General features: G+C 72.4%; 191 protein-coding genes, 3 tRNA genes, 4 pseudogenes and 2 CRISPR repeat arrays (2 of these 200 cut by a window edge). Of the genes and pseudogenes, 109 read left to right on the top strand and 89 right to left on the bottom strand.

All coding sequences use genetic code 11. The features are described 5' to 3' along the window. Positions 1–376: the start of a replicative DNA helicase gene (gene dnaB, locus HFV08_RS07810; protein ID WP_312885463.1), read on the bottom strand. Its footprint begins 2,006 nt before the window's first position; 376 of the gene's 2,382 nt are visible here — the first part of the coding sequence; its start codon is at positions 374–376; its stop codon lies off the left edge, out of view. 459 nt (positions 377–835) lie between these two features. On the opposite strand from dnaB, the gene HFV08_RS07805 reads away from it, so the two are divergent. Next, positions 836–2,173: an MATE family efflux transporter gene (locus tag HFV08_RS07805; protein ID WP_168537129.1), complete on the top strand. Its 1,338-nt coding sequence runs from the start codon at positions 836–838 to the stop codon at positions 2,171–2,173. Positions 2,174–2,380: 207 nt separating this feature from the next. On the opposite strand, the gene rplI is transcribed toward HFV08_RS07805, so the two are convergent. From rplI to rpsF, 4 genes are all read right to left on the bottom strand, one after another. Further along, entirely contained in the window at positions 2,381–2,827 is a 447-nt protein-coding gene (gene rplI, locus HFV08_RS07800; RefSeq protein WP_168537127.1) for a 50S ribosomal protein L9, read from the bottom strand. Positions 2,828–2,845: 18 nt separating this feature from the next. Further along, a complete protein-coding gene (rpsR, locus tag HFV08_RS07795) occupies positions 2,846–3,082 on the bottom strand; it encodes a 30S ribosomal protein S18 (RefSeq protein WP_003949403.1) in 237 nt (78 codons plus the stop codon). 44 nt (positions 3,083–3,126) lie between these two features. Beyond that, entirely contained in the window at positions 3,127–3,720 is a 594-nt protein-coding gene (locus tag HFV08_RS07790) for a single-stranded DNA-binding protein (RefSeq protein WP_168537125.1), read from the bottom strand. 77 nt (positions 3,721–3,797) lie between these two features. Then, positions 3,798–4,088, bottom strand: coding sequence for a 30S ribosomal protein S6 (gene rpsF / locus HFV08_RS07785; RefSeq protein WP_040251303.1), 291 nt, complete (start codon positions 4,086–4,088; stop codon positions 3,798–3,800). A 295-nt stretch (positions 4,089–4,383) separates the two neighbouring features. Between rpsF and HFV08_RS07780 the strand changes: the two genes are divergently transcribed. From HFV08_RS07780 to HFV08_RS07770, 3 genes are all read left to right on the top strand, one after another. Next, complete coding sequence (locus HFV08_RS07780; RefSeq protein WP_246341571.1) at positions 4,384–4,716, top strand: hypothetical protein; 333 nt, start codon at positions 4,384–4,386, stop codon at positions 4,714–4,716. A 165-nt stretch (positions 4,717–4,881) separates the two neighbouring features. Continuing rightward, positions 4,882–6,003 carry a lipid II:glycine glycyltransferase FemX gene (locus HFV08_RS07775; protein ID WP_168537123.1) on the top strand — a complete coding sequence of 374 codons (1,122 nt, stop codon included), beginning with the start codon at positions 4,882–4,884 and terminating at the stop codon, positions 6,001–6,003. A 110-nt stretch (positions 6,004–6,113) separates the two neighbouring features. Beyond that, positions 6,114–7,145: an alanine racemase gene (locus tag HFV08_RS07770; protein WP_040251294.1), complete on the top strand. Its 1,032-nt coding sequence runs from the start codon at positions 6,114–6,116 to the stop codon at positions 7,143–7,145. Between the two features lie 159 nt (positions 7,146–7,304). Here the strand turns inward: HFV08_RS07770 and HFV08_RS07765 are convergent, their stop codons facing one another. Both HFV08_RS07765 and HFV08_RS07760 read right to left on the bottom strand, forming a co-directional pair. Beyond that, the gene (locus tag HFV08_RS07765) at positions 7,305–8,891 is read right to left on the bottom strand and encodes a glycosyltransferase family 87 protein (protein WP_168537121.1); all 1,587 of its coding nucleotides are present in this window, start codon (positions 8,889–8,891) and stop codon (positions 7,305–7,307) included. 108 nt (positions 8,892–8,999) lie between these two features. Beyond that, on the bottom strand, positions 9,000–11,633 hold the full coding sequence (locus tag HFV08_RS07760) for a transglycosylase domain-containing protein (protein WP_168537119.1): 2,634 nt from the start codon (positions 11,631–11,633) through the stop codon (positions 9,000–9,002). Positions 11,634–12,041: 408 nt separating this feature from the next. On the opposite strand from HFV08_RS07760, the gene HFV08_RS07755 reads away from it, so the two are divergent. The 4 genes from HFV08_RS07755 (at position 12,042) to HFV08_RS07740 (ending at position 15,946) form a co-directional block, all read left to right on the top strand. Continuing rightward, a complete protein-coding gene (locus HFV08_RS07755; protein ID WP_168537117.1) occupies positions 12,042–12,725 on the top strand; it encodes a PadR family transcriptional regulator in 684 nt (227 codons plus the stop codon). Between the two features lie 57 nt (positions 12,726–12,782). Then, positions 12,783–13,865: an inositol-3-phosphate synthase gene (locus tag HFV08_RS07750; protein WP_168537115.1), complete on the top strand. Its 1,083-nt coding sequence runs from the start codon at positions 12,783–12,785 to the stop codon at positions 13,863–13,865. A 138-nt stretch (positions 13,866–14,003) separates the two neighbouring features. Continuing rightward, a complete protein-coding gene (locus tag HFV08_RS07745; protein ID WP_168537113.1) occupies positions 14,004–15,293 on the top strand; it encodes an MFS transporter in 1,290 nt (429 codons plus the stop codon). A gap of 113 nt (positions 15,294–15,406) precedes the next feature. Next, positions 15,407–15,946 carry an LppU/SCO3897 family protein gene (locus HFV08_RS07740; RefSeq protein ID WP_168537111.1) on the top strand — a complete coding sequence of 180 codons (540 nt, stop codon included), beginning with the start codon at positions 15,407–15,409 and terminating at the stop codon, positions 15,944–15,946. 117 nt (positions 15,947–16,063) lie between these two features. Here the strand turns inward: HFV08_RS07740 and HFV08_RS07735 are convergent, their stop codons facing one another. Next, a complete protein-coding gene (locus HFV08_RS07735; protein ID WP_168537109.1) occupies positions 16,064–17,539 on the bottom strand; it encodes a CCA tRNA nucleotidyltransferase in 1,476 nt (491 codons plus the stop codon). 404 nt (positions 17,540–17,943) lie between these two features. Between HFV08_RS07735 and HFV08_RS07730 the strand changes: the two genes are divergently transcribed. From HFV08_RS07730 to trxA, 7 genes are all read left to right on the top strand, one after another. Further along, positions 17,944–20,319: a DUF6049 family protein gene (locus HFV08_RS07730; RefSeq protein ID WP_168537107.1), complete on the top strand. Its 2,376-nt coding sequence runs from the start codon at positions 17,944–17,946 to the stop codon at positions 20,317–20,319. A 45-nt stretch (positions 20,320–20,364) separates the two neighbouring features. Further along, a complete protein-coding gene (gene murJ / locus HFV08_RS07725; protein WP_168537105.1) occupies positions 20,365–22,821 on the top strand; it encodes a murein biosynthesis integral membrane protein MurJ in 2,457 nt (818 codons plus the stop codon). A gap of 119 nt (positions 22,822–22,940) precedes the next feature. Further along, positions 22,941–24,653: a protein kinase family protein gene (locus tag HFV08_RS07720; RefSeq protein ID WP_168537103.1), complete on the top strand. Its 1,713-nt coding sequence runs from the start codon at positions 22,941–22,943 to the stop codon at positions 24,651–24,653. A gap of 28 nt (positions 24,654–24,681) precedes the next feature. Continuing rightward, the gene (sigM, locus tag HFV08_RS07715) at positions 24,682–25,395 is read left to right on the top strand and encodes an RNA polymerase sigma factor SigM (RefSeq protein WP_168537101.1); all 714 of its coding nucleotides are present in this window, start codon (positions 24,682–24,684) and stop codon (positions 25,393–25,395) included. Further along, the gene (locus HFV08_RS07710) at positions 25,392–26,417 is read left to right on the top strand and encodes an anti-sigma factor family protein (RefSeq protein ID WP_168537099.1); all 1,026 of its coding nucleotides are present in this window, start codon (positions 25,392–25,394) and stop codon (positions 26,415–26,417) included. The genes sigM and HFV08_RS07710 overlap by 4 nt, the downstream gene beginning before the upstream one ends. A 188-nt stretch (positions 26,418–26,605) precedes the next feature. Then, positions 26,606–27,571 carry a thioredoxin-disulfide reductase gene (trxB, locus tag HFV08_RS07705; protein WP_040251265.1) on the top strand — a complete coding sequence of 322 codons (966 nt, stop codon included), beginning with the start codon at positions 26,606–26,608 and terminating at the stop codon, positions 27,569–27,571. 44 nt (positions 27,572–27,615) lie between these two features. Beyond that, a complete protein-coding gene (gene trxA / locus HFV08_RS07700; protein WP_040251263.1) occupies positions 27,616–27,948 on the top strand; it encodes a thioredoxin in 333 nt (110 codons plus the stop codon). Positions 27,949–28,063: 115 nt separating this feature from the next. Here the strand turns inward: trxA and HFV08_RS07695 are convergent, their stop codons facing one another. From HFV08_RS07695 to rpmH, 9 genes are all read right to left on the bottom strand, one after another. Next, positions 28,064–28,681, bottom strand: coding sequence for a GNAT family N-acetyltransferase (locus HFV08_RS07695; protein WP_168537097.1), 618 nt, complete (start codon positions 28,679–28,681; stop codon positions 28,064–28,066). Between the two features lie 323 nt (positions 28,682–29,004). Next, a complete protein-coding gene (locus HFV08_RS07690; protein ID WP_168537095.1) occupies positions 29,005–30,129 on the bottom strand; it encodes a ParB/RepB/Spo0J family partition protein in 1,125 nt (374 codons plus the stop codon). Beyond that, positions 30,126–31,202, bottom strand: coding sequence for a ParA family protein (locus tag HFV08_RS07685; RefSeq protein ID WP_168537093.1), 1,077 nt, complete (start codon positions 31,200–31,202; stop codon positions 30,126–30,128). Before HFV08_RS07685 ends, HFV08_RS07690 begins: the two co-directional genes overlap by 4 nt. A gap of 347 nt (positions 31,203–31,549) precedes the next feature. Further along, positions 31,550–32,266, bottom strand: coding sequence for a 16S rRNA (guanine(527)-N(7))-methyltransferase RsmG (rsmG, locus tag HFV08_RS07680; protein ID WP_168537091.1), 717 nt, complete (start codon positions 32,264–32,266; stop codon positions 31,550–31,552). A gap of 112 nt (positions 32,267–32,378) precedes the next feature. Beyond that, positions 32,379–32,888 carry a Jag family protein gene (locus HFV08_RS07675; protein ID WP_168537089.1) on the bottom strand — a complete coding sequence of 170 codons (510 nt, stop codon included), beginning with the start codon at positions 32,886–32,888 and terminating at the stop codon, positions 32,379–32,381. 14 nt (positions 32,889–32,902) lie between these two features. Beyond that, on the bottom strand, positions 32,903–34,192 hold the full coding sequence (yidC, locus tag HFV08_RS07670) for a membrane protein insertase YidC (protein ID WP_168537087.1): 1,290 nt from the start codon (positions 34,190–34,192) through the stop codon (positions 32,903–32,905). A gap of 3 nt (positions 34,193–34,195) precedes the next feature. Continuing rightward, positions 34,196–34,552, bottom strand: a complete 357-nt coding sequence (gene yidD / locus HFV08_RS07665) for a membrane protein insertion efficiency factor YidD (protein WP_040251248.1) — start codon at positions 34,550–34,552, stop codon at positions 34,196–34,198. Further along, positions 34,549–34,929: a ribonuclease P protein component gene (rnpA, locus tag HFV08_RS07660; RefSeq protein ID WP_078845004.1), complete on the bottom strand. Its 381-nt coding sequence runs from the start codon at positions 34,927–34,929 to the stop codon at positions 34,549–34,551. Before rnpA ends, yidD begins: the two co-directional genes overlap by 4 nt. A 21-nt stretch (positions 34,930–34,950) precedes the next feature. Continuing rightward, complete coding sequence (gene rpmH / locus HFV08_RS07655) at positions 34,951–35,088, bottom strand: 50S ribosomal protein L34 (protein WP_003956500.1); 138 nt, start codon at positions 35,086–35,088, stop codon at positions 34,951–34,953. 1,380 nt (positions 35,089–36,468) lie between these two features. Here rpmH and dnaA point away from each other — a divergent pair. The 9 genes and pseudogenes from dnaA to HFV08_RS07610 all read left to right on the top strand — a co-directional run. Beyond that, positions 36,469–37,851 (top strand): annotated as a pseudogene (dnaA, locus tag HFV08_RS32700) (chromosomal replication initiator protein DnaA); the annotation flags it as partial. 1,065 nt (positions 37,852–38,916) lie between these two features. Further along, positions 38,917–40,047 (top strand): DNA polymerase III subunit beta, encoded by a 1,131-nt coding sequence (gene dnaN, locus HFV08_RS07645; protein WP_040251221.1) that lies wholly within the window; start codon positions 38,917–38,919, stop codon positions 40,045–40,047. Positions 40,048–40,178: 131 nt separating this feature from the next. Beyond that, positions 40,179–41,060: a phosphogluconate dehydrogenase (NAD(+)-dependent, decarboxylating) gene (gene gnd, locus HFV08_RS07640; RefSeq protein ID WP_168537083.1), complete on the top strand. Its 882-nt coding sequence runs from the start codon at positions 40,179–40,181 to the stop codon at positions 41,058–41,060. Positions 41,061–41,111: 51 nt separating this feature from the next. Next, on the top strand, positions 41,112–42,275 hold the full coding sequence (gene recF, locus HFV08_RS07635) for a DNA replication/repair protein RecF (protein WP_168537081.1): 1,164 nt from the start codon (positions 41,112–41,114) through the stop codon (positions 42,273–42,275). Then, positions 42,272–42,997, top strand: a complete 726-nt coding sequence (locus HFV08_RS07630; RefSeq protein WP_246341569.1) for a DciA family protein — start codon at positions 42,272–42,274, stop codon at positions 42,995–42,997. Before recF ends, HFV08_RS07630 begins: the two co-directional genes overlap by 4 nt. Positions 42,998–43,524: 527 nt before the next feature. Further along, the gene (gene gyrB / locus HFV08_RS07625; protein ID WP_168537079.1) at positions 43,525–45,636 is read left to right on the top strand and encodes a DNA topoisomerase (ATP-hydrolyzing) subunit B; all 2,112 of its coding nucleotides are present in this window, start codon (positions 43,525–43,527) and stop codon (positions 45,634–45,636) included. 78 nt (positions 45,637–45,714) lie between these two features. Then, the gene (gyrA, locus tag HFV08_RS07620; protein ID WP_168537077.1) at positions 45,715–48,315 is read left to right on the top strand and encodes a DNA gyrase subunit A; all 2,601 of its coding nucleotides are present in this window, start codon (positions 45,715–45,717) and stop codon (positions 48,313–48,315) included. Positions 48,316–48,436: 121 nt separating this feature from the next. Then, a complete protein-coding gene (locus HFV08_RS07615; protein WP_246341595.1) occupies positions 48,437–49,051 on the top strand; it encodes a DUF3566 domain-containing protein in 615 nt (204 codons plus the stop codon). A gap of 116 nt (positions 49,052–49,167) precedes the next feature. Beyond that, positions 49,168–49,241: transfer RNA gene (locus tag HFV08_RS07610), tRNA-Ile, on the top strand. Positions 49,242–49,720: 479 nt separating this feature from the next. Here HFV08_RS07610 and HFV08_RS07605 read toward each other — a convergent pair. Continuing rightward, positions 49,721–50,368 (bottom strand): hemerythrin domain-containing protein, encoded by a 648-nt coding sequence (locus HFV08_RS07605; protein ID WP_312885459.1) that lies wholly within the window; start codon positions 50,366–50,368, stop codon positions 49,721–49,723. A 328-nt stretch (positions 50,369–50,696) separates the two neighbouring features. Beyond that, a CRISPR array of direct repeats spans positions 50,697–51,334; the repeat unit is 29 nt; unit sequence CGGCTCACCTCCGCTCGCGCGGAGCGCAC. A gap of 170 nt (positions 51,335–51,504) precedes the next feature. On the opposite strand from HFV08_RS07605, the gene HFV08_RS07600 reads away from it, so the two are divergent. From HFV08_RS07600 to HFV08_RS31460, 9 genes are all read left to right on the top strand, one after another. Further along, a complete protein-coding gene (locus tag HFV08_RS07600) occupies positions 51,505–54,354 on the top strand; it encodes a CRISPR-associated endonuclease Cas3'' (protein WP_168537075.1) in 2,850 nt (949 codons plus the stop codon). A 193-nt stretch (positions 54,355–54,547) separates the two neighbouring features. Continuing rightward, positions 54,548–56,164 carry a type I-E CRISPR-associated protein Cse1/CasA gene (casA, locus tag HFV08_RS07595; protein ID WP_168537073.1) on the top strand — a complete coding sequence of 539 codons (1,617 nt, stop codon included), beginning with the start codon at positions 54,548–54,550 and terminating at the stop codon, positions 56,162–56,164. Further along, positions 56,161–56,994, top strand: coding sequence for a type I-E CRISPR-associated protein Cse2/CasB (gene casB, locus HFV08_RS07590; RefSeq protein ID WP_312885458.1), 834 nt, complete (start codon positions 56,161–56,163; stop codon positions 56,992–56,994). The genes casA and casB overlap by 4 nt, the downstream gene beginning before the upstream one ends. A 116-nt stretch (positions 56,995–57,110) precedes the next feature. Continuing rightward, entirely contained in the window at positions 57,111–58,295 is a 1,185-nt protein-coding gene (cas7e, locus tag HFV08_RS07585; RefSeq protein WP_168537071.1) for a type I-E CRISPR-associated protein Cas7/Cse4/CasC, read from the top strand. After that, positions 58,292–59,161, top strand: a complete 870-nt coding sequence (gene cas5e / locus HFV08_RS07580) for a type I-E CRISPR-associated protein Cas5/CasD (protein ID WP_168537069.1) — start codon at positions 58,292–58,294, stop codon at positions 59,159–59,161. The genes cas7e and cas5e overlap by 4 nt, the downstream gene beginning before the upstream one ends. After that, complete coding sequence (gene cas6e, locus HFV08_RS07575; RefSeq protein ID WP_168537067.1) at positions 59,158–59,826, top strand: type I-E CRISPR-associated protein Cas6/Cse3/CasE; 669 nt, start codon at positions 59,158–59,160, stop codon at positions 59,824–59,826. Before cas5e ends, cas6e begins: the two co-directional genes overlap by 4 nt. Next, complete coding sequence (gene cas1e, locus HFV08_RS07570) at positions 59,823–60,791, top strand: type I-E CRISPR-associated endonuclease Cas1e (RefSeq protein ID WP_246341568.1); 969 nt, start codon at positions 59,823–59,825, stop codon at positions 60,789–60,791. The genes cas6e and cas1e overlap by 4 nt, the downstream gene beginning before the upstream one ends. 27 nt (positions 60,792–60,818) lie before the next feature. Then, positions 60,819–61,130, top strand: coding sequence for a type I-E CRISPR-associated endoribonuclease Cas2e (cas2e, locus tag HFV08_RS07565; protein ID WP_168537065.1), 312 nt, complete (start codon positions 60,819–60,821; stop codon positions 61,128–61,130). A gap of 18 nt (positions 61,131–61,148) precedes the next feature. Then, positions 61,149–61,666: a CRISPR direct-repeat array (repeat unit 29 nt; unit sequence GTGCGCTCCGCGCGAGCGGAGGTGAGCCG). 162 nt (positions 61,667–61,828) lie between these two features. Next, complete coding sequence (locus HFV08_RS31460; protein WP_246341567.1) at positions 61,829–62,971, top strand: aminoglycoside phosphotransferase family protein; 1,143 nt, start codon at positions 61,829–61,831, stop codon at positions 62,969–62,971. A 377-nt stretch (positions 62,972–63,348) separates the two neighbouring features. Here the strand turns inward: HFV08_RS31460 and HFV08_RS07555 are convergent, their stop codons facing one another. Then, positions 63,349–64,920 (bottom strand): hypothetical protein, encoded by a 1,572-nt coding sequence (locus HFV08_RS07555; RefSeq protein WP_168537063.1) that lies wholly within the window; start codon positions 64,918–64,920, stop codon positions 63,349–63,351. A 225-nt stretch (positions 64,921–65,145) separates the two neighbouring features. Beyond that, positions 65,146–65,274 carry a DLW-39 family protein gene (locus HFV08_RS31100; protein ID WP_003999697.1) on the bottom strand — a complete coding sequence of 43 codons (129 nt, stop codon included), beginning with the start codon at positions 65,272–65,274 and terminating at the stop codon, positions 65,146–65,148. Between the two features lie 336 nt (positions 65,275–65,610). Between HFV08_RS31100 and HFV08_RS07545 the strand changes: the two genes are divergently transcribed. Then, complete coding sequence (locus HFV08_RS07545) at positions 65,611–66,453, top strand: DUF6344 domain-containing protein (RefSeq protein ID WP_168537061.1); 843 nt, start codon at positions 65,611–65,613, stop codon at positions 66,451–66,453. A gap of 1,008 nt (positions 66,454–67,461) precedes the next feature. Here HFV08_RS07545 and HFV08_RS07540 read toward each other — a convergent pair. Together HFV08_RS07540 and HFV08_RS07535 are read right to left on the bottom strand one after the other, a co-directional pair. After that, positions 67,462–68,994, bottom strand: a complete 1,533-nt coding sequence (locus tag HFV08_RS07540; protein ID WP_168537059.1) for a serine/threonine-protein kinase — start codon at positions 68,992–68,994, stop codon at positions 67,462–67,464. A 49-nt stretch (positions 68,995–69,043) separates the two neighbouring features. After that, on the bottom strand, positions 69,044–69,592 hold the full coding sequence (locus HFV08_RS07535) for a helix-turn-helix domain-containing protein (protein ID WP_168537057.1): 549 nt from the start codon (positions 69,590–69,592) through the stop codon (positions 69,044–69,046). A gap of 180 nt (positions 69,593–69,772) precedes the next feature. Here HFV08_RS07535 and HFV08_RS07530 point away from each other — a divergent pair. After that, a tRNA-Ala gene (locus HFV08_RS07530) sits at positions 69,773–69,845 on the top strand. A gap of 309 nt (positions 69,846–70,154) precedes the next feature. On the opposite strand, the gene HFV08_RS07525 is transcribed toward HFV08_RS07530, so the two are convergent. Then, complete coding sequence (locus HFV08_RS07525) at positions 70,155–70,874, bottom strand: DUF5324 family protein (RefSeq protein ID WP_040251137.1); 720 nt, start codon at positions 70,872–70,874, stop codon at positions 70,155–70,157. Between the two features lie 329 nt (positions 70,875–71,203). Between HFV08_RS07525 and HFV08_RS07520 the strand changes: the two genes are divergently transcribed. Together HFV08_RS07520 and HFV08_RS07515 are read left to right on the top strand one after the other, a co-directional pair. Next, positions 71,204–71,731 carry a peptidylprolyl isomerase gene (locus HFV08_RS07520; protein ID WP_168537055.1) on the top strand — a complete coding sequence of 176 codons (528 nt, stop codon included), beginning with the start codon at positions 71,204–71,206 and terminating at the stop codon, positions 71,729–71,731. Between the two features lie 141 nt (positions 71,732–71,872). Continuing rightward, complete coding sequence (locus tag HFV08_RS07515) at positions 71,873–72,772, top strand: rhomboid family intramembrane serine protease (RefSeq protein WP_168537053.1); 900 nt, start codon at positions 71,873–71,875, stop codon at positions 72,770–72,772. A gap of 487 nt (positions 72,773–73,259) precedes the next feature. Here HFV08_RS07515 and crgA read toward each other — a convergent pair whose 3' ends face one another. Then, the gene (gene crgA, locus HFV08_RS07510) at positions 73,260–73,514 is read right to left on the bottom strand and encodes a cell division protein CrgA (RefSeq protein ID WP_040251128.1); all 255 of its coding nucleotides are present in this window, start codon (positions 73,512–73,514) and stop codon (positions 73,260–73,262) included. A gap of 156 nt (positions 73,515–73,670) precedes the next feature. Between crgA and HFV08_RS07505 the strand changes: the two genes are divergently transcribed. From HFV08_RS07505 to HFV08_RS07485, 5 genes are all read left to right on the top strand, one after another. After that, on the top strand, positions 73,671–74,522 hold the full coding sequence (locus HFV08_RS07505) for a DUF881 domain-containing protein (protein WP_168537051.1): 852 nt from the start codon (positions 73,671–73,673) through the stop codon (positions 74,520–74,522). A gap of 179 nt (positions 74,523–74,701) precedes the next feature. Then, positions 74,702–74,875 (top strand): hypothetical protein, encoded by a 174-nt coding sequence (locus tag HFV08_RS07500; RefSeq protein WP_168537049.1) that lies wholly within the window; start codon positions 74,702–74,704, stop codon positions 74,873–74,875. 53 nt (positions 74,876–74,928) lie between these two features. Then, the gene (locus HFV08_RS07495; protein WP_168537047.1) at positions 74,929–75,594 is read left to right on the top strand and encodes an aminodeoxychorismate/anthranilate synthase component II; all 666 of its coding nucleotides are present in this window, start codon (positions 74,929–74,931) and stop codon (positions 75,592–75,594) included. Continuing rightward, positions 75,591–77,186 carry a class E sortase gene (locus HFV08_RS07490; protein WP_168537045.1) on the top strand — a complete coding sequence of 532 codons (1,596 nt, stop codon included), beginning with the start codon at positions 75,591–75,593 and terminating at the stop codon, positions 77,184–77,186. Before HFV08_RS07495 ends, HFV08_RS07490 begins: the two co-directional genes overlap by 4 nt. A 289-nt stretch (positions 77,187–77,475) precedes the next feature. Then, on the top strand, positions 77,476–78,174 hold the full coding sequence (locus tag HFV08_RS07485; protein WP_312885469.1) for a class E sortase: 699 nt from the start codon (positions 77,476–77,478) through the stop codon (positions 78,172–78,174). A gap of 214 nt (positions 78,175–78,388) precedes the next feature. Here HFV08_RS07485 and pknB read toward each other — a convergent pair whose 3' ends face one another. From pknB to HFV08_RS07455, 6 genes are all read right to left on the bottom strand, one after another. Then, positions 78,389–80,404, bottom strand: a complete 2,016-nt coding sequence (pknB, locus tag HFV08_RS07480) for a Stk1 family PASTA domain-containing Ser/Thr kinase (protein ID WP_168537043.1) — start codon at positions 80,402–80,404, stop codon at positions 78,389–78,391. Between the two features lie 171 nt (positions 80,405–80,575). Beyond that, on the bottom strand, positions 80,576–82,045 hold the full coding sequence (locus HFV08_RS07475; RefSeq protein WP_168537041.1) for a peptidoglycan D,D-transpeptidase FtsI family protein: 1,470 nt from the start codon (positions 82,043–82,045) through the stop codon (positions 80,576–80,578). After that, entirely contained in the window at positions 82,042–83,472 is a 1,431-nt protein-coding gene (locus HFV08_RS07470; RefSeq protein WP_168537039.1) for an FtsW/RodA/SpoVE family cell cycle protein, read from the bottom strand. Before HFV08_RS07470 ends, HFV08_RS07475 begins: the two co-directional genes overlap by 4 nt. A gap of 24 nt (positions 83,473–83,496) precedes the next feature. Then, a complete protein-coding gene (locus HFV08_RS07465) occupies positions 83,497–84,996 on the bottom strand; it encodes a Stp1/IreP family PP2C-type Ser/Thr phosphatase (protein WP_168537037.1) in 1,500 nt (499 codons plus the stop codon). Positions 84,997–85,137: 141 nt separating this feature from the next. Then, on the bottom strand, positions 85,138–85,653 hold the full coding sequence (locus HFV08_RS07460; protein ID WP_040251112.1) for an FHA domain-containing protein FhaB/FipA: 516 nt from the start codon (positions 85,651–85,653) through the stop codon (positions 85,138–85,140). Positions 85,654–85,663: 10 nt separating this feature from the next. Beyond that, complete coding sequence (locus HFV08_RS07455) at positions 85,664–86,518, bottom strand: FHA domain-containing protein (protein WP_040251109.1); 855 nt, start codon at positions 86,516–86,518, stop codon at positions 85,664–85,666. A 778-nt stretch (positions 86,519–87,296) separates the two neighbouring features. Here HFV08_RS07455 and HFV08_RS07450 point away from each other — a divergent pair. Then, positions 87,297–87,380, top strand: a tRNA-Leu gene (locus tag HFV08_RS07450). A gap of 285 nt (positions 87,381–87,665) precedes the next feature. On the opposite strand, the gene HFV08_RS07445 is transcribed toward HFV08_RS07450, so the two are convergent. Next, positions 87,666–88,313, bottom strand: a complete 648-nt coding sequence (locus tag HFV08_RS07445; RefSeq protein WP_168537035.1) for an FMN-dependent NADH-azoreductase — start codon at positions 88,311–88,313, stop codon at positions 87,666–87,668. Between the two features lie 153 nt (positions 88,314–88,466). Here HFV08_RS07445 and HFV08_RS07440 point away from each other — a divergent pair, with 153 nt between their 5' ends. The 4 genes from HFV08_RS07440 (at position 88,467) to HFV08_RS07425 (ending at position 92,082) form a co-directional block, all read left to right on the top strand. Continuing rightward, on the top strand, positions 88,467–88,850 hold the full coding sequence (locus HFV08_RS07440) for a winged helix-turn-helix transcriptional regulator (protein ID WP_168537033.1): 384 nt from the start codon (positions 88,467–88,469) through the stop codon (positions 88,848–88,850). A gap of 239 nt (positions 88,851–89,089) precedes the next feature. After that, entirely contained in the window at positions 89,090–90,586 is a 1,497-nt protein-coding gene (locus HFV08_RS07435) for a DUF2252 domain-containing protein (protein WP_168537031.1), read from the top strand. 72 nt (positions 90,587–90,658) lie between these two features. Continuing rightward, on the top strand, positions 90,659–91,528 hold the full coding sequence (locus tag HFV08_RS07430) for a J domain-containing protein (protein WP_168537029.1): 870 nt from the start codon (positions 90,659–90,661) through the stop codon (positions 91,526–91,528). A gap of 224 nt (positions 91,529–91,752) precedes the next feature. Continuing rightward, on the top strand, positions 91,753–92,082 hold the full coding sequence (locus HFV08_RS07425) for a rhodanese-like domain-containing protein (protein ID WP_168537215.1): 330 nt from the start codon (positions 91,753–91,755) through the stop codon (positions 92,080–92,082). Positions 92,083–92,225: 143 nt separating this feature from the next. Here HFV08_RS07425 and paaE read toward each other — a convergent pair whose 3' ends face one another. From paaE to paaA, 5 genes are read right to left on the bottom strand one after another with little or no spacing between them, the layout of a single operon-like run. Beyond that, positions 92,226–93,284, bottom strand: a complete 1,059-nt coding sequence (gene paaE, locus HFV08_RS07420) for a 1,2-phenylacetyl-CoA epoxidase subunit PaaE (protein ID WP_168537027.1) — start codon at positions 93,282–93,284, stop codon at positions 92,226–92,228. Then, positions 93,284–93,943, bottom strand: coding sequence for a 1,2-phenylacetyl-CoA epoxidase subunit PaaD (gene paaD / locus HFV08_RS07415; protein WP_168537025.1), 660 nt, complete (start codon positions 93,941–93,943; stop codon positions 93,284–93,286). Before paaD ends, paaE begins: the two co-directional genes overlap by 1 nt. After that, complete coding sequence (gene paaC, locus HFV08_RS07410) at positions 93,937–94,653, bottom strand: 1,2-phenylacetyl-CoA epoxidase subunit PaaC (protein ID WP_168537023.1); 717 nt, start codon at positions 94,651–94,653, stop codon at positions 93,937–93,939. The genes paaD and paaC overlap by 7 nt, the downstream gene beginning before the upstream one ends. Then, positions 94,650–94,940, bottom strand: a complete 291-nt coding sequence (gene paaB / locus HFV08_RS07405) for a 1,2-phenylacetyl-CoA epoxidase subunit PaaB (RefSeq protein ID WP_168537021.1) — start codon at positions 94,938–94,940, stop codon at positions 94,650–94,652. Before paaB ends, paaC begins: the two co-directional genes overlap by 4 nt. After that, positions 94,937–96,004, bottom strand: a complete 1,068-nt coding sequence (gene paaA / locus HFV08_RS07400; RefSeq protein WP_246341566.1) for a 1,2-phenylacetyl-CoA epoxidase subunit PaaA — start codon at positions 96,002–96,004, stop codon at positions 94,937–94,939. Before paaA ends, paaB begins: the two co-directional genes overlap by 4 nt. Before the next feature lie 231 nt (positions 96,005–96,235). On the opposite strand from paaA, the gene HFV08_RS31095 reads away from it, so the two are divergent. The 4 genes from HFV08_RS31095 (at position 96,236) to HFV08_RS07380 (ending at position 101,149) form a co-directional block, all read left to right on the top strand. Beyond that, positions 96,236–97,222 carry a DUF5819 family protein gene (locus HFV08_RS31095; protein ID WP_210429948.1) on the top strand — a complete coding sequence of 329 codons (987 nt, stop codon included), beginning with the start codon at positions 96,236–96,238 and terminating at the stop codon, positions 97,220–97,222. Further along, complete coding sequence (locus tag HFV08_RS07390; protein WP_312885456.1) at positions 97,219–98,607, top strand: HTTM domain-containing protein; 1,389 nt, start codon at positions 97,219–97,221, stop codon at positions 98,605–98,607. The genes HFV08_RS31095 and HFV08_RS07390 overlap by 4 nt, the downstream gene beginning before the upstream one ends. After that, positions 98,604–99,452, top strand: coding sequence for a TrmH family RNA methyltransferase (locus HFV08_RS07385; RefSeq protein WP_168537019.1), 849 nt, complete (start codon positions 98,604–98,606; stop codon positions 99,450–99,452). Before HFV08_RS07390 ends, HFV08_RS07385 begins: the two co-directional genes overlap by 4 nt. A 275-nt stretch (positions 99,453–99,727) precedes the next feature. Continuing rightward, positions 99,728–101,149, top strand: a complete 1,422-nt coding sequence (locus tag HFV08_RS07380) for a BRO-N domain-containing protein (RefSeq protein WP_168537017.1) — start codon at positions 99,728–99,730, stop codon at positions 101,147–101,149. Positions 101,150–101,440: 291 nt separating this feature from the next. On the opposite strand, the gene paaN is transcribed toward HFV08_RS07380, so the two are convergent. Continuing rightward, positions 101,441–103,132 carry a phenylacetic acid degradation protein PaaN gene (gene paaN, locus HFV08_RS07375; RefSeq protein WP_168537015.1) on the bottom strand — a complete coding sequence of 564 codons (1,692 nt, stop codon included), beginning with the start codon at positions 103,130–103,132 and terminating at the stop codon, positions 101,441–101,443. A 149-nt stretch (positions 103,133–103,281) separates the two neighbouring features. On the opposite strand from paaN, the gene HFV08_RS07370 reads away from it, so the two are divergent. Continuing rightward, positions 103,282–104,829, top strand: coding sequence for a 3-hydroxyacyl-CoA dehydrogenase (locus HFV08_RS07370; protein ID WP_168537013.1), 1,548 nt, complete (start codon positions 103,282–103,284; stop codon positions 104,827–104,829). Next, positions 104,826–105,410 carry a TetR/AcrR family transcriptional regulator gene (locus tag HFV08_RS07365; protein ID WP_168537011.1) on the top strand — a complete coding sequence of 195 codons (585 nt, stop codon included), beginning with the start codon at positions 104,826–104,828 and terminating at the stop codon, positions 105,408–105,410. The genes HFV08_RS07370 and HFV08_RS07365 overlap by 4 nt, the downstream gene beginning before the upstream one ends. 285 nt (positions 105,411–105,695) lie before the next feature. Here the strand turns inward: HFV08_RS07365 and HFV08_RS07360 are convergent, their stop codons facing one another. Beyond that, on the bottom strand, positions 105,696–106,211 hold the full coding sequence (locus HFV08_RS07360) for an Lrp/AsnC family transcriptional regulator (RefSeq protein ID WP_376770578.1): 516 nt from the start codon (positions 106,209–106,211) through the stop codon (positions 105,696–105,698). Positions 106,212–106,417: 206 nt separating this feature from the next. On the opposite strand from HFV08_RS07360, the gene pdhA (HFV08_RS07355) reads away from it, so the two are divergent. The 9 genes from pdhA (HFV08_RS07355) (at position 106,418) to HFV08_RS07320 (ending at position 118,048) form a co-directional block, all read left to right on the top strand. Further along, on the top strand, positions 106,418–107,593 hold the full coding sequence (gene pdhA, locus HFV08_RS07355; protein ID WP_312885455.1) for a pyruvate dehydrogenase (acetyl-transferring) E1 component subunit alpha: 1,176 nt from the start codon (positions 106,418–106,420) through the stop codon (positions 107,591–107,593). Further along, a complete protein-coding gene (locus HFV08_RS07350; protein WP_168537007.1) occupies positions 107,590–108,594 on the top strand; it encodes an alpha-ketoacid dehydrogenase subunit beta in 1,005 nt (334 codons plus the stop codon). The genes pdhA (HFV08_RS07355) and HFV08_RS07350 overlap by 4 nt, the downstream gene beginning before the upstream one ends. Continuing rightward, positions 108,594–110,258 (top strand): dihydrolipoamide acetyltransferase family protein, encoded by a 1,665-nt coding sequence (locus HFV08_RS07345; RefSeq protein ID WP_246341563.1) that lies wholly within the window; start codon positions 108,594–108,596, stop codon positions 110,256–110,258. Before HFV08_RS07350 ends, HFV08_RS07345 begins: the two co-directional genes overlap by 1 nt. 67 nt (positions 110,259–110,325) lie before the next feature. Further along, on the top strand, positions 110,326–111,510 hold the full coding sequence (locus HFV08_RS07340) for a DUF6457 domain-containing protein (protein ID WP_168537003.1): 1,185 nt from the start codon (positions 110,326–110,328) through the stop codon (positions 111,508–111,510). Between the two features lie 89 nt (positions 111,511–111,599). Beyond that, positions 111,600–113,249, top strand: coding sequence for a molybdopterin molybdotransferase MoeA (locus HFV08_RS07335; protein WP_446696844.1), 1,650 nt, complete (start codon positions 111,600–111,602; stop codon positions 113,247–113,249). Continuing rightward, positions 113,246–114,343 (top strand): potassium channel family protein, encoded by a 1,098-nt coding sequence (locus HFV08_RS07330; RefSeq protein WP_040251063.1) that lies wholly within the window; start codon positions 113,246–113,248, stop codon positions 114,341–114,343. The genes HFV08_RS07335 and HFV08_RS07330 overlap by 4 nt, the downstream gene beginning before the upstream one ends. Positions 114,344–114,733: 390 nt before the next feature. Continuing rightward, on the top strand, positions 114,734–115,711 hold the full coding sequence (locus tag HFV08_RS07325) for an NAD(P)H-quinone oxidoreductase (protein WP_168536999.1): 978 nt from the start codon (positions 114,734–114,736) through the stop codon (positions 115,709–115,711). Between the two features lie 1,584 nt (positions 115,712–117,295). Beyond that, positions 117,296–117,418, top strand: coding sequence for a hypothetical protein (locus tag HFV08_RS32075; protein WP_281373437.1), 123 nt, complete (start codon positions 117,296–117,298; stop codon positions 117,416–117,418). 87 nt (positions 117,419–117,505) lie between these two features. Beyond that, the gene (locus HFV08_RS07320) at positions 117,506–118,048 is read left to right on the top strand and encodes a bacterial proteasome activator family protein (RefSeq protein ID WP_168536997.1); all 543 of its coding nucleotides are present in this window, start codon (positions 117,506–117,508) and stop codon (positions 118,046–118,048) included. A gap of 194 nt (positions 118,049–118,242) precedes the next feature. Here the strand turns inward: HFV08_RS07320 and HFV08_RS07315 are convergent, their stop codons facing one another. Then, on the bottom strand, positions 118,243–119,847 hold the full coding sequence (locus tag HFV08_RS07315; RefSeq protein ID WP_168536995.1) for a protein kinase domain-containing protein: 1,605 nt from the start codon (positions 119,845–119,847) through the stop codon (positions 118,243–118,245). A gap of 330 nt (positions 119,848–120,177) precedes the next feature. Between HFV08_RS07315 and HFV08_RS07310 the strand changes: the two genes are divergently transcribed. Continuing rightward, on the top strand, positions 120,178–121,752 hold the full coding sequence (locus tag HFV08_RS07310; protein ID WP_168536993.1) for a protein kinase domain-containing protein: 1,575 nt from the start codon (positions 120,178–120,180) through the stop codon (positions 121,750–121,752). 83 nt (positions 121,753–121,835) lie between these two features. On the opposite strand, the gene HFV08_RS07305 is transcribed toward HFV08_RS07310, so the two are convergent. Continuing rightward, entirely contained in the window at positions 121,836–122,324 is a 489-nt protein-coding gene (locus tag HFV08_RS07305) for a pyridoxamine 5'-phosphate oxidase family protein (RefSeq protein WP_063778657.1), read from the bottom strand. A 169-nt stretch (positions 122,325–122,493) separates the two neighbouring features. Next, positions 122,494–123,207 carry a response regulator gene (locus HFV08_RS07300; protein ID WP_168536991.1) on the bottom strand — a complete coding sequence of 238 codons (714 nt, stop codon included), beginning with the start codon at positions 123,205–123,207 and terminating at the stop codon, positions 122,494–122,496. 484 nt (positions 123,208–123,691) lie between these two features. Between HFV08_RS07300 and pdhA (HFV08_RS07295) the strand changes: the two genes are divergently transcribed. The 3 genes from pdhA (HFV08_RS07295) to HFV08_RS07285 are packed head-to-tail and all read left to right on the top strand — an operon-like array spanning position 123,692 to position 127,415. Beyond that, positions 123,692–124,948 (top strand): pyruvate dehydrogenase (acetyl-transferring) E1 component subunit alpha, encoded by a 1,257-nt coding sequence (pdhA, locus tag HFV08_RS07295; protein WP_168536989.1) that lies wholly within the window; start codon positions 123,692–123,694, stop codon positions 124,946–124,948. A 2-nt stretch (positions 124,949–124,950) separates the two neighbouring features. Continuing rightward, entirely contained in the window at positions 124,951–125,931 is a 981-nt protein-coding gene (locus tag HFV08_RS07290; RefSeq protein WP_168537211.1) for an alpha-ketoacid dehydrogenase subunit beta, read from the top strand. Between the two features lie 8 nt (positions 125,932–125,939). Further along, positions 125,940–127,415 carry a dihydrolipoamide acetyltransferase family protein gene (locus HFV08_RS07285; protein WP_168536987.1) on the top strand — a complete coding sequence of 492 codons (1,476 nt, stop codon included), beginning with the start codon at positions 125,940–125,942 and terminating at the stop codon, positions 127,413–127,415. 229 nt (positions 127,416–127,644) lie between these two features. Here HFV08_RS07285 and HFV08_RS07280 read toward each other — a convergent pair whose 3' ends face one another. Continuing rightward, a complete protein-coding gene (locus HFV08_RS07280; protein WP_168536985.1) occupies positions 127,645–127,914 on the bottom strand; it encodes a hypothetical protein in 270 nt (89 codons plus the stop codon). Between the two features lie 266 nt (positions 127,915–128,180). Between HFV08_RS07280 and HFV08_RS07275 the strand changes: the two genes are divergently transcribed. Further along, the gene (locus HFV08_RS07275) at positions 128,181–128,744 is read left to right on the top strand and encodes a dihydrofolate reductase family protein (RefSeq protein WP_168536983.1); all 564 of its coding nucleotides are present in this window, start codon (positions 128,181–128,183) and stop codon (positions 128,742–128,744) included. A 260-nt stretch (positions 128,745–129,004) separates the two neighbouring features. Here HFV08_RS07275 and aspS read toward each other — a convergent pair whose 3' ends face one another. Beyond that, positions 129,005–130,768 (bottom strand): aspartate--tRNA ligase, encoded by a 1,764-nt coding sequence (gene aspS, locus HFV08_RS07270; RefSeq protein WP_168536981.1) that lies wholly within the window; start codon positions 130,766–130,768, stop codon positions 129,005–129,007. 276 nt (positions 130,769–131,044) lie between these two features. Between aspS and HFV08_RS07265 the strand changes: the two genes are divergently transcribed. After that, complete coding sequence (locus tag HFV08_RS07265; protein WP_168536979.1) at positions 131,045–133,303, top strand: ATP-binding SpoIIE family protein phosphatase; 2,259 nt, start codon at positions 131,045–131,047, stop codon at positions 133,301–133,303. Here HFV08_RS07265 and HFV08_RS07260 read toward each other — a convergent pair. Continuing rightward, positions 133,213–134,367 carry an AI-2E family transporter gene (locus HFV08_RS07260; RefSeq protein ID WP_168536977.1) on the bottom strand — a complete coding sequence of 385 codons (1,155 nt, stop codon included), beginning with the start codon at positions 134,365–134,367 and terminating at the stop codon, positions 133,213–133,215. The two genes, HFV08_RS07265 and HFV08_RS07260, sit on opposite strands and share 91 nt — an antisense overlap. 231 nt (positions 134,368–134,598) lie before the next feature. Here HFV08_RS07260 and HFV08_RS07255 point away from each other — a divergent pair, with 231 nt between their 5' ends. Further along, a complete protein-coding gene (locus HFV08_RS07255) occupies positions 134,599–134,877 on the top strand; it encodes a type II toxin-antitoxin system prevent-host-death family antitoxin (RefSeq protein ID WP_168536975.1) in 279 nt (92 codons plus the stop codon). Beyond that, positions 134,867–135,373 (top strand): type II toxin-antitoxin system VapC family toxin, encoded by a 507-nt coding sequence (locus HFV08_RS07250; RefSeq protein ID WP_168536973.1) that lies wholly within the window; start codon positions 134,867–134,869, stop codon positions 135,371–135,373. Before HFV08_RS07255 ends, HFV08_RS07250 begins: the two co-directional genes overlap by 11 nt. A 58-nt stretch (positions 135,374–135,431) precedes the next feature. Here HFV08_RS07250 and HFV08_RS07245 read toward each other — a convergent pair whose 3' ends face one another. The 3 genes from HFV08_RS07245 to HFV08_RS07235 form a co-directional block, all read right to left on the bottom strand. Further along, the gene (locus HFV08_RS07245; protein ID WP_040251018.1) at positions 135,432–136,388 is read right to left on the bottom strand and encodes a pirin family protein; all 957 of its coding nucleotides are present in this window, start codon (positions 136,386–136,388) and stop codon (positions 135,432–135,434) included. Positions 136,389–136,625: 237 nt separating this feature from the next. Further along, complete coding sequence (locus HFV08_RS07240; protein ID WP_168536971.1) at positions 136,626–137,156, bottom strand: hypothetical protein; 531 nt, start codon at positions 137,154–137,156, stop codon at positions 136,626–136,628. Positions 137,157–137,518: 362 nt separating this feature from the next. Next, positions 137,519–138,004, bottom strand: coding sequence for an SseB family protein (locus HFV08_RS07235; protein ID WP_040251012.1), 486 nt, complete (start codon positions 138,002–138,004; stop codon positions 137,519–137,521). Positions 138,005–138,323: 319 nt separating this feature from the next. On the opposite strand from HFV08_RS07235, the gene HFV08_RS07230 reads away from it, so the two are divergent. The 6 genes from HFV08_RS07230 to HFV08_RS07205 all read left to right on the top strand — a co-directional run bounded on the left by HFV08_RS07230 (position 138,324) and on the right by HFV08_RS07205 (position 145,093). Continuing rightward, a complete protein-coding gene (locus HFV08_RS07230; RefSeq protein ID WP_168536969.1) occupies positions 138,324–140,150 on the top strand; it encodes an acyl-CoA dehydrogenase in 1,827 nt (608 codons plus the stop codon). Positions 140,151–140,282: 132 nt separating this feature from the next. Next, the gene (locus HFV08_RS07225) at positions 140,283–141,575 is read left to right on the top strand and encodes a M18 family aminopeptidase (RefSeq protein WP_168536967.1); all 1,293 of its coding nucleotides are present in this window, start codon (positions 140,283–140,285) and stop codon (positions 141,573–141,575) included. Between the two features lie 140 nt (positions 141,576–141,715). Further along, positions 141,716–141,934: a DUF6458 family protein gene (locus tag HFV08_RS07220; RefSeq protein ID WP_168536965.1), complete on the top strand. Its 219-nt coding sequence runs from the start codon at positions 141,716–141,718 to the stop codon at positions 141,932–141,934. A gap of 270 nt (positions 141,935–142,204) precedes the next feature. Continuing rightward, on the top strand, positions 142,205–143,143 hold the full coding sequence (locus tag HFV08_RS07215) for an NlpC/P60 family protein (RefSeq protein ID WP_168536963.1): 939 nt from the start codon (positions 142,205–142,207) through the stop codon (positions 143,141–143,143). 219 nt (positions 143,144–143,362) lie between these two features. Then, positions 143,363–144,247 carry a helix-turn-helix domain-containing protein gene (locus HFV08_RS07210; RefSeq protein ID WP_168536961.1) on the top strand — a complete coding sequence of 295 codons (885 nt, stop codon included), beginning with the start codon at positions 143,363–143,365 and terminating at the stop codon, positions 144,245–144,247. A gap of 66 nt (positions 144,248–144,313) precedes the next feature. Beyond that, the gene (locus HFV08_RS07205; RefSeq protein ID WP_168536959.1) at positions 144,314–145,093 is read left to right on the top strand and encodes an SDR family NAD(P)-dependent oxidoreductase; all 780 of its coding nucleotides are present in this window, start codon (positions 144,314–144,316) and stop codon (positions 145,091–145,093) included. A 22-nt stretch (positions 145,094–145,115) separates the two neighbouring features. On the opposite strand, the gene HFV08_RS07200 is transcribed toward HFV08_RS07205, so the two are convergent. Both HFV08_RS07200 and HFV08_RS07195 read right to left on the bottom strand, forming a co-directional pair. Continuing rightward, the gene (locus tag HFV08_RS07200; RefSeq protein WP_168536957.1) at positions 145,116–146,963 is read right to left on the bottom strand and encodes an NHL domain-containing thioredoxin family protein; all 1,848 of its coding nucleotides are present in this window, start codon (positions 146,961–146,963) and stop codon (positions 145,116–145,118) included. After that, positions 146,960–147,367 (bottom strand): cupin domain-containing protein, encoded by a 408-nt coding sequence (locus HFV08_RS07195; RefSeq protein ID WP_168536955.1) that lies wholly within the window; start codon positions 147,365–147,367, stop codon positions 146,960–146,962. The genes HFV08_RS07200 and HFV08_RS07195 overlap by 4 nt, the downstream gene beginning before the upstream one ends. 100 nt (positions 147,368–147,467) lie before the next feature. Between HFV08_RS07195 and HFV08_RS07190 the strand changes: the two genes are divergently transcribed. Further along, positions 147,468–147,998 (top strand): LURP-one-related/scramblase family protein, encoded by a 531-nt coding sequence (locus tag HFV08_RS07190; RefSeq protein ID WP_168536953.1) that lies wholly within the window; start codon positions 147,468–147,470, stop codon positions 147,996–147,998. A gap of 78 nt (positions 147,999–148,076) precedes the next feature. On the opposite strand, the gene HFV08_RS07185 is transcribed toward HFV08_RS07190, so the two are convergent. Further along, a complete protein-coding gene (locus HFV08_RS07185; protein ID WP_168536951.1) occupies positions 148,077–148,856 on the bottom strand; it encodes a carbon-nitrogen family hydrolase in 780 nt (259 codons plus the stop codon). A gap of 238 nt (positions 148,857–149,094) precedes the next feature. On the opposite strand from HFV08_RS07185, the gene HFV08_RS07180 reads away from it, so the two are divergent. Then, on the top strand, positions 149,095–149,919 hold the full coding sequence (locus HFV08_RS07180; RefSeq protein WP_168536949.1) for a maleylpyruvate isomerase family mycothiol-dependent enzyme: 825 nt from the start codon (positions 149,095–149,097) through the stop codon (positions 149,917–149,919). Positions 149,920–149,959: 40 nt separating this feature from the next. Here HFV08_RS07180 and HFV08_RS07175 read toward each other — a convergent pair whose 3' ends face one another. Both HFV08_RS07175 and HFV08_RS07170 read right to left on the bottom strand, forming a co-directional pair. Then, on the bottom strand, positions 149,960–151,270 hold the full coding sequence (locus tag HFV08_RS07175) for an MFS transporter (protein ID WP_168536947.1): 1,311 nt from the start codon (positions 151,268–151,270) through the stop codon (positions 149,960–149,962). Then, entirely contained in the window at positions 151,267–152,028 is a 762-nt protein-coding gene (locus HFV08_RS07170) for a GntR family transcriptional regulator (RefSeq protein ID WP_168536945.1), read from the bottom strand. Before HFV08_RS07170 ends, HFV08_RS07175 begins: the two co-directional genes overlap by 4 nt. A gap of 445 nt (positions 152,029–152,473) precedes the next feature. Here HFV08_RS07170 and HFV08_RS07165 point away from each other — a divergent pair, with 445 nt between their 5' ends. Beyond that, complete coding sequence (locus HFV08_RS07165; protein ID WP_312885448.1) at positions 152,474–153,457, top strand: D-alanyl-D-alanine carboxypeptidase family protein; 984 nt, start codon at positions 152,474–152,476, stop codon at positions 153,455–153,457. A gap of 151 nt (positions 153,458–153,608) precedes the next feature. Here the strand turns inward: HFV08_RS07165 and HFV08_RS07160 are convergent, their stop codons facing one another. From HFV08_RS07160 to HFV08_RS31455, 3 genes and pseudogenes are all read right to left on the bottom strand, one after another. Further along, entirely contained in the window at positions 153,609–154,865 is a 1,257-nt protein-coding gene (locus tag HFV08_RS07160) for a DUF1266 domain-containing protein (RefSeq protein WP_168536941.1), read from the bottom strand. A gap of 196 nt (positions 154,866–155,061) precedes the next feature. Beyond that, positions 155,062–156,153 (bottom strand): sensor histidine kinase, encoded by a 1,092-nt coding sequence (locus HFV08_RS07155; RefSeq protein ID WP_168537209.1) that lies wholly within the window; start codon positions 156,151–156,153, stop codon positions 155,062–155,064. A 397-nt stretch (positions 156,154–156,550) separates the two neighbouring features. Beyond that, positions 156,551–157,228 (bottom strand): annotated as a pseudogene (locus tag HFV08_RS31455) (response regulator); the annotation flags it as partial. Between the two features lie 540 nt (positions 157,229–157,768). On the opposite strand from HFV08_RS31455, the pseudogene HFV08_RS07145 reads away from it, so the two are divergent. The 3 genes and pseudogenes from HFV08_RS07145 to HFV08_RS07140 all read left to right on the top strand — a co-directional run. Continuing rightward, a pseudogene (locus tag HFV08_RS07145) lies at positions 157,769–158,452 on the top strand (glycosyltransferase family 2 protein); the annotation flags it as partial. A 302-nt stretch (positions 158,453–158,754) separates the two neighbouring features. Continuing rightward, on the top strand, positions 158,755–159,390 hold the full coding sequence (locus tag HFV08_RS32300; RefSeq protein ID WP_312885446.1) for a TIGR04282 family arsenosugar biosynthesis glycosyltransferase: 636 nt from the start codon (positions 158,755–158,757) through the stop codon (positions 159,388–159,390). After that, complete coding sequence (locus HFV08_RS07140; RefSeq protein ID WP_312885444.1) at positions 159,387–160,103, top strand: class I SAM-dependent methyltransferase; 717 nt, start codon at positions 159,387–159,389, stop codon at positions 160,101–160,103. Before HFV08_RS32300 ends, HFV08_RS07140 begins: the two co-directional genes overlap by 4 nt. 205 nt (positions 160,104–160,308) lie before the next feature. On the opposite strand, the gene HFV08_RS07135 is transcribed toward HFV08_RS07140, so the two are convergent. Together HFV08_RS07135 and HFV08_RS31445 are read right to left on the bottom strand one after the other, a co-directional pair. Then, the gene (locus HFV08_RS07135; protein ID WP_376770574.1) at positions 160,309–161,001 is read right to left on the bottom strand and encodes a hypothetical protein; all 693 of its coding nucleotides are present in this window, start codon (positions 160,999–161,001) and stop codon (positions 160,309–160,311) included. After that, complete coding sequence (locus HFV08_RS31445) at positions 160,998–162,437, bottom strand: molybdopterin-dependent oxidoreductase (RefSeq protein ID WP_246341562.1); 1,440 nt, start codon at positions 162,435–162,437, stop codon at positions 160,998–161,000. The genes HFV08_RS07135 and HFV08_RS31445 overlap by 4 nt, the downstream gene beginning before the upstream one ends. Before the next feature lie 527 nt (positions 162,438–162,964). On the opposite strand from HFV08_RS31445, the gene HFV08_RS07125 reads away from it, so the two are divergent. Further along, positions 162,965–164,293 carry a hypothetical protein gene (locus HFV08_RS07125; protein ID WP_168537203.1) on the top strand — a complete coding sequence of 443 codons (1,329 nt, stop codon included), beginning with the start codon at positions 162,965–162,967 and terminating at the stop codon, positions 164,291–164,293. 34 nt (positions 164,294–164,327) lie between these two features. Here HFV08_RS07125 and crcB (HFV08_RS07120) read toward each other — a convergent pair whose 3' ends face one another. The 4 genes and pseudogenes from crcB (HFV08_RS07120) to HFV08_RS07105 all read right to left on the bottom strand — a co-directional run bounded on the left by crcB (HFV08_RS07120) (position 164,328) and on the right by HFV08_RS07105 (position 167,538). Beyond that, positions 164,328–164,702 (bottom strand): fluoride efflux transporter CrcB, encoded by a 375-nt coding sequence (crcB, locus tag HFV08_RS07120; protein WP_168536935.1) that lies wholly within the window; start codon positions 164,700–164,702, stop codon positions 164,328–164,330. 293 nt (positions 164,703–164,995) lie between these two features. Then, positions 164,996–165,346, bottom strand: a pseudogene (locus HFV08_RS31440) (DUF190 domain-containing protein); the annotation flags it as partial. A gap of 233 nt (positions 165,347–165,579) precedes the next feature. Continuing rightward, complete coding sequence (gene crcB, locus HFV08_RS31435) at positions 165,580–166,032, bottom strand: fluoride efflux transporter CrcB (protein WP_312885443.1); 453 nt, start codon at positions 166,030–166,032, stop codon at positions 165,580–165,582. A 330-nt stretch (positions 166,033–166,362) separates the two neighbouring features. After that, positions 166,363–167,538 carry a baeRF2 domain-containing protein gene (locus tag HFV08_RS07105; protein ID WP_168536929.1) on the bottom strand — a complete coding sequence of 392 codons (1,176 nt, stop codon included), beginning with the start codon at positions 167,536–167,538 and terminating at the stop codon, positions 166,363–166,365. Positions 167,539–168,013: 475 nt separating this feature from the next. On the opposite strand from HFV08_RS07105, the gene HFV08_RS07100 reads away from it, so the two are divergent. Then, complete coding sequence (locus HFV08_RS07100; RefSeq protein WP_210429946.1) at positions 168,014–168,415, top strand: hypothetical protein; 402 nt, start codon at positions 168,014–168,016, stop codon at positions 168,413–168,415. A 70-nt stretch (positions 168,416–168,485) separates the two neighbouring features. On the opposite strand, the gene HFV08_RS07095 is transcribed toward HFV08_RS07100, so the two are convergent. Then, the gene (locus HFV08_RS07095; RefSeq protein WP_376770577.1) at positions 168,486–170,735 is read right to left on the bottom strand and encodes an alpha-N-acetylglucosaminidase; all 2,250 of its coding nucleotides are present in this window, start codon (positions 170,733–170,735) and stop codon (positions 168,486–168,488) included. Positions 170,736–171,148: 413 nt separating this feature from the next. Between HFV08_RS07095 and HFV08_RS07090 the strand changes: the two genes are divergently transcribed. Then, entirely contained in the window at positions 171,149–172,033 is an 885-nt protein-coding gene (locus tag HFV08_RS07090; RefSeq protein WP_168536925.1) for a hypothetical protein, read from the top strand. 65 nt (positions 172,034–172,098) lie between these two features. Here HFV08_RS07090 and HFV08_RS07085 read toward each other — a convergent pair whose 3' ends face one another. Beyond that, complete coding sequence (locus HFV08_RS07085) at positions 172,099–173,457, bottom strand: aminotransferase-like domain-containing protein (protein WP_168536923.1); 1,359 nt, start codon at positions 173,455–173,457, stop codon at positions 172,099–172,101. Positions 173,458–173,575: 118 nt separating this feature from the next. Here HFV08_RS07085 and HFV08_RS07080 point away from each other — a divergent pair, with 118 nt between their 5' ends. Continuing rightward, positions 173,576–174,370 (top strand): alpha/beta fold hydrolase, encoded by a 795-nt coding sequence (locus HFV08_RS07080; RefSeq protein WP_168536921.1) that lies wholly within the window; start codon positions 173,576–173,578, stop codon positions 174,368–174,370. Positions 174,371–174,522: 152 nt separating this feature from the next. On the opposite strand, the gene snpA is transcribed toward HFV08_RS07080, so the two are convergent. Beyond that, the gene (gene snpA / locus HFV08_RS07075) at positions 174,523–175,182 is read right to left on the bottom strand and encodes a snapalysin (RefSeq protein WP_168536919.1); all 660 of its coding nucleotides are present in this window, start codon (positions 175,180–175,182) and stop codon (positions 174,523–174,525) included. A gap of 187 nt (positions 175,183–175,369) precedes the next feature. Here snpA and HFV08_RS07070 point away from each other — a divergent pair, with 187 nt between their 5' ends. Beyond that, positions 175,370–176,413 carry a LysR family transcriptional regulator gene (locus tag HFV08_RS07070; protein WP_168536917.1) on the top strand — a complete coding sequence of 348 codons (1,044 nt, stop codon included), beginning with the start codon at positions 175,370–175,372 and terminating at the stop codon, positions 176,411–176,413. Between the two features lie 297 nt (positions 176,414–176,710). Here the strand turns inward: HFV08_RS07070 and HFV08_RS07065 are convergent, their stop codons facing one another. Further along, positions 176,711–178,816 carry a PhoX family protein gene (locus HFV08_RS07065; protein ID WP_168536915.1) on the bottom strand — a complete coding sequence of 702 codons (2,106 nt, stop codon included), beginning with the start codon at positions 178,814–178,816 and terminating at the stop codon, positions 176,711–176,713. A gap of 358 nt (positions 178,817–179,174) precedes the next feature. On the opposite strand from HFV08_RS07065, the gene HFV08_RS07060 reads away from it, so the two are divergent. The 5 genes from HFV08_RS07060 (at position 179,175) to HFV08_RS07040 (ending at position 183,926) form a co-directional block, all read left to right on the top strand. Continuing rightward, positions 179,175–180,893, top strand: coding sequence for a VWA domain-containing protein (locus HFV08_RS07060; RefSeq protein ID WP_168536913.1), 1,719 nt, complete (start codon positions 179,175–179,177; stop codon positions 180,891–180,893). Positions 180,894–181,054: 161 nt separating this feature from the next. Beyond that, positions 181,055–182,782, top strand: coding sequence for a methionine--tRNA ligase (metG, locus tag HFV08_RS07055; protein WP_168536911.1), 1,728 nt, complete (start codon positions 181,055–181,057; stop codon positions 182,780–182,782). Between the two features lie 94 nt (positions 182,783–182,876). Then, positions 182,877–183,224: a DUF6247 family protein gene (locus HFV08_RS07050; protein ID WP_168536909.1), complete on the top strand. Its 348-nt coding sequence runs from the start codon at positions 182,877–182,879 to the stop codon at positions 183,222–183,224. Next, positions 183,221–183,547 (top strand): hypothetical protein, encoded by a 327-nt coding sequence (locus tag HFV08_RS07045; protein WP_312885442.1) that lies wholly within the window; start codon positions 183,221–183,223, stop codon positions 183,545–183,547. Before HFV08_RS07050 ends, HFV08_RS07045 begins: the two co-directional genes overlap by 4 nt. A 25-nt stretch (positions 183,548–183,572) precedes the next feature. Then, entirely contained in the window at positions 183,573–183,926 is a 354-nt protein-coding gene (locus HFV08_RS07040; RefSeq protein WP_210429943.1) for a hypothetical protein, read from the top strand. Positions 183,927–183,951: 25 nt separating this feature from the next. Here HFV08_RS07040 and HFV08_RS07035 read toward each other — a convergent pair whose 3' ends face one another. Together HFV08_RS07035 and HFV08_RS07030 are read right to left on the bottom strand one after the other, a co-directional pair. Then, a complete protein-coding gene (locus HFV08_RS07035) occupies positions 183,952–185,022 on the bottom strand; it encodes an NAD-dependent epimerase/dehydratase family protein (RefSeq protein WP_168536907.1) in 1,071 nt (356 codons plus the stop codon). 88 nt (positions 185,023–185,110) lie between these two features. Beyond that, positions 185,111–185,638 (bottom strand): ATP-binding protein, encoded by a 528-nt coding sequence (locus HFV08_RS07030; RefSeq protein WP_168536905.1) that lies wholly within the window; start codon positions 185,636–185,638, stop codon positions 185,111–185,113. A gap of 1,096 nt (positions 185,639–186,734) precedes the next feature. Here HFV08_RS07030 and HFV08_RS07025 point away from each other — a divergent pair. Next, complete coding sequence (locus tag HFV08_RS07025) at positions 186,735–189,422, top strand: LuxR C-terminal-related transcriptional regulator (RefSeq protein ID WP_312885441.1); 2,688 nt, start codon at positions 186,735–186,737, stop codon at positions 189,420–189,422. Positions 189,423–189,870: 448 nt separating this feature from the next. Here HFV08_RS07025 and HFV08_RS07020 read toward each other — a convergent pair whose 3' ends face one another. The 3 genes from HFV08_RS07020 to HFV08_RS07010 all read right to left on the bottom strand — a co-directional run bounded on the left by HFV08_RS07020 (position 189,871) and on the right by HFV08_RS07010 (position 191,281). Then, on the bottom strand, positions 189,871–190,455 hold the full coding sequence (locus HFV08_RS07020) for an Rv1733c family protein (protein WP_168536901.1): 585 nt from the start codon (positions 190,453–190,455) through the stop codon (positions 189,871–189,873). Positions 190,456–190,661: 206 nt separating this feature from the next. Then, positions 190,662–190,841, bottom strand: coding sequence for a hypothetical protein (locus tag HFV08_RS07015; RefSeq protein WP_312885440.1), 180 nt, complete (start codon positions 190,839–190,841; stop codon positions 190,662–190,664). 20 nt (positions 190,842–190,861) lie between these two features. Beyond that, positions 190,862–191,281 (bottom strand): ATP-binding protein, encoded by a 420-nt coding sequence (locus tag HFV08_RS07010; RefSeq protein WP_168536897.1) that lies wholly within the window; start codon positions 191,279–191,281, stop codon positions 190,862–190,864. Positions 191,282–191,473: 192 nt separating this feature from the next. Between HFV08_RS07010 and HFV08_RS07005 the strand changes: the two genes are divergently transcribed. Then, on the top strand, positions 191,474–192,769 hold the full coding sequence (locus tag HFV08_RS07005; protein WP_168536895.1) for a helix-turn-helix transcriptional regulator: 1,296 nt from the start codon (positions 191,474–191,476) through the stop codon (positions 192,767–192,769). Between the two features lie 10 nt (positions 192,770–192,779). Here the strand turns inward: HFV08_RS07005 and HFV08_RS07000 are convergent, their stop codons facing one another. Beyond that, positions 192,780–193,574, bottom strand: coding sequence for an SDR family NAD(P)-dependent oxidoreductase (locus tag HFV08_RS07000; RefSeq protein WP_168536893.1), 795 nt, complete (start codon positions 193,572–193,574; stop codon positions 192,780–192,782). A 301-nt stretch (positions 193,575–193,875) separates the two neighbouring features. Between HFV08_RS07000 and HFV08_RS06995 the strand changes: the two genes are divergently transcribed. Beyond that, positions 193,876–195,588 carry an AMP-binding protein gene (locus HFV08_RS06995; protein WP_168536891.1) on the top strand — a complete coding sequence of 571 codons (1,713 nt, stop codon included), beginning with the start codon at positions 193,876–193,878 and terminating at the stop codon, positions 195,586–195,588. A gap of 38 nt (positions 195,589–195,626) precedes the next feature. Here the strand turns inward: HFV08_RS06995 and HFV08_RS06990 are convergent, their stop codons facing one another. Next, positions 195,627–196,505, bottom strand: coding sequence for an SGNH/GDSL hydrolase family protein (locus HFV08_RS06990; RefSeq protein WP_168536889.1), 879 nt, complete (start codon positions 196,503–196,505; stop codon positions 195,627–195,629). Positions 196,506–197,079: 574 nt separating this feature from the next. Between HFV08_RS06990 and HFV08_RS06985 the strand changes: the two genes are divergently transcribed. Next, on the top strand, positions 197,080–198,357 hold the full coding sequence (locus tag HFV08_RS06985) for a class I SAM-dependent methyltransferase (protein ID WP_168537197.1): 1,278 nt from the start codon (positions 197,080–197,082) through the stop codon (positions 198,355–198,357). 143 nt (positions 198,358–198,500) lie between these two features. Here HFV08_RS06985 and HFV08_RS06980 read toward each other — a convergent pair whose 3' ends face one another. Beyond that, positions 198,501–199,712, bottom strand: coding sequence for a S1 family peptidase (locus tag HFV08_RS06980; protein WP_168536887.1), 1,212 nt, complete (start codon positions 199,710–199,712; stop codon positions 198,501–198,503). Positions 199,713–199,985: 273 nt separating this feature from the next. Here HFV08_RS06980 and HFV08_RS31430 point away from each other — a divergent pair, with 273 nt between their 5' ends. Then, entirely contained in the window at positions 199,986–200,885 is a 900-nt protein-coding gene (locus tag HFV08_RS31430; protein ID WP_246341561.1) for an XRE family transcriptional regulator, read from the top strand. A 64-nt stretch (positions 200,886–200,949) separates the two neighbouring features. Continuing rightward, positions 200,950–201,792, top strand: coding sequence for an MOSC domain-containing protein (locus HFV08_RS06975; protein ID WP_312885439.1), 843 nt, complete (start codon positions 200,950–200,952; stop codon positions 201,790–201,792). 145 nt (positions 201,793–201,937) lie between these two features. On the opposite strand, the gene HFV08_RS06970 is transcribed toward HFV08_RS06975, so the two are convergent. The 3 genes from HFV08_RS06970 to HFV08_RS06960 all read right to left on the bottom strand — a co-directional run bounded on the left by HFV08_RS06970 (position 201,938) and on the right by HFV08_RS06960 (position 206,078). Next, complete coding sequence (locus HFV08_RS06970) at positions 201,938–203,557, bottom strand: ABC transporter substrate-binding protein (RefSeq protein WP_168536883.1); 1,620 nt, start codon at positions 203,555–203,557, stop codon at positions 201,938–201,940. A 286-nt stretch (positions 203,558–203,843) separates the two neighbouring features. After that, on the bottom strand, positions 203,844–205,409 hold the full coding sequence (locus HFV08_RS06965; RefSeq protein ID WP_168536881.1) for an SDR family oxidoreductase: 1,566 nt from the start codon (positions 205,407–205,409) through the stop codon (positions 203,844–203,846). 291 nt (positions 205,410–205,700) lie between these two features. Then, the gene (locus tag HFV08_RS06960; RefSeq protein WP_168536879.1) at positions 205,701–206,078 is read right to left on the bottom strand and encodes a VOC family protein; all 378 of its coding nucleotides are present in this window, start codon (positions 206,076–206,078) and stop codon (positions 205,701–205,703) included. A gap of 205 nt (positions 206,079–206,283) precedes the next feature. Here HFV08_RS06960 and HFV08_RS06955 point away from each other — a divergent pair, with 205 nt between their 5' ends. After that, positions 206,284–206,691 carry a winged helix-turn-helix transcriptional regulator gene (locus tag HFV08_RS06955; RefSeq protein WP_168536877.1) on the top strand — a complete coding sequence of 136 codons (408 nt, stop codon included), beginning with the start codon at positions 206,284–206,286 and terminating at the stop codon, positions 206,689–206,691. A 60-nt stretch (positions 206,692–206,751) separates the two neighbouring features. On the opposite strand, the gene HFV08_RS06950 is transcribed toward HFV08_RS06955, so the two are convergent. Beyond that, the gene (locus HFV08_RS06950) at positions 206,752–207,693 is read right to left on the bottom strand and encodes an SDR family NAD(P)-dependent oxidoreductase (protein WP_168536875.1); all 942 of its coding nucleotides are present in this window, start codon (positions 207,691–207,693) and stop codon (positions 206,752–206,754) included. A gap of 49 nt (positions 207,694–207,742) precedes the next feature. Next, entirely contained in the window at positions 207,743–209,344 is a 1,602-nt protein-coding gene (locus HFV08_RS06945) for a flavin-containing monooxygenase (RefSeq protein ID WP_168536873.1), read from the bottom strand. A 69-nt stretch (positions 209,345–209,413) separates the two neighbouring features. Here HFV08_RS06945 and HFV08_RS06940 point away from each other — a divergent pair, with 69 nt between their 5' ends. The 3 genes from HFV08_RS06940 to HFV08_RS06930 all read left to right on the top strand — a co-directional run bounded on the left by HFV08_RS06940 (position 209,414) and on the right by HFV08_RS06930 (position 213,442). Then, the gene (locus tag HFV08_RS06940; protein WP_168536871.1) at positions 209,414–210,430 is read left to right on the top strand and encodes an AraC family transcriptional regulator; all 1,017 of its coding nucleotides are present in this window, start codon (positions 209,414–209,416) and stop codon (positions 210,428–210,430) included. An 82-nt stretch (positions 210,431–210,512) separates the two neighbouring features. Then, positions 210,513–212,126, top strand: coding sequence for an MFS transporter (locus HFV08_RS06935; protein WP_168536869.1), 1,614 nt, complete (start codon positions 210,513–210,515; stop codon positions 212,124–212,126). A gap of 389 nt (positions 212,127–212,515) precedes the next feature. Continuing rightward, entirely contained in the window at positions 212,516–213,442 is a 927-nt protein-coding gene (locus tag HFV08_RS06930) for a S1 family peptidase (protein WP_168536867.1), read from the top strand. A 205-nt stretch (positions 213,443–213,647) separates the two neighbouring features. Here the strand turns inward: HFV08_RS06930 and HFV08_RS06925 are convergent, their stop codons facing one another. The 3 genes from HFV08_RS06925 to HFV08_RS06915 all read right to left on the bottom strand — a co-directional run bounded on the left by HFV08_RS06925 (position 213,648) and on the right by HFV08_RS06915 (position 216,678). After that, complete coding sequence (locus tag HFV08_RS06925) at positions 213,648–214,643, bottom strand: YjiK family protein (protein ID WP_168536865.1); 996 nt, start codon at positions 214,641–214,643, stop codon at positions 213,648–213,650. A 386-nt stretch (positions 214,644–215,029) separates the two neighbouring features. Further along, positions 215,030–215,962 carry a glycosyl hydrolase family 18 protein gene (locus HFV08_RS06920; RefSeq protein ID WP_168536863.1) on the bottom strand — a complete coding sequence of 311 codons (933 nt, stop codon included), beginning with the start codon at positions 215,960–215,962 and terminating at the stop codon, positions 215,030–215,032. A gap of 149 nt (positions 215,963–216,111) precedes the next feature. Next, positions 216,112–216,678, bottom strand: coding sequence for a dihydrofolate reductase family protein (locus tag HFV08_RS06915; RefSeq protein WP_168536861.1), 567 nt, complete (start codon positions 216,676–216,678; stop codon positions 216,112–216,114). Positions 216,679–216,936: 258 nt separating this feature from the next. Between HFV08_RS06915 and HFV08_RS06910 the strand changes: the two genes are divergently transcribed. The 5 genes from HFV08_RS06910 (at position 216,937) to cpt (ending at position 222,366) form a co-directional block, all read left to right on the top strand. Continuing rightward, positions 216,937–217,686: a hypothetical protein gene (locus HFV08_RS06910; RefSeq protein WP_312885437.1), complete on the top strand. Its 750-nt coding sequence runs from the start codon at positions 216,937–216,939 to the stop codon at positions 217,684–217,686. A 352-nt stretch (positions 217,687–218,038) separates the two neighbouring features. After that, complete coding sequence (locus tag HFV08_RS06905) at positions 218,039–218,803, top strand: M15 family metallopeptidase (RefSeq protein ID WP_168536859.1); 765 nt, start codon at positions 218,039–218,041, stop codon at positions 218,801–218,803. A gap of 244 nt (positions 218,804–219,047) precedes the next feature. Further along, the gene (locus tag HFV08_RS06900; protein ID WP_168536857.1) at positions 219,048–220,019 is read left to right on the top strand and encodes an AAA family ATPase; all 972 of its coding nucleotides are present in this window, start codon (positions 219,048–219,050) and stop codon (positions 220,017–220,019) included. A gap of 14 nt (positions 220,020–220,033) precedes the next feature. After that, a complete protein-coding gene (locus tag HFV08_RS06895; RefSeq protein WP_376770573.1) occupies positions 220,034–221,632 on the top strand; it encodes a VWA domain-containing protein in 1,599 nt (532 codons plus the stop codon). A gap of 200 nt (positions 221,633–221,832) precedes the next feature. Next, a complete protein-coding gene (gene cpt / locus HFV08_RS06890; RefSeq protein WP_312885435.1) occupies positions 221,833–222,366 on the top strand; it encodes a chloramphenicol phosphotransferase CPT in 534 nt (177 codons plus the stop codon). Between the two features lie 67 nt (positions 222,367–222,433). Here cpt and HFV08_RS06885 read toward each other — a convergent pair whose 3' ends face one another. Beyond that, positions 222,434–222,820, bottom strand: a complete 387-nt coding sequence (locus HFV08_RS06885; RefSeq protein ID WP_168536855.1) for a VOC family protein — start codon at positions 222,818–222,820, stop codon at positions 222,434–222,436. After that, positions 222,817–223,110, bottom strand: coding sequence for an ArsR/SmtB family transcription factor (locus HFV08_RS06880; protein WP_168536853.1), 294 nt, complete (start codon positions 223,108–223,110; stop codon positions 222,817–222,819). Before HFV08_RS06880 ends, HFV08_RS06885 begins: the two co-directional genes overlap by 4 nt. 313 nt (positions 223,111–223,423) lie before the next feature. Between HFV08_RS06880 and HFV08_RS06875 the strand changes: the two genes are divergently transcribed. After that, on the top strand, positions 223,424–224,083 hold the full coding sequence (locus tag HFV08_RS06875; RefSeq protein ID WP_168536851.1) for a peptidoglycan-binding protein: 660 nt from the start codon (positions 223,424–223,426) through the stop codon (positions 224,081–224,083). Positions 224,084–224,238: 155 nt separating this feature from the next. On the opposite strand, the gene HFV08_RS06870 is transcribed toward HFV08_RS06875, so the two are convergent. The 3 genes from HFV08_RS06870 to HFV08_RS06860 all read right to left on the bottom strand — a co-directional run bounded on the left by HFV08_RS06870 (position 224,239) and on the right by HFV08_RS06860 (position 228,122). Next, positions 224,239–225,450 carry a S8 family peptidase gene (locus HFV08_RS06870; protein WP_168536850.1) on the bottom strand — a complete coding sequence of 404 codons (1,212 nt, stop codon included), beginning with the start codon at positions 225,448–225,450 and terminating at the stop codon, positions 224,239–224,241. 297 nt (positions 225,451–225,747) lie between these two features. Next, the gene (locus HFV08_RS06865; RefSeq protein ID WP_168536849.1) at positions 225,748–226,296 is read right to left on the bottom strand and encodes a MarR family winged helix-turn-helix transcriptional regulator; all 549 of its coding nucleotides are present in this window, start codon (positions 226,294–226,296) and stop codon (positions 225,748–225,750) included. After that, positions 226,293–228,122 (bottom strand): FUSC family protein, encoded by a 1,830-nt coding sequence (locus HFV08_RS06860; RefSeq protein WP_168536848.1) that lies wholly within the window; start codon positions 228,120–228,122, stop codon positions 226,293–226,295. Before HFV08_RS06860 ends, HFV08_RS06865 begins: the two co-directional genes overlap by 4 nt. A 142-nt stretch (positions 228,123–228,264) precedes the next feature. On the opposite strand from HFV08_RS06860, the gene HFV08_RS06855 reads away from it, so the two are divergent. Beyond that, positions 228,265–228,510: a DUF5988 family protein gene (locus HFV08_RS06855; protein WP_168536846.1), complete on the top strand. Its 246-nt coding sequence runs from the start codon at positions 228,265–228,267 to the stop codon at positions 228,508–228,510. Between the two features lie 59 nt (positions 228,511–228,569). Here the strand turns inward: HFV08_RS06855 and HFV08_RS06850 are convergent, their stop codons facing one another. The 3 genes from HFV08_RS06850 to HFV08_RS06840 form a co-directional block, all read right to left on the bottom strand. Next, a complete protein-coding gene (locus HFV08_RS06850; protein ID WP_168536844.1) occupies positions 228,570–228,935 on the bottom strand; it encodes a PH domain-containing protein in 366 nt (121 codons plus the stop codon). Positions 228,936–228,970: 35 nt separating this feature from the next. Next, a complete protein-coding gene (rarD, locus tag HFV08_RS06845; protein ID WP_168536842.1) occupies positions 228,971–229,999 on the bottom strand; it encodes an EamA family transporter RarD in 1,029 nt (342 codons plus the stop codon). A gap of 204 nt (positions 230,000–230,203) precedes the next feature. Beyond that, positions 230,204–230,686, bottom strand: the 3' end of a protein-coding gene (locus tag HFV08_RS06840) for a tetratricopeptide repeat protein (protein WP_312885433.1). Its footprint extends 2,037 nt past the window's final position; 483 of the gene's 2,520 nt are visible here — the last part of the coding sequence; its start codon lies beyond the right edge, outside the window; its stop codon occupies positions 230,204–230,206.

Raw genomic sequence — 230,686 nt, 5'->3', positions numbered from 1 at the left:
CGCGTTTGGTCAGTTCCGCGGCGACGGTGATGGGGTCGGCGGGCTCACCCTTGGCGTAGAGGTCGAGGACGGCCTGGAAGATCGTCTCGTGCGCGGGCCGGTAGAAGTCGTGGCCCTTGATGACCTCGACGACGTCGGCGATGGCGTCCTTGGAGAGCAGCATGCCGCCGAGCACCGACTGCTCGGCGTCGAGGTCCTGCGGGGGCACCCGCTCGAAGGAGGCGGGGCCGCTGTCGTCCCAGCGGCCGTCCTCGGTGCCCCGGTCGTGCTGGTCGTCGCGGCCGCCGGAGCTGTTCCTGCGGCGGGAGGCGGGCAGCCGGTCGCCGGGTCCGGAGTCGGCCCAGGGGCCCTGCACAGGTTGCTCGGAAACGCTCACCGCGCGCCCCCTCCTCTCAGCCTTCGGCCGGACCCGCCGTGCCCTCTTTCTTACGGCACGGCACTGACAAACACCGCACCCGACGCCGCTGGAGACGCGTCGGTTTTGTGCGCCTTTTTCAGCGCCTCCACGGGACGGGTGCCGGTCCACGGTAGGCCCCCGGAGGGCGTCAGCCAATCTGGTTATCCACAGGCGGTGTGGATGAACTGCCTGTTGCTGTGGAGAACCCCTCGAAACCTGTGCACGACCCGGTGGACAGCGCTGTGAACAATGCTCAGCCCTTGCCGCCACACCGCCTCTGAGCTGGTATTTCTTCATCCACCGGCTGTGCAGAGAAGAAAGTTTCGCGGGTGGATCAAGATCACCCCGAAGCCCGTCACAGGCAGTGGACAGCGAGGGACAACGTAATAGTCACATACGCATTGCATCGCTTACCTGTGGAAGATTAGATTGGTGCTCATGACACAGGCTCCCGAGACGGCCAAGGCCGGTCCGAGAAAGCACGACCGAGAGATCATCGCGCTGGCCGTTCCCGCCTTCGGAGCGCTCGTCGCCGAACCGCTCTTCGTGATGGCCGACAGTGCGATCGTCGGGCATCTGGGCACCGCCCAACTCGCCGGACTCGGCATCGCCTCCAGCGTGCTGACCACCGGGGTGAGCATCTTCGTCTTCCTCGCCTACGCCACGACCGCCGCCGTCGCCCGCCGGGTCGGCGCCGGCGATCTGCGCGCCGCCATCCGCCAGGGCATGGACGGCATCTGGCTCGCCCTGCTGCTCGGGGCCGCCGTCACCGCGCTGCTGATGCCCACGGCCTCCGCCTTCATGGACGTCTTCGGCGCCTCGGACACCGCGGCGCCCTATGCGGCCACCTATCTGCGCGTCTCCGCCCTCGGCATCCCCGCGATGCTCGTCGTGCTGGCCGCCACCGGCGTGCTGCGCGGTCTCCAGAACACCAGGACCCCGCTCTACGTGGCCGTGGGAGGCTTCCTCGCCAACGCCGTCCTCAATGTCGTCCTCGTCTACGGCCTGGATCTCGGTATCGCCGGTTCGGCCTGGGGCACCGTCACCGCCCAGTGGGGCATGGCCGCGGTCTATCTGTTCGTCGTCGTACGCGGTGCCCGGGCGCACGGTGCCTCGCTGCGGCCCGATGCCGCCGGGATACGCGCCAGCGCCCAGGCCGGGGCGCCGCTGCTGATCCGTACCCTCTCCCTGCGCGGCATCCTGGTGATCGCCACCGCCGTGGCCGCCCGACTCGGGGACGCGGACATCGCCGCCCACCAGATCGTGCTCGGCCTCTGGAGCCTGCTCGCCTTCGCCCTGGATGCCATCGCCATCGCGGGGCAGGCCATCATCGGCCGTTACCTCGGGGCGAACGACGCCGAGGGTGCCCGGGAGGCCTGCCGTCGGATGGTCCAGTGGGGGATCGCCTCCGGGATCGTCCTCGGCCTGCTCGTCGTCCTCACGCGTCCCCTGTTCATCCCCCTCTTCAGCAGCGACTCCGCGGTCCAGGACGCCGCCCTTCCCGCGCTGCTGATCGTCGCGCTCTCCCAGCCCATCTCCGGAGTGGTCTTCGTCCTCGACGGTGTCCTGATGGGAGCGGGCGACGGCCGCTATCTCGCCTGGGCCATGGTGCCGACCCTGGCCGCCTTCACCCCGCTCGCCCTCCTGCTCCCGGTGTGGGGCGGTGGCCTGACGGCGCTCTGGGGCCTGATGGTCTTCACCATGGTGCTACGGATGACGGCACTCTGGCTGCGCAGCCGCTCCGGACGGTGGATCGTCACCGGCGCCACCCGCTGAGGCTGGGCGTTCGCCCGCGCGTCACCCCGCCTCCGCGTGATGTTTCACGTGAAACGGGAGGGGACCGCAGGGCCGAGAGGAGCCTCTGTTTCACGTGAAACAGAGGCCGCTGAACCGGACCGTATGACGCAGAAGGCCGCACCCCCCTGCGGGGATGCGGCCTCTGATGCCTTCAGCTGTGCCGAGCGCACGGCCCGGTCACGGGATTCAGGCGGAGATGACCTCGACGTTGACCTTGGCGGCCACCTCGGGGTGCAGACGCACGGACGTGGTGTGCGCGCCCAGCGTCTTGATCGGCGAGCCCAGCTCGATGCGGCGCTTGTCGACCTCGGGGCCACCGGAGGCCTTGATCGCCGAGGCGACGTCGGCCGGGGTGACGGAACCGAAGAGACGACCGGCGTCACCGGAGCGGACGGCCAGGCGGACCTTGACGCCCTCGAGCTGCGCCTTGATCTCGTTGGCCTGCTCGATCGTCGCGATCTCGTGGATCTTGCGCGCGCGGCGGATCTGCTCGACGTCCTTCTCGCCACCCTTGGTCCAGCGGATCGCGAAGTTCCGCGGGATCAGGTAGTTGCGGGCGTAGCCGTCCTTGACGTCGACGACTTCGCCCGCGGCGCCGAGGCCGGAGACCTCGTGGGTGAGGATGATCTTCATGAGTCGGTCACCCTTCCCTTATCGCGCGGTGGAGGTGTAGGGCAGCAGCGCCATCTCACGGCTGTTCTTGACGGCCGTGGCGACGTCACGCTGGTGCTGCGTGCAGTTGCCGGTCACGCGGCGGGCACGGATCTTGCCGCGGTCGGAAATGAACTTCCGCAGCATGTTCGTGTCCTTGTAGTCCACGTACGTGACCTTGTCCTTGCAGAAAGCGCAGACCTTCTTCTTAGGCTTGCGCACAGGCGGCTTCGCCATGGTGTTTCTCCTGTGTGATCAAGAAGTGTGGGTACGTGCCCGCCCTAGAAGGGGGGCTCGTCCGAGTAACCGCCGCCGCCGGAGCCACCGCCCCAGCCACCGCCGCCCTGCTGCTGGCCGCCGCCACCGGCCGGCGCGCTGGTCGCCCAGGGGTCGTCGGCGGGAGCACCGCCGCCGCCACCCTGCTGCTGACCACCACCGGGGCCACCGCCCCAGCCGCCGCCCTGCTGGCCGCCGCCACCGCCGCCGCCGTATCCGCCCTGGCCACCGCGGCCCGTGGTCTTGGTGACCTTGGCCGTGGCGTTGCGCAGGCTCGCGCCGACCTCGTCGACGTCGAGCTCGTAGACCGTGCGCTTGACGCCCTCACGGTCCTCGTAGGACCGCTGCTTCAGCCGGCCCTGCACGATGACGCGCATGCCTCGCTGGAGCGACTCCGCGACGTTCTCCGCCGCCTGACGCCACACCGAGCAGGTCAGGAACAGGCTCTCGCCGTCCTTCCACTCATTGGTCTGGCGGTCGAAGGTGCGGGGGGTGGACGCGACACGGAACTTCGCGACCGCCGCACCGGAGGGGGTGAAGCGCAGCTCGGGGTCGTCGACAAGATTGCCGACGACCGTGATGACGGTCTCGCCTGCCATGGGGGAACCTCTCGGCGGGGTTGCTGCTGGCTGCTTGTGCTGCTACTCGGTTCCCGAGTCCGCTGGGCCCTGAGGGCTCAGTGGGTCTCGGGGCGGAGGACCTTGGTCCGGAGGACCGACTCGTTCAGGTTCATCTGACGGTCGAGCTCCTTGACGATCGCAGGCTCGGCCTGCAGGTCGATGACCGTGTAGATGCCCTCGGGCTTCTTCTTGATCTCGTACGAGAGACGACGACGGCCCCAGGTGTCGACCTTCTCGACCTTTCCGTTGCCCTCACGGACGACGGAGAGGAAGTTCTCGATCAGCGGGGAGACAGCGCGCTCCTCGAGATCGGGGTCGAGGATGACCATCACCTCGTAGTGACGCATGTGGAACCCACCTCCTTTGGACTCAGCGGCCACGGTCGTTCCGTGGCAGGAGGGTCGTGATGCGTGTGCCACGGTATCGGCCGCCACTGACAACGCCCCCGAAAGGGCGGGTGAGCAGTGCGAAGAGGGTGTTCCGCGGCAGGTTCCCCACGCGCGGCCCCCGGCAGACACCGGTGCAGACGGTAAAGACTACCCGCCCACCCGGTTCCGGTTGAAATCCGGCCGCCTTCGGACGCAATCTGGACGCATCGGGTGTGTACGGCGCTACGATGCGCCGCTTCCGCAGGAGGTGCCCATGGCACACACAGTGCGACGCGACCCCCCGCTGAGCGAGGCCTCCCGGCCCGGCCTGCTCCGCACCGACGGCAGGGCCCATCCCCTCCAGGACGCGCTGCTCGCGGCGACCCTGGTCCTCGGAGGGATCGCGATCATCTCCTCCCTCTTCGACGGACTCCACCTGCTCAGCTCCTGGACCGGACTGCTCGGCATCCTGACCGGCGCCTACGGGCAGTTCGTCTCCGTCACCACCCGCGAACGCTTCGGCCTGATCCTCGGTCTCGGCGCCTCCGCTGTCGGCTTCTACATCGGCATGGCACACGGCGGCCTCTTCGGCGGCGTACTCGGCTGAGCGCACGCCCCTCCCGGGCTCCCGTGCACCCGGGAACCGGCCCCGGTCCGAGAGGGCCGGGGCCAATCGTGTGCGGCCGGACGGGAGCGGGGGAGGGCGCAGTAGGCTTCGCGCGAGAGCCGGAGCCCCTGCCGTGGGGACACACCAGCCCGAGGAGCGCCGCGAATGAGCCTGACCCTGAGGACCATCAGCCGAGAGCAGCATCTGGCGTACGTGCAGAGCCTGCCGTCGGCGAGTCACTGCCAGGTCCCCGCATGGGCAGACGTCAAGAGCGAATGGCGCGCGGAGAACCTGGGCTGGTTCGACGAGCGCACCGGCCAGATGGTCGGCGCCGGTCTGGTGCTCTACCGGCAGCTGCCCAAGGTCAAGCGCTACCTCGCCTATCTGCCCGAGGGCCCGGTCATCAACTGGTACGCGCCCAACCTGGACGAGTGGCTGCAGCCCATGCTGGCCCACCTGAAGAAGCAGGGCGCCTTCTCGGTGAAGATGGGCCCGCCCGTGGTCATCCGGCGCTGGGGGGCCCCGACCATCAAGAAGGGCATCCAGGACCCCGATGTGAAGCGCCTGCGCGACATCGAGGCCGACTTCATCGAGCCCCGCGCCTTCGAGGTGGCGGACCGGCTGCGCCGCATGGGCTGGCAGCAGGGCGAGGACGGCGGTGCGGGCTTCGGCGACGTGCAGCCCCGCTATGTCTTCCAGGTGCCGCTGGCCAACCGCTCCCTGGAGGACGTCCAGAAGGGCTTCAACCAGCTGTGGCGCCGCAACATCAAGAAGGCCGAGAAGGCCGGCGTCGAGGTCGTCCAGGGCGGCTACCAGGATCTGGAGGAGTGGCAGCGCCTCTACGAGATCACCGCGGTCCGCGACAAGTTCCGGCCGCGTCCGCTCGGCTACTTCCAGCAGATGTGGCGGGCCCTCAACAGCGAGGACCCCAACCGCATGCGCCTGTACTTCGCGCGGCACGAGGGCGTGAACCTCTCCGCGGCGACGATGCTCGTGGTCGGCGGGCACGTCTGGTACTCCTACGGCGCCTCCGACAACATCGGCCGCGAGGTGCGCCCCTCCAACGCGATGCAGTGGCGCATGCTCCGCGACGCCTACGCGCTCGGCGCCTCGGTCTACGACCTGCGCGGCATCTCCGACTCCCTGGACGAGCAGGACCATCTCTTCGGTCTGATCCAGTTCAAGGTGGGTACGGGCGGAGAGGCGGCCGAGTATCTCGGTGAGTGGGACTTCCCGCTCAACAAGCTGCTCCACAAGGCACTCGACATCTACATGTCCCGTCGCTGAGCGGAGGCCGGTCCTCTGGCGCCCAGGCGGCGGCGCGGCACAATGTCTCCTGCACACCCCCTAGATTCACGCTGATTCACCGAGCTACGAGAAAGGTTCCGGGACCGGCCATGGCGCTCACGCTGTACGTCGACACCGCGCGCTGGCGGGCACATCACAAGCATGTGCTGGAGCAGTTCCCCGGGATCGTCCCGGTCTGCAAGGGCAACGGCTACGGCTTCGGCCACGAGCGCCTCGCCGAGGAGGCGACCCGCTTCGGCTCGGACGTCCTCGCCGTCGGCACCACCTACGAAGCGGCCCGGATCAAGGACTTCTTCGGCGGCGACCTGCTGGTCCTGACGCCGTTCCGGCGAGGTGAGGAGCCGGTGCCGCTGCCGGACCGCGTCATCCGCTCGGTCTCCTCCGTCGACGGGGTGCACGGACTCGTCGGGGCCCGCGTCGTCATCGAGGTGATGTCCTCGATGAAGCGGCACGGCGTCACCGAGCAGGAGCTCCCGCACCTGCACGCGGCCATCGAGGACGTACGCCTCGAAGGCTTCGCCATCCACCTGCCCCTGGACCGCCTGGACGGTTCGGACGCGGTGGAGGAGGTCATCGGCTGGATGGACCGGCTGCGCGCGGCCCGGCTGCCGCTGCACACCATGTTCGTGAGCCACCTCAAGGCGCCCGAACTCGCCCGTCTCCAGCAGCAGTTCCCGCAGACCCGGTTCCGGGCGCGCATCGGCACCCATCTGTGGCTCGGCGACCACGAGGCCACCGAGTACCGCGGCGCCGTCCTGGACGTGACCCGGGTGGTCAAGGGCGACCGCTTCGGCTACCGCCAGCAGAAGGTGCCCTCGGACGGCTGGCTCGCCGTGGTCGCCGGCGGCACCTCGCACGGCGTGGGCCTGGAGGCTCCGAAGGCGCTGGGCGGTGTCATGCCGCGCGCCAAGGGTGTGGCCCGCGCCGGTCTCGCGACCGTCAACCGGAACCTCTCGCCCTTCGTCTGGGGCGGCAAGCAGCGCTGGTTCGCGGAGCCCCCGCACATGCAGGTGTCGATCCTCTTCGTGCCCTCCGACGCCCCGGAACCGCACGTCGGCGACGAACTGGTGGCCCACCTGCGCCACACCACCACCCAGACCGACCGGCTCGTCGACCGCTGAGCCCGGGGCCCGTCCCGGGCCGGGCACCCTTCCGTACGCCGTTGGGCCCGCCGCACAGCTTCGTGCGGCGGGCCCAACGGCGTACGGGCTTCTGGGCTTTCCCGGTCGTACGGCCCTTTCCCAGGGCGCTCTGCCCTACGACCGGGGCTGAGGCGGGCGCTAGGGACCCGAGGGCCCGTGATCCCATGGGGCGCGCGGTGCGGGCCCGGTGCCGGTGTCCTCGGGCGGAGGCGGCGCGTAGGGATCCGCCTGGCGGTCCTCGGAGGCGCCCCAGCGCACGGGAGGATCGTGCGGGGCGGGCGCCGCGTGCCGCGCGGGGCGGGCGGCGGGGCCGAGCACGAAGACGTCCGGGGCGCCGTCCAGGACGCCTCCGGAGGGATCGTCGTCCCCGGCCTGCCGTACCGGATCGCGCTCGGGCCACAGGATGTCGCGCAGGATCACCGCGCAGAGATAGAGGGTGCCCAGCAGGTGCACCAGGATGACGAAGTGGTAGCCGTCCGTCGGCAGCCCCCGGTGCTTGTCCTCGCTGGTGGTGTAGGCGAGGTACATCCAGATGCCCAGGAAGTACGCGACCTCGCAGGCCTGCCAGATGAGGAAGTCCCGCCACCGCGGCCGGGCCAGGGCCGCCAGCGGGATCAGCCAGAGGACGTACTGCGGTGAGTAGACCTTGTTGGTCAGGATGAACGCGGCGACGACCAGGAAGGCGAGCTGGGCGAAGCGCGGCCGGCGCGGGGCGGTCAGGGCGAGCGCGGCGATGCCCAGACAGGCGAGCAGGGTGAGCCCGGTGGCCAGCTTGTTGACCGTGTCCGTGCTGAAGGGCTCGTCCATCTCCCGGGAGAGGACCAACCAGATCGAGCCGAAGTCGACCCCGCGGTCCTGGCTGAAGACGTAGAACTTCTTCCATCCGTCCCAGGCCAGCAGCATCACCGGCAGATTGACCACCAGCCAGGAGCCGACCGCTCCGCCGAGGCCGACGGCGTAGGGACGCAGTCTGCCCGCGCGCCAGCACAGGATCAGCAGGGGGCCGAGGAGGAAGACGGGATAGAGCTTCGCGGCCGTGGCCAGGCCGAGGAGCACACCGAAGGCGAGCGGGCGGCCGCGCGACCACATGAGCATCGCCGCGGCGGTCAGGGCGACGGCGAGCAGGTCCCAGTTGATGGTGGCGGTGAGCGCCAGCGCGGGCGCCAGGGCGACGAGCAGGGCGTCCCAGGGGCGGCGGCGATGGGTGCGGGCCACGCTGACCACGATGACCACGGCGCAGACGAGCAACATCCCGGCGTTGACCATCCAGTACCAGCGTTCCTGGTGCTGGATGCTGCCGTCGCCGGGAGTCAGCCAGGCCGCCACCTCCATGAACACACCGGTGAGGACCGGGTATTCGAGGTACTCCATGTCCCCGCTGAGCCTGTCGAAGTACGGCACGAGCCCGTCCGCGAAACCGCGCCCCTGGTACAGGTGCGGGATGTCGGAGTAGCAGGCCTTGGTGTACTGGGTGCCGGTGCCGAAGAACCAGCCGCCTTCGTAGCAGGGCGCCTTCTGCACCATGCCGAGCGCGAACATCCCGATCATCACCAGGGCGATCACCCGCACCGGCTTCCACCAGGACCTGCCGGTCAGCGCCCGGACCCCCAGCGGGCCGCCGAGCACCTCGCTCCCGGCGACGGCGACCGCGTCCTCGCGGGTCGGCGGCACCAGTTCCCGCGGCGGCTCGGGGGCGGGCGGCTCCCTCATCTCTGCATGGGACATGCCGCCATCCTGCCGTACGCGTCCGAGGACACGGCGAGGGCCGCCGTACCGAAAGGTACGACGGCCCTCGTTTCACGTGAAACATCGCCGGAGCGGCAAAGGGGGCGTCTAGCCTCTACTGCCCCCGAAGAGGCCGCCGTCATCGCCTCCCGGATCCTCGGTCTCCGGCGGCGAGGGGCTGTTTCCGCCGTCGCTGCCCCCGTTGTCGTTGCCGCCGTTGTTCTGGCAGCGCGGGTCCCAGGGACTGCAGGTCTCCGTGGGGCTCGGGGAGGTGGGCGTCTCGGACGGAGTCGGGCTCTCGGTGGGGGAGGCCGTCTCGGAGGGTTCCTCGGTGGGCGAGGGCGGTGCGGTGGGCGTGGGGGTGTTGCCTACGACTTCGCCGATGTCCGTGGCCTGGGGGAAGGGTTCGGGATCGACGCCGTTCATCGCACCGACCATGTACTCCTTCCAGATCTGCGCCGGGATGTCACCACCGTGAATGGAGGGGACACCGCCGGTGCCGTTCATGGAGAGGAGCTTTCCGGCCTTGGGGTCCGTACGGAAGAGCGTGACGGCGGTCGACAGTTCCCGGGTGTAGCCCACGAACCACGCGGACTTGTTCTTGTCGGTCGTACCGGTCTTGCCCGCGACCGGGAACCCGATGTCCGCGACCTTCTTGCCGGTGCCGTTCTTCACCACGTTCTGGAGGACGTCCGTGACATTGGCCGCGATGTCCTCGTCCATCGCCGTCTGGGACTTCGGCTTCGTGAAGTGCGGATCCGGCGTGCTGTCCTTGATCACCTTGATGACCGAGTACGGCTCGTAGTGGTCGCCGCCGGACGCGAAGCTCGCGTAGGAGTCAGCCATCCGGATCGCGCTCGGGGTGGATGTACCCAGGGAGAACGAGGCGTTGTTCATATTGCCCTTGTCGAAGCTCTCCTCGAGGATGCCGGTGCGCTTCGCCATGTCCCGCGTCTTGTCCAGGCCGACGTCGATGCCGAGCTGCACAAAGGGCGTGTTGACGGACTCCTGCATGGCCTTCTTGAGCGTGATGTTGCCCCAGGCGGTGGTGCCCTCGTTCTTCTGCCGGAAGGGCTGGCCCTTGGCATCCCGGATCGGGTTGCCGTTGCGGTCCTTGATCACGATGAGGTCGTTGCCGTTGTAGCGGCTCTGCGGGGAGATCCCCTGGCCGTCGCTCTTCCCGGTGCCGTACTCCATCGCCGCGGCGAGCACCAGGGGCTTCCAGGTGGAGCCGACCGGCACACCTCTGGTGTTGGCGTTGTTGGTGAAGTGCCCCTTGTCCATGCCCTTGCCGCCGTAGAGCGCGACCACGGCACCGCTCTTGGGGTCGACCGAGGCGCCGCCGAACTGGACGAACTTGTCCTTGTCCCGCTTCTTCGTGTCGAGGAAGTCCTTCTCCGTGCGCTGGACCGCCTTCTCCATCTGCTGCACCTTCTTCTTGTTGAAGGTGGTGTAGATGCGGTAGCCGCCGCGGTCCAGGTCATCGGGCGAGATATTGGCCTGCTTGGCCACGTAGTCCTTGGCGGTGGCCACCAGGTAACCGGTCTGCCCGGAGAGCGAGGAGGCCTGCTTCTTCGGCGTGGGGAAGCCCCCGACCTTGGCCCGCTTCTGGGGCGTCATCCGGTCGACCTCGACCATCCGCTTGAGGATCCAGTTCCAGCGCTCCTTGGCCCGCGCGGTGTTGGCCTCGGGAGTCGCCGCGGAGCCGACGCCGCCGTCCGGGTTGTAGAAGTTGGGGCCCTTGAGCATCGAGGCCAGGAAGACGCACTGCTCGGTGCTGAGCTTGTCGGAGTCGACCTTGAAGTAGGCCTGGGCCGCCGCCTGGATTCCGTAGGCGTTCCGGCCGTAGTAGGCGCTGTTCAGGTAGCCCTTGAGGATCTCGTCCTTACTGAGCTGGTCACCGACCTTGATCGAGATGAACAGCTCCTTGGCCTTGCGCTGCAAGGTCTGGCTCTGGTCGAGGTAGGTGTTCTTGACGTACTGCTGGGTGATCGTCGAACCGCCCTGGGTCTCCCCGCCCTTGGCCATGTTGACCACGGCCCGGGCGATGCCCATCGGGTCGACGCCCTTGTCCTTGTAGAACGAGGCGTTCTCCGCGGCGATCACCGCGTCCTGCATTTCCTGGGGGATCTCTTCGAGGCCGACTTCCTGCCGGTTCTTGTCTCCCCCGGTCGCGGCCATCTGCGTGCCGTCGTCCCAGTAGTAGACGTTGTTCTGCGCCTCTGCGGCGGCCGGCACATTGGGCACCTTCACCATCGAGTACGCCAGCCCCGCCGCCACCATCAGCCCGCCGATGAAGCCCAGGAAGGTACCGGTGACCAGCTTCCAGGAGGGCACCCAGCGGCGCACGCCCTGCTTGCCGGCGCGCGGGTAGTCGATGAACCGCTTCTTCGGCGGCGGTCCGCCGCGGCTCCTGCCGCGACCGGGGCCCGAGGACCCGCCATTGCCGCCCTGGCCGCCGCGGCCCGCGCCACCACCGGCCGCGCCGGCACCTCCCGCGCGGCGGCGGCCGCGGCCACCCGCCTTCGCGGCACGCCGGGCCGCGGCCCGGCCCTCGTAGGGCTGCTCCGGACTGCCGGACGCGGAACCCCCGTACGTACTGCCTGTCTCCCCCGTGGCGCCCGAGGACTCGGGGCCGCGCGGTGCGGCACGGTGTCCCGACGGCGCGCCGGAAGTGCCGCGCCTGGCCGCGGCGCGTCCGCCACCTTGCGGCGGTGGCGGTTTGCGACGGTGCTCGCTCATCGAACGACTACTCCTAGGGCAGGCGCGTACGCGCCTGGTACGGCTGCGGATATCCGGCTTCCCCCGAAGTGCGGGCGCTGCTTCGTAGGCGGCTGCCCGCACAGCACCCGGGACGAGGACGTTTCCCTGACGTCGCACGGTTCCCGGTGGTCTGCATAGCGCCCAGAGTACGGGCCGTCAAAACCCGCCTAGAGCCGAACTTCATACCAAAACAGGCAAGTTGCTTGCTGAGAATCAGGATGTGACGCCGTTCACGAAGGTCCCCCTTGTCGCATGTCTCCGTCCGTTCTATCGTCGAGATGTATCGAGTCGATACATCAGCCCGAGCTATCCGAGCGATACAAGCGGAGCGGTCCGGGCGACCGCGCCATGCGGAACACAGCTGAACAAGCCAGAGGGGAGGTCTCGATGAGCAGACGGTCCGGCATTCTCGAGTTCGCCGTACTCGGCCTGCTGCGCGAGTCCCCCATGCACGGCTATGAGCTGCGCAAGCGGCTCAACACCTCGCTCGGAGTCTTCCGCGCCTTCAGCTACGGCTCGCTGTACCCCTGTCTCAAGACCCTCGTGGCCAACGGGTGGTTGACAGAAGAGCCGGGGAACACGGCCGAGGACGCGCTGAGCGCCCCGCTCGCCGGGCGGCGCGCCAAGATCGTCTACCGGCTCACGGCGGACGGCAAGGAGCACTTCGAGGAGCTGCTCGCGCAGACCGGGCCGGACGCGTACGAGGACGAGACCTTCGCCGCCCGGTTCGCCTTCTTCGGGCAGACCTCGCGGGATGTGCGGATGCGCGTCCTGGAGGGGCGGCGCAGCCGTCTCGAGGAGCGGCTGGAGAAGATGCGGGCCTCGCTGGCCCGCACGCGCGAACGCCTGGACGACTACACCCTCGAACTCCAGCGCCACGGCATGGAGTCCGTGGAACGCGAGGTCCGCTGGCTCAACGAGCTGATCGAGAGCGAGCGGGTGGGACGCGACCAGCGGCGCCCGGGGCCACCGGCCCCGGAACGTCAGGACGCCACAGAGACCAGCGGCGGCCGGACCGCACACCGGGGCGAGAGCTCCCGGCCGGACCCGTCCGAGGACACCGCCACCTGAGGTCCCCGCACCGCGGCACCTCACTCAGGAACACCTAGAACACAGGGAGCAACCGGAATGGGATCGGTTCGTGTAGCCATCGTCGGCGTGGGCAACTGCGCTGCCTCGCTGGTGCAGGGCGTCGAGTACTACAAGGACGCCGACCCGGACAGCAAGGTCCCGGGCCTCATGCACGTCCAGTTCGGCGACTACCACGTGGGGGACGTCGAGTTCGTCGCCGCCTTCGACGTGGACGCCAAGAAGGTCGGCCTCGACCTGGCGGACGCCATCGGCGCCAGCGAGAACAACACCATCAAGATCTGCGACGTGCCGAACACCGGTGTGACCGTGCAGCGCGGCCACACCCTCGACGGTCTGGGCAAGTACTACCAGCAGACCATCGAGGAATCCGCCGAGGAGCCCGTCAACGTCGTCCAGGTCCTCAAGGACAAGCAGGTCGACGTCCTGGTCTGCTACCTGCCCGTGGGTTCCGAGGACGCGGCGAAGTTCTACGCCCAGGCCGCCATCGACGCCAAGGTCGCCTTCGTCAACGCCCTCCCGGTCTTCATCGCCGGCACCAAGGAGTGGGCGGACAAGTTCACCGAGGCCGGTGTCCCGATCGTCGGTGACGACATCAAGTCGCAGGTCGGCGCCACCATCACGCACCGCGTCATGGCGAAGCTCTTCGAGGACCGCGGTGTCCGCCTGGAGCGCACCATGCAGCTGAACGTCGGCGGCAACATGGACTTCAAGAACATGCTGGAGCGCGAGCGCCTGGAGTCCAAGAAGATCTCCAAGACGCAGGCCGTCACCTCGCAGATCCGCGACCGCGAACTCGGCGAGAAGAACGTCCACATCGGTCCCTCGGACTACGTGGCCTGGCTCGACGACCGCAAGTGGGCGTACGTCCGCCTGGAGGGCCGCGCCTTCGGTGACGTCCCGCTGAACCTGGAGTACAAGCTGGAGGTCTGGGACTCCCCGAACTCCGCGGGTGTGATCATCGACGCCCTGCGCGCCGCGAAGATCGCCAAGGACCGCGGCATCGGCGGCCCGATCCTCTCCGCCTCCTCGTACTTCATGAAGTCCCCGCCGGTGCAGTACTTCGACGACGAGGCCTACGAGAACGTCGAGAAGTTCATCAAGGGCGAGGTCGAGCGCTGAACCAGGCGCACACCCAGGCGGACACGGAAGCGCTGAGCCTCCGTTTCACCTGATCCGACGAGGTCCCCGGGCGGGCTGCCCGGGGGCCTCGCTCGTGTACCGGGCCCCGGGCCGATGAGCTGTGTGAGGGTGAGCACCATGGCCGCTGTGGGATCCGTCGTGGGTGATCTGCGCACCCTGCTCCGCCTGCGGAACTTCCGGCGGCTGCTGACCGTCCGGCTGCTCTCCCAGGGCGCCGACGGCGCGTTCCAGGTCGCCCTCGCCACCTACGTCGTCTTCTCCCCCGAGGAACAGACCTCGCCGGGCGCGATCGCCTCCACGATGGCGGTGCTCCTGCTGCCCTACTCCTTCGTCGGCCCCTTCGCCGGAGTCCTCCTCGACCGCTGGCCGCGGCGGCAGGTCTTCCTCTACGGCAACGCCCTGCGCGGGGTCCTCGCCTGCGCCACGGCCGCGCTGATGCTGCACGCCTCGCCGGACTGGCTCTTCTACGCCGCCGCGCTGGCCGTCACCGCCGTCAACCGCTTCGTGCTCGCGGGGCTCTCCGCCGTGCTGCCCCGGGTCGTGGACCGCGAACGCCTCGTCCTCGCCAACTCCCTCTCGCCCACCGCGGGCACGCTCGCCGCCACTGTCGGCGGCGCCCTGGCCTTCCTGGTGCGGCTGACGGTCTCCGACTCCGACGCGGTGCTCGTCCTCCTCGGCGCCGTCCTCTACGTCCTCGCCGCGCTCGCCTCGCTGCGCATGTCACGGGAGTTGCTCGGCCCCGAACCCGAGCTGCTCGCCGCGACCGGGCTGCGCACCGCCCTGGCAGGTACGGCCCGCGGGCTCCTCGCCGGGGTCCGGCATCTGCGGGCCCGGCCCACCGCCGCCCGCGCGCTGGCCGCCATGACGGCGATGCGGTTCTGCTATGGCGCGCTGACGGTCATGGTGCTCATGCTGTGCCGGTACGCCTGGCCGGACACCCCGGGCGGGAACGGCGGGGGCGACCGCGGCCTGGCGATGCTGGGCCTGGCCGTCGCGGTCTCCGCCGCGGGCTTCTTCGCGGCGGCGCTCCTCACTCCGAGCCTGGTGGCCCGGCTGGGGCGCACGGGCTGGATCATCGTCTGCGCGGGGGCCGCGGCCGTGCTGGAACCCGCCCTCGGGCTGACCTTCGCGCCGGTCCCCGTGCTCGTCGCCGCCTTCGTCCTCGGCCTCGTCACCCAGGGCGCGAAGATCGCCACCGACACCGTGGTGCAGTCCGCCGTGGACGACGGCTACCGCGGCCGAATCTTCTCCGTTTACGACGTCCTCTTCAATGTCTCCTTCGTCGCCGCGGCCGGAGTCGCCGCCCTGATGCTGCCGCCGGACGGCCGCTCGACCGTCCTCGTCGTCACCGTGGCCCTGCTCTACGCGGCAATTGCCGCCACTATGGCCCGCTTTGAGCACAGGTAACTGTCACATCAGTGCCACAGACCGGCTCTCGGTTACAGCCTTCGCACAGGAGACCGATAGCTTTACGCGAGTCTTATCCGCGCCATTGCGCCATCGCATGAGGGGGACCCCCAGTGACTACTCCGCCCCAGGGCCAGAACCCGTTCGCCCAGACCCCGCCCCAGGGCCAGCCGCAGGGGGGCAACCCGTACGGGCAGCAGGGCCCCGCCGGTGGAGCCCAGGCTCCGTACCCGCAGGGGGGCCAGGCCCCGTACCCGCAGCAGGGCGGGTTCCCGGGGGCGCCGGTGCCGCCGCCGGCCGACAACCGGAAGAAGAAGATCAAGTTCATCGCCATCGGTGCCGCGGTACTGATCGCCGGTGGAGCGATCATCGCCGGCATCGTCTCGGGTCAGGACGACGCCAACACCGCGGCGGTCGGCGACTGCATGCACCGCGGCAGCATGAGCGACACCAACCCCGACCTGGAGGTCGTGGACTGCGACGGCAAGGAAGCCCAGTACAAGGTGACGGCGAAGGTCAAGGGCAGCTACACCACGGCCATGACCGCCAGCCAGGCCTGCTCCAAGGAGACCAAGGACTTCGACAACTACTACACCGAGCGCGGCGGCAGCGGCGACGACTTCCTGCTCTGCCTCTCGGACCTCAAGAAGTAGTCCTGTCGGAGCCGCGCGTTGTTTCACGTGAAACAACGCCTCTCCGTACAGCAATGGCGCCCATGTTTCACGTGAAACATGGGCGCCATTCGCGTCTGCATCCGGACTCCGGGGCGTTCAGCCCTCCGCCTGCTCCGCCGTCCACCACTCCTTGAGCGCCTTCGCGGCTTCTCCCTCGGGCATCGGGCCGTTCTCCAGGCGGAGTTCCAGCAGGAACTTGTACGCCTTGCCGATGACGGGACCGGGGCCGACGCCCAGGGCCTCCATGATCTGGTTGCCGTCCAGGTCCGGGCGGATGGAGTCCAGCTCCTCCTGCTCCTGGAGGCGGGCGATGCGCTCCTCCAGGCCGTCGTAAGCACGGGAGAGGGCATTGGCCTTGCGCTTATTGCGGGTGGTGCAGTCGGAGCGGGTCAGCTTGTGCAGGCGGTCGAGGAGGGGGCCGGCATCCCGTACGTAGCGGCGCACGGCGGAGTCGGTCCACTCGCCCTCGCCATAGCCGTGGAAGCGCAGATGGAGTTCGACGAGCCGGGAGATGTCCTTCACCAGCTCGTTGGAGTACTTCAGCGCGGTCAGGCGCTTCTTCGTCATCTTGGCGCCGACCACCTCGTGGTGGTGGAAGGAGACCCGCCCGTCCTTCTCGAAGCGACGAGTGCGGGGCTTGCCGATGTCGTGCAGGAGCGCGGCCAGGCGCAGGGTCAGGTCAGGGCCATCGGTCTCCAGGTCGATCGCCTGCTCCAGCACGATCAGGCTGTGCTCGTAGACGTCCTTGTGGCGATGGTGCTCGTCCCGCTCCAGGCTGAGCGCGGGCAGTTCGGGCAGGACGCGCTGCGCGAGACCCGTCTCGACGAACAGGCCGAGGCCCTTGCGGGGGTGCGCGGCGAGGATCAGCTTGTTGAGCTCGTCCCGTACGCGCTCGGCCGAGACGATGTCGATCCGGTCGGCCATCGCCGACATCGCCGCCACCACCTCGGGGGCGACGTCGAAGTCGAGCTGCGCGGCGAACCGGGCCGCCCGCATCATCCGCAGCGGATCGTCCGAGAAGGAGTCCTCCGGGGCGCCCGGCGTCTTCAGCACCCGCTCCGCCAGATCCTCAAGCCCGCCGTGCGGGTCGATGAACTCCTTCTCCGGCAGCGCGACCGCCATGGCGTTGACGGTGAAGTCGCGGCGTACCAGGTCCTCCTCGATGGAGTCGCCGTAGGAGACCTCGGGCTTGCGGGAGGTGCGGTCGTAGGACTCGGAGCGGTAGGTGGTGATCTCGATGTCGAAGACCTGCTCCGTGCCACCGACCTGTCCCGCCTTCTGCGCGCCTACGGTGCCGAAGGCGATCCCGACCTCCCAGACGGCATCCGCCCAGGGGCGCAGGATCTTCAGTACGTCCTCGGGGCGGGCGTCGGTCGTGAAGTCGAGATCGTTGCCGAGCCGCCCGAGCAGCGCGTCCCGGACCGACCCGCCGACCAGCGCGAGCGTGAACCCGGACTCCCTGAACCTGCGGGCAAGATCGTCTGCGACAGGGGAGACCCGCAGCAGTTCGCTGACCGCGCGGCGCTGCACCTGGTTCAGGACACGGGGATTGTCTTCGTAGGCGTTCGGCACAACAGGAAAGGGTACGGGGCGGTGCGGTCCCCGGTCGCCCCGGTCAGAAGCCGCGGAGACGGAGCGGAAGCAGCGGCAACGGCAGGCGGACGGCGTCCGGTGAGCCGGGTCCGCCACCCAGGGGCGTCGGTCCACCCGCAGGCTGGGGTGTGACTGGCTGGACATGTCGGATGTGCCACGGAAAGGCGGGGCACCGCGCAGAGCAGGAGACGGCCCGGTCAGCGGGCGGCCCCGCACGATGTACCCCTCATACCGGGGCACGTCCCCCTGCCGGACGGAGGGGAGAGGCACCGCGGTGAGCCTGGGACCATGATCCCGGGCACGAGGGCACAGCGCGTCTCGTTACCATGCGTGGACGCACATTCCGACGACCACTGACGACACGACGAGGGACGGGCGAGCGCGTGGCCGAGGCGGCAGACTTCCAGGGGACACCTCCCTCAGCTGCCCGTCGGTGGCTTCGGCGCTCCGGGGCCCTGCTGGCCGCCGTTCCGGTGCTCGCGGGGCTGCTCCAGGCACCGGCCGCGGGGCAGGCCCGGGCGGACGTCCCGGCCGCCGCGTCCGAGACCGCCACGGCGGCCCGCGCTCCCGGCACCGGTTCCCGCAGCGTGGACGTCTCCGTGGACGCCCTCACCCCGTCCGCCCCGCAGAAGGGCGACACGATCACGGTGACCGGCAGCGTCACCAACCGCAGCAGCCGCACGGTCACCGAAGGCAGCGTGGGGCTGCGGCTGGGCGCCGCCCTCGGCGGACGCTCGGCCATCGACAATGTGGCCCAGCGCAAGGGCTATGTGCCGGGCCTGGAGGGCACCCCGGTGGACGACAAGTTCACCGAGAAGATCTCCTCGCTGGCGCCCGGCAACCGGCAGAGCTTCCGCATCTCCGTACCGGCGGACGACCTGGACCTCGGTCAGGACGGCGTCTACCAGCTGGGCGTGGCCCTCACCGGGCAGACGGCGGCGCAGCCCTACCCGCAGGTCCTCGGGATCCAGCACACCTTCCTGCCCTGGCAGCCCGGCAAGGCGGCCTCCAGGACGAAGACCACCTTCATGTGGCCGCTGATCTCCGCCACCCATCTGACCGCGGAGACGGACTCCAGCGAGCGGCAGACCCCGGTCTTCGAGGACGACGAGCTGGCCAAGGAGATCGCACCCGGCGGGCGCCTGCAGCAGATGGTCTCGCTCGGCAGCCGGCTGGACGTGACCTGGGTGATCGACCCGGATCTCCTCGCCTCGGTCGACGCGATGACCGAGAACTACCTGGTGCGCGGCGAGAACGGCGAGACCTCGCCCGGTGAGCAGCAGGGACCGGCCAAGCAGTGGCTGAACGAGCTGGAGAAGGCGGTCCAGGGCAAGAACGTCGTCGCGCTGCCGTTCGCCGACCCCGATCTGGCCTCGCTGGCCCACACCGGCAAGCGGGTCTCCGGTTCGCTGAGCCACCTCAAGGACGCCACCGAGGTCGCCGCGGACACCGTGGAGACCGTCCTCCATGTGAAGGCCAGCACCGATTTCGCCTGGCCGGTCGAGGGCGCCATCGATCCCGCCGTCGTCGACGTCGCCACCTCGGCGGGCGCCCGGAACGTGATCGCCCGGGCCGACAGCCTCCAGGACACCAGCGGACTGCCCTACACCCCGAGCGCGCCGCGTCCCATCGGCGGCGGCACCACGGCCGTGGTGGCCGACGCGCGCCTGTCGACCGGTTTCCGCGGCGACATGACCCGGGCGAACAACTCGACGCTGGCCGTGCAGCAGTTCCTCGCCCAGAGCCTGATGATCACGCTCCAGGCGCCGGAGAGGCAGCGCAGCGTCGTGGTGGCGCCGCAGCGCACGCCCACGGCCGGGCAGGCGCAGTCCATGGCCCAGGCGATCCGGCTGCTCCAGGACGGCCGCTGGACCGAGCCCCAGGACCTCACGGCGGCGGCGAAGTCCTCACCCGATCCCGGGGCGGTCACCTCGGTGCCCTCCGGTCGGGCCTATCCGGCCTCGCTGCGCCGCCAGGAGCTGCCGCTGTCGGCCTTCGAGTCGATCAGGAACACCCAGGGGCGGCTCGACGGCTTCCAGGCGATCCTCTCCAACGCCTCCCGCGTCCAGGCACCCTTCGGGCGGGCCATAGACCGCGAGATGTCCACCTCCTGGCGGGGGCGGCCACAGGAGGCCGAGCGCTTCCGGGGCGGGGTCTCGGGGTACCTGAACACCCTCACGCAGAGCGTCTCGCTGATCGACAAGTCCGAGGCGAAGCTCTCCGGGCGCAGCGCGACGATCCCCGTCACGGTGCAGAACAACCTTCTGCAGGACGTCGACCACCTGGTCCTCAGGCTGACCTCCACCAAGGCGACCCGGCTCAAGGTCGGCGGCAGCCAGTACGACGAGCAGCCGGTGCGGGTCTCCGGCGGTCACGCGCAGTCGGTGAAGTTCACCACCACCGCCGAGGCCAACGGCCCCGTCGAGGTGATCGCCCAGCTCTACACCCAGGACGGGCAGCCCTACGGCTCCGAGGTGCGCTTCAACGTCAATGTCACCGAGGTGACGCCGACCGTGATGCTGGTGATCGCGGGCGGTGTGCTGCTGCTCGTCCTCGCCGGGTTCCGGATGTACACCCAGCGCAAGCGCGCCGCCCGTCGCGCCGGGGACGTCCCGCCGGAGGGTCCCGGGGACGGCTCGGACGCCGCCCAGGGCCCCGGCCCGGGTACGGACACCCCCGGGCAGCCGAGTGACCCGGAGCCGGACACCGCAGCGGAAGACGAGGACGCGTCCACCCCGGGTGAGAGAGTGGACCGTTGAGCGATGTCGTGGCCGGTGGGCCGGGGACGATGAGGTGGGGTAACCATGAACGCGCCGTACGACGGTGACCGCGGGCAGGACCCGCGCCCGCCCGCGCACCCCACGGGCCCCCATGAGCCCGGCCAGGTGCCGCCCCAGCAGGGCGCCGACCCCTACCGCGAGGACGGCTACGCCCCGGATCCGTACGGCAGGCACCCTTACGGCCAGGACGGCTATCCCCAGGAAGGGCCCTACGCTCCGGGCGGCGGGGCGGCCCCGTCCGCGTACCCGCAGGATCCCTACGGCCAGGAGGCCTACGGCCAAGGTCACGCCGGGGGGCAGCCGGTTCAGCAGGGCGGGCAGCCGCCGCACGGCCAGGGCATCCACCCTCAGGCGTCCTACGGCAGCGCCCCGCAGCCCCAGGACGCGTACGCGGCCCAGGACGGCTACGGGGGCGATCCGTACGCGCCCGCGCCGTACGCCCAGGGCTCCTACGAGGGATACGACCAGGTCCAGGGCCCCTACGCGCAGCACCCGCCCGCCTACGAGCAGGCCCCGCACCCCGGTACTCAGGGCATCCACCCGCAGCAGCAGCCGCAGTACGAGGAGCCCTACGCCCCGGACCCCCGCGTCTGGGCGCAGTCCGCCACCCCCGAGGGGCAGCCGCTGCCGTACGGGGACGACGGCCGCGCGGCGCAGTACGTCGGCGTCGACGATCTGGTGAGCCGGGCCGGCAGTGCCCAGCAGCAGCCGGAGCACGACGCCTTCGCCCATCTCTTCCGCGACCAGCAGCACGACGGTCCCGTGCGGCCCCCGGCCGAGCCCGGCGTGGTCCCACCGTCCACGCCGGAGCCGCCGCCCCCGCCGCCCGCCGCGAGCACCTCGGGCGGCGGGCGCGCGTCGAGCATCCTCAAGTCCAGCGCCCTGATGGCCGCGGGCACCATGGTGTCCCGGCTCACCGGCTTCGTCCGCACCATGGTGATCACCGCGGCGCTCGGTGCCGCCGTCCTCGGTGACGCGTTCACCGTCGCCTACACCCTGCCGACGATGATCTACATCCTCACCGTCGGCGGCGGCCTCAACTCCGTCTTCGTCCCGCAGCTGGTGCGGTCCATGAAGGAGGACGAGGACGGCGGCGAGGCGTACGCGAACCGGCTGCTGACGCTGGTGATGGTGATCCTCGGCCTCATCACCGTCCTCGTGGTCCTCGGCGCGCCCCTGCTGATCCGGCTCCAGTCGCAGTCCATCGCCGAGAACGGTGCGGCGAACAACGTGGCCGTCACCTTCGCCCGCTACTGCCTGCCCACGATCTTCTTCATGGGCGTGCACGTGGTGATGGGTCAGATCCTCAACGCCCGCGGGAAGTTCGGCGCGATGATGTGGACCCCGGTCCTCAACAACATCGTGATGATCTTCACCTTCGGCCTGTTCATCTATGTGTACGGGACCGCGGAGAGCAGCGGCGTACGGGTGGAGACGATTCCGCCGGAGGGCGTGCGGCTGCTGGGCATCGGCACCCTCCTCGGCCTGGTGGTCCAGGCGCTGGCGATGATCCCGTATCTGCGCGAGGCGGGCTTCCGCTTCCGGCCGCGCTTCGACTGGCGCGGGCACGGACTCGGCAAGACCATAAAGCTCGCGAAGTGGACGGTGCTCTTCGTCCTGGCGAACCAGGCCGGCCTCCTCGTGGTCACCCAGCTCACCACGGCGGCCGGCGACAACGCCGGGAACCAGGGGGGCGTGGGCTTCCTCGGCTACACCAACGCCCAGCTGATCTGGGCGATGCCGCAGGCGATCATCACCGTCTCGGTGATGGCCGCGATCCTGCCGCGCATCTCCCGGGCCGCCAGCGACGACGACCCGGGCGCGGTCCGCGACGACATCTCGCAGGGCCTGCGCACCTCGGCCGTCGCGATCGTGCCGGTCTCCTTCGCCTTCATCGCGCTCGGCATCCCGATCTGCACACTGCTGTACTCCTCCAGCGGCCTCGGCGCGGCGCAGTCGATGGGCTACATCTTGATGGCCTTCGGCATCGGCCTCATCCCGTACTCCGTGCAGTACGTCGTCCTGCGCGGCTTCTACGCCTACGAGGACACCCGCACCCCCTTCTACAACACCGTCATCGTCGCCGCGGTCAACGCCGCCGCCGCCGTCGTCTGCTACCTCGTGCTCCCGGCACGCTGGGCGGTCGTCGGCATGGCGGCCTCGTACGGCCTCGCCTACGCGGTCGGGGTCGGCGTGGCCTGGAAGCGGCTGAAGAAGCTCCTCGGCGGCGATCTGGACGGCCCGCAGGTGCTGCGGACGTACGCCAGGCTCTCGCTGGCCTCGGTGCCCGCGGCACTGGTCTCCGGCTTCCTCGGCTACTTCGTGATGGAGACCGTGGGCAAGGGAGTGCTCGGCGCGATCGCCGCCCTCCTCGTCGGCGGGGTCGCTCTCCTGGCGGTGTTCTACCTGGCCGCACGCAAAATGCGCATCCAGGAGATGAACGCCATGGTCGCCATGGTGCGCGGACGCTTGGGCCGTTGAGACACGGGTAGCCGCACAACCATCGCCGGCCTCCGCGTGTCGTGCATGACGGGAGAGTGTGGGCACAATTGGCTTTGGTGTCGACCAGAGTGCAACGGATGGGGAGGCAGGGAACGACGGTGGCGGAACGGAGCACAGCTGCCGTCGACGTGGCAGACAACAGCGGTGACGAACCGCTGCCCGCGAAGGCGGAGGAAACCACGGCCGACGGGGTGGCCAGGACGCGGCACGACAAGAAGTCCGCGGAGAACGGCAAGCCGCAGGACGAGGAGAAGGAAACCGCGTCGAAGCCGGTGCCCCCGGAACTGCACAGCGGCCACAAGCTCGCCAGGCGCTACCGTCTCGAGGAGTGCGTCACCCGTCTGGACGGCTTCAGCAGTTGGCGTGCCGTCGACGAGAAACTGCGCCGCGCCGTGGGCGTCCACCTCCTGCCCGCCGACCACACCCGGGCCCGTGCGGTGCTCGCCGCGGCCCGTTCCTCGGCGCTGCTCGGCGATCCGCGGTTCGTGCAGGTGCTGGACGCCGTCGAGGAGAACGACCTCGTCTACGTGGTCCACGAATGGCTGCCCGACGCCACCGATCTGCGGACCCTCCTGGCCGCCGGCCCGCTCGAATCGCATGACGCCTACCAGATGGTCAGCCAGATCTCCTGGGCGATGGCGGCGGCGCACCGCGAGGGCCTCGCGCACCTGCGGCTCACGCCCAATTCGGTGCTGCGGACCTCCTCCGGGCAGTGGCGCATCCGCGGTCTGGCGGTGAACGCCGCTCTGCGCGGCATCAGTTCCGAGACCCCCCAGCGCACCGACACCGAGGCGATCGGCGCCCTGCTCTACGCCTCGCTCACCCAGCGCTGGCCCTACGAGAGCGATGCCTTCGGTCTCTCCGGGCTGCCCAAGGGCGTCGGGCTCATCGCGCCGGACCAGGTACGGGCGGGCGTGCACCGCGGCCTGTCCGAGCTGTCGATGCGCGCGCTGGTCAACGACGGTGCCACCGCCTCCCGTCAGGAGCAGCCCTGCACCACCCCCGACGACCTGGTGAAGGCCGTCGGTGAACTGCCCCGGATCCGGCCGCCGGAGCCCGCCTTCACGCCCCCGCCGGAGTACCAGCGCACCACCTACCAGCAGGGCTCCTACGGCCACCCCGGAAGCCGTACGGGGGCGAGCCGACCGCTGCCGCCTCCTCCGGGTCCGCTGGAGGGCCGCACCGGGCGCGCGCTGAAGTGGGCGGTCTCCGCGCTGCTCATCGCCGCCCTCGGGCTCGGCAGCTGGCAGCTCGCGGACGCCCTCATGGACCGCCAGGGCGACGACTCCGGGAATTCGGACAGCGACGACGGGGGCAAGAAGAGCGGTGCCAAGCGGCCCACGCTGCCGCTGACCGTCCAGGACGCCGCCGAGTTCTACCCCGACGGCAAGCCCCAGCACCCGGATGACGTCCGCCTGACCCACGACGAGAACCCCAGCACGTACTGGCGCACGTACTCGTACACCGGCGGACCGACCCTCGCCCCCTATAAGAAGGGCCTCGGGATCGTCTACGATCTCGGCGGCGAGCGGGATGTGTCGGGCGCCTCGGTCGGACTGCACTACAGCGGTGCGGACACCGCCGGTTCCCTGTACGCGACCGATTCGCTCTCGCCCTCGGCTTCGCTGGACTCCCTGCGGAAGATCGCGGACGGGAAGACGGACGGCTCCACGCTCCGCTTCTCGGCCGACAAGCCCGTCAAGGCGCGGTACGTCCTCGTCTGGCTGACCGCGATTCCGTATTCCGGCGGAGATGAGTACAGCAAGGCGGGGTACAAGCAGGGAATCACCGAAGTGAAGTTCACTGGCTGAGGGCAGCGCCGAAGGGGGGAGGGGGAGGGTGGAAGAGGCCGTGGACCACGGCGTCAGCGACCAGGAGCTCCTGTCCCGCCATGTAGCGGGCGACGGAGAGGCCTTCGGCGAGCTGGTGCGGCGGCATCGCGACCGGCTCTGGGCCGTGGCCCTGCGCACCCTGGGAGACCGCGAAGAGGCCGCCGACGCCGTCCAGGACGCTCTCGTCTCCGCCTACCGCGCGGCGCACACCTTCCGGGGCCAGTCCGCGGTCACGACCTGGCTGCACCGCATCGTCGTGAACGCCTGCCTGGACCGGGTCCGCAAGGCGTCCTCCCGGAAGACCTCCCCCATCGACGACGACGAGCGGCTGGAGCAGCTGCTCGAACCCCATGAATCGGCGGCCGCCCCCGCGGAGCGCAATGATCTGCACCGCCAGCTCATCGAGGCGCTCGGCACCCTGCCGCTCGACCAGCGCGCCGCCCTCGTCCTCGTGGACATGCAGGGCTATCCGGTGGCCGAGGCGGCAGAGGCCCTCGGGGTGCCGGTCGGCACGGTGAAGAGCCGGTGCGCCCGCGGTCGGGCGAGGCTGGTCCCGCTCCTCTCCCATCTACGGGGTGACGCGGATCGCTCGGCCGGAAAGAAAACCTCCTCCCGAGAACGGAACCGAGCGGCAGGGAGCTCCGTCCCATCCGCAGACAGTTCTCAGGACAGTGGGCCCGGGGGGCCCGCGGCAATGAAGGGTGGAGGTGGACGCGCGTGACCGGGGCAGCTGAGCATCCGGACGTCACCGAGATCTCCGATCTCACCGAGGGCCTGCTGACGCCTGCCCGCAGCGAGGAGATTCATCGGCACCTGGAGTCCTGCGCGGACTGCCGGGATGTGCACGCGTCTCTGGAGGAGATCCGCGGGCTCCTCGGCACCCTTCCCCCGTCCACGCCCATGCCGGTGGATGTCGCCGAGCGGATCGACGCGGCCCTGGCCGCCGAAGCCCTGCTCGCCGCCACCGCGCCGGAAGACCAGACGGTCGGTTCCTCGGCGGAGCCGGTCACCCCTCCGGAGATCGAGGGACTCGCCGAGACCGGCGCCCTCGCCTCGGCATCCGGCGCGAGCGCGCACGACAAGGACGCCGAGCTGGATGTCCAGAACCCGGCACGCCCGGGTCGCAAGGGCAGCCATGTTTCACGTGAAACATCGAAGGCTTCCTCCGGGTACCGGCCCGCGGGACGCGCCAAGGGCACCACCGGACCCGGCCGTGGTGGGCGTCGCGCCGGTCGCCGCCGGGTGGTCGCTCTCGGAGCCGTCTTCACCGTGGCCGCGCTGGGCCTCGGGGGTCTGCTGTTCCAGGTGGTCGGTGGTCAGGACGATGACGGTTCGCAGACCACGGCGGAGAACCAGCACAAGGGGACCACCTTCTCCGACTCCACCATGGAGTCGCGGGTCGGTAAGCTCCTGGACGGCGAGAAGGCCGTTCCCTCGCCCAAGCAGTCGACTCCCTCCTTCGACGTGAAGTCGAGCCCGGACGCTCCGTCCGACGCGCCTCTGCGCCAGGAGCTGCCCGCGGTGAAGATTCCCTCCTGCGTCGAAAAGGGCATCGGCCGCAAGAACGCGCCGCTCGCCGCCGAGCAGGGCACCTATCAGGGCAAGCCCGCGTACCTCGTCGTGCTGCCCCACCCCTCCGACGCCAAGCAGGTCTCGGCCTATGTGGTGGATGCTTCCTGCGTCGACCAGGGCAAGACGGCGAGCGGTGAGATCCTCTCCACGGATTCCTACGCACGGCGCTGAGGCCGCGGCCCTCCGCATCCCCCTCTGTCGTCGCGGTGGTCTCCGACACACTTTCCGGCGCACTTGCCCGGACCCGTGAACGGGCGGTCCCCTCGGGAATGCACGCCCCGTAGGATCCGTTGGGTCGGGTGGGAGGACTCAAGGATCCCGCCGGGAGTACGCAGTCGCCAGAGACAAGGAATCAAGCCGTGACCGACGTTCGTAACGTGATCATCATCGGCTCCGGGCCTGCCGGCTACACGGCAGCGCTGTACACCGCGCGCGCCTCGCTCAAGCCGCTGGTATTCGAGGGCGCCGTCACCGCTGGTGGTGCGCTCATGAACACCACCGAGGTGGAGAACTTCCCCGGCTTCCAGGACGGCATCATGGGCCCCGACCTCATGGACGGGATGCGTGCCCAGGCCGAGCGCTTCGGCGCCGAGCTGGTGGCCGACGACATCGTCTCGGTCGACCTCTCCGGCGAGATCAAGACCGTCACCGACACCGTGGGCACGGTCCACCAGGCGAAGGCCGTCATCGTGGCGACCGGCAGCCAGCACCGCAAGCTCGGCCTGCCGAAGGAGGACGCGCTCTCCGGACGCGGCGTCTCCTGGTGCGCTACCTGTGACGGCTTCTTCTTCCGCGACCAGGACATCGCCGTCATCGGCGGCGGTGACACCGCGATGGAGGAGGCGACCTTCCTCTCCCGCTTCGCGAAGTCGGTGACGATCGTCCACCGCCGTGACTCGCTCCGCGCGTCCAAGGCGATGCAGGAGCGAGCCTTCGCCGATCCGAAGATCTCCTTCATCTGGGACAGCGAGGTGGCCGAGGTCCAGGGCGACCAGAAGCTCTCCGGCCTGACACTCCGCAACGTCAAGACGGGCGAGACCTCCGCGCTCCCGGTGACCGGCCTGTTCATCGCGATCGGCCACGACCCGCGCACCGAACTCTTCAAGGGTCAGCTCGACCTCGACGACGAGGGCTACCTCGTGGTCCAGTCCCCGTCCACCCGTACGAACCTCACCGGCGTCTTCGGCGCCGGAGACGTCGTGGACCACACCTACCGCCAGGCGATCACCGCGGCCGGTACCGGCTGCTCGGCCGCTCTGGACGCGGAGCGCTACCTCGCCGCGCTCACCGACGGCGAGGCGGCCGTGGCCGCAGCCGCCGTCTGATCCACCTCGTACACCCCCGCCGCACAACATCTAAGGAGCCCGCCGTGGCCGGCAACCTCAAGGTCGTCACCGACGAGACCTTCGAGCAGGACGTACTCAAGAACGAGAAGCCCGTGCTGGTGGACTTCTGGGCCGCCTGGTGCGGACCCTGCCGCCAGATCGCCCCCTCCCTCGAGGCCATCGCCGCCGAGCACGGGGACAAGATCGAGATCGTCAAGCTCAACATCGACGAGAACCCCAACACGGCCGCGCGCTACGGGGTCATGTCCATCCCGACCCTCAGCGTCTACCAGGGTGGTGAGGTCGCCAAGACCATCGTCGGCGCCAAGCCCAAGGCCGCGCTCATCCGCGACCTCGAGGACTTCATCGCCGAGTGAGGTCGAGCAGTACGCGGCACTGTTTCACGTGAAACATGCGACGGGCCGGTCCTTCGGGACCGGCCCGTTCTGCATTCCGAGGCGCGGGCCGGTCCTGGCCTGACAGCGGACGACCTCACAGCGGACGGAGCGCGGGCTCCTTCTGGACGGCGCCGAGGAGGCGGTCGATCGCCATCTCCACGTCCTCCTTCCAGGAGAGCGTGGAACGCAGCTCCAGGCGAAGACGCGGGTACGAGGGGTGCGGCCGTACCGTCTTGAAGCCGACGGAGAGGAGATGGTCGGCGGGCAGCAGACAGGCGGGGCCCTCCCAACGGGCGTCCCCGAAGGCCTCGATGGCCTTGAAGCCTCGGCGCAGCAGATCCTTGGCCACCGTCTGCACGATCACCCGGCCCAGTCCCTGCCCCTGGAAGCCCGGAGCGATCCAGGAGGTCATCAGCTGCACGGCGTCCGGGGAGACCGGGCTGGTGGGAAAGGCCATGGCGCGGGGGACATAGGCGGGGGGAGCGTAGAGCACAAAGCCCACCGGTTGCTCATCGACGTAGACCACGCGACCGCAGGATCCCCAGTCGAGGAGGACCGCGGAGATCCAGGCCTCCTTTTCGAGGTGCGGGGTACCCGCCTTTACCGCGTCCTGCCCGCTGACGGGATCGAGCTCCCAGTAAACGCACGCACGGCAGCGGCTGGGGAGATCCGAGAGATTGTCCAGCGTGAGCGGCACGAGTCGACGCCCCATGGAGGCACTTCCTCACTTTCCTCGCCGACACACTCCCGGGCGGCGCTCAGCGCGCTCTGCTCCCTGAGCAGACTCCCGAGAAATCCGCCGACCGCGCCCAGGCCGAGGGCCGCTGCGACCAGTCCCGTGCGGCTCGCCATGGGCATGGAGCCGCCTCCCTCTGCGGTACCGACAGTCGGATGCGCCGTACTTCTCCGCATCGTAGCGAGGAAGCGATTGCCTCGAAACTGCCGTAAAGCAAAGAGCGGGCCGTTTTCCGGCACACACCGGACACGGCCCGCTCTGCGCACCCCTGTTGCGGGGTGCTCGTCCGCGAGGCGGACTCAGCTCTCGTCCTCGCCCTCCGCGCCCTCCGGGTCGTCCTCCTCGGCGGGCGAGGCTTGCATCACCGGGCCCTCGCCGGGGGCGAGGGTGCCGAGGATGCGCTCCAGATCGTCTATCGAGGCGAACTCGACGACGATCTTGCCCTTCTTCTGCCCGAGGTCCACCTTCACCCGGGTCTCGAAGCGGTCCGAGAGCCGGGAGGCCAGATGCGTCAGCGCCGGGGAGACCCGGGCGCCGGCCCGCGGGCCCTTGGCCCGGGGTGCGCTCTGCGGGCGGGAGCCCATCAGCGTCACGATCTCCTCGACCGCACGGACCGAGAGCCCCTCGGCGACAATGCGGTGCGCCAGCCTGTCCTGCTCCTCCGAATCCTCCACGGAGAGCAGGGCACGAGCATGCCCCGCGGAGAGGACACCCGCGGCCACCCGCCGCTGCACCGCCGGTGACAGCTTCAGCAGACGGAGAGTGTTGGAGACCTGCGGACGGGAGCGGCCGATGCGGTCGGCGAGCTGGTCATGGGTGCAGTTGAAGTCCTTGAGCAACTGGTCGTAGGCGGCCGCCTCTTCCAGCGGGTTCAGCTGGGCCCGGTGGAGGTTCTCCAGCAGGGCGTCCAGGAGCAGCTTCTCGTCGTCCGTGGCGCGGACGATGGCCGGGATGTTCTCCAGCCCGGCCTCGCGGCAGGCACGCCAGCGACGCTCACCCATGATGAGCTCGTAGCGACCGGTGCCCAACTGCCGTACGACGACCGGCTGGAGGAGACCGACCTCCTTGATGGAGGTGACGAGCTCGGCGAGGGCGTCCTCGTCGAAGACCTCACGGGGCTGCCGCGGGTTCGGGGTGATGGCGTCGATCGGGATCTCGGCGAAGTGCGCGCCCGCGGGGCTCTTCCACTCCTCTGCGTCCGCTGGGACCGCCGGTTCCTCGTTCTCGGGTGAGACCGTTCCCTGGGGGAGTGAGGCCACCTTCGCCGCGGCGACTCCTCGCTCCGCGGTCAGTACCGGAACCGTGGTGGGAGCGGGCGTGCTGCCGTCCTCCCCCGCCGCCGAGGCGGGCTTCTCCGGTGGTGTCGGGGCCGCGGGGATCAGTGCGCCCAGACCCCGCCCCAGTCCCCTCCTACGCTCGCTCACTGGATCCCCTCCGCCGTGCTCTGCTGGTCGTTCTGCGGGCTCACATAGCCCTGGTGCTCGTCGTACCGGATGCCCACCCCGCGCAGGGCCAGTTCACGCGCCGCCTCAAGATAGGAGAGCGCACCGCTGGAGCCGGGGTCGTACGTCAGCACGGTCTGCCCGTAGCTCGGCGCCTCGGAGATGCGGACCGAACGCGGGATGCTGGTCCGCAGCACCTCCTCGCCGAAGTGATTGCGTACCTCGTCGGCGACCTGCGAGGCGAGTCGGGTCCGCCCGTCGTACATGGTGAGCAGAATCGTCGAGACATGCAGGCTCGGGTTGAGGTGACCCCGTACCAACTCGACATTGCGGAGCAGCTGGCCCAGCCCCTCCAGCGCGTAGTACTCGCACTGGATGGGGATGAGGACCTCCGCACCGGCCACCAGCGCGTTGACGGTCAGCAGACCGAGGGAGGGCGGGCAGTCGATGAGGACGTAGTCCAGCGGCTGCTCATAGGCGTCGATCGCCTTCTGGAGCCTGCTCTCCCGCGCCACCAGGGACACCAACTCGATCTCCGCACCGGCGAGATCGATGGTGGCCGGGGCACAGAAGAGCCCTTCGACATCCGGGACCGGCTGTACGACCTCGGAGAGCGGCTTGCTCTCCACCAGGACGTCGTAGATGGAGGGCACCTCGGCGTGGTGGTCGATCCCCAGCGCCGTAGAGGCGTTCCCCTGCGGGTCGAGGTCGATCACCAGTACCCGGCCGCCGTGGAGAGCAAGGGAGGCCGCCAGATTGACGGTGGTGGTCGTCTTCCCCACCCCGCCCTTCTGGTTGGCGACCACCATGACCCGAGTCTCCTCCGGCCGTGGCAGCCCCTCGCCCGCACGACCCAGCGCCTCGACAGCGAGTTGGGCAGCACGACCGATCGGGGTGTTATCCATCGGGGCCGGTGTTTCACGTGAAACATCCTCCCCCGCCGTCTCGGTGCGGGGACCGGGGACCGGATCGGTCATCGGTCCCGCGATGTTGGCGTCGGACCGCAAGGATTCACTCTCCTCGACTACAGGCTCGCAATGAACAGAGCCTCCCATGCCTTCGGGGTCAGGAACCAGCGAGCCCGGGTCTTCTGTGGAGAAATCCGGCTCTGTGGAAAACTCCGCCCCCCTTCTGGGGGACCCGAGGGCACTCTGGGACCGACGGTCACGGGGTGCTGCCGCTGTGCGGCCGCGATTGATGATGCCATGCAAGAGCGAACGACGTTTCACGTGAAACACGATGTCGCTCGCACCCGGCGCGGACATTACCGACACTCCGGTCAAGGGGCTCCGGTGTACCCGGCGGGGACGGTCAACTCGGCGAGACGGCCGAGTTGTCGGCCCATGCGTATGTCTCATGTACGGGCGGCCTCGGCTCAGTTCAGCCGCGACCCCCTGTCCCCTCAGCGGCGCCGACGGGTACGTTCCGTTCGGGCGGCCTTGGCGCGCTTCGCCGCGAAGCGCACGCCACCGGGGCTCTCGCCGACCTGGACACGTACGACCGTGGACAGCGGATCGACCAGACCCTCGCCGACCTGGACGATCGAGACGTCTTGGGCCCCCAGCTTGCTGAGCGCCGCCCCGGCAGCCTTGACCTCCTCATGCGCCGCGTCCCCCTTGAGGGCGAGCATCTCCCCGTAGGGGCGCAGCAAGGGCACTCCCCAGGCCGCGAGGCGGTCCAGCGGGGCGACCGCGCGGGCGGTGACCACATGGACGGGGGTGAGCTGGCCGAGTACCTCCTCGGCGCGCCCGCGCACCACGGTCACATGATCGAGGCCCAGGAGTTCGACCACCTCGGAGAGGAAGTTGGTCCGGCGGAGCAAGGGCTCAAGGAGGGTGATCTTGAGGTCGGGCCGGACAAGGGCGAGCGGGATCCCGGGCAGCCCGGCGCCGGAGCCCACATCACAGACGGTCACGCCCTCGGGGACGACCTCGGAGAGCACGGCGCAGTTCATCAGGTGCCGCTCCCAGAGTCTGGGCACCTCACGCGGACCGATCAGCCCGCGCTGCACGCCGGTCTCGGCGAGCAGCTCGGCGTACCGGACCGCGTCCTGGTAGCGCTCACCGAAGATCTTCCGGGCCTGCTCCGGCGCCGGGGGGAGCTCCGCTTCCTCCGTCACGGGACCGTCCTTCCATACCGAGCCACCCACGCTGGGCGTACTGGCTCTCAGGCTGACAAAGAGCGGCCCCGTCTGCACACACAGACGGGGCCGGAAAAACGTGAGGTGCCGCTCAGGCAGGCAGAACGACGACGAAGCGCTGGGGCTCCTCGCCCTCGGACTCGCTGCGCAGGCCCGCCGCCTTGACCGCGTCGTGCACGACCTTGCGCTCGAAGGGGGTCATCGGCTGCAGCTTCACCGGCTCGCCCGAGCTCTTCACATCGGCGGCGGCCTTGGCACCGAGGTCGGAGAGCTCGGTGCGCTTCTTGGCGCGGAACCCGGCGATGTCGAGCATGAGGCGGCTGCGGTCACCGGTCTCCCGGTGCACGGCGAGACGGGTCAGCTCCTGGAGGGCTTCGAGGACCTCCCCGTCCCGTCCGACGAGCTTCTGCAGATCCCGGCCACTCGCGTCGCTGATGATCGACACGGCGGCCCGGTCGGCCTCCACGTCCATGTCGATGTCACCGTCGAGGTCGGCGATGTCCAGCAGACCCTCCAGGTAGTCCGCCGCGATCTCACCTTCCTGCTCGAGGCGGGTCAGGGTGTCGCCCTCGGCTTCGGGGGAGATGGTGCCTTCCGTCACGGATGGACTCCTTCTTACTTCTTGGACGGGTGCTTGGGACGCTGCGGGCCCTTGCGCTGTCCGGACTTGGCTTGGCGGGCGTTACCGGAGGCGGACTTGCCGCCCCCGGACGGGGACTGTGCCGAGGATCCCTTGGCCGGTGGGGTGTCCTCCGGCTCGTCGGCCTCGTCCTTGGACAGGGAGGTCTTCTCCGCGGCGCTCTTGGGCGCCCCGGTGGTGGACTGCCGCTGGGCCTTGGACTGGCGCTTGGGCTGCTGGCGCTTGGGCGCTCCGGCCTGGACGCCGTCCTCGGTCTCGGTGGCGACGGCACCCGACTCGCTCTTGTCGACCGAGCCGTCGGTCTGGGCGGCGAGGCCGGCCTTGCTGAGCCCGTTGATGAACTTGCGCTCGAACTCGTTGCGGTCGCGGCCCTTGGCGACGATGGCCTTGATGGCGTTGCGGTCGCGGCGGCTGCGGACCTTCTCGGCGTGCGTGACGTGCTTGAGCAGGCGCTCCAGGTAGGAGGCCTGGGCCTTGCTGCCGGGGGTGGGGTTCTGGCGGATCACGTACATCTGCTGGCCCATGGTCCACACGTTGGTGGTCAGCCAGTAGACGAGGACGCCGACGGGGAAGTTGATGCCGAAGACGGCGAAGATGACGGGGAAGACGTACATCAGCATCTTCTGCTGCTGCATGAACGGCGTCTTCACGGTGGTGTCGACGTTCTTCGTCATCAGCTGGCGCTGCGTGTAGAACTGCGACAGCGACATCATCACGATCATGATCGCGGTGACGAGGCGGACATCGGTCAGGGAGGCGTCGAGCGCGGCGACCTTGTCCCCGCTGTCCATGAACTTCGCGGCGAGCGGGGCGCCGAAGATGTGCGCGTTCCGAGCGCTGTCGAGCAGCGGCCGGTCGATGACGCCGATGGTGTCACCCGAGGCGATGGCGCTGAGCACGTGGTACAGGGCGAAGAAGAACGGCGACTGCGCCAGGATGGGAAGGCACGAGGAGAGCGGGTTGGTGCCCGTCTCCTTGTACAGCTTCATCATCTCTTCGGACTGACGCTGCTTGTCGTTCTTGTAGCGCTCCTGGATCTTCTTCATCTCGGGCTGCAGCGTCTGCATCGCCCGCGTCGCCTTGATCTGCTTCACGAAGAGCGGGATCAGGCAGATACGGATCAGGACCACCAGGGACACGATGGACAGGCCCCAGGCCCAGCCCGTGTCTTCACCGAAGATCGCACCGAACACCTTGTGGAACTGGACGATGACCCAGGACACCGGTGTGGTGATGAAGCTGAAGAGACTGGCAATCGTGTCCACTAATCAGGCTCCTTGAGCATGGGACGGGGTCTCGGCGGCGTGACCCGGGGGCTCGTGGTGGCACCCGGACGGCGCACCGGCGGCGGGAGGCCCGCCCTTGCGTTCGCGCCAGGCAGTGCGCAGCATCTCGTGCCAGCGCGGTCGCTTGCGCGGCGGTACATGATCGACACCACCGGCGGACCACGGATTGCACCGCAGGATGCGCCAGGCGGTCAGTGCCGTTCCCTTGACCGCGCCATGCCGGTCGATGGCCTGGAAGCCGTAGTGGGAACACGAGGGGTAGTACTTGCAGACCGGCCCGAGCAGCGGGCTGATGGTCCACTGGTAGATCTTGATCAGCGCCAGCAGTGGGTACTTCATCGCGCGCCCCCTCCCAGCAGCCTCGTGATCGCGGCGTCCAGGTCTCGGGCCAGCTGGCCGTATGCGGCGTCCCCCGCACCGGGCAGCGCTCTGACGACTACCAGGCTACCGGGGGGCAGCAGACCGAGGCGGTCGCGCATCAGATGGCGAAGCCTGCGCTTCACCTTGGTGCGGACCACGGCACCGCCCACCGCCTTGCTGACGACGAAACCCGCACGCGTGGGAGAGGCATCCTCCCCCGGTGCGTGCGGGTCCGTGGCACCACTGCGTTCACGGGCGACATGGACGACGAGAAGTGTCCGGCCGGCCCTGCGTCCTCGGCGTACCGCGGTCGCGAAGTCCTCGCGCCGCCTCAGCCGATGCTCGGTAGGCAGCACGACGTCATGACCTGTGGATGATCAGGCGGACAGACGGGCGCGACCCTTGCTACGGCGGGACGCGAGAATCGCGCGGCCGGCACGGGTGCGCATCCGCAGCCGGAAGCCGTGGGTCTTCGCGCGACGACGGTTGTTCGGCTGGAAGGTGCGCTTGCTCACTCGGGGGCTCCAGTAATGATTCGAAGGATGGCGGGAGATCGACTGGCTGTCACCGTGCGCCCACGAGTAGCTCGCTTACGCCCGAGTGCACCGCTTCCCGGCCGAGAATCCCCGGCGTGACCTGGGATCCTTGACCTTTTGCCCATCGGAGGCAGGCGGCAGCAGCCATCGACAACTCGACCTGGTTACGGTACGCGGGGCCGCGCCGCCGGGTCAAACCAGCTCCTGGACGACCGGGAAAGACCGGCGAAAGTCCGGGAAAGACGGGCGCCCGGGGGACACTGTGCACAGGCTGTGGACAACAACTTGAACCGTACCCGTTGCCCTGACTACCGTGGCCGGACTCCGATTCGTTCCCTTCGCCCGCCACCGCGCGGGCGCCCCGTGTCTCAGGGGGGTCCGTCCGGCGATCATTCACCGACCGTCCCCGAACCACACCTTCGTGGGACCAGCGAGAGAGCGTGCCCTGTGGCTGACGTAACTGCCGATCTTGCCGCAGTGTGGCCACGGGTGCTCGACCAGCTCCTCGGGATCGGCGACGGGGGCGGCCACGGGATCGAGGCGAAGGACGAGCGGTGGATCAGGCGCTGCCAGCCGCTCGGCCTGGTCGCCGACACCGCGCTGCTCGCCGTGCCGAACGAATTCGCCAAGGGCGTGCTCGAAGGCCGCCTCGCGCCCGTCGTCGCCTCCTCCCTCAGCAGGGAGTACGGCCGCCGCATCCGCATCGCCATCACCGTCGACGAGAACGCCGGCGAGGCGCCCGCCCCCCAACTGCCCGGCCAGCAGCAGCGGTACGAGGAGCCGGAGCTGCCCTCCGCCGCCCCCGGCCGTGAGACGTACGAGGGGTACGCCCGCAGGCCGGGCGAGGAGCACCCCGGGCACGGCCGCGGCGACTCGGTGCCCGCCGCCCGCGGCGAGGCCCGCCCGGACTCGCTGCCGACCGCCCGCCCCGCGTACCCCTCCGAGTACCAGCGCCCCGAGCCGGGCGCCTGGCCGCGCACCGGCCAGGACGACTACGGCTGGCAGCAGCAGCGCCTCGGCTTCCCCGAGCGCGAGTCCTACACCGGCCCCGCCGCCCAGCAGCCGGGCCACGACTACCGCGGCTACGACGCCGAGCGCCCGTCCTACGAGCAGGACCGCGGCGGCTACGAAGCGGACCGTTCCTCCTACGAGCAGGAGCGCCCGTACGAGAAGGACCGCCCCTATGACAAGGAGCGCCCCTCCTACGAGGGCGAGCGCTCCTACGACGGCGAGCGGCCCGGGTACGAGAGCGAGCGCGCCGGATACGAGCAGGAGCGTCCCGCGGCCGACCGCCGGGGGGCCGAGCGCGGCGGCTACGAGAGCGAGCGGCCGCCCTACGAGCGGGAGCGCGAGCGCGGCGAGCGCCCGGGGTACGAGGCCGAGCGGCTGCCGTACGAGCAGCGGATGGACTTCGAGCGCGGGGACCGCGGCGAGCGGGCCCCTGCCGAGCGCGGGGACCGCGGCGAACTCGGCGCCTACGAGAAGTCCCGCGGGGAGTACGAGCGCCCGGGTCCGGACCGGCGTCCCCCTTCCGCCCCGGACCCGGGCGGGCAGCCGCCGGCCGGCGGGCCCGGTCCGCGCGGGGGGCCGCCCTCCTCGCGGGGGCATGTGCACGCGGGCGGGCCGGTGGGCTCCTCGCTGCCCGCCTCCAGTGGTGCGCCCGGGCCGCTGGCGGCGAAGCCCGCCCCGGCGACCGGCCCCGGGGAGCCGACCGCGCGGCTGAACCCCAAGTACCTCTTCGACACCTTCGTCATCGGGGCCTCGAACCGCTTCGCCCACGCGGCCGCGGTCGCGGTCGCCGAGGCACCGGCGAAGGCGTACAACCCGCTGTTCATCTACGGGGAGTCGGGGCTCGGCAAGACCCACCTGCTGCACGCGATCGGGCACTACGCGCGCAGTCTCTATCCGGGGACGCGGGTGCGGTACGTCAGCTCGGAGGAGTTCACCAACGAGTTCATCAACTCGATCCGGGACGGCAAGGGCGACAGCTTCCGCAAGCGGTACCGGGAGATGGACATCCTGCTCGTCGACGACATCCAGTTCCTCGCGGACAAGGAGTCGACGCAGGAGGAGTTCTTCCACACCTTCAACACGCTGCACAACGCGAACAAGCAGATCGTGCTCTCCTCGGACCGGCCGCCCAAGCAACTGGTCACCCTGGAGGACCGGTTGCGCAACCGCTTCGAGTGGGGGCTGATCACCGATGTGCAGCCGCCCGAGCTGGAGACGCGGATCGCGATCCTGCGCAAGAAGGCGGTGCAGGAGCAGCTCAACGCCCCGCCGGAGGTCCTGGAGTTCATCGCCTCCCGGATCTCGCGCAATATCCGCGAGCTGGAGGGCGCCCTGATCCGGGTGACCGCCTTCGCCTCGCTCAACCGGCAGCCGGTGGACCTCGGCCTGACCGAGATCGTCCTCAAGGACCTGATCCCCGGCGGTGAGGACGCCGCCCCCGAGATCACGGCCACCGCGATCATGGCGGCGACCGCCGACTACTTCGGCCTGACCGTGGACGACCTGTGCGGCTCCTCGCGCAGCCGGGTCCTGGTGACCGCCCGGCAGATCGCGATGTATCTGTGCCGGGAGCTGACCGACCTCTCGCTGCCGAAGATCGGCGCGCAGTTCGGCGGGCGCGACCACACCACCGTGATGCACGCGGACCGCAAGATCCGGGCGCTGATGGCGGAGCGCCGCTCCATCTACAACCAGGTCACCGAGCTGACCAACCGCATCAAGAACGGCTGACGGGGCCGGGCCGGCAGGCCCGCTCCCGCCGCTCCGCCCCGAGAACCCCCGGCTCCGCGCCGGGGGTTCTCGCTTGCCCCGGCGGCGTTCTCCGGGGACGCGCACCGCGCCCGCCGGACGCCCTGGGAGCGGTCCGCGGCCCCGTTCTGCGGCTTCTCAAACCTTCCTCGTACGGGATCGCGCGGCCTCTCGCGCGCCGGTTCGGGAGGCGGCTGTTCGATTCCCTCCACCGCGGCGCTGCTTCTCCACAGATTCGGGGACTTTTTCCCGTCCACATCCTGGGGAGGGGGAAGTTGTCCCAAGGGCGTCCACAGGAGGCCCGGCCGATGATCCATCAGACCAGCTCAGCTGCCTGTGGATCGGTGGACGAAGCTTCTCCACATCTTGTGGACGGGCGACTTGTACACAGCCTGTGGGTACGGTTGTCCACCGCCCGCCCACAGGCCAGGAGCCGTTGTCCCCAGCTTGCCGTACCTTCTCCACATCGCCGTCCACTGTTCGGCAACGAGGCACGCCCTCTCACCGCTCCGAGTGAAAGGCGTCACACGAAGCTGACCGATTGGGCTGTGGGGAACCTGGGTAAAGCTGGGGACGCCGCTGGGGAGAACCACCCCTTGCCTGTGCATCGGGTGTGCAGAACTTTCCCCCGTCCACAGCGACGGCCGGTTGTCCACCGGCTCCGCCCACAGGCACAGTGGACAAAATTTCCGTGCTGACCTGCGAAAACGCGGTTATCCACGGTTTCCACAGCCCCTACTACTACCCCCACCTAGTTAGACCGGGGAATTGGTTTCGAAGAGGGGGCTGTGCACAACTCGCGGTCCGGCGCCGATCTGCCGCCCGGTACGACTTGACCCCGAGAGGCGCCGAGTGTCAGCGCGGTACGTCAGACTGGTCCCCGGTCACCTTCCCCTCGGTGGGACGGAGGACACCGCGTCGCACCGACTCCCGGAAGCCGAGAGGCCCCGGAGCCCGGGACGCGGAGCAGACCGGCCAGACAGATCAGTCAGTTCAGTCAGACCAGCAGGGCGAGAGCAGCCAGGCGACAGCAGGAGGCGGCTTACGGTGAAGATCCGGGTGGAACGCGATGTACTCGCGGAGGCAGTTGCCTGGGCGGCGCGCAGCCTCCCGGCCCGGCCTCCGGCGCCGGTACTGGCGGGCCTGCTGCTGAAGGCCGAGGACGGCGCCCTGAGCCTGTCGAGCTTCGACTACGAGGTCTCGGCCCGCGTCTCCGTCGACGCCGAGGTCGAGGAGGACGGCACGGTCCTCGTCTCCGGCCGCCTGCTCGCCGACATCTGCCGGGCCCTGCCCAACCGCCCGGTGGAGATCTCCACAGACGGTGTACGGGCGACCGTGGTCTGCGGCTCCTCCCGCTTCACCCTCCACACCCTGCCGGTGGAGGAGTACCCGGCCCTGCCGCAGATGCCCACCGCCACCGGCACCGTCCCCGGTGAGGTCTTCGCCGCCGCCGCCAACCAGGTCGCCATCGCCGCGGGCCGGGACGACACCCTCCCGGTGCTCACCGGTGTGCGTATCGAGATCGAGGGCGACACCGTGACCCTCGCCTCCACCGACCGCTACCGCTTCGCGGTCCGCGAGTTCCTGTGGAAGCCGGAGTCCGCGGAGATCTCCGCGGTCGCCCTGGTGCCCGCCAAGACCCTCCAGGACACCGCCAAGGCACTGACCAGCGGCGACAGCGTGACCATCGCCCTGTCCGGCTCCGGCGCGGGCGAGGGCCTGATCGGCTTCGAGGGCGCGGGCCGCCGTACCACCACCCGGCTGCTCGAAGGCGACCTGCCGAAGTACCGCACGCTCTTCCCGACCGAGTTCAACTCGGTGGCCGTGATCGAGACCGCCCCCTTCGTGGAGGCCGTCAAGCGCGTGGCCCTGGTCGCCGAGCGCAACACCCCGGTGCGGCTCAGCTTCGAGCAGGGCGTGCTGATCCTGGAGGCCGGCTCCAGCGACGACGCACAGGCTGTGGAAAGGGTCGACGCGCAGCTGGAGGGCGACGACATCTCGATCGCCTTCAACCCGACCTTCCTGCTCGACGGCCTCAGCGCCATCGACTCCCCGGTGGCCCAGCTCTCCTTCACCACCTCCACCAAGCCCGCGCTGCTGAGCGGCAAGCCCGCCCTGGACGCGGAGGCGGACGAGGCGTACAAGTACCTGATCATGCCGGTGCGGCTGTCCGGCTGAGCGGACAACACCGCAGGTGAGTGGGGTGACGCCTGAGCGGCTGAGCCCACAGGTGTGCACGGCGGCGCGGGTTTAGGCTCGGTCTGGGCACGGCCCGTGCCCGCCCACCGGACGCTACTTAAGGATCATTGATGGAGCTCGGTCTCGTCGGCCTCGGCAAGATGGGCGGCAATATGCGCGAGCGCATCCGCCGCGCAGGCCACACCGTCATCGGATACGACCGCAACCCCGATCTCGCGGACGTCGGCACCCTCCAGGAGCTGGTCGGGCGGCTCAGCGGCCCGCGGGTGGTCTGGGTGATGGTCCCGGCCGGTGACGCGACCCAGTCCACCATCGACACCCTCGGCGAACTCCTCGAACCGGGCGATGTCGTCGTCGACGGCGGCAACTCCCGCTGGAGCGACGACGAGAAGCACGCCGAGGAGCTGGCGGCCAAGGGCATCGGCTTCGTGGACTGCGGCGTCTCCGGCGGCGTCTGGGGCCTGGAGAACGGCTACGCGCTGATGTACGGCGGCGACAAGGAGAACGTCGCCAAGGTGCAGCCGGTCTTCGACGCCCTCAAGCCGGAGGGCGACTTCGGCTCCGTGCACGCGGGCAAGGTCGGCGCCGGCCACTTCGCGAAGATGGTCCACAACGGCATCGAGTACGCCATGATGCAGGCCTACGCCGAGGGCTGGGAGCTGCTGGAGGCGGTGGACTCGGTCACCGACGTACGCGAGGTCTTCCGCTCCTGGCAGCAGGGCACGGTCATCCGCTCCTGGCTGCTCGACCTCGCCGTCAACGCCCTCGACGACGACGAGCACCTGGAGCAGCTGCGCGGTTTCGCACAGGACTCCGGCGAGGGCCGCTGGACCGTGGAGGCCGCCATCGACAACGCCGTGCCGCTGCCCGCGATCACCGCCTCGCTGTTCGCCCGCTTCGCCTCCCGCCAGGAGGACTCGCCGCAGATGAAGATGATCGCGGCGCTGCGCAACCAGTTCGGCGGGCACGCCGTCGAGAAGAGCCAGAAGTAATCCACAAGAGCCAGAAGTAGTCCACACCCTGGGGGAGGTCGGTGCACGGCCGTGCATGTCACTCATCTGTCGCTGGCCGACTTCCGCTCGTACGCCCGGGCCGAGGTAGCACTCGACCCGGGCGTCACCGCGTTCGTGGGGCCCAACGGCCAGGGCAAGACCAATCTGGTGGAGGCGGTCGGCTATCTCGCCACCCTCTCCAGCCACCGGGTCTCCTCGGACGCCCCCCTGGTGCGCATGGGCGCCGAGCGGGCGGTGATCCGCGGCGCGGTGCGCCAGGGCGAGCGGCAGCAGCTGGTCGAGCTGGAGCTGAACCCGGGCAAGGCCAACCGGGCGCGGATCAACCGCTCCTCGGCGGTCAGGCCCCGTGACGTGCTCGGCATCCTGCGCACCGTGCTCTTCGCGCCGGAGGACCTGGCGCTGGTCAAGGGCGACCCCACCGAGCGCCGCCGCTTCCTCGACGAACTGGTCACCGCCCGCTCCCCGCGGATGGCCGGGGTGCGCGCCGACTACGACCGGGTGCTCAAGCAGCGCAACACCCTGCTGAAGTCCGCCGCGCTCGCCCGCCGCCACGCGGGCCGCAAGATGGACCTGTCCACCCTGGACGTCTGGGACCAGCACCTGGCCCGGGCCGGCGCCGAGCTGCTCGCCCAGCGGTTCTCCCTGATCGACGCCCTCCAGCCGCTCGCCGACAAGGCCTACGAGCAACTCGCCCCCGGCGGCGGCCCGTTGGCCCTGGAGTACAAGCCCTCCGCCCCCGGCGAGGCGCACCGCCGCGAGGAGCTGTACGAGCAGCTCCTCGCCGCCCTGGCCGAGGTGCGCACCCAGGAGGTGGAGCGCGGCGTCACCCTGGTCGGCCCGCACCGCGACGACCTGGTGCTCAAGCTCGGCCGGATGCCCGCCAAGGGGTACGCGAGCCACGGCGAGTCCTGGTCGTACGCGCTGGCGCTGCGGCTGGCCTCGTACGACCTGCTGCGCGCCGAGAGCCCGTACGCCGAGGAGACACCGGCCGAGGGCGGGCGCCGGGCGGGGGAGCCCGTGCTCATCCTGGACGACGTCTTCGCGGAGCTGGACTCCCGGCGCCGGGACCGCCTCGCCGAGCTGGTCGCCCCCGGCGAGCAGGTCCTGGTGACCGCGGCGGTGGACGAGGACGTGCCCGAGGTGCTGCGCGGGGCCCGGTTCCGGGTCGGCGAGGGCGAGGTGACGGCCGGATGAGCGGCGGCGGGCGGCGCCCCGGGCCGAGCGGGCAGCAGCGCCTCGGCGGCGGCCCCGGCGAGGACGGCACAGCGGACGCCTCCGCGGGCGCCCCCGGCGACCGCGCGCCCCGCCGCGACGGCACCCCGGCCGCCCCGGCCGCACCGGGCAACCGGGCCGCACCGGCCGACACCCCCGCCGCGGAAGCCGCGCCCGCGGGCATCGGCGAACCCAGCGGCGTCGACCTCGCCCGGGTGGCGCTGCGCGCGGCCAAGGAGCAGGCGCGGGCCCGCGGGGACGCCGCCCGGCAGAAGAAGCAGGCCCGCCGCGGCGGACTGCGCTCGGGCGCCCGCGCGGACGGCCGCGACCCGCTGCCGCTCGGCGCCGCGATCAACCGGCTGATCACCGAGCGCGGCTGGGAGACCCCGGCGGCGGTCGGCGGGGTGATGGGCCGCTGGCCGCAGATCGTCGGCCCCGACCTCGCCCGGCACTGCGTCCCGGTGAGCTACCAGGACGACGCCGGCGACCCGGCCGCCGACCGCGTGCTGACCGTGCGCTGCGACTCCACCGCCTGGGCCACCCAGCTGCGCCTGCTCGCCCCCCAGCTGGTCGCCCGCCTGAACGAGGACCTCGGCCACGGCACCGTACGGCTGATCAAGGTCCAGGGCCCGGGCACCGGCCCGCGGCGGTACGGATCGCTGCGCGCCCCCGGCAGCAAGGGCCCCGGCGACACCTACGGCTGAGCCCGGCGAGAGCCGCGTGCGGGCCCCGGCGACGGCCGCCGGTCCGGCCCCGTGTCCGCCGACTGTCCGGCCCGTGTCGGCTGCCGATCCCGGCCCGGGTCCGGTGCCGATCCCGGCTCCGGCTCGGCTGCCGGCCGGCTCGCCGACGGCCGCCGGCAAGCCCCGGTGCCGGCCGCCGGACGGCCCCCGCGGCACCCGCGGACGCGGTGGTCAGAAGGCCGCGGCGGCTCCGTAGCTGGGGGTTGACACCCCGAAGCGCTGAGTGCCGCTGTGAGCCTCTTGGGCCCCCGCTCCGCATATGGGGAGTCGGAAGAGGCCGGTTCAGGGCGGCACATGCCATCTCAGGTACCGGCAAAGCCCCATCAGTGTCAGCGGTACCGGTAGACTGAGGGCTAATCCGCGCTCCCGCGAGCGCGAGGCACCACCGAGTACCCGCTGTCCCGTCTCCTCCGTCTTCGTCAGCTTCGCACCAGGCTCACCACCGCACCACGCCGCAGTCGCTCCGGCCGACGCCGGTTGCACGGTTTGTGCTGTGCCAGAAAGGGCGCTTCGTGGCCGATTCCGGCAACCCCAACGAGAACACGTCTCCGACTCCCGACCCCTCCGCGGATGTCCCCGCGCACGTCGCCGAGGACCTCGCGGAGGCGGCGGCGGAGTCGGCGTACGACGCGAGTGCCATCACGGTCCTCGAAGGACTGGACGCGGTCCGCAAGCGCCCCGGCATGTACATCGGCTCGACCGGCGAGCGCGGTCTCCACCACCTCGTCTACGAGGTCGTGGACAACGCGGTCGACGAGGCGCTGGCCGGGCACGCGGACACCATCGACGTCACGATCCTCGCCGACGGCGGGGTGCGCGTGATCGACAACGGCCGCGGCATCCCGGTCGGCATCGTCCCCTCGGAGAACAAGCCGGCCCTGGAGGTCGTGCTGACCGTGCTGCACGCGGGCGGCAAGTTCGGCGGCGGCGGCTACGCGGTCTCCGGCGGTCTGCACGGCGTCGGTGTCTCGGTCGTCAACGCCCTGTCCACCCGGGTCGCCGTGGAGGTCAGGACCGACGGGCACCGCTGGACGCAGGACTACAAGCTGGGCGTCCCGACCGCGCCGCTCGCGCAGCACGAGGCGGTCGAGGAGACCGGCACTTCGGTCACCTTCTGGGCCGACGGCGACATCTTCGAGACCACCGAGTACTCCTTCGAGACGCTCTCCCGGCGCTTCCAGGAGATGGCCTTCCTCAACAAGGGCCTGACCATCAAGCTCACCGACGAGCGGGAGTCCGCGAAGGCCACCGCCGACGCCGACACGGCGGGCGCCGACGCCCCCGAGGACGTCGCGGAGAAGGTCCGCACGGTCACGTACCACTACGAGGGCGGCATCGTCGACTTCGTGAAGTACCTCAACTCCCGCAAGGGCGAGGTGGTGCACCCGAGCGTCATCGACATCGAGGCCGAGGACAAGGAGCGGCTGCTCTCCCTCGAGGTCGCGATGCAGTGGAACGGCGGCTACAGCGAGGGCGTGTACTCCTTCGCCAACACCATCCACACCCACGAGGGCGGCACCCACGAGGAGGGCTTCCGGGCCGCGCTGACCGGGCTCATCAACCGGTACGCGCGCGACAAGAAGCTGCTGCGCGAGAAGGACGACAACCTCACCGGCGACGACATCCGCGAGGGCCTGACCGCGATCATCTCGGTCAAGCTGGGCGAGCCGCAGTTCGAGGGCCAGACCAAGACCAAGCTCGGCAACACCGAGGCGAAGACCTTCGTGCAGAAGGTGGTGCACGAGCACCTCACCGACTGGCTCGACCGCAATCCGAACGAGGCCGCGGACATCATCCGCAAGTCGATCCAGGCCGCCACGGCCCGGGTCGCGGCCCGCAAGGCGCGCGATCTGACCCGCCGCAAGGGCCTGCTGGAGACCGCTTCGCTGCCCGGCAAGCTGAGCGACTGCCAGTCCAACGACCCCACCAAGTGCGAGATCTTCATCGTCGAGGGCGACTCGGCCGGCGGCTCCGCCAAGTCCGGCCGGAACCCGGAGTACCAGGCCATCCTGCCGATCCGCGGCAAGATCCTGAACGTCGAGAAGGCCCGGATCGACAAGATCCTGCAGAACCAGGAGATCCAGGCGCTGATCTCCGCCTTCGGCACCGGGGTCCACGAGGACTTCGACATCGAGAAGCTCCGCTATCACAAGATCATCCTGATGGCGGACGCCGACGTCGACGGCCAGCACATCAACACCCTGCTGCTGACCTTCCTCTTCCGCTTCATGCGACCGCTGGTCGAGGCGGGCCACGTCTTCCTGTCCCGGCCGCCGCTGTACAAGATCAAGTGGACCCGGGACGACTTCCAGTACGCGTACTCGGACCGCGAGCGCGACGCGCTGATCGAGCTGGGGCGCCAGCAGGGCAAGCGGATCAAGGAGGACTCGGTCCAGCGCTTCAAGGGTCTCGGCGAGATGAACGCCGAGGAGCTGCGCATCACGACCATGGACCAGGACCACCGCGTCCTCGGCCAGGTCACCCTCGACGACGCCGCCCAGGCCGACGACCTCTTCTCGGTCCTGATGGGCGAGGACGTCGAGGCCCGCCGCCAGTTCATCCAGCGCAACGCCAAGGACGTCCGCTTCCTCGACATCTGAGGCGGCTCTGCGGCGCGGCCCCCGGCGGCCGCCCGAGGACCTCCGCTTCCGCACAGTCCGAAAGGATCCAGTACGGCCATGGCCGACGAGAACACCCCCGCTCCCAGTGAAGAGCCCGGCGAGACCGGCGAGGAAACGGTCGCGGTCGAGGCGATGCGTGTCGAGCCCGTCGGGCTCGAGACGGAGATGCAGCGCTCGTACCTCGACTACGCGATGTCCGTCATCGTCTCCCGCGCGCTGCCGGACGTCCGCGACGGCCTCAAGCCGGTGCACCGCCGCGTCCTCTACGCGATGTACGACGGCGGCTACCGGCCCGAGAAGGGCTTCTACAAGTGCGCCCGCGTCGTCGGCGACGTCATGGGCAACTACCACCCGCACGGCGACTCCTCGATCTACGACGCGCTGGTCCGCCTCGCGCAGCCCTGGTCGATGCGGATGCCGCTGGTCGACTCCAACGGCAACTTCGGCTCCCCGGGCAACGACCCGGCCGCGGCCATGCGGTACACCGAGTGCAAGATGGCGCCGCTGTCGATGGAGATGGTCCGCGACATCGACGAGGAGACCGTCGACTTCACGGACAACTACGACGGCCGCTCCCAGGAGCCGACCGTCCTGCCCGCCCGCTTCCCGAACCTGCTGATCAACGGCTCGGCGGGCATCGCGGTCGGCATGGCCACCAACATCCCGCCGCACAACCTGCGCGAGGTCGCGGCCGGCGCCCAGTGGTACCTGGAGAACCCGGAGGCCTCGCACGAGGAGCTGCTCGACGCCCTCATCGAGCGCATCAAGGGCCCCGACTTCCCGACCGGCGCCCTGGTCGTCGGCCGCAAGGGCATCGAGGAGGCCTACCGCACCGGGCGCGGCTCCATCACCATGCGCGCCGTGGTCGAGGTCGAGGAGATCCAGAACCGCCAGTGCCTGGTGGTCACCGAACTCCCGTACCAGGTCAACCCGGACAACCTCGCGCAGAAGATCGCCGACCTCGTCAAGGACGGCCGGATCGGCGGCATCGCCGACGTCCGCGACGAGACCTCCTCGCGCACCGGCCAGCGCCTGGTCATCGTGCTCAAGCGGGACGCGGTCGCCAAGGTCGTCCTCAACAACCTCTACAAGCACACCGACCTGCAGACGAACTTCGGCGCCAACATGCTGGCCCTGGTCGACGGCGTGCCGCGCACCCTCTCCCTGGACGCCTTCATCCGGCACTGGGTGACGCACCAGATCGAGGTCATCGTCCGGCGTACGAAGTTCCGGCTGCGCAAGGCCGAGGAGCGCGCCCACATCCTGCGCGGCCTGCTCAAGGCCCTGGACGCCATCGACGAGGTCATCGCCCTGATCCGGGCCAGCGACACCGTCGAGACCGCCCGCACCGGACTGATGGAACTCCTGCAGATCGACGAGATCCAGGCCAACGCCATCCTGGAGATGCAGCTGCGCAGGCTGGCCGCCCTGGAGCGCCAGAAGATCATCCAGGAGCACGACGAACTCCAGGCGAAGATCACCGAGTACCAGGAGATCCTGGCCTCGCCGGTGCGCCAGCGCGGCATCATCAGCGAGGAACTGACCGCGATCGTCGAGAAGTTCGCGGACGACCGGCGCACCAAGCTGGTGCCCTTCGACGGTGACATGTCCATCGAGGACCTGATCGCCGAGGAGGACATCGTCGTCACGATCACCCGCGGCGGCTACGTCAAGCGCACCAAGACCGACGACTACCGCTCGCAGAAGCGCGGCGGCAAGGGCGTGCGCGGCACGAAGCTCAAGGAAGACGACATCGTCGACCACTTCTTCGTGTCCACCACCCACCACTGGCTGCTCTTCTTCACCAACAAGGGCCGCGTCTACCGCGCCAAGGCCTACGAGCTGCCCGACGCCGGACGCGAGGCCCGCGGCCAGCACGTGGCGAACCTCCTGGCCTTCCAGCCGGACGAGTCCATCGCGGAGATCCTCGCCATCCGCACCTACGAGGTCGCCCCCTACCTGGTCCTCGCCACCAAGGCGGGCCTGGTCAAGAAGACCTCCCTGAAGGACTACGACTCCCCGCGCTCCGGCGGCGTCATCGCGATCAACCTCCGCGAGATGGAGGACGGCCGCGACGACGAGCTGATCGGCGCCGAACTGGTCTCCGCCGAGGACGACCTGCTGCTCATCTCCCGCAAGGCCCAGTCGATCCGCTTCACCGCGACCGACGAGGCACTGCGCCCGATGGGCCGCGCCACCTCCGGCGTCAAGGGCATGAGCTTCCGCGAGGGCGACGAACTGCTCTCGATGAATGTCGTCAGGCCCGGTACGTTCGTCTTCACCGCCACCGACGGCGGTTACGCGAAGCGCACGCCCGTGGACGAGTACCGGGTCCAGGGCCGCGGCGGCCTCGGCATCAAGGCCGCCAAGATCGTGGAGGACAGGGGCTCGCTGGTCGGCGCGCTGGTCGTGGAGAGCAGCGACGAGATCCTGGCCATCACGCTCGGGGGCGGAGTGATCCGCACGCGCGTCGATGAGGTGCGCGAGACCGGCCGTGACACCATGGGTGTCCAGCTGATCAACCTGGGCAAGCGCGACGCCGTCGTCGGGATCGCGCGCAATGCCGAGGCGGGCCGGGAGGCCGAGGAGGTCGACGGCGACGTCGACGCCGAGGCGGCCCCGGCGGCGGACGAGGACACCGAGTCCCCGTCCGAGTAGGCCGGGCGGGCCGAGAGGCCGCCGAGTACGAGGAGCGGGTCGTGAGCAGGGCCACGGTCGCCGGAACCCTTCCGGCCGGAACGGACGGCGTCCGTGGCCCCGCGGTGACCGGCCCCGCTCCCTGCTCGCCCCTTCCCGCCCCTGCCTTCTCTCCCTTGCACGACGACGACTCCCAGCAGCCCCAGGGGGCAACGTGACCGAAACCCGAGGCGCCGAGGGCCAGCAGTACACGGGCGGAGCCCTGCCCGGCGAACGGCCGCCGGAGGCCCCCTCCGGCCCGTACCACCCGCCGCAGGCCTACCAGTCCGCCCCGGACGGCACCGTACGCAGACCCCGTACGCCCGCGGGGGCGCGCACCACCCCGCGGACCCGCAAGGCGCGGCTGCGGGTCGCCAAGGCGGACCCCTGGTCGGTGATGAAGGTGAGCTTCCTGCTCTCCATCGCACTGGGCATCTGCACCGTGGTGGCCTCCGCGGTGCTGTGGATGGTCATGGACGCGATGGGCGTCTTCTCCACCGTCGGCGGCACCATCTCCGAGGCGACCGGCTCCAACGAATCCAACGGATTCGACCTCCAGTCCTTCCTCTCGCTGCCCCGGGTGCTCATCTTCACCTCGGTCATCGCCGTCATCGACGTCGTCCTCGCCACCGCCCTGGCCACCCTCGGCGCCTTCATCTACAACCTCTCCGCGGGCTTCGTCGGCGGCGTGGAGCTGACCCTGGCGGAGGACGAGTAGCCGCTCGGGAGCCGCTCACGGGGGTCCGGTCCGGGCCTGTTCCGGGCCCCGGTTACCGATTTTGGGACTGACCACGTCGTGCGCTAATCTTCTCAGGTCAGCGCACAGAGCGCGGCGGGGCTATAGCTCAGTTGGTTAGAGCGCATCCCTGATAAGGATGAGGCCACAGGTTCAAATCCTGTTAGCCCCACAGATGCAGTGCAGAAAGATAGGGCGTTTCCCCTGGTGGGGAGGCGCCCTTTTTCTTGTCGGCCGGGGAGGGGGGTGTCGGTCTCGGTCGGTCTGGGCGGGGGTGAGGGGGTGGGGGTGGGCAAGATCTTCTCCCGGATTTCTCCCGGCTTCTCCCGGGACTCCGCGGTCCGGAACCCATGGCTTGGAGACCGGGTCCCGGGGCCGTACGGATTGGAACGCTGAGGGCTCTTCCGCGTCCTCCGTCGGCCCCCGGACTGCGGGTACCTACATCGAGGTGACTTCCCGCCTCACCGAGCCCGTCCTGCTGGGCCTGGCCGTCCTCGCCCTCCGCAACCGCGTCAAACGCTGACGCTCCGGCGCCTGGGGCGCCCGTAGTGCCAAGCCTCCTCGCCGGGAGGCCCGCACCCCGGAGAAGGAGAGAGGCGCCGATGGGGGGCGAGGTCCGCGGAGTGGCAGGCCGATCCGCCGACTGGATCGCTAGACCGCGTGGTGCTCACCGAAGGCGGCGAGCTGGGACCTCTCCAGCCAGCCGCTGAACAGCCGTCCGACCGGGGCGGCGGGCACACCCCGGCGCTCCTCAGGGCCCGAGACGGACAGCAGCCAAGCCGGCATGAACCGCAGCGTCCACAGCGGCGCCGTCTTGCGCATGTGCTTCTCGAAGCCTTTCCAGATCCGGCCGTCCAGCGCGGGCGCGAGCCGTCCCGACAGCTCTCGCTCCTCGTCGGCGGCGTGCGCGGCGAGCTGCTCGCGCAGGTCGTCCGTACGGGCCGCCAGCTCGGCCGGGGCCGCTTCGTCGGTGCCGAGCCGTTGGCTGACCGCGTGCCAGGCGTGCAGCACCTTTGTGAGTTCCTCGTGCTCGCCGGTCATCAGCGTCAGGGCATCCACGTCGGCACCCCGCTCGCGCAGCTTCGGCCAGAGGAACTCGTCCTCGCCGTGGTGGTGGTGCTCGATCAACTGGAAGATCGTGTGCGTATACGCGCGCAACGCGCTGGTGCGATCCGCGTCGGCCGCCGGCAGCGTGCGGCTGGCGAGGCCGATGCGCTCCAGGTCGCGCACCATGGCACGGTGCGCCAGCAGCATGGTCTGATGGCCTCGGGCGAGGACGGCGGCGGGCGGTTCGGTCACGGCTGGCTCCTTGGAACGCGATGGTGAGGATCGTGCGGGTGAGGCGACCGTGCGCGGCAGCCGACACGCGCGTGGCTGGTCCGCGGCTCGCCGACACCGGCGGGGCTCGGCATCTCCGCGGTCACCATGCCTCCTCCGGCACGGACGCCAAGACGCCGTCCTGCCGCACGGCGCAGGCGCGTTGAGCGGCGAGCAACGGAAGCACCTCCCCAGCGAAGAACCTGGCCGTCGCTATCTTGCCCAGGCGAAAGGTACGTTGGGCAGAGTCGCGGCCATGTCTGTCTGCGGTGTACGGCATGGTCGTCAAGGCGCCCCCTATCCGCAGACCCGGCTCACCTCCGCTCGCGCGGAGCGCACAGGGCCCCGGTGAACGCGAGCAGTAAGGCGACCGGCTCACCTCCGCTCGCGCGGAGCGCACATCGTCGTCCTCCGCACCCGCCACCGCATGACCGGCTCACCTCCGCTCGCGCGGAGCGCACGGCCCGTCACGGTGGCCTGCCCGAGGGGTGCGCGGCTCACCTCCGCTCGCGCGGAGCGCACTCCTCGTCGGAGGTGATCGGGTCCGAGTGCTGCGGCTCACCTCCGCTCGCGCGGAGCGCACACTTCCAAGGCCCGAACCAGACCGGAGAGGACGGCTCACCTCCGCTCGCGCGGAGCGCACGGCGGCGCCTCGCCCCTGCCGGACGCGCTGGACGGCTCACCTCCGCTCGCGCGGAGCGCACATCCGTAGCGGCGAACTCGCGGGCGGCGACCTCGGCTCACCTCCGCTCGCGCGGAGCGCACGATGTGGCGCCATCACCCCGACTACCGGGCGGCGGCTCACCTCCGCTCGCGCGGAGCGCACATCACGCACGGCGTCCCGGTACAGGGTGCGGACGGCTCACCTCCGCTCGCGCGGAGCGCACGAGAAGCGGTTCGTGCGCCGCCCGGACGTGTACGGCTCACCTCCGCTCGCGCGGAGCGCACACTTCCTGACCTGCGGCGTCAGAAGGGCTTTGCCATTTCATTGCCAGGTGAAGTGCAGGGCCGGGAGTGAGCAGTACGCATGGTGCGCACTGTAGGCGGCGTGGCCCTGTGGGGAGTGGGAATGGCCTGATCAGCCTGCGTTGTCGGTGCGGGCTGGTAGGACATGCGTCATGACTGACAGTCAAGATGCGTGGCAGGCAGTGGTGTTGCCGGACGGGCGTCTGTGGGGCAAGGAGCACGGGCTGGCCGGGCCGTACCCCGTGATGTGTCATCTGCTGGATGTGGCGGCGACGTTCGGTGTGCTGTGGGACGAGTTGCTGGAGCAGCGGGTCCGGGAGCGGTTCGCCGGGCAGTTGGGGCTGTCGGAGTCGGAGTGCCGGGCGGTGCTCTCGTTCTGGGCGGGGTTGCATGATCTGGGGAAGATCTCGCCTGCCTTTCAGGCGCAGGTGCCCGCCTTGTTCGAGGTGGTGGGCGGGCAGCCCGAGTACGCGCATGTGGCGGGTGCTCGGATGCGGCACGAGATGGCTACCCATTGGTCGTTGGGTTCGCTGCTCGAAGAGGCCGGGTATCCGAACCGGCACGGCGCCGCGCAGCGGGGTGGCAGCGGAGCCCAACTGGCGCACTGGGTGGGGCAGTTGCTCGGCGGTCATCACGGGCTGTTCGGGCGGAAGTTGACGACGTCGGAGATGCGGACGCCCGCTTCGTACGAGCCTGGTCTTGGTGCGGCAGGGTGGCATGTCCAGCGGCGTTGTCATCTGGAGGAGTTGCGGCGGGTCACCGGTGCGGCCTCGGTGCCCGCGGGGGCCTTGTCGGCGGACCTCGCCGTGGTGTTGTCAGGGCTGGTGGTCTGCGCGGACTGGCTGGCCAGTGACACCGCCGCGATCGAGTCCGTACGGGGCACGACGGGGTGGCAGGGCACTGCGGCGGAGGTGGACGCGCACTTCGCGCGTGCGGTGGCGGCGGCTCCCGCGCTGGTCGGTGCGGCGCGGCTGGGGCGGGCCGAGTTCGCCGAGAGCAGCTTCGGCGGGATGTTCCCGTTCGCGCCGAACCCGCTCCAGGCCGACCTCGTCGCGCAGTTGCCCGGTCTGGTGCAGGCCCACGGCCCGGGGGTGCTGCTGGTGACGGCGCCGACGGGGGACGGGAAGACGGAGGCGGCGCTGTTCGCCTCGTCGGTGCTGGGCAGGGCGGCGGGGGCGCGCGGGATGTTCGTGGCGCTGCCGACGATGGCGACGGCCGACGCCATGTACGGGAGGGTGCGCGCGTTCGCGGAGTCGGCGTTGACCGGTCAGCGCGCTCTGACGCTGCTGCACTCGATGGCCTGGCTGAACTCGGCCTACACGCCGCCGTCCTCCGACGACCGGACCGCTCAGCTCTCCTCGGACACGGCCACCTCGGTGGCGGCCGGGGACTGGGTGCGCGGGAACCGCCGCGGCTTTCTGGCGCCGCTGTCGGTGGGCACCGTCGACCAGGTCCTGGCCGGCGTGCTGCCACTGCGCTACAACACGCTGCGCCTGTTCGGGCTGCACGAGAAGGTCTTCGTGGTCGACGAGGCCCATGCCTACGGCCCGTGGATGCACAAGCTCCTGCTGGTCCTGCTGGAGTGGCTGGGCGCGATGCGCGCGCCGGTGGTGCTCCTGTCGGCGACGCTGACGGGCCAGGCGGCGGCCTCTCTGGTGAACGCCTACCGGCGCGGTGCGGGGTTCACCGAGGCGGCACCGGTCGAGCCCGCGTACCCGGGATGGGTGTACGCGGGAGCCGTGACCGGCGAGGTCTCGGCGCCGCGGAGCACGGCGACGGGAAGGCCCCGCACCCTCGACGTCGTCGTGCGGCCGGTGGCCTGGGATGTACGGGAAGGTGAGGCGGGCGGGCCCGCTCCGGCGGGCGGGCGTCGTGCCGCGGTGCGCGAGGAACTCCGGCAGGTCGTCGAGGGCGGGGGTACCGCGCTGGTGTGCTGCACGACCGTCGCCGAGGCGCAGGCCACCTTCCGTGACATCCGCGCCGCCTTCCCTGAGCTAGCGGGGCGTCCGGGCGGGGTGCGGCTGCTGCACTCCCGCTTCCCCGCCCGCGTACGGCAGGAGATCGCGGCCGAGTGCGAGCGCGCCTACGGCAAGCCGGAGGCGGGGGCGGAACCATCGGTGCGGGAGCCCTCCGTGCTGGTGGCCACGCAGGTGGTGGAGCAGTCCCTCGACCTCGACTTCGAGGTGGTGATCAGCGATCTGGCTCCGCTGGCCCAACTGTTGCAGCGGGCCGGGCGTTGCAGGCGCCACCAGCGGGGCGGCACGGGCAGACCGGCGTGGGCCGCGGCGGAGGACGCTCCGCGCGTGGTGGTGCTGGATCCGTTCCTCGCTCCTGAGGGCCGGATGTGCCCGAGGTCGTGGGGATTGGTCTACGACGCCAGCCTGCTGCTGCGGACGTCCTTGCTGCTGAGGGAGCGCGCGGGCGAGGGCATCGCGGTCCCCGGTGGAGTGCAGGAGCTGGTGGACGCCGTCTACGCGCCGGACTTCGTCGATGATCTGGATGCCGGCGTCGGGCGGGAGTTGCGGGATCTGGACCTGGAGCGTCTCGCCTCCCAGGCGGCCGAGACGAGCCTGGCGGACATGGTGGCGATCGGCGGCCCGGGAGATGTCCAGGGGTACCTGCACCTCCTGAGCCGACGGGTCGAGGGGGTGGACGAGGACCTCCTCACCACGCGCCTCGGCGCGGACACCGGCCGGGTGGTGTGCGTGTACGCGCAGCCGGACGGCGCCTGGATGCTGGACGAGTCCGGCGAGGCGGGCCTGCCGGAAGGGCCTCGACCCTCTCGTCGGGAGCTGGCCGAGGTGATGGCCCGGGTGGTGCCGGTACCCGGCCGGTGGCTGCGGGACGGAGGAGTCGAGCATCCGCCCGGCTGGCGCCAGCAGCCGCTGCTGCGCGAAGTGGGCGTGCTGGTGCTGACCCCCGGTGAGGAAGGGGAGGGGTGGCGATGCGGGCTCGGTGAGCGCACGATCGCCCTCTCCGAGGTGGGAGTCGAGGAACTTTGACTCTTTCTCCAGGAAACCCTCACAAGAGTTCGTCCTCTTCGCTACTTTTCAACTCTGCTTCCCGAAAGGGGAGTTACCGCACCTGCCGACCTGCGCCGGCTCATCGGGCGCGGTACGTACCCGGTCGCGCGCTGCCCGTTCGCTCCCGGCTCCGCTCGTACGAAACCGTCTCCGTTTCTGCTCCGGGAGAGCCATGCCTCTGACGAACGTGCTCGACGACCCGCTCTTCCCGGTGCGGTGGAGGCCGGGGAGTGCGCCGCCCGTGGGGAGCGGTCCGGAGGGCGAGGTGGGCCTGCGACCGCTGCTGCGGCATGCGCACGAGATCGAGAACCTCGCCGTGGCGATCCCGCCCGCGCACTCCGCGCTCCTGCGGATCCTCTACGCTCTCACCGCCCGGGTGACCGGCCTGGACCAGGCACTCGACGGCCGTGAGGCCTGGATCCTGCGCCGTGACGAGATCCTGGCCGCCGGGCAGCTTCCGTCGGACGGCATCGACGCCTACTGCGCGCGGCACCACAGCAGGTTCTTCCTGTTCGACGACGCGGGTGGCCGCCCGTGGATGCAGGACCCCCGGCTGGTCGAGGAGTGCGACGCCGCGGGCACCGCCGGGGTCAACAAGCTGATCGTGACCCGCCCGGCCGGCAACAACCACGCCTGGTTCACGCACACGAGCGACACCCGCCCCGTCCCGCCGAGCGCCTCCGAAGCCGTACTCAGCCTGCTGACCTGGCTCTTCTACGGGCCGTCCGGCAAGTGCAGCGCGCGCACCGTCAACGGCACCAAGACGTCCAACGCCACGGGGGGACCGCTGCGCGGGACCCTCTCCTACCACCCCGAGGGCGGCACCCTCTTCCAGACGCTCCTCGCCGGGCTGGTCCCGCCGAAGCAGCAGGTACGCCCTGCCGAGGACCTCTGCCCGTGGGAAAGGGAGACCCTGCCGGACCCGGAAGGGCCGCCGCCCGCCGCCACCGGGCCCTGTTCGCAGCTCACCGGCCAGGGCGTGCACGCGCTGCTGCTCGTCCCCGACCCCGAGGACGCCTCCCGCGTCGTGGACGCCTACATCACCTGGGGCTACCGCACCGGCCGTGCCGCCCGCCCCGACGACGACTTTCTGATCTGGCAGAAGAGCCAGGCCGGCAACCGCTACCCGCGGCACGCGAACTCCTCCCGTGCCCTGTGGCGCGACCTCGACGCACTGCTGCTCGCCGAACCGCCCGGCCAGGCCCGGCCGCGCCGTCCCGCCGTCTTCGACTGGGCTCAGGAGATCTCCGAGGACTTCGTCGAGGACCTGCGGGTCCGGGCCCTCGGTTTCGAGCAGGACAGCCAGGCCAAGGACCTCCAGTTCGTCGACGCCGCCACCCCGCCCGTCCTCGGGTACCTGGAACGGCGCGCGGCCACCAGCCGCCCCGCGGTCGGTCAGCTCCGCGTCCTCGGCGAACGCTTCGGCCAGCGGCTCGACCGCGCCCTGCGCCGCGCCTGGCGCACCTATGTCAACGACCCGAAGGACGACGCGGACGCCTGGGCGGTAAACGGGGCAGCACGCTACTGGCCCGGTGCCGAGCGGGAGTTCTGGCGCCGTTTCGCCGGACTGGACCGTACCGGCACCACCCTCGACGGCGGCCTGGACGGCCCGGCCGCCCGTGCCGCCTTCCTCCGCCTCGCGCTGGCCGCGTTCGACGAGGTCACCGATCAGGTCGCGGGCACCCAGCGCGGTGCGAAAGCGGTCCAGGAAGCCCGAACCGACCTCTTCGGCGACCGACGTGCCGCGTCCGCCCCGGGTGCGGCCAAGGAGAAGGAGCCCACCCCGTGACCGTCGCCAACACCGTTCCGCAGGCGGCAGTTCCCGCCCAGCGGAGTCCCCGTACGAACCGGCTCACCACGTACGACCGCTTCGTCGCCTCGGTGAGCCGCCGTTGTGAGAGCGATCCAGGGGCCCGCAGCGCCCTGCGCTCGGGAGTCGGCAAGGACCTGGACGCCGTACCCCGCATGCACCAGGTGATCGCCCACCTGGTGCCGCCCGCCGCCGACGACCGCGCCCAGCGCGCGTATTACGCGGTCGCGGCCATGATCGCCGAGCAGACGCGCAGAAAGCAGAGGTCGTCGTCGGAGGAGGAGACGGAGGATGCGGAGGGGACCGAAGAAGCCGAAGACGCCGAGGGCGCCGAGGACGGCGCGAGCGGTGGAGCGCCGGCGGGCACCGCGCCCGGGTCCGAGGACCGTGCCGCCACTCTCCGCCCCGACTACGGATCCAGCCTCGGCGCGGCTTTCGCGGCCGCGGTCGATGTGGCCTCGGGCCGGGAACGCCAGATGCGCCGGGGCACGGCGGAGAGCCGGTTGAACGTGCTGTGCAAGCAGCAGATCACCGGCCTGCACCGGCACCTCCCCGCCTCGGTGCGCTATCTGCGGTCCCTGGGCGTGCCCGTCGACTTCGCCCGGCTGCTCCAGGACCTCCTCGACTGGCCCCGGGACTCCGGCCGCATCACCCGGTACTGGCTTCAGGACTTCTACCGGGAGTTGCAGAAGGCGGACCGCCGCCGGGCCGACAGCGAGGACGCCGAGGCCGTGGTCGAGGACGCCACGGCCACCGTCGGGGACGTCACGGCCACGGCCGAAAGCCCGGAACCCTCTCCGGGCGGCTGACAGGACCGGCCCTCACCGGACACGGTGCCCTGCCGCGGGCCCGTCACGACCGCAGAAGAACATCCGCCCCCGTGCGGTGACGCTCTTCTTCCTCCAGCCACCCTCTTGGAGCCCTCATGACCACCACCCTCACCCTCCCCGCCCGCTTCCTCTGCGTCAGCGTGCTGCAGACCGTGCCGTTCGCGAACCTCAACCGCGACGACACGAACTCGGTGAAGACCGTCCAGTTCGGGGGCGTGCTGCGTACCCGGGTCTCCAGCCAGTGCTGGAAGCGCGCCGTGCGCAAGAAGTTCGAGGAACGTACCGGGCAGAGTGCGCTGCGTACCCGTCGTATCGCCGAGCGGGTGGCCCGCCTGCTGAGCGAGGAGCGGGGCTGGGATGCCGGGCTCGCGGCCAGGGCGGGGGCGCAGGTGGCGGCCGCCTCCGGGATCAAGTTCGAGCTGGAGGAGAAGGAGAAGAAGGTCCTGCCCAACGTGGTCCTCCAGAACGCCCTGGTCTACGTACCCGAGGCAGCCATCTCCGAACTCGCCGATCTGGCCGAGGAGTTCCGCGCGGAGATCGAGAAGGCCAAGGACATCACCAAGCCCTCGGACAAGAGCGTCCTCAAGGACCAGACCGGCCGGGTGAAGGGCGTGCTGCGCTCCCGCAACGGCGTCATCAACACCTTCGGCCGCATGCTCGCCGAGGTGGACGACGCCGGGGTCGACGGCGCCGTCCAGGTCGCGCACGCCATGACCACGCACCCCACCGACATCGAGATCGACTACTTCTCCGCCGTCGACGACGTCACCGACCAGTGGCAGGACGCCACCGGCAGCGGCCACATGGGCCACGCCGAGTTCAGCGCGGGCACCTTCTACCGCTACGCCACCCTCGACCTCGCCGAACTCGCCGCCAACCTCGGCGGTGACACGGCAGCCGTCCGGGAACTCGCCGAGGCCTTCCTCCAGTCGTTCGTACGTTCCCTGCCCGAGGCGAAGAAGAACTCCACCGCTCCGAACACGCCGCCGGACCTGGTCCACGTCACCGTCCGCGCCGACCGCCCGCTCTCCCTGGCCGCCGCCTTCGAGAAGCCCGTACGGATGGCTCCCGAGGGCGGATTCGCCGCCCCCTCCCGCGACGCTCTCGCCGAGTACGCCGAGGAGGTCGACGCGTTCATGGGCACCGAGGGCATCCTCCTGGCGGGCTGGACGGGCCGCGACGCCAAGGACCTCACCGGACTCGGCACGCGGCACTCGTCCGTCGACAAGCTGGTCACCGCCGCGGCGGACCGCGCCTTCGAGCAGGAGCCCGCGGCGTGACCCACTCCGACCTCGCCGCGGACGCCGCCTCCGCGGCATCCGTGCCGGGCCTGCTCCTCCACCTCGCGGGCCCCCTGCAGTCCTGGGGCGGGCACAGCCACTTCAACCAGCGCGACACCGCCCCGCACCCCACGCGCTCCGGCGTCATCGGTCTGCTGGCCGCCGCCCTCGGCCGGGCACGGCAGGAGCCGGTCGGCGACCTCGCCACCCTGCGCCTGACCGTCCGTACGGACCGGGGCGGCGTACTCCTGCGTGACCTGCACACCGTGGGCGGCGGACTCCCGGCCGCGCAGACGGTCACCACCGCCCAGGGCAAGAAGCGCTCCGGCGACACCGGCACCCTCCTCTCCCACCGCTACTACCTCGCGGACGCCGCCTTCACCGCCGCCCTCACCCCCGGGCCCGACACCCCGCCCGGCCTCCTCACCGCCTGCGCCGACGCCCTCGCGGCCCCGCGCTGGCCGCTCTACCTGGGCCGCCGGTCCTGCCCGCCCACCGGACCCCTCCTGATCGGCGTCTTCGAGGACCCCCTGCACCACCTGATCCACCTGCCGCTCGCCGCGCCCCCGCCGCGCGAACGGGCACCCGCCCCCGAGGTGGAACTCCTCGGCGACCGCCCGCTCGACCACCTGCCCCTCCCGCCCGAGCTGCGCCCGTCCGACCCCGCGGAGGCCGCCCAACCCGCCGGACAACTCCACGACGAGCCCGCCTCCTTCCACCCCCGCAGCCGAAGCCACCACGCGCGACCCGTCTTCCGCCGCCGGTACACGCCGCCACGCGAGCAATGGGCGGGGCACGGCATCGACCACCTCAAGCGCCTCGCGGCCTACCGCGCCCAGACCACCCCCGAGGGAGCACGCCGATGACATCCCTGTGGCTGACCCGCATCGCCCCCGATCCGAGGTCCCGGGAAGCCCGCCGCGACCTCGGTGACGCGGTCGGACTGCACCGCCGCCTGATGAGCCTCTTCCCCGACGACCTCGGCCCCGATCCCCGCCGTCGACTCGGTCTGCTGCACCGGGTCGACGACGCCCGCGGCGGGCCCGCGATCCTCCTGCAGTCCGCCCACCAACCCGACCTGACCAAGCTCCCCGACGGCTACGGCCGGAGCGCCATCCGCTCCCTCGACCCGCTCCTGGGCCTTCTGTGCGGCGGCCTCCAGATCCACTACCGCTGCACGGCCAGCGCGGTACGCAAGCCCGGCGCCACCACCCGCTCCCGCTACCAGCTGCCCGAGGTGGTCGCCCTGCACGGACCGGACGCCGAGGAGTGGTGGCAACGCCAGGCGGACGCGGCCGGGTTGAAGCTGCTCTCCCTGCTCTCCCAGCCGCTCGACGCCGCGACCGGCACCAGGAGCGGGCAGAAGGACCGGCAGCGCATCCGCCACTCCCGTACCCGCTTCGACGGCGTCGCCGTCATCGTCGACCCCGACCAGCTGCGCACCAAGCTGACCGCCGGCATCGGCCGCGGCAAGGCCTACGGCTGCGGCCTGCTCACCCTCGCCCCCCAGCGCACTCCGGCGGACGTATGACCACACCCTCGCAGGCGCGCCGCAAGCTCGCCGCACCCACCGTCGCCATGCTGCCGCGCATCGCCGACTCCCTGTCCTTCCTCTACCTGGACATCGTCCGCGTGCTCCAGGACGACACCGGCGTCCTGGCCGAGGTCAGCAGCGAACTCCACGGCCGCCAGACCGTCTACCTGCCCACCGCCGCCCTCTCCTGCGTGCTCCTCGGCCCGGGCACCTCCATCACCGCGCCCGCCATGGCCACCCTCGCCCGCCACGGCACCACGGTGCTGATCACCGGCTCCGGGGGAGTGCGCTGCTACGCGGCCACCCAGCCCGCGTCCCTGAGTACGACCTGGCTCGAACGCCAGGCGCGGTCCTGGGCGGACGACACACACCGCCTGCGCATCGCCACCGCCATGTACGAGAAGCGCTTCGGCGCCGGCACCGTCCCGCCCGGCACCACGCTCCAGCAACTGCGCGGCATGGAGGGCCAGCGCGTCAAAGCGCAGTACAAGATCCTCGCCCAGCAGCACAGGATCGGCCGCTTCCGCCGCGCCTACGACCCCGCGCAGTGGGACCTCCAGGACCCCGTCAACCTGGCCCTGTCCTCCGCCAACACCTGCCTCTACGGCATCGTCCACGCCGCCGTCCACTCCCTGGGCATGTCCCCCGCCCTCGGCTTCGTCCACCAGGGAAACCAGCAGGCCCTCGTCTACGACGTCGCCGACCTCTACAAGGCCGAACTCACCATCCCCCTCGCCTTCTCCCTCCACAGCTCGCCCAACCCCGAAGCGCAGGCCCGCCGTTCCTTCCGCGACGACCTGCGCCTGTTCCGGCTCCTCCCGCGGATCGTCCACGACATCCAGGACCTCCTGGACCCCGGCAGCGACCGCGAGGCCCCCGACCCGGAAGAAGAACTCGTCGACCTCTGGGACCCCGTCACCGGAGCCGTCCCCGGCGGCATCAACCACGCCGCCGACGGCTGAAGCCCTCTCCCGGGAAGGACCTGCCCCATGGCCTCCATGATCGTCATCTCGGCGACCGCCGTCCCCGACCACCTCAGAGGCGCCCTCACCCGCTGGCTCCTCGAAGTCACCCCCGAGCTCTACGTCGGCACCGTCTCCGCCCGGGTACGCGACGAACTCTGGCAGTCGGTCACCGCCTGCGCGGACCAGGGCAACGCGGTCCTCGCCTACCCCACCGACAACGAACAGGGCTTCGAACTCCGCACGGCGGGGCCGCAACGCCGTACCCCCGTCGACTTCGACGGCCTGACCTTGATCGCCTTCGACCGACCGAGTCAAGAAATGGCAATGCCCCTCTAAGGGTGCAGGTCAGGAAGTGTGCGCTCCGCGCGAGCGGAGGTGAGCCGGGCGCCCGCATCCTGGTCCACGACCGCTTCGAGTGCGCTCCGCGCGAGCGGAGGTGAGCCGACCACCCCGGCCCGGCGCCCCGAACCTGCGGCGTGCGCTCCGCGCGAGCGGAGGTGAGCCGGGCATGTTGTTCGGCGAGTACGCCGACTTCCTGTGCGCTCCGCGCGAGCGGAGGTGAGCCGAACAGCTCCGCCTCCCGTTCCATCCACCGCGAGTGCGCTCCGCGCGAGCGGAGGTGAGCCGCACGTAGCCCTTGCCCCCTTCCTCCTCCCCCAGTGCGCTCCGCGCGAGCGGAGGTGAGCCGCTTGGGCCGGACGCCGGACTGGAACAAGTGGCGTGCGCTCCGCGCGAGCGGAGGTGGGCCGGTCTCCGACATCTCATCAGTCGGGGCGAACACGTGCGCTCCGCGTGAGCGGAGGTGAGCCGGGCCGTCGCGCGAGGCCGCCTGAGCGCAGGACAGTGTTCTCCGCGTCAGCGGAGGTGAGTCGGGTGAGTCAGTGCCGTCTCGGTCAGGTCATCCGTTCTCTCTGCGGAAGCGGAGGTCATGGCCTGAGCGGTAAGCGGGGCTTCGGATGGGCTGGCTTTCCGGTACGGCGGCGCGCCAGGAAAACCGCTGGAGGCGTGGCCGCCCCGGTGCTGGGATTGCCCCCATGGCAGCTGAGGCGGCGGTGGTCGTGGATCGCGGGGCGTATCCGGAGGCGCGGACGCCCTGGGAGGAGGAGGGCTGGCGGCGGGAGGTGTTCGCCTGGGCCGGGCGGAAGTTGGCGGCGCGTGGTCTGCGGGTCACCGGACCGCTGAGGGTGCGGTTGCGGCCCTGGTCGGTGCTGGTGCGGATGCCTGTCGCGGGCCAGGGGGCCGTGTGGTTCAAGGCGAATCCGCCGGCCAGTGCCTTCGAGGCGCCGCTCGCTGCCGCACTGGCCCGGTGGGTGCCGGAGCACGTACTCGCGCCGTTGGCCGTCGATGCCGAGCGGGGCTGGTCGCTGTTGCCCGACGGGGGCGCCCTCTTCCGTGACGTGCTCGGCGAGGGCGGTGCCGGCCCGCGGGAGTGGGAGGGGGCGCTGCGGCAGTACGCGGGGATGCAGTACGCGCTGGCTCCGCGTGCCGGAGAGCTTGTGGAGCTGGGGGTGCCCCGGGCCCGTACCGCCGAGTTGCCCGGGGTCTTCGAGCGGCTGGTCGGCGGGAACGGCGCGCTCGGGGCGGAGGAGCGCGCGCGGTTGCGGGCGTTGCGGCCCCAAGTGGCTCAGTGGTGTGCGGAGTTGGCCGGGGCGGGGATCGCGGACTCGCTCGACCACTCCGATCTGCATGAGGGGCAGTTCTTCCACCAGCTGGACGCGGGGCAGTTGTTCCCTCCGCAGGCGGATCGGGCGGAGGCGGATCGGGAGGAGACGGGTCAGTCGGAGGCGGGTCGAGCGGTGGCGCATCGGCCGGAGGCCGGTCGGGGGGAGGCAGGGCGGTCCGGGGTGGGGCGGTTCACCTTCTTCGACTGGGGGGACGCGGCCGTCTCGCATCCGTTCTGCAGTTTTCTCGTCCCCGCCCGGCGGGCGCGCGAACTGTACGGGGCCGAGGCGCTGCCCCGGCTGCGGGACGCCTACCTGGAGCCCTGGACGGGGCACGGCCGTACCCCGGCGGAGCTGCGGCGGGCGCTGAGTCTGGCGGGGCGGCTCGGGGTACTGGGCCGCGCGGTCTCGTGGGGGCGCCTCTTCCCGGGAGCCTCCGAGCCCGCGCACGCCGCGGGCCAGGCGGCCGGTGCCGGGTGGCTCCGGGAACTGCTCAACGCGGAGCCGCCGGTGTAGCTGAGCGTGGAGGCGCCTTCAGCCCACCGCGAGCCGCCTTTTCAGCCCGGCGCGGAGCTGGGTTCCAGTAGCCCGGACTCCGCCGCCCCCCACCTGCGACCGCCCCACCTTCAATCACCCCCACCCTCAACTCCCGCCCACTTCCTCGATCCGCTGCTCGTCCAGATGGTCTTGCCGCGAGGCAGAGCATTTCGGAGCGGGGCGAGGTACGGGGTCGGGGTACGAGGCGCGGTGGGCGGAGTGCCCGGTACCCGGCGGTGGGTCCCGCAGTGGTGGAGTGGGGGACTGGGCGACGGACCTGCGGATGAGATGGGGAAGGCGGAGGGAGAGGTGGAGGTGGAGGCAGAGGTGTCGCGGGTCCGTTCGCGGTGCGGTGGTCAGCGTCCTGGATACGACGGTGGCTCGGGTGGCGCCTGGCCGGACCGCGTGGACGCGTCCCGCTGGCGCCGCTCCGCGCGTGCCGCGCCCCGGCGGGCGAGGAGCGTCCACAGGCCGAGGACGGCGAGAGCCAGGGCGCCGGTGCCGAAGCCGCCCGCGGCCACCGCCCTCGCCGCGGTGGGACCGAGCAGCGGATCGTCGTCGGCGTCCCCGGCCGGATCGGCGGGGCCGCCCCTCGCGCCCGGGCCGTCCTCGGTGCCGAACAGTCCCGAGGGCTGCGGCGACCCCGCGTAGCCCGGCCCGTCCTGGGCCTCGCCCTCGACCGCGATGTTCAGCGTCAGGGCGAGGGGGCGGTCACCGAAGGTGCCGGCCACCTTGTCGTTCAGATGCACGGCCAGGTAGTACCAGCCCGCGAAGCGCGCCGAGGTCATCTCCTCACGCGCCGCCGCGAAGCGGTTCCCGTAGGCGACCGGCGCCATCGGGCGGAGCGTGGTCTTCTTCGGCTGCCCGTCGTACGAGGTGTCGGTGCGGGCCACCGTCGCGCGCACCGGGTTGTACAGCGCCAGTTCGAGCGCGCTGGAGACGTAGTCGCCGCCGGCGCGGCCGGTGCCGGCCGCCGGGTCCGTGTCCGCGTCGGAGCCGGAGCCGGAGCCAGGGCCGTCCCCGGGGCCGTCGCCGGAGCCCGTATCGGACCCTTCGCCGGGATCCGCACCCCCGGAGTCCTGGCCGGTGGGGCTCCCGCTGCCGGAGCCCTCGCTGCGGGAGCCCTCGCCCGGCTCGGAGCCCTCGCCGCCGGAGCCCGGGGCGATCCCGGCGCCGATTCGCAGGCGCTGGCCCCAGTCGACCGGCACCCGGTAGAAGAGCGTGGTCCCCGAGGTGATGCGGTCGCGCCAGGCGCCGTTCTCCAGGGCGGGGGCGTCGTTGAAGCTGGTGCCGCCCTCGCGTGTGCGCGCGGGTCCGGCGGGCGGCTCGGCGGAGGCGGAGGGGGCGGCGTCGGAGGGCGGTGCGCTCGGGGCCTTGCCGCGCAGCGCCGGTTCGGTGGCGAACTGCAGCTCCAGGTCCCAGTTCTCCGGATGGGAGCCCTTGCGTTCGACCACCGCGTAGTAGGTCCCCGCCTCCTGGCAGGTGCCCTCGGCCGGGCCGATCAGCCGGGCCGCGGTGGCGACGAGCGGACGCGGGCTGACCAGGGAGCCGAAGCTCGTGGCGTCGTACGAGCAGGTGAAGCCCTCGGCGGTCTGGAGCGAGACCTTGACGCCGTCGCCGTAGGCGCCGTCGGTGCCGGGCGGGGGCAGCGCGGTCGCCGAGACATAGGCGCTGGAGGCGGAGTCCAGGCTGATCCGGTAGTACCCCTTCGCGCCGGGGCCGAGGGCGCTGCGGTAGCGGCCGCCCGCCTTCAGCTGCCGGGCACCGGAGGCCTCCCCGGCGGCCGCCACGGTGGGGGCGTCCTCGGCGAAGGCGTACGGATCGGGGCGGGCGGCGGCCCAGGCCTGTCCGGGGAGGGCGGCGAGCAGGCACAACGCCGCCGTCGCGGCGGACACCGCCCGTACGCACCGCGCAGCTTCGAGCCGCACGCCCACGCCTCATCCCTCCCCCGTGAGTCCGGTCAGGTACCGCGGGTGGTCACGTTTCCCGCGGGTAACCCGCCCGGGACTCTCTACCCCGGCCCCGTGCGGTGCGCAACCCCTGGCCTGGAACTGTGGATTCCGCCCGGCTTGCCTCCGTTCGGGCGGGGCCGGTCAGCGCAAGGCCCCGGCCGCAGTGAGCGGCCGGGGCCAGGGCATGTCTGCTGTGGCAGCTCAGGAACCCGTGGGCACGGAGTCGGTCGCCTCCGTCCACAGATCCTGCTCGGCGCGATCCGCCTGGATCTGGCGGTACACGAGGAGCCCGCCGATGGCGGCCAGTGCGACCAGGAGAAGCTTCTTCACCGCGCGACCTCGTCTTTCCTTGACGTAGGGGACCTTCGGCGCCCGACTATACACACCGGCCGATACCAATCGGTGACCTGTCTCCGCACCCCCGGAACCCGCCAACTCCCGCCTCCACCAGGGCAGTCGAAGCGGATCTCGCTCCTCCGGGTGCCCTTGTGGAAATGTGACGTTCAGCGCTCTTGGCCGTATTCGGGGAGCTTCCTGATCGCGTGCGGCCAGAAGGGTGGTGTTCATCGGAAGATCGCTGTGCGCCGGTGTCGGTCCCCCACTCGATTCCTCACATACACATCATTGGGAAAGTACGCAAATCGCCCAACCTGAAAGTGAGGAGCCATGGCCGCCACCAAGGTCATGAAGCTGTGGGCCGCGCTCATCGCCGCGGTCTTCACCGTCTTCGCCGCACTCGGATTCTCCAGCACGGCCACCGCCGCCGTCCCGGCGCAGAAGACCAAGGAGCACTGCAACGACCTGGAGACCGCGCTGGACGTCATGGACGTGACGCCCGCGCACTTCGTCGCCAAGGACATCAGGTCGCTGCCGCCGACGATGAAGCAGCGCATCGCGGCCGAGGCGCACGGCTCCTCGCCGAGCTGCCGCCGGATGGGCAGCACCGCCGACCGGCACACACCCCGGCACGAACAGGCAGTGCCCGCCGAGGACGGCCGGCCACCGCTGAACACGGCAGAGGCTCCCGTCGGCACCGGCGAGCGGACCCCGCTCCAGGACGGCTCGGCCTTCGCCCTCGAAACCCCCGACTTCACCCTCGGCGACCCGCAAGCCCCCGCCCCGCGGGGTGAATCGGCACCGGCCCCGGAGAGCGAGTCGGCACCCGCGCCGCAGAGCGAGGAAGCATCCGCCCAGCAGAACGAGGAAGCTCCCGCGCCGCAGGGCGAGGAAGCCCCGCTCATGGGTGAGGAAGCGCCCGCCATGGAGGACGCCGAGGGCCCCGCTCCGGACACCGCCGAGGCACCCGCCCCCGAGTCCGCCGAGGAAGCCGCACCCGAGCCCGCGTTCCCCTCGCAGCGCCAGGGCACCGGCGAAGCCCGCCCGTCCGGCAGCACCGGCAGCGTCGCGGGCGCCCTCTCGCCGACGATCGTCCACCAGACGCGCCCCAACGTCTACGAGGACTCCACGGCCGCACTCCTCGCCGGTCCCTCCGGCCAGATCCTGTCCTGAACGCGCCGTTTTCCGCTCTCCGCAGAGGCAGCACGGGAGCAGGACAGGAGCAGCGCAGGAATCGGGCAGCAACCGGCGCCTGGACCAACTGCCGTACGCCGTCGCAGAGTCGGCGGCAGGACAGCAGGACGGCCCGCCGGGCAGCTTGCCGGCAGGGCAGGTCGAGGCCGGGTTCCCCGAGCGAGCAGGACCGGATGAGGATCGAGGATCAGCGCCGCAACCGTTCGGACACCGGAGTCGGGAAGACGTCTCGGAAGGCTGACTCCGCACTACCGGAAGCCACCGCAGGAAGCCGGGCACACGCGTCCGTACGTACGCGAGATGCGTGGGCACGCACCTCGGGCACGGAACTCCTGAGGGCCATCCCGGCCCAGAGGAATTCCCGGCAGCCCGCCAGGCCGCCGCGAGAACAGGACGTACACAGGACGTACAGACAGCCCCCATCCTGCCCGGCCACCGCACGCAGCCACCGCGCCCAGCTCCGGTCGGATGGATCCGAGTCCCCTACGGATACGGATATGGATACGGACAGAGATCGGCCTGTACGGGCAGGACCGCCCCACACGGGTAGCCGACCTGCGAGGGCAGAGGACAACCGATCTATGCGTACAACCGACCTACGCGGACAACCGACCCGCGAGGACGACCGGTTCACGCAGGCAGTCGACCCACCCCGCGAACAGGCGCACCCACAGCAGCAGTTGCCGCCCCTGGACGCCACCGACCTGACAGCCCGCGCCAGTTGACCTGACCAGGCCGGCTCAAGCGACCCCGCCACCCATCCACCCGTAAACCCGTATACCCGCACCGGGAGAACCGCGCCCTCAAGCCCGCGCGACCCGGCAGCCATCCCTCTCCTCGGCACACACGGGCTCACGAGTTCGCGTGCCCCGAGCCTCCGTGCCCACCTCCACGAGACCCCTGAAGCGGACCGCGCCCAGCGGAGCCGCCCCTCGGCATGTCCGGCCCCGGGCGCGGCGGACCGGAGGCGGCGCGGCCCGGACGTGCTCAGAAGAGTTGCAGCAGGCCCCAGGTCCCCACCGCGAAGCTCAGGGTCGCGGCGCCGAGCAGGAGGATGACGGCCTTCACCGGGGGGCCCGGCTTGCGCTTGCGGCGGGAGGGAGCGGCGGGCCGGGCCGCGGTCTGCGTCTGGGAGGAGGCGGCACCGTGCACGGTGTGCTGGGCGGTGTAGCGGCTGGTCGGCGGGTACGCGTACGAGGGCTGCGCGGTGGACGGCGTCTGGTCCCCGTGGTTCTGGTTGCCGTGGGGCTGCGGGGGAGGCGCCGGGGCCGGGTCCGCGTACGGCCGGTAGGCGGCGGGGGGTTCGGGCGGAGCGGTCGGAGGATGCGGGGGCGGGCTCGGCACCACGTCCCGGGGGGCCGTGGCGGGCGGCGGCGGGGCCAGGTGGAAGCTGCCCGTGTCCGAGAGGGACGGTGAGGACGCCGCGGCGGAGGCCGGGGCCGCGGCGGACGGTGGAGTCGGCGAGCCCGCGGTGGGTGGCGGTGGAGTCGGCGGACCCGCGGCGGCCGGTGGAGTCGCTGGCGGTGGCGTCGCCGGGGGCGTCGTCGGTGGCCGTGGTGGGACGGACGGCGGCGTCGCGGGAGGTGTCAGAGGCGGGGCGGGCGGAGCCGGGGGGCGGGGGTGCCGGGGGCGGCCGCGGAGCGGGCCCTCGGGGCCGAAACCTTCCGGCAGCGGGCCGAGTTGGTCGAAGACCTCCACCAACTCGTCCTCGTCGAGGGAGGGTTCGGGCAGCAGCTCGGCGGCCGCGGCGAGTGCCTTGCGGGCGCCGGTCGCGGTGCGGAAGCGGGCCTCGGGATCGGGCTGGAGCAGGGTGGCCGCGACCTGCCAGAGCGGTTCGGGGATGCCCTTGGGCGCGCGCGGGGTGCCGTGCTCGGCGAAGTACTCGATCAGCGCCCTGGCGTCCGGCTTGGCGCCCTCCAGGAGGTAGAGCGCGACCAGGCCGACCGCGAACAGGTCGGCGGGGAAGTCCGGTTCGGAGCCGAGCATCTGCTCGGGCGCGAAGTAGCCGGGGGTGCCGACCACGTAGTCCGTCTCGGTCAGGCGGGGCTCGCCCTTGCGCATCGCGATGCCGAAGTCGGACAGGCGCAGGTGCGGGCGGCCCGAACCGGTCGCCTCCAGAAGGACGTTGGCGGGCTTGATGTCGCGGTGCACCACGCCTTCCGCGTGCACCGCGGCCAGACCGGCGAGCAGCTGGTCGAGCAGAGTGCACACGAAACGCGGCGGCAGCGGGCCGTAGTCCCCGATCAGATGCGCGAGCGAGCCGCCGCCGACGAGGTCCATGGTGAACAGGACCTTGTCGTCGTCGGCGGCCCAGCTGGCGGGCGCGAGCACATGCGGATGGTCGATCCGCAGCGCCTGCTCCCGTACGAAGCGCAGCAGGGTGTGGGCGTCGCTCTGCTGGAGCACCTTGGCGGCGACATAGCGGCGCCGCCGGTGGTCCCAGGCGCGCCACACCGCACCGACTCCCCCGCGCCCGATCGGGTCGGCCAGTTCGTACCGGCCGGCGAACACCTCACCCATGGCCTGGTGCGCTCCCCTTCGGTGTGCCCGGGCGAGCCGGTGCCCGGGGTCAGTTCTGGTGTGCCTGGTAGTGGGTCACCGCGTCGGCGGTCCGCCCGGCGCCGTACACCCGCAGGAACTCTGCCAGTTCGGGGTGGGCCAGGGCGAGGGAGTCCGCCGCATCGATGATGTCACCGGCCGCGGCGACCGAGCGCAGCAGTGACTGGATCTCGCGCACCACGCGTTTGACGGTCGGCGCTCCCGAACTGGACGTGTTCTGCCCGGCGTTGCTCAGCACCGAACCGCCCTGGGACTTCTTTATCTCGTCCATCCGCTCGGTGGCCTCGGCCGCGCTCACGCTGCCGTCGGCGACCTGTCCGGCCAGCGACTGCAGCAGCTGCACCCGCTGCACCACCGCCGGATTGCCGATCTTGGCCCGCTGGCCGCTCATCAGCTGGGACAGCATCGGCGCCGAGAGGCCGAGGACCCCGGCCAGCCGCGCCTGGTTGAGTCCCAGGTCGTCTATCAGCTTGCGGAAGAGCGTCCCCAGCGGCTCTCCGTACCAGTTCCGCTGAAGCTCACGAGCTCTTGCGGTGGCTTCCTGTTGTGCGGCATCCATTGCGTCTCCCCATCGCTTCCCCAAGTACCGCGGTTCGCTGAAGTGAACCCCGTGGGGCATCTTACGGAGCGTGGTCGCGCACGGGGACCCCAATCCTTTTGTGAGATCCGGGGGATGACCCGCTACTCTGGTCCCGGTGCACGGCACAGGCGCGTTTCCGCGGGCTCGGCACCATGGCGAGGGGCCTTAGCTCAGTTGGTAGAGCGCTGTCTTTGCATGGCAGATGTCAGGGGTTCGACTCCCCTAGGCTCCACATCCTCAGAGGCCGCCTGACCGTTTTCCACAGGTCAGGCGGCCTCTGCGTATGTACGGGCCGGGCCCGCCCGAGGGTGCCGCGCGGCTTCCCGCCGGTCTTGGTCTGTCAGCAGTCCGGCTGTCCGGTATTCAAGAGGGCACACAGAGTAAGCCGGGTAAGCAAACGCTCTCTGCGGCTCGCGGCCGGTGCGGAAAAGGGCAGGAAATTGCCGGTGCCGATGCGCTGCGCGCCATGTTCCACGTGAAACATCGTTGGGCGGGAGGCCGTCACTGCCTCCCGCCCAACGAGTCCTCGGTGAAGCGAGGTTCAGCTCTCCTTCGGCTTACCGCGCGAGGAGGAGCCGCTGCCGTCCGCTTCGTCCTGCTTCGCCTGGACCTCCGGGTCGAGCCCGGCTGCCGGGCTGCCGTCGACCGCGGTGATCGGCGCGGAGGGGTCCCGCACCTCGGTCGCCGCGGGGGGCTCGACCAGCCAGTCCGGGTTGGCCTGCTTGTCCCACCACTTCCAGACGGCGAAGGCGCCGCCCGCGACCAGGCCCAGGAGCGCGACGCCCTTGAGGGCGCTGCCCGCCCGGCCGCGGCGCTGCTTCCTGCGGACGAGCTTGTCGATCTCCTTGGCCGAGACCTGTCCGCGCAGCGCGGCGACGGCGGCCGCACTGCGGGCGGACGCCTCCTCGCGTACGGGCTGGGTGGCGGCCACCGCCTGCTCGATACGGGGACGGGAGTACTCCGCCGCCTGCTGAGCTGCCTTGCGGGTGCGGTGCGCCGCTTCCTGGGCGGCCTGGTCGACCTTCGGCGGCACATGCTGCAGAGCCGCCTCCAGTCGTGGGGCGACATGGGCGCCGTACTGCACACGGGCCTGGTCCGCAGCGAGGGACACCCGGGGGGCGAGCCGTACGCGTGCTTCCTGGGCGTACAGGGCTGCCCGGTCCTTGGCCGTGTCGGCGTAGGGCGCCACCACTTCCGCAGCGTGCAGAACGCTGTCCTTCGCAGAGCCGGTAGCGGCGCGCACGCTGTCCATGCGGTTCACGAGAACCTCCTTCTCGGTGGCATACCGTTTCGCCTTTCCACCCCCATGAGGATCATGCCTGTCCGGTGCCGCGGCGGCTTGCGAAAGCAGGCATCCGGGTCACAGGTGCAGAGTGGGGCGAGAGACGATCAATCCGGTGCAAAAGTTCTGGATCGGTCCGGGTCCGACGATGCCACGGATCGGGCCGCCGAGCGCCTCCTTGGCACCCGGCAGCCGGGGGTTTTCCCGGTGAGGACGCCGGATCGGCGGGTACGGGGCGGTGGCCGGGTATGGTGCGGGCCGGTCCGTGCGAGGATCGGGGAGTCACAGAGGACAACGGAAGGCAGATCGTGGCCGAGCAGCTGTACGCCACCCTGAAGACCAACCACGGCGACATCGAGGTGCGGCTGCTGCCGAACCACGCGCCCAAGACGGTCAAGAACTTCGTCGAACTCGCCCAGGGCGAGCGGGAGTGGACCAACCCGGAGACCGGTGCGAAGACCACCGCCAGGCTCTACGACGGCACCGTCTTCCACCGCGTGATCAGCGGCTTCATGATCCAGGGCGGTGACCCCCTGGGCAACGGCACCGGCGGCCCGGGCTACGAGTTCGAGGACGAGTTCCACCCGGACCTCTCCTTCGACCGCCCGTACCTGCTCGCCATGGCCAACGCCGGTCCGGGCACCAACGGCTCGCAGTTCTTCATCACCGTGTCGCCGACCGCCTGGCTGACCCGCAAGCACACCATCTTCGGCGAGGTCGTCGACGAGGGCGGCAAGAAGGTCGTGGACGCCATCGCGGCCGCCAAGACCAACCCGCGCACCGACCGCCCGGTGAGCGACGTGGTCATCGAGTCGGTCGTCATCGAGACCCGCTGAGTCCCGGGATCGGCTGAGGGTCGAGAGCCGCCGGGCCGCCGCGGCCGGGAACCTTGTGCCCCGCCCATCCGTCAGGAAGGGCGGGGCGGTGCCGTCTGCGGGGCGGCCGCCGCGGGCAGTCGTACGGGATCGAGGCACGCCATGGACCAGCCGTCAGGCGGGAGGCAGGCGCAGGGCGAGCTGCCCGGCTGCTACCGCCACCCCGACCGGGAGACCGGCGTGCGCTGTGTGCGCTGCGACCGGCCCATCTGCCCGGAGTGCATGGTCAGTGCCTCCGTCGGATTCCAGTGCCCGGACTGCGTGCGGGCCGCGAACACCGGGCCCGGGGCGAGCGCGGCCCGGCCGCGCACCCTGGCGGGCGGCTCCGTCGCCGCCGATCCCCGGCTGGTGACCAAGGTCCTGCTCGCGCTCAACCTCTTCATGTTCGTCGCCGTGCACGTGGGCGACACGGTCCTGGCCCACACCGCGCTGCTCGGCGGCTGGCCCCCGCCCCAGTACTTCCCCTCCGGCGGGTACGCGCCCACCGAGGGAGTGGCCTCCGGCGAGTGGTACCGCCTGCTGACCTCGATGTTCGTACACGAGCAGCCCTGGCACCTCGCCTTCAACCTGCTGGGCCTGTGGTGGCTCGGCGCCCCGCTGGAGGCGGCGCTCGGCCGGGCCCGCTATCTCGCGCTCTATCTGCTCTCGGGCCTCGCGGGCAGCGCGCTCACCTATGTCCTGGTCGCCCCGCAGGACGTCTCGTACGGGGCCTCCGGCGCGGTCTTCGGCCTGCTCGGGGCCACCGCGGTGCTGATGCGGCGGCTGCGCTACGACATGCGCCCGGTGATCCTGCTGCTCGGCCTCAACCTGGTCTTCACCTTCACCATGTCGAACATCGCCTGGCAGGCACACATCGGCGGTCTGGTCGCCGGTGCCGCCCTGGCGTACGCGATGGTGCACGCCCCGGCCGAGCGGCGCTCGCTGGTGCAGTGGGGCTCCAGCGCGCTCCTGCTCGCGGTGCTGGTCGCCACCGTTCTGGTGCGTACCGCCGTCCTTCTCTGACCCGCGCCACCGCCTCCGGAACGGGGCCGGCGGACCCTCCGGGCTGTGAATAAAACAGGTGTTCGAAACACAGCTTCGCCTGCATCTTCGCAAGTTGTCCACAGCGTGTGCCCGGTCTTGCGCGGGGGGTGCGGAAGCCCGCGGGTCTGCCTCGCTGACCTGGGTTTTCCCAGGAAGGGCAAGGGGGGAACAGGTATCCGGATACCGGTACGGCAGTCACACCGGCGTCAACCGCGCAGAGGTTATCCACAGATCTTCAGATCTTTTCCCCATGTGGACAGCCCTGTGGATAACTCGGCGGTGATCCCCGGGGGCCCCGGCAGCCCCCGGTGGTCCGAGGGCGCACACAGCGAACCCCGCGGCCGGAGAGCACGGCTGCCTCCCCGGAGACACCGGAGCCGGGAGGGCTCAGGAACTCAGGCGAGGCGGCCGACCGGCCGCGGGGCGCTGGTGCTGCTGGTACGGATGCCGACGAACCGCGGAAACGCTACTTCCACTGCGTGGAGACACCGAATCCGGCGGCGATGAAGGCGAAACCGACGACGATGTTGAAGTTGTCGATCGACTCGATCGGCAGTTTGCCGTCGGTCACGTAGAAGACGACGATCCAGGCGAGGCCGATCAGGAAGAGGGCGAGCATCACCGGTGCCACCCAGCTGCGGCTGGTCAGCTTGATGTTCGTCGCCTGCTTCGCCGGCGGGGGCGTGTAATCGTCCTTCTTGCGAATACGTGACTTCGGCACGAGGGTCTCTCCTGTCGATGCGCTGCCTGCCCGCGCACGGGACTGTGGACTGGGCTGAAGAGGCAGCGTACAAGCGGACACTGAGGGGACACTGAGTGCTCCCCCGAGCGTCCGTTAGCGTAGTGCTTCCCCGGCGCCGTTAGGAGTAAGGGTCCGTTGAGCCATTCTGCCGACTCCACCGGCCCCGGCACCAGCCCTCCCGGGGGCGGGAACGGGAACGACGAGGACACGAGAGACGACAAAGGCCGCACGGCCGAGGCGCCGCGCGGCCGCGGACGGCTGCGCGGGCACCCGGTGCGCCTGCTGACGGCCGCCGTCTTCGCCCTCGCCGGGCTGCTCTTCTTCACCAGCTTCAACACGGCCAAGGGCACCAACATCCGTACCGACGCCTCGCTCCTGAAGCTGTCCGACCTGATCCAGGAGCGCAGCCGCAAGAACGGTCAGCTGGAGGAGTCCAACGCGGGCCTGCGCGGCGACGTCGACTCGCTCGCCGAGCGGGACAACGGCAGCACCGAGGCCGAGGAGAAGAAGCTCGCCGCCCTGGAATCGGCCGCTGGCACCCGCAAGCTGCGCGGCGAGGCCCTCACGGTCACCCTCGACGACGCCCCGCCGGACGCCACCGCCAAGCTGCCCGGCTACCCCGAGCCGCAGCCCAACGACCTGGTCATCCACCAGCAGGACCTGCAGGCCGTGGTGAACGCCCTGTGGCGCGGCGGCGCCCGCGGCATCAAGGTCATGGACCAGCGCCTGATCTCCACCAGCGCCGTCCGCTGCGTCGGCAACACCCTGATCCTCCAGGGCCGCGTCTACTCGCCCCCGTACAAGGTGACCGCCGTAGGCGCACCGCAGAAGCTGAAGAAGGCGCTCTCCGACTCCCCGCAGATCCAGAACTACATGCTGTACGTCAACGCCTACGGACTCGGCTGGGACGTCCACGACGACGGCACCCGGACCCTGCCCGGCTACTCCGGCACCGTCGACCTGCACCAGGCCGAGCCCGTCGACTGAGCGCCCCCGCACGGACCCGGGGCACGTCTGTGCGCCCCCCGAGCGGGCCTTCGTACCCGGCGGGGTGTGACGAGGCACATGGGGTGAGGCTTTGTCCAGGCGGCCCCGAGCCGCCGCCGGGTCCGCTTAGTCTTGATGCGGCACACCGGGAACGCGGCGGACGGGACGAGTGGGACGGCATGTACGGCTGGATCTGGCGGCATCTGCCGGGCAACGTGTGGGTGAGGGCACTCCTCTCGCTGCTCCTGGTGCTCCTCGTCGTCTTCCTGCTGTTCCAGTACGTCTTCCCGTGGGCGGAGCCGCTGCTCCCCTTCAACGACGTCACGGTCGACGAGGGAAGGGCGGGCCGGTGAGCGGCGCCGCGGCGGTGGCCCGCGCCGGGGAGGCCACGACGGAGAATGCGGTCATGAACGACATCGCCCCCGGGTCCGGACGGCCGGCCCGCATCCTCGTCGTCGACAACTACGACAGCTTCGTCTTCAACCTCGTGCAGTACCTGTACCAGCTGGGCGCCGTCTGCGAAGTGGTGCGCAACGACGAGGTGTCCACCGGGCACGCCCAGGACGGCTTCGACGGCGTGCTGCTCTCGCCGGGCCCCGGCACCCCCGAAGAGGCGGGCGTCTGCGTCGAGATGGTCCGGCACTGCGCCGCGACCCGGGTGCCCGTCTTCGGCGTCTGCCTGGGCATGCAGTCGATGGCGGTCGCCTACGGCGGCGTCGTCGACCGGGCGCCGGAGCTGCTGCACGGCAAGACCTCCCTCGTACGGCACGAGGGGCGCGGCGTCTTCGCGGGGCTGCCCACGCCCTTCACCGCGACCCGCTACCACTCGCTGGCGGCCGAGCCGCGGACCGTACCCGCCGAGCTGGAGGTCACCGCGCGGACCGAGGACGGCATCGTCATGGGGCTGCGGCACCGCGAACACGCCGTGGAGGGCGTGCAGTTCCACCCCGAGTCGGTGCTCACCGAGCACGGCCACCGGATGCTGGCCAACTGGCTGGCCGAGTGCGGCGACGAGGGCGCCGTGGGGCGTTCCGCGGGCCTGGCCCCGATCGTGGGCAGGGCCTCGGCGTGACCGAGCCGGTCCCCGAGCGCGACCGGGCGGGCTCCGGGAGCGGCGCCCCGCCGGGCGAACGGGCCGCCTGGGAAGGCTCCTTGGCGGACACCGGCGCCTTCGAGGCCGCCGTCGAACAGCTCGACGACCCGCTGAACGACCCCCTCCCCGCCCGCCACCCCTCGCCGTGGTTCCGCACGCCGGGGCCCGGGGAGCAGCCGGGCCCGCCCGCGCCCGAGGCCCAGGCGGGCCGGGGCAGGCGCAGAAAGCCGCCTCAGCCGCCGGAAACCGGCCAGACGCCCCGGCGGCCCGCCCCGGAGCGGGAACGCCCCACAGGCCGCCGCAGAGCGCCGCAGCGCGCGGTGCCGCAGCCTTCGCCCCCTGCCGGGCAGACGCCGCCGTCCCCGGCGCGGCAGACGCCGCCGTCCGCCGCTCGGCAGGCGCCACCCTCCGCCGCTCGGCAGACGCCGTCCTCCGCGGGGCAGGCGCCCCCCTCCGCGGGGCAGGTGCCTCCGTCCGCTGCGGGGCGGGCACCGGCTCGTGGAGCCCGGCGGAACCCGCCGCCCGCCGCGGGGCGGACGCCCGCTCCTGACGCCCGGCAGGCCGCCCAGCCCCGTCGTCGCGACGACGAGACGGTGGGGCTGCGGGTGCCGCCGCCGGAGGAGTCCGGGCGGGCACGGCCCCTCGGCGACGAGACCGTAGCGCTGGGTACGGCGCGGGAGGCCGGGAGCGCCGCGGCGGCCCCGGAGGCGGCGGGCGGGCGGGCGGCCCGGCGCAAGGCGGCCAAACGGCAGGGCCGCGGCGGCAGTTCGGGCACGGGCGCCGAGGCAGCCGGGGCGTCCGGAGCCTCGGGGGCAGCCGGGGCGTCCGGCGACGGAGAGGAGTCCGCGGCCCCGCTGAGCCGGGTGGAGGCGCGGCGGGCGGCCAGGGCGCGCAAGCCCAGCGCGGGGGTCATCGCGAGCCGGGCGGTCGGAGAATTCTTCATCACCCTCGGCGTGGTCCTGCTGCTCTTCGTGACGTACCAGCTGTGGTGGACCAACGTCCGGGCGCACCAGCAGGCCGACGGCGCCCGCGACAGCCTGGAAGAGGACTGGGCCAAGGGCAAGCGCCAGCCCGGGGTCTTCGAGCCGGGGCAGGGCTTCGCCATCATGCACATCCCGAAGCTGGACGTGGTGGTGCCGATCGCCGAGGGCATCAGCAAGCACAAGGTCCTCGACCGCGGCATGGTCGGGCACTACGGCGGCGAGGGCACCGTCAAGACGGCGATGCCGGAGGACAAGTCGGGCAACTTCGCGGTCGCCGGGCACCGCAACACCCATGGCGAACCGTTCCGCTACATCAACCGCCTCAAGCCCGGCGACCCGATCGTCGTGGAGACCCAGCACACGTACTACGTCTACAAGATGGCGAACATCCTGCCGCAGACGCCGCCCAGCAACACCTCGGTGATCGCACCCGTCCCGAATGGTTCGGGTTTCTCCAAGCCGGGCCGGTACCTCACACTGACGACGTGCACTCCGGAATTCACCAGTACGTATCGAATGATCGTCTGGGGCAAGATGGTCGAGGAGCGGCCGCGCGGCAAGGGCAAGCCGGACGCGCTCCTCGGCTGAGGGACCCGGGCCGGGCGCGCCCAACGGCCCGCCGGGCGGGCGGGGTCGAGCCGTGCGTGGCACGGGCGGTCGGGCGAGTACCTGAGACGGACGGGCAGGGGCAGTGACAGCAGGCAGCGACGCGGACCGCGACCGGGAGGAGCAGCCCGCGGCACAGGAGTCCACGACAGAGGAGGCCTCGAAGGAGCGGCCCGTGGCCGAACCGCCCGTGGCCGAACCGCCCGTGGCGGAGCAGCCCGCGACGGAACAGCCCGCTGGGGAGGAGTCCGCGGCGGCGGAAGCGGCGCCCGTGCGGCGGCGGCGCGCGCCGGGACGGATCGTCACCGCGGTCGGCGTCTTCGGTGAACTCCTCATCACCGCGGGCCTGGTGCTCGGCCTCTTCGTCGTCTACTCGCTGTGGTGGACGAACGTCATCGCCGACCGCGAGTCCGACCGGCAGAGCGAGCGGGTCCGCGACAACTGGGCGCACGGGGACGGCAAGGACCAGGGTCCCGGCGGACTGGACACCGAGGGCGGCCTCGGCTTCCTGCACGTACCGGCGATGAGCAAGGACGAGGTGCTCGTCAAGAAGGGCACCTCCGCGAAGGTCCTCAACGACGGCGTCGCCGGGTACTACACCCAGCCCGTCAAGTCCGCGCTGCCGAAGGACGAGAAGGGCAACTTCTCGCTCGCCGCCCACCGCGACGGCCACGGCGCCAGGTTCCACCGCATCGACAAGATCAAGAAGGGCGATCCGGTCGTCTTCGAGACCAAGGACGTCTGGTACGTCTACCGGGTCTACGCGACGCTCCCGGAGACCTCGAAGTACAACGTCGGTGTCCTGAACGCGATCCCCGGCGACTCCGGACGCGAGAAGCCCGGCCGGTACCTCACCCTGACGACCTGCACCCCGGTCTTCACCTCCCGGTACCGCTATGTGGTCTGGGGCGAACTGGTCCGCACCGAGAAGGTCGACGCGGAGCGCACGCCCCCGAAGGAGATCCGCTGAGGCAGGCGCTCCGCCGCTCGCCCTCCCCGGCTTCCCTCCCGCTCGCCCTCCCCGGCTTCCCTCCCGCTCGTCCACCCGCAGAGCGCGGTGCGCCGGAAGTCCCCCTCCACGCCGAAGTCCCCGGCCCCACCTCGCGGGTGGTGCCGGGGACTTCGCCGTGCTGCCTGCCGTACGGGCCGTGCTTCAGCGGCCGGGGCTCAGGTTCCGCGGGGCCCTAGTCGCGGCGGCCGGGGAATCCGTCGGGGCCGCCGAAGACGACTCCGCCGTTGTCGCCGCCGCCCTGGTCGCCGCCCGGGCCGCCGCCACCGCCGATGGTGATCAGCGTGACCTTGTCGCCCTTCTTGACCTGGGTGCCGCCGCCGGGCTGGGTGCCGATGACGGTGGCGTTCGGGTCGTTGGGGGAGCCGGGGTTGACCTCCGGGGTCAGGCCGAGCCCGGTGAGCTGGGCCTGGACGTCCTTCAGCTTCTTGCCGGTGAGGTCGCCGGGCACCGTGATCTGCGCGGGGGCCTTGGCCACCTGGAGGTTGACCTTGGAGCCCGGGTCGGCCTGGCTGTTCGCCGCGAGGCTCTGGCTGAAGACCTTGCCGGCCTCCGCCTCGGCGTTCTCGACCTCGGTGCACTCGCCGACCAGGTCGTTGTCCTTCAGCTGGGCCTTGGCCTCGTCACAGGACTTGCCGGTGACGTCGGGGACCGTGGACTGCTTCTTCTCCTTGGCCACGGTCAGGGTGATCTTGCTGCCCTTCTGGACCTCGCTGCCGGAGGAGGGGTCCTGGTCGAGGACCATGCCGGGGTCCTCGGTCGACTCCCGGTACTTCGTCTTGACCTCGAACTGGTACTTGTCGCCCTCGAGCTTCTCCTTGGCGTCGTCGACGTCCTCGTCGATGACGTTCGGCACCGCCACCTTCGGCGCGCCGGTGGAGACCGTGACCGTGATGGTGTCGCCCTTGTTGACCTCGGTCTTGGGCCCCGGGCTCTGCTCGCAGACCCGGTTCTTGGGCTGGTCGTCGCAGGGCTTGCGGGTGACGTCGAGCTTGAGCCCGACGTTGTCCGCCATCCCCTCGGCGTCCTGGTAGGTCTCCCCCACCAGGGCGGGCGTGTACACCGGGTCGTCGGCGCTGTTGTTGTCGCTGAAGACCCACTTGCCGATGAGGATCGCGCCGACCAGCACCAGCACACCGGCCACGACGAGCAGGATGGTGGAGGTGTTGTTCTTCTTCTGGCGGCGCCGGTCGACGCGGTCGTCGTAGCCGTAGCCGCCCTCGTCCGGGTTGACCGGGGGCATCATCGAGGTCTGCTGGCCGCCGTTCTGCGGGCGCAGCATCGCCGTCTGCTGGTCGTCGGGGTGGCCGCCGTAGCCGACCGAGCCGAGGCCCGCGGTGGCCGCGACGGGCTGGCCGTCGAGGCAGGCCTCGATGTCGGCGCGCATCTCGTCGGCGGACTGGTAGCGGTAGTCGGGGTCCTTGACCAGGGCCTTCAGGACGATGGCGTCCATCTCGGGCGTGATCTCGGGGTCGTAGACACTCGGCGGCTGCGCCTCTTCGCGTACGTGCTGGTAGGCGACCGCCACCGGGGAGTCCCCGACGAAGGGCGGGCGCACGGTCAGCAGTTCGTAGAGCAGGCAGCCGGTGGAGTAGAGGTCGCTGCGCGCGTCCACGGTCTCGCCCTTGGCCTGCTCCGGGGAGAGGTACTGGGCGGTGCCGATCACGGCCGCGGTCTGCGTCATGGTCATCCCGGAGTCGCCCATGGCGCGGGCGATGCCGAAGTCCATGACCTTGACCTGGCCGGTGCGGGTCAGCATGACGTTGGCGGGCTTGATGTCGCGGTGGACGATGCCGGCGCGGTGCGAGTACTCCAGGGCCTGGAGGATCCCGACGGTCATCTCCATGGCGCGCTCGGGCAGCAGCTTGCGGCCGGAGTGAAGAAGCTCACGCAGCGTCGAGCCGTCCACGTACTCCATCACGATGTACGGGATGGAGACCTGGTCGATGTAGTCCTCGCCCGTGTCGTAGACCGCCACGATCGCGGGGTGGTTGAGCGAGGCGGCCGACTGGGCCTCCCGGCGGAAGCGGGCCTGGAACGACGGGTCGCGGGCGAGGTCCGCGCGCAGCGTCTTCACCGCCACGGTGCGGCCGAGCCGGGTGTCGTGGGCGAGGTGGACCTCGGCCATGCCACCACGGCCGAGCACCTGGCCCAGCTCGTACCGGCCGCCGAGGCGACGCGGCTCTTCCATAGCTAATCCAGCCCTCTCCGTCGTTCCCGGCCGCACGCTCTGCGCGGCCCGGCGGTGTGCTGCCCGGGCATACCGTACCCGGCCTGTGCTGCCCGGCCCGACCCGTCACCGTGACCCGATACCGGACCGGTACCCCCTCGGGACACCGGTGTGAAGGCGTCGTGACCGGGGTCACTGCTTGCTGTCGACGACCGCCTTCATCACGTCCCGGGCGATGGGGGCGGCGAGGCCGCCACCGGAGATGTCGTCGCGGCTGGCGTCGGAGTCCTCCACGACCACGGCCACCGCCACCGGGGAGCCCGAGTCGGTCTTCGCGTAGGAGATGAACCACGCGTACGGGTTCTTGCTGTTGGCGACGCCGTGCTGCGCGGTACCCGTCTTGCCGCCGACCGTGACGCCGTCGATCTTGGCGTTCTGGCCGGTGCCCTTGTCGACGACGGTCTCCATCATGTCCTGGAGCTTCTGCGCGTTCTCCTCGGACAGCGGCTCGCTCATCTTCTTCGGCGAGGTCTTCTCGACCACGTCGAGGTTGGGCGCCTGGAGCTGGCTGATCATGTACGGCTCCATCAGCGTGCCGTCGTTGGCGACCGCGGAGGCGACCATCGCCATCTGCAGCGGGGTCGCCGCGGTGTTGAACTGGCCGATGGAGGAGAGCGCGGTCTGCGACTTGTTCATGTCGTCGGAGAAGTTGGAGGCATTGGTGCGCACCGGCGTGAACTGCTCCTTGTTGAAGCCGAACTCCTCCGCCGTCTCCAGCATCTTGTCGTTCTCGAGGTCCGAACCGATCTTGCCGAACACGGTGTTGCAGGAGACCCGCAGGGCCTCGCGCAGGGTCGCGTTCTCGCAGGGGATGTCGCCCTCGTTCTTCAGCTCGGTGTTGGTGCCGGGCATGGTCCAGGGCAGCGGCGACTTGGTCTTGTCGTCCGGGTTCTCGTAGAGGCCGTGCTCCAGGGCCGCCGCGGCGGTCACCACCTTGAAGGTGGAGCCGGGCGGGTAGGTCTGCCGCAGCGCCCGGTTGAGCATCGGCTCGTCCGGGTTCTGCTTCTTCTGGAGCTTCTCCCAGGCCTTGGAGTCCGTGGTCGTGGAGTTCCCCGCGAAGGTGGAGGGGTCGTAGGAGGGCGTGGAGGCCAGCGCGAGGATGGCGCCGGTGCGCGGGTCCAGGGCGGCCACCGCGCCCTTCTTGCCGCCGAGTCCCTCGAAGGCCGCCTTCTGGGCGTCCGCGTTGAGGGTGGTGACGACGTTGCCGCCCTCCTTCTTCTTGCCGGTGAGCATGTCCAGGGTGCGGCGGAAGAAGAGGCGGTCGTCGTTGCCGGTGAGGATGCCGTCCTCCAGGCTCTCCAGCTGGGTGGCGCCGAAGGCCTGGGAGGCGTAACCGGTGACGGGGGCCCACATCGGGCCGTTGCTGTAGGTGCGCTTATAGGCGAAGTCGCTGCCCGAGGTCTTGGTGGACCCGGTGATCGGCTTGCCGTCCACGATGATGTTGCCGCGCGGCGAGGCGTACCGCTCGATGGCGACGCGGCGGTTCTTCTCGTGGGTGCGCAGCTCGTCGGCGGCGACGTACTGGATCCAGTTGTCGCGGGCGAGCAGCGCGAGAACCAGCAGCCCGCAGAAGATCGCGATCCGGCGCAGGGGCTTGTTCACGGGCGCACCACCTGGGTCATCTCGGCGTCGGGGTTCGGGGCGGGGGCGGGGGCCGGGCGTCTGGCGGTGTCGCTGATCCGGATCAGGATGCCGATCAGGGCGTAGTTGGCGATCACCGAGGAGCCGCCGTAGGCGACGAAGGGCATGGTCATGCCGCTCAGCGGGATCAGGCCCATCACGCCGCCCGCGACGACGAAGACCTGGATGGCGAAGGCGCTGGACAGGCCCACGGCGAGCAGCTTGCCGAACGGGTCGCGGGCGGCCAGGGCGGTACGGATGCCGCGCTCCACGATCAACGCGTACAGCAGCAGGATGGCCATCACCCCGGCGAGCCCCAGCTCCTCGCCGAAGGTGGCGAAGATGAAGTCGGAGTTGGCGGCGAAGCCGATCAGGTCCGAGTCGCCCTGGCCGAGGCCGGTGCCGAGCACACCGCCGGAGCCGAAGGCCATCAGGGACTGGGCCATCTGCTCGCTGTTGCCCTGCATCACCTGGTCGGAGAAGGGGTTGAGCCAGGCGTCGACGCGCTCCTGCACATGCGGCTCGAAGCTGGCCACGCCCACCGCGCCGATGCCGGACATCAGCAGACCGAAGACGATCCAGCTGGTGCGCTCGGTGGCGACGTACAGCACCACGATGAACATGCCGAAGAACAGCAGCGAGGTGCCGAGGTCGGTCTCGAAGACCAGGATGAGCAGGCTCATCGCCCACACCGTGATGATCGGGCCGAGGTCGCGGCCGCGCGGCAGGTACAGGCCCATGAACCGGCGGCTGGCCAGCGCCAGCGCGTCTCTCTTCACCATCAGGTAGCCGGAGAAGAAGATCGCGATGATGATCTTCGCGAACTCACCGGGCTGGATGGTGAAGGCGCCGATCGAGATCCAGATCTTCGCGCCGTTGACCGCGGGGAAGAACACCGGCGCCACGAGCAGCACCAGCGCCACGACCATCGAGATGTACGTATAGCGCTGGAGGATGCGGTGGTCCTTGAGGAACACCAGGATCGCCGCGAAGAAGGCGACGCCGAGCGCCGAGTACATCAGCTGTTTCGGCGCGTCCGGCGAGAAGGCGCCGAAGAGGTTCTCGGCGCGCTGCTGGAGCCGCGGCGACTGGTCGAGCCGCCAGATGGCGACCAGACCCAGGCCGTTCAGCAGGGTGGCCAGCGGCAGCAGCAGCGGATCGGCGTACGGGGCGAACTTCCGCACGACCAGGTGCGCGACGCCCGCGAGACCGCCGAGTCCGAGGCCGTAGCCGATCATCCCGGTGGGGACCTCGTCGTTCACGGCGAGGCCGACATTGACGTACGCGAAGACCGGGATGACGACGGCGAAGACAAGGAGCGCCAGCTCGGTGTTGCGGCGGCTCGGCGTGCCGATGGATCCGATCGTCGAGGTGTTCGCGGTGTTCGTGGTGGAGGTGGAACTGCTCATGGTGTGCCCGGGCCCCTCAGCTGCTCACTTCTTGCCGCACTGCCCGACCAGGGTCTTCTCTTCCTCGGAGAGAGTGGGGCCCGGTGTGGGAGTGGGTGATTTGGTGGGCTTGGCCTCGGTCTTGCCGCCCTTGTCCGTCGACTTCGGCGGGCCCGAGGGGTTGGCCTCGTCACCGGAGGGGGGCTGCTCCTTCTCGGCCGCCCGGCGCTCCTCCTCCTTGCGGCAGGCGGTGGCCTGCCGGGCCAGCTCGTCGATCTTGTCGTTGGCCTGGTCGATGCCGTCCTCCACGATCGTCGCCTCGACCTGCCGCTGCTGGTACGGCGGCAGGTACTTGAGTTCGATCTCGGGGTGGTCCTTCTGCACCTTCGAGAGGTTCACCCAGGCGAGGTCCTGGCTGATACCGCGGTACAGCGCGACATGGCCGTCGTTGGAGCCGACGTAGTACTGGGTCTGCGTCCAGCGGTAGCCCCCGTAGAGGCCGCCCGCGATCACCGCCAGGGCCAGCACCCCGTAGAGGGTCGGCTTGACCCACCTGCGGCGGCCGCCGCCCTTGTCGAGGTCGTCGTCCCCGTACGCGCCGAAGCCCCCCTCCGGTGCGTACCCCGCCGCCCCCTCGCCGCCGCTGCCGGGCGGACCGAACTCGCCTCCGGCGGGCGGGGGTTCGGGGGTGCGGCCGAGGCCGGAGGCGCGGCCCGCGGGGGTCTCCATGGCGCCGTCGTCGTGGGTCTGGTGCTGGTTCTCGGCGACCGCGCCGACCACCACGGGGGTGTCGCTGAGCCGGCCCGCGAGGGTGTCGCCGCTGTCGATGTCGAGGACGTCGGCGACGATCACGGTGATGTTGTCGGGGCCGCCGCCGCGCAGCGCGAGCTGGATCAGCTCCTGCACGGTCTCCTGCGGGCCCTGGTAGCTGGCGAGGGTGTCCTCCATCGTCTGATGGCTGACGACGCCGGAGAGTCCGTCGGAGCAGATCAGGTAGCGGTCACCGGCGCGCACCTCGCGGATGGAGAGGTCGGGCTCGACGTGGTCGCCGCTGCCCAGGGCCCGCATCAGCAGCGAGCGCTGCGGATGCGTGGTGGCCTCCTCCTCGGTGATGCGGCCCTCGTCCACGAGCCGCTGCACCCAGGTGTGGTCCTGCGTGATCTGGGTCAGGGCGCCGTCGCGCAGCAGATAGGCCCGCGAGTCGCCGACGTGCACCAGGCCGAGCCGGCGGCCCGTCCACAGCAGCGCGGTGAGCGTGGTGCCCATGCCCTCCAGCTGCGGGTCCTCCTCGACCATCACCCGCAGCTGGTCGTTGGCCCGCTGCACGGCGGTCCCCAGCGAGGTCAGGATGTCCGAGCCGGGTACGTCGTCGTCGAGGGTGACCAGCGTCGAGATCACCTCGGAGGAGGCCACCTCGCCCGCGGCCTGGCCCCCCATGCCGTCGGCGATGGCGAGCAGCCGGGGACCGGCGTAACCCGAGTCCTCGTTGCCCTCGCGGATCATGCCCTTGTGCGATCCGGCGGCGAAGCGCAGTGACAGGCTCATGCCCACCTCGCCCGTCGGCTCGGACTGCAGCCGGTCTCCTCGAGCCACACTGCCCACCCTCCGGTCGAAAGCACGCCGTGGCCCCGCCGCTCTCCGGCCGGCCCCGCGCCCCTTCGCTCGCTCCGCTCGTTCATTGGCGTACTACTTCCGCAGCTCGATGACGGTCTTGCCGATACGGATCGGCGCTCCCGGCGGAATCGGCGTCGGGGTAGTGAGCCGGGTCCGGTCGAGATAGGTGCCGTTCGTCGAACCGAGGTCCTCGACGATCCACTGGCCGTCGCGGTCCGGGTAGATCCTGGCATGCCTGCTCGACGCGTAGTCGTCGTCCAGCACGATCGTCGAATCATGGGCCCGGCCCAAGGTGATCGTCTGCCCCTGGAGGGCGACCGTGGTGCCCGTGAGGGTGCCTTCGGAGACCACCAGCTTCGTGGGGGCGCCGCGGCGCTGGCGCCCGCCGCCGCTCTGGCGCTGCTGCTGCGGCGGCGGGGCGGACTGGCGCGCGGCCTGCTGCGGCCGGGCGTCCCGCCGAGCGGCCCCGCGCTGGGTGACACGCGTACCGAACAGGTCGCTGCGGATGACCTGTACGGCCACGATCACGAACAGCCACAGAACGGCCAGGAAACCCAGCCGCATGACCGTCAGGGTCAGCTCTGACATTGCCCCCGCTTCACCCTTCGGCTTGCCGGTAAATGATGGTGGTGCTCCCCACGACGATCCGGGAGCCGTCGCGGAGCGTAGCGCGGGTGGTGTGCTGCCCGTCCACCACGATGCCGTTCGTGGAACCGAGATCCTGGATCGTGGGGGGCGTTCCGGTCCGGATCTCGCAGTGCCGGCGCGAGACGCCGGGGTCGTCGATCCGCACGTCGGCCTCGGTGCTGCGGCCGAGGACGAGCGTGGCGCGGGCGATCTGGTGGCGGTTGCCGTTGATCTCGATCCAGCAGCGCGTCGCCTGGCCGCGGCCTCCCGCACCGGGTCGCGCCGGGGCGCCGGGCGGGGAGGCGGGACGGCCGGGCGGCGGAGCCGAGGGCATCGGCGGGGCGCCGGCGGGGGCCTGCGGGTATCCGTACCCGCCGCCGGGGCGGCCCTGCGGCGGATGCGCGGGGGCGCCGCCGGGACCTGGCCCGCCGGGGCCGGGCGCCTGGGAGGTGCTGGAGGCCAGGGTGCGGCTGCGCACCCGGTACAGACCGGTGTCCAGGTCCTCGGCCTTCTCCAGGTGCACCTTGATCGGGCCCATGAAGGTGTACCGCTGCTGCTTCGCGTAGTCGCGCACCATGCCGGCCAGTTCGTCCCCGAGCTGGCCCGCGTAGGGGCTGAGGCGCTCGAAGTCCGGCGCGCTCAGCTCGACGATGAAGTCATTGGGCACGACGGTCCGGTCGCGGTTCCAGATGGTCGCGTTGTTGTCGCACTCCCGCTGCAGCGCACCGGCGATCTCCACCGGCTGCACCTCGGACTTGAACACCTTGGCGAAGGTGCCGTTGACCAGCCCCTCCAGGCGCTGTTCGAACTTCTTCAGGACTCCCACGGGGCACCTCCTCCTTCGCCGCGTCCTGCGTACGCGCTCTGCTGTCTTCCTGCTCCGGCCCGCCCGTCGTGCGTGCCGCCGTCCTTGCGCACCGCCCGCCGGTACCGCTGCCCGGCCGCCTGCCCGGCTTCCGGTACCGCCACCCTCCCCGGCGCACTGATCCTGCTTACCGATCGTATCCACGCACCGGGAAAACACCCGGTTCCCCCGGAACCGCCCGGCGAGGAGTGTCGACCCTCACAGCTCGTGCCCCACCTGGTCATGCCCACGGCCGGGACCGCCGATCCGTCCGCCGGCCGCCCGGACCGGAACCGGACCACCGGTACCGTCCGCACCGCCCGTCTCCCGTCACCGCGCGTCCCTCTTCCGTCCCCCGCCGTGCTTGCGTTCCGTACTCGTGCGTCCGCAGCCCGGGCGTCCTCGGTCGGATCGTAGAACGGGCCGCAAGCCAGTGTCCCGCACCTGTGGACAGGACCGGGACAAGTCAGGGGGTACGGGCCCGACTGGTGCGAGGTTGTTGCGTGGCGGAGAGAAGCGGCGGAGGGAAGCGGCAAAGGGAAACGGAAGGGGGCGGGCGCGGGGCGGAACGGTCGCCGGGGGCGGCCGGCCGGTCCCGGGGCAGGGGTGCGAGGAGCGGCTTCACCGTCCCGGTACGGGCCGGGAGGGGCCCGGGCTGCCCGGTAATACGGATGTGAATCCACCCTCGGCACCGTGCTAATCTTCTGGATGTCGGAAGGCGCTCCCACCGCCAGTGAGAGACAGCAGCGACAACACCCATGCGCGGGTGGCGGAATAGGCAGACGCGCTGGATTCAGGTTCCAGTGCCCGAAAGGGCGTGGGGGTTCAACTCCCCCCTCGCGCACTCATCTTGGTGACACCGACGGTGTCCACGAAGTCAGAAATGACCTCGGTCGGAGCGAAGGCTCCGGGCGGGGTCTTTTTTGTGTGTCCGGTCACCTGGCCGTGCCCGGGTGCCCGTACGCCTGTGAGGGAGCACACAGGGCGGGCGGGCTCGGCGGAACGCCGGCCGGAAGGGCCGGGAGCGCGAAGGCCCCGGTCCCGTGGGGTGGACGGGGGCCGGGGCCTTCGACGGTCCGCGGGGCGGCGGCAGTTCGCGGCCGGGCGGTGCCGGGCGGTCGTCGGGTGATCAGGCGGCGAGGCGCTGGGCGAGGAGCACGGCCTTCTGCTCGGCCTCGTCGAGGGCCTTGGCGCGGGAGGCCTCGGCTGCGGGGACCAGGTCGGCCATCGCGGGCGTGCTCGCGGCGAGGGTCAGCTCCGGGACGATGAAGTCCACCTCGAAGCCCATCATGTCGCCGAGGACCGCCTGCAGATAGTTCTGCACGTACTCGTAGCGCTCGCGCGGGGTGCCCGGCGCCGTCGAGCCGCCGCGGCTGGCCACGATCGTGAGCGGCTTGCCCTTGCCGGACGGGTCCTCGCCGCCGGTGCGGCCGACCAGGATCACGTGGTCCAGCCAGGCCTTGAGGGTGGACGGGATCGTGAAGTTGTACATCGGGGCGCCGATCAGCACGGCGTCCGCCTGCTCCAGCTCCTCGATCAGCGTCAGCCGCCGGGCGAAGGCGTCCGCCTGCTCCGGGGTGTGCTGCGCGGGGTCGGCGAAGCCCGCGGAGGCGCCGAGCCCGTCGAGGTGCGGCAGCGGTTCGGCCGCCAGATCCCGGTAGACGACGGTGCCCTCCGGGTGCTGCTTCTCCCAGTTCTCGCGGAAGACGGAGGTCACCGCGCGGGAGACGGACTGCTCGCCGGAGAAGGAGGAGTCGAGATGCAGAAGCGTGGCCATGGAATCTCCTGAAGGTGACGTGCGGCGGGGAGGCGGGGCTGTCTCCCGGGTGGGTTCCGCAACTCAAGTAACTGCTTTTGAGTACGTAGCTATTCCTAGCATAGTTGCTTACTTTTTTTCATCTGCATACGACGGTGCAGTACCCTGGAGGACATGGCGGCAAGGGACGGGCGCGAGGAGCACAACGAAGAGGCGTGCAAGACGGTCGACGCGGGCATGGCCCGGGTCTTCGCGCTGCTCGGAAAGCGCTGGACCGGCATGATCGTCAGCGTCCTCATGGAGCGCCCGGTGCACTTCGCCGAGCTGCGGCGGGCCGTCCCCGGCATCAGCGAGCGCATGCTCTCCGACCGCCTCACCGAGCTGGCCGTGGCCGGGCTCGTCCTCCGCGAGGTCGACGAAGGCCCCCCGCTGCGCGTCTCGTACCGGCTCACCGGCACGGGCGCCGCCCTGGAGCCCGCCCTCAAGGAGCTCGGCCGCTGGGCGGAGCAGTACCTCCCCGAGCGGGCGGTGGAGTGCCCGAAGGCCTTCCGGGACTGAGGGCCGGGGCCCGAAGGTTTTCGGGAGGGTTCTCCTAGCGGCGCCTTCTGTGGAAAGCCCTGCTCAGGCGGTGTGCGGGCTGAGCTGTGCAGCTGCCCCGAGGTTGTCCACAGGCCCTGACGCACCTGCCGGTACGCGGGTACCGTCTTGCCCGTTCCACCACGGAGCGGTACGGGACACCGGCAGATCGGTGCGAGACAGCGGCAGTTCGGTGCGAGACAGCGGGGGAGGCGTTCGGCATGACCGGACTTCAGGCGACGGAGGCGGAGCTTCCGGGCCGGCAGGGGAGCACGTCCGAGGCGGCGGGAGCGGCGGCGGGTACGACGGTGCGCCTGCCCACCGTTCGTGGCTTCGCGCCGCGGCGGCGGGCGGGCTCCGCCGGGGCCGAGGGGCGGGGAGCGACACCGAAGGCCGAGGGCAAGGCGCTGCGCGGGCAGGTCCCGCGGTCGGCGCACGCGGAGTTCACCGCCGACGGCGCACGGCCGGACGCGGTGCGGGCGGTGACGGAGTCCAACGCCGGACGGCTCCCCGCGCTCACCCCGATACGGGTGGGCAGGATGGCCGCCTCCCCCTTCGCCTTCCTCCGGGGCGCGGCGGGCCTGATGGCCTACGACCTGGCCCGCACTCCCCTGACCGGCATCGGCACCCAGATCTGCGGCGACGCCCACGCGGCCAACTTCGGCCTCTACGCGGACGCCCGCGGCGGACTCGTCATCGACCTGAACGACTTCGACGAAACGGTGCACGGCCCCTGGGAGTGGGACCTCAAGCGCCTGGTCGCCTCCATCGTCCTCGCGGGCCGGGAGACCGGAGCCGACGAGGACACCTGCCGCGAGGCCGCCCGGGACACCGCGGGCTCCTACCGCCGCACCATGCGGCTGCTCTCCCGGATGCCGGTGCTGGACGCCTGGAACGCGATCGCGGACGAGGAACTCGTCTCGCACACCGACGCCCACGACCTCCTCGGCACCCTGGAACGCGTCTCCGAGAAGGCCCGCAACAACACGAGCGGCAGGTTCGCGGCCAAGTCCACCGAGCCCACCGAGGACGGCGGTCTGCGCTTCGTGGACGCCCCTCCGGTGCTGCGCCGGGTCCCGGACGCCGAGGCGGCGGCCGTGGCCTCCGCTCTCGGCGAGTACGTCGACACCGTGTCCGAGGACCGGGTCCCGCTGCTCTCGCGGTACGCCCTCCAGGACGTCGCCTTCCGGGTGGTGGGCACCGGCAGCGTCGGCACCCGCTCCTATGTCGTCCTGCTCCTGGACCACCGCGGCGAACCCCTGGTCCTCCAGGTGAAGGAGGCGCGCACCTCGGCGCTGGCCCCGCATCTCCCCGCGGCGGGCTTCGCCCAGGAACCGGTGGAGCACGAAGGGCGGCGCGTGGTGCGGGGCCAGAAGCGCATGCAGGTCGTCAGCGACATCCTGCTCGGCTGGACCTCGGTCGGCGAACGGCCCTACCAGGTACGGCAGTTCCGCAACCGCAAGGGCAGCGTGGACCCGGCGGCCCTCGCCTCCGACCAGCTCGACGACTACGGGCGGATGACCGGCGCCCTCCTCGCCCGCGCCCACGCACACGGCGCCGACCCGCGTCGGCTCACCGGCTACTGCGGCAAGAACGAGGAACTCGACGAGGCCATGGCCGCCTTCGCCGTCGCCTACGCCGACCGGACGGAGGCCGACCACGCCGACCTGGTCACGGCGGCACGGGCCGGTCGGATCGCGGTGGAGTGGGGGGTGTGAGGGAGCACGCCGCGGGGCCGGGCGCCCCCGACCGTCCCCGCCCCCACCTGCCCCGTGCCCTAGGCTGGACGGGTGACGACCCCGGAAGCCGAGCCGACGCAAGCCGAGCGCCCAGACGCCGCCGTCCCCAGCCAGGATCCCGCGGGGGCCGCGGGGGCGGAACGCGGGGAACGCCCCGAGGAGAGGCTTGAGCGGGCGGTCCGGGCGGCCGAGCAGGCGCTGATCGAGTACGAGATCGCGGTGGAGACCTTCCGGGTCGAGGTGGAGAACTTCTCCCGCCTGCACCACCAGCGTCTCGGTCCCGTGTACGCGCGCCTCGACGAACTGGACGCGCAGATCGCTGAGGCGAAGGCCGCCAGGACCGGTGATCCGGAGGATCAGCGCAAGGCCGAGGAGGCGCGCGCACGGGTGCTGCCGATGCCGTCCGTGGACGAGCTGTTCCACGGCTGGATGGACGGGGACGGCCTGTACCCGGAGGCGGGCGCGATGCTCACCGGGCAGTCGGTGCGGCCCCCGGAGCGGGTCCGGCCCAGCGAGGAGGCCCGGCGCCTCTACCGCGAGCTGGCACGCAAGGCCCACCCCGATCTCGCGCAGGAGGAGGCGGAGCGGAAGCGGCGGGACGAGTTCATCACCCGCGTCAACGCGGCCTACGCACGCGGTGACGAGGCGCTCCTGCGGGAACTCTCCGCGGAGTGGGCGGCCGGCCCGGCGCCCGAGGAGCAGCGGCTGAGCGAGAGCGAGGAGCTGTACGCCCGCCTCGAGTGGCTCTCCCGGCGCAAGGAACTGATCTCCCTCGTCGCCAAGGAGCTGGAGGAGGGCGCCATCGGGTCGATGCTCCGGATGGCACCGGACGACCCCGACCGTCTCCTCGAAGAGGTCGCCGAGCAACTCCTGGCTCAAGTGACCGAGCGCGAAGCCGAGTTGGCCCAGCTCCTCGCCTGAGCGCAGGAGGGACTGCCACCGGTCCGTCCGTCCGCCCGTTCGTGCCTGCCCGGCCGTCGCGCCGGTCCGGCACCGGGGGAGTTCCTCTCGGCAGGCGCTCCGCGCTCTCGCGCCCAACGGCCTCCCGGCCTCTGCTCGACCTGCGCTGATCACGTACTCCGGGACTGCCGCGGCAGCGTCCCGGTGCCGTCCGGTAGCGTCGCCGTATGGAATTCGGATCTGGTGTGCCCACGGTCGCGGTCTCGGATGTGGCCGAAGGCGACTTCCTGCTGGATGTGCGCGAGGACGACGAGTGGCAGACGGGGCATGCCGCCGGGGCCCTGCACATTCCGATCAGCGAGTTCGTGGCGCGCTTCGGTGAACTGACCGAGGCCGCGCCGCAGGACGGCCGGGTCCATGTGATCTGCCGCTCCGGGGGACGGTCGGCCCAGGTGACCATGTATCTGGTCCAGCAGGGCGTCGACGCGGTGAACGTCGACGGCGGTATGCAGATGTGGGAAGCCCTCGGCCGCCCCGTCGTGGACGACAAGGGGCAGCCGGGCTCGGTGCTCTGAGCCCCGCCGCCCCTCGCTTCAGCCTTTCGGGGCGGGTGCCCGAGTCCCGGCACCCGCCACCTCACCCCGCTCCGGTCCACCTCACATCGGCACACCCCGCTCCGGCCGCCCTCACACCGGTCCGTCCCGCTCCGGCTGCCGGCTCAGCGGTCGAAGTCCACCTCGACCTTCTCCGAGGCCGGGTGGGACTGGCAGGCCAGGATGTAGCCCGCCTCGGTCTCCTCCGGTTCCAGGGCGAAGTTGCGGTCCATGCGGATCTCGCCGGACACCAGGAAGGTCCGGCAGGTGCCGCAGACCCCGCCCTTGCAGGCATAGGGCGCGTCCGAGCGGTTGCGCAGCACCGTTTCCAGGACGGATTCCCCGTCCTGGACCGCCCAGCTGCCCGACCGGCCGTCCAGCTGCGCGGTCACCGTGCTGTGCGCCGGGCCGCCGATGCCGACCGCCCGCGGGGGCGCGGCGTCGACATGGAAGATCTCCTGGTGGACGCGGGTACGGTCCACGCCGAGTGCCCGCAGGGCGGTCTCCGCGGACTGCACCAGCCCCAGGGGGCCGCAGAGGAACCAGCCGTCGATCCGCTCGACCGGCAGCAGCGCGGGGAGCACCTGGCGCAGCCGTTCCTCGTCGAGGCGGCCGGAGGGCAGTCCGGCCTGCTGCTCCTCCTGGGAGAGGACGGTGGCCAGCTGGAAGCGGTCCGGGTAGCGGTCCTTCAGGTCGGCGACCTCGTCCAGGAACATGGTCGAGGCCGCGGTCCGGTCGCTGCGCAGCAGGCAGAAGGAGGCCCCGGGTTCCCGGGCGAGCAGGGTGGCGGCGATCGACAGGACCGGGGTGATGCCGCTGCCGCCGACCACCGCCGCGTAGTGGCCGGGAGCCGGGTCGAGGGTGAACCGGCCGGCCGGGGTCATGACCTCGACCTCGTGGCCGGGCTGGAGTTCTTTGAGGGCGTACGTGGAGAAGCTGCCGCCCTCGATGAAGCGCACGCCGACCCGCAGCGTGCCCGGGCCCTCGGGGCCGGGGGCGGGGGAGCAGATGGAGTAGGTGCGCCGCACCTCGGCGCCGTCGGCGAAGCGGCGCAGGGCGAGGTGCTGCCCGGCGGCGTGCCGGTACTCCGCGCGCAGCTCGGGCGGTACCTCGAAGGTGAGCGCGACGGAGTCGTCGGTGAGACGGTCGACCGCCGCTACCCGGAGGGGGTGGAAGCGGGCCATCACAGCTCCTTGAAGTGGTCGAAGGGTTCACGGCAGTCGAGGCAGCGGCGCAGCGCCTTGCAGGCCGTGGAGGAGAAGCGGCTGAGGAGTTCGCTGCGCGGGGAGTCGCAGTGCGGGCAGCGCAGGGACTCGTCGGCGGGGAAGGGGGACCCGTTGGCGGGGAAGGACGACCCGTCCGCGGAGCGAGGCAGGCCGGTACCGACGTCCGTACGGGCAGGGTCCGTACCGGCGCTGTTCGCACCGGCACCGGCACCGGCATGGGCGGCACCGGCGGCGCCGGTGCGGGTCGGGCCCAAGGGCACCGCGACCGGTCCCGCCGCCCGGGTGGTGCGGGGCGGGGCGATGCCGAACTCCCGGAGTTTGCGGCGCCCTTCGGCCGAGATGTCGTCGGTGGACCAGGGCGGGGAGAGCACGGAGCGGACGGTGACCTCGCGTATTCCGTGGGCGTGCAGGAGGCGTTCGATGTCCGCGGACATGGTCTCGACGGCGGGGCACCCGGTGTAGGTCGGGGTCAGCTCGACCTCGACGCTGCCGGGGCCGGTCAGGTGCACCTCGCGCAGGACGCCGAGGTCCGCGAGGGTGAGCACGGGCAGCTCCGGGTCGGGCACGGAGCCCGCGAGCGCGCGGAGTTCGGCTTCGAGGCGGGTGTCGGTCACCATCTCGCCCCCGGGTGGCTGCGGTGCAGATGCTGCATCTCGGCGAGCATCCGGCCGAAGGACTCGGTGTGCAGGCCCTGCCGTCCGGCGCCGGCCTTCCACGCTCCGGTGCGCGGTCCCTCGGGCACCTCCAGGGTGGCGGAGGTGAGGACCTCGGTGACGGACTGCTGCCAGGACCGCTCCAGCTGCTGCCAGTCGGCGGGCACGCCCTCGACGGGCTGGAACATCTCGCCGGTGAACTGCCACAGGGCGGTGGCCGCCCGCTGCATCCGGCGGTGGCTCTCCTCGGTGCCGTCGCCGAGGCGGCGGGTCCACTGCTCGGCGTGGTCCCGGTGGTAGGCGGTCTCGTGCACCGCCTTCCCGGCGAGCGGGGCGAAGACGCTGTCCCCGGTGGCGAGTTGGCCGTACAGCAGGTGCTGGTAGGTGGAGAAGTAGAGCTGGCGGGCGAGGGTGTGGGCGAAGTCGCCGTTGGGCTGTTCCACGAGCTGGAGGTTGCGGAAGGCGCGCTCCTCGCGGAGGTAGGCGAGCTCGTCCTCGTCGCCCGCCATGGAGAGCAGGACGCGGGCCTGGCCGAGGAGGTCGAGGGCGATGTTGGCGAGGGCCACCTCCTCCTCCAGGACGGGGGCGTGGCCCGCCCACTCCCCCAGGCGGTGCGAGAGCACCAGGGCGTCGTCGCCGAGGGCGAGGGCTGCGGTGTGCGCGGCGGCGGTCACAGGTGTTTCACCCCGTCCGGGATCTCGTAGAAGGTGGGGTGCCGGTAGGGCTTGTCGGCGGTGGGCTCGAAGAAGGGGTCGCGCTCGTCGGGCGAGGAGGCGGTGATCGCGGTGGACGGGACGACCCAGAGCGAGACGCCTTCGCCGCGGCGGGTGTAGAGGTCGCGGGCGTTGCGCAGGGCCAGCTCGGCGTCGGGCGCGTGCACGCTGCCGGCGTGGGTGTGGGAGAGGCCGCGGCGTGAGCGGACGAAGACCTCCCACAGGGGCCAGGTGACCGGGGTGCTCATGCCGTCGCCTTTCGTGTGCCGTTGCGGTCGCCGGTGCCGGTCGGGGGAGCGGGGTGCTCCGGGGTCTGACCGGTGCCCGTGTGCGGGGTGCCGGGGCTGTGCTTGCGGGCGTAGGCCTCGGCGGCTTCGCGGACCCAGGCGCCGTTCTCGTGGGCGCGGCGGCGCTGGGTGATCCGCTGGTCGTTGCAGGGGCCGTTGCCCTTGAGGATCTCCTTGAACTCGCTCCAGTCGATCTCGCCGAAGTCCCAGTGCTGCCGTTCCTCGTTCCACCGCAGGTCGGGGTCGGGGAGGCTGAGGCCGAGCGATTCGGCCTGGGGGACGCAGATGTCCACGAAGCGCTGGCGCAGCTCGTCGTTGGAGAAGCGCTTGATCTTCCACTCCATGGACTGGGCGGAGTGCGCGGACTCGTCGTCCGGCGGACCGAACATCATCAGGGACGGCCACCACCAGCGGTTCACGGCGTCCTGCGCCATCTCGTGCTGGGCGGCGGTGCCGCGGCTCAGGGCGAGCAGCGACTCGTACCCCTGGCGCTGGTGGAAGGACTCCTCCTTGCAGACGCGGACCATGGCCCGGGCGTACGGGCCGTAGGAGCAGCGGCAGAGGGGGACCTGGTTGGTGATGGCGGCGCCGTCCACGAGCCAGCCGATGGCGCCGACGTCCGCCCAGGTCAGCGTCGGGTAGTTGAAGATCGACGAATACTTCTGACGGCCGGAGTGCAGCTTGTCGAGCAGTTCGTCGCGGCTGGTGCCGAGGGTCTCGGCGGCGCCGTAGAGGTAGAGGCCGTGCCCGGCCTCGTCCTGGACCTTGGCCATCAGGATCGCCTTGCGCCGCAGGGAGGGGGCGCGGGTGATCCAGTTCGCCTCGGGCTGCATGCCGATGATCTCGGAGTGGGCGTGCTGCGCTATCTGGCGGACGAGGGTCGCGCGGTAGGCCTCGGGCATCCAGTCACGGGGCTCGATGCGCTCGTCCGCCGCCACGGCGGCGTCGAAGACGGCCTCGAACGCCTCCTCGGACATGCCCTCGCCCGCGCTGCCGGGCGTGGGCCGCGCCGGTGCTGTCGCCATGCCGGTCCCCTTCGACTTCGACACTCCCGACCGATCGTTCGGTTCGGTGGATCTCCATGGTGGGACCGGCTGCGTATGGTGTCAACCCTGTGGATAACCTCTGGCCCGTCGCGGCCCCCGGGTTACCGTTCGCCTGCGAACCGGGCGCGGACCGGCCGCCCGCCGGGTCGGCCCCGCGCGGATCGAAGACAGAGAAGACAGAGAAGGCAGACAAGAGGGGGGAGGAGAGGGATGGACGTGCACGCCGACGACGGCGGGGACGAGGGCGCCGAGGCCACCGCGAAGAGCGGGAACGCCGAGGGCGCCGAGCACATCGAGAGCACGGAGCGCATCGAGCGCATCGAGCACGTCGAGAGTGCCGAGAGCGTCGGGCGCACCGAGAGCGCGGTCGCGTCCGACCACGGCTCGACCACCCCTGAGACCTCCGCCGCCCCCGAACCCCCCAGCGCGCTCGACCCCTGGCCCACGCTCCCTCCGCCTCCGCCCCCGGCGCCCGCCCCGCCTGTCCCGCCCGCCCCCGGCATCGCCGGTCTCTCCCCCCGGTACCAGATCGGGCTCGCGCTGGCGCTCGCCGGGGTCGTCGTGCTGGTCGGGGTGCATCTGCTGATGGTGTTCCTGCACGTGGCGCCCTCGAACACGATGACCAAGAAGCACGGTCAGGCGGTCGACGACTGGGTGTACCCGGAGTTCGAGCAGAACTGGAAGCTCTTCGCGCCCAACCCGCTCCAGCAGAACGTCTCCGTGCAGGCCAGGGCCGAGGTCCGGACCGACGGCGGCGGGACCAGCACCACCGGCTGGTACGACCTCTCCGCGATGGACGGCGCGGCCATCGACGGCAATCTGCTGCCCAGCCACACCCAGCAGAACGAGCTGCGCCGCGCCTGGGACTTCTACGTCTCCTCGCACGACGAGCAGAACCGCCCGACCGGATCGCGCGGCGACCTCTCCGAGCAGTACATACGCCGGATCGCCCTGCTGCGCCTGGACCGCGAGCAGGCGGGCGGCCCCGGCTGCGCCCCGGTCAGGGTCCAGCTGCGGTCCCGTACCACCCAGGTCGCGCCGCCCGGATGGAGCGAGGAGAAGGCCACCGGGAAGCCCGTCCTCCGGGAACTGCCGTGGTGGTCCGCCGACTCCGAGGACGTGCCGCTGGGACGGGGCGGGGCGGCGGCGCGGGGCAGGTGCGCGCCCGCGCCCGCGCTGGAGACGGGGGACCGGTGAAGGGCACCCTCGACGCGCTCACCCGCGGTGTCACCCGGATCACCGGCTCCGCGCTCGGCCCGTACCAGAGCGCGGTCGTCCGGATCGGCTTCGCCACCACCTGGCTGCTCTTCCTGCTGCGCGAACTGCCGCACCGGCACGAGCTGTACGGCCCCGAGAGCCCCTGGAGCTGGGAGCTGGCGCGGACTCTCGTCGAGGGGAACGACGCCTTCACGCTGCTGATGTGGTCGGACGGGCGGCTGTGGTTCGAGGCCGTCTACGCGCTCGGTCTGCTCTCCAGCCTGCTGCTCCTGCTCGGCTGGCACACCCGCGCCCTGTCCGTCCTGTTCATGGTCGGGGTGCTCTCGCTGCAGAACCGCAGCGTCTTCCTCGGGGACGGCGGCGACAACGTCCTGCACCTGATGTCGATCTACCTGGTCTTCACCCGCTGCGGGCAGGTCTGGTCCCTCGACGAGCGCCGGCTGCGGCGGGCGCGCGAGAGCGGTGCCCGCGCCGAGTGGGGCGGCATCGTGCTCTGGTCGGTGCTCGGGCTCGCGCTGCTGAGCGCCGCGGTCCTCGGCAAGCTCAGTACGGGCTGGGCCCTGCTCTTCTTCGGGCTGTGGTCGGCGTACGCCCTGTGGTGGCTGCTCGGCAGGACCGCCCCCGGCGGCGAACCCCGCCGCTTCCTGGACGCGCTGGGCAATCTCGTCCACAACGCCGCCCTCTTCGTGATCATGGCCGAGGCCTGCCTCATCTACGCGACCGCGGGCTGGTACAAGATCCAGGGCAGCCGCTGGCAGGACGGCACCGCCGTCTACTACCCGCTCCACCTGGACTACTTCTCGCCCTGGCCCGCCCTCTCGGACGTACTCGCCTCCCAGGGCCTGGTGGTCATGGTCCTCACCTACGGGACCGTCCTGGTCCAGGTGGCCTTCCCCTTCACCCTCTTCAACCGGCGGGTCAAGAACGTCCTGCTGGCCGCGATGATCTGCGAGCACGCGGTGATCGCCGTCGTGCTCGGCCTGCCCTTCTTCTCCCTCGCGATGATCGCCGCCGACGCGGTCTTCCTGCCGACGGCCTTCCTGCGCCGCCTCGGCACCGGCGCCGACCGGCTCCGCCGCCGCCTGCCGTACGGACGTCTGCCGCTCCCCCGCCCGGGTCGTCCCGCCCCCGGCCGCCCTCCCACCGAGGTGCCGGTCCCGGCGCCCGCGCCCGCTGCCTCCGGTCAAGCTGCCTCCGGTCGAGCTGTCTCCGGTGGGGCCGCCCTCGGTGGTGCCGTGCCTGGTGGTGCCGTGCCTGGTGGTGCCGTGCCTGGTGGTGCTGTGCCGGGTGGCGGTTCGGCCCCCGGTGGTCCCGCCCGCGCGGACGGGACCGGTGGCGGGGCGCCCGTAGGCTTCGGGCCATGAACGACACGGCGGCGGCCGCCCCTGGGGAGAAGGCGCGGCAGGCGGTACGCGCCTGGCGGGCACGGGCCGAGGGCGGCGAGGGGTTCGTGCTGCTCGACGGCTTCCACGCGCTCAAGCACGCCCTGCGGTTCGGGGCCCGGGTGCCGATGGCGCTCACCGCGGACCGTGCGGCGGCGCTCGCCCTCGCGGCCGAGCTGGCCCCCGATGTCGTAACGGCGCTGGACGCCCTGCTCACCGAGGTCCCGGAGGACACGCTGCGGGAGCTGGTGCCGCGGCTGCACCCGACCGCCGTGGCCGCGCTCGCCGCACGCCCCGACCGGGCCGCCCAGCTCGCCGCGCTGGCGCGGATGCCCCGGCGCACCCCGGTCGTCGTTCTCGACGACCCGCGCAACCTGGGCAACGCGGGCGCGGTCATCCGGCTCGCGGCCGGCTTCGGCGTCACCGGGGTCGTCACCACCGGCACGCTCGACCCCTGGCATCCGACCGTCGTCCGGGGCGGGGCCGGGCTCCACTTCGCGACCGCCGTCGAACGCCTCGGGGCGGGCGAACTGCCGCCGGGCCCCCTCTTCGCCCTCGACCCCGAGGGCACGGACCTCCGCGGGACGCGGCTGCCCGACGACGCCGTCCTCGCCTTCGGCTCCGAACGCAGCGGCCTCTCCGCCGAAGTCCGTTCCCGCGCCGACCACTTGCTCGCCCTGCCGATGCGCCCGCAGGTCTCCAGCTACAACCTCGCGACCAGCGTGGCGATGACGCTCTTCCACTGGTCGGCCGGATCGGAGGCCGCTCCCGGCGGCGGCGCGGAAGGCGCGGGTGCCATGGGCGGCACGGGCGGCACGGACGGCTGAGTACGGAAGACCGCGCAGAGGTGTGACCTTCGTACGGTTGTTTCGTTGGGCACGGTGCGCGGAGGCAGTTGGAGTATGTGGCGTCGAGGGTTTCGGTGGTGGTTGCCGGTGCGCGCGTAAGCGCGGCCGGTCGTGCAGTACGTGGGAAATGGTGAGCCGATCTCCGCTCCTAGGGCCGGGAAAAGGTCCGCCTTCCGCCCCCGGGCGTTTCGAGGGGGTTTTCCCGCCATGCCCTCGTCCTGACGGGCGGGGGCGCATGTGGAGGCAACACCACCATGTACACCGAGTACACCGAGGAGTCCTTGCTGGACTCCCCCGCGGTCCGGGCCACGCTCGCCGACCGCACCGCCCTGCTCGACCAGGTCAAGGAACTGCCGCTGCTCCCCGACGGCACCCATCTGACCGCCGCCATGCTCGCCGACTACCTGGAGGTCGACGCCGTCGTCCTGCGCCGCCTGGTGCGCAGGCGCACCGCGGAGCTGGCACAGCACGGGTACCGGCAGCTCCAGGGCCGCGAACTCACCGATTTCCTCGCCGCCAACATGCCCGAACGCCGTCAAGGGGCCCGCTCCCTCTCGGTGTTCACCCGGCGCACCGCCCTCGTCCTCGCGATGCTGCTGCGCAACAGCGCGGTGGCCGCGGCGGTACGGCGGGCGGTGCTGGAGTCGGTGGGCGGCTCCTCGGCGGCGGGCGCTCCGGCACCCGCTCTGAGGGAGCTGGCCTTCCCGCCCACGGGGCAGCCGATCCGGGTGGTCGTGATCGGGCGGGAGCTGTGGTTCTCGACGGCTGATGTGTGCCGGATCCTGGACCGCGGAAGCCCCCACAAGGCAATCCGGATTGTGGGTCCCGAGCACACGCAGACGATCGACATGAGGGTCGTGACCCGAACTCAGAGTCCTGGTGGGGGTATGACCGCAGGTCAGAGCGGTCGAACCAGGAACCCACACCAGCTGAATCTGGTGAGTGAGGCAGGCCTCTACCTGCTGATCATGCGCTCCGACAAGCCCGCCGCCCGCCCCTTCCAGGAGTGGGTCACCGCCGAACTCCTCCCCTCGGTCCGCCGCGGGGACGCCGATCCCGGTCACCACCGGGAGCGTATGGCGCGGACGTTCACCGAGGCGGTGGGAGTGCAGGCGCACGTCCTCGCCGACATCGGCGCGACGCTGCACCGGGACCTCACCGTGCTGTCCGACGGCACGGTCCACTGCCCGCACGGGGAGATGGAGATCCGGGTACCGGCCCCCGGCGAGGACAGTGGCCCGCCCTTCGGTCCGTACTACCGCTGCCCCGCCGTGGAGGCGGTCGGTATCCACGGGAGCAAGCTCCTTCGGCCCTGCGGCAACGTCAAGTTCGTGGACGTCGTCCGGCATGTACGGGAGGCCGGCGGGGAGCCGCGCCCGAGGACCTCGGCCGGGTACGACGGGCCGGAGGGCACCACGGCGCAGCAGGGACCGGAACAGCCCCCGGCACCGGACCCGGCTTCCGGCGACGACGAGGCGAGCACGACGCCGCGCTGCTGCTGTGCCGCGGGCGCGCCCCGGGCGGCGGAAGCGGGTGATCCCAGGGCGTCGGAAGCGGGTGAGCCCCGGTCGGCGGGAGCCGGTGAACCCCTGGTCCTCGTGATCGGCAACGCCCGGCTCCGGGGCGGGGCGCCCGGAATCGCCGCCGTACTGCGGGAGTTGGGCGTCGTCGTCTAGCGCCCCGCGCCCCGCCGGACCGCCACTCCGGCACGGGGCGATCGCCGCTTCGGCGTAGCCGAATCGCCACTTCCGCACAGTGGGTCGCGCCCCGTCCCCAGTGGGCACGGGGCGCGATCCACTCACGTACGAGCGGCGCCTCAGGTGCGAGTGGCACGGTGGAACCAGGGCCAGACCGACGTGTCCGGCTCAGCCCAGGCATCGTGGCTCAGCCCGGGCGTCGCGGCTCAGACCCGCGTGCCCCGGCTTACTCCCGGGCGTCGCCGTTCAGGCCTGGCCGCCCGCCCCGGCTCACGCCTCGCGCCGGACCTCCACCACCCGGAAGCGGTTGGCGACGAAGGCGGCGTCGCACAGGGCCGCGTTCGCCGCCGGGTTGCCGCCGGAGCCGTGGAAGTCGGAGAAGGCGGCGGTCTGGTTGACGTAGACCCCGCCGGTGAGGTTCAGGGAGAGCTGGGCGCACTCCTCCAGGCAGACCTCCTCCACGGCGGCCGTGACCTCGGGGGAGGTCGAGTAGGCGGCGACCGTCATGGCGCCCTTCTCGCGCACCGTGCGGCGCAGCAGCTCCAGGGCGCCCTCGGTGGAGTCCACCGCGACCGCGAACGAGACCGGGCCGAAGCACTCGCTGAGGTAGGCCGCCTCGGCGTCCGGCTTGGCACCGTCGAGCTTGACCACCACGGGGGTGCGCACCACGGCGTCCGGGAACTCCGGGTTGCCGATCTCGCGGGAGGCCAGGGCGACTTCACCGAGCCCGGGGGCCGCCTCCAGACGCTCCCGCACGCCCGGGTTCACCAGCGCGCCGAGGAGGGCGTTGGCCCGGGCGTCGTCCCCGAGCAGCCCGCCGACCGCGGCCGAGAGGTCCGCCACGACCTCGTCGAAGGACTTCTCCCCGGCGTCGGTGCGGATGCCGTCCCGGGGGATCAGCAGGTTCTGCGGGGTGGTGCACATCTGGCCGCTGTAGAGGGACAGCGAGAAGGCCAGGTTGGCCAGCATGCCCTGGTAGTCGTCCGTGGAGTCGAGGACGACCGTGTTCACCCCGGCCTTCTCCGTGTACACCTGCGCCTGGCGGGCGTTGCCCTCCAGCCAGTCGCCGAACTCGGTGGAGCCGGTGTAGTCGATGATCCGCACCTCGGGGCGGAGCGCCAGGGTCTTGGCGCTGCCCTCGCCGGGGCGCTCGGCGGTCAGCGCCACCAGGTTCGGGTCGAAGCCCGCCTCGGTCAGCACGGCGCGCGCCACCTGCACGGTGAGGGCGAGCGGCAGCACCGCCCGCGGGTGCGGCTTGACCAGGACCGGGTTCCCGGTGGCCAGGGAGGCGAAGAGGGCCGGGTAGCTGTTCCAGGTCGGGAAGGTGTTGCAGCCGATGAGCAGCGAGACGCCGCGGCCGACCGGGGTGAAGGTCTTGTGCAGCGCGAGCGGGTCCCGCTTACCCTGCGGCTTGGTCCACTCGGCCTCGCCGGGGGTGCGCACCTGCTCCGCGTAGGCGTAGGCGACGGCTTCGAGGCCGCGGTCCTGGGCGTGCGGGCCGCCGGCCTGGAAGGCCATCATGTAGGCCTGACCGCTGGTGTGCATCACGGCCTGCGCGAACTCGTGCGAACGGGCGCTGATGCGGGCCAGGATCTCCAGGCAGACCAGGGCGCGGGCCTCGGCGCCCGCCTCGCGCCAGGCGCGCATGCCCGCCCGCATCGCGGGGAGCAGGACGTCCGGGTCGGCGTGCGGATAGCTGATGCTCAACTCGGGTCCGTACGGCGAGACCTCGCCGCCGGTCCAGTCGTCCGTACCGGGCTGGTCCAGGTCGAGGCGGTTGCCGAGCAGGGCGTCGAAGGCGGCCTTGCCCTCGGGGAGGGAGAGGCTGCCGTTCTCCCCGTAGGCCTTGGGGTGCTCGGGGTGCGGGGACCAGTAGGCGCGGGAGCGGATCGATTCCAGGGCCTTGTCGAGGGTGGGCCGGTGCTTCTCGATCAGCGCGGACACGGGCAGGGCGGCGGCCATCAGGGACCAACTCCTCCTTTGACCGGCTCCTCTTCGAGCCGGGCGAGCTGGGCAGGAACGGGCGGACAGAGTTAGAGTAACCGAACGATCGGTCGGGACAAGAGGGTCCGCTGAACCTGTGGAAAACCCCGTGCGGGAGGATCGCGAGCATGACAGCAGTCGACCCCAGCAGTCCCGAAGGCCCCGAGACCCCCGGTGCGGGCGACACCGTGGGCGTCGTCGGCACCGGCACCATGGGCCAGGGCATCGCCCAGGTCGCGCTGGTCGCCGGGCACACCGTGCGGCTGTACGACGCCGCGCCCGGCATGGCCGAGGCGGCGGCGGAGGCGATCGCGGCGCGCCTGGCGCGGCTCGTGGACAAGGGCCGGATGAGCGCCGCCGACCGCGAGTCCGCGCTCGCCCGGCTGCGTCCCGCCGCCGAACTCGCGGAGTTCGCCGACGCCGTGCTCGTCGTCGAGGCCGTACGCGAAGACCTCGCCGTCAAGCAGGAGTTGTTCGGCGCCCTCGAAGAAGTCGTCGCCCCCGACTGCCTGCTCGCCACCAACACCTCCTCGCTCTCGGTCACCGCGATCGGCGGCGCGCTGCGGCAGCCGGGCCGGTTCGTCGGCCTGCACTTCTTCAACCCCGCGCCGCTGCTCCCGCTGGTCGAGGTGGTCTCCGGTTTCGCCACCGACGTCACCTCGGCGACCCGCGCGTACGAGCTGGCCCGCGCCTGGGGCAAGACCCCGGTGGCCTGCGCGGACACCCCCGGATTCATCGTCAACCGGATCGCCAGGCCGTTCTACGCCGAGGCCTTCGCGGTCTACGAGGGCCAGGGCGCCGACCCGGCCACCATCGACGCGGTGCTGCGCGAGTCCGGCGGATTCCGGATGGGCGCCTTCGAACTGACCGACCTGATCGGCCAGGACGTCAACGAGTCCGTCACCCGTTCCGTCTGGCACTCCTTCTTCCACGACGTGAAGTTCACGCCCTCGCTCGCCCAGCAGCGCCTCGTGGAGTCCGGCCGGCTCGGCCGCAAGACCGGCCAGGGCTGGTACGGCTACGGGGAGGACGCCGAGCAGCCCGAACCGCACACCGCCGAACCCGCCGATCCGCCCGCCCATCTCGTCGTCGAGGGCGACCTCGGCCCGGCCGCCGGCCTCCTCGGGCTCATCAAGGCGGCGGGCATCCCCGTACGCGAGGAGGAAGAGGACCACGGCACCCGGCTCGTGCTGCCCGGCGGCGGCCAACTCGCCCTGGCCGACGGGCAGACCTCCGTCGAATTCCGCGATGTCGTCTACTTCGACCTCGCCTTCGACTACCGCAGCGCCACCCGCATCGCCCTCTCCGCCTCCCAGGACACCAGCCCGCGCACCGTCGCCGAGGCCGTCGGCCTCTTCCAGGCGCTCGGCAAGAAGGTCAGCCTCCTCGGCGACGTACCCGGCATGATCGTCGCGCGCACCGTCGCCCGCCTCATCGACCTCGCCCACGACGCCGTCGCCAAGGGCGTGGCCACCGAGGAGGACATCGACACCGCGATGCGCCTCGGCGTCAACTACCCGGCGGGGCCCTTCGCCTGGAGCCGCACCCTCGGCCGCACCTGGGCCCACTCCCTCCTCGACGACCTGCACATGCGGGACACCAGCGGCCGGTACGCCCCCTCCCTCGCCCTCTACCGGCACGCCTACGCCTCCGAGAACCGGGAGTCCGCCCCATGACCGGCGCCAAGCGGGACACCTACACGCCGGACTCGCTGCTCGCGGTCGCGGTGACCGTCTTCAACGAACGCGGTTACGACGGCACCTCGATGGAGCACCTCTCCAAGGCCGCCGGGATCTCCAAGTCCTCGATCTACCACCATGTCTCGGGCAAGGAGGAACTGCTGCGCCGGGCCGTGAGCCGCGCCCTCGACGGGCTCTTCGGCATCCTCTCCGAGGAGGCGGCCCTCGGCGGCACCCCGGTGCGGCGCCTCGAGTACGTGACGCGGCGCATGGTCGAGGTCCTCATCGCCGAACTCCCCTATGTGACGCTGCTGCTGCGGGTCCGCGGGAACACCGACACCGAGCGCTGGGCGCTGGAGCGCCGCCGCGAGTTCGACCACCGGATCGCGGAACTGCTCCGCGCGGCCGCCGCCGAGAACCAGGTCCGCACCGACGTCGGCGTACGCCTGGCGGCCCTGCTGGTCTCCGGGATGATCAACTCGATCGTGGAGTGGTACCGCCCCGGCGGCGGCCCACTGGCCGAGCGGGAACTCGCGGACGCGGTGGTGCGGGTGGTGTTCTCGGGGGTGCGGGGGTAGGGCGGGGGCCTGGGCCTGGGCCAGGAGTTGGGGGCTGGTGGGGTTCGTTGCCGTCGTTGTAGTCGTGGCCGAAGTGGAGAGCGGGGCGCTTGGCGTGCCGCAGGCGACGGCTGGGAGCTGACGGCTGAGGGCTGACGGCTGTCAGGTAACAGATGACGGATGACAGATAGTGATATCTGTCATCCGTCATCTGTTACCCGTCACTTGTCACCTAGCGTCACTCGCCACTCGCCGGCCACCCATCCCCCAGCACCTGTTTCCCGCCACCCGAGACACACCCGCCCCTCACACCCCCGGCTCCAGGTCCTCCTCCTCGAAGACCAGCAGCGTCCGGGTGCTCAGTACCTCCGGGATGGACTGGAGGCGGGTGAGGACGAGTTCGCGCAGGGTCCTGTTGTCGGGCGTGTGCACCATCAGGAGGACGTCGAAGTCGCCGCTGACCAGGGCGATATGGGAGGCGCCGGGGAGTTCGCGCAGCTGCTCGCGGACGGTGCGCCAGGAGTTCTGCACGATCTTCAGGGTGATGTACGCCGAGGTCCCCTGCCCCGCGCGCTCGTGGTCGACGCGGGCGGCGAAGCCCCGGATCACCCCGTCCTCGACCAGGCGGTTGATGCGGGCGTAGGCGTTGGCGCGGGAGACATGGACGCGTTCGGCCACCGAGCGGACGGAGGCGCGGCCGTCGGCGCGGAGCATGTGCAGGATCTGGCGGTCGACGGCGTCCAGCGGGCGGGGCGGAATCCACGGTTCGGGCGTCTGCGGCGGGGGCGGAGGCTCGTCGCGGACGGGTTCCCCCTCGGCCATTCGTTCAGATGCCATGTCCTCTCGCCTCCTTACCATGGACGTACTGCATTCATCTCAGGTTGTGCAGAACCGATTGTCCACAGCCTTGAGGCGCCTGTAGCCAAAATGTGCCGCTGACCGAACAATCGGTTGGTGAGGCGCATCACAGCCCGTTGCGCCCCGGATCCGGTCCCCCACGAAGCGATCCTCACGAGGAGGTGCACGCGGTGAAGAGGAACAGCCCGACGGTTCTCGAGCAGCGGGGCGCTTATCGGCCCACCCCGCCGCCCGCCTGGCAGCCACGTACCGACCCCGGCCCGCTGCTCCCCGAGGCGGAGCCCTACCGGGTGCTCGGCACCGAGGCCGCGCGCAAGGCCGACCCCGCGCTGCTGCGGCGCCTGTACGCCCAGCTGGTGCGCGGCCGCCGCTACAACGCGCAGGCCACCGCCCTGACCAAGCAGGGCCGCCTCGCCGTGTACCCCTCGACGACCGGCCAGGAGGCCTGCGAGATCGCCGCGGCGGACGTCCTGGAGGAACAGGACTGGCTCTTCCCCAGCTACCGCGACACCCTCGCGGCGGTGGCCCGCGGCCTCGACCCGGTCGAGGCCCTCACCCTGCTGCGCGGCGACTGGCACACCGGTTACGACCCCCGCGAGCACCGCATCGCGCCGCTGAGCACCCCGCTGGCCACCCAGCTGCCGCACGCCGTCGGACTCGCGCACGCGGCGCGGCTGCGCGGCGACGACGTGGTGGCCCTCGCCATGGTCGGCGACGGTGGCACCAGCGAGGGCGACTTCCACGAGGCGCTGAACTTCGCCGCCGTCTGGCAGGCCCCGGTGGTCTTCCTGGTGCAGAACAACGGCTTCGCGATCTCCGTACCGCTGGAGAAGCAGACCGCGGCGCCCTCGCTGGCCCACAAGGGCGTGGGGTACGGAATGCCGGGCCGCCTCGTCGACGGCAACGACGTCGCCGCGGTCCACGAGGTCCTCACCGAGGCCGTCCGGCGGGCGCGCTCCGGCGGCGGCCCCACCCTGGTCGAGGCGCTGACCTACCGCATCGAGGCGCACACCAACGCCGACGACGCCACCCGCTACCGCGAGGAGGACGAGGTGGAGGTCTGGCGCGAGCACGACCCGATCGCCCTCCTGGAGCGGGAGTTGACCGAGCGCGGGCTGCTGGACGACGAGGGCAGGCAGGCCGCCAAGGACGCGGCCGAGACGATGGCCGCCGAGCTGCGCGCCCGGATGAACGCCGACCCGGTCCTCGATCCGATGGATCTCTTCCAGCACGTCTTCGCCGAGCAGACCGGCCAACTGCGGGAGCAGGCGGCCCAGTTGCGCGCCGAGCTGGACGCGGCGGCGGAGGACCAGCAGCACGACGAGCCGGGAGGGACCGGACGATGACCACCGCTGCCGCGAAACCGGCGACCATGGCGCAGGCCCTCGGCCGCGCGCTGCGGGACGCCATGGCAGAGGACCCCACCGTCCATGTGATGGGGGAGGACGTCGGCACCCTCGGCGGTGTCTTCCGTATCACCGACGGGCTCGCCAAGGAGTTCGGCGAGGACCGCTGCACCGACACCCCGCTCGCCGAGGCGGGCATCCTGGGCACCGCCGTCGGCATGGCGATGTACGGGCTGCGGCCCGTCGTCGAGATGCAGTTCGACGCCTTCGCCTACCCCTCCTTCGAGCAGCTCGTCTCCCATGTCTCGCGCTGGCGCAACCGCACCAGGGGCGCCATGTCGCTGCCGATCACCGTGCGCGTCCCGTACGGCGGCGGCATCGGCGGCGTCGAGCACCACAGCGACTCCTCCGAGGCGTACTACGTGGCCACCCCCGGACTGCACGTGGTCACCCCGGCCACCGTCGAGGACGCCTACGGGCTGCTGCGCGCCGCCATCGCCTCCGACGACCCCGTGGTCTTCATGGAGCCCAAGCGGCTCTACTGGTCCAAGTCGGCGTGGAATCCGGAGACCCCCGGCGAGGTCGAGCCGATCGGCCGCGCGGTGGTCCGCCGCACCGGCCGCAGCGCCACCCTGCTCACCTACGGCCCCTCGCTGCCGGTGTGCCTGGAGGCCGCGGAGGCGGCCCGGGCCGAGGGCTGGGACCTGGAGGTCGTCGACCTGCGGTCCCTGGTGCCCTTCGACGACGAGACGGTGTGCGCCTCGGTACGGCGTACCGGCCGGGCCGTGGTGGTGCACGAGGCCACCGGCTTCGGCGGTCCCGGCGGGGAGATCGCCGCGCGGGTCACCGAGCGCTGCTTCCACCATCTGGAGGCCCCGGTGCTGCGGGTGACCGGCTTCGACATCCCCTATCCGCCGCCCATGCTGGAGCGGCACCATCTGCCGGGTGTGGACCGCATCCTGGACGCGGTCGCGCGGCTGCAATGGGAGGCGGAGGGCTGATGGCGCAGGTGCTCGAATTCAAGCTGCCCGATCTCGGCGAGGGGCTGACCGAGGCCGAGATCGTCCGCTGGATGGTGCAGGTGGGCGATGTCGTCGCCATCGACCAGCCCGTGGTCGAGGTCGAGACGGCCAAGGCGATGGTCGAGGTGCCCTGCCCCTACGGCGGCGTCGTCACCGCCCGCTTCGGCGAGGAGGGCACCGAACTCCCGGTGGGAGCACCCCTGTTGACGGTCGCGGTCGGCGGTAAGGAACCGGGGGCGCCCACCCTGGACGCCACCGGCGCGGCACCCGGCGCCGAGCCCGCCGCGGGCACCGGTACGGGCCGGGGCGCCGCCGCGGGGACCTCCACGGGCTCCTCCCCGGCCTCCGCGCCGGGCTCGGGCTCCGCCGAGTCCTCCGGCAACGTACTCGTCGGCTACGGCACCGGCGCCGCCCCCGCCCGGCGGCGCAGGGTGCGCCCCGCACAGGGCTTCGGCGCCGCGCCCGCCCCGTCGGCGGACGCGGCCCCCACCCCGGCGGACGGAAGCTCCCCTCGCGGGGCGGCCGGAAGCTCCTCCCACGGGGCGGCCGGCACCGCGGGCGCCACCCGCGCCCATCCGGCACCCGCCGCGGCCGGGTCCGCGCTCCCGTCCCCGTCCTCCGCCCCGGCCGGGGCCGCGGGGACCACCTCGGTGCACGGCGACGGACCGGTCCCGGTGATCTCCCCGCTGGTGCGGCGGCTGGCGCGGGAACACGGCCTGGACCTCAGGGAGTTGCCGGGCTCCGGGCCGGAGGGGCTCATCCTGCGCGGAGACGTCGAGAACGCGATCCGCGCCGCGGGGGCCGCGACCCCCGCCGACCAGGGCACCGCGCGCCCGGCCGGACAGACCTCGGCGGCAGCGGCACCCGAGGCCGCCCAGCTGGCGGCCGGAGCCGCCTCGCTCCAGCCCGGTACCGAGTCGGTGCGCAGCAACCCCCTCGCGGGCTCGGCGGCGGCCGGTGCCCGGATCCCGCTGCGGGGCGTGCGCGGGGCGGTCGCCGACAAGCTGTCGCGCAGCCGCCGCGAGATACCGGACGCCACCTGCTGGGTCGACGCCGACGCCACCCTGCTGATGCGGGCCCGTACGGACATGAACGCCGCGGGCGGGCCGAAGATCTCGGTCATCGCCCTGCTCGCCCGGATCTGCACGGCGGCGCTGGCCCGCTTCCCGGAGCTGAACGCGACCGTCGACACCGAGGCGCGGGAGATCGTGCGCCTGGACCAGGTGCACCTGGGCTTCGCCGCGCAGACCCCGCGCGGTCTGGTGGTGCCGGTGGTCCGGGACGCGCAGGCCAGGGACGCGGAGTCGCTCAGCGCGGAGTTCGCCCGGCTGACCGAGACGGCGCGGGCCGGGAACCTCAGCCCGGCCGAGCTGACCGGCGGGACCTTCACCCTGAACAACTACGGGGTGTTCGGGGTCGACGGTTCCACGCCGATCCTCAACCACCCCGAGGCCGCGATGCTCGGCGTCGGGCGCATCGTCGACAAACCCTGGGTGCACCAGGGCGAGTTGGCGGTCCGCAAGGTGGTGCAGCTCGCGCTCACCTTCGACCACCGGGTCTGCGACGGCGGTACGGCGGGCGGCTTCCTGCGGTATGTGGCGGACTGCGTGGAACAGCCGGCGGTGCTGCTGCGGACACTGTGACGCAGACCCCGCCGCGAGCGGCGCTTCCGGCCGCGTGACGGCCGCCGGAAGCGCCCATACTCGGGGCATGAGCGTTTCCGCTACTCGGGGCACGGGCGCTTCCGCCTCCGGGGCACCCACCCCGCGCTTCGACGCCGTGGTCCTCGCGGGCGGCGGGGCGCGGCGGCTGGGCGGCGCCGACAAGCCGGGGCTCCGCGTCGGGGGGCGCCGCCTCCTCGACCGGGTCCTCACGGCCTGCGCCGCAGCGGAGCGCACCGTCGTCGTCGCGGCCCCGCGCGCCACGGTCCGCCCGGTGCGCTGGACCCGCGAGGAACCACCCGGCTCGGGCCCGGTGGCCGCACTGGCGGCGGGCCTGCGTGCACTGGACGGCGGCATCGGACCGTCCGCGCGAGATACGGCGTCCGGGGGCATGCCCGGTGGCGCGGCGTCCCGGGGCGTGCCCGGCGGCGCGCCCGGGCCCGAGGTCGAGCGTCCCACGGGCCCGCTCGCGTCCGCCGCCCCGGAGGCGGCGGCCGACCCGGCGCCCCCGTACGTCCTCGTCCTCTCCGCCGACCTGCCGTTCCTCGACGAAACCGTCGTACGGCGACTCCTGCGCGAACTGGACGCCACCACCCCGGCGGCGCGGGACGCCGCCACCCCGGCGGCGCGGGACGCCGCCACCCCGGCGGCGCGGAGCGCCACCCCAGCGCTCGCCCGGGATGCCGTTCGCCGAGAGGGCACCGAGGCCTTCGGCCAGGAGGATGCCGTTCTCCTGGTGGATGCCGAGGGGCGGGATCAGCCGCTGGTCGGGGCCTATCAGACCGAGGCGCTTCGGCGCCGGCTCGACGAGATGGCCGCCGCGTACGGCGGTCTGGAGGGGCTGCCGCTGCGGCGGTTGACCGAAGGGCTTGTCCTCGGCCGTCTGGCCGAGTCGCCGGATTCCGTGGCCTCGTTCGACTGCGACACCTGGGCGGATCTGGCCACCGCCCGTACACACATCAGGGAGCATGGGCACGTGCTGGACGAATGGATCTCCGCAGTCAAGGACGAGCTGGGTGTCGACCTGGACGTCGACACCGCCGTACTGCTCGACCTCGCCCGGGACGCGGCGCACTCCGTCGCCCGCCCCGCCGCGCCGCTGACCACCTTCCTGGTCGGGTACGCGGCGGGGCGTGCGCAGGGCGGCCCCGAAGAGGTCGCCGAAGCGGCGCGCAAGGCCGCGGCCCTCGCCCTGCGCTGGGCCGAGGAGCAACCTGCCGCGCCGGAAGCCTGATGACCGCCCCGCACGGCACCCCCTCCCGCCGGGGGAGGACGAACGGAGAGGACCCCTCCGTGGACGAGGACTTCGGCGCGGAGGAGGCACTGGCGCTCGTCAGGGACGACGCCCGCCGCGAGCCCCGGACCCGGACGCAGACCCGGAGCGGTGCACGGCAGGACGCCCGCCGCGACACCCCGCCGGACGGCCCCTCGCACGACGAAGCCCGGCGCGCCGAGCCACCCGCCCGGGACGAGCCAGCCGGGCGAGACGAGGCACCCCGCCCGACCGCCCGGCGCGACCAGCCCTCACGCGAACGAGCCCGCGAACAGTACCCACACGACCCGTACGACCAAGCCCCGCACGGCCAAGCCCCATACGACCAAGCCACACACGGCCAAGCTCAACAGGCGCCCCCGGCAAGGGAATCCGCCCGTACGGCCGCGCGCCCGGAGGTCTTCGACTTCGACGCGGTCGAGGAGCCCCCCGGGACGCCGACGGCGGCTGCTCCCGGCCCCGCGCGGCCTCCGAAACCCACACCCTCCAGCCCCCCGACCCCCCACCCCGCGACCCCCTGGCACCAAGCCCGCCGTATCGCGGAGCGGGCGGTGGCCGGAGGCCGGGCGCCGGAGCGGGTGGCCTTGGCGGAGGCGGGGGGACTGGTGCTTGCGGCGCCGTTGGCGGCGCTCACGGATCTGCCGCCGTTCGACACCTCGGCGATGGACGGCTGGGCGGTGGCGGGACCCGGGCCCTGGCAGTTGCGTGCCGGGGGCGCGCTCGCCGGACATGCGGAGCCCAAGGGCCTGGAGGACGGCGAGGCGGTGGCGATCGCGACCGGCGCCCGGGTCCCGTACGGCTCGACTGCCGTGCTGCGCAGCGAACATGGGCAGGTCGACGCCCGGCAGCGGCTGCATGCCGTCCGGGAGAGCGGCCAGGGGCAGGACATCCGGCCGCGTGGTCAGGAGTGCCGGTCCGGGGACCAGTTGCTGCCGCTGGGCACCGTGGTCACCCCGGCGGTGCTGGGGCTCGCGGCGGCCGCCGGATACGACGGGCTGCTGGTCGTGCCGCGTCCGCGGGTCGAAGTCCTGGTGCTCGGCGACGAGTTGCTCACCTCCGGGTTGCCGCGGGAGGGGCTGATCCGGGACGCCTTGGGGCCGATGCTGCCCTCCTGGCTGCGCTCGCTCGGCGCGGAGGTCACCGCGGTGCACCGGCTCGGGGACGATGCCGAGGCGCTGCGTACGGCGCTCGCGGAGTCCACGGCGGAGGTGCTGGTCACGACGGGCGGTACGGCCGCCGGTCCCCTGGACCACGTACATCCGACCCTGCGGAGACTGGGCGCGCGGCTCCTGGTGGACGGCGTCGAGGTGCGGCCCGGGCACCCGATGCTCCTCGCCCGACTCCCCGACGGGCGGCACCTGGTGGGGCTCCCCGGCAATCCGCTGGCCGCGGTCTCGGGGCTGCTGACGCTGGCCGAACCCCTGCTGCGGGTGCTGTCCGGCCGTATCGCCGCCCGGCCCGGCGCCGTGGCCCTGCGCGAGGAGGTGCCCGGCCACCCGCGGGACACCCGGCTCGTGCCCGCGGTGCTGCGGGAAGGGGAGGCGGTGCCACTGCACTTCAGCGGACCTGCGATGCTGCGGGGCATCGCCGGTGCGGACGTGATGGTCGTGGTCCCGCCCGGCGGTGGACGTGCCGGTGAGGAACTGCTGACCCTTGACCTTCCGTGGTCGGCCTTCGGTGACGGAGAGTGTTTCACGTGAAACTTCCGGGCAATGACGCCATAGCCCGTGAGGCGGACGAGCACATCGTCACCCGGCGGGTGCAGTTGCCGCGCAGGGTGGTCGAAAGGCCGCTCCGGCAGGTCAGCAAGCGGCTGTTGATGGCGCTGCTGGTACTCGTCGGTACCGCGCTGATCGTCTACTTCGACCGCGCGGGCTACGGCGACAACTCCGACGACCACGTCGATCTGCTCGACGCCTTCTACTACGCGACCGTCACGCTCTCGACCACGGGCTACGGGGACATCACCCCGGTCAGCGACGGCGCACGCACGATCAACATCCTTGTGATCACGCCGCTGCGCGTGGTCTTCCTGATCATCCTGGTCGGTACGACTCTTGAGGTGCTCACCGAGCGGACCCGGGAGGAATGGCGGCTGAATCGCTGGAGGTCCACCTTGCGTGACCACACCGTCGTCGTCGGCTTCGGCACCAAGGGCCGCTCGGCGATCAGAACCGTCTGCGCGACCGGGCTCAAGAAGGAGCAGGTCGTCGTGGTCGATCCCAGCGGCAAGGTCATCGACGCGGCCAATGCCGAGGGCTTCGTGGGCGTGGTGGGGGACGGTACGCGCAGCGATGTGCTGCGCCGCGCCGAGGTCCACAAGGCACGGCAGATCATCATCGCCACCCAGCGCGACGACACCGCGGTCCTGGTCTCCCTGACCGCGCGTCAGCTCAACAAGGGCGCGAAGATCGTCGCCGCGGTACGGGAGGAGGAGAACGCGCCCCTGTTGCGGCAGTCGGGCGCGGATTCCGTGATCACCAGCGCCAGCGCGGCGGGCCGTCTGCTCGGCCTCTCGGTGCTCAGCCCGAAGGCGGGCCGCGTGATGGAGGATCTGATCCAGCAGGGCAGCGGGCTCGACATCATCGAACGCCCCGCCATAAAGGCCGAGGTGGGCCTCAGCCCCCGGGAGACCGACGATCTGGTCGTCAGTGTGGTCCGCGGACACCGGGTGCTCGGCTACGACGATCCGGCCGTGGGCAAGCTCCAGTTGACGGACCGCCTCATCACCATCGTCCGCTCGACCACCTCCCCGCACCCGGAGATCAAGGCCGCCCCGCGCGAACGGGACTAGGCTCCGCTCCCCTCCCCGCGAAGCGGAGACCGGGCCGCGGACATCGTCCGTGGGGGGCGCCGAGCACCCAGGGCGGGCCCCGCCGTACTCGTACGCCGTACGTGACGTCGTGGGCGCGCCCGGAAGCTCGCCCCCGGGAACCTCCTGTGTGCCGCCCCGTCGCCCGCTCTTCCGATTCTCTGTCCACAGCCTGTGGACAGAGAATCCCGACTGACGACCCCGCCCACACCTCCCGGCGAACCGCCCGCCGCGTCCACAGCCTGTGGACACCGAGACGACGCGCGGGAAACGGAAGCCCGGGGGAGCGCCGAACCGGCCGGGAGCGAGGGCGACGGAGGCCACAGTGGAGGACCGCGGGTCGGCCGGGGGGTCGGCGGTAGCGTCGTCCTCATGTACGCGATGACGATTCCCGAGCCCGGCGGACCGGACGCGCTCGTCTGGGCCGAGGTCCCCGATCCGACCCCCGGCGAGGGCGAGGTGCTGATCGAGGTGGCCGCCGCCGCCGTGAACCGCGCCGATCTGTTGCAACGCCAGGGCTTCTACGACCCGCCGCCCGGCGCCTCGCCCTATCCCGGCCTGGAATGCGCGGGCCGGATCACCGCGCTCGGCCCCGGGGTCGCGGGCTGGGCGGTCGGCGACGAGGTCTGCGCACTGCTGGCCGGCGGCGGCTACGCGGAGCAAGTGGCCGTACCGGCGGGGCAGTTGCTGCCGGTGCCCGCGGGGGTGGACCTCGCCGACGCCGCCGCGCTGCCCGAGGTCACCAGCACCGTCTGGTCGAACGTCTTCATGGTGGCCCATCTGCGCCCCGGCGAGACCCTGCTCGTGCACGGCGGCGCGAGCGGCATCGGCACCATGGCCATCCAGCTCGGCAAGGCGGTGGGCGCCAGGGTTGCCGTGACGGCGGGCAGCGCGGAGAAGCTCGCACAGTGCGCCGCGCTCGGCGCCGAGATCCTCGTCGACTACCGGGAGCAGGACTTCGTGGCGGAGGTCAAGGCCGCCACGGACGGTGCCGGGGCCGATGTCATCCTCGACATCATGGGCGCCAAGTACCTGGAGCGGAACATCAAGGCGCTGGCCCGCAACGGCCGTCTCGCCATCATCGGGCTCCAGGGCGGCACCAAGGCCGAGATCAACCTCGGCGCCCTGCTCGCCAAGCGGGGCGCGGTCACCGCCACCTCGCTCCGCACCCGCCCCGTCGCCGAGAAGTCGGCGATCATCGCGGCGGTACGGGAGCACGTCTGGCCGCTGGTCGAGGCGGGCCAGATCCGCCCGGTCATCGACCGCCGCATCCCGCTCAGCCAGGCCGCCGAGGGCCACCGCGTCCTGGACGCCGGCAGCCACATCGGCAAGGTCCTCCTGACCCGCTGACCCGCTGACCCGCTGACCCGCTGACCCAGTCCGGAGTGGCCCGGCGCCGTGAGTCGCCCGGTGCCGGGCGCCGGGCCGCCGGGGCCGCTGCTCCGCCCGGCCCACCCCGGATGCCGGGCCCGCCCCCTCATGTGAAGCTGACCGCGTTGATCTTGGCGGTTTCGGTACGACCCTGAGGGGGCCGCCGTCGTGACTGAACGGCACAGCCAGCTCCGTACGCACAGCCAGCTTGAGACGGGCAGTCAGCTCAAGGCGGGCAGTCAGCTCAAGACGGGCAGCCGGTTCGATACGGGCAGCCGGTTCGAGTCGGGCCGTCAGCTAGGCACGCGCGGCGAGGCCCGTACGCACAGCGAGGCCCTTACGCACAGCGAACCCCGTACGCCCAGCGGGCCCGGCGCACGCAGGCGTACCGCGACGTCCTCGTGCCCGCCCGAGACCGGGACCAAGACCAGGACCCGACTCCGGGCCGGGCCGGCACTACGGTCCGCCCCCGCCGCCGGACTCCCCCTCGCCCTGGCCGCCTTGCTGATGGCCCCCACCCCGGCCGAAGCCGGCCCTTCCTCGGCAGCGGGTCTCTCTCCGACCGCCGGCACGTCCTTGACCGCGCGCCCTTTCCTGACCGTCCACTCCCTGGCCGCCAGTACCGCGATGCCCTCCGCCGTGACCGCGGCACCGCACCTCGCCCCGCTCACTCGTCCGAGTGGTGTTGCCCCGGGGGTACGCCCGGCCCCGTACGCCCCCGCCGGACCGCACTCCGCACCGCGCACCGCGGCGGCCCCCCTCCCACCCGCACCGCTGCCCGGCCTCGACCCCGCAGGGACCCGGAACCGTACGGAGGACGCCCCCCGGACCCGCACCGAGAACACCGACCGGAACCGTACGGACGAAGCGACCCGGAACCGTACGGACGAAGCGACCGCGAACCGTACCGACGCAGCCACCCGGAACCCCGCGGAATCCGCGTTCGCCTCGCTCTCCTCCCTCCCCTCGCTCCTGCTCCTGCGACCAGGCACCGCCGCCGCCCCCGCCTGGTCGGGCGACCACCTCGGCGGCCTCCCCGGTGCTCTGCTGGACCGGCAGCCGAGCGACCCCGCGGAAGCCCTGCACCCCGAGCCCCGACCCGGCGAACTCCACCCCGGCGAACTGCACCCCGACCAACTCGTCCCCGGCGAACCCCACTTCACGGAACCCCACTTCACGGAACCCCGCCCCGGAGAGCCGTACCCCGGAGAGCCGCACCCCGGTAACTCCCGCGCCGGAAGCCGCCCGGGCGAGGGGCGCGACCGCCCCGGCCGCAGTGAGGCACCGGACCGCTCCGGTCAGGAGACCCGCCCGGGGGAGTCCTCCCCGGCGCCCTCCGCCACCCCCGGGCCCCGGGATCCCGGCGCGGCGACGCCCTCCGCCTCCGCGCGCGGGAGGGGTGAGGAGGACGCGGCTCGGCACCCGGAGGCGGCGTCCCCGCACGACCGATCTCCGCACGACACGTCCCCGCGCGACCGGTCCTCGGGGGCCGCCCCGCGGTCGCCGGAGGACGAGGCGGCGGGCTCCGTTTCGCCGGGGCCCGGGGAGGGCCGGGACGGCACGGTGCCCGGGACACCGGCCGCGGGCGCCGCCGAGCCGCTCATCGACGTGCTGCCGCTCGGCGTCGGGATGGTCCTGATCGGACTGGGGCTCGGCTTTCTCGGTGTGCGGGTGCGCCGCGACTGAGCCCTCGCCGCGGTCCCGGCGGCGCGCGGAGGGCGGCTGACCGGGGCGGCACGGCGCCCGGCGGGGACGGTGAGCGACAATGGCCGCATGGAGATGCCGAGGAACGAAAGATCGCCGGAGAACCCCCAGGTCCTGGTCGTGGGCCAGGACGGGATGGCGCTCGGTGGTGGGGACGACGACTCCCGCGAGGTCCCGGTGACCGACATGGTGGAACAGCCCGCCAAGGTCATGCGCATCGGCAGCATGATCAAGCAGCTGCTCGAAGAGGTGCGGGCGGCTCCGCTGGACGAGGCGAGCCGTCAGCGGCTGAAGGAGATCCACGCCAGTTCGGTCAAGGAGCTGGAGGACGGCCTCGCGCCCGAGCTGGTCGAGGAGCTGGAGCGGCTCTCGCTGCCCTTCACCGAGGAGGCCACCCCGAGCGACGCGGAACTGCGTATCGCGCAGGCGCAGTTGGTGGGTTGGCTGGAGGGGCTCTTCCACGGGATCCAGACCACGCTCTTCGCCCAGCAGATGGCGGCCCGCGCCCAGTTGGAGCAGATGCGGCGCGCGCTGCCGCCCGGTGTGGGCGGCGAGGAGGACGACCAGCACCTCGGCCCCGCCGCCGGACGCTCGGGCGGGCCCTACCTGTAGCCCGGCCGCTCGGCCGGGCCCGTACAGCCCGGGGCCCGGCGGGGAAGGGCCGCGCGTCCAGCCCCGCAGGCGACGGGGGCCGACGAGGAATCGGGCCCGTACCCGCAGTGGCGTTCAGCCGACAAGAGAAGCCCGGGACCTGTCCGTCGAGGTCCCGGGCTTCTCTGCCGAGCTGTTGAGGTTCCGTCCCGGGGTCAGCCCTGCGCCGGGTTGCCCGTGGAGACGTCGAACTGGAGCTCCGGCGGATCGTTCTTGTCGAACTCGGTGCCGGCCTTCGGGGACTGCCGCATCACGGTGTCCTCGCCGTAGGTGTTCTCGTCGACCCGGGTGATGTCCGACTGCCAGCCGGCCGCCTGGAGGCAGGACTGCACCGACTTGAGGTTCTTGTAGGTCAGATCGGGGACCTGGTACCGGTTCTCGTCGTTGTCGGCGATCTGCGGCTCGGTGCACTTGGTCTTGTCGACGGTCTCGTCCGGGTTGGGCCCCCGGTGACCGGCCACCGGGCTCTTGGAGTCCTCCTCCTTGCCGCCGTCACCGCCGCCGCCGGAGAGCGCGAGCGCGGTGATGAGGCCGCCGATGGCGAGCAGGGCGACCACGATGGAGCCGACGACGACCGGCATATTGCTCTTCTTGCCGCCGCCCGCGGGGCCGATCGAGGTCGGACCGCCCATCTGGTACGGCGCCGGGGTGCTCGGCCCCTGCGGCTGGTACGCGGCCGGGGCCGGGGTCTGGTACCCGCCCTGCTGCGGGTAGCCGTACCCCGGGGTCGGCGCGGGCGTGGTGTAGCCGCCCTGCTGGTAGGGGCTCTGGACGTGGCCGCCGGGCGGGACCGTGCCGTCGACCGGCGGGAAGACGGCCGAGCCGACGCCGGAGCCGTTCGCCGTCTGCGCGCCCGGCACGATGCTCGGGGCGGCGGGCTGCAGCGACTGGGCGATGCGCAGGCACTCCTCGCGCATCGACTCGGCGCTCGGGAAGCGCTCGTTGGGGTTCTTGCGCAGGGCGCGGGCGACGATGGCGTCCACCGCGGGGGGCAGCGCGCGGTTGATGGAGGAGGGCGCGACCGGCTCCTCCTGGACGTGCGCGTAGGCGATGGCCAGCGGGGAGTCCGCCTCGAAGGGCAGGCGCCCGGTGGTCAGCTGGAAGAGCATGATGCCGACCGAGTACAGGTCGCTGCGGGCGTCGACGCCGCGGCCGAGGGCCTGCTCGGGGGAGAGGTACTGCGGGGTGCCGACGACCATGCCGGTCTGCGTCATCGAGGTGACCCCGGACTGCATCGCGCGGGCGATGCCGAAGTCCATCACCTTGACCACGTTCCGCTTGGTCATCATGACGTTGCCCGGCTTGATGTCCCGGTGCACCAGGCCCATCTCATGGCTGATTTCGAGCGCTGCCAGCACATCCGCGGTGATCTTCAGGGCACGATCGGCGGGCATCGCGCCGTACTGCGCGACGTCCGCGTCGAGGACCGAGCCGAGCGGCTTGCCCTCGATGTACTCCATGACGATGTACGGGGTGGTGGCGCCGTCGAGCACGTCCTCGCCGGTGTCGAAGACGGAGACGATGTTGGCGTGGGTGAGCCGGGCCACGGACTGGGCCTCGCGGCGGAAGCGCTCGCGGAAGGCGGGTTCACGGCCGAGTTCGGTGTGCAGGGTCTTGATGGCGACGTGCCGGTCGAGCACCGAGTCGTAGGCAAGGTGGACCGAGGCCATGCCGCCCTCGCCGAGCAGATTGCGGAGCTGGTAGCGGCCCGCGGCGACCGATCCCCCCGCATAGCGGCCCTGCGCGCCGTCCTGACTCATGTCGTGCGTCCCCCATCGGCGCGTGGCGGTGGCTCCTGCCCCGCGGCTGGTGATCGGTAACTCTGATTACTGGCCAAGTCTGCCCGAGGCCTCTGACACGTCAAGCTCGGTGCCCGTTCCGTGACCGTACGGGCAAGAAGCGTCGCGCAAGCGTTACAGCCGTGTCGGGTGCGGCACATCCCGGGCCGTCGCGGGCGCCGGTCCGGGCCTCGTGGGGGCGGCCTCGGTGCAAGGGGGGACGGCCTGTCATGCGGAGGCTGTAGCGTGGGCGGGCCAAGACGGTGAAGCAACGCCCGCGCGGATCGCGGATGATGACGACGGCGAGGACCGATGGCTCAGACGCAGCGCTCTCAGGGTTCGCCCGACCCCGAAGCGACTGGCGGAATGTCCGATGCGCCCGAGTTGTGGGGTAATAACGGGTTGGTGGGTGACGGCCGGTACCGGCTGACCCACCGCCTCGGCCGCGGCGGCATGGCGGAGGTCTTCGCCGCCGAGGACGTCCGCCTCGGCCGCACCGTCGCCGTCAAGCTGCTCCGCGCGGACCTCGCCGAGGACCCGGTCTCCAAGGCCCGCTTCACGCGCGAGGCCCAGTCGGTCGCCGGGCTCAACCACCATGCCGTGGTGGCGGTCTACGACTCCGGCGAGGACGTCGTCGGGGGCAACACCGTCCCGTACATCGTGATGGAGCTGGTCGAGGGCCGCACCATCCGCGACCTGCTGATCAACGCCGAGGCGCCCGGTCCCGAGCAGGCGCTGATCATCGTCTCCGGTGTCCTGGAGGCGCTCGCCTACTCGCACCAGCACGGCATCGTGCACCGCGACATCAAGCCCGCGAACGTGATCATCACCACCTCGGGCGCGGTCAAGGTGATGGACTTCGGCATCGCCCGCGCCCTGCACGGCGCGCAGTCCACCATGACCCAGACCGGCATGGTGATGGGCACCCCGCAGTACCTCTCCCCCGAGCAGGCCCTCGGCAAGGCCGTCGACCACCGCAGCGACCTCTACGCCACCGGCTGCCTGCTCTACGAACTCCTCGCGCTGCGCCCGCCGTTCACCGGCGAGACCCCGCTGTCCGTGGTGTACCAGCACGTCCAGGACGTGCCGGTGCCGCCCTCGGAGTACGCGGACGAGGCCCCGCCGGAGCTGGACGGGCTGGTCATGCGCTCGCTGGCCAAGGACCCCGACGACCGCTTCCAGACCGCCGAGGAGATGCGGGGCCTCGTCCAGTACGGCCTCCAGATGCTCTACGACCGGGGCAGCCACACCGGCACCTGGAACACCGGGCCCGTCGCCATGCACGAGGGCGGCGTCACCCCCGCCATGGGCGTCCCCGGCGCGACCGCGCAGCAGCACCCCGACTACGGCACCCGGCCGGTCCCGCAGCCCATGCTGCGCCCGATCGGCGGGGACGACGGCGGCTTCGACGGCGGGGGCGGCAGCTACCGCGAGGGCGGCGGCTCCGGCCGGGGCGGCCGCGGGCGCGCCTGGATCTGGGTGCTGGTGCTGCTCGCGCTGATCGGCCTGGGCGTCGGCCTCGGCCTCGCGCTGAGCGGCGACGACAACGGCAAGAAGCCCGACCCCGACCAGTCGGTCACCGACTCGCCCAGCAAGGACACCTCGGAGCCCAGCGAGGAGCCGACCGAGGAGACCACGGACGAGCAGACCGACCCCGGCGGCAACAGCGGCGGCCAGACCGATGTCACGCCCACCGACGAGCCGACCGAACCCACGGACGAGCCGACCGACGAGACCCCGACCGAGCCGACCGAGCCCACCGACGAGCCGACCGAGCCGACGGACGAGCCCACCGACGAGCCGACCGAGACCGACGGCGGCAATGTCGGCGGCGGCCCGGGCCTCCCCACCGGCGAGACCCCGGGCGAGGACGACGAGGGCTTCTGAGCGGGAGGGGTCCCGCGCAGTCCGGGGGCGGACCCAAAGCGGTCGTGTCCTCCTGAAGCGGAGCGGCCCTGGACCGGAAAGGTTCAGTGCGCCCCCGGCGACTCGGGTGACGGACGTGGCCCCGGGATCGAACCGGCCGAGCGCTCCCGCTGCTCCAGCCGCGCGAAGTCGCGCTCCAGGCCGTCGTCGGCGGAGTGGGTGGTCACGAACTGCGGGGTCAGCCGCACGTAGACCGGATCGAAGGGCGCCCCGTCGACCGTGCCGGGGCCGGGCCCGAAGCGGGTGATCTGCTCGTCCGTGGGCCGGACCGCCTCTCCGGTGCCGATGACCTGGACCGCCCACTGGCCCGCGCCGGGCGCGGTGGTCGCGACATTGTCGGCGCCGTAGGCGACCACGGAGCCGATGACGGCCTCGTGGTAGCCGTGCCCCTTGTGCATCCGGAGCATCAGATGGCCGTCGGCCACGATGTGCCGGGCGGCGACCACGAAGGGCATGGCACGCCTGCTCGCGGCCAGGCGTCCGTACGCGGAGCGGCTGAGCAGGTGGATCGCGCGCTGTTCGTGGCTGGGCATGTACACCAATGTCGCCCGCCGCCCGGGCCCGGCTTTAGAGGCCCCGGGCCCCGGTTCCGGGGCCGTAAGTCCCGAGTGAGCCCAATCCGGACGCGGCCGTACGAAGGCGGAGCACCGCGGCGAATCCCGAAGCCGGCGGGCGTGAGGACGCACCAGCAGGGCCCGGCCCTCAGGCCTGCTGCCCCGGTCCGCCCTTCTCCGCCTCCCGCCGCGCGACGAAGGCGGCGGCCTGGGAGCGGCGCTGCATGCCGAGCTTGGACAGCAGGCTGGAGACGTAGTTCTTGATGGTCTTCTCGGCGAGGTGGAGCTGCTCGCCGATGGCGCGGTTGGTCATGCCCTCGCCGATCAGGGCGAGGATGCGGCGCTCCTGGTCGGTCAGGTCGGCGAGCTGGTCGTCCTGCTCACCGGTCTTGCCGTCTCGCAGGCGCTCCAGGACGCGGGCGGTCGCCACCGGGTCGAGCAGCGACTTCCCGGCGGCGACATCGCGTACCGCCGAGAGCAGTTCGCTGCCGCGGATCGCCTTGAGGACGTAGCCGCTGGCCCCGGCCATGATCGCGTCGAAGAGGGCCTCGTCGTCGGCGTAGGAGGTGAGCATCAGGCATTTGATGCTCTCGTCCGCGGAGCGGATCTCGCGGCAGACCTCCACCCCGCTGCCGTCGGGCAGCCGCACGTCGAGGACGGCCACGTCGGGGCGGGCGGCCGGGATGCGGGCCCGGGCGTCGGCGGCGGTCCCGGCCTCGCCGATCACCTCGATGTCCCCCTCACCGGCCAGCAGCTCGTGGATGCCGCGCCGCACCACCTCGTGGTCGTCGAGCAGGAAGACCCGGATCGGACCGCCGCCCCGGGGGTCGGCGGCGGGGTCGCGAATATCCTGATCTGGCATGTTCGGTCCGTTTTCAGGCACGCTGTCAGTGTCACACAACGACGGAGTCACGCCACGACAAGAACGGAGCGTTCCGAGAGGGTCACAGGACGGGCCCGGGGCAGCAGGGGGTCCGTCCGGCGCCGGACCGCGTCAACGAGCCGACTCTTCCCGAGTCCGGGGTGACCGGGATAACGTTCGCGTGTTCCGGCTCACGGCAAAGCTGTGACCAGCGGCTGGTCCCCTCGCCTCATTTTACTTGGAAATCCAAGTAAAAACGCAGGTCAGAGGGGGGATCGCGGATGTGCGAAGCACTGGGTAACGTGCCCTGTGCAGGGCTCGCCGGAACGTGCGTTATTTCCTGTTCACTGCCTGCTTCCGGTCGAGCCGCACCCACCCCGTGCGCGGGACGGACAGCAGGCGAGCCGCCCTTCCCTGCTTCTCGGAGCCGGGGAGACACCGGTTCCCGGCAGATCCCGGGGGCCGGACCGACGGAGGAGCACACGTGACCGTGGAGAGCACTGCCGAGCGGAAACCACGCCGCACCGGTGGCAACCAGCGCGCCAGCGCGAAGAAGGCAGCCCCCGCTGCGAAGAAGGCAGCCCCCGCGAAGAAGGCAGCCGGTACGAAGAAGGCCGCCGCAGGCAAGACCGCGCCCGCCGCACAGCCGGAGACCGACCTCGTCCAGCTGCTGACGCCCGAGGGCAAGCGGGTCGAGCGGCCCGAGTACGAGCAGTACGTCGAGGACATCACGCCCGAGGAGCTGCGCGGCCTGTACCGCGACATGCTGCTCACCCGCCGCTTCGACGCGGAGGCGACCTCGCTGCAGCGACAGGGCGAGCTGGGCCTGTGGGCCTCGCTGCTCGGCCAGGAGGCCGCGCAGATCGGCTCGGGCCGGGCCACCCGCGAGGACGACTACGTCTTCCCGACCTACCGCGAGCACGGCGTCGCCTGGTGCCGCGGGGTCGACCCCACCAACCTGCTCGGCATGTTCCGCGGTGTGAACAACGGCGGCTGGGACCCGAACAGCAACAACTTCCACCTGTACACCATCGTGATCGGCTCGCAGGCGCTGCACGCCACGGGCTACGCGATGGGCGTGGCCAAGGACGGCGCGGACTCCGCGGTGGTCGCCTACTTCGGCGACGGCGCCTCCAGCCAGGGCGATGTCGCGGAGGCCTTCACCTTCTCCGCGGTCTACAACGCCCCGGTCGTCTTCTTCTGCCAGAACAACCAGTGGGCGATCTCGGAGCCGACCGAGAAGCAGACCCGGGTGCCGCTCTACCAGCGCGCCCAGGGCTACGGCTTCCCCGGCGTCCGCGTCGACGGCAACGACGTACTGGCCTGCCTCGCCGTGACCCGGTGGGCGCTGGAGCGTGCGCGCCGCGGCGAGGGGCCCACCCTGGTCGAGGCGTTCACCTACCGGATGGGCGCCCACACCACCTCCGACGACCCGACCCGCTACCGCCACGACGACGAGCGGCAGTCCTGGGAGGCCAAGGACCCGATCGCCCGGCTGCGCGCCTACCTGGAGTCCGAGAAGTACGCCGACGAGGCCTTCTTCGCGGAGCTGGAGGAGGAGAGCGAGACCCTGGGCAAGCGGGTGCGCGAGGTGGTGCGGTCGATGCCCGACCCGGACCACCTCGCCATCTTCGAGAACGTCTACGCCGACGGGCACGCGCTCGTCGACGAGGAGCGTGCGCAGTTCGCCGCCTACCAGGCGTCGTTCGCGGACACCGGTGCCGAAGGCGAGGGCAAGTGACCATGGCCGTGGAGAAACTCCCCCTCGCCAAGGCGATCAACGTCTCGCTGCGCACCGCGCTGGAGACGGACCCGAAGGTCCTCGTCATGGGCGAGGACGTCGGCAAGCTCGGCGGCGTCTTCCGCGTCACCGACGGACTCCAGAAGGACTTCGGCGAGGACCGGGTCATCGACACCCCGCTCGCCGAGTCCGGCATCGTCGGCACCGCGATCGGCCTGGCGCTGCGCGGCTACCGCCCCGTCGTGGAGATCCAGTTCGACGGTTTCGTCTTCCCCGCGTACGACCAGATCGTCACCCAGCTGGCGAAGATGCACGCCCGCGCGCTCGGCAAGATCAAGCTGCCGGTCGTCATCCGCATCCCCTACGGCGGCGGCATCGGCGCGGTCGAGCACCACTCGGAGTCCCCGGAGGCGCTCTTCGCGCATGTCGCGGGCCTCAAGGTGGTCTCCCCCGCGAACGCCTCCGACGGCTACTGGATGATGCAGCAGGCCATCCAGTCCGACGACCCGGTCATCTTCTTCGAGCCCAAGCGGCGGTACTGGGACCGCGCCGAGGTCGACACCGAGGCGATCCCGGCCCCGCTGCACGGCGCCCAGGTGGTCCGCCCCGGCACCGACGCCACCCTGGTCGCGTACGGCCCGATGGTGAAGGTCTGCCTGGAGGCGGCCGCGGCCGCCGCCGAGGAGGGCCGCTCCCTGGAGGTCGTGGACCTGCGCTCGATGTCCCCGATCGACTTCGACACCGTGCAGGGTTCGGTGGAGAAGACCCGCCGCCTGATCGTGGTGCACGAGGCGCCGGTCTTCCTCGGCACCGGCGCGGAGATCGCCGCCCGGATCACCGAGCGGTGCTTCTACCACCTGGAGGCCCCCGTGCTGCGGGTCGGCGGCTACCACGCCCCGTACCCCCCGGCGCGCCTCGAAGAGGAATACCTGCCGGGTCTGGATCGCGTGCTCGACGCCGTCGACCGCTCGCTGGCGTACTGAGAAGAGGCGTGACCACCATGACGCAGTCCCAGGTACGCGAGTTCAAGATGCCCGACGTCGGTGAGGGGCTCACCGAGGCGGAGATCCTCAAGTGGTACGTCCAGGCCGGTGACGAGGTCACCGACGGCCAGGCGGTGTGCGAGGTGGAGACCGCGAAGGCCGCGGTCGAACTCCCGATCCCGTTCACCGGCGTCGTCCGCGAGCTGCGGTACGAGGAGGGCACCACCGTCGACGTCGGCCAGGCCATCATCACGGTCGAGGTCGGCGGCACCGGCGGGGCCCCGGCCCCGGCCGCCCCCGCCGAGGAGCCCGCGCCCGCCGCGCCCGCCGCCGATGACGACGAGCAGCCCAAGGGCCGCCAGCCGGTCCTGGTCGGCTACGGCGTCGCCGAGTCCTCCACCAAGCGGCGCCCCCGCAAGTCCGCCCAGCCGGGACCGGCCGCCGCGGCGGTGCAGGCCGAGCTGAACGGCCACGCGGCCCCGGTCGCCCCGGTCACCCCGGCCGCGGAACCGGCACCCGCGCCCGCCCCGGCCCCGGCGGCTCCGACCGCCCCGGCCGGTGCCCGCCCGCTCGCCAAGCCGCCGGTGCGCAAGCTGGCCAAGGACCTCGGCGTGGACCTCACCACCGTCAGGCCCACCGGCCCGGACGGCATCATCACCCGCGAGGACGTGCACGCGGCGGTGGCTCCGGCGCCCGCGGCGGCCCCGCAGGCTCCGGCGGCGCCCGCCCCGGCTCCGGCCGCCGCCCCGGTCACCGCTGCGGCGGCCGGTGCGCGCGAGACCCGGATCCCGGTCAAGGGCGTCCGCAAGATGACCGCCCAGGCGATGGTCGGCTCGGCCTTCACCGCGCCGCATGTCACCGAGTTCGTCACGGTCGACGTGACGCGCACGATGCGCCTGGTCGAGGAGCTGAAGAAGAACCCGGACGAGTACGGCATGCCGGCGGGCCTCAGGGTCAACCCCCTGCTGCTCATCGCCAAGGCCCTGCTCGTCGCGGTCCGCCGCAACCCCGAGGTCAACGCGGCCTGGGACGAGGCCGCCCAGGAGATCGTGCTCAAGCACTACGTGAACCTGGGCATCGCCGCCGCCACCCCGCGCGGCCTGATCGTGCCGAACATCAAGGACGCGCACGAGCAGTCCCTGCCGCAACTCGCCCAGTCCCTCTCGGAGTTGGTCGGCACCGCCCGGGAGGGCAAGACCTCCCCGGGCGCCATGCAGGGCGGCACCCTCACCATCACCAACGTCGGCGTCTTCGGCGTCGACACCGGTACGCCCATCCTGAACCCGGGCGAGTCCGCGATCCTCGCGGTCGGCGCCATCAAGCTCCAGCCCTGGGTCCACAAGGGCAAGATCAAGCCCCGCCATGTCACCACGCTCGCGCTCTCCTTCGACCACCGCCTCATCGACGGCGAACTCGGCTCGAAGTTCCTCGCGGACATCGCAGCGGTCCTGGAACAGCCCAAGCGCCTGTTCGTCTGGGGCTGACCACCCTCCCGCCGAGCCTCCCCAGAGGCTCACCACACGGCGGAAACCGCGGCCCGGCCGGAGGATCACTCCGGCCGGGCCGCGGGCGTTGGGGGCTTTGGTGCCGGAACCCCCTGCGCATACGGAGTCACCGGGAGTGCGGCCACGCGCAGGCGCCGGTGGGGGAACCCGAGTTCAGCGGCCTTGCGGAAATGTTCGGCGTCGCTCGGAACGGACCTGCGGGAAGAAATCAAGAATGCGGGATATCCGGTTTCGCCGCGATCAGCATGTTCCTGGGGATCACCACAAGCCGCTCGTCCTCCCCGATGCTCACACCGGCCGGGAGCGACTTGCCCAAGGAATGCGTCAGATCCCGTCCGATGACGGCGACATCGCCGTTCTCGAGTTCCCAGATGTCGGGGCAGTCCGGGGTGTCCGTGGTGAGTCCCAATTCCTGCGGCGACTTCCCCAGGCGTCGTTTGAATCCGGTGGACGGATCTGCTTCCCAGGGCCGGGTCATGCGCCTCCCCGTTCAGTCGTACGAGCAGAGGGCACTCTCGGCCCCAGAGAGACATACCGAGCTCGGGGAAATCTCCGGCCCGAAGGGTGATCTCTGGTCGCGAGCATGCTCTTGGACGGTGTCGGCCACCGTAGCAACGGCGCGCGAAGGCAGCCAGGAGGCATCGAGGAATGGCCGGATGCAGCGCGTTGAGGTATGTCAGAGGCACGGCCACCTGCCCTGTGCTCCGGCCGGGAACGTCCAGCAGAATCGGTTGGAGGACTCCGATGCGCAAGGTGACCTATTCGATGGGGGTCTCGCTCGACGGGTACATCGTCGGGCCGGACGGCGGCTTCGACTGGTCGGAGCCCGATGCGGAGGTCTTCCGGTTCGTCACCGAGGAGATCCGGGGGGTCGCCGTCCATCTGATGGGGCGGCGGCTGTACGAGACGATGCTGTACTGGGAGACCGCCGAGCAGGACCCGGCGCTCGACGACTCCGAACGCGTGTGGGCGGCGCTCTGGAATCCGCTGCCCAAGGTGGTGTTCTCCAGGACGCTTTCGGCGGTGCGGGGCAATGCCCGGCTGCTCTCCGGGGGGCTGGCGGAGGAGATCGGGCGGTTGCGGGGCGAGCCGGGGGAGGGGGAGATCGCGATCGGCGGTGCGGGGCTCGCCGCGGAGGCCGCCGCCGCGGGGCTGATCGACGAGTACCGGCCCCGGGTCCACCCGGTGCTGGTCGGCGGGGGCGTCCCGTTCTTTCCGCGGAGCGAGCGCCGGGTGGATCTCGAACTGGCGGAGAACCGCACCTTCGACTCGGGGATCGTCTGCTTCCGCTACCGCGTGCGGCGGTAGAGGCAGTACGCCGAGCCCGTACGCCCGTAGAGGCAGTACGTCGAGCCCGTGTGCCCGCAGAGGCGGTACGCCGAGCCCGTGTGCCCGCAGAGGCGGTACGCCGAGCCCGTATGCCCGCAGAGGCGGTACGCCGAGCCCGTATGCCCGTAGAGCCGTATGCGAAAGGGCCCCCGGCCGTAACCGGAGGCCCCTCTCGCGTACGCAGGAACTCCCCTGCGAAAGCCCCTGCTTCGCCTACTTCGCCTGCTTCGCCGCTTCGGCTACTTCGGCTGCGGCTTGCGTACCGAGATGTTGAGTTCGCGGAGGCGGGACTCCTCCAGCTCGGTGGGGGCGCCCATCATCAGGTCCTGGGCGTTGCCGTTGAGGGGGAAGGAGATGGTCTCGCGGATGTTGGGCTCGTCGGCGAGGAGCATCACGATGCGGTCGACGCCGGGGGCGATGCCGCCGTGCGGCGGGGCGCCGAAGCGCAGCGCGCGGAGCATGCCCGCGAACTCGCGCTCCACGGTGTCGCGGTCGTAGCCGGCGATCTCGAAGGCCTTGATCATGATGTCCGGCTCGTGGTTCCGGATGGCGCCGGAGGAGAGTTCGACGCCGTTGCAGACGATGTCGTACTGCCAGGCCAGGACGTCCAGCGGGTCCTTCTCCTCCAGGTCCTTCATGCCGCCCTGGGGCATCGAGAAGGGGTTGTGCGAGAAGTCGATCTTGCCGGTCTCCTCGTCCTTCTCGTACATCGGGAAGTCGACGATCCAGCAGAAGCGGAAGACGTCCTCCTCGAAGTGGCCGGAGCGCTTGGCGGCCTCGACGCGGACCGCGCCCATGATCTTGGAGACCTCCTCGTACGCGCCCGCGCCGAAGAAGACGGCGTGCCCGGCGGCGAGGCCGAGGCGCTCGGTGAGGACCTTGACGTTCTCCTCGGTGAGGAACTTCGCGATCGGGCCGGAGAGCGAGCCGTCCTCGGCGACGCGGACCCAGGCGAGGCCCTTGGCGCCCTGCTCGACGGCGTAGTCGCCGAGCTGGTCGAAGAACTTGCGGGGCTGGTCCTGCACGGCCGGCACCGGCAGGGCGCGTACGTGCTTGCCGGCGAAGGCCTTGAACTCGCTGCCCTCGAAGACGTCGGTGATGTCGACCAGTTCGAGCTGGGCGCGCAGGTCCGGCTTGTCGGAGCCGTACTTGTCCATCGACTCGCGGAAGGGGATCCGCGGGAAGGGCGAGGTGACGTGGCGGCCGCCGCCGAACTCCTCGAAGAGCTCGGTCATCATCTTCTCGATCGGCTGGAAGACGTCCTCCTGCTCGACGAAGCTCATCTCCACGTCGAGCTGGTAGAACTCGCCGGGCGAGCGGTCGGCGCGGGCGTCCTCGTCGCGGAAGCAGGGCGCGATCTGGAAGTACCGGTCGAAGCCGGAGACCATGAACAGCTGCTTGAACTGCTGCGGGGCCTGCGGCAGGGCGTAGAAGCGGCCCGGGTTCAGGCGGGAGGGGACGACGAAGTCGCGGGCGCCCTCGGGGGAGGTGGCGGTGAGGATCGGGGTCGCCATCTCGTTGAAGCCGAGGGCGGTCATCTTCGAGCGGATCGCGGCGACCACGGCGGAGCGCAGCATGATGTTGCGGTGCATGCGCTCGCGGCGCAGGTCGAGGAAGCGGTACTCCAGGCGCCGCTCCTCGTTCACCCCGTCCTCGGTGTTGATGGTGAAGGGCAGCGGGCCTGCCGCGCCGAGCACCTCGACCTCGGCGGCCTCCACCTCGATCTCGCCGGTGGGCAGCTCGGCGTTGATGTTGTCGGCGCCGCGGGAGACGACCTTGCCGTCGACGCGGACCACGGTCTCCTTGGAGAGCTTGTCCAGCGCCTCGGCGGCGGCGGTGCCGGGGCGGGCCACGAGCTGGGTGATGCCGTAGTGGTCGCGCAGATCGATGAAGAGGATGCCGCCCAGGTCTCGGCGATTGTGCAGCCAGCCGCTCAGCCGGACGTCGCTGCCGACGTCAGAGGCGCGGAGCTCGCCGCAGGTGTGGGACCTGTACCGGTGCATCGTCGTTCATCCAGTCTTCGCGTCAGTGGGGTGTGCCCTGGGTTCGGGTGGTTCGGGTGGTTCCGGTCGTTCCGGTGCCTCGTGGTTCCGGGGCCGGCTCGCGCTTCGTGCGCCGGCGGTCCCGGTGCCCGGATCCGGCGGCCGGGTGGCGCCCGCCGGAGCCGTGAGACCCGTCAAGGTTACCGTCCGCGGCGGGCGCGGTTTCCGGTACGTACGGGCCCGCCCGGGCCCCGCTCTCGGTGGCGGCTCTCCGGTGCCTCTTCTTAGAGTGAGGCAATGCGCACCGATGATCCCTTCCATCCGGAAAGGGATGTTCTGGTGACCCTGGCCACCGGGCTGTGGCACTGGGACACCGCGGCGGGTGCCGTACGGCTGGACGCCGAGGCGGCCCGGCTGGTGGGCCTGCCCGCGCACCCGGTGACGCTCTCCGAGGCGGGCGCCCGCTCCCGCTTCCACCCGGTGGACTGGAACGAGATCGAAGGGGTGGTACGGCTCGCGGTCGCCGAGGACACCCTGACGGAGGTGCGGCTGCGGGTCATGGACGAGGAGGGCCGGGTGCTGCGGGCCGTCCGCAGCCGCTCCAAGCCCAGCCAGGACCCGGACACCGGGCACTACCGGCTGCTCGGCACCCTCCAGGAGATCAGCGAGCCCTCGGCGGGCGGCGGCCGGGCCCCCGTCATCGGCGACTGGCGCCGCGCCCGCGAGGCCTTCCTGCTCGACGCGGGCCGGGCGCTCGCCGAGGCGCGCTCCACCCAGGAGGTGCTGCGGGTCGCGGCGGGCCTGTCGATGCCGGGCTTCTCGCCGGACGGGCTCGCCGTCTTCGGGGCGGAGGGGGACCGGCTCACCGTGATCGGGCACCACGGGCACGCGGAGGGCGACGAGAACCCCTTCACCGCGATGCCCCTGGAGACCGACTACCCGGCCGCCGAGGTGGTCCGCACCGGCCGCGCCGTCTACCTGGCCTCGCCGGAGGCCTACCGGCGCCGCTATCCGGTGACCTGGCCGCTTGCCGAACCCTTCGGCCGGGAGTCCTGGGCCTTCCTGCCGCTGATCGTGGCGGGGCGCACCATCGGGGCGTGGATGGCGGCCTTCTCGTACCGGGTCTCCTTCACGCCCGACGAGCGCTCGGTGCTGACCACGGTGGCCCGGATGCTCGCGGGCGCGCTGACCCGGGCCAACACCGCCGAGACCGAGCGCGAGCTGACCGACGGGCTGCAGCGCGCGATGCTGCCCACCCTCGGCCCCCAGGTCCCCGAACTCCAGGTCGCCGCCCGCTACGTCCCCACCGGCGGCGGGCTCCAGGTCGGCGGCGACTGGTTCGACATGATCTCGCTGCCGACCGGGCGGATCGCGCTGGTGGTCGGCGATGTGCAGGGCCACGACGTGCGCGCCGCGGGGCTGATGGGCCAGCTGCGGATCGCCCTGCGCGCCTACGCCTCCGAGGGGCACCGGCCCGACGCGGTGCTCGCGCGGGCCAGCCGCTTCCTCGCCGGGATCTCCGACTCGGTCGCGCACAGCCTCAACCCGCAGAGCGAGGCCGACCCGGAACCCCGCTTCGCGACCTGCCTGTACGTGGAGGCCCAGCCCGGCACCGGGATCCTCGACATCGCCCGGGCCGGGCACCCGGACCCGGCGATCCGGATGGCGGACGGGACGGTGGTGCTCCGGCCGACCGCGGGCGGGCTGCCGCTCGGCATCGACCCGGACCCGGACTATCCGACCACCCGGCTGGTCCTGGAGACCGGCGAGACCATGCTGATGTGCACCGACGGGCTGATCGAGACCGGCGGGCACGATCTGGACTCCGGCTGGGCGCGGATCCGCACGATCATGGAGGAGCACCGCGGCGAGCGCCTCGAAGGCCTCGCCGAGGCCCTGGTCCAGGCGGTGCACGGCCCCTCCTCGCACTACACCACGGGGCCGCTCGCCGACCGCCGCGAGGACGACATCGCGATGCTGCTCGTCCGGCGCAACAAGCGGCCGCGGCAGCTGACCCCCGCCCGCCGGGTCGCCCTGACCGTGGCGCAGGCCGAGCCGGAGCGGGTCGCGGGCGCCCGCCAGCAGGTGCGGGAGGTGCTGCACGACTGGTCGGACGCGGAGCAGGTCGACGCGGCGGTGCTGATGGTCTCGGAGATGCTCACCAACGTCCTGGTGCACACCGACGGGGACGCCCTGCTGGTGGCGGTGGTCAGCGGGGAGGCGGGCCGGCGGCGGCTGCGGGTCTCGGTCGGCGACGGCAGCGACGACCTGCCGCATCTGCGCCGGCCCGGCGAACTCGCCTCCTCGGGCCGCGGCCTGGTCCTGATGGACATGCTCGCGGACTCCTGGGGGGTGGACCCGCAGGGCGACGGCAAGTCGATCTGGTTCGAGCTGCACGAGGTACGGGGGCGGGGGCGCCGGGCCCGCGCGGACGGCGGCCGGAGCGCGGCGGGCCGGACGGCCGGTCAGCCGCCCGGCGGTGGCGGTAGCGGCCCGGGCGGTTCCCCGGGGGACGCGGGCGGTTCCTCGCGGGACGCGGCGACGGCCGCCGAGTAGCGGCCGCGCAGCTCGGCGTAGACCCCGAAGCCCGCGGCGGTCATCGGCACGGCGAGCAGCATCCCGAGGATCCCGGCGACGGAGGCCCCGGCGGCGATGGCGAGCATGACGACCGCGGGGTGCATCTGCACGGTGCGGGACTGGATCAGCGGCTGGAGCAGGTGCCCCTCGATGACCTGCACGGCCAGCACCACGCCGAGCACCCACAGGGCGATCACGAAGCCGCGGTCGGCGAGCGCGACCAGGACGGCGACCGCGCCGGAGAGGAAGGCCCCGAGATAGGGGATGTAGGCGCCGACGAAGACCAGCGCGCCGAGCCCGACGGCACCGGGGACGCGCAGGACGAGCAGCCCCACGGTGATGAAGACGGCGTCGATGAGGGCGATCAGCGTCGTGCCGTGCATGAAGCCCTCGACGGCCCGGAACGCCCGGCGCGCCATGGCCTCCAGGAGCGAGCCGGAGTTCGCGGGCGCCAGCGAGTGCAGGGCGCGCACCGCCCGGTCGGAGTCGCGCAGGAAGAAGAAGAGCAGCAGCAGGGCGAGCACCGCCGTGGCGATCGACTCGCCGACCACGCTGATCCCGCTGAGCAGCCCGGAGGCGGCCGTACCGCCGAACTTCCCGCCGAACTCGCGGGCGCGGGAGGTCAGATCGTCCAGCGAGGTCCCCTCGGCGCCGAAGTGCCGGGCGACCGACTCGGCGGTGTCCCGCAGCGAGTCGACGATCTCGCCGCCGGTGTCGATCAGCGCGGAGACCACGATGTACACGGCCCCGCCGACCACCGCGAGCACGGCCAGCACCGTCAGCCCCGCGGCCAGCGACTGGTTGAGCCGCCGCCGCACCAGCCACCGGTACAGCGGTCCGAGCAGCGCGGCCCCGAGCAGCGCGAGCAGCACCGGCACCACGGCCGCCCGGAAGAACACCGTCAGCCGGATGACGACCACCGCGACCGCGGTCACCAGCAGGATCAGCAGGCACCAGGCCCCGATACGCCGCGCCGGCTCGGGCAGCAGCGACCCCCCGGCTCCCCGCCCCGCCCGCGCCCCCGCTCCCTGTGCCTCTGCCATACGGCCAGCTCAGCACGGCGGGCGCCCGGGCGGGGGCAGGCGGGGCCGGAGGGGGTGCGGATGGGGGAGGGGGCGGGGCGGCCGGTGAAACAGGGTGGTCGCTCTGTAGCACTGTGCGGCAACAGTCCGCAGGCGATGCACCCGTGAGCATGCAGCCAGAGGTGATCCGGCGTGATCTGTGGAGCAAACAGGGTGGTCACGCTGTAGCACCGTGTAGCACACCCGCGTACGATGGATCCCGTGAGCATCCAGCCAGAGGTGACCCAGCGCGATCTGCGCAACAGGTCCAAGGAGATCATGGACGCGGTCCAGGGCGGACAGGCGTTCACGGTGACCCGTGACGGCCACCGGATCGGCGAGCTGGTCCCGCTCCGGCGACGGCGCCGCTTCGTGCCCCGCGCGGAGTTCGCCGCGATGTCCCGGTCGGCGCCCGAGGTCTCACCGGAGGCCTTCCGGACCGACCAGGACGCGGTGGCGGACCAGGAGCTGAGCGACCCCTATGACCGCTGAGCGGACCGGGCGCGGAGACTCCGATGACCCCGGTGCCGCCGCGCCCTCGTATCGGCAGGGGCTGCTCGATACCAACATCCTGATCCAGCGGAGCCGGATCGCCGTGGCGGATCTCCCGGACGAGGTCGCGATCAGCGCGCTCACCCTGGCGGAACTCTCCGCGGGGCCGCACGCCGTGCGCAGGAACGGGGAGCAGGACCTCTACGACGAGCACGCCGAACGCGCCCGGCGGATGGACGTACTCCAGCGGGCCGAGAACGAGTTCGATCCGCTCCCCTTCGACGCCGAGGCCGCCCGCGTCTACGGGCGGGTCTGCGCCGCGGTCGTCGCGGCCGGGCGCAGACCGCGCGGCCGGGTGGTGGACCTCATGATCGCGTCCACCGCGATCGCCGAGGGCCTGCCGCTCTTCACGACGAATCCGGCCGACTTCGGCGGGCTCTCGGAGCTGCTGACGGTGGTTCCGGTGCGGGTCGGCGGCGGGGCCGGCCGGGGCTGAGCACGGCACGGCCCCGGTCGCCGCTCTCTCGCCGCGACCGGGGCCGGTGGCCCGCCGCTCACATCCCGTGCACCGCCGGAACGGTGCCGAGGCGGCCCTTCTGGAAGTCCTCGAAGGCCTCCTGGAGTTCCTGGCGGGTGTTCATCACGAACGGGCCGTAGTGCGCCATCGGCTCGCGCAGGGGGCGGCCGCCGAGGAGGACGACCTCCAGGTCGGGGGTGTGGCCGTCCTGCTTCTCGTCCGCGCGGACGGTGAGCGAGGAGCCGGGGCCGAAGACGGCGGTCTGGCCGCTGTGCACCGGGCGGCGCTCGGCGCCCGCGCTGCCCGCTCCGGCGAGGACGTAGGCGAGGCCGTTGAAGTCCGCGCGCCAGGGCAGGGTGACCTCGGCGCCGGGGCGGACCGTCGCGTGGACCATGGTGATCGGGGTGTGGGTGATGCCGGGGCCCTCGTGGCCGTCCAGCTCACCGGCGATCACGCGCAGCAGCGCGCCGCCGTCCGGGGAGCTGAGCAGCTGGACCTGGCCGCCGCGGATGTCCTGGTAGCGGGGGTCCATCATCTTGTCCTTGGCGGGCAGGTTCACCCACAGCTGGAGGCCGTGGAAGAGGCCGCCGGAGACGACGAGCTCCTCGGGCGGCGCCTCGATGTGGAGCAGCCCGGACCCGGCGGTCATCCACTGGGTGTCGCCGTTGTTCAGGGTGCCGCCGCCCCCGTTGGTGTCCTGGTGCACGAAGCTTCCGTCGATGAGGTACGTGACGGTCTCGAAGCCGCGGTGGGGGTGCCACGGGGTGCCCTTGGGCTCGCCGGGCGCGTAGTCCACCTCGCCCATCTGGTCCATCATGATGAACGGGTCGAGGTGCTTGTAGGCGAGCCCGGCGAAGGCCCGGCGCACCGGGAATCCCTCGCCCTCGAAACCGCTGGGCGCGGTGCTCACGGCCAGCACCTTGCGGGCGGTGGCCTCGGCCGGGGCGGCGACCCGGGGCAGGGTCAGCGGGTTCTCTACGGTCACTGCGGGCATGGTCCGTACCTCCTTGTGCGCCGAGTTTAGTTGAACTCTGAACTTTCTGTCGAGGGGAACCGCACCCGGTGCCGGGGTATTCCCGCGCCCTGGCGCCCCTGTCCCCGGCACCGCGCCCGGACAGCGCGAAGGCCCCCGCGGGCGGAGGGATCCGCTCGCGGGGGCCGTACTCGGCTGTGCGGTGTTCGGCTGTGCTGTGCTGTGCTGTGCCCGGCCGGGGCGGCCGGACCCGGTGGGTCAGCCGCACATGGTGGGTGCCATGACCTCGTCCGGGCTGTTCCAGCTCATGCAGGCGTAGCCGGAGTGGCCGTACCAGTTGTGGCCGAACTCGTGGGCGGCGAGCAGCTGGAAGTCGCTGGCCAGCGTGGAGAGCGTGATCTTCTGGCCGGCGCCCCAGTTGCAGCCTATGACCCCGCCGGCCTGGTAGACCGGCTCGGAGCCGCGGGCGCCGCAGCCCTCGACGTAGCCGCTGACGCAGTTGACCGGGGTGCCGGAGCCCTCGGTGGCGCCGCCCCAGTAGTTGGCGCCGCCGCGGATCGCGCCTTCCCGGCCGCCACAGGAGCCGTCGATGACGTAGCCCCAGGCCGCGGCCTTTCTGGCGTCCGCCTGCGGGGCGGACTTCGCCGCCTGCGCCGTGCTCGCGTCCGCCGAGCGGGTCGTGGTGGCGCGGGCCGGGGCGCTGTCGGCGTTGTCGGCCGCGGCGGGCACCGTGAGGGCCACGGCGGCGACGAGTGCGGCTCCGACCGCCGTGGCGATTCGTGTGAGCATGACAAGTCTCCTCATGAGTGGGGGGAGAGACGCCCTGCCCGGGGCCCGTCCTGGGGCCGCGGACGTGTGCGCCGGACCGGAACAGGGGTATTCCGGCCGCCCGGCCGGGGGTTGGGGGCATCCGGCCGGTTGCCAGGAAGTTAGAGCCCCGCACCGCGCCCGCCCATCCGGGAGGGGCCTGCTACGGATACGTAAGAAAAGAGCGCGCGAGGTCAGGGCACCGGCGCGCGGCCGGACGCGGGGGCGCAGCGGCGCCCGCCCTCAACCGGGCGGAGGAGAAGGGGAGTTGGCCGCAGGCGCGGTGACCGGGGCGCAGGCGCGCGGAGGGGGAGCGGTGCTGCGCGCCCGGGGGGAGGCGGACCTCAGCCGTACATCCGGCGCATCGCGAAGTCGACCATCTGCTCCACGGCCTTGGCGTCGAAGACCATGCGGTGCTCGCCCTCCATGTCCAGGACGAAGCCGTAGCCGGTCGGCAGCAGGTCGATCACCTCGGCGCCGGTGATCACGAAGTACTTGGACTCCTTGCCCGCGTACCGGCGCAGCTCCTTCAGCGAGGTGAACATCGGGATCACCGGCTGCTGGGTGTTGTGCAGGGCGAGGAAGCCGGGGTTGTCGCCGCGCGGGCAGTACACCTTGGCGGTGGAGAAGATCTGCTGGAAGTCCTCGGCCGCCATGGAGCCCGTGGTGAAGGCCCGCACCGCGTCGGCGAGCGAGGGCGGGGAGGGCTCGGGGTAGAGCGGCGGCGGCTGCTGGCCGTACCCGCCGGGGGCCTGCTGTGGCGGCGGCTGGGGCGGCGCGTACTGCTGCCCCTGGGCCGTGGGCCCCGCGTGCTGGTCGTAGCCGTACATGGCGCACAGAGTACCGAGCGGGGGTACGTGCCGGGGAGCGGACCGGGGCGGCGGGGGCGGATCCCGGCCAGCGGGCCGGATCCGCGGTCCGGTCCGGGTAGACCACCTCACACTTCGCCGCGCGGGCTTGCGCGTTATTACCGGTGGGTAGCATCATCATGGCTACGACTGCCGACAGGTGGTCGCCACCGACCACCGAACCGGTCACACCGTCACCGGACGCACCGTCACAGGGTCAGCACGAGGAACCGCCGTCCGCGGCCGGCACCCCCGCCCGGGGCGCCGTGCGCCACCGCAATTGAATTCGGAGCTTTACGCCATGGGGCACTACAAGTCGAATCTCCGTGACATCGAGTTCAACCTCTTCGAGGTGCTCGGCCGCGACAAGCTGTACGGCACCGGCCCGTTCGCGGAGATGGACACCGACACCGTCAAGAGCATCCTCTCCGAGATCAACCGCCTCGCCGAGAACGAGCTCGCGGAGTCCTACGCCGACGCGGACCGCAACCCGCCGGTCTTCGACCCGGCGACGAACACCGCGCCCGTCCCCGAGTCCTTCCGCAAGAGCTACAAGGCCTTCATGGACTCCGAGTACTGGCGCCTCGGCCTGCCCGAGGAGATCGGCGGCACCAGCACCCCGCCGTCCGTGATCTGGGCGTACGCGGAGCTGCTCCTCGGCGCGAACCCGGCGATCTGGATGTACTCCTCCGGCCCGGCCTTCGCGCGGATCCTCTTCGAGGAGGGCACCCCGCAGCAGCAGGAGATCGCGAAGATCGCGGTCGAGAAGACCTGGGGCGCCACCATGGTGCTCACCGAGCCGGACGCCGGTTCGGACGTGGGCGCCGGCCGCACCAAGGCCGTGCAGCAGGAGGACGGCTCCTGGCACATCGAGGGCGTGAAGCGGTTCATCACCTCCGGTGAGCACGACATGGAGGAGAACATCATCCACTACGTGCTCGCCCGCCCCGAGGGCGCGGGACCGGGCACCAAGGGCCTCTCCCTCTTCCTCGTGCCGAAGTTCCTCTTCGACTTCGAGACCGGCGAGCTGGGCGAGCGCAACGGCGTCTACGCCACCAACGTCGAGCACAAGATGGGCCTGAAGGCCTCCAACACCTGCGAGATGACCTTCGGCGACAAGCACCCCGCCAAGGGCTGGCTGATCGGCGACAAGCACGACGGCATCCGCCAGATGTTCCGCATCATCGAGTTCGCCCGCATGATGGTCGGCACGAAGGCGATCTCCACCCTCTCCACCGGCTACCTCAACGCCCTGGAGTACGCCAAGGAGCGCGTGCAGGGCCCCGACCTCGCGCAGTTCATGGACAAGACCGCGCCCAAGGTCACCATCACCCACCACCCCGACGTGCGCCGCTCGCTGATGACGCAGAAGGCGTACGCGGAGGGCATGCGCGCCCTGGTGCTGCACACCGCGACCGTGCAGGACGCGATCGCGCTCGGCGAGGCCAACGGCGACGACGTCACCGAGCTGAGCAACCTCAACGACCTGCTGCTGCCGATCGTGAAGGGCTACGGCTCGGAGAAGGCCTACGAGCAGCTCGCGCAGTCCCTGCAGACCTTCGGCGGCTCCGGCTACCTGCAGGAGTACCCGATCGAGCAGTACATCCGGGACGCCAAGATCGACACCCTCTACGAGGGCACCACCGCGATCCAGGGCCAGGACTACTTCTTCCGGAAGATCGTCCGCAACCAGGGCGCCGCGCTGAACTCGCTCGCCGAGGACATCAAGAAGTTCCTCGCCGAGGCCTCCGGCGGCGAGGAGCTCGCCGAGGCGCGCGAGCAGCTCGGCAAGGCCGCGGTCGACCTGGAGTCCATCGTCGGCACCATGCTGACCGACCTCGCGGGCACCGAGAAGGACGTCAAGTCCATCTACAAGGTCGGCCTCAACGCCACCCGCCTGCTGCTCGCCTCCGGCGACGTGGTCGTCGGCTACCTGCTGCTGCGCGGCGCGGCCGTCGCCGCCGAGAAGCTGCCGAGCGCCTCCAGCAAGGACAAGGCCTTCTACCAGGGCAAGATCGCCGCGGCCAAGTTCTTCGCCGCGAACATCCTCTCGGGCCTGGCGCTCCAGCGTCAGCTCTCCGAGTCGGTGGACCTCGGCCTGATGGAGCTGGACGAAGCGGCCTTCTGAGCGCCCGTCACCCCTCAGCGCCCGTGCGCCAAGGGCCCGTTCCCGGACATCGGGGACGGGCCCTCGGCCGTGCGGGCGGCCGGACGAATGCTTCCCCCGGACCGCGCAGGCGTACGTAGCTAAGGTGAACCCATGAGCACACCCCCCCGCTTCGACCGCGGCCACACCGACGACCTGATGTCCTTCCTGGCCACGAGCCCCACGCCGTACCACGCGGTGGCGAACGCCGCGGAGCGCCTGGAGAAGGCCGGATTCCGTCAGGTCGCCGAGACCGACGCCTGGGAGGGCGGCACCGGCGGCCGCTACGTCCTGCGCGGCGGCGCGCTCATCGCCTGGTTCGTGCCCGAGGGCGCCGAGCCGCACACGCCCTTCCGGATCGTCGGCGCGCACACCGACTCCCCCAACCTGCGGATCAAACCCCTCCCCGACACCTCCGCGCACGGCTGGCGCCAGGTCGCCGTCGAGGTCTACGGGGGCCCGCTGCTCAACTCCTGGCTGGACCGCGACCTCGGCCTCGCCGGACGGCTCTCGCTGCGGGACGGGGCCAGCCGCCTGGTCAACGTCGACCGCGCCCTGCTGCGCGTCCCCCAGCTCGCCATCCACCTCGACCGCGCGGTCGGCACCGACGGCCTCCAGCTCGACAAGCAGCGCCACGTGCAGCCCGTCTGGGGACTCGGCGAGGCGCACGAGGGCGACCTGATCCGCTTCCTGGAGCAGGAGTACGGACTCGCCGAGGGCGAGGTCACCGGCTGGGACCTGATGACCCACTCCATCGAGCCGCCCGCCTACCTCGGCCGGGACCGCGAACTGGTCGCCGGCCCCCGGATGGACAACCTGCTCTCCGTGCACGCGGGCACCGCCGCGCTGGCCGCCGCGAGCAGCTCGGGCTCGCTGCGCCACATCCCGGTGCTCGCCGCCTTCGACCACGAGGAGAGCGGCTCGCAGTCCGACACCGGCGCCGACGGCCCGCTGCTCGGCTCGGTCCTGGAGCGCAGCATCTTCGCCCGCGGCGGCGGCCTGGAGGACCGCGCCCGCGCCTTCGCCGGTACGGTCTGCCTCTCCTCCGACACCGGCCACGCGGTGCACCCGAACTACGCCGAGCGCCACGACCCGACGCACCACCCCCGGGCGGGCGGCGGCCCCATCCTCAAGGTCAACGTCAACAACCGCTACGCCACCGACGGCAGCGGCCGGGCGGTGTTCGCCGCGGCCTGCGAGAAGGCCGGGGTGCCCTTCCAGTCCTTCGTCTCCAACAACTCCATGCCCTGCGGCACCACCATCGGCCCGATCACCGCGGCCCGGCACGGCATCAGGACGGTGGACATCGGCGTCGCGATCCTGTCCATGCACAGCGCCCGCGAGCTGTGCGCGGCCGAGGACCCCTCGCTGCTCACCAGCGCCCTGGTCGCCTTCCTGGACGGCTGAGCGGCGGCGGCCCGGCCCCCGCGCGCGGCGGCTCCGTCCGCCCCTCGTGCATGGCCTGACGCCCTGCGGGTACCCGCAGCAGAGCCGAACGACCATCCATACGGAACGAACACTCCGTACGCACGAGGGAGTTGAGACATATGGGCCTGGGCGGATCGATTCTGCTGATCGCCGTGGGGGCCATTCTCGCCTTCGCCACCGACTGGGACATTGACGGTGCGAATGTGAACCTCATCGGGGTGATCCTGATGGCGGCCGGTCTGCTCGGGGTCGCCGCGTTCACCAGCATCTACAAGCGGCGCCGGGCCGTCGTGCCGCAGGCCACGGTCGTCGAGGACCGCCACCAGAACCCCCTGTGAGCCCGGCGCCGAAGAGCCCCGGCCGGCTCCCGGAGCCCCCCGCGGTGTCCCGTCACGTCCCAGCGGACCCGCGCGCACGTCCCGTCCCTCGCCCACCGGCCTGACGTCCCAGCAGGTCAGCGCGGTGCGGCCGGAATCCACGTCCCATCGGGGGCCCGGGCGCCGCGCGGGCCCCCTCGGGCGGCGCAGGATGAGTCCCGTCGAGCGGGCCACCCGGTACGGCGCCATCCGGCGCGGTGCGGGCGGCCCCCTGATCGAGGGGAGAGAGGCATGCAGGACCACGGGGGCACGTCCCACGGGCATGGCGCACTCCGCAGGCGACTGACCCGCAAGGTGCTGCCCGCGCTCGCCGCGGGCGGGATCACCGTCGCGGGGCTCTCGGGGCTCTCGGCCGCGGCCGGTGCCGCGGAACCCGGCCACGCGGCCGTGGACGTCCAAGGCCGCGCGGCGGGCACCACGGCGCTCTCGGCCGCGGACGTCCGACAGGGCGCCGCCGGGGCCGAGTTCCCGACCTGGGGGACCGGCTGGGTGGTGCACGCCGAGGCGGACACGGGCTCGGCGGCCGTCGGCACGCTCAACAAGACGACGCCCGGGGCCGACCGGATCACCGCGGACTACCAGGTGGACACCGGGCGCAAAGTCTGCGAGGGCAGCGCCTGTTCGACCTACATGGCGCATCTCACCGCACCCGTCGAGGGCTTCCTCAGCGTGGTCGCGGTGGACATCCCGCAGGACTCGCTGCCGGGCGTGCCGGTCAAGGGCGGCGAGACCCCGCCGCAGCAGCCCGGCGGCACCCGCGCCGAGGCCCTGCAGCGCGCCGCCACCTGGCTCACCGCCAACAACGGTGCCCAAGTCCCGTACAGCCAGACCGACTTCTGGACCGACGGCTACCGCCAGGACTGCTCCGGCTATGTCTCGATGGCGCTGGGCCTGGGCGCGCCCGGACCGAACACCGTGGGCCTGACCAGCCCCGAGATCACCACGCCCATCGCGGTGGCCGACCTGCGCCCCGGTGACCTGCTCATCGACGCGGACGGCGACAGCAACACCCGGCACGTCGTGATGTTCGAGAAGTGGGACGACGAGGCGCACACCTCCTACACCGCCTACGAGCAGCGCGGCGGCCACGGCACCGACCACCGTTCGCTGACCTACGGACTGAACGACACGGTGTTCAAGCCCTACCGGCCGCTGAAGTACACCGACTGAGCGGTCCTTCCACCAGCGGCGTCCGGTACCCCACGACCGGACGCTCCACGAGGCGGACCCGGACCGGCGCACGGGACAGGCGAGCGAGCTGCCACGGGGGGCCGCTCGGTCGCCAGTCACCCGCCCGGTCCGGGCCACCGCCCGAATCGTGTGAGTAGGGGCACCTTCGCCACCCGGGAGCGGAGGTGCCCCTCGCATGTACGCTCCGGCTGTGCTCAAATGCCGTCCGTGCATGGGAACCAGAAGCGCCCCGACAACCCGCGCCGCAAGCCGCTCGCCCCATTGCCCGAGCAACTCACCGGGCCGGTACGCGACTTCGTGACGGCGCTGCGCCACATGCACGGCGAACTGGGCCTGAGCCTCTCGGACCTGGAGAGCCGGCTGCCGGCCAGCCGCTCCTCGCTCTCCCGCTATCTGCGCGGCCAGTCGCTGCCCGACGAACGCCTCCTGGTGCAGTGGTGCAAGCTCTCCTTCACCGGCGAGGACCGCCTCCCCGAGCTGGTACGGCTGCTGCATCTGGCCGTGGACGCCGCGGGGGCACAGGAGTTGGCGGGGGAGGCCCGGCAGGGACCGGGCGGGCCGGACGGTGCGGACCGCGCCGAGGCCGCGGACGGGGACCCGGCGGGCGGGCCCGAGCGGAGCGGTCCGCGCCGCGGGAAGCGGTTGGCCGTGCTCGCGGGCCTCGGTGTGCTGGTCGTGCTCGCCGGTTCCGCGGCCCTCGCCATGTCGCTCGGCCAGGACTCCTCCGCCGGCGGCGAGGACGGGCGGAAGAGCAGTGCGACCGAGGTGGTCACCGTCCACAACATCGACCAGAACTGCACCCGGGAGCACGCCCGGGAGCGCGCCCGCGAGTGCCGCCTCGGCCTCGCCCTGGACCCGTACGCGCCCTACCGGCCCTCCAATATCGGCGGCCATGTCTGGCACGGCGACCGGCTGACCGCCGACTGCCGGATCGCCAACGGGGTGACCGTCACCGACGAGGTCGGCGGCCACAGCAGCGTCTGGTACCGGGTCCGGCAGAAGGAGCACACGCTCTGGCTGCCGGGGATCCGGCTGGCCCACGACCGGCTCCAGTACTCCTCGCTGCGCAACTGCCCGGACTGAGCCCGGCCGGTCGACTCAAGTGCCCGTACAGCGCGTTGACTCCCCCTTACTCCCCCAAGGTGATCCATGCCCGCCACCCCCGCCGCCCGCCGCGTCCTCGTCAGCGGGGCCTCCCGGGGCCTCGGCCGCGCCCTCGCCCAGGCCTTCGCCGCCCGGGGCGACCGGGTCGCCGTGCACTACGCGAGCCGCCCCGAGCAGGCCCGCGCCACCCTCGACTCGCTCGCGGCCCCCGCGGAAGGGGCCCATGTCCTGGTCGGCGGCGACCTCTCGGTGCCGGAGGGCGCCGAGCGCGTCGCGGCCGAGGCGGCGGACGGCCTCGGCGGGCTCGACGTGCTGGTCAACAACGCGGCGGCGAGCACCCCGGCGCACCCGCCCGCCGAGACCTCCTACGCCGACTGGGTCGCCGCCTGGCAGCAGCAGGTGAACGTCAACCTGCTCGCCACCGCGCACCTCAGCCACCTCGCCGCCCAGCGCATGATCGCGCAGGGCTCCGGCGGGCGGATCGTCAACATCGGCTCCCGGGGGGCCTTCCGGGGCGAGCCCGAGCACCCCGCCTACGGCGCCACCAAGGCCGCGGTGCACGCCCTCGGGCAGTCCCTGGCGGTCGCCCTCGCCCCGCACGGCATCGGGGTGGCCTCCGTCGCGCCCGGCTTCTTCGCCACCGAGCGTGTCGCGGACCGGCTCAGCGGCGCCTCCGGCGAGATGATCCGCGCCCAGTCGCCGTTCGGCCGGGTCGCCGAGCCCGAGGAGGTCGCCGCGGCGGTGCTCTGGCTGGCCTCGCCGGAGGCCCAGTGGGCCTCCGGCACCGTCCTCGACCTCAACGGGGCTTCCTACCTGCGGACTTGACCGCCCGCACGGCCGGGCCGCCTCAGCCTTCCGCGACCCCCGCCCCCTCCTCGTCCATCCCCGCGAGCACCAGCGGCAGCCGGGTCGCGCCGCCCGCGGTGACGGTGACCGGCACACCCCAGTCCTGCTGGTGCACATGGCAGGCCGGGTAGGTGTTGGCCGGGTCGTCGTCGCAGGAGGCGGCCATCGCGGAGACGTGCAGGACGCCCTCGGTCAGCTCCGGGTTGAGCTCCAGGGTGCGGGCCAGGTCGGTGCCGGGGCCCTCGCCGCCGAGGAGGAGCTCCGGCGGGGTGGCGGAGACCAGCAGGCGGGTGGAGGGGCCGTAGCGGGTGTCGAGCTTCTGGCCCGCGGGGGCCTGGAAGACGATGTCCAGGGCGAGGCTGCCCGGCGCGACCTCGGTGGCGGCGCGCTGCGTGCGGTGGGCGACGGACTCCACCCGTACCGCCTCCTCGGGCAGCCGCAGCCGGGTCAGCCGGTGCCGGGCCGACTCCACCACCACGATGTCCCCGCCGACCAGGACCGCGTCCGAGGGCTCCCGCAAGTCCGTTGCCAGCGTGGTGACTTCGCCGGTCGCGGGGTCGTAGCGGCGCAGCGCGTGGTTGTAGGTGTCGCTGACGGCGACCGAGCCGTCCGGCAGCGCGGTGACCCCGAGCGGGTGCTGGAGCAGCGCCTGCTCCGCCGCCCCGTCGCGGTGGCCGAAGTCGAAGAGGCCGGTGCCGACCGCGGTGTGCACGGCGCCGCCGGTGTCCACCCAGCGCAGCGCGGAGGTCTCGGAGTCGGCGAGCCAGAGCCGGTCCCCGGCCGCGGCGAGCCCGGAGGGCTGCGCGAACCAGGCCTGCTCCCCGGGGCCGTCGAGCAGCCCCTCGTTGGTGGTGCCCGCCGCCACCTCGACCCGCCCGGCGGCCGGGTCGTACGTCCACAGCTGGTGCACGCCCGCCATGGCGATCCACACCTTGCCGCCGAAGAGCGCCACGTCCCAGGGCGAGGAGAGGGCGACCTCGCGGGCCGGGCCGCTGACCGGCGAGCCCTGCCACCACTGCCTGCCGGTGCCCGCGAGGGTGCGCACCCGCCCGGAGTCCAGGTCGAGGGCGCGCAGCGCGTGGTTGACGGTGTCCGCGACGACCACGGTGGAGTCGTCGAGCAGCGCGAGCCCCTGCGGCTCGCTGAAGGAGGCGGCGGCGGGCTCCCCGTCGGTGCGGCCGCGCTGCCCGGAGCCGATCCGGCGCACCACCCGCTCCCCGTCCGGGGCCAGCTCGACCAGCTGGTGCCGGGTGGTGTCGGAGACCAGGAGGTTCCCCGAGGGGAGCAGCAGCGCCTTGCCGGGGAAGCGCAGATCGGTGGCGACCGGCTCCGGCGGTACGTAGGGGCCGTCGCCGCGCCGCAGGGTGCCCTTGGCGGCGTGCTCGGCCTCCAGCTCCGCGACCAGCCGGACCAGCGCGTGGGCGTGGCCCTCGCCCGCGTGCTGGGCGACGACATAGCCCTCCGGGTCGACCACCACCAGGGTCGGCCAGGCCCGGACCGCGTACTGCTTCCAGGTCGTGAGCCCCGGGTCGTCGAGGACCGGGTGCTCGACCCCGTAGCGCTCGACGGCGTCCACCACGGCCGCGTGCTCGGCCTCGTGCACGAACTTCGGCGAGTGCACCCCGATGATCACCACGGTGTCCCGGTGCTTCTCCTCCAGCTCGCGCAGCTCGTCCAGGACGTGCAGGCAGTTGATGCAGCAGAAGGTCCAGAAGTCGAGGATCACGATGCGCCCGCGCAGCCCGGCGAGGCTCAGCTCCCTGCCGCCGGTATTGAGCCAGCCGCCCTCACCGGTCAGCTCGGGGGCGCGGACACGGGGGCGGCGGGGGGCCGGGGGCACGTCGTTCATGGTTCCAGGGTGCCATCCCCCAGCTCCCCGCCCGGGCCCGGCGCCGGCACCCGGTAGCCGGGCACCGAGGGCCAGCGCACGGTGAGCACCACCGAGGCCTCCTCGGCGTACCAGGAGTGGTCGACGCCCTTGCCCCAGACCACGTACTCGCCCTGTTCGGCCAGGGTCACCGCGCGGCCCGGGAACTCCATCCGGAAGCGCCCGGAGATCAGTACCAGCAGGGCGGTGCGCTCCTCGCCGCGCACCCAGGCGGCGCGGGTGTCGCCGGGCGGGTGGACGCCCCATTTGATCTCCACGGCCTCGCTGTGCCGGGGGTCGCCGGGGTCCTTGAAGTGCCCGAGCAGCCAGCCGCGGTCGAGCGCCGCGTCCGGGCCCGCCCGGCCCACGTAGACCTCGTCCGCCATCAGCCGTCCTCGCCCGCCATGACTCGTCCTCCCTGGGCCGTGAGGCTAACAAGCGGGCCGCACCCGCGTGATCCGCCCGCCCCCGGGGAAGCCGTCCAGCATGCGGAACTCCCCCGGGGACCACACTCCCCGCTCAGGCAAGTACCTCGTACGCGACCGGCTCCTCGGCATCGGGGAGGACTACTGGATCGAGGACGAGCACGGCGCCAAGGTCTTCCTCGTCGACGGCAAGGCGATGCGGCTGCGGGACACCTTCGAGCTGAAGGACACCGGCGGCAACGTCCTCATCGACATCCACCAGAAGATGTTCGCGCTGCGCGACACCATGGTGATCTCCCGGGACGGCGAGGACCTCGCCACCATCAAGCGCAAGCGCCTGTCCCTGCTGCGCAACCACTACCGCGTCAGCCTCGCCGACGGCACCGAACTCGACGTCAGCGGCAAGATCCTGGACCGCGAGTTCGCCGTCGAGTACGACGGCGAACTCCTCGCGGACATCTCCCGCCGCTGGCTGCGCGTGCGGGAGACCTACGGCGTCGAGGTGGTACGCGAGGACGCCGACCCGGCGCTGCTCATCGCCGTCGCGGTCTGTGTGATCCATCTCGCGGACAAGGAACGCGACGAGGACTAGGGGACCGGCGGACGGGTGGCCGCCGGCCGGAACCGGCGGCCGCTCGGAAGCCCGAACCGGCCGCCGCCCGGGGCCCCTTCAGCGGCCGAGGACCCGGTCCTTCAGCGCCGGGAACTCCTCGCGGGTGGCGGCGACCCGGGCCGGGTCCAGGTCCACGGTGAGCACCTGCTGGCCGTGGCCCGCCTCCGCGAGCACCGCGCCCCAGGGGTCGACGGCGATGCTGTGCCCGGCCTGCGGCACCCCGGCGTGCGTACCGGCCGAGCCGACGGCCAGGACGTACGCCTGGTTCTCGACGGCGCGGGCCTGGGCGAGCAGGGTCCAGTGGGCGCGGCGGCGCTCGGGCCAGCCCGCGGGGACCACCAGGAGTTCGGCGCCCGCGTCGACCAGGCCCCGGAACAGCTCGGGGAAGCGCAGGTCGTAGCAGGTGGCCAGGCCGAGCGTGGTGCCGGGCAGCGCAACCGTGACCAGCTCCGTGCCCGCGCCCATCAGGACCGCCTCGCCCCGGTCGAAGCCGAAGCGGTGCATCTTGCGGTAGGAGGCGGCGAGTTCGCCGTCCGGGCCGAAGACCAGCGAGGTGTTGTAGAGGGTGCCGTCCTCGGCGCGCTCCGGGATCGACCCGGCGTGCAGCCACACCCCGGTCTTCCGCGCGGATTCGGCCATCAGCTCGTAGGTGGGCCCGCGCAGCGGCTCGGCCTCCGCGGCGAAGCGCTCGAAGGCGAAGGCGCCGGTGGTCCACAGCTCGGGGAGGATCACCAGATCCGCCCCCGCTTGCTCCTGTACCAGCGAACTCGCCCTGTCACGAAGGGAATCCACCGGTTCGTCGCCGTCTGGTCCGATCTGGAGGAGGGAAGCGCGCACAGTACCACCGTCCTGGCGTTGGGGTCGTCGTTACGGCCTACGATCGTCATCCGAAAGCACTGCCGGGGTGCCTTCGGGCAGCGTACTGTCTGTAGCGGGGGAGCCCCCGGCCTTCCACGACCGAAAACAGTCGGCACCGCTCCACCGCGGTCGGCCTCCGCGCGGGTCCGCCGCCCGGCCGACACCGTCCGACCAGCAACCGCCGGCCACCGTACGTCCGCCACGCCCGAGGGGTCTCGTGAGTCTCCATCCCAGCCTTCAGCCCTATGCCGATGCCTGGACCCACGCCGCAGAAGCGATATCCCAGCTGGTGACGCCGCTGCCCGACCGGGAGTGGAACCGGGCGACCCCCTGCCGCGGCTGGTCGGTGCGGGACGTCGTCTCCCATGTGATCGGCATGGAGTGCGAGGCGCTCGGCGACCCCCGCCCCATCCACACCCTGCCGCGCGACCTCTACCACGTGAAGACCGAGCCGCAGCGGTACATGGAGGTCCAGGTCGACGTCCGGCGGCACCACACCGCCCCGGAGATGACCGCGGAGCTGGAGTACACGATCATCCGCCGCTCGCGCCAGCTGCGCAACGAGTACCGGGAGCCCGACACCGAGATCCGCGGACTCCTCGGCCGGAACCAGACCCTCCACGACCACCTGCGCAGCCGGGTCTTCGACACCTGGGTCCACGAACAGGACCTGCGCGCCGCGCTCGCGACCCCCGGCGACCTCGACTCCCCGGGCTCCGCCGTCGTACGGGACATGATCCTCGACGAGCTGCCGAAGATCGTCGCCAAGCGGGCCGGGGCGGCGCCCGGTTCGGCGGTCGTCTTCGACGTCGGCGGCCCCGTCGAGTTCCTGCGCACCGTACGGGTCGACGCGAACGGCCGGGGCACCATCGACGGCTCCCCCTCGCTCGGCCCCGCCCTGACCCTCAGCCTGGACTGGGAGACCTTCTACCGGCTCGCCTGCGGCCGCGTCACCCCGGAGTCCGCCGCCGGGGAGATCAAGGCCGAGGGCGACCAGGAACTCGCGGACGCGGTGCTCCGGGAGATCGTGATCACCTTCTGAACGGCCGCTCCCCGTACGGCTCCCCCGCGGGGTACGGCTCTCACACGGGGACGTGCACCGTCTCCACCCGGCTCGCGACCAGCCGCTCGTCCTCGCGGCGGGCGGCCCGGCCGCGCAGCCGCAGGATCTGGCTGAGGCCGAGGGCCTGGAGGACGAAGAGGGCGCAGAAGGCCAGGCGGTAGTTGTCGCCGGTGAGGTCGAGGAGCACACCGACCAGGAAGAGCGTCGTCATCGAGGCGACGAAGCCGCCCATGTTGACGATCCCGGAGGCGGTGCCCTGGCGCTCCGGCGGGTTGGCCGGGCGGGAGAAGTCGAAGCCGATCATGGAGGCCGGTCCGCAGGCGCCGAGGGCCGCGCACAGCACGATCAGCAGCCACAGCGGGGCGTGCGTCCCCGGCCAGGCCAGAACGGCCGCCCACAGCAGGGCACTTGAGGCCACCGTGCCGAGCGCGATCGGCATCCGGGCGTTCTGGTGCCGGGCGATCACCTGCCCGTAGACCAGGCCGACGGCCATGTTGGAGAGCACGACCAGGGTGAGCAGAGTGCCCGCGCCGCCGCGGGACATGCCCTGCGCCTCGACCAGGAACGGCAGCCCCCACAGGAGCAGGAAGAACATCGCCGGGAACTGCGTGGTGAAGTGCACCCAGAGGCCGAGCCGGGTGCCGGGTTCCCGCCAGGAGGCGGCGATCTGGCGGCGTACGAAGGCGGCGCCCCGGTGGCTCGCCGGTTCCGGCGCGAAGCCCTCGGGGTGGTCGCGCAGGAAGAGCAGCAGCAGGACCAGGACGAGCACCCCGCACAGGGCGCTGCCCGCGAAGGCGGTGGTCCAGCCGAGGCCGTGCAGCAGCCGGGCGAGCACCAGGGTGGAGACCAGATTGCCCGCCATGCCCACCAGACCGGCGAGTTGGGCGACTAGCGGCCCGCGCCGGGCCGGGAACCAGCGGGTGCCGAGCCGCAGCACGCTGATGAAGGTCAGCGCGTCCCCGCAGCCGAGCAGCGCCCGCGAGGCCAGCGCGGAGCCGTACGAGGTGGAGAAGGCGAAGCCGAGCTGGCCGAGGGTGAACAGGACCACGCCCATGGTCAGCACGCGCTTGGTGCCGAGCCGGTCGACGAGCAGGCCCACCGGTATCTGCATGCCCGCGTAGACGAGCAGTTGCAGGATGGAGAAGGTGGACAGGGCGGAGGCGTTGACGTCGAAGCGGTCGGCGGCGTCCAGGCCGGCGACGCCGAGCGAGGTGCGGAAGATGACGGCGACGAAGTAGACGGAGACGCCGATGGACCAGACGGCGATCGCACGGCGCCCGCCCGGGGGATCGCCCGGCAGCAGCGGCGCGGCCGCCTCGCGGGTGCTCACCGGGCCTCACCCCGGGCCAGATGCGAGAACCAGCTGACGTGCCGGTGCACCAGGTCCTCGGCGAGCGGGGCGTCCTCGGCGCGCAGGGCGGCGAGGATCTCGGCGTGCTCGGCGATGTTCTTGGCGATGCGGTCCGGGTGCGAGTGCATCACGGCGATGCCCATCCGCAGCTGCCGGTCGCGGAGTTGGTCGTAGAGCCGGGAGAGGATGTCGTTGCCCAGGTTGCGCACGATCTCGGCGTGGAAGCAGCGGTCGGTGACGGCGGTGGCGGCCAGATCGCCCGCGGCGGCCTGCGCCTTCTGCCGCTCCAGGAGTTCCGCCAGGCGCGCGAGCAGGGCCGGCGGGGCGGGGACGGCTTTGCGCACCGCGTGCGTCTCGACGAGCTGCCGGGTCTCGACGACGTCGGTGATCTCCTGCGCGGAGACCGGGAGCACCATCGCCCCCTTCTTCGGGTACAGCTTGAGCAGCCCCTCGACCTCCAGCTTGAGCAGCGCCTCCCGCACCGGGGTGCGCGAGACCCCGGTCGCCTCGGCCAGCTCGCCCTCGGTGAGCAGGGTGCCGCCCTCGTAACGCCGTTCCAGTACCGCGTGCTTGACGTGCCGGTAGACCCGCTCGGCGGCGGGGGGCTGTTTGCCGGGGGCGTGCGCGGCGGCGGTCGGGCCGGGGCTCGCGGTGGCGGAGCCGGTGGCGGAATCGGCCGTGGGATCGGTGGCGGAATCGGTGGTGGTCAGGGCGGTCTCGGCGGGCGCGGCAGGCATGCGCACAGCTTAGATGCAACAGGTATCCGAGGGCTCCGGCGTTTCGCCATGCGGACAGCGGAAAGACGCCGTACGGATCGCCGCGCGGCCGGGAGGTCCCCGTCCGCGGGTGTGGTCCGGTGCGGCAATGCGGTTCCGATTTCGGCAGGTTGGAGGGGGAGGGCGGACCGGGCCGCCGGGACCGCGTATCCTCCGGTTGCCCCGTTTCGTCATGCGGATCACAGGCGCCCCGTCCGGGATCGCCGTGGTCGCGGGCGAACCGCTCACCGACGGCCGAGCGGACGCGGGCACCCATACCAGACATTCCGCCTTGTTCCAGACCTCACCTTTCGACATCCCGACAGAACCTCTCAGGCACAGAACTTCTCAGGTAGAGCGAACCATTCGGTCCTTCGATCCCACCGGAGCGTTCACCTTGACCAGCGAATCAACGGGGGTACGCGCTGTGAGCGCACGTCTTCGCCTCACCGGCGCCCGCACGACCGCGGGCATCGCCCTGACCACCGGCCTCGTCCTCGCGGGCGGCGCCCTGGCCGCGCCCGCCCAGGCGGCACCGGTCCAGGCCGGACCGGTCCAGGCCGCACCGGCCGCCGCCAAGGCCCCGACGGTCGGCGCCAAGGGCGCCTATCTGCTGGACAACGCCAACGGCAAGAGCCTGTTCAGCAAGGCCGGTGACACCCGCCGCCAGATGGCGAGCACCACCAAGATCATGACGGTCAGCGTCGTCCTCGACACCAAGGGCGTCGACCTCAACCGCAAGGTCACCGTCAAGCAGGCCTACCGCGACTACGTCGCCAAGATGGGCGCCAGCACCGCCGACCTGCGCACCGGCGACAAGCTCACCGTGCGCCAGCTCCTCTACGCGACGATGCTGCCCTCCGGCTGCGACGCCGCCATGGCGCTCGCCGACACCTTCGGCAGCGGCACGACCACCGCCGCGCGCACGAAGTCCTTCATCTCCAAGATGAACGCCAAGGCCAAGGAACTCGGCCTGAAGAACACCGCCTTCGACTCCTTCGACGGCAACTCCCCCAAGGGCAAGACCTATTCGAGCCCCAAGGACCTGGCGAACCTCACCCGCCACGCCCTGAAGAAGACCGACTTCCGCACCGTCGTGAAGTCCACCCAGACCGTCCAGAAGGCCCCCGCCGCGAACGGCGGCACCCGGACCTACACCTGGTACAACACCAATAAGCTGCTCGGCTCCTACAAGGGCACGATCGGCGTCAAGACCGGCACCAACACCCCGGCCGGACCCTGCCTCGTCTTCGCGGGCACCCGCGGCTCCAAGACCGTGGTCGGCGTCCTCCTGAACGACTCCGCCGACCGCTTCAAGGACGCGGGCAAGCTCATGGACCACGCCTTCGGCACCAAGACTGCGAAGAACATGACCCTCCGCAAGCTCCCGGCCTCGGCCCAGCGCGACTGAGACACGGCGGCACAACAGCCGTAGCAGCACCGCGAGAAGGGCCCGCCGCGATGGTCGCGGGGGGCCCTTTGGTGTGGGGCATGCGGCAGTTGGAAGACCGTCCGGTTCGCCTCGGCCTCGGAGGTCGGAGGCCGGAGCGTCGGGCCCGGGCCTACCGGAACGGGATGTTGCGCCAGGGGCTCGCCTCTTCGGTCATCAGGATCCGGTGGGCCTCGGCCATCTCCTCGTACCAGGAGCCGAATTCCTCCTCGTCGAAGTGGAGGCAGCGCCCGAGGATGTATCCGGCCGAGAAGTCCGGCCAGGAGCGGTAGGCGAGGGCGGCGCTCCGGCCCGCCTGGACCACCGCGCGCTCCGCCTCCTCCAGGGTGCCGAACCGGGCGCCGAGACCCCACCTCGCCATCTTCGAGGCCCGCCCGAGGTCCCAGGCCTCCACGGAGGTGACGTACCGGTTCGCGGCGAGGATGCCGTCGGCCCGCATCCGCGCCTCGTAGCGGGTGATGCGTCCGATCAGCCGCTGCACGCCCTCGATACGGGCCGCCGTCTCGGACTCGGGCCGGGGCTCGATCCGGGTGACGCCCTCGGCGGTCAGCTCCGTCGCCTCGCCCGCGTTGCGGCGCATCACGATCTCCACCGACTGCCGCCAGTACGCCGGGTCGACGTGCCCGCCGAAGTCGCGGGCGATGGTACGGCGCAGCCCGAGCGCGAACTCCCATACCGCGCTGTGCGCCTCGCAGTCGAGCAACTGCCTGAGCACGCTGAGCCATTGCTCCCGGGTGGTGATGCCCCACCACTCCTTGAGCCGCTGCCGCTCGCCCGGGTATCCGGTGCCGTGCCAGGCCATGGCGTTCCACAGCGAGCCGTTGCTGACGCAGAGCAGCGCCCCGCAGGCGAGCCCGTGCGCGACCGGTCCGCGCAGCGCGCCGCCCACGTTCAGGGCCCGCAGCTGTCCCGCGAAGCGCGGCATCCCGGCACGTTCACCGGCGCCCGCCCACAGCGCGTGGTGCGGCGGCACGGTCGGCAGCACCGCCTCGCAGGGGCTGCCCGGGTTGACCACGAAGCTCGTCACCGCCTGCGGCACCAGCCAGGAGGGCTGCGCGAACCAGCGCAGCGGCTCCCAGTCGAAGAACTGCCCCGGCACCGGCGGCGGCAGCATCCCCTCCGTGTACAGGTGCAGCCAGCGGTTCCTGCCCCACGGGTCGCGCCGGAAGGCCGGGTGGACGGAATCCTGCTCGTCCGCCTTGTCCGGCCGTATCTCGAAGAAGAGCTTCGCCCGCGCGAGTACGTCGAAGTACCCGGGCCAGTCGCCGCGGCTCCGCGCCTCGTACAGGGCGTGCTCCACGGGCGTCGGGGCGGTCCAGGGAGCGGGGTGCCCCGGGGCGGGACGGGCAGGCGGCGGGGCGAAGTTCATGAACGGGCTCAACTCGGGTTCGGCCGTGCACAGGAAGGCACGCGGTGACGGGCGCTTCAGTATCGCTCGCGGGGTGGAGGGGGGTCGAGGTGGTCCGGGGCTGATGCACTGAGGGCGCGGCGGTGCCGGGTGGAGTGGCGTTCGGTGAAGTCGGGTGTGCGGCACGGTGGTTCGGGCGCCGTGGGCCTCTTCGGGGTCAGGCCTCCGCCACCGGCAGGGTCACCTCGAAGCAGCAGCCGCCGGTGACGTTGCGGACGGCGGCCTGGCCGCGGTGGGCCTCGACGATGCCGCGGACGATGGCGAGGCCCAGGCCGGCGCCGGGCGGGGTGCGGGAGGCGGTGCCGCGCCAGCCGGTGTCGAAGACGCGGGGCAGGTCCTCCTCGGGGATGCCGCCGCAGCCGTCGATGACCGCGAGGACGACGCCCCCGGGGGAGCGTTCGGCGGTCACGGCGACGGTGCCGTCGGCGGGGGTGCGGCGGATCGCGTTGAGGAGCAGATTGCCGAGGACGCGGCTCATCTCCTTGCCGTCGACCTCCACCGGCAGCGCGGCCACCCGGTCGCCGACCAGCCGTACCCCGTGCTCGCGCGCCACCGCGTCGGCGCCCGCGAGCGCGTCGCCGACCAGGTCGTAGACGCTCATCCGGGACGGGGTCAGCTCCATCGCCCCGGCGTGTATACGGGAGAGTTCGAAGAGGTCGCCGACCATCGAGTCGAGGTGTTCGACCTCGGTGCGCATCCGGCGCAGATAGCGGTCGGGCTCGGCCGCCACCCCGTCCTCCAGGGCCTCCGCCATGGCGCGCAGGCCCGCGAGCGGGGTCCGCAGATCGTGCGAGATCCAGGCGACCAGCTCGCGGCGGGCGGCCTCCAGGGCGCGCTCGCGGCTGCGGGACTCGGCCAGTTTGCTGCTGGTGGCCTCCAACTCGCGGGACAGCGCGGCCAGTTCGGCGGTCGCCGGTTCGCCGGGGGCGTCGAAGCTGCCGCCCTCGCCGAAGGTACGGGTGGCCAGGGTGAGCGCCCGGCTGCGGGCCACCACCCACCGGCCGAGCAGCAGCGCGGTGGCCAGCGAGACCACCGCGGCCATCGCCACCACCGTGGTGACCACCGTCAGATCGTGCGCCGAGAGGAACATCGCCCAGGCCACCGCCAGCGTGCCCGCGAGCATCGCGGTGACCGCGACCGCCGAGACCACTGTCAGCGAGACGGTCAGCGAACGGTGCCGCAGCAGCACCAGCGCCCCCGCTCCGAGCAGGCCCGCGGCGGCGGCCCCGAGAAAGGCGAGCAGGGCCATGGCGAGTACGTCGTGCACGGGATCAGACCTCGGGATCTGGGCGGGGGAGGCGGGGAGCGGGTGCAGGAGTGGGTGCGGAGGCGGGGGCGGGTGCGGAAGTGGGGGCGGGTGTGGGTGTGGGGGTGGGGGGCCGAGGAACAAGGGGCCCTGGAGCGGTGGTTCGAGGAACTCCGGTCCTTGGAGCGGCTGTCCCGGGATCGGCGCTCCTGGGATCCCCGGTCCCGGAACTGCCGGTCCTGGGATCATCAGCCCCAGAACCACCGATCCCGGAACCGTCGGCGGTCCTGGGATTGTCAGTCCCAGGACCACCGATCCCAGAACCGCCGGTCCACGGACCGCCGACTCTCTCACCGCCCGGGTCGCCCGCAGGGTCGCCCGGCGAGCCACCCTCCGGCTCACCCCCCGCTTCGAGGCGATAGCCCACCCCCCACACCGTCTGGATCAGCCGGGGCCGGGCCGGGTCGTCCTCGATCTTGGCGCGCAGGCGGCGGACGTGGACCGTGACCGTGGACAGGTCGCCGAAGTCCCAGCCCCAGACCTCGCGCATCAGCTCCTCGCGTCCGAAGGCCCGGCCCGGGTGCCGCAGGAAGAAGACCAGCAGGTCGAACTCCCGCACGGTGAGGGCGAGTTCGGTGCCGTTCTTGGCGGCCCGGTGTGCGGCGGGTTCGGCCCGCAGCGCGCCGGCCCGCAGGGTCTCCGGCACCGGCTCCCGCGCCGCGGCGGCCCGGCTGCGGCGCAGGACGGAGGTGACGCGCAGGACGAGTTCGCGCGGGCTGAAGGGCTTGGTGACGTAGTCGTCGGCGCCGACCTCCAGACCGAGGATGCGGTCCTCCTCGTCGCCGCGCGCGGTCAGCATGATCACCGGGACCGGGCCCTCGGCGCGCAGGCGGCGGCAGACCTCAAGACCGTCCATGCCGGGCAGCATCAGATCGAGCACCACCAGGTCGGGGCGGCGTACGGCGGCCCGGGCGAGCGCGGCGGGCCCGTCCGCCACCCGGTCCACGCCGAACCCGGCCCGCTCCAGGTACCCGGCCACCACCTCGGCCACGGTCGGATCGTCGTCCACGACGAGCACATGCCCCGCGGAGGCGGCGGACGGCTCCCCGGGGCCGGGTGCTGCCGCGGCGGACGGCTCCCCGGGCCCCGGTGCTCCCGCGGCGGAGACTCCGGCGGCCGACCCGCCCCTGGACGGATCACCCGCCGGACCGCCTCCATACGTACCGCCAGGCGGTACGCCCCCGGACGTACCGTCAGCCGGTTCGCTTCCGTACGTATCCCCCGCCGGTCCGCCCCCGGACCCACCCCTCACCGGTCCACCCCAGGACCCACCACTCGCCGGTCCGTCCGCGGATCCACCGCCCGCCGGTCCGCCCCCGGACCCACCCCCCGCCGGACGGCTCCCGGACGCCCGCGTCCCCCCAATGGCCGAACCGGCCCCCTCGGCCGCGGGCGGTTCCGGATCTGCTGAGTGCTGCATGTGGCAAGCCTCCCACCGGGCCCGCGTACGGGGGGTGGTGTGGAGGGCGGCGGGATCGGACGTCCGCGTTTCGTAAGAAGCTGACGTCCGCGTTTCGTAAGCAGTTCGCTTCCATTTTGCCCGGAATGTCTCCGTAGGCTGAGACGCGTGACTGCCTCCTCCCCACTCCCGCGCGCCGACCTGGTGCTCCCGTGTCTCGACGAGGCCGAGGCCCTGCCCTGGGTGCTCGGCCGCGTACCCGCGGGCTGGCGGGCGATCGTCGTGGACAACGGCTCGACCGACGGCAGCGACCGGATCGCGCGCTCGCTCGGCGCCACCGTGGTGTACGAGCCGCGGCGCGGCTTCGGCTCCGCCTGCCACGCCGGGCTGCTCGCGGCCGAGGCCGAGTACGTCTGCTTCTGCGACTGCGACGCCTCGCTGGACCCCGCCCTCCTCGCCCCCTTCGTACGGCTGCTCGCGCGGGGCGGGGCCGACCTGGTGCTCGGCCGCAGGCGGGCCCGCGGCCGGGGCGCCTGGCCCGCGCACGCCCGCGCGGGGAACCTGGCGCTCGCCCGGATGCTGCGCCGGCGCACCGGCCTGGCCCTGCACGACCTCGGCCCGCTGCGCGCCGCCCGCCGCGCCGAACTGCTCGGCCTCGGCCTCACCGACCGGCGCAGCGGCTATCCGCTGGAGATGGTGGTACGCGCCGCCGACGAGGGCTGGCGGGTGGCGGAGCACGACGTGCCGTACCTGCCGCGCAGCGGGAAGTCGAAGGTGACCGGGACCTGGCGCGGCACCTGGCAGGCGGTACGGGACATGCGCGGCGTACTGGCCGCACCCCCGCGCCCGGGCACCGCCCCGGCCCGCGACCGGGAGCAGTTCGGTGACCGGGAGCGATTCGGTGACCGGGAGCGATTCGGCGACCGGGAGCGGTTCGCCGATCAGGACCGGCTCGACGAGGGGGACCGGATCGACGGCCCGGAGCCGATCGACGGGCGGGAGCCGATCGACGGGCGGGACCGGATCGACGGGCGGGAGCGGCGGCCCGATGAACCCGATGAACCCGGTGAACCCGGTGAACCCGGTGAACCCGGTGAACGGGAATCGCGGGAGGCGTCGCGGGTGCGGGGCGAGGTGAGGGGACGGTGAGTGCCGCCACGCTGCTCGTGCTCGCCAAGGAGCCCCGGCCGGGGCGGGTGAAGACCCGTCTGGTGCCGCCGTTCAGCCATGAGGAGGCGGCCCGGCTCGCCGAGGCCGCGCTCGCGGACACCCTGCACACCGTGCTGGCGCTGCCCGCCGCCCGCCGCGTCCTCGTCCTCGACGGCGCCCCCGGGCCCTGGCTGCCGCCCGGCTTCGAGGTGTGGCCGCAGTGCCCGGGCGGGCTCGACGCCCGCCTCGCCGCGGCCTTCGCCGCCGTCGAGGGGCCCGCCCTCCTGGTCGGCATGGACACCCCGCAGCTCACCGCCCGGCATCTCGCCCCCGCGCTGGCGCCGGACGCCTGGACGGACACCGGGGCCTGGTTCGGGCCCGCCGAGGACGGCGGCTTCTGGGCGCTCGGCCTCGCCGCGCCCGACCCCGCCCTGCTGCGCGGCGTCCCGATGTCCACCCCGCACACCGGCGCCTACCAGCGGGCCCGGCTGACCGGCGCGGGCCTCAGGGTGCGGGACCTGCCGGTGCTGCGGGACGTGGACACCGCCGCCGACGCCACCGCCGTCGCCGCCGAGGCCCCCGGCAGCCGCTTCGCCGCCACCCTCGGGCGCCTCGCCGCGGGGGCGAGGTGAGTACGGCCCGGGAGGCGGCACCGCCCTGGTGTACGGCGCCCGGCGACCCGTACGCGCAGGCGCTGCGCGCGGGGCGCGGGCCGCTGTTCCTGCGCCGCCACGACGGCTGGCTGCTGCCGCTCGACGTGGAGCGCTGGTGCGCCACCGCGGACGAGGCCGACCTCGCCGCGCTCGGCCGGTGCGAGGGCGCCGTCCTCGACATCGGCTGCGGCCCCGGGCGGCTGGTCGCCGCGCTTGCCGGGCGCGGCAGGCGCACCCTCGGCATCGACATCAGCCAGGCCGCCGTCGCCCACACCCTCGCCCTCGGCGGCCAGGCCCTGCGCCGCTCGGTCTTCGCCCGGCTGCCCGGCGAGGGGCGCTGGGGCACGGTGCTCCTGCTCGACGGCAATATCGGCATCGGCGGCGACCCCCGCCGCCTGCTTCTGCGCTGCGCCCAACTCCTCGCCCCCGGTGGCCTGTTGATAGCGGAGACAGTGCCGGTCGATGTGGACGAGAGGCTGTGGGTACGGGTCGACGACGGCATGGGCCGCAGCAGCCCGCAGTTCCCCTGGGCCCGCCTCGGCACCGAGGCGCTGCTCCGGCACGCCCGCCCACCGCTGTGGCGCACGGCCGACCACTGGACCACCCCGGAACGGGAGTTCGTCGCCCTGCGCCGCAGTACGGGGGTGGCCCCGGCGGCGGCCATGGAGGCGGAGGCGCCGGGGCGGGGCTGAGCCCCTTCCGCCCCGGGGTGTGAACTTCCGGCGGTGGCAGTCGAGTTGGGGACCGCCGCCGGGGAGATGCGCGGTCGGGGCGGCCTCGGTGGCGTACGGCGGCCCGGAACCGTACGGCCCGGACCGCTCAATTCGCCGTTGCCCGGGGCCGGTTCGGTCCGCTGCGGTCGGGCGCCGGTTCATCTTGCCGTGTTCCGGCGCCCGTTCACTTCGCGGGAGTACGTGAACGGTGCCGGGCGCGGGCCTCCCGGAGCAGCGCCCAGGCCGCGGAGAGGGCGAAGAGCGCGGCCGTCACCGCGAGCCAGCGGGGCAGGAACACCTCGGGGGACAGGCCCGTGGCGCCCGCGTACTTGGCCGGGCGGCGGCGGGTGATGAGCGGCAGCCAGACGAGCAGCAGGAGCAGCGAGAGAGCGGCCGGCACCCGGAGGTGGTTCACCCGGCCCCGGCGGCGCCCCCGGAACAGGCTCCGCAGCGCCCGGTCGGCCAGCGCGTACAGCGGCAGCAGCACCAGGTCGTGCAGGAGCGCGGCCCCGGCGAACCACAGCAGTACGCCCCACCAGTCGTCCTCAAGGAGCCGTACCCCGGCGTAGCAGGCGAGCGCGAAGGAGGCGGCGAGCAGGAGGAGGGTGAGCGGCCCGGCGCCGACGAGGCGGGCCGCACGGCGGCGCAGGCCGTCGCGGGCGGTACCGCTCCGGGAGCGGTGGCCGCGGGCCGGCCGGCCGGCCGCGCGGTGGGGGCGGGGCGGGCGGTCCCCGGCGGGGGGCTTCTCGCCCTCGGGGCGGGAGGAGCCTTCGGGGGCGGAAGGGCGTTCGGGATCAGGGGAGTTGTCGGGGGCGGGGGAGTCTTCGGGGCCGGAGGAGTCGTCCGGGGCGGGGGAGTCTTCCGGGCGCGGGCTCACGTCAGGTCTCCGAAGGTCAGCCGGGCCACCCACTTGGTGTTCAGGACCCCGGGGGCGGCGGGGACGATCACGCGGGCCGGGAAGCCGTGGTCGGGGGTGAGGGGGGCGCCGTTGACGGCGAGGGCGAGCAGGGAGCGCGGGTCGGCGACCTGGTTGGCCCGCAGCGCCGCCCGGCGGAAGGCGCCGCGCGTCTGGAGGGACTCGACGAGCAGATCGGGCAGCGGTCCGTCCCGGTACCCGGCGAGCCCGGCGAGGTCCCGCAGCCGTACGCCGCGCCAATCCTGGTCCGGCGTCGACCAGCCCTCCACACAGGCGATCGGCAGCGCCGCCCCGTACTGGCGCATGGCGAGCAGGTCCGCGCGGCTCAGCCGGACCGTGCCCGCCCGGCCCTCGACGGCCAACCGCCAAGCCTCGCCGGTCTGCTGGACCCGGACGCCCACCGCGGCCATGGTCTTGTTGATCTGGAACCCGCCCGGTCCGCCGCCCGGTTCACCGCCGCCGTGCGGGGCGAAGAGCGCCGTCTCGCGCAGCGGGCCGCCGATGCTCTGCCCGACGGTCGTCACCACCAGCAGGGCCGACCCGGCGCCCACAACTCCCAGTGCCCCGCGCCTCGTCAGGGTCCCCGGGTCGGGATCGGGGGACCGCAGCTCGGCTCCGGTGGACGCCAACCCCGTAGCGGGGGCGAGCAGTTCGGCGTGGGCGCCGGCGCCATGGGGGGTGGGGCCGGCGTGGGTGCCGGCGTCGGTGCGGCTGCCGTCCTCGTCTTCGTCGCGCTCGCCGTCGCGGTGTGCGTCGCCCTTGTCGCGGGTCCCTCGCGTACGCAACTCGCCGCTCCGCAGGGTGCGCAGGGCCTGTGGGACGCGCAGGGCGGCGTGCAGGGCGAAGGCGGCGAAGAAGACCCAGGCGCCGTAGAAGTGCAGGGGGTAGAAGGAGCCGGGGAAGAGGTAGTCGAGCTGGATGTTGAGCACCCCGGTCGCGAACTGGAAGAGCACGCCGCCGACCAGGAGCAGCAGCGAGAGCCGTTCGGCGCCGTGCGCGAGCGAGCGCACCGGCGGCAGCGACCAGAGCCTCGGGACCACGGACCAGAGCTTGGCCAGGACCACGGGGATCAGGGCGAGGCCGAGGGTGACGTGTACGCCCTGGGTGAGGCGGTAGAGCCAGTGCGGGTCGGTCGGCCAGTCGAAGAGGTAGAAGCCGAGGACGCCCTTGTCCGGGGTCTTGTCGTTGACCGGCGAGAGGGAGGGGTTGTACGCGGCGTAGGACAGCAGACCTGTCACGAACACCACCAGGAGCCCGAACAGCAGGACGAGCCCGAGCACCGAGGTGAACCAGGGCCCGCGCAGGGGGCTGCGCCAGAAACCGGGCGAGGTGGGCAGCACCGGGTGCGCGGGTGGGCGGAGACGGCTGCCGGGGCGGCGACGCGGGGCGGTGCGCATGCCCCGAAGGTATGCCGTACCAGGGGCGCAGACGGGGACGCGGCGCATGACGAAACCCTGACGCCGCACCGGGGATCTGACAGTTGTGTGACGCCGCGGGGTCGCACCGCGGTATCCGCCCGCCCGGCGCCTAGCGTGCCCACGTGACCCGCGACGACCTCACCCCCTCCGGGGGCCTGCCCGGCGAGACGGGGAGCATCGGCTCCAGGACCGGCGAATCCGGGACCGGAGGTCCTGGGACTGCCGCTCCTGGGACTGCCGCTCCCGGGACTGCCGCTCCCGGGACCGGCGATCCCGGGACCGGTGAACCTGGGATCAGCAATCCCGGGATCGGGAAGACCGGCACCGGTGATCCCGGGAGCAGCAAGCCGGGGAGCGGCGATCCCAGGACCAGCGATCCCAGGACCAGTGATCCGGGGACCAGCAATCCCAGGACCAGCACTCCCACCACCACCAAGTCAGGCCCCCCGCCCCCACCACACCACCCCCACCCCCGCTTCCCCCGCTACCCCGCCCTCCGCCCCGATCTGCTCGCCGTGCTCTGCGCGCTGCTGCTGTTCGTGGCCGCCGCGGTCATCGGTACCGGGATCGAGGACCGCGAGGGGACGCTGCACGTCGGGTGGCCGCCGCTGTACGCGAACTGGGATCCGCACGGGGGCCCCGGCACCCCGGCCGCCCTCGCCGTCGCGGTGCTGGTGGTCGCCTTCGGCCCGTACCTCGCGCGCAGGCTGCCGTGGCGGGCGCTGCTCCTCACCGTCTGGCCGGCCGCGATGGCGTGGACCTGGTCGCTGGCGCTCGCCGACGGCTGGCGGCGCGGGGTGGCCCGGCGGCTGGCCACCAAGTACGAGTACCTGCGGTCCGTCGACCGCTTCGACGACATCGGCGCCACCCTGCGGGACTTCACCCGGCACATCCTCATCGACTCCCCGGACCACTGGCCCCCGCACACGGCCGGGCACCCGCCGGGCGCCACCCTCACCTTCGTCTACCTCGACCGGATCGGGCTCGGCGGCGGTGCCTGGGCGGCCGCCTTCGTGCTCACCGTGGGCACCTCGGCGGCGGTCGCCGTCCTGGTCGCGGTGCGGGCGCTGGCCGGGGAACGCCTCGCCCGCCGCGCCGCGCCCTTCCTGGTGCTGAGCCCCGCCGCGGTCTGGGCGGGGGTCTCCGCGGACGGCTACTTCGCCGCGGTCGCCGCCTGGGCGGTGGCCCTGCTCGCCCTCGCTGCCACCCGCCGGGAGCGGCCGGTACTCTCCCTGGCCTGCGGCTTCGGCGCGGGCCTGCTCTTCGGCCTGACCTGGTACCTCTCCTACGGACTCGTCCTGTTCGCCGCCTTCGCGGGCGCCGTGCTGCTGCTCACCCGCACCGCCCGCCCGCTGCCCGCCCTCCTCGCGGGCGCGCTCGTGGTCCCGCTCGCCTTCACCTTCGCGGGCTTCGCCTGGTGGGAGGCGTACGACCTCCTGGTCGACCGCTACTACCAGGGCGCGGGCGGTGTCCGGCCCTACGGCTACTGGGTCTGGGCCAACCTGGCCTGCACCACCCTGCTCCTCGGGGCGGCGGGCGTGGCGGGGCTGCGCCGGGTGCTCGCGGCGGCGCCCCGGACCCTGCGCGCGGTGCGCACCGGGCGCCTCGGTCCCCCCGAGCGGTTCACCGGCCTGGTGCTGACCGCCTTCCTGGTGCTGCTCGCCGCCGACCTGTCCGGCATGAGCAAGGCCGAGACCGAACGCATCTGGCTGCCCTTCGCCCTCTGGCTGCTGCCCGCCGCCGCCCTGCTCCCCCGCCCGGGCCGCCGCGCCTGGCTCGCCGCCCAGGCCCTGCTCGCCCTCGCCGTCAACCACCTGCTCCTGACCGGCTGGTGAGCCCCCGGGACGTGGGCCCTGGGACCGGGCCGCCTCACTCCCAGAACACCTCGCCGAGCGCCACCCCCGCGAACACCGCCGCGAGCCCGGCCACCAGCGTGCCGCCGACATTGGCGAGGGCGAGCAGCCGGGTACCGGGCCCGGCCAGCCGGAGGGTCTCGTAGGAGAAGGTCGAGTACGTGGTGAGGGCGCCGCACAGTCCGGTGCCGAGCAGCAGCGCGAGCCGGGAGGAGGCGGCGCCCGCGCTGACGGCGCCGGTCAGCAGGCCGAGGACGAGACTTCCGGCGACGTTGACGGTGAGGGTGCCCCACGGGAAGACGGAGTCGTGACGGGTCTGCACCGCACGGTCCGTCAGATGCCGCAGCGGCGCCCCGACCAGCGCGCCCGCGATCACCAGCAGCCAGTTCACGCGGGCGGCTCCGTGTCGTCGGCGGTGTCGGTGTCGGTTTCGTCGGCGGTGCCGGCCTCGTCGGCGTGTGCCCCGTGTGCTCCGTGGGCGCCTGGTGACCCTGACCCGTGGCCGCCGCGCCACCTGTGCGGTCTGTGCGACCTGCGCCCACTGTGCCAACCGTGCGCGCCGGTGCCGGGGGCTTCACCCGGCGTCTTCCGTGTCTCCGGCGTCCCCGGCGTCCCCGGCGTCCCCGGCGTCCCCGGCGTCCCCGGCGTCTCAGGTGTCGTGGGCGTCTCGGGTGTCAGTGGCGTCCCCTCTCCCTCCGCCGGGCCCGCCGCTCCCGCCCCGTCGAGTGCCACGATCTCGCAGGCGTCGAGTACGGCCGTGCCCTCCGGCACCAGGCCCCGCAGTCGCGGCAGGAACTCCCGTACCCGCTGCGCCGCGTCCACGATCACCACGGCCACCGGCAGGTCCTCGCTCAGCGAGAGGAGTCGCTGGGTGTGCACCAGGGACGAGGAGCCGAAGCCCTCGATGCCCCGGAAGACGCTGGCCCCGGCGAGCCCGGCCTGGTGCGCCCGGTGCACGATCTCCGCGTACAGCGGCCGGTGCCGGTACTGGTCGCTCTCCCCGACCAGCACCGTCAGCCGCAGCCCGGCCCGCACGGGCCAGTCCTCCCGCGTTCCGCTCGGCGCATCCCAGGCCTCCCTCCGCGTATCCCGGGCGTCCTGCGCGCCCCGCGCATCCGGTGCTTCCCGTACGCCCTGCCGTCCGTCGTCCGCCTCCGGTGTCATGGCGCTTCCTCCCGGTGTCGTGAGCCCTTGAGCCTCCGGTTCGCCACACCGCCCTTCCTCAAGCTTCCTCATGGCTGTTGCCTGTCCCTCCCGGCCGGTGCTCCTCATGCCGGTCTCGATGCCGGTCCCGGTCGTCCCCGGCCGCGCACCCGGGCCAGCAGGGCGCGGGTCAGCGCGGCGGCCGACCAGACCGCGAGCAGGGCCCCGGCCGGGGTGAGGGCGAGGGTCGCCAGGGCGAGGGGCAGGCGGTCCCGTTGCGTCAGGCGCTGGATGTCGGCGGCGTAGGTGGAGAAGGTGGTGAAGCCGCCGAGTACGCCGGTGCCGAGACAGGGGCGTACCAGCGGGTGCACCGAGCGGACCTCCGTGATGAGGGCCATCAGGATCCCCATCAGGGCGCAGCCGGTGACGTTGACGAGCAGTGTGGTCCACGGGAATCCGGCGGGCCCGGTCGGCCAGAGCAGCGCGGCCCCGTACCGCGCCGAGGCCCCGGCGGCCCCGCCCACGGCGACCACGAGCAGCACCGGCCCCTGCCCCCGCAGCCACGACCACCCGGCCACCCGCCCCCGCGCGGACCGCGGCCACACCCGGGCGAACCCCTGCCACCGGGCGAACCCCTGCCACCGGGCGGACTGCTGCCATGGGGCGGCCCGCTGCCGCCGAGCGGACCGCTGAGGCCGTACGGACACTTCTCGCCGTACGGAATGCTCCGGCCGTACGGAGAACCCGTGCCGTACGGAGAACCTGTGCCGTACGGCGAACCCCCGCCCGGCGGCTGCCCCGTACCCCCGCCCGGCGGCTGCCGAACCGCGCGGCTCCGGCGGCCTCAGCCTCGACGGCTGCGACGGCTCCGGCGGCCCCAGTGGCTCCAGCGGCTCCATGGGAAAAGGCTAGAGCGGCTCCGGGCCCGCCGCGCGTCCCCGGGGGCTGCCGTCCGGCCAGCGTAGGAGGGCGCCGAGACCGCCGAGGGGGGCGGGGGTGCCGGGTTCCGGGTGGACGAGGATCACCTCGGCGCCGGACATGGCGGCGGAGCGCAGCAGGGCGTCGTCGGCGCGGGCCGGGAAGGGCTCGCCGGCGCCGAAGTGCTGCACCTGGGCGCGCCGCAGGGCGAGTTGGTCCGGCTCCGGGCCCGCCCAGACCTCGCGGTGGGTGTCGGGGCCGCCGGGGCTCAGGACGAGTTCGGCGATGCGGTGCGCGCGGGCCGCGTCCATCAGCGCGGGCACGCCCTCGGTGGCGTCGACGCGGCCCGAGGCGGGGGTGCGGGCGGCGAGGAAGCGGTCCAGCTCCTCGTGCGTATGGCGGGCCAGGAGGGCGCCGCGGGCCTCGGCGACCTCCGCGTCACCGAGCTTCGCGGTGGCGCCCCGGCCGCCGTGCGGTGTCTCCACCACCGAGGCCCGCAGGTGCTGCGGCAGCTTCTCGTGGACCCAGCGGCGCTCCCGCGCCCCGCCCGCCAGGATCACCAGGCCCGCACCGGTCTGCTCCACGCACTCCTGGAGCGCCCGCGCGACGGCGAGGCCGTTCTCCTCCCAGCTCTGCTCCTCCTCCGGCCGGCCCGGCTCGGCCAGCGGAAAGTGCCGCTCCGACCAGTCGGCCGCGGAGGTACGGCGCACCGGCCACTCCCCGCCCGCGCCCTCGCCGGTGCCGCCGCCCCCGGTGGCCGTCCGCACCTCGAAGTCGGCGCCGCCGCGGTCCAGGTAGGCGATCAGGCAGAGCGGCTCGTCGGGCGCGTAGTCGAGCAGCGGGCCGAGGTGCGGCAGCGGCGCCCAGGTGCTCGCCGTGGTGAACGGCGGGCGGTGCGTCAGCGGCGGGTCGAGCACCACCTCGCCGCGCGCCGCGAAGACCGCGCGCCCCGGGTGCCCGGCCCCGTACGCCGCCGAGCCGAGCGCCTCCCGTACCGCCCGGCAGTTCGCCTCGTCGGCGCCCTGGGCGGCCAGTTCCCCGGCCACCTCGCGGGCCTGCGCGGCGCGGTGCTCCGGGGTCGCCTCCTGCCCGGCGGGGGTGGCGGCGTAGACGCTGGCCCAGGGGCCCGGGCGGTCGAAGAGCGGGGCGAGCGGGGCGAGTTCCATGGCTCCTCCTTGGCTCCTCCTGCTCCTTCCCAGCGGGACGAGGAGGCGGCGGGCACCGGCGGGGCCCGCCGCCAGCACGGGACCACCGGTCCGGCCGGGCCGCGGGCGGGCACGTCCACCAGTGTGCACCTGGGGCGCGGGCGGCGCGCAGGCGTGCACGAGCGGCGCGCGGGGCAACGGGCCCGCCCACCGTCCCGCGCGTACGTCGGGACCCGGCCGGTCGCGGCGGCCAGGGACCCGGCCGGTCGCGGCAGCCCGGGTCCCGCCGAGGTCGCGGCAGTCCGGGTTCCGCCGAGGTCGCGGCAGCCCGGGTCCCGCCGAGGTCGCGGCAGCTCGGATCCCGGCAGAGTCCCGGCAGCCCGGAGCCGGACCCCGACTTGCCGCCCCCCGCCCCCGGGTGTGCTCTGGAAGGACGAGCCGCCCGCCCGGCGAGGCCCGCGGAGCCCGGGCCGGGGCCCTGCGAGAGGAGTGCGTCATGGCGCAGGCAGTGCACGTACGCGGCAGCCACTCGGGCGCCGCCCAGCAGCGCGTCACCTCACCGGCCTGGGCGGTGGTCCTGCCCGTGGTGCTCGGCGTCTTCTACGGGCTCTGGGCCGCGAGCATCCGGCGGCACGGCGGCCCGCCCACCCTGGAGAACGTGCTGTTCGGCGTGGTCTGCGGCGCGATCGTGGCCCTGGCCTGCATGGTCCTGCACCAGATCGCCCACCTGCTGCCACCCCTGCTGCGCGCCGCGAGCTGGGCGGGCTTCACGGGTGTCGCGGTCGGCTTCCTCTACAGCCAGAGCGGCATCTCGGTCCTGCGCTGCGCGGGCACGGCCCTCGCGGTGGCCGCCCTGGCCTTCGTCACCTTCTTCTACCGCTACTACACGACCGAGTAGCGGGAGCAGGGCCGCACCCGCACGCACGGGTACGGCCGCCCGGCACTCTCCTTCGACCTCGACCTCGACCTCACCGTCCTCTGACCCCCGCCCTCAGCACCGCGCGTACCTGCCCCGCCACCCGGTAGGTGTCCCCGGTGGCCTTCTGCGGCCAGGGGCCGGCGGTGTCCAGCCAGCGGCGTTCGAGGGTGTACCAGTCGATCGGTTCGGGGTCGCGGGCCTCGTCGAGGGCGGTGGTGAGGGAGTCGAGGTAGGTCTTCCAGCGCAGGTGGTAGAGGCCGCCGACCAGGCCCGCCCAGTCACGGTTGGCGTAGTCGTGCAGCTTGCCCTCGCCGGCCTGGCGGCGGCCGCCCCAGGTGGTGAGCAGGGTGACGGCGTCCTCCTGGAGGCGGTCGCGTTCGGCCTCGTCGGCGCCCCAGGCGCGGGCCTCGCGTACCCAGCCGCCGAGGAGGTGGTCCGGGTCGGTGGCGACCAGGGTGTCGAGCAGGGTGATCCGCTCCAGCCAGGCCTCGGCGAGCCGGGCGAAGGCGGGGCGGTCGGCGGCCTCGTAGGCCTTCTTGAGGGCGGGCAGGCGGGTGCGGCTCTCGTTGGCGAGGCACTGGCGGGCCACGTCGAGGAGGTCGCGGCGGTAGGCGGCCGAGCCGCGCAGGGCGGGGGCGACCGCGAGCAGGGCGTCCAGGGCGCGGGCGAACTCGGCGGCGTCGTAGCGGAGTTGCTTGGGCGACCAGCTGGCCGCGGTGGTGGCGGTCAGGCTGGGGCGGGCCGCGAAGAGGGAGTCGGCGGGCTCGCTCCAGCGGTCGGCGCGGGTGGTGCCGTAGGCGGTGCGGCGCAGGATGTCCCAGGCCTCGGCGGCCTTGCGGTCCTGGGCGCCGTAGCGGCTCAGCGCGTAGTCGGAGAACCACTCCTTCAGGTCGGGGCCCGCCTCGGTCCAGGGGAACTCGGAGAAGAGCTGGAAGGCGGCCGGGTTGTTGTCGGCGGCCTCCGGCATCAGGGCGATGCCGCGCATCCGGCTGCCCGCGCGGGTGAGCCAGGAGTGGTAGAGCGCGGACCAGTCGGGGGTGTTGGCGCCGAGCGCGGTGTGGCCGCCGAAGTTGGAGATGGAACCGAAGGCGTAGGGCGTGCCGAGCCAGTCGTCCTCGCGGCGGCTGACCTCGGGGAAGCGGTCGGAGAGGCCGTCGAGGACCAGGACGCGGTCGCGGTCGGCGGCGGCAAGCAGCTCCTTGGTGGGGTTCTTCTGCCAGCCGAGGACGGCCCACAGGGCGTCGGGGTGGGCGGCCCTCAGGGCGCCCTGGACGCCCTTGACCGCGTCCGCGACCGGTACGTCACCGGGCTTTCCGCCCTCGTGCAGGAGGTCCATCTTGTACAGCGTGGAGGCGCCGAACAGCTCGGCGTGCAGGCGGTAGTAGGCCTTCGCCACGGCGCGGAAGTGGGTGCCGCGCGGGTCCAGCCAGTCGGGGCGCGCGAAGCCCGCCCACTCGCCCTGCGGTACCAGGTGCGCCCCCGGGTTGCGGTCGGCGAAGCCGGGCGGGACGGTGCCGAACCAGCCGGGGAAGACCGGGGTCATGCCGAGTTCGCGCAGCCGCTCGCAGATCCGGCGGCCCAGGGCGGCGCGGCGGTCCAGGAGCTGGCGGGAGACCGGGCCGCCGAAGGCCGACATGTTCTGCAGCAGCCACCAGGGCTGATGGGCGGGGCCCGGGATCCAGGCGCGGACCTCCGCGTCGGTGTAGCCGAACTCCTGGAAGAGCCGGTGGTGGACCGCGTCGGCCCCGACGTAGACCAGGACCTCGTTGTAGCCGTGCAGCGCGAGCAGGTCGATCTCGCGCTCCCAGTAGGCCCAGTCGTGGTACGGGCCGGTGTAGCCGTCGTTGGTGTCGTTGAGGACGAAGCGGTGTGGGACGTTGGCGGTGCGGGCGAGCGGGGTGCCGACGGCGGGCAGCCGCGCGGGGAGGTCCGTCTGCTCCCCGGCCCAGGTGAGGTTGGCCCGGGCGAGGTGGGCGAGGTACCAGTACAGGCCGCGCAGCCGTACCGCCGCGGTGGTCCCCTCGACCAGGATGTCGCCCTCGGTGCCGGAGACCCGGAAGGCGTCCCGGCCGCCGGTCGCGGGCAGCGGGGCGAAGCGCACCTGGTCGGCGTGGCGGGGCAGCAGCCGGCGGGCCGCCCGGCGGTCCGCGTCGGCGGCCTCGGCGGGCTTGCCGTCGGCGGCCGGGGAACCGGGATCCGCGGACGGTCGCCGCCCGTCGGCGAGGGTGAACGCGCCCGCCGCGCCCGCGGCGGCGGTCACGACGGCGGTGGTGACGAATGCTCGGCGCTTCATGGGGATCCTCCTCGCCGCAGCGGCTCTGCGGCCGGTCGGGGACGAACGGGAACGGAGACGGAGACGGTGGCGGGGGCGGGTGCGAACGGGCAGGGGGATGGAGGTGAGCGGGAACGGAGACGGGGGCGAACGGGCAGGGGGGATGGAGGGGAGCAGCGGGAACGGGCAGGACGGCGCGGGTGCCCGGCGGGGCCGGGTGGAGGGCCGCGGCGGCGGTCACCATACGGGCGGAACGTGGCGCTGAGGAGGACGCCGGGCGGACAGCGCCCGACATGGGGCGCGTTCGTGGGGCGGCGCGTGGGCCGATCGCCGCACGCCCCTCCTGTTCAGGTGGCCCCGACCTCCCCTTCCGGTGGACCTGACCGCCGTATGCCGTGTTCCGGCTGGCACCGCCGCCCCGGGACCTCTTGGCTGGAACCGTGTCCCGGATCCTGCGCGGAGTGCTGGCGGCGGTGCTGCTCACCGCGGCCTGCCTCGCCCTGCCGCTCGGCACCGTCTCCCTCTGGGGCCGCTTCCAGCTCGCGGACCAGGAGCGGTACGTCGACACCATGGCGCCGCTGGCCGAGAACCCGGCGGTGCGCACCGCGGTCTCGGACGCGGTCGCCCGGGCGGTGAACGAGGAGGTGGACACCGGTTCGCTGCAGGACGCGGTGGACAGCTACGTCCACCAGGCGGTCCGCTCCTTCTCCACCACCGAGGCCTACCGCAACGCCTGGGACGCCGCCAACCGCGCCGCCCACAAGGCCGTACTGCAGGCCCTGCGCGGCGAGGAGGGCGGCGAGGTGACCATCGAACTCGCGCCGCTGGTACGGCAGTTGAAGGCGCAGCTGGAGGCGGACGGGGTGCCCTTCGCGGACAACATCCCGGTCCGCGAGAACCGGGTCACCGTGCTGCGCGCGGACGACCTCGCCCAGGTGCGGGCGCTCACCGACTTCCTGGAGGCGGTCGGCGTCTGGCTGCCGCTGGCCTCGCTGGTCCTCGCGGCGGGCGGCATCGCGCTCGCCCCGCGCCGGGCGGTCGCCGTCGCGGGCACCGGCCTCGGCATCGCGCTCGGCGCGGCGGCCGTGCAGATCATGACCGGCATCGGCCGCCGGATGACCCTCGGCGAACTCCCGCCGGACGTGCCCCGGGACGCCGTCGGCGCGGTCTACGACGCCCTCACCTCCTCGCTGCGCACCGCCGACTGGTGGCTGCTCGGCTTCGGCCTGCTCCTCGCCCTCGGCGCGGCGGGGTACGGCTACCGGGCCGCCCGGCGGTCCCGGGCCCGGGACGCGGAGGGGACCGGCGGGGGGCGTGAGCCGTAGCCGCCCGGAACCCGCGCGACCCTGACCCGCCCCCGCGAGACCCGCTCCCGCGACCTCCCCCGGACTCAGCTCCGGGCAAGCTCCGCCAGTGTCCCGAGGGCCGCCGCCAGCGCCGGGCGAGGGGCGCTCGCGAGGCCCAGGCGGACCGCGTCCGGGGCGCTCTGGGGGCCGACCGCGAAGGCGGAGCCGGGGGTGACGGCGATGCCGCGTTCGGCGGCCGCGGCGGCGAAGCGGTCGGCGCGCCAGGGGGCCGGCAGTTCCCACCAGGCGTAGTAGGCGTGCGGGTCGGTGTGGACGCGGAACTCGCCGAGTTCGCGGGCGACGAGCTGCTGGCGCCCGGCGGCGTCGGCGCGCTTGGCGACCACCAGGCGCTGCACGGTGCCGTCGGCGAGCCAGCGCACCGCCGCCTCCAGGGCGAAGCGGGAGGCGGTCCAGCCGCCGGAGCGCAGCACGGCGGCCACGTCGCCGATCGGCGGGGAGCAGACGGCGGGCTCGGCGGGGGTCACCAGGAGGCCCGCGGTCAGGCCGGGGGCGATCCGCTTGGAGAGGCCGTCGACCACATAGGTGCGCTCGGGGGCGAAGGCGGCGAGCGGCGGCCGTTCGTCCTCGTGCAGAAAGGACCAGATCCGGTCCTCCACGATGGGCAGCCCCAACTCCCGTATGGTCCGGGCGAGTTCTTCGCGGCGTCCGGCGGAGGCGGTGACCGAGGTCGGGTTGTGCAGGGTGGGCTGGACGTAGACGCCGCTGAGCGGGGCGGTGCGGTGCAGGGTCCCCAGGGCGTCCGGGCGCATGCCCTCGGCGTCCATGGCGACCGGCACCAGGATGATGCCGAGCCGGTCGGCGATCTCCTTCACCAGCGGATAGGTCAGCTGCTCCACGGCGATCCGCGCCCCGGCGCCGGAGCCCGGCCTGCCGTGCGCGCACAGCGCGGAGAGGGCGCCCGCGATGGCCTGCCGGGCGTTGCCCGCGAAGAGCAGCTGCCGGGGCTCGGGCCGCCAGGAGCCGGCGGCGAGCAGCGCGGCCACGGCCTCCCGGGCCTGGGCGGTCCCGGCGGCCGGTGCGGTACGGGTGGCCAGGTCCAGGACGTCGGGCCGCAGCAGCGGGGCGAGTCCGGCGGCGAGCAGCTCCGACTGGCCGGGCGCGACCGGGTAGGTGAGTTCGAGGTTGACCGGGACCAGGGTGGACGCCTCGGTGAGCGGGCGCCCGCTGGGCACCGGCGCGGCCCGTACGAAGGTGCCGCGCCCGACCTCGCCGACGACCAGGCCGCGGCGCACCAGTTCGCCGTAGACCCGGCCCGCGGTCGAGACGGCGATATGGCGGCGGCGGGCGAAGGCGCGTTGCGGGGGCAGCCGGTCGCCCGGCCGCAGCACGCCCGCGGCGATCTCCTCGGCCACCCGGTCGGCTATCCGCCGGTAGTCCTCCATGTCGCACTCCCCGTTTCCCCGTTCACTCCCGGTTTCGCCGGGTTCGCACCCGGCGATATCGCACCGAGCGCAATGTTTTCATTGCACCGAGTCAGCGGGGCCGCCTAGGGTCGCACCCATGGCTCCCCTCCTCGCATACGAGGACGAAGGCGCAGGTCAGGCGCTCGTCCTCGTCCATGGTCATCCCTTCGACCGGTCCATGTGGGCCCCGCAGCGGGCGGCCTTCGCCGCCACCCATCGCGTCCTCACCCCTGATCTTCGCGGGTACGGGGACTCACCTGTCACTCCCGGTGCCGTACGTCTCTCCACTTTCGCCGAGGACATCCGCGCCCTCCTCGACGAACTCGGCGTCCGCCGCTTCGTGCTCGCCGGGCTCTCGATGGGCGGGCAGATCGCGATGGAGTGCCTGCGGCGGTTCGGGGACCGGATCGACGGACTGGTCCTCGCCGACACCTCCCCGGAGGCGGAGTCCCCGGCCGGCCGCGCCGCACGCCACCGGGCGGCCGACCGGCTGCTGCGCGAGGGCATGCGCGGATACGCCGACGAGGTCCTGTACCGGATGGTCGCCCCGGGCGCCGAGGAGGCGGTGGCCGCCCACGTGCACCGGATGATGTGCTCCGCGGACCCGGTGGGCGCGGCCGCCGCCCTGCGCGGCCGGGCCGAACGCCCCGACTACCGGGAGCTGTTGGCCCGTACCGCCGTTCCCGTGCTGGTGGTCGTCGGCCGCGAGGACGGCTTCACTCCCCTCGCCGGGGCGAGGGCCCTGCACGCCGCGGTGCCCGGCTCCGCGCTCACCGTCGTGGAGGGCGCCGCCCACCTGCCGAACCTGGAGCGGCCCGAGGCCTTCAACGCGGCGCTCGCGGAATTCCTCGACCGGCTCCCGGCGGGGACGGGGGCGGGAACCGGGGCCTGAGCCGACGCCCGCTCCGGGGAGCGGTCGCCCTCCGTCCCGGCTCGGGGGACCGGGCCGGGACGGAAACGGCAGCGCGGACCGCCCTGGAGAGGGCGGCCCGCACTTGTGGGGGGTGGGTTCGGTCTACGGACCCGTGGGCGTGGAGCCCGGGGTCAGCGCGCGTTGACCTTGTGCAGCGCCTTCTCGAAGCCGTTGGCCCACAGCTGCTCGACCTGCGAGCGCTCCGCGGAGTCGGGCTGCGAGTTGGTGCAGGACGTGCCGGGGCCGCCGCCGGACATCAGCTGGCTGCACGGGCCGTCGTAGGTGTCCGGGAGACCGAGGACGTGACCGGTCTCGTGGGCGGTGACGCGGGTGGAGTCGTACTCCTCGTTCTGCGCGTAGTCGAGGAAGACGTAGCCGCTGCCGTGACCGTCGGTCGAGGCGTACGAGCCGCGGGGGTCGTTGCCCTCGCGGTACTCGAAGTCGGCGTTGGAGCCCTCCTGGAGCTGGACGTTGGCGACGGCGCTGTTCCAGATGCTGGTGGAGGAGGCGATCTGCGACGCGAAGGTCGGGGCACCGGAGGCGTCGTAGGTGACGGTGACGGCCTTGATGCCCGGGTTCTCGGCGCGCTTCTCGGCGACCGACTTCATCACGGCCTCGAAGAAGGCCGCGTTCGCCTTCGCCTCCGCCTTCGAGCCCTGGTAGGCGGCGGCCGAGGTGGTGGCGGTCGGCGCCTGGGCGGCACCGGCGGGGGCGGCACCGAAGGCGGCGAGGGCACCGGCGGTCAGCGCGATACCGGCGGAAGCGGAGACGAAACGACGGGAAAGCTTCATGGTGGGGGGACTCCTACTCGTTCTTGGGTGGGGGCGAGAACGGTTGGTAGGGAGTTTCAACGAACCTCGGGCCGCCGGGATGATGGCAAACATCGATAGCTTCCGGCTATCCCCGGGCAACTGGGGCGGATAAGGCCCGATTTGTATATCTGGTGCGGGGGGCCCGGGCGGCCCTACGCTCACAGCCATGGAGCTCGAGGTGAGGCACCTGCGCGTGCTGACCGCCATCGCCGATCACGGCAGCCTGCACAAGGCGGCGCGCGAGCTCGGCATGGCCCAGCCCTCGATGAGCACCCAGCTGCGCCGGATCGAGCAGGCCCTGGGCGGCCAGCTCTTCACCCGCGAACGCACCGGCTGCCGCCCGACCCCGCTCGGCCGCGTCGTGCTCAGCCGCGCCCGGCCGCTGGTGGCCGACATGCTCGCACTGGTCACCGAGAGCCGCGCCGCCGCCGCCCGGGCCGGGGGCCCGCAGCTGCGCATCGGCTCCACCGCGAGCGTGGCCCTGCCGGCCTGGCTGAGGCGGCTGCGCACCAGCGAGACGGCCGGTGAGCCGACCCTCCAGATGGACGTCTCCGGCAACTCCCTGCTGCGGATGGTGGCAGCCTGCCAGATCGACATCGCCTTCGTGCACGAGGTCGAGGGCACCACGATGCTGAACCTCCCCGGCGGCCTCGCGGTGCGCGAACTCATCGCCCGCGAACCGCAGTTCCTCTCGCTCAGCGCCGACCACCCGGCCACCGCCAAGTCCGTGGTGGAACTCTCCGACTTCGCCGAGGACCGCTGGATGGTCGACCCCACCGTGGACGGCGAGTGGGACGGCCTCTCCCGGGTGCTGCGCGAGGCCCGGCTCGACCCGCCCCTGCTGCACGGCGACTACATGACCGCCGCCCAGCTGGTCGCCATCGGCGAGGTCGTCACCGTCATCCAGCCCACCGCCCAGGCCCGCCCCGGCACCGCGATACGCCGCATCGCGGGCGACCCCATCGGCGTACGGCTGCTGCTCGCGGCCCGCACCGAGGAGGACCTCGACGCGGTCTACGGCCACCTGGAGGAGGCGTACTGGGAGGCGGCCTGGCAGGCGCCGGAGTACCGGGCGCTCCTGGAGGCGGAGGACGCCGAGCGGTCCGGGGGCGGGGACGGGGACGGGGACGGGGGCAGGGACGTCGGGAAGGCGTTCCCTGCGGCGAAGGCGAAGGCGGCCCGCCCGCCCGACCGCGCGTCGGCGCCGTAGGTACAGGGACGGCCCCCGCGCGCCCCGCACCGGCCACTCGCAAGGATTTACCGCCCCCGCCCGGGCAGGGAACCGTTTCGCCTCGCCGCTCTCCCCTTCGGTTGCAAGGTCATCCCCGGAGAGGCCGCCACGTCGCCCGGTTGCCCTCCGGCCCCGAGCGAATCCACGCGTCCGCAAACGCCGCCGCCCGGCGGCGATGCCCTCACGGCCTCGGCACCGCCACCGCGCGCGACCCGGCGGAACTCTCCCGAACTCCCCTGCGGGGAACCGGCAGGGAAGGGGATTCCCTTGCCGATCTCAGACCCCGATGCCGCGGCCGTCCGCGCGCCAGACCGAGACCACCGAGGGCCGCACATACGAACCCGGTCCGTCCGGCCACTGGCTCGCGGGCTTGTCGACGGTGGCGCCGTCGACCTCGCCCGGGTGCTGCACGGAGACGAGCACATGCCGGTCCTGGACCAGCGGGCCGCAGGTCTCGGCGCCCTTGGGCATGGTGAGGAACTGCTTCAGCTCGCCGCGCCGTTCGCCGCGGGTGGCCACGCCGAAGAGGCCGTCGTGGGTGCCGAGGGCGTTGCCGTCGGTGGAGATCCACAGGTTGCCGTGCGGGTCGAAGGCCACGTTGTCCGGGCAGGAGATGGGGCTCACCCGGTCCTTCGGGAAGCCCGCGAAGTAGGTCGCCGGGTCCTCGGGGTCACCGGCCACCAGGAAGAGCGACCAGGCGAAGCGGGTGGCCTCGGGGCGCTCGCGGTGCTCGGTCAGCTCCAGGATCTGGCCGTGCTTGTTGAGGTTGCGCGGGTTGGCCTCGTCGGGGCCCGCCTTGCCCTCCTTGCCGCGGTCGGTGTTGTTGGTGAGCGCGACATAGACCTTGCCGGTCTTGGGGGAGGGCTCGATGTCCTCGGGGCGGTCCATCTTGGTGGCGCCCGCCTTGTCGGCGGCGAAGCGGGTGAAGACGTAGACCTCCTCGGCGCTCATCCCCTCGACATGCGAGACGGCGCCCTCGGGGCCCGCCGTCGCCAGCGGGATCCACTCGCCGCCGCCGTCGAACTCGCCGTCCGCCGGGAGCTTCCCGGAGCCGTCGATCGACCCGGCGGGGGAGTCGCCGGTCAGCTTGGCGACATAGAGGGTGCCCTCGTCGAGCAGGGTCAGGTTGTGGGCGTGCGCCGCGCGGCCGCCGCCGTGCCGCATCCGCTTGGCGGAGACGAACTTGTAGAAGTAGTCGAACTTCTCGTCGTCGCCGAGGTAGACCACCGGACGCCCGTCGCGGGTCAGCCGCGGCTGCGCGCCCTCGTGCTTGAAGCGGCCGAGCGCGGTGCGCTTGCGCGGGGTGGACCCCGGGTCGTACGGGTCGAGTTCGACCACGTACCCGAAGCGGTTGATCTCGTTCGGCTCCTTGAGCAGGTCGAAGCGCTCGTCGAACTCCTCCCAGCGCCGCTCGGAGGCGCCGCCGACGACCCCGTACCGCTTGAGCCGCGCGGCCCGGTCCGGGTCGGTGACCTTCTCGGCGTTGGCGAAGTACTGGTTGAAGTTCTCCTCGCCGTGCAGCGTGGTGCCCCACGGGGTGGTGCCGCCCGAGCAGTTGTTGAGGGTGCCGAGGACCGTGGTGCCGTGCGGGTCGGCCTTGGTGCGCACCAGCTCGCTGCCCGCGGCCGGGCCGCTGAGGCGGAACTCGCTGGTGACGGTGAGCCGCCGGTTCAGCTGGTGGCGGCGCACCGCGCGCAGCCCGCCGCGGTGCTCCTCCTCCACCACGACCACCGAGAGCCCGTGCGCGGCCCAGGCGATCTCCACCTGCTCGCGGGTCGGCCGCTGATCGTCGTAGTCGCGGAACATCAGGATCTCGTCGGTGTACTCGTGGTTGGCGACGAGGAGTTGGCGGCACCGCTCGCCGCGCAGCGGCAGCAGCGAGAGGAAGTCGTTGTTGTAGCCGAACTGCCCGGCCTGCGCCTTCGCCGACTGCCGCTCCGGGTCGAAGTCGGGGGCGCCGCGCAGGATCGGTTCGCCCCAGCTGATGACGAGGTTCTGCGCATAGCCCTCGGGGACCGTCACCCGGTCGTCGGTGTTCGGCGCGACCGGCGCGAACCGCAGCCCGCGCGCCCCGTCCCCGCCGTGGTGCTTCCCTGGGCCGTGACCGTCCTGACCGCCGGCCCGGCCGTCCACCGGTCCGGCGCTCGCGTCCCCCGCGCCCGCGCCGAGCACGGCACCGCCCGCGGCGGCGGCGACCGTGACCACGGCCGCGGCCCGCACCATCGAACGGCGGCTCAGCGCCCCGGCGATGACCTCGCCCACGTAGGCGTTGCCACTGGTGTTGGGCACCTCGTGGAAGCAGGCGTCCCCGCACCGGAACCGGCAGGTCATCGCGGACCGGCCGCCCTGGTGCGAGGTGATGATCGGCAGCTGTTTGCGCACTTGCGCCTCCGTAGTCGCGCACATTCGCCGGTACGCTCCGCACCGGCCGAAGACCGGAGCGCCCGCGGAACACTGCGCGAGATGCGCGGCCCTGGCTGGATTCCGGCTGTTTTCGGCCAGACGCTAGGGGCGCCAACGGGCCCTGCGTGAACCGCGGAATGAATACGAGGTGAACGCGCGGCCAGACCGTGTTCCGGGCGCGACCGGGGAGCGCGCCCGCCCGGCCCCCGGTTTCGGGGCCCGCTCCCCGCCCGTACCCCGGCCAAGATCGCCGACAGCGGCGGCTAACCTTACGTGTCCGCCCTGGCCAGGGTTTGCCAGGCATCCCGGGAAACAAAGCACGCAAAGGGTCGCGCACATGGGCATCTTCAGCCGCCTGCGGAACACCTTCACACGCTCCCGCAAGGGTCGCCCCGCCGAACAGGCACCCGGCACCACCGAGCCGACCGGCACCGCCGCACCGGCCGCCGCCGAGGAGCCCGCGCGCGCCGACAGCGCGGGCAGCGGCTCGGACAACGTCCGTACGGGCAGCGGCGGTACGGGCAGCGGCGGTACGGGCAGCGGTACGGGCACCGGCCGTACCGGCGGCGGCAGCGCGGGCACCCCGGCGTCCGCCGGTGCGGCGTCCGGCACCACGGTTCCGGCCGCGCGCCGCAGCACCGAGTCCGGCGCCTCCCGGGACGCCTCGGTCGCCGACGACCTGGTCGCCGCGGCCTTCGACAACGTGACGGTGCCGAAGCAGGGGGCGCCGCGGGGGGAAGGGGTGGAGGCGGAGGCTGCGGAGTCCGCCGAGCCCGCGAAGCCCGTGGAGGCTGCGGAGTCGGAGAAGGCCGCGGAGTCCGCGAAGACGCCGGAGGCCGTGGAGGTTGCGGAGTCCGCTGAGCCCGCGGCGGCTGCGGAGCCTGCCGTGAGCGAGCCCAAGTCGGGTGCGGGGCAGTCGACTTCGGGGGCCGAAGAGCCGGTTCCGGGTGCGGAGGACGCGGAGGTCTCGCCTCAGGAGGAGGCCTCGCCTCAGGCGGTGGAGGATCCGGTCGTGGACGCCCCGGCCGGGGACGCCTCGACGGAGGCTGCCGAGCAGGTCTCAACGGAGCCTGCCGGGGCGGAAGTTGCCGAGCAGGCCTCAACGGAGGCTGCCGGGGCGGTAGTTGCGGAGCCGGAGGCGAAGCCCGAACCGGAGGCCGAGCCGACCCCGCAGCCGGAGGCATCCCCCGAGCCGACCGCGGCAGCGGAGCCGGAGCCCACCCCCGAACCCGAGGCAGCCCCCGAACCGGAGCCTTCCCCCGGCCCCGGAGCCGCCCCCCTGGCCGCGGCCGACGAATCCCCCTCAGCCCCTGCCGACACCGGCACCGGCACGGACACCGACACCGGTACCGGCACGGACACCAAAACCACCACCCCCTCCCCCTCCCCCTCCCCCTCCCCCTCCCCCTCCCTCTCCCCCCTCCTCACCGGAGCCCACACCGCCGCCGCGCAGGTGCTCGCCGACCGGGGGCTGAGCGGGGTGCGGGCGCGGGTCTACCTCGTACTGGACCGGTCCGGTTCGATGCGGCCGTACTACAAGGACGGTTCGGCGCAGGCGCTCGGCGAGCAGGTGCTCGCGCTGGCCGCGCACACCGACCCGGCGGCGACCGTGCCCGTCGTCTTCTTCTCCACGGAGATCGACGGCACCGGCGAGCTGACCCCGGACTCCTTCGAGGGACGCGTCGACGCGCTGCACGCCGAGTGCGGCCGGATGGGGCGCACCAGCTACCACGCCGCGATCGAGGAGATCGTCGCGCAGCACAAGAAGTACGAGAAGGCCGAGGGCGGCAAGGCACCGGCCCTCGTCGTCTTCCAGACCGACGGTCCGCCGGACACCAAGGGCCCGGCCACCGCGGCGCTGAAGGCGGCCGAGCGGCTGCCGCTGTTCTTCCAGTTCGTGGCCTTCGGCGAGCACGAGGCCAAGGGCTTCGACTACCTGCGCAAGCTCGACGTCCCGAACGCCGCCTTCTTCCACGCCGGCCCGGCCCCGCGCGAGCTGACCGACGCGGAACTGTACGAGGGCCTGCTCGCCCACTGGAAGCCGGCCACCGGCTGAGCGCCTGAGCACCGGCGTCACACAGCGTCCCGGAGGCCGTCCGCACCGTAAATCCAGGAGCGGGCGGCCCCCGCATGTCGGCTACGATTTCGGGGTTCGTACGACGAGATTCCGGCACCCGCCGCTCGTCACTCCACGTAACGACCTGGGAGCAGCCCCCGATGGCTCGACACCTCATCACCAGCGCCCTTCCGTACATCAACGGGATCAAGCACCTGGGCAACATGGTGGGGTCGATGCTCCCGGCGGACGTCTACTCCCGCTACCTGCGCCAGCGCGGGCACGACGTCCTCTACATCTGCGCCACCGACGAGCACGGCACCCCCGCCGAGCTGGCCGCGAAGGCGCAGGGCGTGCCGGTCGACGAGTTCTGCGCCCAGGCGCACGAGGCGCAGAAGGCGATCTACGACGGGTACGCGCTCGCCTTCGACTACTTCGGCCGCAGCTCCAGCCCGCAGAACACCGAGATCACCCAGCACTTCGCGCGCCGCCTGAACGAGAACGGCTTCATCGAGGAGCGCGCGATCCGCCAGGTCTACTCGCCCGCGGACGGCCGTTTCCTGCCGGACCGCTATGTCGAGGGCACCTGCCCGCACTGCGGCTACGACAAGGCCCGCGGCGACCAGTGCGAGAACTGCACCCGGGTGCTCGACCCGACCGACCTGATCGACCCGCGCAGCGCCATCAGCGGCTCCACGGACCTCGAAGTCCGCGAGACCAAGCACCTCTTCCTGCTCCAGTCCAAGCTCCAGCAGGAGGTGGAGGCCTGGGTGGCGCAGACCTCCGAGGCCGCCCCCGAGTGGCCGCAGCTGTCCACCTCGATCGCCCGCAAGTGGCTGACCGAGGGCCTGCACGACCGCGCGATCACCCGCGACCTGGACTGGGGCGTCCCGGTCCCGGCGGACACCTGGCCCGAACTGGCCGCCGAGGGCAAGGTGTTCTACGTCTGGTTCGACGCCCCGATCGAGTACATCGGCGCCACCAAGGAGTGGTCCGACGCGGCGGGCGAGAGCGCCGGGCACGACTGGAAGTCCTGGTGGTACGAGGCCGCGGACGTCCGCTACACCCAGTTCATGGCCAAGGACAACGTCCCCTTCCACACGGTGATGTTCCCGGCCACCGAGCTGGGCGTCCGCGAGCCCTGGAAGATGGTCGACTACGTCAAGGCCTTCAACTGGCTGACGTACTACGGCGGGAAGTTCTCCACCTCGCAGAAGCGCGGCGTCTTCACCGACCAGGCACTGGAGATCCTCCCCGCGGACTACTGGCGCTACTTCCTGATCGCCAACGCCCCCGAGTCCGACGACTCCTCCTTCACCTGGGAGCACTTCACCGCCACCGTCAACAAGGACCTGGCGGACACCCTCGGCAACTTCGTCAACCGGGTCCTGTCCTTCTCCCGCAAGCGCTTCGGCGAGACGGTCCCCGCGGGCAGCGAGGCGGGCGAGGCGGAGGCGAGGCTCGGCACCGAGATCGCCCGGCTGCTCGCCGAGTACGAGGAGCAGATGGAGGCCCTGCAGTTCCGCAAGGCGGCCGCCGCGCTGCGCGCCCTGTGGTCCGCGGGCAACTCCTACCTGGAGGAGAAGGCCCCCTGGCTGGAGATCAAGACCGACCAGGACGCCGCCGCCCTCACGCTGCGCACCGCGATGAACCTCATCCACCTGTACGCGGTGGTCTCCGAGCCCTTCATCCCCGCCTCCGCCGCCGCCATGCGCACCGCCTTCACCCTCCCCGACGACACCGCCACCTGGATCACCCCGACCCAGGCCACCACCCTGGACACCGTCCCCGCGGGCACCCCTTTCACGGTGCCCCCGGTCCTCTTCGCCAAGATCACCGAAGAGGAACTGGACTCGTACAAGGAGCGCTTCGGGGGCGAGGGGGCCTGAGGGACGGGCGGCGGACAGCTCACACCGCAAGGGCGCGGAGAGCTATGGTCGGGAAAGCGAAGATCTGCAGCGGCACAAAGGAGGACGACCGGTCATGACTGCTCACGCGGCGGAACACACACCGGCCGTCCCGCCCATGCCCGAGCGCAATCCGAAGGCCCTCCGCGAGGCGATCGCGCAGCACGCCCCCGCGCTCCTCGCGGACTTCGACAGCCACTGGCGCTGGGCGGTCGCCGAGACCTATGACATCAGCACCGTGCCCGCCTTCATGGCCCGCTGGTGGGGCCAGTACGCGATCGCCCGTGACCCGAAGCTCGACGCGCATGTCACGGACCTCGAACACCGCGCGTCCGAGTCAACCGACCTGACCGAGGCCAGGTCCCTCCTCGAAGCGGCGTCCCACATCCGGCATCAGGTGCAACGCCTGGAGCCCGGTCAGTGATCGACGACGGCTTCATGGGTCCGCCCTGGCAGATGGACTGGACCCTCAAGGCCCAGGCCGCACGGGACGTACTGCCCGAGCAGGCACGCAAGATCGTCGATGCCGTACGCGCCGAGTTGGTCACGGCCGACGACCCTTACTTTCGCGGCATCGAGACGGACACGGGTCTCCCCACCGGCATGCGGGTGGAACCCGTGCGCTCCAGCGATCCGAAGGGCGCCCGCGTCTTCCTCTTCGACGGCGGCCACGGCTGGCTGATCTACACCTTCGTACGGCGCACGGAAGATCCGCAGATCATCGTGGAAGAGATCTTCTGGCAGTGACCTGAGGCCCACCTGGAGGAAGCTGATGAGCGTGGTCACCTACTTTCCCGGCCGCGGTACCTACCGGGAGCTGGCCTACTTGGAGGGCAAGGAGGACGGCGCCGTAGAGGCGAAGGCCGCGGTGGTGGTCCGGGTGCTGGAGCTGCGGGGCGTCGAGGTGTCCCAGGACGTCCGCGAGCGGATGGCAGGCTGTGCCGACCCCGTTCTCCTCGACCGGTGGCTGGAGCGCGCCCTCACCGCGACGCGCGCCGATGCCCTCTTCGACGAGCCCTCCGCCGTCGGCCAGGCGCCCGCGCCCATCCCCGCCCCGGCCTCGGAACCCGCCCCCGCCTCGGAACCCGCGGCGGCCGACTCGCTCCCGCGCGCGCGGCGGGACTGAGCCCGGCGGCGGGACAGCAAGGCGGTCAGCCGGTTCGCTCGGCGTCCCCCCGCAGCCTCGCTCCCGCGAACTCCTTCATGCCCTCCGTGAAGGTGATGCGGGGGTGCCAGCCCAGGTCGGTGCGGAGGCGGGTGGAGTCGGCGGTGATGTGGCGGACGTCGCCGAGGCGGTACGCGGCGGTGGTGACCGGGTCGGGGCCGCCGTGGGCGCGGGCGAGTTCGGTGGCCATCTCGCCGATGGTGTGCGGGTCGCCGCTGCCGGTGTTGTACGCGGTGAAGGGGGCCCCGCCGCCCGCGTGCAGGGCGCTCAGGGCGAGGACGTTGGCGTGGGCCACATCGCGTACGTGGACGAAGTCGCGGCGCTGGCGGCCGTCCTCGTAGACCTGGGGCGGTCTGCCGTTCGCGAGGGACGAGCGGAAGAAGGAGGCGACTCCCGCGTACGGGGTGTCGCGGGGCATGCCGGGTCCGTAGACGTTGTGGTACCGCAGCGAGACGGCCGCGGAGCCGGTGGAGCGGGCCCAGGCGGCGGCGAGGTGCTCCTGGGCGAGCTTGGTGGTGGCGTAGACGTTGCGGGGGTCGGTGGGGGCGTCCTCGCCGACCAGCCCGGGGGTCAGCGGTTCACCGCAGTCGGGGCAGCCGGGCTCGAAGCGTCCGGCGTCGAGGTCGGCGACGGCGCGCGGGCCCGGGCGGACGGTGCCGTGCGCGGGGCAGGTGTAGCGGCCCTCCCCGTAGACCACCATCGACCCGGCGAGGACCAGGGCCTTCACCCCGGCCCGCGCGGCGGCGGCGAGCAGGACCGCGGTGCCGAGGTCGTTGCAGCCGACGTAGTCGGGGGCGTCCGCGAAGTCCTTGCCGAGGCCGACCATCGCGGCCTGGTGGCAGACGGCGTCCACCCCGCGCAGCGCGGCGGTCACCGCCTCCGGGTCCCGTACGTCGGCGGTGAGCCGCGGGACCCCGGGGTGCGGCGCGGGGGGCCGGTCGCCGTGGGCCGAGGGCAGCAGGGCGTCGAGGACGAGGGGTTCGTGCCCGGCTTCGAGCAGTTCCGCCACGATGTGGGATCCGATGAATCCGGCGCCGCCGGTGACCAGTACGCGCATCCGGCCACCGTAGGACGGCGGTGCCGGTACGGCGGGCGGCGCGCGGGGGACGTCACGGGTCCGTAAGGGGTCAGGGGCGAGGGGAGGATCAGAGGAGCGGGTCGTGGGGGCGTCGGGGGGTGGTCACCAGGCCGGTGCGCGGGGGCGGCGGCGACTGGGCGCCGTCGGCCGGGGTGACGAACTCCGCCAGCATCGTGGTGCCGGTGGTGGTCAGGCGGGCGACGGTGCGGGTGGTGTGGGCGCGGACCAGGGCGAGGCCCCGGCCGCAGCGGGGGTAGCCGTCGCCGGGGCCCTGGGCGGGGACGGGGGCGTGCCTCCAGCGGCCGATGTCGTGCACCTCGGCGCGCAGGGTGCCCTCGCCGGAGCTGAGGCGCAGGGTGACGACGGGGCTGCCGCTGTGCCGGACCGCGTTGGTGACCAGCTCGGTGACGACCAGGGCGAGGGATTCGCAGGTGTGCCCGGTCAGGCCCCACCGGCGGGCCATGGCTCCGGCGAAGCGGCGCATCACGGTCGGCGCCTCCGGGGTGGCCGCCAGGGTGCACAGGGCGTGGTCGGACGGCGGGTCTGCGGGGTGCCCCCGTGCCGGCACGGGGGGCGGATGCGCTCCGGTGGTCATGCGGCTCTCCAGCGTGGGACTGCCGGGTCCCCCGGTGCCGCCCGTGGTCCGCGGGAGGCGGGACTCCTCGTGCTCTCTCGCGATCGCACCGGTGCGAGGCGCGGGACGCGGTGCCCTGGGCGGCAAGCCCTCGGCCGGACGTCCTTCGCGCGGTGCTCCCGATGTCCTCGGCGAGAGGCCCTCGGTCGAGAGGGGGATCCGTAGTCCCATGCTGGGGGCACGACACGGGGGCAGCAATCAGGGCAGACTGGACTACGGATACGTAAACAAGCCGGAAGTGCCGGGTGAACAGCTAGGGAGCGGTGTGGCCACCGTCGAGGAGACCTCTGCCGAGCGGAGCCTGCGGCGCGCCTGGGAGCGCGCGGGCGGCGCCGAGGTCGGTGCGGGCGGAGCCCCGGTGCTGCTGCTCGTGGAGGGCGTGGCCGGGGCGGGCAAGACCACGTATCTGCGGCGGCTGTGCGCGCGGGCCGAGTCCGCGGGGGTCCGGGTGGTGCGGTGGTGGGGTGGGTCTGGGGTTCCCCGTCCTCCGGGGCCGGGAGACGGGCGAGGTGGGCGAGATGGGGGAGATGAAGGAGACGGAGATGAGGAGGGAGAGGGGACGCGGGATGCGGAGTCGGGTGGCCTGGAGGCCGTAGGGGCCGCGGGGGCGCCCAGGGCGCCGGGCTTGCCGGATGCTGCTGAGGCTCTGCGTGCTTCGGGTTCCTTGGACGGGTTGCGGGATCCGGGTGCTCGGGGTGGCCCGGGTACGCCGGGTGCCGCGGGTGGGTCCCGGGGGCAGCGGCGGCCGGAGGATCGGCTGTCCGGGGATCGGCAGTACCAGGATCGCCAGTCCGGGGATCGCCGGTCCCAGGATCGGCAGTCCCGGGACCGGCGGCCCGGGGATCGGCAGTCGGCGGATCGGTGGTCCTCGGACCGGCAGCTCTCGGACCGGCAGTCCTCGGACCGGCAGCTCTCCGACCGGCACCCCCCGGACCGGCAGCTCTCCGACCGGCAGTCCTCGGACCGGCAGCTCTCCGACCGGCACCCCCCGGACCGGCAGCTCTCCGACCGCCGCACCCCGGACCACCGATCCACAGGGGACCCCGTCCTCCTCGCCGTGGACGATGTGCACCTGGCCGAGCCGGAGCTGCTCGATCGGCTGCGCGGGGTGCTCGCCCGGCCCGCGTCGCGGCTGGTGGCGGTGGTGCTGGCCTACCGTCCCGAGGAGCTGGCGGAGCCGGGACTGCCGCTGGGTGCGCCGCCGCCCCGGACGGCACCGGAGTTCACGGCGCTCCGGCATCGCCTGGAGCCCTGGGACGAGGACCGGGTCCGCCGGGCCGCCGAGGAGGTGCTCGGCGACCGCGCCACCGCGGGGGCCGTACGGCGGCTGCACCAGGTCTCCGGTGGGGTGGCGCAGGTGGTGGTCGACCTGCTCGCGGTGCTGCGCGAGAGTTCCCGCCAGACGATCACGGCGGCCGAGGTGGACGCCGCCGGAGTCCCGGTCCGCCTGGCCGAGCTGATACTCGGGCGCACCGCCGCGCTGCCCGCCCCGTACCGGATGGTGGTCGGCGCGGCCGGGGTGCTCGACGAGCCGGTGCGCGGGGACGAACTGCTCGCGGTGGCCGGGCTGAGTCCCGTCGAGGGGCATCTCGCGCTGCTCGCCGCGCTCTCCGGTGCGGCGCTCGTGGCGCGGGGCGAGGAGGGCGGGCAGTACGCCTACGGGCTGCCGGTGCCGCTGGCCGCGGGGCCGGTCCGGGAGAGCCTGCCCGCCCCCGTACGGGAGCAGCTGCACGCGCGGGCCGCGGAGGTGCTGGTGCGCAGGCAGCCGGTGCCGTGGGCGGCGGTGGCCCGGCACCGGCGGGCCTGCGGCCGGGTCAAGGGCTGGCTGAGGGCGGTGGAGCGGGCGGCGACCGAGGCCACCGCCGCCGGGCGCCACCCGGAGGCGATCGCCCTGCTCGAACGCACCCTGGCCTCCGCCGCGGTGCCGCCCCGGGCCCGCGGGCGGCTGGCGCCGATGCTCTCGCGCAGCGCGGTGGTGGGGCTGCGTTCGGACGAGACGGTGCAGGTGCTCACCCAGATCGTCCAGGACGAGGACCTGCCCGCGGTGGTGCGCGGCGAGGTCCGGCTCGACCTCGGCCTGCTGCTCTGCAACCAGGTCGGGCTCGGCGTCGAGGGCTGGGGCGAGCTGGAGCGGGCCTCCGACGAACTGCGCGAGCAGCGGCCCGACCTCTCCGCCCGCGCCATGTCCGCCCTCGCCATGCCGTACTGGCCGATCTCCTCGCTCGCCACCCACCAGGAGTGGATGGACGGCGCCGAGGAGGCGGCGGCCGACAGCGGCGACGTGGCGGTGCGGGCGGCGGTCGCGGCGGGCCGGGCGAGCCTCGCCATGAGCTACGGCGACCCGGGCGCGGTGGACCTGCTCAAGACGCTGCCGGTGGACAGCACCGACCCGCGCTGCCTCCAGCACGCGGCCCGCGGCCTGTGCAACGCCGCCGACTCCTCGGTCTGGCTCGGCCACTACTCCCGCGCCGTCGATCTGCTCGCCGAGGGCCAGGAGCTGGCCGCGCGCAGCGGCGCCCCCTACACCGAGCACACCGCGCTCGGGGCCCGGCTCCAGCTGGAGTGGGCCACGGGGCGGTGGGCCGGGCTCACCGAGCGCTGCGAGGCCTTCGTGGAGGCCACCGCCGACATGCCGGTGATCTCCGCCGACGCCCGGATGGTGCTCGGCCTGCTCGCCCTCGCCCGCGGCGAGTGGGGCCGCGCCCTGTCCTGGCTCTCCGGGGAGCAGGCCTCCCCGCCCGGCGCGGCCCCGGCCCCGCTGTCGGCGGCCGTCGCCGGTGCGCTGATACGCCTGGAGCTGGTCCGGGAGAACCCGGCCGCCGCGGCCGGGATCGCCCGCAAGGCCTGGGCGGGAATCGCCGACAAGGGGGTGTGGGTCTGGGCGGCGGAGCTGGCGCCCTGGGCGGTCGAGGCGGTGGCCAGGGACGGGGACGCGGCGGCGGCCCGTGCCATGGCCGAGGAGTTCGCCGCGGGGCTCGACGGGCTCGACGCCCCGGCCGCGACCGCCTCCCTGAGCTGGTCCCGGGCCGCCCTCGCCGAGGCCGCCGGCGCGCTGACCGAGGCCGCGGGCCACTACCGCCGGGCGGCCGCGGCCTACGGCAAGATGCCCCGCCCGTACGCCGCCGCGCTCACCGCGGAGGGCGCGGCCCGGTGCGTACTCGCCGCGCTACCCGACGGGGAGGGCGAGCCCTCGGGCACCGGCGGCGGGCGGCGTCGGCAGGGCGGGGCGCCCTCGGGTGCGCCGGACCGCGCACTGGCCGAACTCGACGGCTGCGTCGCCGGGTTCACCGAGCTGGGGGCCGTCTGGGACGCCGCCAGGGCGCGGGCCGCGCTGCGCGAGCACCAGCCCGCCGAGGAGCGCCGCCGCGCGCCGGGCAGGCCCTCGTACGGGGACCGGCTCTCCCCGCGCGAGAGCGAGGTCGCCGAACTCGCCGCCTCCGGTCTCACCAACCGCGAGATAGCGAGCACCCTGCACCTCTCGCACCGCACCGTCGAGCAGCATGTCGCCCGCGCGATGCACAAGCTCGGCACCGTCTCCCGCCGCGACCTGGCGGCGGCCTCGGCGGCGGACCGGGCGGGGGAGGACGGCGGCGGGGGCGGTGCCAGAGGTGACGGTGTCAGGGGCGACGGTGCCCTGGGCGGGACGGGGGCGGGGGCGAGGACCGGGACGGGGACGGGGACCGGGACCGGGACGGGGGCTGGGCCCGGGGACGGGCCTGGAGTCGCCGGGCGCGGCGAGCACTGAACCGGGTCGAGTCCGCGGAGCCGGGTCGAGCCTGTGGAACCGGTTCGAATCCGCGGAGCCGGGTCGAATCCGCGGTGGGCTCACGTACGGAGTCGAGCCCGTGATGAACCCGAGCCCGTGATGAACGGGAGCCCGTGATGAACGGGAGCCCGTGATGAACGGGAGCCCGTGATGAACGGGAGCCCGTGATGAACGGGAGCCCGTGATGAACGGGAGCCCACCGCCCGGGTCCCAGCTGCCCCAGATGCACTGCGCAGTTGCGCCCTCGCTCGCAGCTCCCCCTCGTCCCCAACTACTCACCCGCAGAACTGAGTTGACCGCCTGCCCGACACTCGGTCGCCCCGGCCACCGGTCGCCCCCGGCACTCAACCGCCCCCGGCCACCCCGGCCCCGGTGAGCCGCCCCACGTCCCCCGTCCTCGTCCCCGCCCCGTCCCCCGCCCCCGTCCTCACAGTGCCTTGCGTCGCCAGTACGGTCCGACGACCTCCCATTCGCGTTCCCACTGGCGGATCCGCCGCCGGTCGAGGGCGTACCGGGCGCCGCGTTCGGTGAGCATCACGCCGCCCGCGACGCCGAGCGCGGTCAGGCCGCCGGTGGCTGCCGCGCCGCCGAGCAGTTCGCCGGTGGAGGGCGGTGCGGTGGCCGGGCGGCCGTCCCGGTCGATCCAGAGCGGGACCTCGGTGCCCTTCTCGGTGTTCGGCGGGACCTTGGTGTCGCTGTGGTGGACGCGGCCCCCGTCGTCGCGCCACCGGATCGCGGTCCGCACCCGGTCGTCACCGAAGCCGGTGTCGTCGGGGGAGGCGCGGGAGGCGGCCTCGGTGACCGTCGCGGTGACCTCGCGGCGGGCGGACTGCTGCTGCTCCGCGCTGTCGACCACGACACCCGCCGCCAGGGCGCCCGAGGCCGCGCCGCCGGTGACCGCGAGGGCCAGCGCGGCGAGCAGGATCCAGCCCTCGGCGCGGTCACTGGGCCGCCGCAGGTCGTTGTGGCGCCAGTGCCACAGCCAGCGCCCTGTCCGTACGGTGGCCGCCATGACTCACGCACCTCCTGCCTGACGCGAGGCAGTGCCACCGGTCACGGTCCCGCTGGGGGGAGGCCAGGCAACCGGTACCACTCCTTCCACGAAAGCCCCGCGGGCGCCGCGCGGCAAGACGTGCGCGCGGGGTGAACCGCTGCGTACGTTGTGTTTCCTTCTGGGCGGCGGTGGCGGTGGCGGTGGCGGTCGGTCCGTGCGCGAACTCAGACGCGTCCTTCCGCCGCGCGCTGTTCCCGGGTCATGGTCACTTCCAGATGTGCCGGATCGTCGACGGTCCACCACGTGCCGCCGCCATGCACCGGCCGCAGGACGTAGGCCCCGTCGCTCATGTCGGTGACGATGCCGCTGCGATCGGCGCTCACGTCGCGGATCTGGTCTCCCACGCGAGCCACTGAGCGGGCCGTCACGTGTCCGTCCCGGTCGGCAGCTCGCACCAGACGCATTTGCCACCGGGCAGGGGATCGGTCCCCCAGCTGTGCGTGAGCGCGTCGATCATGGTCAGACCGCGCCCTCCGGCGTCGTCGGCGTCCGCCTGCCTGAGTACCGGGTGCACACGGGACGTGTCCACGACGCTGATGCGTACCCGGCCCTCCGCCGTATGCCTCACCGCGACGCGGATCGAGCGACAGGGAGTGTGCTGCGAGGCGTTCGCCACCAGCTCGGTGATCGCGAGTTCCGCGTCTTCGGCGAGGTGAGGCAACTCCCACGCCGTCAGAGCGGTGCGTACCAGGGCGCGGGCGGTTCTCGCGCTCGCGGCCTCGCACGGCAGGGTCCTGGTGTAGCCGACGGAGCCTGGTGGACTGGGAATGGTGGGCACGGTCATCTGAGGCCTTGTCACTCGGGAAGAGGAAGCGCCGTGCCCGCACAGGGGAGGCGGGCACGTATCCAGTCCAACGGCAGGCGGTGCGGAGCTCACAGGGCCGCGCAGGGGTGCATTTTGACGAGACGCCAGGCAGGGGGCCGCCAGGGGGGGCCAGGATGGTCCCGAGTCACAAGCGGAGATGCGAGGCTGACGATGGTGAGTCCAGACGGAATTGGCCAGCTGTTACGCGGTCTGCGGGAAGCGGCCGGACGGACCCGGAAGCAGCAGGCAGAGTTGTTGGAACGCATCGGCGGCCGGTGGGTCGATCCCGAGAACATCAAGCGGTGGGAGACCGAGAGGAGAGTGCCCGTTCCCCACTGGCACCGGTTGATTGCCGACGGCTATGGACTCACCATTGGAGAAGTGCAGCGAGCGGTCGCGTCAAGTCGCAGATTCCGCAAGCTCGTTCCGGCACCTACGTCCTCGGAACCTGAGCAGGAGGTACCCCCGGTGGAACGGCGTGATTTCCTGGGTGTCTCGGTGCTCGCAGCCGGTCTCACGGGCCCAGCCCTGGCCTGGATCTCCGACACCCGCGAGCGGGTGGACCATGCGCTCAGCAGTGGCGCGCGGGCTGATCTGCCACATCTGGAATCAGCCGTCGAGCACTACAGCCACGGATACGGCGGCCGGACGCCTGCCGCCGTACTGAAGGAACTGGGCTCCGACTTCGCCGATATCGGTCCACTCTTCGAACAGCCGTTGTCGGCCGGGGCGCGAGTACGGCTGTCCCGGGTCGCAGGGCAACTCGCCGGGATGATCGCCATCGTGCTCCACGATGTCGGGGACCGTAAGGAGTCCTCGGCGTGGTTCCGTACGGCGCGGCTGGCCGCAGTGGAGTCGGGCGACCGTTCCTTGCAGGCCTGGGCGCTGGCCAGGGAGGCGATGGTGCCGCTCAACTTCGGCGCACCGAGAACCGCCGCCGAACTCGCCGAAAAGGCACGGCAGACGGCCGGGACGACGCCCACCGCCACCGCCGCGCTGGCTGCCGCTGTGGCCGCCCGAGCGCATGCGCTGTGCGGTCGTGGTGACCAGGCCCGGGAGGCGATCGCGGATGCGAACCGGTTCGCCGGACAGCTCACCGGCGAGCAGCGCGCGGACACCTGGTTCGGGCTCGGTGAGCAGAAGCAGCATGTCCACTTGTCCCACGCGCTCACCGTGCTCGGCGAGACCGGGCGCGCTCGGGAGAGTCAGGACCGCGCGCTCGCCTTGTCGAGCCCGACCAGCGCGATGACCCGCACTCTGCTACGGATCGACGGCGCTGCCTGCCTGCACCGCGAGGGCGAAAGCGAGCAGGCGTGCCGTACCGCCGCTGCCGCCCTCCGGGGTCTGCCTCCGGGCTTCCGTATCGGCCTGACCCGCGCCCGGGCCATGGACCTGTACCGCTCCATCCCCACCCGTCACCACGCCGAGCCTGCCGTCCGGGAGCTCAGGGAGACGCTCGCGGCCTGAGGGGAGCGCCCTACGGCAGGATCGAGTCCACATACCCCCCGTCCACCCGTACCGCCCCGCCGGTGGTCGCCGAGGCGAGGTCGGAGGCGAGGTAGACGCACAGGTGGGCGATCTCCTCCGGCTCGATCAGGCGCTGGAGCAGGGACTGCGGGCGGTACTCGCGCATGAAGGCGCGCTGGGCCTCCTCCCAGCGCAGGTCCGTGCCGACCAGGGAGTACACGAAGTCCTCCACGCCGCCGGTGTGCGTGGGGCCCGCGAGCACGCAGTTGACGGTGACGCCGGTGCCGGCCGCCTCCTTGGCGAAGCCCCGGCCGACCGCGAGCAGCGCCGTCTTGGACATGCCGTAGTGGATCATCTCGGCGGGCACCGCGACCGCCGAGTCGCTGGCGAGGTACTGGACCCGGCCCCAGCCCCGGCTCATCATCCCGGGCAGGAAGGTGCGGGTCAGGCGCACCGCGGAGAGGACGTTGACCTCGAAGTAGCGGCGCCACTCCGCGTCGCTGATCTCCAGGGCGGGCTGCGAGCCGAAGATGCCGAGGTTGTTGACGAGGATGTCGGCCTCGGGGAGCAGCCGCGCGGCCCGGGCGGCGCCCTCCTCGGTGGCCACATCGGCGGCGACCGGGACGAACTCGCCGTCCGGTACCGCCTCGGCCATCGTCTCGATCGCCTCGGCCACGCGGTCCTCGCCGCGGCCGTTGACGCCGACACGGGCTCCGGCCGCCGCGAGCCCCTGGGCGATGGCGGCGCCGATGCCCTGCGTCGAACCGGTGACCAGGGCCGAACGCCCGGACAGATCTGCCTTCATGGTGTGCTCCCGGGTGCGTGGTCCGCCCGCGGCGCTCACCGCCGCGGGCCCTCCGGCCGGGTGCCGGACCCCTCGATCATCGGCCCGCGGACGCGCCCCGGGCCGCAGCCGCCACCCGGGCGTGCCGCCCCGCACCCCGCCCCGTACGACCGCTCTCGGTGACCCCCCGCCTACGGAGCGCGGAAAAGTGGCGGGCGCCCGCGTATTGAAGGTGGGGTGTTACCGCGGGTACCTTCGCGAAGGTCCCGGTGGGCGGGCGGCTGCTGTGGGGGCGCCCGGACCCGACGAAGCGGAGAGAGCCATGAGTTCCCTTCTTCTGCGTGCCGTGGAGGCCGGGCGGGCGCTGACGCTGCTGCACCGGGCGCGGCTGTTCGACCCGGCCCGCCCCGACCGCTCGCTGCGGTTCGAACGCGACGCCCGCCGCTGGGGACCGCTGTGCGCCTCGGTGCGCGGGGCGGCCCGGCGCGTCCCGGACAGCACCGGCCTGATCGACGACCTCGGGCCGCTCACCTACGCCGAACTCGACCGCCGCTCCGACTCCCTGGCCGCCGCCTGGCGCGCGGACGGGATCACGGAGCGCGCGGTGATCGGCGTGCTCTGCCGCGACCACCGCGGACTCTTCGACGCCCTGCTCGCCGCGGCCAAGCTCGGCGCCCGGCTGCTGCTCCTCAACACCGGCTTCGCGGGCCCCCAACTGGCCGATGTGGCCCGGCGCGAGGGCGTGGACGTCCTCGTGTACGACGAGGAGTTCACGGCGGTGGCGGACCATCTCCCCGCGGACGTCGAGCGGTTCCTCGCCTGGACCGAGGAGGGGGAGGGCGGGGACCGGGCCCGTGGACCCCGGCTCCCGGTCACCCGTATCGAGGCCCTGATCGCCGACACCGCCCCCGAGCCGCCGCGGGCGCCCTCGCAGGTGGGGGCCGTGGTGCTGCTGACCAGCGGGACGACCGGGCTGCCCAAGGGGGCGCCCCGGCAGGTCAAGGGCGTGAAGCTGGTGGTGCAGCTGCTCGACCGGGTGCCCTGGGAGCCGGGCGGGGCCCTGCTGGTCTGCTCGCCGCTCTTCCACGGCACCGGTCTGGCGCACGCGGGCCTCGCCGTCAGCCTCGGCTCGACCCTGGTGGTGCAGCGCCGCTTCGACGCCCGGCGGGCGGTGGCGGCGCTGGCCGAGCACCGGTGCACCGGGATGGTCCTGGTGCCGACGATGCTGCACCGGATGCTCGAACTCGGCCCCGAGGTGCTCGCCGGCCACGACCTCTCCCGGCTGCGGATCATGCTCAGCGCGGGCGCCGCCCTGCCGCCCGCCCTGGTGGAGCGCGCCCTCGACACCTTCGGCGAGGTCCTCTACAACCTCTACGGTTCCACCGAGGTCGCCCTCGCCACCATCGCCCAGCCGCAGGAGCTGCGCGCCCACCCGGCCACCGCGGGCCGCACCCTGACCGGCTGCGAGGTGCGGCTCTACGACGCGCAGGGGCGCCCGGTGCGCGAACCGGGGCGGCCGGGGCGGGTGTTCGTCGGCAACGGCATGAAGTTCGGCGGCTACACCGACGGCCAGTCCAAGCACGAGATCGACGGACTGATGAGCACCGGCGACACCGGGCACTTCGACGCGGGCGGGCTGCTCTTCCTCGACGGCCGGGAGGACGACATGGTGGTCTGCGGCGGCGAGAACGTCTTCCCCGCCGAGATCGAGAACCTGCTCTGGGCCCACGAGGACATCGCCGAGGCCGCGGTGATCGGCGTGGAGCACCCGGAGTTCGGCACCCGCCTCGCCGCCTTCGTGGTCCTCGGACCCGGCCGGAGCCTGACCGAGGAGCAGGTGCGCGACCACGTACGGGCCCGTCTCGCCCGGCACAAGGTCCCGGCCCAGGTCCTCTTCCTCGACGAACTCCCGCGCAACCCGACCGGCAAGCTGCTGCGGCGCACCACCCGCGCACTGGCGACCGGGGACGTGGCCGGGGAGGCGGCCGGGGGCGGGACTCAGGACGCCAAAGCCCGGGCCCGGGACGGCGGCTGAGCCGCGCGCCCCGGGCCCGGGCCGGGTGACCGGGGCGCTCAGCCCACGCCGAGCGCCTTCTTCGCCTCGGCGGCCATGGCGGCCTCACCGGCGGCGTTCGGGTGCACCGGGACGAAGTTGGTGCCGAAGAGGACCGGCTCGATCCAGCGCTTGTCCGCCGGGGCGCAGGCGTCGTGGCCCTCGGAGGCCGTGTTCAGGTCGACGTAGGTGGCGCCGTTGTCGGCGGCGGCCTTCTCCACGGCGGAGTTCAGCTCGGTCTGGAGGTCGCGCAGATAGGGCACGTCGCCCTTGGCGATCGGCATCTTCAGATAGCAGCCGCTGACGCTCGCCTTCGGCATGATCCACGGGTAGCCGAGGATCGCGACCTCGGCGTGCGGGGACTTCTGCCTGATCGTCTTCAGCGACTTCTGCAGCGCGGGCAGCGTCTTGTTCCGGATGTCGTCGGTGAACTTGTCACCCCAGGCGTCCTTGCAGGGGCTGCCCTGTCCGAGGCTGAGTACGCCCGCGCTGCCGCAGGCCAGGATCGCGCCGATGAAGGTGTTGTTGTCGTTGCCGCCGATGGTGAGCGTGACCAGGTCGGTGTCGCTCTTCAGGGCGTCGAACTGCGGGGCCACGCCCGGGTACTGGGACTCGGTGAAGTGCGAGGTGGTCGCCCCGCCGCAGGTGACGTCGCGGAGCTCGGCGCCGGTGGCCTCGGCCAGCAGGTGCGGATAGTTCTTCGAGGTACGGGCACACAGCAGCGAGGCGTCCGGGTCGAGGGGCAGCACCCCCGAACCCGCGCTGTAGCTGTCGCCGAGGGCGACGTAGTCGAGCGGCTCGGTGGCCTGGGCGGAGGCGGGCGCCCCGAGGCCGAGGGCGGCGAGCCCGGCCGTGGCCAGGGCGGCGGCGGCCACCCGGTGCTGTGCGCGGACCGGCATCAGAGTTCTCCTTCGAACTACTTCGAACTACGTGGACAGGCAGGGGCGTACCCGGGGCGGAGGCAGCGCGGGAAGCAGCGGCGGCGAGGACGGCCGGAAGACGACCGGAAGACGACCGGAAGAGGGGGCGGGAGAGGGGGGGGCGGGAGAGAAGAGGGAGGCGGGGGAGGAGTGGGGGACACGGTGCACGGGGCCACCGCCCGTTCGCCGGAGCCCGTTCACCTGATCGGTGCCGTGAATCTAGGGGAGCCGTTGCCCGCCGGCCATGTGGGGGACGGACAACATGGCGCAATTTTTTGGCGACGGACGACAATGAAAGCCCGGAGTCATCCGCTCCGGTTCCCCCGACCGTCCGCCGATCCTTCGACCCTCGCCTCTCGCCCCTCGTTCGTGTGCCGCTTGCTCGTGTGCTGCTTGTCCGGTTTTGCCCGTCGCTTGTCTGTCGTTTGTCCGATCTCGACCGGATGGATCTCTTCCGGATCCAATCCATCCCTCGATCTGATCCGAAGCATTTCCGTCCCCAGCCGTGGAGTGGCTGGTTCGTGACCCAGGAGGGTGTGGAGTGACAACGTCCCTGAATCAGCCGGAGACCCCGGAGCAGCCCCCGTCCCCGGTGCGGCCGGGGCGGGCTCCGGTCGACCCGGAGCGCTGGCCCGATGTGGTCCGGCTGCCGTCCGCCTCACGCCCGCGGACCGCGGTGGCCAGGCTGCTGGTGGGTCAGGCGCTGCGGCGGCTGCCGCTGACCGTGCGCCTGGCGGGCGGCGGCCGGCTCGGCCGCGGCGGGCCCCTCCTGGACGTCCACCGTCCCGAGGCCTTCCACCGGCGGATCGGCGCGGGCGGCCTGGTCGGCTTCGGCGAGTCGTACATGGCCGGTGAGTGGGACGCCCCCGACCTCGCCGCGGCGCTCACCGTGCTCGCCGACAACGCGGCCACCCTGGTCCCGGCCGGGCTCCAACACCTGCGCCGGGCCTGGGCGTTGAAGCAGCCCGGCGCCCGCCGCAACACCCCGAGCGGCGCCCGGGACAACATCAGCCACCACTACGACCTGTCCAACGACCTCTTCGCCCTCTTCCTGGACGAGACGCTCAGCTACTCCTCGGCCGTCTTCGAGGAACTGCCCGCCACCTGGCCCGCCCTGGCCGCGGCGCAGGGCCGCAAGATCGACCGGCTGCTCGACCTCGCCCGGGTCGGCGAGGGCACCCGGCTCCTGGAGATCGGCACCGGCTGGGGCGAACTGGCCCTGCGCGCGGCCCGCCGCGGCGCGCGGGTCACCTCGCTGACCCTCTCGGCCGAGCAGCGCGCCCTCGCCCTGGAGCGGATCGCCGCCGAGGGCCTCGGCGACCGGGTCGAGGTCCGGCTCTGCGACTACCGCGAGGCCACCGGTACGTACGACGCGGTGGTGAGCGTGGAGATGATCGAGGCGGTGGGCGAGGAGTTCTGGCCGGTGTACTTCCGGACCCTCGACGCGCGGCTCGCCCCCGGGGGCCGGGTCGCGCTCCAGGCGATCACCATGCCGCACGACCGCCTGCTCGCCAGCCGCCGTACGTACACCTGGATCCAGAAGTACATCTTCCCCGGCGGCCTGCTGCTCTCCACCGAGGCGATCACCGGGACCGCCCGCGCGCACACCCGGCTGCGGGTCACCGGCCGCGACTGCTACGGACCGCACTACGCGGAGACGCTGCGGCTGTGGCGGGAGCGCTTCGCGGCCCGCGCGGCCGAGGCGGACGCCCTCGGCTTCGACGAGACCTTCCGCCGGATGTGGACCTTCTACCTCGCCTACTCGGAGGCCGGATTCCGCTCCGGCTACCTGGACGTGCAGCAGATCCTCCTCGAACGGGAGGACGGGTGAGCTGATCCGGACGGGAGGACCGACCCGGCCGGGCCGCGCAGGCGAAGGGCCCCTCGGACACCGGGTGTCCGAGGGGCCCTCCGGCCGCGGGGGCGGTACGTGCCGCTGCCGGGGCGGGCGGCTCAAGTGCCGCCGCCCGCGCGTCAGTTGGTGTTCAGGGTGAGCCCGTAGTACCGCAGGGTGTCGTCGAGGGGCTGGAAGTACGAGGAGCCCTCGTCGTCGGGGCCGCCGCACTGCTGGTTGGTCGGGCCGCCGGAGGTCATCCCCTGGGCCTGGTTGCCGGAGATGTAGGCGCCGCCGCTGTCGCCGCCCTCGGTGCAGACGGTGGAGGTGCCGAGGCCGCTGACGTAGGTGCGGGTGCCGGTGTTCGGGTTGGTGTAGGTGACGCTGACGTTGTAGCCCTTGACCCGGCCGCAGGTCCAGCCGGTGGTGGAGCCCGACTTGCAGAGCGCGGCCCCGGTGGCGGCCCGCTGGCTGCCGCGCACCGCCACCGAGGAGCCGTTGCCCCAGGTGCCGACCGCGGTGCCGATGGAGGAGCCGGAGTCCATGGTGGCCAGGCCCATGTCGACGCTGTCGCGGCCCTCGGCGTACCGGCTGTAGGTGCCGACCGCGAAGCGGGAGCGGTTGAAGTAGAGGCCGGGGCCGCTCGCGACGCAGTGGCCGGCGGTGACCAGGAACTGCTTGCCCGAGGAGTTGCGGGCGCCGTAGCCCACCGAGCACCAGGAGTTGTCGTTGTTGTTGAGGGTCATCCGGCTGCCGGGCGGGACCACGGCCTGCGGGGAGAGGGTGCCCTCGCCCTTGACCACGCGCACCGCCTCGCCGTAGGAGGCGGCCCTCTTCAGGAAGGCCCGGTCGGCGGCGCCGCGGGTGCCGGAGAGGGTGACCGTCACCGTGTCGCCCGCCACGTCGACGCCCCAGGAGGCCACCCCGGCGGGCGCGGTCCGGGAGGCGCTCGCGTCCAGCGCCGCCTTGATCTTCGTCAGGGCCGCCTCGCCCCGGGCGGGTATCCGGGCCCGCAGCCCGGCCTCGCGGACCTGCGCGGCCCCGGCATGGTCCGCGACGTTGACGGTGAGCCTGCCCGCCGCGTCGAAGAAGGCGCCGTCCGCCTCGACGCCCCGGCCGTCGAGCCGGTCGAGCTGCTTCTGCTGCCGGGCCTGCGCGTCGAGCCGCTCGACGGCGCCGGAGGTGTCGGTGCCGAGGTCGGCGGCGAGCGCCTCGACCATGGCGGGCTCGTAGCGCGGGGACGAGGCCGGGGCGGGGGCCGCCGAGGCCGGGGCGCCGAGGGTGATGCCGAGTCCGGCCGCGAGGGAGCCCGCCGCGGTCAGGGCGAGAACGCTGGTGCGCACACGTCTCATTGCAGGGCCTTCCGATAAGAGGGGGGTGGAGTGCGGCGGACCGCGAGAAGCCCGGCCGACCGCCGCGGCAGAACTCTGTGGCCGCCCGCCCCGGGGTGACAAGTGGCCTGCGCGGCACAGAAATCAAGGAATCCCGGCGGGGTTCTTAATGACCCGCCGGTACGTTCCGTTTGCCGAAAGGGGAAAGGAGGCCCGCCCGTTGACAGGGGGCCGCACTCCGGCTTGAGTGGGCGCCCGGAGCGCCAGCGGACGGAAGAATCCGGGGGTCGCGGAATGCCCGCGTCAGAGCACGTACGGAATGAATCCGAAACGTTTGCCGTAGCCCTTCGCAAAGCGCTGCGGGCCGGCAGTCTTCCGCTGGACCGGGTCTGCGAGCGGCTCGCGCTGCGCGGGGTGCGGATCACCCCGGCGACCCTCAGCTACTGGCAGTGCGGGCGCACCCGGCCCGAGCGCCCGGAGTCGCTGCGGGCGCTCGAAGAGGTCGAGGCGCTCCTCGAACTGCCCGCCGGGAGCCTGACCGCCCTGGTCGGACCGCCGCGGCCACGCCGAAGACCCGTGGCCGGGGGCGATTTCAGCGCGGCGACCTACCGGGTCTACGGCCGCGACTCCTGGCAGGAGGGCCTGCTCGGCCCCCGGGTGACCCGGGTCAACCGGGACCTCGCCTTTCTGCTCACTCAGGAATCCCTGCGCCTCGACGAGCACGGCTGCATACGGGCGGTGCGCGTGCACCATGTCGTGAAGGCACTGCGCGGCGGCGCCCGGGAACTGGGTAACTTCTGTGAACTCGACGGCAGGCGCTTCGAGATCGTCCCGCATTGTGGACAGCTCGGCGACGTCGTGCACGGTGAGAATTCCGGTGCGCTGCTCCGCTTCGGTTTCGGCAGAGAGCTGGAAGCGGGCGAAACCGCGGTCGTCGATTACGAGATCCTGACGGGCTGCTGCCCCGCACCGCGCCCTTTCTATCTGCGCGGGATCCGGCGCGTCCAGGATGTCTACACCCTTCAGGTGCACTTCCATCCGGACCGCCTCCCCGTCCGGGCCGTCACGCACTTCCAGGAGAATTTCACCGCCCCGCGGACCCGTGTGCGCCCGGTGCGTCTCGACGGCTCGGGCTGCGCCCACCTCTACCGCGCCAAGTGCCCGCCCGGAGTCCACGGCCTCAGCTGGAACTGAGCGCTCCGCGGCGGCCGCCCCCGGCACTCTGCCCCGGCCCGGCCCCGCCCCGTACGCTGGGCCCGTGGCCGTAATCGTCGAGTTGGTGACCTATCCGATCAAGGGCTGCGCGGGAGTCCGGCTGCCCGAGGCGGAGCTGACGGACGCCGGGCTGCGGCACGACCGCTCCTTCATGGTGACCGACACCGAGGGCGTCTTCCGCAGCCAGCGCCGCGACCCGCGCCTCGCGCTCATCCGCCCCGCGCTCGACGCCGGGGCCACCGGGGAGGGCCTCCGGATGACCCTCGCCGCGGAAGGGGCCGGGAGCCTCGGCTTCGCGGTCGACACCGAGGGGCCGCGCCGCGCGGTCACCCTCTTCAAGAACTCCTTCCTCGGCATCGACCAGGGCGAGGCCGCCGCCGAGTGGCTCTCCGGGGTGCTGGGGAAGCCGAGCAGGCTGGTGCGGGTGCCGCCGGAGCACGACCGGGTCACCGACGGCATCATCCCGGGCACCTCGGGCTACGCGGACAGCAGCGCCCTGCACGTCCTCTCCCGCTCCTCGCTCGACCTGCTGCACGAGCGGCTGGCGAAGCGGGAGGCGCCGCCGCTGCCGATGGACCGCTTCCGCCCCAACGTCGTGGTCGACGGCTGGGAGACCCCGCACACCGAGGACCGCGCCCGGCGGGTACGGGCCGGGACCACCCTCTGGGGCTGGACCAAACCGGCCGTGCGCTGCGCGGTCACCACCGTGGACCAGTCGGCCGGCGTCCGGGAGGGCCCCGAGCCGCTGCGCACCCTCGCCGACTACCGGCGCGGCGAGGGCGGCGGTGTCGTCTTCGGCGCCAAGTTCTCGGTGCTGCGCGGCGGACGGCTCGCGGTCGGGGACGAACTCCTCGTCGACGAGTGGGCGCCGCCGGAGCCGGACTGAGCCGGATCGGCGCCGCCGAAGCCGGACGGAGCCCCGGTCCGCCTCCGGAACTGAGGCCCGGGGAAGCCGAGTTGACGGTGCCTTAGACGAGACCGCCAACACTCCCGACGCATCCGCCCGTTGAGCGACCGAGACCCCAACTCCCCTACCAGCTCGTCTTCTTGTGCAGCTCCCACATCTGCATGATCGTCGAGGGGTCCAGGGCGCGTTCGCCGCCCGCGATGTCCTCGCTGGCGGCCACGTACTGCTTGCCCTGCCACAGCGGCAGCAGCCGTGCGTCGTCCACCAGGATCCGCTGCGCCCGCTCGAACTGGTCGACCACGGCGCCCCGGTCGGTCTCCCGGCGGGACGCGGGCAGCAGCCGGTCGGTGATCTCGGGGGACTCGTACGGCATGCCGAGGACGTTCTGCTTGCCGACGAAGGGGGCGATGAAGTTCTCGGCGTCCGGGAAGTCGGGGAACCAACTGTTGCCGATGGCCGGGTACTTGCCCTTGCGGAACCCCTTGGCGTACTCCTTCCAGGGGCGGCCCTCGACCTTGACCTCGAAGAGTCCGGAGGCGTTGAGCTGCCGCTTGATCTCCTCGAACTCGGGGCCGGTCACCGAGCCGAAGCGGTCCGTCGGGTACCAGAAGGTCAGCGGCACCTTCTTGCGGATGCCCGCCTTGGTGAGGATGCGCTCGGCGGCCCCGGCGTCCGGGTTGCCGTAGACGTCGAAGAAGGCGGTGGTGTGGCCGGCCAGGCCGCGCGGCACCATCGAGTACAGCGGGTCGACGGTGTCCCGGTAGATCTTGTGGGCGATGCCGCCGCGGTCGAGGATCTGCGCGATCGCCCGGCGCACCGCGGGCTTCGAGGTCCAGCGGTGGTCGGCGTCGAAGGCGAGGTAGCGGACCTCGGTGCCGGAGCCCTCGACGAGTTGCAGGTCCTCGTGGCCGGTCTCGGACTCCAGGGCGACGACGTCCTCGGCGGCGAGCCCGCGGTAGGTGGCGTCGATCTCCTCGCGGTGCAGGGCCTTGATCATCTCCCCGGAGTCCTGGAAGTACCGGATGGTCACCGCGTTGTTCTTGCGGTCCGCGAAGCCCTTGTAGCGGTCGTTGCGGACGAGTTCGGCCCGTACGTCCTCCTTGAAGGACTCCAGGGCGTACGGACCCGAGCCGGTGACCTTGCCGTCCTCGCGGAGCTTGTTCTTCGGGTAGGCCTTCGGGTCGACGATCGACATCGCCGGGGTGGCGAGCACGAAGGGGAAGGTCGCGTCGGGCTTGTTCAGGCGGAAGACGACGGTGCGCTCGCCCTTGGTCTCCACCCGGTCGAGGCTGCCGAGGAGGCCCGCGGGGCCGCCCTCGACATTGATGGCACGGATCCGGTCGAGGGAGTGCTTGACCGCCTTCGCGTCCAGTGCGTCGCCGTTGGAGAAGGCCAGGCCCTCGCGCAGCTCGCAGGTGTAGACCCGGTTCGACAGATCGGTGAAGCGGCAGGACTCGGCGGCGTCGGGCTGCGGGGAGCTGCTGCCCGAGGGGTAGTTGAGCAGGGTCTGGTAGATGTTGCGGAACAGCTCCCAGGAGCCGTCCCAGGAGGCCGCAGGGTCAAGTGTGCTGGGGGCGCTGGAGGTTCCGACGACGACCCGCTTCTCCTCGTCGGAGGAGGAGAGCACCCCGCATCCGGCGAGCGGCGGCAGCAGCGCCAGGGCGGCGAGGGCCGCGATGCCCGGCAGCGGGCGGACGGGTATCGGGGAGCGGTGGACCGGGGGTGTCCGGTGGGGGACGCGCATGTGTCTGTGGGCTCTCTTTGGGTGGGGAGAGAGTGCTGGGGCGGGGGGTGGCCCGGGCCGGAGGCGCGCCTTTGAGCGCGCTCCTCCTCATCCGGGCATGGCCAGGAACTTACGTCCCGGGGCCCCGCGTTCCAATCCGCGTGCGCACAAAGTCCGGGAAGTACGGATACCCAATCAATCATCTCCACGTATCCGTGCCCGTCCCCTCCCCGCACCTCCGCAGGGCCCCCGCACTTCGGGCACTCCCCGGTCAACAGCCCTCACCCGCAAGGCCGTTGACCAACTCTCAATCGTCCGCGCCGCGTTCGGCCGCGCGGGCGATATTGCGGCACATGCCGCCGAAGACGAAGGCGTGGAAGGGCGAGACGCTCCACCAGTACGCCTGTCCGGCGAGGCCGTGCGGATGGAAGAGGGCCCGCTGCCGGTACTGGGTGCGGCCCGCGGCGTCCTTGCCGACGGAGAGTTCCAGCCAGGCCAGGCCCGGCAGCCGCATCTCGGCGCGCAGCCTGAGGAGTTCGCCCTGCCGGACCTCCTCCACCCGCCAGAAGTCCAGCGAGTCCCCGGCCCGCAGCCGGTAGGGGTCGCGGCGCCCGCGGCGCAGGCCCACCCCGCCGACCATCCGGTCGATCCAGCCGCGCACCGCCCAGGCCAGCGAGAAGGAGTACCAGCCGTGCACCCCGCCGATCCCCTCGATCACCCGCCACAGCTCCTTGGGGCTCGCCGCCACGGTGCGCTCCCGGCGGTCGGTGTAGAGGCTGCCGCCCGCCCAGTCCGGGTCGGTGGGCAGCGGGTCGCTGGGGGCGCCGGGCAGTGAGGCGGAGGACCAGCGGGTGGTGACCTGGGCCTCCTGCACGCGGCGCAGGGCCAGTTGGAGGGCGCGGGTGAAGCCGAGGTAGCCGCCGGGCGGGTCCGGCACGTACCGGGCGATGTCGTGTTCCCGGCAGACCACCTCGTGCCGCAGGGACTCCACCAGGGGGCGCGCGATGGAGGCCGGGACCGGGGTGATCAGGCCGACCCAGTGGCTGGACAGGGTGGGGCTGAGCATCGGCACCGAGATCACCAGGCGCCGAGGGAGGCGGGCCGCCTTGGCGTAGCCGAGCATCATCTCCCGGTACGTCATGATGTCGGGTCCGCCGATGTCGAAGTTCCGGGAGACCTCCGCGGGCATCCGGGCGCTGCCGACCAGGACCCGCAGCACATCCCGTACCGCGACCGGCTGGATGCGGGTGTGCACCCAGCTGGGCGTGACCATCGCGGGCAGGCGCTCGGTCAGATAGCGCAGCATCTCGAAGGAGACCGAGCCCGAGCCGAGGATGACCGCGGCCCGCAGCACGGCCGTCGGCACCCCCGAGCCGAGCAGGATCCGGCCCACCTCGGCGCGCGAGCGCAGATGCGGGGAGAGCTCCTCCTCGGGCACGTCGACGGGGGTGAGCCCGCCGAGGTAGACGATCCGGCGCACCCCGGCGGCCTTCGCCTCGGCCGCGAAGACCCGTGCCGCCCGCCGGTCCTGCTCCTCGAAGTCGCCCTTCCCGCCGAGCCCGTGGACCAGGTAGTACGCCACCTCGATGCCCCGCATCGCCTCGCGCACCGCGGCCGCGTCGGTGACATCGGCCTTCGCCACCTCCACCTCGCCCGCCCACGGGTAGTCCCGCAGCTTGGCGGGCGTCCGCGCCAGGCAGCGCACCCGGTGCCCGGCCTTGAGCAGCTCGGGGACCAGGCGCCCGCCGATGTACCCGGTCGCCCCGGTCACCAGGCAGCTCAGGCCGCCGCCGTCCGGGGTCGGCACCTGCGCGTCCGGGTCGGTCCGCCGGTGCGCGGGCTCCTCGGGTACGGGGGCTGGGGACTGGGACATCGCGCCTCCTGGCCGTGGCGGCGGCACCACCGTGCGCGGTACCGCTCTGCGTGCGTCTCTCCTGGTTCCCGGAACCCGGCGCCGAACACACGGCCGGGCTCCGCCTCCGACTGTCGCCGCCGCCCGGCGGCCCCGGGTGCCCCGGCGGGCGGGTGGCCGCGGCGGGGTGGCGAGGTTCAGCCGGTTGGCGGAGGAGAGCGGCGGGCCCGGCGGCGGAGGGGACCGGTGGCGGGCCGCGGCGGCGGAGGGGACCGGTGGCGGGCGCCGGCTGCCGCGGATCGGCGGCGGGCGTCAGCTGCCGAGGATCCGGGTGCGGATCTCCGGGGTCCACTCCACGTACTCGATCTCGGCGCCGTCCGCGTGCCGGGCGTAGAGGAAGCGGCCGGTCGGTCCGCCGGTGAGCGGGGTGGTGACGGTGGCGCCCGCGGCGGCGAGGGCGGTGGCGACGGCGTCCAGGTCGTCCACCACGGCGGTGGCGGAGGCGTGCGTGTACCGGGCGCGTTCGGCGGCCGGGCCCGCGATGACCAGGAAGTCGCCGAGCGCGGCCAACTCGACGCCCTCGAAGGCGAGTCGGAGGTCCGGGCGGCGGCCGGTCAGCTCGGTCAGGAGCGGCAGGGCGGTGTCCAGGTCCTCGGTCCACAGGCGGGCGTACGTCTTCAGGATGCGCATGGGCGGTGGCTCCGTACGGTACGGGCGCGGGCGGGGGTACGGGGAGTCCGCCCGGCGCCCTGGTGGTCTCTGCCGGTTACCGGGGAACCGTAGGTGAGTAGGCTCTGACGTGGAAGAACGCACTTTCCGGTGAGAAGGGAACCCCGCGGTGACCCAGCAGTTCAGCGGCCGGGACCGGTCGGCGAAGAGCCCGGCGGAGGGCCCGGTGGACGACGCCGCGAGGGGGCGGGCGGAGGACGCGGCGGCGGACCCGGCGCGGCGCGGTGATGTGACCCGGGCGGACTCGCTGGCGCGGGAGATCTTCGCCGGGGTGGCCAATAAGTGGGCGCTGCTGCTCATCAACGTGCTCGGCGACCGGACGCTGCGCTTCACCGAGCTGCGCGGCGCGATCGAGGGCATCAGCCACAAGATGCTCACCCAGACCCTGCGCGGACTCGAACGCGACGGACTGGTGGACCGCACGGTGCACCCCGTCGTGCCGCCGCGGGTCGAGTACCGGCTCACCGAGGCGGGCGGCGCCCTGCGCGACACCGTCAACGGCATGTGCGCCTGGACCCGCCGCTACCTCGACGAGATCGAGTCCGCTCGTGAACGCTTCGACGCGGGGCGGTAGTCGGGGCGTACGGGCCTCAAGTGGCCTGTCCGGCAGGCGCGTCGGCCCGCCGCCCCGCCCTCAGACCCCGCTGCCCTGCTCCTCGCCGCCGCGCCCCGCGCCTGCCTCCCGCGCGCCGAGCCGTGAGCCCGCGTGGCGTGCCGCACCCGGGGCGAGGCGGCTCATCACCGTCAAGTACGAGGCGGGGAAGAGGCGTTGGAGCACATCGGGGGCGTGGGCGGTCCAGGAGATGAGCACCCGGGCCCGGCGCCGGCGCACCCCGCGCAGGATCAACTCGGCGGCCCGGTCCGGGGGATAGGTGAGCAGCCGGGCGAAGGCGTCCCTGCCCTCCCGGTCCTCGGCCTCGCCGACCCCACTGCCGGTGCGCGCGCTCTCCGCGATCCGGGTGGCGACGCCGCCGGGGTGCACCGTGGTCACCCCGGTGCCCGCCCCGGCGAGTTCGTGGCGCAGCGCCTCGCTGAAGCCGCGCAGCGCGAACTTGCTTGCCGCGTACGCCGCTTGGCCGGGCGGCGCGATCAGGCCGAAGAGGCTGGAGACGTTGACGACATGGCTGCCGGGGGACTCGTTCAGCCGGGGCAGCAGCGCCCGGGTCAGCAGCACCGGGGCCTGGAAGTTGACCCGCAGCACCCAGTCGAACTCCTCCGCCGTCACCTGGCCGAAGGTGCCGCTGAGCCCGACGCCCGCGTTGTTGACGAGCAGGCTGATCCGGGGGTGGGCGTCCAGGATCCCGGTGGCGGTGCGTGCCAGCTGGTCGAGGTCGGCGAGGTCGGTGAAGAGGGTGTCGACCCGCAGCCCGGGACGGCGCCTGCGGATCTTCTCGGCGACCACGTCGAGGCCCTGGGCGTCCCGGTCGAGCAGCACCAGATGGCTGCCCCGCGCCGCGAGCCCGTACGCCAGCTCCTCGCCGATCCCGCCGGCGGCGCCGGTCAGGACGGCGGTGCCGCCGGTGAAGCGGTAGGGGGCGAGCCGGTTCGGGCGGGTGGGCCGGGGCAGCCGGGGCATGGGGCTCCTCGCGTAGGACGGTGCAGGCCGGTCGGAGGCACAACTCGCCTCAGCGGGCGGCCTCGTGGAGCGGGGCGGCGGTCTTCTCCGCCGCCGCCCGGGCCTGGCGCACCTCGTGGGCCGGGGTCGCCGCCAGGGTGCGGTCGAGCCTGCGGCGCATGGTGGTCGTGGCGTCCAGGACGTAGTTCTGCCGGACCTTCCACGGGCCGCGGTCGCCCTGGCGCGGGAAGGCGTCGATGGAGCGCTGCACATAGCCGGCGGCCAGGTCCAGCAGCGGGCGCGCGGTGAGGGTGCCGGTGGGCCGGGGCTCGACCGCGGCGTACTGGTTGCGGCGCATGTGGTTGAGCACCCGGCAGACCAGCCGCGAGGTGAGGTCGGCGCGCAGCGTCCAGGAGGCGTTGGTGTAGCCGATGCAGACGGCGAAGTTGGGGACGCCGGTCATCATCGCGCCCTGCCAGACGAACTGCTTGCTCAGGTCGACCGGTTCGCCGTCCACCCGGGGGGCGATGCCGCCGAAGGCGAGCAGTTGCAGCCCGGTGGCGGTGACGACGACATCGGCCTGAAGGACCCGGCCCGAGGCCAGCCGGATGCCCTCGGGCACGAAGCGGTCGATGTGGTCGGTGACGATCTCCGCCTCGCCGCGCTTGATCGAGCGGAACAGATCGGCGTCCGGCACCGCGCACAGCCGCTGGTCCCAGGGGTTGTACGTGGGCGTCAGATGGTCCCGCACCAGCTGATCGTCCTGCAGGACACGCCTGTTGAGGCCGGTGAGCACCCGCCGGGCGGCCTTCGGGCTGCGCTGGCAGAACTGGTAGAGCCCGATCGCGAAGAGGATGTTCTTGGTGCGGACCACCCGGTGCGCGGTGCTCGCGGGCAGCACCTTGCGCACCAGGTCGGCGACCTTGTCCCGGGAGGGCAGCGAGCTGATCCAGGTCGGGGTGCGCTGCAGCATGGTCACCCGCGCGGCCTTCTCGGCCATCGCGGGCACCAGGGTGACCGCGGTCGCCCCGCTGCCGATGATCACCACGCGCTTGCCCGCGTACAGCTCGCCCTTCGGGTCCTCGGGCCAGAACTGCGGGTGCACGAGCGTCCCGGCGAAGTCCTCGGCCCCGGCGAACTCGGGGGAGTGGCCCTGCGCGTAGTTGTAGTAGCCCGCGCAGGAGTAGAGGAAGTCGCAGGTCAGCGTCTGGCGCACGCGCGCGCCTGAGGCGTCGGTCCGCTCCAGGGTCAGCGTCCAGCGGGCGGTCGCGCTGGACCAGTCGGCGCCGAGCACCCGGGTGCCGTAGCGGATCCTGCGGTCGATGCCGAACTCGGCGGCGGTCTCCTTGATGTACGCGAGGATCGCCTGCCCGTGGGCGAGCACCTTCTCGCCCGCCCACGGCTTGAAGGGGTAGCCGAGGGTGAACATGTCGGAGTCGGAGCGCACACCCGGGTAGCGGAACAGGTCCCAGGTCCCGCCCATCGACTGCCGGGCCTCCAGGACGGCGTACGAGCGCTCGGGGCACTCGGTGCCCAGGCGGTAGGCCGCGCCGATGCCGGACAGACCGGCGCCCACGATCACCACGTCGAGGTGCTCGGTGGCCGCCTCGGCGGGCGCGGTCCGGCCCTCGGGGCCTGGGGTGCCGGTGCGGGAGTTCTCGGTAGGCGTCATGCTCCCAGTGTCCGGAAGCACAGCCCGGAAGAATTGACCCCGGACGACAGATATTTGACCCTGGACGACATGTCGGTGATCAGATCCGCCGGACTGCGGGGCTTCCGCGCAACCGTGGCCGAACTCGGCGGGGACGCGGAGGCCTACGCCCGGCAGTCCGAGTTCCCGGTGTCCGCGCTGGACGCGGACGACGTCCTGGTGCCCGAGGAGGCGATGGCCACCGTCCTGGAGGTCGCCGCCGCCGACCTGGACTGCCCCGACCTCGGCCTGCGCATCGCGGCCCGCCAGGACATCGGCATGCTCGGCGCCCTCGCCCTCGCCATCCAGAACTCCGAGACCCTCCGCGACGCCCTGGAGTGCACCACCCGCTACCTCTTCGTGCACGCCCCCTCGATGCGGCTGAGCCTGGACCCCGACCCGTACGGCGTACCGGGCGTGGCCGCGCTGCGCTACGGCGTCCGCGAGGGCCTGGAGTTCCCGCCGCAGGGCGCCGACCTCTCCCTCGGCTTCGTGCACCGCGCCATCACCTACCTCGTCGGCCCCTACGGACTGCGCGGCGTCGACCTGCCGCATCCGCCGCTCGCCCCCCTGAAGGTGTACGAGGACTTCTTCGGCGTCCCGGTGCGCACCGACCGCCCGGAGGCGCTGCTGCGCGCCCCGGTCACCCTCGCCGACCGCTCCCTCGCGGGCAGCGACGCGCACCGGCGGCGGCTGGCCCTCGCCTATCTGGAGGAGCAGTCCTCCGGCGCCCGCAGCGACCTGGTCACCAGCGTCCGCGCCGTGGTGCAGCAGTCGCTGGGCACCTCGGCCCCGGAGATCGGCACCACCGCCCGCCTGCTCGACCTGCACCCCCGCACCCTCCAGCGCCGCCTGAGCGAACAGGGCACCAGCTTCGCCCGGGTCCTGGACGAGGAGCGCCGCCGCGCCGCCCGCCGCTACCTCACCACCACCCGCCTCCCCCTCGGCCAGATCGCCGCCCTCCTCGGCCTCTCCGAGCAGTCGGCGCTGACCCGGTGCTGCCGCCGGTGGTGGGGCGTGACCCCGCTGGCGGTGCGCCGGGGGGAGGGAGCACCGGGGGAGAACTGACCGCGCTCGCCCCGCACCACCCCACCCCACCGGCAACGGCCCCGCACCCGCGTCCTCGTACGACCGCAAGGATGACCCCGGCATGACGACCCCCGACCGCCCCGACCACGGTGACCGCCCCGACCGCCCCGACCGCCCCGACCGCCCCGGCTCCTCGGCCGCCCCCGCCCCGGTGCCCGCGCCCTCCGGCGCCGACCCGCGCGTGCACGCCCGCCGGTGGGCGATCCTGGCGATCCTCTCCGGCAGCCTGCTGCTCATCGGGATGGACACCACGATCCTGAACGTGGCCTTCCCGACCCTGGTCGAGGACCTCCAGCCGGGCGCCGTCGAGCAGTTGTGGATCATCGACGCCTACTCGCTGGCGCTCTCCGGCCTGCTGGTGACCGCCGGGGCGCTCGGCGACCGCTGGGGCCGCAAGCGGCTGCTGCTCCTCGGCTTCTCGGTGTTCGCGCTCGCCTCGCTGGGCGCCGTCTTCGCCGCGGCGCCCTGGCAGGTGATCGCGGCCCGCGCGCTGCTCGGGATCGGCGGCGCGGCGATCATGCCGTCCACCCTGTCGATCCTGCGGGAGGTCTTCACCGACGGCCGCGAGCGGGCCCTCGCCTACGCGGTGTGGACCGCCGTCATCGGCGGCGGCATGGCGCTCGGCCCGGTCGTCGGCGGCCTCCTGGTCGAGGACTCCGGCTGGCAGGCGGCCTTCCTGCTCAATGTGCCGGTGGCCGCCGCGGCGGTCCTGCTCGGCCTCTGGCTGCTCCCGGAGTCCCGTGCGCCGCGCGCGGGCCGCTGGGACTGGCCGGGGGTCGGCCAGTCGGTCGCCGGGATGCTGGCGCTCTCCGCCGGGATCAAGGAACTCGGCGAACGCGGCGCCGACCCGCTGCCGCTCGCCCTGCTCGCCGCCGCCGCGGTGCTGCTCACCGTCTTCGTCCGCCGGCAGCTGCGGATCCCCCATCCGCTGCTCCAGGTGAGGCTGTTCACCCGGCGGGCCTTCACCGTCTCGGCGCTGGCGATCCTGCTCAGCATGATCGGCTTCGGCGCGGTGTTCCTGCTGCTCACCCAGTGGTTCCAGTACGCCCAGGGCTACTCGCCGCTCTCGGCGGGCCTGCACCTGCTGCCCGCGCCCCTCGCCCTGATCGTCAGCTCGATGGTGACACCCCGCCTGATCCACGCCCTGGAGGTACGGCAGGTGATGGGCGCCGGCCTGGTGGTGACCGCGCTCGGCCTGGTCCTGCCCTGGCTGGTGCAGAGCGGGGACGGCGGGCTCGGCTACCGCTGGATGGCCGCGGCCCTGCTGCTGCTCGGCTTCGGCGCCGGGGTGGCGACCACCACCGCCTCGGTGACCCTGATGGCGGTGACCCCGGTCGAGGACACCGGCGGCGCGGCCGCGATCGACGAGACCTGCTACGAGTTGGGCGCCGCCCTCGGGGTCGCCTCGCTCGGCTCCCTCGCCATGGTGCTCTACCGCCACCACCTCCCGGACGGGGTGCCCGGCGCCGCCCGCGACTCGGTGGGCGAGGCGGCGCACACCGCCGGGGAACTCGGCGGCGGCGCGGGCGCCACCCTGCTCGACCAGGTCACCCGTGCCTTCACCCTCGGCATGACCCCCGCCTTCGCCCTCGGCGGCCTCCTCGCCCTCGCCGCCGGGGCGATGGCCTGGGTCTGGGTCCCGCGCCATGTCCGCCCCACGGACGACGCGCACTGACCCGCGGCCGGAGGCCCGCGAAGGGGAGACCGCGCACCCCCGACACGACCCGACACGACCCGACACGAAGAGAACGAGAAAAAAAGAAGAGCCGAATGAACCCCGGAGCGCCTTTCCGCATCAGACAGTGCAGGGGGAATCATCAACTCCCTTGCGCGGTAATTCCGTTGCTTCCGGGAGTGATTGACGGGCGCCGGAATTCCTGTCTAGCGTGACCGGACGGGCCGTTCCTCCACGCCTCCTGCCTGCGCCTTCGTGGGCGGCGGGTGGCCGGACGCGCTGTCTCCACGAGCCGTGCGGAGGTGGCCCGATTCCGGAATTCCGTGGGCCGCGCACCCGTGAATTCCGGGCCCGTACATTCTCGTCGCAGTCGAAGGAAGCCACCCCCCATGAGATCTCGTACCGCCCGCCGCCGCACCCTGACCAGAGGCGCCGCCGCCACCGCCGCCGCGGGCGCCGTGCTCGCGCTGATCGGCACCGCCGCCCCCGCCTCCGCCGACCAGGGTCAGGGCGGCCCCGGTCAGCGCGTCGCCAAGCCGATCATCGGCGGCACCGAAGTCGCCGACGACACCTACCCGTTCATGGCCGCGCTCGCCTCCAAGGGCAAGGGCAGCCTCAAGGACCGCCAGTTCTGCGGCGGCAGCCTGCTCGACTCGACCACGATCCTGACCGCCGCGCACTGCGTCGAGGGCGAGAAGCCGAAGAACATCCAGGTCGCCGTCGGCCGCACGGTCCTCTCCGACACCAAGCAGGGCCAGCTGCGCAACGTCCTGCCCTCGACCGGCGCGGGCGACCCGGGCGGCATCCTGGTCCACCCCCGGTACCCGAAGAACCCGGCGTACGACCTCGCCCTCGTGGTGCTGGCGAAGCCGGTCAAGGGCGTCTCCCCGGTCAAGCTGCCCACCCCGGGCACCGACTCCCTGATCCGCCCCGGCGCCAAGGCCACCGTCACCGGCTGGGGCAACACCGATGTCGACCGGGAGCAGTTCCCGGACCGCCTGCGCCAGGTGAAGGTGCCCTTCCTCTCGCACGACGAGTGCAAGCTCAGCTACGACGAGTACGACACCAAGGTCAATGTCTGCGCCGGGGTCGAGGGCAAGGACTCCTGCCAGGGCGACAGCGGCGGCCCGCTCTTCCGCAGCGTCCCGGGCCGCGACGTCCGCTACCAGGTCGGCATCGTCTCCTACGGCGAGGGCTGCGGCGGCCAGGGCGCCCCCGGCGTCTACACCTCCACCAGCTCCGAGAAGCTCTGGAACACCCTCAACGAGTCCCCGAGCGGCAAGAAGATCAAGAAGATCGTGAACCGGCTGCGCTGACGATCCCTCACCGGCCGTGTCCGGCAAGGATGTTGACCGGCCCCCCTCCCCCGGGGGCCGGTCGGCCGTCTGCCCGCCCGTCTCTCCGTCCGCTGCCCGGCCGTCCGCCCGGCAGTCTCGCCGACCTCCGGGGGTCGAACGAGACTGCGCGGTGCCGGGCGCGAGACAGCCTCAAGTCCACCGCGTATACGGGTGAGTTGGGGTCTTAGCAGGTCAACGAGCCCGCGCGCAGGGCGTGTCCGTCCTCGCTGCCGTCGTCGGACCAGAGCACCGGCAGGCGTCCGGCCGCGCAGGCGGCGGCCGGGGCGATCGCGAAGCCCTCGTTGTTGAGGTTCGGCATGTCCCCGGGGCGGTCGAGGACCTGGTCCACGGTGAAGGCCCCGTCCTCGACGGTGAGGGTGGCCAGCTGCCCGTCACAGGTGTCGTCGCAGGCCGCCCAGAGCCGCCCGGTGCCCGGCTCGAACTCCAGGTCCATCACGGCCTCGAAGCCGGTCGGGAAGTCGGCGACCCGGGTGGCCTCACCGTCCTCGCCCAGCGCGTAGGCGTAGACCCCGCCGGTGGACTCCAGGCCGACCAGGTAGAGGCCGCCGCCGTGCCCGGGGTAGCCGCCCGGGTCGTAACTCCCGCCGGTCCGCTGGTCCTTGAAGCCGTGCGCGGTCAGAAAGGCGTCCGGGACCCAGGAGATCGCCTCGATACCGGCGTTGGGTTCCGAGTCGGGCAGGTCCGCGGTGAGGTCCCACTCCTCGGCGGCGTCCAGCGAGTCGCCGGACCCGCTGCCGGTGTCGAAGCGCAGGATCCGCTGACTGCTCTCGTCCTCCTCGTCGTTGTCGCGCTCGGTGGCGGCGAAGACCCCCTCCGGGGTGGCGACCACGCCCTCCGCGTCCGCGTCGCCGCCGCCGTCGGCGTAGTGCAGGGCCTTGCCGTCCGCCCAGCCGCCGGACGGGTCCGGCACCCAGTCCTCGCCGTCGGGCACCAGGCGGTAGAGGGTGCCGGGACCGTTCTTCACCGCCCAGAGCACGCCCGCGTCGCCACTGCCGTCCCCGCTGCCGAAGGACAGCCCGCTGAGGTTCTCGCCGAAGAAGTCCTTCTCGTCCGCGGTACGCACCGAGGCGTCCCCCGGCCACTCGGCAGCCGGGCCGCGCGCCCCGGCCGCGCCCGCCGCCGGAACAGCCGCCAGGCAGCCGAGGCCGAGTCCCGCCACAAGGATCCCCGTCCGCATACGCCACCGGAATCGCACGACCGGCTCTCCCTCAAGTTCGGTGCCCCGCGGGGCAGTTCACGACGACCGGCACGCAGGACACCGCCGTACGGACAGGTCTCGGCCACCGCGGGTGCGGCGGCCGGGCGACACCGTAGGCTCACCCGGCCAGGTGGCGACAGGGCGAAATCCGGGCGGCTTTCCGGGGGCGCGGGTGCGCACGTCGCCGGGGAGGGCGGGGCGGCCGCGCCCGGGGCCCTGCCCGGCACCCCCGCGCGAGCGGGCCCGTACGGCGCCGCCGGTTGGCGACTTCGCCGTACGGGCCCGGCCGGAGCGACCACCCGCCCCGCGCGCCGGAGCGGTGGTCCGTCCCGCGCGCGGGGTGCGGGTCAGCCGCCCGCGGCCTTGCGGACGTGCGCGTACCAGGTGGCGGGTCCGGTGCCGTCGACCTCCACCGCGTTGAAGTACTCCCAGCCGGCCACGCCGCCGAAGCCCTGGTGCTTGTCCTTGAGCGCGGTCAGCGTCGAGGCGAGGGTGCCGGGCTCCACGTAGCCCTGGCAGTTGGCCGGGTTGGTGAGCGCTCCGGCGACGACCCGGGAGGGGCTGAAGCCGTTGCCGATAACGTTGTCATAGCTTCCGGTGCCGCCGAGGTCGCCCCAGCCGCAGTAGAACTGGCCGGTGTAGAAGCTGATCTGGCTCCCGGCCTCCCGCTCCAGCTGCGCGTAGTCGAATCCGCCGGAGAAGTTCGAGGTGCCGGCGAGGTCGGTGGCGACCGGGGTGAGGATGACGCTGAAGTCCGTGCCGAAGTCGGTGCGCAGCCGCTCGATCAGCTTCTTGGTGTTCTCCAGCGAGAAGGTCTCCTCGATGTCCAGGTCGACGCCGTCCAGCCCGTACTTCTCCACCGTGTCGTGCAGCGGCTTGTAGTACCTCTCGAAGTCCGCGGCGAGGTTGGCGTAGGTGCCCTGCGCCGCGCCGCCGAGCAGGGCGTGCACCTTGGTCCCGGAGGACCGGAGTTCGGCGACGTCCTTCCAGACCTGGTCGAACTTGGCGTCGGACGGCGGGTCGTCGTTGAGGTGGATCGAGCCGTCGCCGTTGAGGTGGAAGGCGGCGACCTCCACATCCGTCGCGATGCCCTTGAGCGGCAGCGGCGAGACGTAGGAGCCGTCCTGGTACTGGGTCTGGTAGTACGCGAGGACGTGGGGGGAGTCCGCCTTCGCGGCGGGGGAGCCGGTGGCCGCCTGCGCCGGGCCCAGGGTGAATCCGGCGAGCGCGGAGGCGGTGAGCGCCGCTCCGAGGCCGGACAGGATGCGTCGTCTCTGCATGGGTTCCTCCGTGACGGGTGGGGGACCGCTCCGCCCCGGAGGAAATCCCACCGTGGCGGGCACAGTGGAGAATGTCCCGTATTGAACGGGGACCCTAAAGCGCTTAAGTTGACGGTGTCAATGGGTCGGTGAGGGGCGTTCGAGCGGGCTCAGGAAGCCGCGGTCCGGTACCGCAGCAGCACGATCCCCGAGGAGAACGGGCGGCATTCGACCAGCCGCAGGCCCGGCACCGCCCGGACGTCCGCGAAGAGCCGCTGCCCCTCGCCGCGCACCACCGGGTAGACGAACAGCCGGTACTCGTCCACGAGTTGACGGGTGATCAGCTCCGGCACCAGGGTCAGGCTGCCGGTGGTCACGATGTCCCGGCCGGGCGACGACTTCAGGGCCCGCACCTCCTCGGCGACCGGCCCGCGCAGCACGGTGGTCGGCTCCCAGCCCGGTGCGCCCAGGGTCCGCGAGACGACGTACTTGGCGACCCGGTCGAGATAGGCGCTGACCCCGGTGGTGTCCTCCGTCTGCCGCGGCCAGTAGTCCCGCATCTGCTCGAAGGTCCGCCGCCCGACGAGGAAGCCGTCCGCGGCCCGCATCTGCTCGTTCAGCGCCTCGGTGACATCGGACATGTCGACGCCCGCCGTCCCCGCCGGGCCGAACCAGTCCCCGGCGGCGTCGATGACCCCGTCGAGCGTGATGTTCTCGGTGATGACCAGGTCCCGCATGATCGGCGCTCCTCTGCCGGGCTCGTCCCTCCCCGTCCTCTTCCACGCTGGCACAGACCGGCCGGGACCTCCTGCCGGACACCGGGGACACCCCGTGGAACGAGGTGATGGGCATGTGGTGAGGGAGCGAGGAGGAAGTGAATGTCCGCCATCTCGTGCATAGCGTGGAAAACGGGGTACCGGTAACTGCCGTGGCCGGATGGTCACGTGCGGTACGGAGCGGGGCGCCACCGAAGGCGCCCCGGAGGAGGGGAATACGTGCGAGTGAACAGGATGCCGGTGGCCTTGGCCGCCACGGTCTGCTCCGTCGCCCTGCTGGGGGCCTGCGGCGGAGGGGACGGCGGGGGCGACGACAAGCCCTTCGCGGGGGAGAGCGCGGACAGCATCGCGGCGAAGGCGATCAAGGCCAGCACGGACGCCCGGTCCATGCGGATGAGCGGCACCGTACGCCAGGAGGACGGCCGGACGCTCAAGGTCGACGTCCTCGTGGACCAGCAGAAGAACTGCGACGGCACCCTCGGTTCGGGCGGCGCGAAGGCCGACATCCGGCACACCGGGGGCACGCTCTATCTGCGGGGCGACGAGCAGTACTGGCAGAACTCCTTCCAGGGCAAGGCGGGCGCCGAGAAGGTGATCCCGAAGGTCGCGGACAAGTGGGTCAAGATGCCCGCCGACGACGCCGCGACCGCGGGGCTCTGCGACAAGCAGGGGCTGCTGGCCTCGATGGACGAGGACAAGTCCGAGCGCAAGGGCCTGAAGAAGGGGAAGGCCACGCGGGTCGGTGGCAAGGAGGCGCTGCCGCTGACCAAGAAGAACAGCAAGGGCGAGACCCTGACCCTCTATGTCGCCACCGAGGGCGAGCCCTATGTGCTGCGCACCACCACCGAAGGCGGCGAGCACCCCGACACCGCCACCTTCAGCGACTACGGCAAGACCGTGAGGCCGCAGAAGCCGGCCGACGGCGAGACCGTCGACCTCCGCGAGCTGAGCGGCGGCCAGAAGGCCTGAGTGCGGTCGGCGGACCCGGGGACCGGATCGGGTCCGCCACTCCGGCGCGCGGATTCCGCGCGGGTCTCCGCTTCCGTGCCGGGCGTCTCCCCGCGAGGTGCGGGGGCGGGGGGAGTCGGCCGGTGCGAGGCTGAGCTGCGCGGATCGCGGGCAGGCGAGGGGCGTGCGCGGGCATACGATCGTGCGCGCCCCCTGTGCCCACTCGCGCCCTCGGCCCGGGCTCCTTTGCCCGGGTTGACCACCCCTTTCCCCGGCTTGGGTGACTCTTGACATGCCCTTGACACAGCTTCGCAACACCGCCACTCTCGTGCCTCTCTGTCCGGTACCACCGATCGAGTAGAGGCAGCCCCACATGACTTCACGATCTGTCAGAGCGCTGGTGTCGATAGCGGCCGGTGCGGGCCTGATGCTCGCCGCGCCCGCGGTCGTCCCCGCGTCCGCGAGCCCCGCCCCCGTCGCCCAGGCGAAGATCGCCGACGGCTGCTACACCTGGAGCGGCACCCTCAGCGAGGGCGCCTCCGGCGAGGCCGTGCGCCAGCTCCAGATCCGCGTCGCCGGATACCCCGGCAGCGGCAGCCAGCTCGGCATCGACGGCCAGTTCGGCCCCGCCACCAAGGCCGCGGTGCAGCGCTTCCAGTCGGCGTACGGGCTCTCCGCCGACGGCGTCGCCGGCCCCGCGACCTTCAACAAGATCTACGCCCTCCAGGACGACGACTGCACCCCGGTCAACTTCGCCTACGGCGAGCTGAACAACTGCAACTCCGACTGGTCCGGCGGCAAGGTCAGCGCTGCCACGGCCAAGGCCAACGCCCTGGTCACCATGTGGAAGCTCCAGGCCATGCGGCACGCCATGGGCGACAAGCCGATCACCGTCAACGGCGGCTTCCGCAGCGTCGCCTGCAACAGCTCGGTCGGCGGCGCCGCCAACAGCCGCCACATGTACGGCCACGCGGCCGACCTCGGCGCCGGTTCGCAGGGCTTCTGCGCCCTGGCCCAGGCCGCCCGCAACCACGGCTTCACCGAGATCCTCGGCCCGGGCTACCCCGGCCACGACGACCACACCCACGTCGCGGGAGGCGAGGGCCGCTTCTGGTCGGCGCCCAACTGCGGTATCTGAGAGGGGACTTCCGAGTCCGCCTGCTGGGGCCCGGCTGACGCCGGAGCCCCGGCACCCCGCCCAGGTGCCCCTGTCCGCCTTCCGCGGCAGGGGCACCCGCGCGCCCGCTCGCGGACTCCGGCACCCGGGTTCTTCCTCTCCCCGGTCTCCGGCCCCTCTTCCAGGGCGTCCGCCCCGGGTGCGAGGATCGGTGCCACGGCCACGGAACGGTTCGTGGCGGCGGGCCGGGAGGAATGGGCGGCGGATGACTGAGCAGGGACAGGTGGCGGCCGGGTTCTTCGGCTCCGTGGACGAGGTGGCCGCCCGGCTCGCGGAGGTGGGCTATCTGGCCTCGCCCGCCGTGGCGACCACGGTCTACCTCGCCGACCGCCTCGGCAAGCCGCTCCTGGTCGAGGGCCCGGCGGGCGTCGGCAAGACCGAACTGGCCAAGGCGGTCGGGCGGGTGGGCGCCGCGCCGCTGACCCGGCTCCAGTGCTACGAGGGCATCGACGAGTCCCGCGCGCTGTACGAGTGGAACCACGCCAAGCAGTTGCTGCGCATCACGGCCGGACGGGAGACCACCGGCGCCGAGGACCCCGCGGGCGGGAGCGCCGGGGGCTGGGACGCCACCCGGGACGACATCTTCAGCGAGGAGTTCCTGCTCGCCCGGCCGCTGCTCACCGCCATCCGCCGCACCGAACCCTCGGTCCTGCTGATCGACGAGATCGACAAGGCCGATGTCGAGGTGGAGGCGCTGCTCCTGGAGGTGCTGAGCGACTTCCAGATCACGGTCCCCGAACTCGGCACCGTCGAGGCCACCCACCGCCCCTTCGTGGTGCTCACCTCCAACGCCAGCCGCGAGCTCTCCGAGGCGCTGCGCAGGCGCTGCCTCTTCCTCCATCTCGACTATCCCGACACCGAGTTGGAGCTGCGCATCGTACGGCTCCAGGTGCCCGGCCTCGACGAGGTGCTTGCCGACTCCGTGGTCCGTACGGTGGCCGCGCTGCGCGCCCTCGGCCTGCGCAAGGCGCCCTCGGTCGCCGAGACCGTCGACTGGGCCCGCACCCTCCTCGCCCTCGGCGCGGACACCCTCGACGAGCGCGTGGTACGCGAGAGCCTGGGCGTGGTGCTCAAGCACCAGGACGACGTGGTCAAGGCCACCGAGAAACTGATCACCGAGGCGACCGTGGCCACCGGCAACGCCCGCACCGTCGTCCGCCGCCCGGCCGCGGACTGAGCCCGGTGGACCCGGTGGATCCGGCGAACCAGGGGGACCCGGCGGCTCAGGGCGCGGCGGCCCAGGGCCCGGCGGCGCGGGGCGCGGACGGTGCGGGCGACCGGCGGGCGGAGGGCCTGGCCGAGCGGCTGACCGGCTTCGTCGGCGCGCTGCGCGGGCACGGCTTCCTGGTCGGGCCCGGCGAGAGCGCGCAGGCGGCCGAGGTCCTCGCCCTCCTCGGGCTCACCGACCGGGAGCGGATGCGGGCCGGTCTGGCCGCCGTCCTGCTCTCCGGGGAGCGCCAACGCTCCGTCTACGACGCGGTGTTCGACCTCTACTTCCCGCTCGGCGTGGGCGCGCCCACCGGGCGGCACGCGGAGCAGGGGGCCGGGCCCGCGAGCGCGGCGGACTCCGCCGCGGACGACTCCCGTACCGAACCGCCGGTACGGAGCGCCGCCGAGGAGCGGGCTCAACTCGCCGCGCTGCGCGAGCGGTTGGCCGAGGCGCTGGCGGCGGGCGATCAGGCGGGGCTCGCCCGGCTGGCCCGCGAGGCGGTGGACGGCTTCGGCCGGTACGGCGGCGGCAGTACGGGCAGCGACGGCTGGTCCTCGCACCAGACCCTCGGCCGCCTCCAGCCGGAGACCCTGCTCGCCCGGGTGCTCACCGCGATCCGCTCGGCACGCGCCGCCGGGGCCTCCTCAGCCCAGGACGGCGGCGAGGGCACCGGCGCGCTCGCCGGGGACCTGGCCGGGCAGGACTTCACCGCACGCCTGCAGGCGGACGAGATCCGGCGCCTCATCGAGTCCTTCCGCGGCGAGGTACGGGCCGAGGCGCGGCGCCGGGTCGCGGAACGGCAGGGCAGGGAGCGGATGGCCCGCCGGGTGATCTCGGGGAGCGTGGACGAGGCCGACTTCCGGCTGAGCGACGCCAAGCGCCGGGCCGAACTCCGGCGCGCCGTACAGCCGTTGGCCCGCAAGCTCGCCACCCGGCTGGCCGCCCGGCGGCGCCGGGCCGCGCGCGGCACCGTGGATCTGCGCCGCAGCCTGCGGCGTTCGCTGTCCACCGGCGGTGTCCCGCTCGACCTCGCCCACCGGCGCCGCAGGCCCTCCCGCCCGGAGATCGTGCTGCTCTGCGATGTCTCCGGATCGGTCGCCGGGTTCGCGCACTTCACCATGCTCCTGGTGAAGGCGATGCGTGAACAGTTCGGCAAGGTACGGGTGTTCGCCTTCGTCAACCGCACCGAGGAGGTGACCCGGCTGGTCGCCGAGACCGACGACGCCGAGGAGCTGGGCACCCGGATCTTCGAGGAGGCCCAGGTCACCGGCTACCACGGCAGCAGCGACTACGGCAGCGCGCTCGGCGAGTTCACCACCCGCTACCTGCGCGAGCTGACCCCGCGCACCAGCGTCCTGATCCTCGGCGACGCCCGCACCAACAACGCCGACCCCAACCGCCCCGCCCTGGCCACCCTCGCCGAGCACGTCCGCCGCGTCCACTGGCTCAACCCGGAACCGGTCTCCCTCTGGGGCACCGGCGACTCCGCCGCCCTGCGCTACGCCGAACTCGTCGACATGCACTCCTGCCGCAACATCCGCCAACTGGAGGCGCTGGCGGCCCGATTGCTGCCGGTGTGAGTGCGGGGGTGGGGCGGCGGGCCCGTACTCCTGCCGGTCGGTCGGTGAGTCAGTGAGCCGGCCCGCTCGTCCGTCCGCCGGTCCGCTCGTCCGTCCGCCGGCCTGTCCGCCCGTCCGCCGGCCTGTCCGCCCGTCCGCCGGTCGGCCCGTCCGGCGGAAATCGCTTCGCGGGGCGGGGTGCGGGCCCCTACCGTGAGCGGGTGAGAACTCAGGTGATCGTGTTGAACGGGGGGTCCAGCTCCGGCAAGTCCGGGCTCGTACGGTGCCTCCAGGCCGTACTGCCGGATCCGTGGCTCGCCGCCGCCATCGACTCGCTGGTGGAGGCGATGCCGCCGTCGCTGCGCGGAACCGAGGGCGGCATCGGCTTCACCGCCGACGGCGGGGTCGAAGTCGGCCCCGCCTTCCGGGAGTTGGAGGCGGCCTGGCGGGAGGGCGTCGCCGCGATGGCGAGAGCCGGGGCCCGGGTCCTGGTCGACGACGTCTTCCTCGGCGGAGCGGAGACCCAGGAGCCCTGGCGCAAGGCACTCGCCGGTCTGGACGTGCTCTGGGTCGGCGTCCGGTGCGAGAGCGCGGTCGCCGAGGGTCGCGAACTCGCCCGCGGGGACCGGGTCCGGGGCATGGCCGCCGCCCAGGCGGAGTCGGTCCACCGGGGCGTGACCTACGACCTGGAGGTGGACACCACCCGTACCGAGTCCCTGGACTGCGCGCGGACGATCGCCGCCCGGGTGCGGTAAGCCGAGGCGGCAAGAGGAGCCGGGGGCGTCGGGGAAGCAGGGGAGCGCCGGGGGTGGCGGGACGCTGCTACCGGCTGTGGACGAGCTGGATCAGATTGCCGCAGGTGTCGTCCAGGACCGCGGTGGTGACCTGGCCCATCTCCAGCGGCTCCTGGGTGAACCGCACACCGAGCCCCCGCAGCCTGCCGAACTCCGCCGGTACGTCGTCCACCGCGAAGGAGGCGGCCGGGATCCCGTCCTCGACCAGCGCCTCCTTGTACGGCCTGACGGCGGGGTGCCCGTCGGGTTCGAGCAGCAGCTCCGTACCGCCGGGGTCCTCGGGCGAGACCACGGTCAGCCACCGGTCCTCGCCGAGCGGCACATCGGCCTTCTTCGTGAAGCCCAGGGTCTCGGTGTAGAAGCGCAGGGCCTTCGCCTGGTCGTCGACGAAGACGCTGGACAGGTGGATTCTCATGGGGTGTCCTCCGGGGGGCTCGGCCTGAGCCACCGGGTCACGATGTGCTCAAGCGGCTGGGCGTGCAGATCGTGGAACTTGTAGCGGCCCTCGCGCCGCGTCCGGACCAGGTCCGCGGCTTCCAGTACGGCCAGGTGCTGGCTGACGGCCTGGCGGCTCAGCCCGAGGCCGTGCTTGGTCACCAGGCGGGTGCAGATCTCGAACAGGGACTGCCCGCCGCGTTCCGCCAGCTCGTCGAGTATCCGGCGGCGGGTCGGGTCGGCCAGTGCCCTGAACAGCTCGTCTGCCACGGCTCCACCATAGGCAAGTCGCGGCTTGCCTATCAAGCGGGTGAGGGTCACTGGCAGGGGGTGTGTACGGCGGCCGGGCGGGTGCCGTACCGGCTCCCCGGCGGGCGGCGGGAAAGGGAATTACGCCCGCTCTCCCCGACATTGGTCGAACCGCTGGCAGCAATCCGGGCGGTGAATCCGTACCGGATCGGCGGGTAAGTGACCTCAAAGCGGCATCTCTTCCTCGGTGGAATTCGGAGGTCCTATCTCCGTGCAATTCCCTTTTCCCGGAAGGCCCTTGACAGTATCTTCATGTACACGCCACCGTGCTTGCATGCGACGTCAGAAGAAAACAGCTCACCTCATGGCTGCCACGGTGGCCGCCGCAGGAGTATTCCTCCTCTCCTCGGCGCCCGCACAGGCAGCGACCTCCGACCCCACCGGCCACGGTCTGCGTGACTTCCAGACGGACCACGGACTCCGCCCCACCGGAACCGTAAACGCATCCACCGCCAAAGCACTGAATGCGGCCCCCGACAGCGAATTGAGAGGCGTCTTCGAGACCGCCGCCGACCTCGACCCGACGCAGCTGGCGAACGCCCGTATCGTCATCGGTGTCGGAAAGGGCGCGAACATTCCGGAGCAGGGCCAGGTCATCGCTCTCATGACCGCCATGCAGGAATCCAAGTTCGTCAACTACACGGTCCCCGTGGACCACGACTCGCTCGGTATCTTCCAGCAGCGTCCCAGCACCGGCTGGGGCACCCCCGAGCAGATCACCGACGTCCCCACCTCCTCCAAGTCCTTCTACGGAGTGGCGCCGTTCGGCAGCAACCCGGGCCTGATCCAGATCGCGGGCTGGGAGACCATGCCGCCCGGCGAGGTCTGCCAGGCCGTCCAGCGCTCGGCCTACCCCGACCGCTACGCCCAGTGGGAGCAGTTCGCCCGCGACCTGCTGGCCCAGGAGGGCCCCTCGGTGGACCCGATCCCCTGAATCCGGAGCCGAGAACCCGACCAGGGCGGAACGGCCTGAGCAGGGCAGAACAGAGAGCCGGTCCGGACCTCCCGTGGGGGAGGTCCGGACCGGCTCTCCTGTGTGCTGCTCGCGCGGGCGGGTCGACCGGACCCGCTCGACGACCTCGGCCGGACCTACTCGACGACCTTGAGGAGCTTGTTCGCGGTGCCCTCGCCCGGGTTGCTGATCTTGTCCGGGGTGGCACCGTCGGTCAGCGCCTTGGCGACGTCGGCCGGGGCGGCGTCCTGGTGGCCGGCCAGGTAGACGGCGGCGGCACCGGTGACGTGCGGGGTGGCCATCGACGTACCGGAGATGGTGTCCGTGGCCTCGTCGTCGGTGTTCCAGGCGGAGGTGATGTCCGTGCCCGGGGCGTAGATGTCGACGGCCTCACCGTAGTTGGAGAAGTCCGACTGCTCGTCCTCCTTGGTGGAGGAGGCGACCGTGATGGCCTCGGGGACGCGCGCGGGCGAACCCTCGGTCGGGGAGGACTCGTTGCCCGCGGCGACCGCGTAGGTCACGCCGGACTCGATCGACTTCTGCACGGCCGCGTCGATGGCCTCGTCCGCGGTGCCGCCGAGGCTCATGTTGGCGACCGAGGGGCCCTCGTGGTTCTCGGTGACCCAGTCGATGCCCGCGACGACCTGCTCGGTGGTGCCCGAACCGCTGTCGTCGAGCACGCGGACGGCGACGACCTCGGCCTTCTTGGCGACACCGTGCGCGGCACCGGCGATGGTGCCCGCGACGTGGGTGCCGTGGCCGTTGCCGTCGTCGGCGTCGTCGTCGTTGTCGATGGCGTCGAAGCCGGAGGAGGCGCGGCCCTCGAAGTCGGAGTGGGTCACCCGCACACCGGTGTCGATGACGTAGGCGGTCACGCCCTCACCCGCGGAGTCCGGGTAGGTGTAGGCGTTGTCCCCGGCCGTGTCCTCCTGGTCGATCCGGTCGATGCCCCAGGACGGGGGGTTCTCCTGGGTCGCCTGGGTGGTGAAGCGGTGGCTCTGGACGACCTTGGCGACCGCGTCGTCGGCGGCGAGGCGGCGGGCCTCGGTCTTGCTGAGGCCGGAGGCCGAGAAGCCGTTGATCGCGGAGTCGAAGCCGCGCTTGAAGGTGCCGCCGTACTCCTTGGCGAGACCCTTGCCCTCGGAGGCCGCCTTGATCTTCGCGCCGCCCTTGAGCATCACGATGTAGTTGCCGTCGATGGCGCCCTTGGCCTGGGTGCCGTAGACGTCCGCCTCGGCGGGGGCCGAAGCGCCGGCCGGGAGCGCGACGAAGACGCCCGCGGTGAGAGCGCCCGCGGCGGCGACCGCCACGGCTATCTTGCGCTTGCCGACCCGCTTGTGCGTTGCCATGTGCAAAGTCCTTCTGTGGGGTGTGGGGGATGAAGAACCGGCGTAACTGCCGCTGGACGTCGAACGGTTGACGCCAGGGGTTCGAAACTCTGTCTGATCCGGCGTACGGGACGCAAGACTTGACGTGATGAGTGATCCAGGTCACACCGACATGGGGCTTCTGTCGGACATGCGGCGTACGCCTCTGTGTACGCGGGACAGCGGAGGGTGAGGCGGTGACGGGGAGTTGACTGTTTGCGGTCGGACACTGCGACGGGCAGGGCCGGGGCGCCGACGGGCCGCGGCAGGGGCGGGGATTCAGCGGTGCGGCCCGCCGAGGCGGCCCTCCAACTGCACGAGGAGTCCGGCGAGGAGCCCGGCGAGCTGCCGCTGTGCCGGGGCCTCGATACCGGACAGAACCCCGTTCTCGTACCCGAGTTGCTCGGGCAGTACGCCGTCGACCAGCTCGTGTCCCGACTCGGTCAGCCGTACGTGCGCCACCCGGCGGTCGCGGTCGTCGCTGCGGCGCTCGATCAGCCCGCGCTCGGTGAGCTGCTTGAGCCGCTTGGTCACCGCGGCGCCCGAGGAGAAGGTCTCGCGGGCGAGTTCACCGGGGGTCAGCTCGTGCCCGGTCCGCCGCAGCGCGCCCAGCAGGTCGAACTCGGGCCGGGTCAGACCGTACCGCCGCAGCGGGGCGTCCTCGGCGTGCTGCACCAGGGCCGCGCACCGGTTCAGCCTGCCGATGATCTCCATCGGCCCGGTGTCGATCCCCGGATACGCCGCCTGCCACTGCGCCACCACCGCCGCCACGGTGTCTTTGGCGGGGGCGCCGTCCCCCGCGGGAGCGCGGCCGTCTTCCGTCGTCATACGAGAGCGTCCTTCGCCGACTGGCCTCCGGCCCCGTGCGCCCGGCAGCGCTCGAGAGACGGGTGCCGATGCGGCTGTCCGTGCCGGTCCTGCTTTCTGATCACCGCGGCGAGCGTACGGTGTCCGCGCCGCTCGGTGCGCAGCAGGCGGTCCCCGGGCAGCGCCCGCTGCCGCCACTCGCCCGCCGCGGTGTCTGCCGCGGCCCGCAGGGCGACCAGTTCGGCGGCGAGCCGGCGGCGCGCGCGGTGGAGTCCGGCGGGATCCGGGGCCGGTACGCCGAGGGCGCGCTCGGCGGCCTCGCAGGCACGTTCGGTGGAGTCCAGCGCGCTCTCGAAGGTGCCGGTGGCCCACCGGTTGGTGACGAGGGCCGTCGCGAGCAGGCCGAGGGCGGCGCCGACGAGGGTGTCGAGGAGCCGGTCGGCGGCCAGTTCACCGCTGGGCGCGAGGCCGGGGAACTCCGTGACCAGCAGGGCCATCGGGGTCACGCACAGGGTGCCGAGCCAGTAGTTGCGGGTGATCAGCGCCTCGGCGCCGAAGACGAGCACCAGGGTGCACAGGACGAGAGCGAGCGGCCCGAACCGTGCCAGCGGTGCCAGCGCCCCGAAGAGCCCGAGGCCCGCCAGGCTCCCGACAACCCGCTGCACCCCGCGCCGCCAGGTCAGCGCGCCGTTGGCCTGGAGCAGCGCGGCCACGGTGACCAGGGCCCAGTACGGCCGTCCGGCTCCCAGGGCCACCGCCGCCCATCCGGCGAGGGCGCCGCCCACCAGGGTGCGCAGCACCGGCGCCAGGGGGACGGCCGCGTGGGGTGCCCGGGCTCGGGCCGCCGGAGCGACCGCGTGCGCTTCCAGGGCGAGCAGTTCGGCGGGGGAGTGCGCCACCTGCGGGACGGGGCCTTGGCGTCGCAACTGGTCGGCCCAGAAGAGGAGTTGAGCGGCATCGGGTTCCGCCGGTCTCGCATCGGCCTCGGCCGCGCCCCGGGTGGGATCCGCCTCGGCCGCGCCCTGGGTGGCATCGGCCTCGGTGGCGCTCCGTACAGCCTCGACCTCGGTGGCGCCCCGGACGGAGAGGGTCCTCGCGGTGCCCAGAGCGAGGGCGGTCTCGGCCCGGAGGACGAGGAGGGCGAGGGCGCGGCGGTCCGGGTGGCCCCGGCCGCCGCCGGGGGACACGTACTGCCAGGCGGTGTGCAGGGCGGCCGCGGCTCCGGCGTGCGCGGCGGCGGCCGGGGCGCCGGGGTCCAGGGCGGCGGCGACGGCGCGCAGCGCGGCCCGGGTGGACCGCCGCTCGGGCCCGAGGGGGCGCGGCAGTGCGGGGGCCATCACCACCGCGAGGGCCAGCGCCCCGGTGCTCGCGGTGAGGGCGAGGTGTCCCGGCACCTGCCCGAGGGACTGGGGTGCGAAGAGCGAGGCCGAACTGACGAAGGTGAGGATCAGATGCCCCGGCGGCCCCACCCGCGCGGCCTCGCATCCCGCCCGCTGGACGGCGGCGAGCACGGCCGCGACGGCCACCAGTACCCAGGCCGAGCGGGTCAGCGAGGCCGTGGTCAGCGCCACGGCGGTGCCGGCGGTCATGCCGAGGACGACCCCGGTGACCACCCGGGCCCGGGCCGCGTACGGGAGGTGGTGCCCGTACAGCGCGCACAGCGAGCCGCCCATCGCGTACATCACCAGATCGGGGCGGCCGCAGCCGATCAGGAGGAGGTTCGGGAGAGCGCAGGCGGACACGGCGCTGAGCGCGGACTTGAACCAGATCTCGGACCCGCGGACGGGGCGCAGCACGCCGAGGAGGGGCAGCGGACGGCGCGACGACCGGGAGGAGAACGGGGGCATGAGAAAAGATTATCAGGTGTTTTACTCGTGAAATATATATGCCGCCGAGGCCCCTGCCCTCGCGTGCCCGCGTACCCCAACCCTCTCCCGCGCCTCCCGGCCCCCACATGCGTACGCCTCCGGCCCCGGAGACACTGAGGGCATGGCTGGACAGACTGGAGAGACCGGGAGCGGCGGCCGGGGAAGGGCCGGCAAGGCGGTCCTCGACGGCGGTCCCGCGGAGCTGGACGCGCGGGTGGTCGAGGTCGCCCCCGAGGGCGGGCGGGATCTGAAGATCCGGCACCGCGGCGGCTACGAGCACTTCAGGGAGACGTCGAGGCAGGAGGCCTCGTCCGAGGGGCAGCTGCCCGTCTACGAGTGGTGGGAGCGCACGGAGATCGCGGAGTAGCCGCGGCGGCGGCCGACCCGGTGCGAAGCCGGTTGCCGCCGCGCCGCGAACGTCCCTGACTACCGCGCCACGAACTGGGTCAGGATCGCCTGCACCTGGTAGATGTCGACGCCCTTGGTGAAGGTCTTCTGGATCGGTGTGGTGCTGCTGGAGATCCAGATCTTCAGCTCGGCGTCGAGGTCGAAGTGGCCCGCGGTCTCCACCGAGAAGTGACTGATGGAGCGGTAGGGAATGGAGTGGTACTCGACCTTCTTGCCGGTCATGCCCTGCTTGTCGACGAGGATCAGGCGGCGGTCGGTGAAGAGGAGGGTGTCGCGGATCAACTGGTAGGCGCCGTAGATCTGTTCACCCTGGCCGAGGAGGCGGGCGTACTCCTGCGCGGCCTTGCCCGGGTCGACGGTGTGCGCGTTTCCGAACAGTGCCATGGTGCGGTCCCCACCTCGTGAAAATTGCCGGTTCTTCAGACCTTATCCCGGTCGGCGGACGGCTTCGCCTCCTGCTCCCGGGGCCCTTCCGGGGCGGGATCCTCCGGCTGGAGCGCGGCCTTGGGGAGGCCGCTGTCCTGGAGGGCCAGCTCCCGGGCCAGCTGCTCCACCCGGGCCCGGTTGCCGCGGGCGGTGCGCAGCGCGTCCCAGGTGAGGACCACCAGCGCCAGCCAGACGAGCCCGAACCCGGCCCAGCGCTCGGGCGGCATCTCCTCGTGGAAGTAGAGGATGCCGAGCAGGAACTGCAGGACCGGCGCCAGGTACTGGAGCAGGCCGAGGGTGGACAGCGGCACCCGGATCGCGGCGGCGCCGAAGCACACCAGCGGGACGGCGGTGACGAGTCCGGTGCAGGCGAGCAGCACGGCGTGGCCCGGGCCCTCGGTGTGGAAGGTCACCTCGCCCCGGGAGCCGAGCCAGAAGAGGTAGCCGAGCGCGGGCAGGAAGAGGACCGCGGTCTCCGCGGCGAGCGATTCCAGTCCGCCGAGCCCGGCCTTCTTCTTGACGAAACCGTACGCCGCGAAGGAGAAGGCGAGGACCAGGGAGATCCACGGCGGCCTGCCGTAGCCGACCGTGAGCACCAGGACGGCCGCGAAGCCGGTGCCGACCGCCACCCACTGCGCGGGCCGCAGACGTTCCTTGAGAAGGAGGACACCCAGGGCAATTGTCACAAGTGGGTTGATGAAGTAGCCGAGCGAGGCCTCGACCACATGGCCGGAGTTGACCGCCCAGATGTAGATGCCCCAGTTCACGGAGATGGTGGCCGCGCCGATCGTCACCAGGCCGAGCGTGCGCGGCGCCCGCAGCAGCTCACCGGCCCAGGCCCAGCGCCGCAGCGCGAGCAGGCCCGCCGCCACCACGACCAGCGACCAGGTCATCCGGTGGGCGAGGATCTCGGTCGCCCCGGCGGGTTCGAGGACCGGCCAGAACAGGGGGACGAGCCCCCACAGCACATAGGCCGCGATCCCGTTCACCAGCCCGACCCGCTGCTCGCCCTTCGCCCGCACGGCCCCTCCTCGGCTCACCGGCGCCCCACCCTCCGGCGGAGGACGCGCCCCGCTCGACGGTAACGGCGCCGGAGGCGGCTGTCATGTGTGTTCCGCATTATGGTCGTGACGGGACACGGGACACGGGACACGGGACACGGGACACGGGACACGGGACACGGGACACGGGGGCTCCCGGCGGCGGGTTCGGTGGCGCGCGTGCCCTCAGCCGCCGCTGGGGGGAAACCGGGGGTCCGCCCGGAGCCGGGCCGCGTCCTTCGGGCTGGTGGTGTCGAAGAGTGCGGCGGCCCGTACGAGATGCTCCGCGGCGGCGCCCGGCTCGCCCAGTTCGGTCAGGCTCAGGCCGAGCATCTCCAGGGCCCTGGCCTGCCAGTGCAGGGCGCCGGACTCCTCGAACACCCCCAGCGCGCCCCGGAGTTCGGCCAGACCCGCGCCGTCCCGCTCCGCACGCACCCGCGCCCGGCCGAGGAAGGCGCGGGCCCGCGCGACATTGTGCGCGTCGTCGACCGAGGCCAGCGTCCGCCGCGACTCCTCGAAGCGGGCGACGGCGCGGTCGGCGTCCCCGTCGGCCAGCGCGACCTCGCCCTGGAGGGTGAGGACCAGGCCGACCCCCCGGAGATAGCCGCACTCCTCCCAGAGGGCGCGGGCCTCGCGCAGGTACTCCGCGGCCTGCTCCAGCCGCCCGGC

The organism is Streptomyces physcomitrii (assembly GCF_012273655.1).
GTDB classification, from domain to species: domain Bacteria; phylum Actinomycetota; class Actinomycetes; order Streptomycetales; family Streptomycetaceae; genus Streptomyces; species Streptomyces physcomitrii.
The sequence above is the reverse complement of the archived record's forward strand: the minus strand, read 5'-3'. Positions and strand labels throughout refer to the sequence as shown.

Coding starts and splice junctions, on each gene's coding strand:
- HFV08_RS07805 (WP_168537129.1), top strand. CDS start 836: ATGACACAGGCTCCCGAGACGGCCAAGGCCGGTCCGAGAAAGCACGAC.
- rplI (WP_168537127.1), bottom strand. CDS start 2,827: ATGAAGATCATCCTCACCCACGAGGTCTCCGGCCTCGGCGCCGCGGGC.
- rpsR (WP_003949403.1), bottom strand. CDS start 3,082: ATGGCGAAGCCGCCTGTGCGCAAGCCTAAGAAGAAGGTCTGCGCTTTC.
- HFV08_RS07790 (WP_168537125.1), bottom strand. CDS start 3,720: ATGGCAGGCGAGACCGTCATCACGGTCGTCGGCAATCTTGTCGACGAC.
- rpsF (WP_040251303.1), bottom strand. CDS start 4,088: ATGCGTCACTACGAGGTGATGGTCATCCTCGACCCCGATCTCGAGGAG.
- HFV08_RS07780 (WP_246341571.1), top strand. CDS start 4,384: ATGGCACACACAGTGCGACGCGACCCCCCGCTGAGCGAGGCCTCCCGG.
- HFV08_RS07775 (WP_168537123.1), top strand. CDS start 4,882: ATGAGCCTGACCCTGAGGACCATCAGCCGAGAGCAGCATCTGGCGTAC.
- HFV08_RS07770 (WP_040251294.1), top strand. CDS start 6,114: ATGGCGCTCACGCTGTACGTCGACACCGCGCGCTGGCGGGCACATCAC.
- HFV08_RS07765 (WP_168537121.1), bottom strand. CDS start 8,891: ATGTCCCATGCAGAGATGAGGGAGCCGCCCGCCCCCGAGCCGCCGCGG.
- HFV08_RS07760 (WP_168537119.1), bottom strand. CDS start 11,633: ATGAGCGAGCACCGTCGCAAACCGCCACCGCCGCAAGGTGGCGGACGC.
- HFV08_RS07755 (WP_168537117.1), top strand. CDS start 12,042: ATGAGCAGACGGTCCGGCATTCTCGAGTTCGCCGTACTCGGCCTGCTG.
- HFV08_RS07750 (WP_168537115.1), top strand. CDS start 12,783: ATGGGATCGGTTCGTGTAGCCATCGTCGGCGTGGGCAACTGCGCTGCC.
- HFV08_RS07745 (WP_168537113.1), top strand. CDS start 14,004: ATGGCCGCTGTGGGATCCGTCGTGGGTGATCTGCGCACCCTGCTCCGC.
- murJ (WP_168537105.1), top strand. CDS start 20,365: ATGAACGCGCCGTACGACGGTGACCGCGGGCAGGACCCGCGCCCGCCC.
- HFV08_RS07695 (WP_168537097.1), bottom strand. CDS start 28,681: ATGGGGCGTCGACTCGTGCCGCTCACGCTGGACAATCTCTCGGATCTC.
- HFV08_RS07685 (WP_168537093.1), bottom strand. CDS start 31,202: ATGGGAGGCTCTGTTCATTGCGAGCCTGTAGTCGAGGAGAGTGAATCC.
- yidD (WP_040251248.1), bottom strand. CDS start 34,552: ATGAAGTACCCACTGCTGGCGCTGATCAAGATCTACCAGTGGACCATC.
- gnd (WP_168537083.1), top strand. CDS start 40,179: ATGGAGCTCGGTCTCGTCGGCCTCGGCAAGATGGGCGGCAATATGCGC.
- HFV08_RS07630 (WP_246341569.1), top strand. CDS start 42,272: ATGAGCGGCGGCGGGCGGCGCCCCGGGCCGAGCGGGCAGCAGCGCCTC.
- gyrA (WP_168537077.1), top strand. CDS start 45,715: ATGGCCGACGAGAACACCCCCGCTCCCAGTGAAGAGCCCGGCGAGACC.
- HFV08_RS07600 (WP_168537075.1), top strand. CDS start 51,505: ATGACTGACAGTCAAGATGCGTGGCAGGCAGTGGTGTTGCCGGACGGG.
- casA (WP_168537073.1), top strand. CDS start 54,548: ATGCCTCTGACGAACGTGCTCGACGACCCGCTCTTCCCGGTGCGGTGG.
- cas7e (WP_168537071.1), top strand. CDS start 57,111: ATGACCACCACCCTCACCCTCCCCGCCCGCTTCCTCTGCGTCAGCGTG.
- cas6e (WP_168537067.1), top strand. CDS start 59,158: ATGACATCCCTGTGGCTGACCCGCATCGCCCCCGATCCGAGGTCCCGG.
- cas1e (WP_246341568.1), top strand. CDS start 59,823: ATGACCACACCCTCGCAGGCGCGCCGCAAGCTCGCCGCACCCACCGTC.
- cas2e (WP_168537065.1), top strand. CDS start 60,819: ATGGCCTCCATGATCGTCATCTCGGCGACCGCCGTCCCCGACCACCTC.
- HFV08_RS31460 (WP_246341567.1), top strand. CDS start 61,829: ATGGCAGCTGAGGCGGCGGTGGTCGTGGATCGCGGGGCGTATCCGGAG.
- HFV08_RS07545 (WP_168537061.1), top strand. CDS start 65,611: ATGGCCGCCACCAAGGTCATGAAGCTGTGGGCCGCGCTCATCGCCGCG.
- HFV08_RS07540 (WP_168537059.1), bottom strand. CDS start 68,994: ATGGGTGAGGTGTTCGCCGGCCGGTACGAACTGGCCGACCCGATCGGG.
- HFV08_RS07535 (WP_168537057.1), bottom strand. CDS start 69,592: ATGGATGCCGCACAACAGGAAGCCACCGCAAGAGCTCGTGAGCTTCAG.
- HFV08_RS07515 (WP_168537053.1), top strand. CDS start 71,873: ATGGACCAGCCGTCAGGCGGGAGGCAGGCGCAGGGCGAGCTGCCCGGC.
- HFV08_RS07500 (WP_168537049.1), top strand. CDS start 74,702: ATGTACGGCTGGATCTGGCGGCATCTGCCGGGCAACGTGTGGGTGAGG.
- HFV08_RS07495 (WP_168537047.1), top strand. CDS start 74,929: ATGAACGACATCGCCCCCGGGTCCGGACGGCCGGCCCGCATCCTCGTC.
- pknB (WP_168537043.1), bottom strand. CDS start 80,404: ATGGAAGAGCCGCGTCGCCTCGGCGGCCGGTACGAGCTGGGCCAGGTG.
- HFV08_RS07470 (WP_168537039.1), bottom strand. CDS start 83,472: ATGAGCAGTTCCACCTCCACCACGAACACCGCGAACACCTCGACGATC.
- HFV08_RS07465 (WP_168537037.1), bottom strand. CDS start 84,996: ATGAGCCTGTCACTGCGCTTCGCCGCCGGATCGCACAAGGGCATGATC.
- HFV08_RS07460 (WP_040251112.1), bottom strand. CDS start 85,653: ATGTCAGAGCTGACCCTGACGGTCATGCGGCTGGGTTTCCTGGCCGTT.
- HFV08_RS07445 (WP_168537035.1), bottom strand. CDS start 88,313: ATGGCCACGCTTCTGCATCTCGACTCCTCCTTCTCCGGCGAGCAGTCC.
- HFV08_RS07440 (WP_168537033.1), top strand. CDS start 88,467: ATGGCGGCAAGGGACGGGCGCGAGGAGCACAACGAAGAGGCGTGCAAG.
- HFV08_RS07435 (WP_168537031.1), top strand. CDS start 89,090: ATGACCGGACTTCAGGCGACGGAGGCGGAGCTTCCGGGCCGGCAGGGG.
- paaE (WP_168537027.1), bottom strand. CDS start 93,284: ATGGCCCGCTTCCACCCCCTCCGGGTAGCGGCGGTCGACCGTCTCACC.
- paaD (WP_168537025.1), bottom strand. CDS start 93,943: ATGGTGACCGACACCCGCCTCGAAGCCGAACTCCGCGCGCTCGCGGGC.
- paaB (WP_168537021.1), bottom strand. CDS start 94,940: ATGAGCACCCCGGTCACCTGGCCCCTGTGGGAGGTCTTCGTCCGCTCA.
- paaA (WP_246341566.1), bottom strand. CDS start 96,004: ATGGCGACAGCACCGGCGCGGCCCACGCCCGGCAGCGCGGGCGAGGGC.
- HFV08_RS31095 (WP_210429948.1), top strand. CDS start 96,236: ATGGACGTGCACGCCGACGACGGCGGGGACGAGGGCGCCGAGGCCACC.
- HFV08_RS07385 (WP_168537019.1), top strand. CDS start 98,604: ATGAACGACACGGCGGCGGCCGCCCCTGGGGAGAAGGCGCGGCAGGCG.
- HFV08_RS07380 (WP_168537017.1), top strand. CDS start 99,728: ATGTACACCGAGTACACCGAGGAGTCCTTGCTGGACTCCCCCGCGGTC.
- paaN (WP_168537015.1), bottom strand. CDS start 103,132: ATGGCCGCCGCCCTGCCCGTGTCCGCGCTGATCGAGAAGCACCGGCCC.
- HFV08_RS07370 (WP_168537013.1), top strand. CDS start 103,282: ATGACAGCAGTCGACCCCAGCAGTCCCGAAGGCCCCGAGACCCCCGGT.
- HFV08_RS07365 (WP_168537011.1), top strand. CDS start 104,826: ATGACCGGCGCCAAGCGGGACACCTACACGCCGGACTCGCTGCTCGCG.
- HFV08_RS07360 (WP_376770578.1), bottom strand. CDS start 106,211: ATGGCCGAGGGGGAACCCGTCCGCGACGAGCCTCCGCCCCCGCCGCAG.
- HFV08_RS07350 (WP_168537007.1), top strand. CDS start 107,590: ATGACCACCGCTGCCGCGAAACCGGCGACCATGGCGCAGGCCCTCGGC.
- HFV08_RS07345 (WP_246341563.1), top strand. CDS start 108,594: ATGGCGCAGGTGCTCGAATTCAAGCTGCCCGATCTCGGCGAGGGGCTG.
- HFV08_RS07340 (WP_168537003.1), top strand. CDS start 110,326: ATGAGCGTTTCCGCTACTCGGGGCACGGGCGCTTCCGCCTCCGGGGCA.
- HFV08_RS07325 (WP_168536999.1), top strand. CDS start 114,734: ATGTACGCGATGACGATTCCCGAGCCCGGCGGACCGGACGCGCTCGTC.
- HFV08_RS07320 (WP_168536997.1), top strand. CDS start 117,506: ATGGAGATGCCGAGGAACGAAAGATCGCCGGAGAACCCCCAGGTCCTG.
- HFV08_RS07315 (WP_168536995.1), bottom strand. CDS start 119,847: ATGAGTCAGGACGGCGCGCAGGGCCGCTATGCGGGGGGATCGGTCGCC.
- HFV08_RS07310 (WP_168536993.1), top strand. CDS start 120,178: ATGGCTCAGACGCAGCGCTCTCAGGGTTCGCCCGACCCCGAAGCGACT.
- HFV08_RS07305 (WP_063778657.1), bottom strand. CDS start 122,324: ATGCCCAGCCACGAACAGCGCGCGATCCACCTGCTCAGCCGCTCCGCG.
- HFV08_RS07300 (WP_168536991.1), bottom strand. CDS start 123,207: ATGCCAGATCAGGATATTCGCGACCCCGCCGCCGACCCCCGGGGCGGC.
- HFV08_RS07290 (WP_168537211.1), top strand. CDS start 124,951: ATGGCCGTGGAGAAACTCCCCCTCGCCAAGGCGATCAACGTCTCGCTG.
- HFV08_RS07280 (WP_168536985.1), bottom strand. CDS start 127,914: ATGACCCGGCCCTGGGAAGCAGATCCGTCCACCGGATTCAAACGACGC.
- HFV08_RS07275 (WP_168536983.1), top strand. CDS start 128,181: ATGCGCAAGGTGACCTATTCGATGGGGGTCTCGCTCGACGGGTACATC.
- aspS (WP_168536981.1), bottom strand. CDS start 130,768: ATGCACCGGTACAGGTCCCACACCTGCGGCGAGCTCCGCGCCTCTGAC.
- HFV08_RS07265 (WP_168536979.1), top strand. CDS start 131,045: ATGCGCACCGATGATCCCTTCCATCCGGAAAGGGATGTTCTGGTGACC.
- HFV08_RS07260 (WP_168536977.1), bottom strand. CDS start 134,367: ATGGCAGAGGCACAGGGAGCGGGGGCGCGGGCGGGGCGGGGAGCCGGG.
- HFV08_RS07255 (WP_168536975.1), top strand. CDS start 134,599: ATGGATCCCGTGAGCATCCAGCCAGAGGTGACCCAGCGCGATCTGCGC.
- HFV08_RS07250 (WP_168536973.1), top strand. CDS start 134,867: ATGACCGCTGAGCGGACCGGGCGCGGAGACTCCGATGACCCCGGTGCC.
- HFV08_RS07245 (WP_040251018.1), bottom strand. CDS start 136,388: ATGCCCGCAGTGACCGTAGAGAACCCGCTGACCCTGCCCCGGGTCGCC.
- HFV08_RS07240 (WP_168536971.1), bottom strand. CDS start 137,156: ATGCTCACACGAATCGCCACGGCGGTCGGAGCCGCACTCGTCGCCGCC.
- HFV08_RS07235 (WP_040251012.1), bottom strand. CDS start 138,004: ATGTACGGCTACGACCAGCACGCGGGGCCCACGGCCCAGGGGCAGCAG.
- HFV08_RS07230 (WP_168536969.1), top strand. CDS start 138,324: ATGGGGCACTACAAGTCGAATCTCCGTGACATCGAGTTCAACCTCTTC.
- HFV08_RS07225 (WP_168536967.1), top strand. CDS start 140,283: ATGAGCACACCCCCCCGCTTCGACCGCGGCCACACCGACGACCTGATG.
- HFV08_RS07220 (WP_168536965.1), top strand. CDS start 141,716: ATGGGCCTGGGCGGATCGATTCTGCTGATCGCCGTGGGGGCCATTCTC.
- HFV08_RS07215 (WP_168536963.1), top strand. CDS start 142,205: ATGCAGGACCACGGGGGCACGTCCCACGGGCATGGCGCACTCCGCAGG.
- HFV08_RS07210 (WP_168536961.1), top strand. CDS start 143,363: ATGCCGTCCGTGCATGGGAACCAGAAGCGCCCCGACAACCCGCGCCGC.
- HFV08_RS07205 (WP_168536959.1), top strand. CDS start 144,314: ATGCCCGCCACCCCCGCCGCCCGCCGCGTCCTCGTCAGCGGGGCCTCC.
- HFV08_RS07200 (WP_168536957.1), bottom strand. CDS start 146,963: ATGAACGACGTGCCCCCGGCCCCCCGCCGCCCCCGTGTCCGCGCCCCC.
- HFV08_RS07195 (WP_168536955.1), bottom strand. CDS start 147,367: ATGGCGGACGAGGTCTACGTGGGCCGGGCGGGCCCGGACGCGGCGCTC.
- HFV08_RS07190 (WP_168536953.1), top strand. CDS start 147,468: ATGCGGAACTCCCCCGGGGACCACACTCCCCGCTCAGGCAAGTACCTC.
- HFV08_RS07170 (WP_168536945.1), bottom strand. CDS start 152,028: ATGCCTGCCGCGCCCGCCGAGACCGCCCTGACCACCACCGATTCCGCC.
- HFV08_RS07160 (WP_168536941.1), bottom strand. CDS start 154,865: ATGAACTTCGCCCCGCCGCCTGCCCGTCCCGCCCCGGGGCACCCCGCT.
- HFV08_RS07155 (WP_168537209.1), bottom strand. CDS start 156,153: ATGGCCCTGCTCGCCTTTCTCGGGGCCGCCGCCGCGGGCCTGCTCGGA.
- HFV08_RS31445 (WP_246341562.1), bottom strand. CDS start 162,437: ATGCGCACCGCCCCGCGTCGCCGCCCCGGCAGCCGTCTCCGCCCACCC.
- HFV08_RS07105 (WP_168536929.1), bottom strand. CDS start 167,538: ATGGAACTCGCCCCGCTCGCCCCGCTCTTCGACCGCCCGGGCCCCTGG.
- HFV08_RS07100 (WP_210429946.1), top strand. CDS start 168,014: ATGGCGCAGGCAGTGCACGTACGCGGCAGCCACTCGGGCGCCGCCCAG.
- HFV08_RS07085 (WP_168536923.1), bottom strand. CDS start 173,457: ATGGAGGACTACCGGCGGATAGCCGACCGGGTGGCCGAGGAGATCGCC.
- HFV08_RS07080 (WP_168536921.1), top strand. CDS start 173,576: ATGGCTCCCCTCCTCGCATACGAGGACGAAGGCGCAGGTCAGGCGCTC.
- snpA (WP_168536919.1), bottom strand. CDS start 175,182: ATGAAGCTTTCCCGTCGTTTCGTCTCCGCTTCCGCCGGTATCGCGCTG.
- HFV08_RS07070 (WP_168536917.1), top strand. CDS start 175,370: ATGGAGCTCGAGGTGAGGCACCTGCGCGTGCTGACCGCCATCGCCGAT.
- HFV08_RS07060 (WP_168536913.1), top strand. CDS start 179,175: ATGGGCATCTTCAGCCGCCTGCGGAACACCTTCACACGCTCCCGCAAG.
- metG (WP_168536911.1), top strand. CDS start 181,055: ATGGCTCGACACCTCATCACCAGCGCCCTTCCGTACATCAACGGGATC.
- HFV08_RS07050 (WP_168536909.1), top strand. CDS start 182,877: ATGACTGCTCACGCGGCGGAACACACACCGGCCGTCCCGCCCATGCCC.
- HFV08_RS07040 (WP_210429943.1), top strand. CDS start 183,573: ATGAGCGTGGTCACCTACTTTCCCGGCCGCGGTACCTACCGGGAGCTG.
- HFV08_RS07035 (WP_168536907.1), bottom strand. CDS start 185,022: ATGCGCGTACTGGTCACCGGCGGCGCCGGATTCATCGGATCCCACATC.
- HFV08_RS07030 (WP_168536905.1), bottom strand. CDS start 185,638: ATGACCACCGGAGCGCATCCGCCCCCCGTGCCGGCACGGGGGCACCCC.
- HFV08_RS07020 (WP_168536901.1), bottom strand. CDS start 190,455: ATGGCGGCCACCGTACGGACAGGGCGCTGGCTGTGGCACTGGCGCCAC.
- HFV08_RS07010 (WP_168536897.1), bottom strand. CDS start 191,281: ATGACCGTGCCCACCATTCCCAGTCCACCAGGCTCCGTCGGCTACACC.
- HFV08_RS07005 (WP_168536895.1), top strand. CDS start 191,474: ATGGTGAGTCCAGACGGAATTGGCCAGCTGTTACGCGGTCTGCGGGAA.
- HFV08_RS07000 (WP_168536893.1), bottom strand. CDS start 193,574: ATGAAGGCAGATCTGTCCGGGCGTTCGGCCCTGGTCACCGGTTCGACG.
- HFV08_RS06995 (WP_168536891.1), top strand. CDS start 193,876: ATGAGTTCCCTTCTTCTGCGTGCCGTGGAGGCCGGGCGGGCGCTGACG.
- HFV08_RS06990 (WP_168536889.1), bottom strand. CDS start 196,505: ATGCCGGTCCGCGCACAGCACCGGGTGGCCGCCGCCGCCCTGGCCACG.
- HFV08_RS06980 (WP_168536887.1), bottom strand. CDS start 199,712: ATGAGACGTGTGCGCACCAGCGTTCTCGCCCTGACCGCGGCGGGCTCC.
- HFV08_RS31430 (WP_246341561.1), top strand. CDS start 199,986: ATGCCCGCGTCAGAGCACGTACGGAATGAATCCGAAACGTTTGCCGTA.
- HFV08_RS06970 (WP_168536883.1), bottom strand. CDS start 203,557: ATGCGCGTCCCCCACCGGACACCCCCGGTCCACCGCTCCCCGATACCC.
- HFV08_RS06965 (WP_168536881.1), bottom strand. CDS start 205,409: ATGTCCCAGTCCCCAGCCCCCGTACCCGAGGAGCCCGCGCACCGGCGG.
- HFV08_RS06960 (WP_168536879.1), bottom strand. CDS start 206,078: ATGCGCATCCTGAAGACGTACGCCCGCCTGTGGACCGAGGACCTGGAC.
- HFV08_RS06950 (WP_168536875.1), bottom strand. CDS start 207,693: ATGCCCCGGCTGCCCCGGCCCACCCGCCCGAACCGGCTCGCCCCCTAC.
- HFV08_RS06945 (WP_168536873.1), bottom strand. CDS start 209,344: ATGACGCCTACCGAGAACTCCCGCACCGGCACCCCAGGCCCCGAGGGC.
- HFV08_RS06940 (WP_168536871.1), top strand. CDS start 209,414: ATGTCGGTGATCAGATCCGCCGGACTGCGGGGCTTCCGCGCAACCGTG.
- HFV08_RS06935 (WP_168536869.1), top strand. CDS start 210,513: ATGACGACCCCCGACCGCCCCGACCACGGTGACCGCCCCGACCGCCCC.
- HFV08_RS06930 (WP_168536867.1), top strand. CDS start 212,516: ATGAGATCTCGTACCGCCCGCCGCCGCACCCTGACCAGAGGCGCCGCC.
- HFV08_RS06920 (WP_168536863.1), bottom strand. CDS start 215,962: ATGCAGAGACGACGCATCCTGTCCGGCCTCGGAGCGGCGCTCACCGCC.
- HFV08_RS06915 (WP_168536861.1), bottom strand. CDS start 216,678: ATGCGGGACCTGGTCATCACCGAGAACATCACGCTCGACGGGGTCATC.
- HFV08_RS06905 (WP_168536859.1), top strand. CDS start 218,039: ATGACTTCACGATCTGTCAGAGCGCTGGTGTCGATAGCGGCCGGTGCG.
- HFV08_RS06900 (WP_168536857.1), top strand. CDS start 219,048: ATGACTGAGCAGGGACAGGTGGCGGCCGGGTTCTTCGGCTCCGTGGAC.
- HFV08_RS06885 (WP_168536855.1), bottom strand. CDS start 222,820: ATGAGAATCCACCTGTCCAGCGTCTTCGTCGACGACCAGGCGAAGGCC.
- HFV08_RS06875 (WP_168536851.1), top strand. CDS start 223,424: ATGCGACGTCAGAAGAAAACAGCTCACCTCATGGCTGCCACGGTGGCC.
- HFV08_RS06870 (WP_168536850.1), bottom strand. CDS start 225,450: ATGGCAACGCACAAGCGGGTCGGCAAGCGCAAGATAGCCGTGGCGGTC.
- HFV08_RS06865 (WP_168536849.1), bottom strand. CDS start 226,296: ATGACGACGGAAGACGGCCGCGCTCCCGCGGGGGACGGCGCCCCCGCC.
- HFV08_RS06860 (WP_168536848.1), bottom strand. CDS start 228,122: ATGCCCCCGTTCTCCTCCCGGTCGTCGCGCCGTCCGCTGCCCCTCCTC.
- HFV08_RS06855 (WP_168536846.1), top strand. CDS start 228,265: ATGGCTGGACAGACTGGAGAGACCGGGAGCGGCGGCCGGGGAAGGGCC.
- HFV08_RS06850 (WP_168536844.1), bottom strand. CDS start 228,935: ATGGCACTGTTCGGAAACGCGCACACCGTCGACCCGGGCAAGGCCGCG.